The following is a 224,467-nucleotide window of genomic DNA, read 5'->3' as shown; positions in this document are numbered from 1 at the left end:
GACCGCGGACCAGAATGATCAGCCCGATGCCGGCAAGCCGGCCACGGGCCTTCGGCTGATGGTGCCGAACGCGGCCGGCGGCGGGTACGACACCACCGCCCGGGTCGCCGCGAAGGTGCTGGAGGACGCGAAGATCGCGACCGGCGTGCAGGTCTTCAACCTGCCAGGCGCCGGCGGCACGGTCGGCCTGCAGCGGACCGTGAACGAGAAGGGCAACGGCAAGCTCGCCATGCAGATGGGGCTCGGTGTGGTCGGTGCGACGTACACGTCGAAGTCGAAGGCGACGCTGACCCAGACCACCCCGCTGGCCAAGCTGATCGAGGAGGCTGGGGCGATCGTCGTACCGAAGGACTCGCCGTACAAGACGATCGGCGACCTGGTCACCGCCTGGAAGGCGAACCCGAAGGGGCTCGCGGTCGGCGGCGGCTCGTCGCCCGGCGGGCCAGACCACCTGTTGCCGATGCAGCTCGCGCAGGCCGTCGGCATCAACCCGAAGGACGTCAACTTCGTCTCCTACGACGGCGGCGGTGAGCTCCTCCCCGCCTTGCTCGGAAGCAAGATCGCCTTCGGGGCCAGCGGATTCGGCGAGTTCCTGGACCAGGTGCAGAGTGGTCAGGTGCGGGTTCTCGCGGTGACGAGTGAGCAGCCGGTCGAGGCGCTGAAGGACGTGCCGACGCTGAAGTCGTCCGGGATCGACCTGGTGTTCACCAACTGGCGTGGCATCGTCGCGCCGCCGGAGATCAGCGCCGAGGACAAGGCGGTCTGGATCGACGCGCTGACGAAGATGCACGACTCGGCGGAGTGGAAGGCCGAGCTGACCAAGCACGGCTGGACCGACGCGTTCGTCACCGGTGACGAGTTCGGGAAGTTCCTCACCGACCAGGACAAGGCGGTCGCGGACATCCTGACCAAGCTGGGCCTCGCGGCATGACCACGGCCGAGCCTCACATTGAGACTCGGCGGGATCGGGCGCAGTACGGCGTGTGTGGGTTCCTGGCGGTGGTCGGTGTCCTGGTGATCACCGACGCCGCCCGGATCCGGCACATTGCCAACAGCAACGACCCGATCGGGCCGAAGCCGGTCCCGATCGTGCTCGGCGCGCTCCTGCTGCTGATCGCGATCCTGTACGCCGTCGACGTCGCCCGCGGTGGAACCGGGGAGGCCGAAGGCGGCGAGGACATCGACGTGACCTCACCGGTGGACTGGCGGACGGTGCTGCTCCTGGTCGGCGCGTTCGTGGTCAACCTGGCGCTGATCGAGCCGCTGGGCTGGGTGATCAGCGGTGGCCTGCTGTTCTGGGGCTCGGCGTTCGCACTCGGCAGCCGGCATCACATCCGCAATCTGTTCATCGCGGCGGCGTTGTCGCTGACCACGTTCTACGCCTTCGCGATCGGCCTCGGCGTCAACCTCCCGGCCGGCGTACTGCAAGGGATCCTCTGATGGACAACCTGGTGAACCTGTTCAACGGGTTCGGCGACGTGCTGACGCCGCTCAACCTCCTGCTCGCACTGCTCGGGGTGACGGTCGGTACGGCGGTCGGTGTACTGCCGGGGATCGGGCCGGCAATGACCGTCGCGCTGCTGCTGCCGATCACGTACGGGCTGGAGCCGGTGCAGGCGTTCATCATGTTCGCCGGCATCTTCTACGGCGGCATGTACGGCGGCTCGACAACGTCGATCCTGCTCAACACACCGGGCGAGTCGTCGTCGGTCGTGACGGCGATCGAGGGCAACAAGATGGCCCGGGCCGGCCGGGCCGCGCAGGCGCTGGCGACGGCAGCGATCGGATCCTTCGTGGCCGGCACGATCGGGACCGTCCTGCTCGTCCTGGTGGCGCCGCAGGTGGTGAAGTTCGCGATCAGCTTGGGCGCGCCGGACTACCTGGCGATCATGCTGCTCGCGTTCGCCGGCGCGACGTCGGTGCTCGGCTCGTCGCGGATCCGCGGTTTCGCCGCACTGCTGCTCGGACTGGTGATCGGCCTGGTCGGGATCGACAAGGTGACGGGCCAGGAGCGGCTCACCTTCGGCATCCCACAGCTTGCCGACGGCATCGATGTCGTGGTGGTTGCCGTCGGCATCTTCGCGGTCGGCGAGGCGCTCTGGGTGGCCGCGCACCTGCGCCGCAACCCGGGCACCGTGATCCCGGTCGGCCGGCCGTGGATGGGTCGCTCGGACTGGCGTCGTTCGTGGAGGCCGTGGCTGCGCGGAACGGCGTACGGGTTCCCGATCGGGGCGCTCCCGGCCGGTGGTGCGGAGATCCCGACGTTCCTCTCGTACGCGACGGAGAAGAAGCTCTCCAAGCATCCGGAGGAGTTCGGCCACGGCGCGATCGAGGGCGTGGCCGGACCGGAGGCAGCCAACAACGCCTCGGCCGCTGGGACCCTGGTGCCGATGCTGGCCCTCGGGTTGCCGACGAACGCGACTGCCGCGGTGATGCTGGCGGCGTTCACGTCGTACGGGATCCAGCCGGGTCCGCTGCTCTTCCAGCGCGAGCCGAAGCTGGTCTGGGCGCTGATCGCCAGTCTGTTCATCGGCAACCTGATGCTGCTCCTGCTCAACCTGCCGCTGGCACCGGCCTGGGCGAAGCTCCTGCAGATCCCCCGTCCGTACCTGTACGCCGGGATCATCTTCTTCGCCTCGATGGGTGCGTACGCCGTGAACGCACAACCGCTCGACCTACTCCTGCTCCTGATGCTGGGCCTGCTCGGTTTCGCGATGCGCCGCTTCGGTCTGCCGGTGCTGCCGCTGATCATCGGCGTCATCCTCGGCCCGATCGCCGAACGCCAGGCGCGGATGTCCCTGCAGCTGTCCAACGGCGATCCGTCCGGCCTGATCGGCGGGCCGGTCGCCTACCTCATCTACGCCGTCATCCTGGCCATGCTGGCGTGGCCGCTGATCGCCGGAATCCGCCGGAAAATCATGACGAAAGATGTCGTATATACGGCCGGACAGTAGGTAGGTGACTACTACCTCTCGACCTGAACGAGCCTGGCTCGGTGTCGTGTCGGCGGACCACGCCCGGCGCGCCACCGAAGGCGGCTTCATCCAGCTCAACCACGGCAAGCGGTACGGCGTTGCCCGACTCCAGGCCGGGGATGGGTTCGCGATCTACTCCCCGACCGATCGACTCGGCGAGAAGACGCCACTCCGGGCGTTCACCGCGCTCGGAGTGGTCGCCGACGCCGAGCCCTACCAGGCGGAACCGATGTCGATGGGTGCCCACGGCATCGTTCGCCCCTGGCGGCGCCGGGTCGACTTCGACGCCGTACAGCCGGTCTGGCTCGCCGAGATCACCGCCGAGCTGGACCTGACCCGGCAACCCAACTGGGGCTATCAACTCCGCCGCGGCCTCGTGTCTCTCGCTCCTAGCGACTTCCTGCTGCTGCGGAGTGCGATGGCTCAGCGTTGACGGTACGTGTCGAGGAAGGTGGCGATGCGGGTCAGGGCGTCTTGGAGCTGATCCTTGTGCGGGAGCGTGACGATCCGGATGTGGTCCGGTTCGGGCCAGTTGAAGCCGGTGCCCTGGACGATCATGATCTTCTGGGCGCGGAGCAGGTCCAGCACGAACTGGCGGTCGTCGGTGATGCCGAACACCTTCGGGTCGAGCCGCGGGAACACGTACAGCGCGCCCTTCGGCTTCACACACGTCACGCCGGGGATCTGCGTCAGCAGTTCGTACGCCGTGTCCCGCTGCGCCAGCAGCCGACCACCGGGCAGGACCAGATCCCGGATCGACTGCCTTCCACCGAGTGCGGTGGCGATGGCGTGCTGGGCCGGCATGTTCGCACACAACCGCATGTTCGACAGGATCGTCAGGCCCTCGAGATAGCTGGTCGCCTGGTGCTTGGGACCGCTGACCGCGAGCCAGCCGCAGCGGTAGCCGGCCACCCGGTACGCCTTGGACAGTCCGTTGAAGGTGAGCGTCAGTACGTCGGGAGCCAGTGACGCGACCGGGATGTGCACGGCGTCGTCGTACAGGATCTTCTCGTAGATCTCGTCGGCGTAGATGAGCAGACCGTGCCGGCGGGCGATGTCGACCAGCGTCACCAGCAGGTCGTGGTCGTACACGGCACCGGTCGGGTTGTTGGGGTTGATGATCACCAGCGCCTTGGTGCGGTCGGTGATCTTCGCCTCGATGTCGGCCGGGTCCGGCATCCAGTCGGACTGCTCGTCACAGCGGTAGTGCACCGGCGTACCGCCGGCCAGCGCGACCGCCGCGGTCCACAGCGGGTAGTCCGGCGCGGGGATGAGGACCTCGTCCCCGTCCTCGAGCAGCGCCTGCACGGCCATCTGGATCAGCTCGGAGACGCCGTTGCCGATGTAGATGTCGTCGATGTCCAGGTGAACGCCCGCGGGCTGGTAGTGCTGCACGATCGCGCGCCGGGCGGACGGCAGGCCCTTCGCGTCACCGTAACCATGCGCGTCGGCGAGGTTACGGACGATGTCCTCGAGGATCTCCGGCGGACATTCGAACCCGAACGGCGCCGGATTCCCCGTGTTCAGCTTGAGGATCCGATGCCCCGCCGCCTCCAGCCGCTGCGCCTCCTCCAGCACCGGGCCGCGGATCTCGTAACAAACGTTCGCGAGCTTGGACGACTGCTTCACCGACATATCCGAAACCTTAGCCGCGGCATGTCAGCCTCAGGTACGACGCTCAGCCCGTGCCCGCGAGGTCAGCGGGAGGAACACCTCGTCGACGATCTCGGTCAGGACGCTGCCGGGGACACTGGTCGCGCCGTTCAATGCGTACTCGTTGCGGAGCAGATCGACGGCGACCGTGGCGACGCGGGGTGTGAGTGCGGCCGGGTCGACCTCGCCTCGGCTCGCTGCCCGGGCCAGCACCGTCAGCCACACGCCGATGCCGGCTCGGGCCATCTGGTCGCGCAGTTCACGCAGCAGCTCCGGGTCGGACTGGATGTCGGTCAGCAACTCTCGGAGGATCCGTCCGACCGGGGACGACAACCGGTCGTTGGCACGGGTGAGCAGGGCGAGCGCGTCCCCACGGAGCGAACCGGTGTCGGGTGTTGCCTCCGGGTTGGTCGGCAGCATCTGCCGATAAGCCGCGATACTGAGCGCCGCACGGCTCGGCCAGCGCCGGTAGATGACGTTCTTCGCGGTCCCGGCGCGGGCGGCGACGCTGTCCATGGTCAGGCGGTGGTAGCCGACCTCGTTGAGCTCCTCGACCGCCGCATCGAGGATCGCCTGCTCGAGGGCGGCGCCCCGCCGGCGCGTCACCTGGGTCATCCAACCTCCCGTGAGAGATACCCAGAGTATCCCATGACATCTGACCTAATCACGCTTGTCACACACCTCTTAAGCTACTGACAGTAGCTTATCTGATTGAGAGAGGTTCTGATGGACAAGCGGAAACTCCTGCGGGGGTTGCTCTGGGACGTCGGCCTGCCGGCCGTCGTCTATTACGGCGGGCGGGCCCTCGGGTACGACGTCCTCCCGGCCCTGGCCGCGGGCGGTGTCGCGGCGCTGATCCGGGTCGCGTTCGTGGCCGTCGTACACCGTCGGCTGAACGGACTCGGGGCGTTGGTGGGTGCGAGCTTCGCCCTGCTGCTCGTGTTGTCGCTGCTCACCGGCGACCCGCGGATCCTGCTGGCGCGCGAATCGGTCCTGTCCGGCGCGGCCGGGCTGCTGCTCGTGGGCTCATGCCTGACCGGCCGCCCGCTGATCTACACGCTGGCCCGGAAACTCAACGCCGGCAAGCCGGAACTCCTCGCCGAATGGGACGAGCGCTGGCACACTCAGCCGCAGTTCCGCCGCCGCTTCCTGAAGCTGAGCGCCGTCGTTGGGGGTGTGCTCCTGGCCGATGCGATCGTCCGCCTGGTGCTCGTCTACCTGCTGCCGGTCGACGTCATGGCGAACCTGTCACCGGTGCTGCACGTCGGCTCTCTCGCAGTGCTGGTCGGCTGGGGCCTTTGGTACCGCAAACGTGCAGTGGAGCAGGCCCATGCGCGGTAGGGCGGCCGGTGGACCCGCGGGGATGGCGGACGTGCGGGCCATCACAACTGGCCGAGTGAGGCCGGCGGCCGCCGGACGTCCGCGGCGACGGGGCATCGTGATGGCCTGGCGGTCCGCCATCGTCACGTCCACCCGCGTGATGGGCCGGGGCGGGGATAGGTTCGGCTCATGGTGGCGGTTGGTGATGAGATCTCGGTCGAGGTTGCGCGGCGGATCGCCCTGGACGCGCAGGGGTTCGGGGAAGCGCGGCCTGGCGGGCGTGCGGATGTACGGGGGCTGCGGAAGGCGATCGACTGGGCCGGAGTGCTGCAACTCGATTCGGTGAATGTGCTGTGCCGGTCGCATTACCTGCCGGTGTTCGCCCGGGTCGGGGACTACGCGCGTACGACGCTCGACCGGATCAGCTGGGGAGACGGCCGGGAGCTGTTCGAGTACTTCTGGGGACACAAGGCCGCGCTGCTGCCGTTGAACTACTACCCGTTGCTGCGCTGGCGGATGCGCGCGGCGGAGCGGCAGGTGTGGGACCAGGAGCTGAGCCCCGACGTGACCGCGCCGTGGTCGGTGGTCGCGGGAATGCGGCGGCTGAGCGCCGAGCGACCCGGGTACGTCGACCAGGTGCGCGCCATCGTCACCGAGAAGGGCCCGCTCACGGCCGGCGAGGCGAGTCCGGACGGCGTACGGCGGAAGCGGACCGACGCGGATCCGGATCCGACCACCGGCCGGATGTGGAACTGGCAGGACGCGAAGATCGCCATCGAGTACTTGTTCTGCACGGGTCAGGTGACGATCGCGGGACGGCGGAACTTCGAGCGCGTCTACGACCTCACCGAGCGCGTGCTACCGGCCGACGTACTGTCCGCACCGGAGCCGACCGCGGACGAGGCCCGCCGCGAGCTCATCCGGATCGCCGCCCGCGGGCTGGGTGTCGCGACAGCGAAGGACCTCTGCGGCGCCGGCCAGGGTCACTTCACGTTGCCCACAGCAACAGCACGCCAGGTCATCGGCGAGCTGGTCGAGGCCGGCGACCTGATCCCCGTCCGGGTCGAAGGCATCACCCAACAGAGCTACCGCTGGCACGAAGCCAAGGACCGCCCCATCAACGCCCGAGCGCTCCTCTCACCCTTCGACCCGCTGATCTGGAACCGCGACCGCACCCACCATCTGTTCGACTTCTTCTACCGCATCAGCATCTATACCCCGGCCCCCCAACGCACCCACGGCTACTACGTCCTTCCCTTCCTCCTCGGCGATCGCCTGGTTGCCCGAGTGGACCTGAAGTCCGACCGCCAAACCTCCACCCTCGTGGTCCCCACCCTCACCCCCGAGCCCAACACCCCGGACCCCACCGAACCCCTGTCCGCCGAACTCCACCTGATGGCCGCCTGGCTAGGCCTCAACCACATCAAGGTCACCGCGACCAGCCCCCTCGGCCGCTCCGTCGCCCGAGCAGTCGCCGTCTGACAACTAGGCAGGTGGCGTGGCGGCGCGAGTGAGGCTGTCCTCGATGCGCTGAAGGACTACCAGCGTTCAATCGACTGAGCGGATCTGGCGGACGAGTACGGCGGCCAGGGCGGTGACGATGGAGGCTAGGAGGTAGAGGACGGGGTAGCCACCGAGGTGTTTGACGATCGGGGCGGCGATAGCGGGGGCGAGGACCTGGGGAAGAGAGTTGGCGATGTTGATGACGCCGAGGTCTTTGGCGCGATCCCGGGCGCTGGGGAGGACCTCGGTGAGCAGGGCGAAGTCGACGGAGAGGTAGACGCCGAAGCCGGCGCCGAGGATGATCGCGCCGGTGATGGCGCCGGGCCAGGTCGGCCAGACGGCGAGGACGACGCCCGCCGCGGCCATCACCAGGCCGGAGCCGGTGACGAAGACCTTGCGCCGGGCAACGGAATCCGACCACTTCCCGCACCCGATCGCGGTGCACAGCACGCAGACGCTGTAGATCGCGGTCAGGATCAGTACGCCGGTGTCCGGATCATCGACGCCGACCTCATCCTGCAGGTAGTAGAAGAGGTACAGCGTCCCCAGCGCGTTCCCCACGTTGAACAGGAAGCGGGTCAGCCACGCCCACCCGAAATCCGGATACCGGCGCGGGCTGATCCAGAACCCGCGGAGGAAGTCCCGCACCACGAGCGGCGGCCGCTGCGCCAGCCGGGAGTCCCCGCTCCGCCACAGATACGGTACGACGGACAACAGCAGGAAGACCGCACACGCGACGTACCCGAGGCCGATCCCGCCCGCGGCAGTGGCCAGCGCGGTCCCGACCAGCGCACCGAGTACCTGCGAGATCGCCACCCACCCACCGACCACGCCACGCTGCGAGACCGGGACGCGGTCCGGCACAGTCGCGGTGATGGCCGCCAGCAGCGCGTTCCCGAACAGTTGCATCAGGCACCAACCGAGCAGCATCAGCCCGATCACGTCCGCCCCGGCCAGGACGAACAGCCCGGCAGCGCCTCCCAGCGCACCCGCCGCCACCCACGGCACCCGGCGCCCGTGCCGCGACAGGGTCCGGTCCGAGATCGCCCCGAACGCCGGATTCGCGACCACCGACACCGCCGCGCCGACCCCGGTGACCAGCCCGAACACGAACTCCTTGTTGCCCGGAGCAACTGCCTCCGACTGCTTCGCGAGCAGCACCTGGATCGGCCCGAGCCACGCCGCGAACACCCCCACGTTCGCCAGTACGACGGCCGCCGTCCACCGCGCCCGGACGGGTATGGTCGGTTCCGCGAGAGCCGCCGGCACCACCCCCGGCTCCGGAATCATGGCCGGCTCTGGGCGATCACGTCACGAAACCAGTGGTACGACGCTTTCGGAGTCCGCACCTGCGTGTCGAAGTCGACGTGCACCAGGCCGAACCGCTGCGAGTACCCTGCGGCCCACTCGAAGTTGTCCAGCAACGACCACTGGAAGTATCCGCGGACGTCGATCCCGTCGTCCATTGCCGCGCGCAACGATCGCAGATACCCGTCCAGATAGTCGATCCGCCGCTGGTCGGACACCACCCCGTCGACGGGATCGTCGTTGACCGCGCACCCGTTCTCGGTGATGTAGAGGGGTGGCAGCCGATCGCCGTACCGGTCCTTGAAGATCCGCAGGATCTCGCCGAACGCGGCGGGCACCACCGGCCAGCCGAAGTCGGTGGTCGGGTAGCCGGTGAGCTGGCGTGGTTCGAAGGGCAGGCCGGGCGGGAGTTGGATGCCGTCGGTCGCGGCGGTGTCGGCCTGGCCGGTTGCGGCGCCGACGGACACGGGTGCGTAGTGATTGATGCCGAAGAAGTCGATCGGGGTGGAGATGACGGTCAGGTCGTCGACGACGGGTCCGGGCATCGCGGCCTCGAAGCCCGGCGGATATGTCCCGAGCAGGACCGGATCGGCGAACAGCCAGTTGATCAGGTTGTCGTACAGCCCGGCCGCTTCCTTGTCCTCGACGCTGTCACTGGCCGGCCAGGTCGGCGCATGGTTGGAGGCGATGCCGATCTCGGTCGCCCCAGCCGCGCGCAACGCCTGCACCGCGCGGCCGTGCGCGAGCAACTGATGATGCGCGACCGGGAGCGCGTCGAACAGCAGTTCCTTCCCGGGCGCGTGTGCACCGAGCGAATAGCCCATCAAGGTGAGCACCATCGGCTCGTTGATCGTGATCCACTGCGGCACCCGGTCCGCGAACCGCGCGGCCAGCAGCGCCGCATAGTCCGCGAAGCGATCACAGATATCCCGAGACAGCCACCCATCCGCGTCCTCCAGCGGCTGCGGCGTGTCCCAGTGGTACAGCGTCGGCGCCGGCCGGATCCCGGCGCCGAGCAGCGTGTCGATCAGCCGGTCGTAGAAGTCCATACCGGCTGCCGCCGCCGGCCCGCTCCCTGACGGCTGGATCCGCGGCCAGGAGAACGAGAACCGGTACGTGTCCACCCCCAGCTCACGCATCAGCGCGACGTCCTCGGCGTACCGGTGGTAGTGGTCGCACGCGACCGCGCCGGTGTCGCCTCCCCTGATCCGGCCGGGCTCGGCGCAGAACGTGTCCCAGGTGGAGGGACCGCGGCCGCCCTCGGCCACGGCACCCTCGATCTGGTACGCCGACGTCGAGACCCCCCACTGGAATCCGGGCGGAAACGTCAAGTCACCTGTCATTCGCATCATCCTCATCGGGCTTGCTGTCCTGAACCCGCGGCGGCTCGACCTTCCGCACGATCACGGCCGTGCCGTACGCCGCCACCTCACTCATCGTCTGCGCGATCTCGTTGCAGTCGAACCGCATCGCCAGGATCGCGTTGGCGCCCAGCTGCTGTGCCATCTGGCACATCCGCATCACCGCGACGTGCCGCGACTCGGCCAGCATCTGGGTGTACTCCGGCACCTCGCCACCGCCGAGCGACCGGAAGCTCGCGGTGAAGTTCGACCCGAAGTCACGGCTTCGCACGGTCAGCCCGAAGACCTCGCCGAACACCTTGTCCGCGGTGTACCCGGGCAGGTCGTTCATCGTCGAGACGAGCACCGGGTACGGCGAACCCTGCGGAGCCACCTGCGGCGGACCCTGCTGGTACCCCTGCGGCGGTGCATAGCCCGGCGGCGGACCCTGCTGGTAACCCTGCTGCGGCGGGTACGGCTGGTTCGGGTTCGGGTTCGGGTTCGGAGGATAGTTCTGCGTCATACGCTCATCCTGACAGGCCTGTGGTGCTCACTGACGGAAGACCTGAAGCTCATAGAGCGAGTACCCGTACGACGTCGCCCGCTGCGTCCCGGTGACCCGGACATACCGCGCCGGAACGGCGCCGAATCGCAGCACATCCTCGCCCCCGTTCCCCGTGGTCGTCGCGTACACCTGCTGCCAGTTCGTCCCGTCCCGGGACACCTCCACCCGGTACGACTTCGCGTACGCCGCCTCCCAGTTCAGCACCACCCGCCCGACCGGCTGCTCGTTGCCGAGGTCAACCTTCAACCACTGCGGGTCCGACCAGTCGCTGGCCCATCGGGTGTCGAGCTTCCCGTCGACCGCGTGCGCCGGCGGCGAGTTGAACCATCCCGTCTCGTAGCTGCTCGCGGTCGCGGTCTTCCCGGCGGCGAGGTTGCTGACATCGTCACCACGCCGTGCCGGGAACTCGACCACCTGCTGGTACGTCGGCCGGTTGACCCAGGCGATGCGGTCCTGGGTGATCCCACCCATCGGCTGGTGCACGATCTGGTCCGCGCAGAACTGATCGCCCACCGCACAGTCCGCAGTCGCCGGGTACGTCGTCGCCGCCGGCACCTTGGTTGCCGCCAGCAAGGAGTTGGTGAGCACCGACCGGCACGCGGCCAGTGAACCACCGCCGCAGAAGGTGACCGGCTGTGGCGTCTTCACTGGATCCCCGAGCACCTTGCGCAGGTCGCGCTGAACGAAACCCCACCACCCGCTCTGGAACGCGGAGCCCTGCGCACTCGGCCGCTCGTCGATCTTCAGGTTCGCGACCAGAGCGCCGTACAGGTCGGGCCCGAGGTCTTTGAACTCGGCCGGGACCAGCAACGGCCACCACGCGTCGAGGATCCGGATTGCGTCGGCGTTGTCGTACGTCTTCGAGGACGCGTTCGGCGTCTTGCGGTGACTGCCGGCCTGCTGCCACGCGGTGAGCTTGGCGACCGCGTCGGCGACGGCCGGATCTGTGATCGGGGCCGACTTCAGTACACGAAGTAAGTAAGGCAGCACCTGATCGCCCCGGAGGTCGACGGTGGCAGCGTCCTCCATCGCCTCGACCAACTTGCCGCGGGTGAATTTCTGGCCGCTGTTGATGACCACCTTGATCCGGTCGTCGAGCGGCTGGCTGCGATAGACCGAGTTGTATCCCCACTGACCGTCGGACGCGGAGAATCCGGGCGCCTGCTTGTTGTTCCAGCTGGTCAGGTAGTCCTGGTTGACGACCTGCGGGTGCTGCGCGGGCGGGGTGTACGTGGCCCGATTGGTCACCGGGTTCCAGCCCTGCCACTCGTAGGAGCTCCAGGTCGGCAGGTTCGGGTCGGCGCCGGCCGCGCGGACCGGGTTGTCACCGGAGTTGAAGTACGCGATCGAGGACTTGTCCGCGTAGAACCAGTTGAACGTGTACCCGATGTTGGCGGCCGCCTGCTGGAAGTCTGCCGCCGAGTGAATGCGGTCTGGGTCGTTGAACTGCATGAAGCCCAGCGCGGACCCGGCTTCGTTCCCGTACGTCGATCGGTTCCTGGTGAACACCACCGGGCGGCCGCCGACCGTGCCGCGATCCGTGACGATCCCGTACTTGGTGCGCAGGGCAACCAGCGTGTAGGACCCGGCCGGCTCCGACGACCCGAGGCTGGAGTACCACGCGTTGTGCCGTTCGAGCCGCTCGATCGGGACACACTGCCCGCGGAACTCGTAGTACTGCGAGTTCTTCGTCGGCGTCCCGCCGCCCGGCTCACACAGCGGTACGGCGAAGGTGTCGGTGATGTCCTGCCCCGCCGACGTCGCGCTCCACGAGTAGTCGGGGCCGCGCCCGATCAGCGTGTAGAAGTTGAGCCCGGCGAACGCGATGCCGCGCGAGCTGACGCCCGGGCCTTGGAGCTCCTGGCGCATCAGCAACTGTGGCGCGAAATACCCGGTCTGTGGGCCGTAGACCGCGACCGGGTTCCCGCTCTCGGTGTGGGCGCCGGAGACGAGCAACGCGTTCGACATGCCCTTCTTCCCGAAGCCCTCGGGGAACAGGCCGCCATCGAAGATCCCCTGGAGCGCTTCCGACTCCTTCGGTGCGGGCTTCGCCGCGGCCTTGGCGTTGACGGTCTGGTCGATCACCTCGGGTTCGGGAGTGACCGAGCCGCGGTCGGGCATCGCGCGACCGGCCGGGTCCGGACCGGTCGTGCCGTACGGGAACGTCGTACCGTTGTGCACCGTCGTACTCGCTTCCGGGTCGTTCTGCGAGCGGAACGACTCCCACACCTTGGTGCCTTCGGCAACGCCGTACTTCGCCTGTGCCTCGAGCAACGCCAAGGCCGACGTGACTTCCTGGCCGCCGCCGGTGCCGAAGATTCCCGCGACCACAGCGGCCGTGGCGACCACGTCGGTCACCTTCCACGGCTGCGTCGGCCAGTCGAGGCCGAGCGCGACGTACTCACCGGGGTACGCGATGCCGACCGTGGTGATGTAGTTGTTGACGCCGTCCACCCAGGCCTGGATGTCCTGCTGCATCTTCACGCCGTCGGCGCCGTACAACTCGTCGGCGTCGTCGTACTGCCGCTGCAGATCGGCCTCGGTGTACGGCGCGGTCCGCCAGAACTCCTGCTCGAACGCGCGGTTCGCCGCCGCACCACCCGCGAACGGGGTCAGCTGACCGCGGCCGAGGTGCCGGAACACGTCCATCACGAACAGCCGGTCCTGCGCGCCGGCGTACCCGGCGCCGAACATCACGCCCTGCCGGGTGGTGCCGGTGATGTGCGGGATCCCGCGGGACTTGTCCCGCACGATCGTCACATCCGCGCGCGGATGGATCGTGCTCGCCACATCGCCCGGTTTCACCCCGAGCGACGAGTCGTCGTAGTACGGCGCGAGGCCGTCGTCGGTGATGCCCTGCGAGTTCCAGACCAGGTCCTGATACGGCTTCACGGTGTCGCTGAAATGGGCCGGTCTGATCCCCAAAGCCTTGAAAGCAAGGAGATCCGTGAAGGTCGCGTTGCCGTTCTGCCCGGGCGGCAGGATGTCGCGGCACTGCCCGGCGCAGTAGTCGGCCGGGGTGGCCGCGGCCGCTTCCGGCGTCGCGTGGGTGGGGGTCGGCAGGGCGGCCAGTACGGCGGTGACGGCCAGCGCGGCGATGGTACGAAGGGCGCGGGTTCTGGGTGCGGGGCGGGGCACGGAATCCTCCCTCGGTCGGGGTGAAAATGAGAATGACTCACCAGTAGCTTCGGGTCAAGAGGTCGGATTGGCTCAGGTACTGTCCAAGTACTGACAGTCACCACTACTGTGAGCAGCACCATGAGCATCCATGAGCGTTATCGGTTGAGTGTGGTGATCAACGCCAAGGGGACTTTCACGCCACTGGGGGTGTCGCGGAGTTCCGACGGGGTGGCGACGGCCGTCGCACAGGCATTACCCGAATTCTTCGTGATGGACGAGCTCGGCGACCGCGCCAGCGAGGCCATCGCCCAGGTGACCGGCGCGCAGGCAGGCGCGGTCGTCCACTGCACCGCGGCCGGCATCACGCTCGCGGTCGCGGCCACCATGACCGGCGGAGACTCGCGCCGGATCGCGGCGTTGCCGGACGCAACGGACATGCACCACCGGGTCGTGATGCCGGCCTGCCACGTGGTCGACTACGGGCATTCCAACCTGCAGGGCATCCGGCTGTCCGGCGCGCAGGTGGATCTGGCCGGCGACGAAACCCGTTGCAGCATCGGGGATCTGGAGGAGGAGCTCGACGGTCCGGACGTCAGTTGCCTGTTCCTGGTCTCGTCCCGGCTGACGCAGGGCGAGCCGCTAGACCTGGTCGCCGCCGTACGGGCCGCACACCGTCGCGGCGTCCCCGCGATCATCGACGGCGCCGCCCAGTTCCCGCGGATCGCGGACCTGCTGGCAACCGGCGCGGACCTGGTGCTGGTCAGCGGACAGAAGTACCTCGGCTCCCCCACCGCCGGCCTGGTCGCCGGCACCTGGCCGCTGGTCCAGGCGGTGCGCGCGCAGGAGAAGGGCATCGGCCGGGTGATGAAGCCGACCAAGGAGGCCATCATCGGCGTCATCGCGGCGCTCGAGGAGTGGCAGGCCTTCGATCGGATGAAATGGGAAGCCGACGAGCTGGCCAAGGTGCTCGCGTTCGCCGAGGCTGCCGCGCGGATCCCGGAGGTCTCGGCCGAGGTGGTCCCGGATCCGACCGGGCTGCAGGTGTCGCGCGTACTGCTGAAGGTGAAGGACGCCAAGCGGGTCGCGACCGAACTCGAGGCCGGGGTGCCGCCGATCTATGTGATGACCGACCGGGTCGCCGACGACGAGTTGATGCTCGAACTCATTCCGCTCGACGCGGACGAGATCGCGACCGTCCTGGCCAGGCTCTGGGCGATCCTGACGTAGGCGAAAGGCCCGGTTCCCCTTGGATTACAGGAGAACCGGGCCCTTTCAGTTGCCTCAGTGCTGGTAGGACTTCCGCTCGGTACGACGGGGTCCGTTGCTGCCGCGGTTGCCCGGACGGCCGCTGCCGTAGCGCTTGCCGCCCTTGCCACCGCCCTTGGAGAACCGCTGCGGCTTCGGGGCCGGCAGCTTCACCGGGTACCCGGACGGCTTGGTGCCGCCGGTCAGCTCGGTGACGAGGTCGTCGCCCGGACGGGCCCGAACCGGCTCGGCCTTGACGCCGGCGGTCTCGGCCATCCGCATCATCCCGCGCCGCTGGTGCGGCAGGACGAGCGTGACGACGGCACCCTTGCCACCGGCGCGCGCCGTCCGGCCGGCACGGTGCAGGTAGTCCTTGTGCTCGGCCGGCGGGTCGGCCTGAACCACCAGGCCGACGTCGTCGACGTGGATACCGCGGGCCGCCACATCCGTTGCCACGAGCACCGGCACCGAACCGTCCTTGAACTGGTCCAGCGTCCGGTTCCGGACACCCTGGGTCAGGCCCCCGTGCAGTGCCGCGGCCATCACGCCACGATCGCGCAACTGGGTGGCGACGCGGTCGGCGCCCAGCTTGGTGCGGACGAACACGATGGTCCGGCCGTCGCGGCTGGCCAGCTCGGCCGTCAGCGACTGCTTGTGCCCCGGCTCGATCACCAGCAGGTGGTGCTCCATCGTGCTCACCGACGCCTGGCCGGACTCGGTCGAGTGCTGCACCGGGTCCTTCAGGTAGGTCTTCACGATCTTGTCGACGTCGTTGTCCAGCGTCGCCGAGAACAGCAGGCGCTGGCCTTCCGGCGGCGTCATGTCGAGCAGCGTGGTGACCGCCGGCATGAAGCCCATGTCGCACATGTGGTCGGCCTCGTCGAGGACGGCGATCTCCACCGCGCCGAGGTCGGCCGCGCCCTGCTCGCACAGGTCGATCAACCGGCCCGGCGTCGCGATCAGCAGGTCGACACCGCGGCGAAGCGCGTCGATCTGCTTCGGGTACGGCAGACCGCCGGCGATCAGCTTGATCGACACGTTCATCACGTGCGCCAGCGGCTCGAGCGCGTCGTGAACCTGCATTGCGAGCTCACGCGTCGGGACCAGTACGACGCCGCGCGGCCGGCGCGACTCCGTGTGGCCACCGGCCAGGCGCATCAGCGTCGGCAGACCGAAACCGAGCGTCTTGCCCGAGCCGGTCTGACCGCGGCCGAGGACGTCCCGGCCGGCCAGCGCGTCCGGGATGGTCGCGGTCTGGATCGGGAACGGGGTGGTGATCCCGTCCCGCGCCAGCCGCTGCACCAGCCCCGGCGCCAGGCCGAGCGCGGCGAACTGGTTGTCCGCAGCAACGGTCCCCAGGTCGATCGGCTCGTCCCGCTTGGTCTCGGTGAACGACGGACGCTCCCGCCGCTCGTACTGCTTGTCGTCGCGCCGGTACGGCGCCCGCTCGCTCCGCTCGAACTTCGGGCGATCGGCGCGGTCGAACTGCGGCCGGTCGCTCCGCTCGAACTTGGGCCGGTCGGTGCGGTCGTACTGCGGGCGATCGCTCCGCTCGAACTTCGGGCGGTCAGTGCGGTCGTACTGCGGGCGGTCGGCCCGGTTGGTCTGCGGGCGGTCGCCGTACTGCGTCCGCTCACCGCGGTCGATGCGGGTGCGGTCGTCGCGGTTGTAACGGGCCGGCTGGGTCGCGCGCTCGGCGCGGTAGCCCTTCACCGGGCGCCGGTCGTTGTCGGACCGGCTGCCGGTGCGGGCGCCGCGGTCGGAGTACTGCGACGGGCCGCCGCGGCGCTCACCGCGGGCAGCGTCGTTGCGCACCTCGCCGGTCGGCGTGGTGGCGGCGTCCGCGGCCATCCGCTCGCCGTACGACTGGGTCTGGAACTTCTTGTGCCGCGGCTTCTTGATCCGTCCGTCGGCCTGCTCGCCGGCGGTCGGCTGATTGTCCTGGTGGTGCTGGGTCACGCAAACTCTCTCTCAACGTCACGGACGAATGGCCGGATCGCAACCGCACGCGAGCGCCGGTCACGGACGTGACCGGACGGAACGTGCTGAGCAGGAGACGGGCATCGACCTGCGGGCGCATATCGCGTTGCACCCATGTCGCCGGGGACCTTCAGCGGGATGCTGAAACCGACGGGTCGGAGCGCCTGGGGAAAATCTCTGGTGACGCGACGCGCGCACCGACCTGAAAAGTATACCCGACTCCCACCCCTCCCCCGACCACCCCGCCATCTACCAGACCACCCATCGCACTGGTGTTCCACCTTGAGCACCCACCAACCACGAAACCGCGGTCCAGATGGTTGCCCCGTGCACAAGGTGGCCGCAGTTCAAGTGGGCTTGAGTTTCTGGCGCCTCGTCCTAGGGTGGCCGTATGGGAGAGGTGAACGTCCCCAGCAAGGAGCATTGGCTCTCGATCGGGGAGATCGCACAGCGGTCCGGAGTGGCGGCATCGGCGTTGCGGTTCTACGAGGATCAGGGCCTGATCGACTCACGGCGGACGGCCGGCAACCAGCGGCAGTACCAGCGCAGCACCTTGCGGCGGATCGCGTTCGTCCAGGCGGCCCAGCGGGTCGGCCTCGCGCTCGCCGAGATCAAGGAGGCGCTGGACTCGCTGCCCGACGACCGGACCCCGACCCGGGCGGACTGGAGCCGGTTGTCGAAGGCGTGGCGCAGCCGGCTCGACGAGCGGATCTCCGAGCTCGAGCGGCTCCGCGACGACCTCGACAGCTGCATCGGCTGCGGCTGCCTGAGCCTCCAGCGCTGCAACCTCTACAACAAGGCCGACCGCCTGGCCGACCGCGGCCCCGGCGCCCGCCTCCTCAACGTGGGCATCCCCGGCGAGTGAGCTGACCGGAGGAGTTCGGGTCATACCGATCCGGTTATGACCGGCATAGAACGGACGCTGTGATTCGCGGGTTATCCCCAGGGTTTTCCGCGACCGGGTGCGCAGAACCCGGACTCTTGGCACCATCCGGGGGTAGCGAACGGTAATCCGCCCGTCGCTATCCGCCACCGACCGGAGTGAGGCCCTCCATGTCGCATCGCCGTATCCTGAGTTCGCTCGCGGGGCTCGCCGCCGCAGCCCTGGCCGTCCCCACCTTCGCCGCCCCCGCCTTCACCGGCACCGGTCCCACCGCCTCGGCCCCGGCCACCGACTCGTCCGTCTCGACCGCCGCCAGCCGGGCCGCGTACGTCGGTTCGCCGCAGGACGAAGCGGCCACCAAGGCGTTCTACGACGCCGTGATGAAGTCCGCCCAGGCCAAGATGGCGCAGCAGGCCAAGGCCGGCCGCAAGGTCACGGCCGTCACCGTCACGTACGCCGTCGACGCGCCGAGCTTCCAGTCCCAGATCAACTCGAGCACGTCGATCTGGAACTCCTCGGTCAGCAACGTCAAGCTGGTCGAGGGCAGCAACTACGACTTCTACTACACCGAGGGCAACGACCCGCGCGGCTCGTACGCGTCCACCGACGGCCACGGCAGCGGGTACGTCTTCCTCGACTACGCCCAGGCGCAGCAGTACGACCCGACCCGGATCACCGCCCACGAGACCGGCCACGTGCTCGGCCTGCCCGACCACTACTCCGGCCCCTGCTCCGAACTGATGTCCGGCGGCGGCCCCGGCCCGTCCTGCACCAACCCCTACCCGGACGCCACCGAGCGCTCCAAGGTGAACGCCCTCTGGGCCAACGGCAAGGCCAGCCTCCCCACGGCGGCCTTCCACCTCTCCAAGTGAGAGGTCGCATCTCCAAGTAACCACCCCGAGGCCTCCGGCCCGGAACCCGCCCGGCAGGGGACGGCTTCCGGGCCGGAGCTCTGCGTACGATGCCCCTCCCGCCACCTACCCTGATCCCGTGCGTAGGTGGGTGGGGATCTGGGGCGCCGCGGCAGCCTGCTGTGCGGGCCTGACCAGCTGCACGGTCCCGCCGGGCGGAGTCGTCGGCGTGACGGTCGACGCCCAGGGCGCAGCTGTGATCGTCGTCCAGATGTGCGAGGGGCACATCGACGGCGCGACGCTGTATCGGGATGACGAGACGCTCGGCAAGTGGGAGGTCAGCTCTCCGGTGACCGGGTTCTCGCAGTTCACCCTGGACTCCGGCGGGAACGGCTGGGCTGTGGTCGGGGAGCTCGAGGGGCGCGACCCGGAGCAGCAGTACACGATCTACGGGTGGTCGACCGACAACAGCTGGTCCGCGAACCACCTCGACTTCAGTGACCGGGATCTGTCCGGCCTCAAGCCTGGCACCGTGCTCGTGCCGGAGCGCGAGCAGGAAGGACACAGGTCCGAGTCCCTCGAGGACTTCAAGACGAAGACCTGCGAGGACTGGACCTAGCGCGCCGGCCCGGTGGACCCCCGGACGACGAGCTCCGGCCGGAACAGGAACTCCGTGTGCGGTGTGGTGTGGCCGCGGACCTCCTCAAGCAAAGACTGGACGGCGGCCAGGGCCATGGATTGGACTGGTTGGCGGATGGTCGTCATCGGGGGGTCGGTGAACTCCATCATCGGGGCGTCGTCGTAGCCGACGACCGAGATGTCGCCGGGGACGGACAGGCCGCGCTGGCGGGCGGCCCGGATGACGCCGAGCGCCATCATGTCGGAGCCGCAGATGACCGCGCTGACCTGGGCGTCCAGCAACTGCTGGGCCGCCGCGGCGCCGCCCTCGACGCCGAACATGCTCAACGCGACCAACGGATGCAGGTCCTCGTCGGAAACGCCCAGCTGGGCCTTCATCGAGGTGCGGTAGCCGGCCAGCTTGCGCTGCACCACGATGAACCGCTCCGGCCCGGACGCGAACCCGATCCGACGGTGGCCGAGGGCAACCAAATGCGAGACGGCCAGCTCCATCGCGGCGTACTCGTCGGACGACACGAACGGCGCCTCCACCCCGGGCAGCCAGCCGTTCACGAACACCACCGGCAGCCGGCGGTCCACCAGCGCCTGGTAGCGGGCGTGGTCGGCGCCGGTGTCCGCGTGCAGGCCGGAGACGAAGATGATCCCGGAGACACCGCGCTCCAGCAGCAACTCGACGTACTCCTCCTCGGTCGCGCCGGACGGCGACTGCGTGCACAGCACGGGCGTGAAGCCACGCTGCGACAGCGCCGACTCGATCACCTGGGCGAACGCCGGGAAGATCGGGTTGATCAGCTCCGGCATCACCAGCCCGATCAGGCCCGCCGACCGCCGCCGCAACCGGGTCGGCCGCTCGAACCCGAGGACGTCGAGCGCCGTCAGGACCGACTGCTTGGTCTCCTCCGCCACCCCCGGCTTGCCGTTCAGCACCCGTGAGACCGTCGCCTCGCTGACCCCCGCCTTGGCTGCGATGTCCGCCAGCCTCGCTCTACTGCTCACGCGGGGCACTGTACCCATCGGCGGTTGACGTTGCAGCAAGATCCTGCAAGAACTTGCAGACTGAGACTGCGCACAGTTGTCCACTACGTGAACAGAATGGACACGTCACACGCCGTACAGCTTGTCAGGACGAGCGGGGCGGGCGAGGATGAACGCACCCCCGCCCGGGGGCCTTTACTCGGATCGTCCGGCACGTTCCTGCCGGTGAAGGGAAGTAATCGTCATGGCCACTGTGTCTTTCAAGTCGGCAACCCGGATCTACCCGGGTGGTGACACCCCCGCCGTCGACAAGCTGAACCTCGAGATCGAGGACGGCGAGTTCATGGTTCTCGTCGGCCCGTCGGGCTGCGGCAAGTCCACCTCGCTCCGGATGCTCGCCGGCCTCGAAGAGGTCAACGAGGGTTCCATCTACATCGGCGACCGCGACGTGACGCACCGTCCGCCGAAGGAGCGGGACATCGCGATGGTGTTCCAGAACTACGCGCTCTACCCGCACATGTCGGTCGCGGACAACATGGGCTTCGCGCTGAAGATGCAGGGTGTCTCCAAGGAGGACCGCGCCAAGCGGGTCATGGAGGCGGCCAAGCTGCTCGGCCTGGAGGAGTACCTGGAGCGCAAGCCGAAGGCGCTGTCCGGTGGTCAGCGTCAGCGTGTCGCCATGGGTCGCGCGATCGTGCGTAACCCGCAGGTCTTCCTGATGGACGAGCCGCTGTCGAACCTCGACGCCAAGCTGCGCGTGCAGACCCGCACCCAGATCGCCGAGCTGCAGCAGCGCCTCGGGGTCACGACCGTGTACGTCACGCACGACCAGGTCGAGGCCATGACGATGGGCGACCGGGTGGCCGTCCTCAAGGACGGTCTGCTCCAGCAGGTCGACACCCCGCTGAACCTGTACGACGCCCCGAAGAACAAGTTCGTGGCCGGCTTCATCGGCTCGCCCGCGATGAACCTGCTCGAGGCGGACCTGGTCGAGGGTGGCGCCAAGCTCGGCGACTACACCGTCCCGGTCGATCGCGCCATCCTGGCGAAGGCCGGCAACGACAAGACCCTGACCCTGGGTGTCCGGCCGGAGGCCTTCAAGGTCTCCGACGAGGGTCTGCCGGTGAAGGTCGCCGTGGTCGAGGAGCTCGGCGCCGACGCGTACCTGTATGGCACCGCGGAGCACAACAACGAGCACCAGCAGATCGTCGCCCGGATCGACGCCCGGATGCCGGTCGAGAAGGGCTCGACCATCCGGCTCGCGGCCGTGCCGGACAAGCTGCACCTGTTCTCCACCTCCACCGACGAGCGGCTGATCGCCTGATCGCCGCTACGACGCAACGCAGCGGCCCCGGGTGGTTCGTCCACCCGGGGCCGCTGCACGTTCTGAGGTCACACTGCCTAAGGAAGCTGCCGGCTGCGCGGGGTCTGGGTGGCGGGGCGGTCGATCGGGTCGATGTTGCTCTGCTTGAGCAGGTAGTGCGGCCGATGCTTGGTCTCGTAGTAGATCCGGCCGATGTACTCGCCGATCACCCCGAGCATCACCATCTGCAGCCCGCCGAGCCCGGTGATCGCCGCGATCAGCGTGACGTACCCGGGCATCTGGACCCCGTTCAGGACCGCGTTCACGATCACCCAGACGGCGTACCCGGCGGCGACCGCGGTGAGCAGCAGGCCGACGTAGATCGCCAGCCGCAGCGGCCGGTTGTTGAACGACAGCAGCCCGTCCAGCCCGTACTCGAGCAGGCGCCGGAACGTCCACCGGCTCTTCCGGTCCGGCTGCTTCACGTTGTCGTACTCGAACAGGATCGACTCGAACCCGATCCAGGCGAACAACCCCTTGGAGAACCTGTTGTACTCGCCCAGCTCCAGCAGCCCGTCGACCGCTCGCCGCGACAGCAGCCGGAAGTCGCCGACCCCGTCGACCAGCTCGACGTCGGCCCAGCGGTTGATCAGCCAGTAGTACGTCCGCGCGAAAAGGGTCCGGGTCGCCGGGTCGCCGGTCCGGGTCCGGCGCGCGATCACCTGGTCGAAGCCGCGCTCGTACTGCTCGAGCATCCGGCCGATCAGCTCCGGCGGGTGCTGCAGGTCGGCGTCCATGATCACTACGGCGTCGCCTCCCGCGTACCGCAGGCCGGCCAGCATCGCGGCCTCCTTGCCGAAGTTCCGGCTGAAGGACAGGTAGCGCACCGCCTCGTCGGCGGCGGCCAACTTCACCAGCTCGTCGAGCGTCCCATCAGTACTGCCGTCGTCGACGTACACGATCTCGTACGGGCGGCCGGTCGCGACCAGCTCGCGGCTGAGCGCCTCGTGGAACCGCGTGACCACCTCGACCTCGTTGTAACAGGGCACCACTAGGCTCAGACGCATCGTTGTGCTCATATGCACCATCCAGGGCGAGCAGAGGGGCGGCCGGTGGATTCGGACAGCAGAGCGGTACGACGGCGCTCGGCACTGCTCCCCGCGCTCGTCGCCGGCGTGCTGGTGGCGGCGGTCTTCACCGCGTCCGGAATCATCCGCGAAACCTATCCCTTCGGCTCACTGTCCCGCAGTACCAACGATCTTGGCACGCAGTACATCCCTTTCTTCGCTCATCTGTGGGACATCCTGCACGGTCGTGCCCAGGGCGACCTGCTCTTCAACTTCCAGAGCGCGTTCGGCGTCGGCTTCCTGGCCGACTACGGCGTCGATCTCGGCAGCCCGTTGTCCCTGCTGGTGGGTCTGTTCCCGCGCGACCAGATCGACCTGGCGGTCTACGTCATCACCGTCCTCAAACTCAGCCTGGCCGCGGCCGCCATGGCGGTCCTACTCCTGAAGATGCACAAAGGACCCCGTTGGGTTGCGGCGATCTTGGCAGCGTCGTACGGCGTCTGCGGCTGGGCCCTCGACGACGGGTCGTACGTGCCGATGTGGCTGGACGGCCTGATCGCACTGCCGATGTTCTTCCTGGTGGCCGAGTGGTCACTGCGCCGGACCAACCGGCTACTCAGTGTGCTGGTGGTCGCCGTGTTCTGGGTGTCCAACTTCTACACCGCCTACATGGCAACGATCGCGGCTGGGATCTTCCTGCTCGCTCGGGTGCTGACCAGTGACCTCAGCTGGCTGCTGCGGCTGCGGGTGGTGGTGCGGCACGGCATCTCGTCCGTGCTCGGCCTGGCCCTGGCCGCGCCCATCCTGCTACCGGTCCTCACCGCCAACGACGCCGCAACGCCGTCGCCGTCCGGTGTGTTCAAGGCGTCGCGGATCGACCTGTTCCTGTCCCGCCTGCTCCCGCTGTCCGAGGGCGTCGGCCGGACCGCGAGCCTGTACGTCGGAACGGTCGCCCTGCTGCTCGCCCTGACGATGCCGTTCAACCGCTTCGTCCCGCTCCGGACCAAGGTGGTCTGGGTGGTGACGACGGTCCTGCTCACGCTCTCCTTCCGATGGGCGCCGACGCAGGAGATGTGGCACGGCTTCGACACCCCGAACGGCAGCCAGTACCGCGAGGCGTTCGTGCTCTGCGGCGTGATCGTCGTCCTCGGTTGGTTGGCGGTCGCGTACGGCCTGCCCGGCCCGATCGCGGTGCTGTGCGGCGGCGCGCTGCTGGCCGTGATCGCGGTGCTGTCCATCGGCAGTCCGTTGCTGACCCGGCACGCGATGACCGTCCTGATCGCATCCGGAGCCGTGACTATGGTTGCGTTCGGCACCATTTGGGCCGTCCGGCGTTCCGCGGCCCTGCGCCGGCACAAGTGGCCGGTCGTGGTCGCCTTCGCCGTCCTGATGGTCGTCGTCGCCGTGGAGACCACGTGGACCGCGGTGGTGACCGACGAGGAGCGCGCGAAGGTGCTCAGCGCGACGGAGGGCCCGTGGGACGCCGCGCAGACCAAGCGTCACGACACGGTCGCAGCGGCTCAGGACTGGCCGCAGTTCCGGACCGAACCGGGCACGTCGATCACGCCGAACGATCCGATGCTGCTCGGTGGCCAGGGCGCCGGCCTCTACAGCAGCCTGCTGCCGTACACGCTGAACCAGACGTTGACCGATCTCGGCTTCGGCTGGTCCGGCTACGGCCGCGCGTCGCACACACTCGACAACCCGGTGACCGATGCGATCTTCGCGGTCGGGGCCAGGCTGCAGTTGCGGGCCAGCGGCCCTACCATCACCCGGTCGGTGGCACCCCCGCTCGTCACGGTCCGGCGGAATCTCGGCCTGACCGACACCTCGAGCGCCTACGCCGCCCAGGAGCGGCTGCTCGGGACCAAGGTGTACGAGATCCCCGACTACAAGGGCACCAGGTTCGCCACCGGTGAGGTGAAGCTGGTCGGGGCTTGCACTCCCGGGACGACTGCGTTCCTGAACCTCCCGCGGGTGAACGGCCGGGCGCGGCTGGCCGACGGCATCTGGCACGAGCTGTCCGCGACCCGCCGGCCCGGTATCAACACGAACAGCGCGATGGTCCAGCTGGGCACCGTACCGAAGTCCGGCGTCGTGCTGATCGAGGTCAACTTCGGCGACGCTCCGCAGGGCATCCCGCCGAAGGGAGCGGTCGGCTGCCTTGATCGGCAAGCCCTGGCGAAGGCGGTCCGGCGGCTGCGGGCGAGCGGGGCGACGGACGTGGAGGCCGGCGGTCACTCGATCCGGGCGACGCTGCCGCCGGGCAGCAAGGGGTACGCCGTGGTGTCCGTGCCGCGGGTGTCCGGCTGGCAGTGCTCGGCCGGGGACGGAAAGGCTCAGAATCCACGGGACTACGGCGGTCTGGTCGCCGTACCCCTGACCGGCAATGCCGACCGGATCGCGTGCACGTTCATTCCGCCGGGTCTGCGGCGCGGCCTGGCGATCGGCGCGGCCTCCGCCGCGCTCACCCTCGGGATCGTGCTGTTCGGGTGGTGGTGGCGGCGACGCGTCAGGAGCTGACGTCTCGGCCGGGTCTCTGACCGGGGCCGCCAAATACCCCCTATTGGTATCCGTGCAGGACTTGCGCTTGATACCCATAGGGGGTACTTTTCTGTGTGTCGACATACCCCCGAGGGGTAGATGAGGAGCTTGTGATGACCACCGACGCCGACGGCCACGTGCACGGATACACCGCCGAGAAGAGCAGCCACCTGAAGCGGCTGCGGCGGATCGAGGGCCAGATCCGCGGTCTGCAGCGGATGGTCGAGGAGGACAAGTACTGCATCGACATCCTCACCCAGGTGTCGGCCGCGACGAAGGCGCTGCAGTCGTTCTCGCTCGAGCTGCTCGACGAGCACCTCTCGCACTGCGTGGTCGAGGCCGCGCAGAAGGGCGGCGCCGAGGCCGAGGAGAAGGTCCGCGAGGCCTCCGACGCGATCGCCCGTCTCGTTCGTAGCTGAAAACTCTCAAGGAGTCCGATATGACCACCACCACCTATTCCGTCACCGGGATGACCTGCGGGCACTGCACCGCCGCCGTCACCGAGGAGCTGACCAAGCTTCCCGGCGTGCGGGAGGTCAGCATCGACCTGAACGCCGGCGGCACCTCCGCGGTGCACGTGACGAGCGAGTCCGCTCTCGAGGAGACCGCCGTACGCGAGGCCGTCGACGAGGCGGGCTACGAGCTGGCGGCGTCATGAGCCGGGCCGCCGCGCTCCGGCTCGGCGCGTTCGCCGGTGCGCTCGCGCTGGCCTTCGGGGCGGCGTTCGCGATCGGCTCCGCGGTCGACCCGGTCGCGGCGGCCGATCCCGCGCCCGCCCAGGCTCACGGCAACGAGGAGATGGGTGGCATGGCGGAGGAAGCAGGGCACGACGCGGGCGGGCAACTACCCGGGCTCGCGGTGTCCGACGCAGGCTACACCTTGAGTCCGGCCACCATGTCGTTCCGGTCCGGCGCCAAGACCCAACTGCGCTTCACGATCCAGGGCCCCGATGGCAAGCCGGTGACGACGTACACCAAGACGCACGAGAAGGACCTGCACCTGATCGTGGTCCGGCGTGACCTGTCCGGCTTCCACCACGTGCATCCGACCATGGACGCGACGGGCGCCTGGAGCATCCCGTTCACCTTCACCACCGGCGGGACCTGGCGGCTGTACGCCGACTTCCAGCCGGCCGGCCTGGACAAGAAGCTGACGCTGGGCACCGACGTCAGCGTCTCCGGAAGCTTCACCCCGGTCCCACTGCCAAAGCCGGCCGGCACCGCCAGCTTCACTGGGTACGACGTGACGCTCGAGGGCAATCCGGTCGCGGGACACGAGTCCGAGCTGACGTTCCGGGTCAGTCGCGGCGGGAAGCCGATCACGGACCTGCAGCCGTACCTGGGCGCGTTCGGCCACCTGGTGTCGTTGCGCAGTGGCGACCTCGCCTACCTGCACAACCACCCGGCGCAGCACGCCGAGCCCGGTATGAAGGGCGGGCCGTCGATCAGCTTCGGCACCACGTTCCCGACCGCCGGGACCTACCGGCTGTACCTCGACTTCCAGCACGCGGGTGCCGTGCACACCGCGGAGTTCACCTTACGGGTGGGATCATGACCAACACAGAAACCGGCCGGTCTGTCGAGCTCATCATCGGCGGCATGACGTGCGCCTCGTGCGCCGCCCGCGTCGAGAAGAAGCTGAACCGGATGGACGGGGTCTCGGCGACCGTCAACTACGCCACCGAGAAGGCGAAGGTGACCTACTCGGACGGCATCAGCACCGACGACCTCGTCGCGACCGTCGAGAAGACCGGCTACACCGCGACACTGCCGGCGCCAGCCGTTGCCGAGAGCAACGTTGCCGAGCCCGACGAACTGAAGCCGTTGCGTGAGCGGCTGATCGCGAGCATCGTGCTGGCGATACCGGTGATCGCGTTCGGGATGATCCCGGCGCTGCAGTTCGACTTCTGGCAGTGGGCGTCGCTGACGCTCGCCTTCCCGGTGGTGACCTGGGCGGCCTGGCCGTTCCACAAGGCCGCCTGGACCAACCTGCGGCACGCAGCCACCACGATGGACACGCTGATCTCGCTCGGCGTGCTGAGCTCGTTCCTCTGGTCGCTGTACGCGTTGTTCATCGGCGACGCCGGCAAGCCCGGGATGAAGATGCCGTTCACGCTGATCCCGTCCCGCGGCACCGGGGCCGAGGAGATCTACCTCGAGGTCGCGGTCGCCGTGACCACGTTCATCCTGGCCGGGCGGTACTTCGAGGCCCGCGCCAAGCGCCGGTCGGGCGCCGCTCTGCATGCGCTACTGGAGCTCGGCGCGAAGGATGTCGCCGTACTGCGGAACGGTGCGGAGACCCGGATCCCGGCCGACCAACTGGTCGTGGGTGACGAGTTCGTCGTCCGGCCGGGCGAGAAGGTCGCGACCGACGGGGTGATCGTGACCGGCAGCAGCGCGGTCGACGCGTCGATGCTGACCGGTGAGTCCGTGCCGGTCGAGGTCGGTTCGGGTGACCCGGTGGTGGGCGCGACCGTGAACGCCGGTGGACGGCTCGTCGTCCGGGCGACCCGGGTCGGAGCGGACACGCAGCTGGCCCAGATGGCCCGGCTGGTCGAGGATGCCCAGAACGGGAAGGCCGCGGTGCAGCGGCTGGCGGACCGGGTGTCCGGGTTCTTCGTGCCGATTGTGATCGGGCTGGCGCTGGCCACCCTGGGCTTCTGGCTCGGCAACGGTTCGCCGGTCGAGGTGGCGTTCACCGCGGCGGTCGCCGTACTGATCATCGCCTGCCCTTGTGCACTCGGGCTGGCCACACCGACCGCGTTGATGGTCGGCACCGGGCGAGGTGCGCAGCTGGGCATCCTGATCAAGGGTCCGGAGGTGCTCGAATCCACGCGCCGGGTCGACACCGTCGTACTGGACAAGACGGGCACCGTGACCACGGGCCGGATGGAGCTTGTCGACGTACTGCTGGCTCCTGGGCAGGAGCGGGCCGACGTACTGCGGCTGGCCGGGGCGCTGGAGCACTCCAGTGAGCACCCGATCGCGCAGGCCATCGCTCGTGGCGCGGCCGCCGAGGTCGGCCGGCTGCCCGAGGCCGAGGACTTCGGGAACGTCGAGGGACTTGGCGTCCAGGGCATCGTGGACGGTCATGCCGTACTCGTCGGGCGGACGCGGCTGCTGGAGGAGTGGAGTCAGCACCTGCCGGACGACCTCGCGCATGCGAAGGAGCACGCCGAGGCCGAGGGCAGTACGGCGGTCGCCGTCGGCTGGGACGGGACGGCGCGGGCCGTGCTGGTGGTCGCGGACACGGTGAAGCCGACGTCCGTGCAGGCGATCCGGGACCTTCGTGAGCTGGGTCTTCGGCCGGTCCTGTTGACCGGTGACAACGAGGCGGTAGCGACGAAGGTGGCTGCCGAGGTCGGCATCGACGAGGTGATCGCCGAGGTGCTGCCGGCCGACAAGGTCGACGTGGTGAAGAAGCTGCAGAGCGAGGGCCGGGTGGTCGCGATGGTCGGCGACGGCGTGAACGACGCGGCCGCCCTCGCCCAGGCCGACCTCGGCCTGAGCATGGGCACCGGCACCGATGTGGCGATCGAGGCCAGCGACCTGACCTTGGTCCGCGGCGACCTCCGCGCCGCCGCGGACGCCATCCGCCTGTCCCGCAGCACGCTGCGGACCATCAAGGGCAACCTGTTCTGGGCCTTCGCCTACAACGTGGCTGCGCTGCCGCTGGCCGCCGCCGGCCTGCTTAACCCCATGCTGGCCGGCGCCGCCATGGCCTTCAGCTCCGTCTTCGTCGTCTCCAACAGCCTCCGCCTCCGCCGCTTCCGTCCGCTTGGTTGAGGGTGGCGGGGAAACTTCTGGTCGGCTGACGCAAGTTTGTTTCCCCGCGTCAGCGGATCCAAGCGGTCGCGTCGCTCGGAAGCCGGCCGTCGTCGAGGGGGGTGCTGGTCAGCAGCACCTCCTCGTGCGGCGGCAGGTCGACAGGCTCGGCGCTCAAGTTGGTCACGCAGGCCAGGTTCTCGCGCCGGAACGTGAGGACACCGGGTGGTGAGTCCAGCCAGGTGAGGGTGCCGTCGCCCAGGTAGGCGGGGCGGAGCTTCAGGCCAGTGCGGTAGAGGGTGAGCATCGAGTTCTGGTCGTCGTGCTGGGACTCGACGGTGAGGTTCTTCCAGTCGGCGGGTTGCGGGAGCCAGGTCGAGCCGGCGCCGAAGCCGAACGGCGGCTCCTTGCCGGACCACGGTAGGGGGACGCGGCAACCATCCCGGCCGCGGTCGGCGCCGCCCGAGCGGGTGAAGATGGGGTCCTGGAGAAGCTCGTCGGGCAGGTTCTCGACTTCCGGAAGGCCGAGCTCTTCACCCTGGTAGACGTACAAGCCGCCGGGGAGGGCCATGGCGAGCAGGGCTGCCGCCCGGGCCCGGCGTTCGCCGAGGACGAGGTCCGTGCGCATGCCGTGCTTGCGGTCCTGGTGCGAGAACGACGTGTCCGGGCGCCCGTACTTCGTCACCGGCCGGGTGACGTCGTGGTTGGACAGCACCCAGGTCGGCGGCGCGCCGATCGGGACGTGGGTCGACAGCGTGAGATCGATGGACGCCTTCAGTTCGCCGGCCTCCCACGGCCGGGACAGGAAGTCGAAGTTGAACGCCGTGTGCATCTCGTCCGGCCGCAAGTACAGCGCGAACCGCTCCTGGTCCGGCATCCACATCTCGCCGACCAGGAACCGGGCGTCGTACGAGTCCGTGATCTGCCGCCAGCCGCGGTAGACGTCGTGCACCTCGTCGTGGTCGGTGTACGACTCCTCGACGCTGTCCAGATCCTTGAACAGTACGGCGGCACTGTCGATCCGGATCCCGTCGACGCCACGATCCAGCCAGAACCTGAGGATGTCGTGGAATTCCTCGACCACCTTGGGGTTGCGCCAGTTGAAGTCCGGCTGCTCGGGGGCGAACAGGTGCAGGTACCACTCGCCGTCCTCGACCTGGGTCCAGGCGGGGCCGTTGAAGATCGACTGCCAGTCGTTCGGCGGCTGGTCACCGCGACCTGGCCGGAAGATGAACCGCTCCCGCTCGGGTGAGCCCGGGCCGGCCCGCAGCGCCTCGACGAACCAGGCCTGCTGGTCGGAGCCGTGGTTGGGCACGATGTCGATGATCGTGCGGATGTTCAGCGCGTGCGCCTCCGCGATGTACGCCTCGGCCTCGGCCAGCGTGCCGAAGGCCGGGTCGATCGCGCGGTAGTCGGCGACGTCGTACCCGCCGTCGGCCATCGGGGACGGGTACCACGGGTTCAGCCAGATCGCGTCCACGCCGAGCTCGGCCAGGTACGGCAACCGCCGGCGGAGCCCGGCCAGATCGCCGATCCCGTCCCCGTTCCCGTCCGCGAAACTCCGCAGATAGACCTGGTAGATCGCAGCTCCACGCCACCATTCGTCGGCCATCGAATCTCCTTAACCTTTCAGGCTTCCGGCGGTGAGCCCGGCCATGATGCTCCGCTGGAAGATGAAGAACACGAGGATGGTTGGAAGGCTGGCGATCACCAGCGAGGCGATCAGCACGTTCTGCGGCATCTGCGCGGACAGCGACGCGATGCCGACACTGATCGACATCTTGTCGGTCTCCGGCAGCACCAGCAGCGGCCAGACGAAGTCCTTCCACACCGTCACCACGGACAGGATCGACACCACCCCGAGGATCGGCCGCGACACCGGCAGCACGATCGACCAGAGGATCCGCAGCGGCGACGCGCCGTCGATCTCCGCGGCCTCCAGCAGTTCGCGCGGGATCGAGTCGAAGAACCGCTTGAGCAGGAAGACGAAGAACCCGTTCGCTGCCGCCGGCAACCAGATCGCCCAGGGTGTGTTCAGCAGACTGGCGTGGAAGATCGGCAGGTCCTTCGCGACGAGGTACGTCGGCAGCAGCAGGACCATCGGCGGGATCATCAGGGTCGCCAGCATCGCGCCCAGGATCAGCTTGCCGAAGAACGGGCGGAGCTTCGACAACGCGTACGCCGCGGTCACATCTACCGCGAGCGTGAACAGCCACGCGCCACCGGCGTACAAGGCGGTGTTCTTCAGGAAGATCCCGAGCTGGAGTTGGTCCCAGGCGTCCTTGTAGACACCGAAGTCGACATGCTTCGGGAAGAAGCCCGGCGGGATCTGGGCGATCTCGTCCGGTGACTTCATTGCGCCGGTCACCATCCAGTACAGCGGGAAGACGAAGGCGCCGGTGAATCCGATCACGACGACGACCAGCGTGGTCCAGTAGATCACTCGTCCTCTCGGAGTCCGGAGTGAGAGGGGCGACACCAGAGTCCTCATCGGGCGTCCTCCTCGCGCGAGACCCGCAGGTAGACGGTGGAGAACACCAGCAGCACGATCATCAGCATCAGGCCGAGGGCGCTGCCGCCGCCGAAGTCGCCGAAGTTGAAGGCGTACTGGTACATCAGGTAGGCGACGGTGACGGTCGCGTTCTCCGGGCCGCCGCCGGTCAGCAGGTACGGCTCGATGAACACCTGCATGGTCGCGACGATCTGCAGGAGCAGCATCACCAGCAGGATCAGCTTGGTCTGCGGGACCGTCACGTGCCAGACGCGCCGGAACAGGCCGGCGCCGTCGAGCTCGGCCGATTCGTAGAGATCGCCGGGGATGCTCTGCAGCGCGGCCAGGTAGATCAGCGTGCCGGTGCCGAGGTTCATCCAGGTCGACACGAGCACGAGGCTGACGAGCGCCGTACTCGTGGAGTCCAGCCAGCTCAGCGGCGGGAGGTGGAAGACGTCGAGCACCTGGTTGAACAGGCCGTTGCCGGGGTCGTAGAACCACTTGAACAGCAGTACGGCGACCGCCGGCGGGAGCATCACCGGCAGGTAGACGACGAACCTCAGGTACGCCTTCGCGTGCCTGAGCTCGTTGAGTACGATGGCCAGCACGAAGGGAACCGCATACCCGATGACCAGCGCGAGCGCGCTGAACGCGGCCGTGTTCAGCCACGCCGACCGGAACGCCGGATCCTCGATCACCGTCCGGAAGTTGTCGAACCCGACCCACACCCCCGGATCCACGAAGTTGTTCTGCTGAAAACTCAGAACCACCTCTCGAATCATCGGATACCAGGAAAACAAGGCAAAACAGATCAGTGCACCACAGAGAAACCCGTACGCGGTGAGGTTGCGCCCAACCGCCCGGCGGAGAGCGCCGTGGTCGTCCGGTGATCGCGGGTCCGTCGTCCCCACAGCGTGGGGACGACGGACCTGCTGCTCGGTAACAGCCATCAGGTGTTCTTGGCCAGGATCTTGTTGGCCTTGCTCTCCGCGTCGGACAGCAGCTTGTCGATGTCGGCGTCCTTGCGGGTCAGCACCGCGGACATCGCCACGTCGAGGACGGCGTACAGCTCCTGCGCCTTCGGCGGTTCGAGCTTGTTGGTGATGTTCGGCTGCGCGGCGACGTACGGCGCGAAGTGGTCGACCGGAACAGTCGCGTACTGCTTGCGCAGGTCAACGATCTGCTTGCCCGGCGCGGAATCGCCGTACAGATCCGGGATCGGCAGTCCGACCGGACGGCCCTGCTCCTTGGACCGCGCGTAGTTGAACTGGCCCTGACCCGGCGTCAGCTCGTGGAACTGCAGCCAGAGCAGACCGGCCTTGATCTTCTCCGGCGTCGCCTTCGGGTTGAACATGTAGCCGTCGCCACCGCTCAGCGACGCCTTGCCGTCGGACTCCGGTACGGCGGTGACGCCGTAGTCGTCGAACTTGCCCTGGAAGTCGTTGTTCACCGACTGCACGACGTCCGGCGCGCCGATCATCATGCCGAGCTTGCCGGAACCCATCATCCGCATCAGGTCCTCCCACTGGAGGAGCTGCTTGCTGCCCATCGAGTTGTCGTCCCAGCGCATCTTCTTCAGGTTCTCCAGCACCGCCTTGCCTTCGGCGCTGTTGAACGCGGCGGTCTTGCCGTCGTCGCTGACCATCGAGCCGCCGCGGGCATAGAGCGAGGCGGCGAAGTGCCAGCCACCGGTGTTACCGGCCGAGTACTCGCCATAGCCGACGTACCCGGGGCCGAGTGCGGCGATCTTCTTCGCGTCCTCCTGCACCTCCGACCAGGTCGCCGGCGGGCTGTCCGGGTTCAGGCCGGCCTGGGTGAACAGCTTGCGGTTGTAGACCAGGCCCATGTTGTAGTTGTTGCGCGGCAGGCCGTAGGTCTTGTCGCCGTCCTTGAACACGCCCATCACGTCGGGACGCAGGTCCTTGACCGCGCCGACGCTGCCGACGTACTGGCTGATGTCCGCGGCCTGCTTGGCTTTGATGATCTTCTGGACGTCGGTGTAGTAGACGTAGAAGACATCCTCCTGGGTGCCGCCGGCCAGCTTCGCCTGGAACGTGTCCGGGTTGATGCAGGGGAACGCGTCCTTGCTCTGGATGGTGATGTTCGGGTGCAGCTTCTGGAAGGCGGCCACATCCGCGTCCCAGGCCGTGCGTTCCTTCGGATTGCTCTTCGGCGGCTGGCAGCCGACCGTGATCGTCACCGGCCCGTCCGCCGATCCCTCGGCGGCCGGCTTCTTCGCCTCCCCCGATCCGCAGGACGCGGCCAGCAGCCCGAGTCCCACCACCAACACCAGGCTGAGCCCGCGGCGCGTTGTCCTCATCGATCCACCCTCTCCCTCGATCTTGCGGACACCGTAGGCAACTCGACACCGTCGCGCAATACTTCGATTTGAGATTGCAAAATCGTGACTTCAGATGGGAAGGTGTCTGGTACGCACGGCATATAGCAGCAAACCGCCGACCGGCAGACCGGTCGGCGGCTGGGGATCGAAGGTGGGTAGTGCGCAGGCGGCGGGACACGCCGTGGCGCTCAGCCGGCGGGACCGGCGTACGGGTGGGTGACCACGGCTCCGGGCGGCCCGGCGTACTGGGGCTCGTGCTGGCCAGCCCCGCCTCTCTGCACAGCCCATCCACTGAAGCCACCGTGCAGATTCGCCGGGCTGCAGCAGTCGAGTGAAGGGACTGTGATGTGGCAATCGATTGCCGGCGGCACAGCGCTTTCAGTCGATCAGGTGACCTTGGCGAGGGGAACCTTTGTACTGGCGGATTGCCTGGTCATGATGCTAAATGCGGGCGCGGGCGGTGGAGGCCCGGACCACCAGCTCGGGCTCGAAGAGCAGTTCGTCGGCGGGTACGGCGGCCCGCTCGATCAGCGCGACCAGCATGTCGACCGCGGCCCGGCCCATCGCATCGATCGGCTGGCGGACGGTGGTCAGGGGCGGGTCGGTGCAGTTCATCATCGCGGAGTCGTCGTACCCGATCACCGAGACCTCGTCGGGGACGGAGAGACCGGCCCGGCGAACCGCGCGGATCGCGCCGAGGGCGAGGATGTCACTGGCGCAGACGATGCCGGTGACGCCGTTGTTGACCAGCCGGGTGGCGGCCGCATGCCCACCCTCGAGCGAGAACATCGTGTGCTCGACCAGGTCCGGGTCCGCCTCCTCCGAGGCGAGGAACGCGTCCAGCTTCCGCCGCGACGGGATGTGGTCGCGGGGCCCGAGCACCATCCCGATCCGGCGGTGACCGAGCGCGCGCAGGTGCCCGATCGCCATCTCCGCGGCGACGACGTCGTCCGACGACACCTGCGGGAAGCCGAGGTGGTCGACGGCCGCGTTGACCAGCACGGTCGGCAGCTTGCGCTCCTGGATCAGCTCGTAGTGCTGATGCGGCGCGTCGGCCTGCGCGTAGAACCCGCCGGCGAAGACGACCCCGGACACCTGCTGCTGCAGGAGCAGGTCCACGTAGTCGGCCTCGGACACCCCGCCGAGCGTCCGGGTGCAGAGCAAGGAGGTGAAACCTTGCTGCGCGAGCGCGCCACCGACGACCTCGGCGAACGCGGGGAAGATCGGGTTCTGCAACTCCGGCAGCACCAGCCCGACCAGCCTCGCGCGATCACCGCGCAGCTGCGTGGGACGCTCGTACCCCAGCACGTCCAGCGCGGTGAGCACCGCTTCCCGGGTCGCCTCGGATACTCCGGGCTTCCCGTTCAGGACCCGGCTCACGGTGGCTTCGCTGACGCCGACCTTCTTGGCCACCTCTGCAAGTCGTCGTGTCATGACGCAAACTCTACGCCACATCGCGCAAAATCTTGCAACGACTTACGTACCTCGCTGAAGCCTCAGGATTCCTGACAGACTGGGCGTCGTGCCCCGATTCGTCGCCACTCGCCCGGACACCGGTCTGCTGTCGCTCCCGTGGGATGTGCCGCTGGAGGACTGGCCCGAGGACAAACTGGTCGCGCTGCCGCGCGGTATCTCGCGGCATGTGGTCCGGTTCGTCCGGGTCAACGGCACTGTGTACGCGATCAAGGAGGTGCTCGAGCATCTCGCGATGCACGAGTACCGGCTGCTGCGCGACCTGGAGCGACTGGAGGCGCCCTCGGTCGAACCGGTCGGCGTGATCACCGACCGGCTGGACCGCGACGGCGAGCCGATCGACTCGATCCTGATCACCCGGCACCTGCAGTTCTCGCTGCCCTACCGCGCGCTGTTCTCGAGCACGCTGCGGCCGGACACCGTCAACCGGCTGATCGACGCCCTGGTCGCGCTGATCGTGCGGCTGCATCTGCTCGGGTTCTTCTGGGGTGACTGCTCGCTGTCCAACACGTTGTTCCGCCGGGACGCCGGCGCGTTCGCGGCGTACCTGGTGGATGCCGAGACCGGCGAGCTGCACCAGGACATCTCCGACGGGCAGCGTGCGCACGATCTGTACACCGCCGAGATCAACCTGTTCGGCGAGTTCCTCGACCTGCAGGAGGGCGGCCTGCTCGACCCGGACATCGATCCGCAGGAGACGGTCCAGTCGATCAACGACCGGTACGACGCGCTGTGGGCGGAGCTGACCGCACCCGAGGAGTTCGCCACCGACGAGATCCACCGGCTGGACTCGCGGATCCGGCGGCTGAACGACCTCGGCTTCGATGTCGCCGAGATCGACATCATTACCGACTGGGACGGCAGCCAGGTCCGGATCCAGCCGAAGGTCGTGGACGCCGGCCACCACTCGCGCCGGCTGCTCCGGCTGACCGGACTGGACGTCGAGGAGAACCAGGCCCGTCGGCTGCTGAACGACCTGGACTCCTACGCCGCCTCGACCGACCAGCAGAACGAGGACGAGGAGATCGTCGCGCACGAGTGGCTGACCGAGGTCTTCGAACCGGTCGTCCGCCTGGTCCCGCGCGACCTGAAGCGCAAGCTCGAGCCCGCCGAGGTCTTCCACGAGGTGCTCGAACACCGCTGGTTCCTGTCCGAGCAGGCCGGCCACGAGATCGACACGATGGAGGCGGCGCGGTCCTACGTGGACGACGTACTGAGCGCGAAGCCGGACGAGAAGCTCGCGCTGCCGACCCCGGCTATCCCCGAGGCCGACTGAGGTTTGCAACGTCCGGCCGCCCGCCAGCGTGGATAAGGGTGGGAGGTGCCGGATGGAAACGCCCGACTTCGACGAGTGGGTGGCGCAACGGGGTGCCGCGCTGTTGCGGTTCGCGTACCTGCTCACGCGCGACCATGCTCGCGCCGAGGAAGCCGTGCAGGACGCGCTGATCGCCGCGTACTCGCGGTGGACCCGGATCTGTCGTGGTCAGGACCCCGAGGCCTACGTCCGCCGGTCGATCGTGAACGCCGACATCTCCCGGTGGCGCAGGTTCCTCCGTCGGGAGACGCCGACCCCGAACCCGGCGGCCGAGTCCGCCGGCATGGACCTTGCGGACGCGCAGGCGGAGCACGACGCGGTCTGGGCTCTGTGTGCGACCTTGCCGACCAAGCAACGCGCCGCGGTCGTCCTGCGGTACTACGAGGACCTGCCCGACGCCGAGATCGCCGAGATCCTCGACTGCTCGCCCGCCACCGTCCGCTCGCAGATCCACCGGGCGCTGGCCACCCTGCGCACCACGCTGACCACGGCCGAGGAGGCCACCTGATATGGACGCAACCGAGGACCTGGTCGCGGCGAGCCTGTCGAGGCACGCGGCCGACGCACCGTCGGACGACCATCTGTTGTCCGATGTCCACCATCGCCTACGCCGCCGCCGTACCGGCCGCACCATCGGTGCCACCGTCCTGGCCTGCGCCGCGGTCGCCACCGCGATCACCGCGGCCCACTCCCTCACCGACCTCCGGACCGACCCGCCGATCGCCCGCCCTGGCACGGCTGAGCCGGGCTGGCGCTGGGAGTCGTACAAGTTCGCGCAGGTGCAGGTCCCCGAGTCCTGGACGCAGTACATCTCCGGCGCGGCACCCTGTACGACGTTCTCGTCGTCGAGCCAGCCGGTGATCGGACGGTTCAACGACTGGCTCGGGAAGTCGGGCCACACGTGTGAGGACGCCGTACTCCCGCTGGATCGGCGGGTTCCGTACCTGTGGTTCAACGACGTCCAGGCGCCCGGGATCAAGCAGTACGACGGGGGCTGGACCGAGGAGACACGCTATGTCGGCGGGACGAAGGTCAGCGTGCTGACCAACGACGACGCACTCCGCCGGCGCATCCTCGACACCGCCCGCCCGATCACCGGCACCGACGACTACGGCTGCACACCTGCGGACTTCCGGCCACCCGGCACCAGTACGAGCGATCCGGTCACGTCAGCCGGTATCTGCGAGTACTGGAAGGGCTCCCTGGTCGCCGGATCGAGCGTCCCCGCAGAACAGGCCGCCGAACTCGCCGGCCTCCTGCGCGCCGCGCCCGAGGGCCGGCCACCGGAGACTCCACCCGGCTGCCAGGACCCGTCTCCCCGCACCTACGTGGTCATCCTCCACACCGGGTCCGCCTCGTGGCCGGTCCGCGTCACCTATTCAAGCTGCAACCTCGCCCGCCAGTTCCCGGCCGACGACGGCACGACCCGGCGCCTTATCGGCTACCCGGCCCTGGACCTCATCCGCACCGGCGTCCACAACCCCAACCAGCCCAGCGACCTCTTCGACCCGGCCCGCCCGCTCACCCCATCACCCCGCTGACGGTCGAAGTGGGTCAGCGGGGTGGCATGCGGAGGGCGCCGTCGAGGCGGATGACTTCGCCGTTGAGGAGTTGGTTGTCGAGGATGTGGCCGACCAGCGCGGCGTACTCGGAGGGGTGGCCCAGCCGGGACGGGTGCGGGACCTGCTGCTCGAGGATGGTGCGGGTTTCTTCGGGGAGGCCGGCCAGCATCGGCGTCTCCATGGTGCCGGGGGCGATGGTGACGACGCGGATGCCCTTGTCGGCGAGATCCCTGGCGGCGGTGAGGGTGAGACCGACGATGCCGCCCTTGCTGGCCGCGTACGCCGCCTGGCCGACCTGACCGTCGTACGCCGCGATCGACGCGGTCATCACCACCACACCGCGATCACCGTCCTCGCCGGGCTCCTGGGCGATCATCCGCTCGGCGGCCAGTCGGAGCACGTTGAAGGTGCCGACCAGGTTCACCTCGACGACCTGCCGAAACGTTGCCAGCGGCAATGGACCCTTGCGGCCGACGACCCGCCCGGGCGTCGCGATCCCGGCGCAGGTGACGACCACCCGCAGCGTCCCCAGCGCAGCGGCGGCGTCGAGGGCAGCGGTCACGGCAGCCTCGTCGGTGACGTCGGCCGGGGCGAACACGACCCGGTCGCCCAGCTCGTCCGCGACGGCCTTGCCCGCCGAGGACGGCAGGTCGACGATCACGACCCCCAGTCCGTCGGCGGCGAGCCGGCGGACCGTCGCCTCTCCGAGCCCGGAACCACCACCGGTGACCAGGGCGACGTCGGCCGGGCCAAATTTCATCAAACGCTCCTCAGCAGGTCGCGGCTGATCACCAGCCGCTGGATCTGGTTGGTTCCTTCGAAGATCTGGGTCACCTTGGCCTCACGCATGTACCGCTCGGCCGGGAACTCGCGGGTGTAACCGTACCCACCGAGCACCTGCACCGCGTCGGTGGTGACCTTCATCGCCGCGTCCGTGCAGATCAGCTTGGCGATCGCCGCCTGCTGCGTGAACGGCCGGCCGAGGTCGCGCCGCCGAGCGGCCTGCAGGTACGTCGACCGGGCGGACTCGACCGCGGCCGCCATGTCGGCGAGCAGGAACTGGATCCCCTGGAAATCCGCGATCGGCTGCCCGAACTGCTGCCGCTCCTTCGCGTACGCCGCGGCCACGTCGAGCGCGGCCTGGGCCAGGCCGGTCGCGCACGCGGCGATCCCAAGCCGGCCGGAGTCCAGCGCGGACAGCGCGATCCGCATGCCGTCACCCTCGGCGCCGATCAGGTTCGCGGCCGGGATCCGGACGTCGTCGTAGTTGACCAGCGTGGTGGTCGACCCGGTCAGGCCCATCTTGCGCTCGGGCGCGCCGAAGCTGAGCCCCGCGGACGACGCCGGCACGTGGAACGCGGAGATCCCGCGTTTCGGGTCGTCCGAGGTCCGGGCGAAGGTGGTGTAGAAGTCGGCGTGCGAGCCGTGGCTTATCCATGCCTTCGTCCCGTTCAGGACGTACTGGTCGTCATCGCGGACGGCACGAGTGGTCATCGCGCTGATGTCGGATCCGGCCTGCGGCTCGGACAGCGCGTAGGCGCCGAGCAGGTCGCCGCCGACCATGTCGGGCAGCAGGCGGGCCCGCTGCTCCTCGGTGCCGAACGTCGCCATGGCGTAGCTGGTCATGGTGTGGACGGAGACCCCGACGCCGACCGACATCCAGGCGGCGGCGATCTCCTCCAGCATCTGCAGGTACACCTCGTACGGCTGCTCGGCGCCGCCGTACTGCTCCGGGTAGGGCAGGCCGAGCAGGCCGGCCTTGCCGAGCGTGCGGAACGCCTCCCGTGGGAAGGTCTCGCTCTCCTCGGCCCGGGCCGCGTGCGGCGCGAGCTCGTGCTCGCACAGGTCACGGACCAGGCCGAGCAGATCAACGGATTCATCGGTCGGCAGGAGACGATCGACAGCCATCAGGCACCCCTCTCAACGGCTGACGAAATGATACTCGTAATGATACTGAAGCACATAATTCCGTATCGTTCTATGCTGTCTCGATATGACAACAGTCGTTCCGGGGCGCCGTACCCGCCGGCAGTCCGAGCTGCTCGACCGGCTCTTGGTCCTGTTCCTCGAACAAGGCTTCAGCCGGTTCACCCTGGACGACCTGGCCGCCGAGCTGCGCTGCAGCAAGACGACCCTCTACGCGCTCGCGCCGAGCAAGGAACAGCTCGCCGTCGAGGTGGTGAAGCACTACTTCAAGAATGCCACCGCGCAGGTGGAGTCCGCGGTGGCCCGGCAGACCCGGCACGACCGGCGGATCGCGGCGTACCTGAACGCGGTCGCGGACGCGCTCCGGCCGGCCAGCCGGACCTTCCTGGACGACGTGGCCACGTTCGCGCCGGCCCGGTCGGTGTACGAGCGGAACACCCGGATCGCGGCCGAGCGGGTGCGGTCGCTGATCGAGGACGGGATCAACAACAAGATGTTCCGGCAGGTCGACATCGCGTTCGCGGCCGAGATGATCGCGCACACCATGCAGGCGATCCAGCGCGGTGACATCGCCCGCCGTACCGGCCTGAACGACGCCGAGGCCTACCGCGAGCTCGCCTCTTTCGTGCTCCACTCGCTCCGCATGGACTGAGCCTGCGGACGCCTAGACTCCAGCACCGGACATCCGATGTCCTGAAGACGCCACTCCGCTCATCAGAGCCGCACGCCCCGGAAGGCTGATGGCCATGAAATCGTCCACTCTTCGACGCACCGCGGCGATGCTCGCCGCCACCGCGCTGACCCTTGTCGCCACGATGCCTGCCAAGGCCGATCCGGTGAAGCCGCCCCGGCTGTCCGCCGCCGCGATCACCTCGGCCCTGAACGAGCAGGTGAACACGCCGGGCACCGCCTGGATGACCAAGCCGGACGGCACCGTCGTCGTCTCCTACGACACCACCGTCACCGGCAGCAAGCTCACCGCACTGACCAGCGTGACCAAGCGGCTCGGTCAGGGCATCACGATGGAGAAGCTGCCCGGCAAGCTGACCAAGTACATCAGCGGCGGCATGGCGACGTACGGCGGCGACGTCAGGTGCTCGGTCGGCTTCAACGTGCAGCGGCGTGGGAAGTACTACTTCCTCACCGCCGGTCACTGCGGCAACGAGGCCGCCCGGTGGTACCAGGACGCCAACCACCAGGTCTTCACCGGCGCGGTGCACGCCTCCAGCTACCCGTGGAACGACTACTCGCTGATCGTCTACCGCACTGACATCAAGATGAAGCCGCCGGGCGGCAGTGTGTACCTCTACAACGGGCACTCGCAGGACATCACGACGGCGATGAACCCGGGCATCGGGCAGTACGTGTACCGCAGCGGCTCCACCAGCGGTCTGCACAGCGGCCGCGTTACCGGGCTGAATGCGACGGTCAACTACGGCGACGGCCGGGTGGCCGGACTGATCCGCACCAGCGTCTGCGCGGAGCCGGGCGACTCTGGCGGTCCGCTGTTCTACCGGCAGTGGGCGTTCGGCCTGACCTCGGGCGGCTCCGGCGACTGCACCTCGGGCGGTGTCACCTACTTCCAGCCGGTAGTCGAGGCCCTCAACGTGTACGGCGTCTCCATCTACTGAACGCAGGTTTCCCCTACGCTCCGGATTCACCTGAATACTCAGGGAGAGAACGGGGTACGAGTGCTCACGGTTTAAGTCAAGGACGCACCCGCCCCGAGCGCGTCCTCATCGTGAGGAGGCTGAAACCGTGACATTTTCGCCTATCCGCCGTACCACCGCGATCCTGGCCGCCGCCGGGCTCGCTGCCGCCGGACTGTTGGCCACCCAGGCCTCGGCCGCGACGATCAACCCGTCGACGCTGTCCGCATCCGCGATCACCGCGACCTTGAGCAAGGACGCATCGATCCCGGGCACCGCCTGGCAGACGAACCCGGACGGCCGGATCATCGTGTCGTACGACGACACGGTCACCGGTGCCAAGATGTCGGCGCTGACCGGTGTCACCAAGCAGTTCGGCAACCGGGTCACGCTGGAGAAGATCCCCGGCAGACTGACGAAGTACATCGCCGGCGGTGACGCCATCTACGGCGGGCAGTACCGCTGCTCGCTCGGCTTCAACGTCCGCAGTGGCAGCACGTACTACTTCCTGACCGCGGGCCACTGCGGCAACATCGCGTCCAGTTGGTACGCGAACTCGAGCAAGACCACGCTGCTCGGGACGACCTTCGGGTCGAGCTTCCCGGGGAACGACTACGCGATCGTGAAGTACAGCACGTCGTACACGAACCACCCCGGCACGGTGGACCTGTACAACGGCTCCTCGCAGGACATCACGTCCGCCGGCAACGCGTCTGTCGGCCAGGCGGTCAAGCGCAGCGGTAGCACCACCGGTGTGCACAGCGGTTCGGTCACGGCCACCAACGCCACGGTGAACTACGCCGAGGGCACGGTCACCGGTCTGATCCGCACCAACGTCTGCGCCGAGGGTGGCGATTCCGGCGGCGCCCTGTTCGCGGGCTCCGTCGCCCTCGGTCTGACCTCCGGTGGCTCCGGCAACTGCTCCTCCGGCGGTACGACGTACTTCCAGCCCGTCACCGAAGCGCTCTCGCGCTACGGCGTCAGCGTCTACTGACGCACTCGTGGACTACAGGCCCGGGATCTCGTCCCGGGCCTGTAGTGCTTCACGCGGGCGCAAGTACAGGAAACCCGAGCTCCTCCGCCGCGATGGTCAGTTCCTTGTCGTAGGTCACGAACTCCGACAGGTCCGCGCGGAACGGATCGGCACTGGCGAGCTGGATTGCATCCCGCGAGCCGAGTCTCGGGGTCTGGTATGCCATCGCCCGGCCTAGCACCGTCGAGGTGAGATCGACCAGGTAGACACCCCGCACTGCTTGCCCCGCGAAGTACGGGACTTGCTGATGGTCGACGCCGGCCCGCAACAGCGTGCGAGTGATTTCGAGCCGTGCCAGTTCACTCGTCACCAGTTCGGTCCCCGTCGGCAGCGACTCGCGCCACGCACGCAGAGCCGCCGACTCGGCTTCCGGTTTGATGAACTTGAGCAGCGCGCAGGCGTCCAGGTAGATCACCTGTTCCGCTCCTTGTCGCGATCAGCGATGAGCAGGTCAGACAGGCTCCCGACCTCTGGCGCCAACTCCAGCACGAGATCCGGCATCCCCAGCTCGGCCGGCGGTGTCACCTCGCCGGAGTCGATCATGTGCTGCAAGGCTCCTGGCCGTTCGTCCACCGGGACGAGACGTAGGACCGGCCGGCCCCGGTCGGTCACCACGATCGTCTCCCCGGCGCGCACCCGGGCCACCGCCTTCGACGGGTTCTGGTTCAGCTCGCGCAGCCCTATGGTCTCCATACCCATCAATGTACCTACATCATGTAGTTACATCACGCGCGGCGGCGGGAGATTTCGTAGAGGGTGACGCCGGTGGCGATGCCGGCGTTGAGGGACTCCGTCGCGGTGGTCATCGGGATGGAGACGATGAGGTCGCAGTTCTCCCGGACCAGGCGGGCCAGGCCCTTGCCTTCGGAGCCGACGACCAGGACCAGCGGCTCGGTGGCGGCGTCGAGGTCGGGGAGCTCGACTGCGCCATCCATGTCGAGGCCGATGACCATCAGGCCGGCGTCCTTGTAGGACTTGAGGGCGCGGTTGAGGTTGGTGGCTCGGGCGACCGGGATCCGGGCCGCCGCGCCGGCCGACGTCTTCCACGCGGACGCGGACATGGACGCCGCACGACGCTCCGGCACGAGTACGCCGTGGGCACCGAAGGCGGCCGCGGACCGGGTGATCGCGCCCAGGTTGCGCGGGTCGGTCACGCCGTCGAGCGCGACGATGAGCGGCACCTCGCCGGCGTCGTACGCCCGGGTGAGCAGGTCGTCGGGATGCGCGTACTCGTACGGCGGGATCTGGATCGCGACGCCCTGGTGGGCCCCACCGGCGGTGACCCGGTCGAGCTCGGTCCGGGGCACCTCGAGCACCGAGATGCCGTGCTCGACCGCGATCAGCAACGCCTCCCGCAGCCGCGCGTCCCGTTCGGTGCCTTCGGCAACATGCAGCGCGGCGGCCGGGACGCCGGCCCGCAGCGCCTCGACCACCGGGTTGCGGCCGTAGACCCACTCGACGCCCGTGTCCATGGACTTGCGGGCCGGCCGGTTGCGGTCGCCCTCGTTGGCGCGCTCCTGGGCCTTCGCCCGCTTGTGCGCGGGGTGCTTGACCCGGTCCACCGCCTTCGGTGTCGGGCCTCTGCCCTCGAGACCGCGGCGGACCCGGCCACCGGATCCGGCCGTCGGGTTCCCCTTCGGCTTCTTCCGGATGGCGCCCTTGCGCTGGCTACTGCCTGGCACGTCAGTTTCCTTCGTCGGTAGTAATCGGTGCCGCGAGCGACCAGCGTGGTCCCTGCGGCGTGTCCTCGACGACGACGCCGAGTGCCTTCAGCCGGTCGCGGATCGCGTCCGACGCGGCATAGTCCTTGCGCTCGCGGGCGGCCTGCCGCTGCTCGAGCAGCGCCTTCACCAGCCCGTCCACCACCTCGGTGAGCTCGTCGCCGACCGCGGCCCGCGAGGCCCACGGCTCCGCCAGCGGGTCCAGCCCGAGCACGCCGAGCATCCCGCGCACGGCGGCCAGCGCCTCCCGCAGCGCGGGCGAGTCGCCGTCGGCGACCAGCTTGTTCCCGTCACGGACGGTGTTGTGCAGTACGGCGACCGCCGCCGGCGTCCCGAGGTCGTCGTCCATCGCGGCGACGAAGTCCGTCGGCAGCTCCACCGCCGGCTCGACCCCACCCGTCACCTCGTCGGCCCGGGTGACGAAACCCTCGATCCGCTGGAAGCTCGTCGCGGCCTCGTCCAGCGCGGCGAACGAGAACTCCACCACGGACCGGTAGTGCGACTGGACCAGGTAGTACCGCAGCTCGATCGGCCGCACCCGCTGGACCACATTGCGCACGCTCGCGCCGTTGCCCAAAGACTTGGACATCTTCTCGCCGGCAGTGGTGACCAGCGCGCTGTGCATCCAGAACCGGGCGAACTTCTGCCCGACCGCGGTCGACTGGGCCAGCTCGTTCTCGTGGTGCGGGAAGCGCAGGTCCAGCCCACCGCCGTGGATGTCGAACTCGTCACCCAGATACTTGCCCGCCATCGCGGAGCACTCCAGATGCCAGCCCGGGCGGCCGCGGCCCCACGGCGTCGGCCAGGAGGCCGTCCGCGGTGTGCCCTCGGTGTAGCCCTTCCAGAGCGCGAAGTCGCGCGGATCCCGCTTGCCGCGTGGATCCGCGTCCTCGGCGGGCTCCATGTCCTCGATCTTCTGGTGGGACAGAGCGCCGTACGACGGCCAGGACCTGACGTCGAAGTAGACGTCGCCGGAGCCGTCCGGAGCGACGTACGCGTGCCCGCGCTCGATCAGCTCGGCGATCATCTCCAGCATCTCCGGGACGTGACCGGTCGCGCGCGGCTCGTACGTCGGCGGGCGGCAGCCGAGCACGTCGTACGCCCAGTGCAGCTCGCGCTCGAACTCGTAGGCGTGCGCCCACCACGGCACGTGCCGCTCGGCCGATTTGGCCAGGATCTTGTCGTCGATGTCGGTCACGTTCGCGATCACGGTGACCTGGTAGCCCGAGCGCTCCAGCCAGCGCCGCAGGACGTCGAAGACGACCTCCTTGTAGATGTGCCCGACGTGCGGGGCACCCTGCACCGTCAGCCCACAGTGGTAGATCCCGACCTGGCCCGGATGGACCGGCACGAAATCCCTCACTGCTGCCGTTGCGGTGTCGTACAAGCGAAGTGTCACCGGTCAAGGGTAACGGGAAGTGGCACTCCTCCTTGACAAGATGTCCCCAAGCTCGCTCATCCAGGAGGACTCTTGTCGAACCAGGGCCCGTACGGACCGCCACCCGGGCAATACCAGGGGCCGCCGCAGCCGCCGTACGGTCCCCCACCGGGTGGTCCGCCGTACGGCCCGCCGCCGGGTGGCCCGCAGAACTGGGGGCCACCGCCACCGCAGGGTCCGGGATTCGGCTGGGGCTCGAACGGATTCCCGCCGCCCAAGAAGAAGAGCAAGGCGGGCTGGATCATCCTGCCGATCGCCGTCGTCGGGTTCGCGGTGCTCAGCTCGGTGCTGAAGCACAACGGCGACGGCGACTACACCCAGCCACAGCCGACCTCCACCGCGACCGACGGTCCGACCGAGGAACCGACGTACATCGCGACGACCAAGGCCCCGACGGCGCCGGCCACCCGGACGACGCAGCCGCAGCCGACGAAGACCACGCCGCCCCCGCCCTCGGACACCGACATCGTCGCGAAGAACCGGATCTACAAGACCGGCGTGCAGAAGACGGTGAACTGCCGGGAGTCCGGCGCCCGCGCGAACAGCGCCACCAACACGCGCAAGTACTACAACACTGTGCTGGCCTGTCTGGTCAAAGCCTGGCCGAAGCAGGTCGCGCTGGCCGGCGGGCGGTTCGTGCCGCCGCACCTGGTCGGCTTCGCCGGGACGGCCCAGTCCCCGTGTGGCGGGAGCTCGCCGAGTTCCTTCTACTGCTCGTCGAACCGGACCATCTATATGGACGTCAACAGCGACCTGAAGTGGTACCAGCTGTATCTGACCTACCCCAACAAGACCCAGGCGATGGCCTGGCTGCGGGCGGAGATGACCGACACGGTCGCGCACGAGTTCGGTCACCACGTGCAGAACATGACCGGGATCCTGGCGGCCACGGACAACCTGCAGTACGAGTTCAGCGGTGACAAGTCGCTGGAGATGAGCCGCCGGCTGGAGATCCAGGCTACCTGCTTCGGCAACGTGTTCATGGGCGCGAACAAGAGCAGCTACGGGATGACCGGGCTGCTGAAGTCGCAACTGGACTACCTGCACTCCCACCAGGGCGACGAGTACATGACCCAGCCGGACCACGGCAGCCGGGCGATCATCCCGCGCTGGGCGAACGCCGGTTTCGTCACCCGTAGCCCGTCCGCCTGCAACACCTACACCGCCTCGCCGAAGTACGTGCGGTAATTACTCACCATTCGACCCAGATCGAATGGTTGATTCTTACCGATCCCGGGTAAAACCTCCGCCGAGCGCTCTGTCCGCCCCTCATCGCTCTGTGGAGGTCCACCGTGAAGTCCGCCCTTTTCACGGGTGCCGCCGTCACTCTTGGTCTGCTTCTGGCCTCGATCGGCTCCGCCCAAGCCAGCACTCCCAGCACCACCGAGTCCACCGCTTCCCACCAGCCCACCGCTCAGGCGCGCCTGCACGGCATCAACAAGGCCGGCGACGCGTACATGGGCTGGTTGCAGAACACGACGACCACCGCCACCGCACCCACCGACATGGGCACCGCCGCGGTTGTCGAAGGCATCGACGTCTCCAGCCACCAGGGCAACGTCGACTGGGCCGCACAATGGAACGCCGGCAAACGGTTCGCCTATGTGAAGGCGACCGAAGGCAACTACTACACGAACCCGTACTTCGCCCAGCAGTACAACGGCTCGTACAACATCGGGATGATCCGCGGCTCGTACCACTTCGCCACCCCGAACGATTCCACCGGCGCCAACCAGGCCAACTACTTCGTCAGCCACGGCGGTGGGTGGTCGCGCGACGGCAAGACGCTGCCTGGTGCGCTCGACATCGAGTACAACCCGTACGGCGACACCTGTTACGGCAAGACCCAATCCGGCATGGTGAGCTGGATCCGCGACTTCCTCAACACTTACAAGTCGCTCACCGGCCGGGATGCGGTCATCTACACCAACTACGACTGGTGGAACCGCTGCACGGGCAACACCACCGCGTTCAACTCGACCAACCCGCTCTGGGTTGCCCGCTACTCCTCGACGGTCGGCACCCTCCCCGGCGCCTGGCCGTTCTACACCATCTGGCAGTGGACCTCGTCACCGCTTGACCAGAACCACTTCAACGGCGACTACAGCCGCCTGCAAGCCCTCGCCAACGGGTGAGCCGGGGTAATTGGGTTGCGGCGGTCTCATAGTCTCGATCGGTGAGCTTTTCGCTGCCGATCGAGACCGACCGCCTGACCCTGCGCCGCTATCTCGCCACCGATTACGACGACCTGCTCAGGCTGCAGTCCAGCCCGGATGTCACCCGGTTCCTGCTGTACGGCCCGAAGACGCCCGAGCAGGTGAAGGAGTCCCTCGCCGGCCGGCTGACCGACGTACCGATGGACACCGACGGTCAAGCGCTCACCGTCGCTGTGATCCTGCGGGAGACCGGTCAGCACGTCGGCGAGGTCACCTTGTTCGCGCAGAACGTGGAGCAGCGGATCGGGGAGATCGGGTTCGTGTTCCACCCGGACTTCCACGGCCGCGGGTTCGCCGCGGAGGCGTCGATCGAACTGCTCCGGCTCGGCTTCGAGGAGCTCGGCATGCACCGGATCATCGGCCGGCTGGACGCCCGCAACTCCGGCTCGGCGAACCTGCTGCGGCGGCTCGGCCTGCGCCAGGAGGCGCACTTCGTCAAGAACGAGTTCCTGAAGGGCGAATGGACCGACGAACTGGTCTTCGCGATGCTCGCCGAGGAGTGGGACAAACGCTCGTAAGTATTTGACAGGAGAAGTGGACGTCAAGGCACGCGTTCACCGCGACAGTCGCGGCGAGCGGGACTACCGTCGAAACATGATCGCCGCCCGTTCCTTCACCGCCCTGATTCTCGGTGTGGTCGTGCTGAGCGCGGGCTCGCTTCCGAGCGAGGCCGTCAAGGTATCCCCGCCGCGTCAGATCGCCTACAGCACGTGGACGTCGACCACCGACTTCCTCGCCGGTGCCCAGTACGGCACCACCGTCGCCGACGATGCCCTGACCTTCGGTACGTCGACCGGCAGCACGGCGTACGTCGATCCGTTCGGGGACGGCACCGCCAAGAACTACGACCAGACCAGCTGGATCTCGCCACAGGTCAGCAGCGGCTTCGGGCTGACCGAGCTGGTCGCGTCCTGGAACGCGACCACGCCGCCCGGCACCTGGATCGAGATCTCGATGGCAGGTACGACGGATCTCGGCACCACGACCAAGTGGTACGTGCTCGGCCGCTGGTCCGGTGGCGACGACACCGCCGCCGGCGACATCCACCGGACGTCCGTGCCGCAGCAGGGTGACGCCGACGGATCCGTTGCCGTCGACACCTTTACCGCCGCGACCGGCCACTGGCTGGATCGCTGGCAGCTCAAGGTGAGCCTGTACCGGCTCAGCGGTACGACGCAGTCGCCGGTGGTACGGTCCGTGGGTGCGATGGCGTCCCGCCTGCCCACCGACAAGAAAGTTGCCGTGAGCCCCCTTGGCGGTGCGGAGGGCGTCGTACTGGATGTCCCGACGTACTCGCAGGAGACGCACATCGGGCAGTATCCACAGTGGGACGGCGGCGGTGAGGCGTGGTGCTCGGCGACCTCGACCGCGATGGTGCTCGACTACTACGGCGCCGGGCCGACCGCGGCGGAGACGGCGTGGGTCGATCCGTCCTACACCGATCCGCAGGTGGACCACTCGGCGCGCTCGGTGTTCGACTACTCCTACGACGGCGCCGGGAACTGGCCGTTCAACACGGCGTACGCCGGGAGCCGCGGACTGGACGGGTTCATCACCCGGCTGCGGTCGCTGACCGAGGCGGAGCAGTTCATCAAGGCGGGGATCCCGCTGGTCGCGTCGCTGTCGTTCAAGAAGGGCGACCTGCCCGGCGCAGGCTACGGGACCAACGGGCACCTGATGGTGATCGTCGGGTTCGACCAGGCCGGCAACGTGGTCGTCAACGATCCGGCCTCGCATCTGATCGCGAGCAACGACCAGGTGCGGACGACGTACGACCGGACCGCGTTCGAGAACGCGTGGGTGCCGCACTCCGGTGGGCTCGTCTACGTCATCCACCCGGCGGGCATGCAGTTGCCGGCGCCGCCGAATCCGCAGCACAACTGGTGAAACAGCAACGTCCGAAGATCTGTGGGCAATAGGCCTCAGATCTTCGGACGTTGTGAGTTGGTCAGCGGGCGAAGAGGGCGCCCGTCAGGTTGGTGGTGAGGTTGCGGAGCGAGTCCGGCAGGTACTGCAGGTGCCAGCCGCGCGGGCCGCGGTACCAGGTGAAGCCTTCGTCTTCCTCGTCCGGAGTGCTGTCGGTGGCGACCAGTGCGTCGATCCAGCGCTCCGATCCGCCGAGGACGACGGCGTACGGGAGGGCACGCGAGCAGAGCTCGGCGTGCTGGTCGACCGGCAGTTCGCTGACGTCCATCTCGAGCAGCTCACCGCGGATCGCGGCGACCTGGCCGAGCACCCGTCCGGCGGCCGGCGCCTTGGCCGGCATGTAGCGGCCGACCACGATCAGGCCGATGCCCGCCATGGTGACCGCGAGGCCGACCAGACCCCAGGTCGACAGCAGTGCGAGGACGACTGTGAGTGCGACGCCCAGCACGGTGGTGGCGATGCCGATCGTCGCCCACAGCGAGCGGGTGCGGTCCGGGCGCTCGTTGAACCAGCCGCGCTTGACCACACCGTCGTACAAGGCGTCCTGGACCTGGGCGAGGTTCGCCCGGACCTGGCGGCCGAGCTCGGAGACCAGCACCGAGTCCGAGTCACCGAAGATCGCGCGGATCAGGACGTTCTCGTACCGCTGCAGTTCCTCCGACGGCGCGTTCGAGACCCGGCGCAGCTCCCAGTCGGGCCGCGCGTACTCGGTCTCGTGCGGCAGCTCGAGGATCGTGATGTGACCGCGGACGGCCAGGTCGATGATCGTCGCGGTGACGTCGACCGGGTCGATCCGTTCGTCGATCAGCGTGCCCACCTCGCCGGGCCGCAGGTCGGACGGCGGACTGAAGTCGATCCGGGTGTCGGTACCCAGGCTGAACAGCGACGCCGGTACGACGCGCCGCGGGTCGACCCGGTCGCGTCCGCGCAGCCGGTAGAGCACCAGCAGCGCGATCACGCCGAGCAGCAGGATCGCGAGCGCGGTGAGCAACTGCGCGGTGTCGGTGGAGAAGGCCCGCTTGAAGGTCTTGCGGTACTCGACGATCGAGTTCGCGGCGATCTCGCCCTCGGGGAAGCCGATCACCATCCGGACCGTGTTCCCCGGCGGCAGCATCTGCTGCTGGAACGTCGGCCCGGACGTCTCACCGATCTGCGCCAGCGTGCACGGAGTGTTGCTGTCGATCGCGCCGGCGAAACAGGAGACGTGCGAGACCTCAGGTGTGCTGAAGAGGATGTTCGCCTGTGTGACGGGCAGGTTGATGCCGGTCAGCGGGGCGAACCGGACCTCGGTGCCGTTCAGCGTCTTGGCGACCGCGCCCTTCACCGTGTAGGTGAAGTCCAGTTGAGTGGTGCCGCTGACATCCGCGACCGCCACCGAGGTGACGTCGCCGTCGGTCTTCACGTCGGCCTGCTTGTCCTGACCGCCGGCCTTGACGTTCAGGTCCCCGATCTCCTGGACGTGATCGACGTCGTCGGGCAGGTGGTCGCGGGTGACGATGAACCGGGTGAACGTCCCGCTCACGTCGCTCAGCTTCCAGGTCTCGGAGACCCTGAGCAGGCCGTCGCGTTCGACCCGGACCTGGCTGTCGAAACTGGTCACCGCCGGGTCGGCCGCGGAACCCGAACCGGCCGCACCGGCCGGCGCAGCGGTCAGGCCCATCAGGCCGAGGGCACACAGGGAGAGCCCGAGCACACGTAGACGCATCGCCCAATCACACCGTAAAGAGAGGGTCAGGTTGACACGGGCACGATAGCCCCTGGCGAGTGTCAGGCGACCAGCGGGGACCGGCGTCTGGTCAAGTTCGGTTGAGCCTGGGCTCGGCTAGCGTCTTCGGTGTGTCAGGCAACCAATGGGGTCCACCGCCCGGACAGCAGCACCCGCCGCCACCCCACTGGCAACAGGGTCCCGGGTACGGCGGACCTCCACCGACTGCTCCGCCGCTCCACTGCCTGAACAAGGCCTGGCCCGCGCTGGTCACGAAGGCGGGTGGGCGGTTCCGGTCGCCGAAGGTGCAGGTGTTCAGCGGGACGATCAGTACGCCGTGCGGGATGTACAGCGACACCGGTCCACCGTTCTACTGCGGCAGTACCGAGACCAACTATATGAACCTCAGCGAGGACATCGGGAACTACAACCGGTACCCGGAGGCCTATCAGAAGGTCTGGGCGCGGATGTGGATGCTGCACCAGTTCGCGCATGAGTACGGCCACCACGTGCAGAACATGACCGGGATCCTGGCGGCCAACGCCCGGATGCGGTACGACGCTCCGACCCAGGCGGCCGAACTGGAGGGCAGCCGGCGGCTGGAGTTGCAGGCGTCCTACTTCGGCGACATCGCCATCGGGTCGAACAAGCGGACCTACCCGGTCACCGGGCAGACGCTGTTCCAGTGGAAGTGGCTGATCCTGCATTGGACCGACTACAACAACGACCACGGCGACGGAGTGAACCACCAGTACTGGGCCGGCCGGGGGTTCACCAGCCGCAACCCGAACGTCTGCAACACCTTCGCCGCGTCGGCCGCGAAGGTGCAGTAAGGCCCGGAATCCGGTCTGCTGAGAACCGACTGGCCGGGGTGGCTAGCCTGGTGGGTCCGGATCACGCAAAGTATGTCCGGGGGGTGTGCGGTGTCCGGGGGGAAAAGAACCGACCTGGCGCGCTTCGGCACCCCGAACAGCGCCGGATGCACCACGTTGACGGCTACACCAGCACGGTCGTGAGGAGTATCGATGTCGGACAACTGGAACCCACCTCCGGGGAACGAACCGGCTGACGGTGAGCAGCCGGCCGGCCCGCCGGAGCGGGGTCCCGGGGGTGGCCAGCCGCCCAAGTGGTGGACCGGGGACACCGCGGCCAAACGTGAGTTCCAGGACCCGGCGCAGGGCGAACGTCCGCCGAACAAGTGGTTCGGCGAGGGCTGGGCGAACCGCCGCCCGGAGAACCCCGACGAGCCGTCGTCGTGGCAGACCAGCCCCGAACAGTCCCGCCCGACTCCACCCCAGCAGGCTGGTCCACAGCCCGGTTGGGGCCCGTCACCCCAGTCCGGTCCGTCACCCCAGTCCGGTCCGTCAGCTCAGTTCGGTCGAGGTCCGCAGCCTGACCCTGCCCAGCAGTCGGGGCCGCCGCGCTCCGGTCCGACGTCGCAGTCGAGCCCACCCCAGTCCGGCCCAGCTCAGTCCGGCCCAGCGCAGCAGTCTGGTCCGCAGCAATCAGGTCCAGCTCAGTCCGGATGGACGCAGCAGTCCGGTCCGCCTGCCGGTGGAGCTCAGTCCGGGTGGACGCTGCAGACCGGTCCGCAGCAGGCCGGCCCGCAGCAGTCCGGTCCGGGTCGGCCGGGGCAGTCACGGCCGCCGCAGCAGCCCAGCACGGACCAGTCGCAGTCCAGTGCTTGGCACTCGGCTCCGTCCCAGTCCAATCCCGAGCAGCCCGGTCCCTACTCCGAGGGCTCATACCTGTGGGGCTCGCCGCAGTCGGCGCCTCAGCAGTCAGCATCGCCGTGGAGCAACGCCCTGCCGCCACAGCAACCACAGCAGCAGCGCATGCCCCGGCACGCGGCTTCGTCCGGCAACCAGCTCGGCCCGATGGGCCAGCCGGTGCAACAGGCGCCGAACTGGCAGTACCCGCCGATCCCGATCCCCCAGCCGCCCGGCGGACGCAGGCGCAAGCCGACGCGGACCCCGCGCCTTCTCCTGATCGGCCTGGTGGTGCTCGCCGTCCTGGTCGTCGGCACCGGCGTCACACTGCTCGTCCGCAACGCCGGCAACGACGCCCCTCAAACGACGGGCACCCGGTCGGCCCCGGCCTCGGAGTCCCCGTCCGAGTCGCCCTCCGAGTCAGCGTCCAGTGCACCGACCCCGACGAGGCCACCCGGCCCGACGGTCGACGAGGTCGTGAAGGCCAGCAAGCTCTACAGCATCGGCCCGATCGCGGCCTCGAAGTGCGCGGAGCCGCTGATCGCGCCGACGAACTTCACCGCCGCGAAGAACTACTACAACCGTCTGCTGCCGTGCCTCAACCGCACCTGGTCGCTGGCGATGAAGAAGGGCGGTCTGCCGTTCCGCGCCCCGAAGGCGGTCGTGTACGCCGGCAAGCTGCCCTCCCCGTGTGGCATCCAGCGCAGCGTGCGAGCGGCGTACTGCGGTGCGAACCAGACCATCTACCTGCCGTTCGCGGTGGACCTGCGGTACTACCAGTCGAACCCGATGTACGCGCGCGCGATCATGCTGAACACGTTCGCGCACGAGTACGGCCACCACGTGCAGAACCTGGCCGGCATCCTCGGGGCGTCGGTGACGCGGCAGCAGAAGATGACGCCGAACCAGAAGCTGCAGGAGAGCCGCCGGCGGGAACTGCAGGCGACCTGCCTGGGCGCTGCCTACCTCGGCGCCAACGCGGCTTTCACGCCGATGCGTGACCCGCTGCTGCTGAACTGGAAGTTCCTGATCTCCCACACCGGCGACGACTACGCCCGGCCGCGCATCCACGACCACGGGAACCGGGTCAGCAACTACCAGTGGTCGATCGCCGGCTACAACAACAAGAAACCCGACTTCTGCAACACGTTCACCGCCGCTGACGTCCGAGTGAACTAGGCGGTGTCTGACGGTCCCGCGCAGTAGGCGCGGGACCGTCGGACACCGCCTTGCCGGCGTTCAGAACAGGCGGCGCGCTGTGGTCAGCGTGCCGCCGAACGCGGTGACGAAGTTGCTGAGGGACTCACCGATGTCGGACAGGTGCCAGTTGTCCGGGCCGGAGTACCAGCCGATGCCGGCGTCCGGGTCGTCGTCGTCATCGGTCGCCGCGATCTCCAGCGCCCATTTCTCGGTCAGTCCGAGCACAGCGGCGTACGGAAGGCAGCGGGACGCGAACTCGAGGCGGTGGCTCTGCGGCAGGTCCGCCGACGTCTCGTCGACCAGGTACTGCTGCAGGCCGGCCACTCGACCCAGTACGGCGGCTCCGCGCGCAGTGCGAGCCGGTGCGACCTGACCGATCAGTGCGAGCACCAGACCCGCCGCCATCACCGCGAAGCCGACCAGGCCGAATTTGCTCACGATCGCGAGCACGACGGTCAATACGACGCCAGCACCGAGCAGCACCACGCCCGCAGTGGTCCAGCGGTTCCGGACGGCGTCCGGACGGGTGGTGAACCAGCCCTGCGTCACCACATCGGCGTACAGCTGCTCGCGGACCAGGTTGAGGCGCGGCCGCAGCGACGGGCCGAGGTTGGACACGACTACCGAGTCGCCTTCCGCGAAGACCGCGTCCAGCAAAGCCTTCTCGTAGGGCAACAACTCGGGGCCGCCCTGGTGGAGCCGGTGCAACTCCCAGTCCAGCTTGCCGAAGTGCGACCCCCGCGGCAGCTCGACGATCGTCAGATAGTTGCGGACGGCAAGGTCCAGCAGGGTCGCGGTGATGTCGACGACGTCGGCCGTCTCGTCGACGACCGTGCCGACCTGGCCCGGCCGGATCCCGTCCGGTGCGGCGAACTGCGGACCGTCCGAGCCGTTGAGCACCGGCCGCTCGGGCGTGCCCTCGCCGACCCTGGCGGCGTCACGACCGCGGAAGAACCACAGGGCCACAGAACCGAGCAGTCCGATGCCGAACACGATCACCGCCAGGCCGATGGTGCTGGAGTCGGCAGTGAACGCCCGACCGAGCGTCCAGCGGGTCTCGAACTGCGCGTTCGGCTGCACGGTCGCCTGGTCGCTCAGTCCGGTCAGGAACGTCATCCGGCCACCCGCGGGTACGCCGTTCTGCTCGATCTGCAACCCGGCCGACTCGGCCAGTTGCGACGACGTGCACGGCATGCTCGAGCCGACCCGGCCGGCGAAACAGGTGACCCAGGTGGCGAACGGGATGCTGACGCTGAGCTCGGCCTTCGGGATCGACACCCCGAAGCCCTGCACGACCGGCCAGCTCACCTCGCGGCCCTCGGTCGAGTCGGCCACCACGTTGTCGACGGTGTAGCTGTAGACGATCTTCGACTGGCCGGACACGTTCACGGTGAGCTTGCGACCGTCGTCGGTGCTCTCGTTCTTCAACCCCTGGGCCGGTTGACCGTTCACGGTCGCCGACACGTCACTCAGGCTGTAGGTGCGGTCCCGCTCGGCGTCGGACCGGACCCGGGTGGCCAGCGTCCGGCTGAACGTCGTACCGCCGGCGGTCAGGTCGACCGTCTCCTTGACCTGCAGCGTGCCGTCCTTGGTCAGCGTCGCGTCGGCCGAGTACGCCGTGATCTGGTCGTCGGCGGCCTGCGCGGGCAACGTGCCCAGGGCAACGAACAGCGCGGACAGCGGGGCGGTCAGGGACATCAGCAGGGCAGCCGGAAGGAGGCGGCGCTTCAGTGACATGGGTCGAGAGTAGTCTCGTGCCGGTTCGCCCAGCGAACCCGACCGAACCCGATCACGGCGCAGGAGGCCAGACCTGTGAGCAGTCCGTACGGCTACGGTGGCCGTCTCCAGGACAGTCCGCCCGGACCGCCTCCCGGTGTGCTGCCGCCGCCACAGTCCGCGCCATGGCCGCCGCAGGGGCCGTACTCCACTGGCCCCGGTCCGATGCAGCAGCGAGCGCCGTACCCGGGCCAGCAATACCCGGGGCAGTGGGCACAGCCGTACTACGGCGGTCCGGGGCAGTTCAACGGGTTCCAGCCACCGCGTCGCCGGCGCGGTCCGGTCCGGCTGATCGTGCTCGCGTTCGTGCTGCTGATGTTCATCGCGGTGTCGGTGGCGGTGCTCGGCAGCCTGCTGGGCAAGAGCGACGACAACACCGCCCAGCCCAAGGTGACCGGTCCGTCGATCGTGCCGACGCCGACCAGCAACCCGCAGAAGGGTACGGCGGAGGACTACCTGCTGAACGCCGACATCTATCGCACCGGTCCGCTGGCCGAGCAGAACTGCCCCGCCGCGAACCTGCGTGACGGCAGCCTGGCGGCGCAGAAGGTGTACTACCAGAAGCTCTTCAAGTGCCTGAACGACGCGTGGCGGCCGATCTTCAAGGAGCTCGGCCAGGACAAGCCCGACCCTGGTCTGGTCGTGTTCGACAAGCCGGTGACGACACCGTGCGGCCGCTTCGAGCCGCTGTCCGGCCGGGTGCTCGCGTTCTACTGCTACGGCAACCAGGTCATGTACACCGACGTCAAGCAGATGAACCGGGCGTTCGGGCCGCAGCAGGATCTGGCCTACCTGATGACGATCGCGCATGAGTACGGCCACCACGTGCAAGGCGTCAGTGGGCTGTTCTACGCCCGGGCCGTCTATCTGCAGGACCATCCGGATCAGGAGCTCGAGAGCTCACGTCGCAACGAGCTGCAGGCGTCCTGCTTCGGTGGGGTGTTCAGCAAGGCGGTCGAGAAGTCGTACCCGCTGACCAACCGGCTGGCCGAGTTCAAGGAGCAGTCGAGCAACAGCTTCGGTGAAACGCCTGACACCCCGGAGGACGAGCGTACGCACGGCTTGGCGACCAGCCAGGGCTTCTGGATCCAGAACGGCTTCAACATCGGCGCCGACAAGGCCTGCAACACCTTCGCGGTAGCAGCCGACCTGGTGAAGTAACCGAACGCCTGATGGTCAGCGGGCGGACCCAGAACCGGTGACCTGGAACGGCTCGTGGTCCAGTCGCGGCCCCGGTTCCCGGCATCCGATCGGCAGCCTCCACACGCCAGGACGCCCGGGATCCCGACATGCCTGCGCCGCCGGGGGTGTTGATCAGCGCGATTGCCGCGACCCTGGACAGGTGCCGGGGATCTCGGACACCGCACAGCCTGTCCGAGGCCCCGAGATGGTGTCCCAGGCCCCGGCGGATCGCCACCGGCCCCACCCGCCGCCACAACGAACCCGTCCAGCCACCGCACCTGCCCACCCGTCTGCGGCCGGTCCGGCCGCGGAGGCTACCGACGGTGCGGCCGGAGGCTGGGCGTGCCAGCACGACAGGAGGTGTCCACCCCGGCCCCGGCCTGGCCGGCCAGAGCCAGGCGTGAATGCCTCCTCCGACCAGCACCCCCGGACCGACACCACCTGTCGAGCCGGCACACCCAGCCGACCTCGCTCACACATCCAGCAGAAGAACCGCAATTCCTTGTCCCAACCCACCACATGGGACGTCAACCCATCACATGCGCACGCGGGCCGGCCCTCCCCTGAAACCCGTGCGGAAGAACCGGGGTCAGATCGTCTGGCCGATTGCCGCGCCGAGGAACGCGCCGCCGAGTCCAGCGATGATGCTGGCGGCAACGTTTGCGGCGGCGAAGAACTTCGCGTCCTGCTCGATCAGCCGCAATGTCTCGTAGGAGAAGGTGGAGTACGTGGTCAGCGCACCGCAGAACCCGGTGCCCACCAACAGCTGCACCGAATGCGGCACGCTCGACGTCGTCGCAGTACCGGCGACCACTCCGAGGATCAGCGAGCCGACGATGTTGACCGTGAACGTCCCCCACGGGAAGACGGTGTCGTGACGGGCTTGGACCGCGCGGTCGGTGAGATAGCGCAGCGGCGCCCCGACAACGGCCCCGGCAATCACCAGGAGCAGGTTCACCGCGACTCCCCCTTGGAGTCCGGGGCGGCGTCACGTCCGGCGTACCGGATGACTTCGCAGTCGTCGAGGATCACCAGGCCCTCGGTGACCAGTTCGTCCAGTTGGGGCAGGAAAGCGTGGATGCGGTCGTGGGTGTCGACGATGACGATCACCACGGGCAGGTCCTCGGACAGGCTGAGCAGACGCGTGGTGTGGATGCGGTTGGACGCGCCGAAGCCTTCGACGCCGTGCAGCACGGTGGCGCCGGCCAGTCCGGCCTTGTGGGCGCGGTGCACGATCTCGGTCGACAGGGGCTTGTGGTGCCAGCGGTCGGACTCGCCGATCATGATGGTGAGTCGAAGAGCGGTGCCGGTGAGTCTCATCGCTGCCTCCGGTGGATCAGGCTTCGCGTCGCGCTGGCTGTCGCCCAGACCGCGATCAGCGCCGCGGCCGCAGTACTGGCGAGATAGATCAGAGCCGTGCCGGGGTGCCGGTCGGCGATCAGGCGCTGGATGTCGAGGGTGTAGGTGGAGAACGTGGTGAAGCCGCCCAGGATCCCGGTGCCGAGGAACGGGCGCAGGTACCGTTGCCGGGTCCACACATCGGTGACCAGCACCATCAGGACACCGATCAGCGCGCTGCCGGCGATGTTGATCACCAACGTGGCCCAAGGGAAGCCGCCCGCAGGAGTCGGCCAGGCCAGGCCGATCAGGTAGCGGGCGGTCGCGCCGATCGCGCCGCCGACGGCGATGACCGCGAGTACGGCGGCGTCGGTCGCCAGATGCCGGGTGGGGCGGGCGAGATGCAGGTCGACGTCGGGATCGATGGGTTCCTGCGGAGCCGGATCGGTCTGCTCGCGTTGCTGCACCGGGTGATGCCTCCTACCTGGACAAGTACCCCGCGGCAGGCGCGCCACGGGGTCGGACAGGTAGGGACTGTTGGCCATCCCGCGATCGGGTGACGGTTCGGGGCCGGCGAGCCCCACCGCCGGTCATACACCACCAAGCCTAACCGCTGCCACCGCCGGCACGCCCCGGGGTCGAGTCAGGTCCACGATGAGATCCTCGAAGGCGCGCCGCGACAGGGAGGACCTTTGCCATGACACCCGGGCCGAAGCCGGCACGGTACGACGGCCTCGCGGACTGGTACGACGAGCACAACGCGGCCGCGGCTGACGACAACCGTGACCCACTGCTGGAGCTGCTAGGCTCGGGAGGCGGACTGTGTCTGGACCTCGGCTGCGGGACCGGTCAGAACCTCCAGACCCTGCGTACCACCGGACGCACCGTCATCGGGCTCGAGTACTCCGCAGACCAGCTGCGGCTCGCCCGGCCACGTACCGCCCGCGGCGAGGCGCTGGTCCAAGCCGACGCCGCCACACTGCCGTTCGCCGAGGCAGTCTTCTCCACTGTCGCCGCCCTCTGGCTCTCCACCGACGTCGATGACTTCGCTGCCGTACTACGTGAGGCCGCCCGCGTACTGTGTCCGAGCGGAGTGCTGGCGTACTACGGGGTCCACCCGTGCTTCAACGGTCCACACACCGAAGGCCGCGTCGATGGCGGGCGCGTCGTCCACCCGACGTACCGCGCTGTCGGCTGGCATCCGCCCGCACCCTGGTGGGGCGAGGGCGGTATCCGCCACCGCCTCGGCATGCGACACCTGCCGCTCGCCGACCTACTCAACTCGTTCACCGCGGCGGGCCTGACGATCACCCGAACCGTGGAGCCACGCACCGACCCGGTCCCCTGGGTCCTGGCCCTACGCGCCGAGAAGCGCTAGCCATGGGTCGGGTGGGGCCAGCTGGCGTGGGAGAATCTCCGGGTGCAGATCGGGGTCCTTGGGTCATTTGAGGTACGCGCGGACGACGGCAGCCTGGCCGACGTGCCGGGTGCTCGGTTGCGCGCGCTGTTGATCGCCCTGGCGCTCGAGCCGGGCCGCGTCGTGTCGAAGGCGACGCTTGTCGACTGGATTTGGGGTGAGCGTCCGCCGGCTGATGCCGCGAATGCCCTGCAGCGCTTGGCTTCCCGGCTGCGGAAGGTGCTGCCAGGGGTGATCGAGGGCCAGACGGGCGGCTACCGGTTGGCGGTGAGCGCCGACACTGTCGACGCCCTGCGGTTCGAGCGTCTCTTCGCCCAGGCTCGCCAGGAGGAGGGTTCCGGGCGCCTTCGGCTGTTGCGCGAGGCCCTCGCTTTGTGGCGCGGAGCGGCGATGCAGGATGTCGGGCTGGAGGACAGCGAAGCATTCGAGTCGGCGGTGACGCGGCTCGAGGGGCTGCACCTGACCGCGATGGAGGATCGGTTCGAAGCAGAGGTGAGCCTCGGCCATGGCGCGGAGGTGGTCGGGGAACTGACCGACGCGGTAGCCGCGCATCCGCTGCGCGAACCGCTGGTGGCCGCGCTGATGCGTGCCCTGGTGGCGGCCGGTCGCGATTCCGAGGCCCTGCTCACCTATGAGCGCACGAGGGAGGCTCTCGCGGAGGCCCTTGGCGTTGACCCCTCGCCGGAGTTGTCGGCCTTGCATGTCGCGTTGTTGCGGGGCGAGTTGGGACGCCGGGAGGAGAACCGGAAGACCAATGTGCGGGCCGAGCTGACGAGTTTCGTCGGGCGGGACGCTGACGTCGCCGTGGTCCGCGAGCTGATCGCGGAGCATCGGCTGACCACGCTGGTCGGACCGGGCGGCTCGGGCAAGACCAGGCTGGCCACGGAGACCGCGCGTACGCTGCTCGGCGACCTGCCGGACGGGGTCTGGCTGGTGGAGCTCGCCGCGATCGGCGCCGACGGTGACGTCGCGCAGGCGACGCTCACCGGGCTCGGGCTCCGGGATGCGCTACTCGGCTCGGGACCGGGCACGGACCTGGTGGACGGGCTGATCGCCGCGATCCGCGAGCGGGAGGCGCTGCTGATCCTGGACAACTGTGAGCACGTGATCGAGGCGGCGGCTCAGTTCGCCGATCGAGTCCTCGGAGAGTGCCGACTGCTGCGGATCCTGGCGACGAGCCGGGAACCGCTCGGCATCACCGGCGAGGCGCTCTGGCTGGTCGAGCCGCTGGCCTTGCCCAGCGACGCCGGCGCCGGCGAGATCGCGTCCTCTGCGGCCGTCCGGTTGCTGCGGGACCGGGCGGACGCGGTGCGCAGGGACCTCGCGGCCGACGAGCACACGTTGGCGACGATGGCGCGCATCTGCCGGGCGCTGGACGGGATGCCACTGGCGATCGAGCTGGCTGCGGCCAGGTTGCGCACCATGTCGATCGATCAGCTCGCCAACCGGCTCGACGACCGGTTCCGTCTGCTGACCAGCGGCAGCCGGACCGCACTGCCGCGGCACAGGACGCTGCGCGCGGTGGTCGATTGGAGCTGGGAGTTGCTCACCGATGCCGAGCGGCTGGTGCTACGCCAGCTGTCGGTGTTCGCGGGCGGCGCGAGCTTGGAGGCGGCCGAGCAGGTCTGCGCCGGCGCCGACGTCGAGTCTGACGAGGTGCTGGAGTTGCTCACCTCGCTGGTCGAGAAGTCGTTGCTGGTCACGGATGGCGACGGCGCGCCGCGGTACCGGATGCTCGGCACGATCAAGGAGTACGCCGCGGATCGGCTCGCGGAAGCCGGGGAATCGGACCTGGCCCGGCAGGCGCATCTCTCCTACTTCACCGAGTTCGCCGAGACCGCGGAGCCACACCTGCGTCGCGCCGAGCAACTGGACTGGATCGCCACGCTCGAGGCCGAACACGACAACATCAGTGCCGCGCTCCGGGCGGCGATCGCGGCCGGCGACGCACCGGCGGCGATGCGGCTCGCGGCGGCCACCGGCTGGTACTGGTGGCTCAGCGGGCGCCGGGGCGAAGGTATCGAGCTGATGATCGCGGCCACCGAGGTTCCCGGCGAGGTGACCGATGAGGTTCGGGCCATGACGTACGCGCTGGTGGTGCTCTTCGTGACGTCGGGGCGGGGCGGCGAGCAGCAGGGCGTGGAGTGGATCCACAAGGCGTATCGATTCAGTCAGCAATCCGAGCACCACAACCCGCTGCTGGATCTGGTGATCCCGCTGGAACGCCTGCTGGAGGACCCTGAGTCCGTCGTGCCGGCGTTCGAGTCGTTGCTGGACAGCGTCGACCCGTGGGTACGCGCTCTGGCCCGCTGGCAGGTCGGCAAGATGCGAACCGTGCTCGGCGAGAGCGGTCCGGAGGTCGAGGCCCATATGGAGATGGCGCTCGCGGAGTTCCGGACGCTCGGCGAACGGTTCGGGATGTCGTTGGCCCTCTCCGAGCTGGCGGGCCAACTGGCCATGCGTGGCGAACTCGCCGGTGCCTCCGAGTACTACGAACAGGCGATCACCGTCGTCACCGAGGTCGGCGCGATCGAGGATGTCATCCGGCTGCGGACCCTGCAGGCCCTGCAGTACTGGCGGAACGGCGATCAGGAGGCGAGCGCGGCCGCCATCGCCGAGGCGGAGAAGTGCGCCGAAGGCGTCACCTGGACGTACGTACTGGTCGACTTGGCGCTGACGAAGGCGGAGCTCGCTCGCTGGGGCGGCAACGCCGAGGAGGCGCGCCGTCAACTCGCCGTCGCGACCAGCTATCTGGGCGACGACGCGAAGCAGGCGAGCATCCGGGCCGGGATAGAAGACATGCTCGGCTACCTGGCCGACGATGTCCGGGACGCCCGTACCCATCGCGTGGCCGCCTGGCAAGCGGCGTCCGAGGCGGGCCACCCACCCTTGACCGCCCAGGTAGTGGTCGGGATCGCGGATCTCGCCGTTCGCCTCGACCAGTACGAACAGGCGGCGCGGTTGCTCGCGGCCGGCGACGGACTCCGCGGACTGCCGGATCGCTCCAACCCGGATGTGGCCAGGATCGAGCGGGACGCACGAAGTCACCTCGGCGCGGCACGGTTCGCCGAGGTGACGCAGGAGGGTGCGGAGGCGAGCTGGTCCGACCTGGTCGAGGCCGCGCTCGCTTCGTGAGGCTCAGCTCGCCGCGCGCTGAATGATGATGTCGCCGTGCCGCGTACGGGCGTGCACCATGACCTTGTCGTCGGACGGGCCGGCGTCGCCCTGCGACGAGACGAAGTTGTGCACCGCTCCTCGCTCGCTGTCCACGTCGACGGAGGCTGCGGCGCCCTCGCTGATGCCGACCTCGATGTTTCCGGAGGCGTTCATCAGCTTCGCCTGACCGTGGGTCATCCGGCCGATCCGAATGGCACCGCTGGCCGTCTTGGCGGTGACGCTGCCGTCGGCGCGGTCGATGTCGAATCCACCGCTGGCACTGCTCAGCTCGAGGTCCGCCGCGGCGTGGCCGATCCAGGCCCGGCCGCCCGAGCTCGAGATCCCGACGCTGCCCTCGACCTCGCCGATCCGTACCTCGGACGCACCCCCTTGGATCTCGGCGGTCCCGGCGATGTGGCCGACCACCACCTCGCCGGAGGAGATGTTCGCGTGCAGGGCGTCGATGCGATCCAGCTCGACCAGGCCCGACGCCATGTGCAGCTCGCATTCGCCGAACGATCCGTCAGCCTGAACGTTCGAGTACGCCAGGTAGGCGACCAGGCTGGACCCGGCGGGCAGGTCGATCGTGATGGCGACCGAACCGTTCTTGCTGCCCGCGGCGGTCGTCTTGACCGACAACTGACCGTCGGCGAACTCGACCTTGGTCTTGCCGGCCACCTTGACGTCCGACCGGCTCGCCGCGTCGACGGGCTCGACCAGCACCACGGTGTCGGTCCGGTCGGTCGCGGTGACCCGCACCCGGGCACCGGCGACCTGAACGGTGGCGGTGATAGGCCCCGGCGTGGCGAATGTAGGCATGACAACTCTCCTCGTACGTCGTCTTGGTGGGCTCGACCGCCCCGGTTGGTCAGGCGCGCTTCTTGAAGGTGGAGAGCGACCACACGAACCCGATCGCGGCGATCCCGACACACCAGACGATGGCCTGGACCGCGCTGCTCGTCGAGGCCGGTTCGCCGGCCAGCAGACCGCGCAGGGTCTCGATGATCGGGGTGAAGGGCTGGTACTCCGCGAACTGCCGGACGCCGGCGCCCATCGTTGCGGCCGGCACGATCGCACTGCTCAGGAACGGCAGCATGATCAGCGGTACGCAGGCCATCCCAGCCGACTCCGGGGTCTTGGCGAACAGTCCCAGCGCGACCGTGATCCAGCTGGTCGCGAACGAGACCAGCACGATCAGACCGATCGCACCGAGCCATTCGGCGAAACTCGCGTCCGGCCGGAATCCCACCGCGAACGCGACACCGATGATGGCCGCGACGGCGATCAGGCTGCGCAGCAGGGTCTCGGCGACGTGCGCGACCAGTACGGCGCTGCGGGAGATGTCCATCACCTTGAACCGGTTGATGATCCCCTTGGTCATGTCGGAGTTCACGGCCGTCGCGGTCGCGCTCAGTCCGTAGCAGATCGCCAGGATGATCATGCCCGGCGTCGCGTAGTCGATGTACTTCTCACCGACGTCGAACGCGCCGCCGATCACGAAGACGAACATCAGCAGGAGCACGATCGGGAGCAGGATCGCGTTGAACACCGCGACCGGGTTCCGGACAGTGTGCTTGAAGTTGCGACCGAGCATGGTCGTCGAGTTACTCATGATGCGTTCACTTTCGGGTTGGTACGGCCGGTCAGGGAGAGGAAGACGTCGTCGAGGTCCGGTGTGTGCACCGAGAACTCCTCGACGTCGATCGAGTGGGCATCGAGCTGGTCCAGGAGCTCCCGGACCGATTTCGCCCGGCCGTCACTGGGGATCCGCAAGGTCAGGTCGTCCTCGCTGTCCCGCGTCGAGTCGGTCAGGACCTGCTGCGCGGCGTCGAGTTCGGCGTCGCCGGCGAACCGGAGCCGGACATGGCTGCCGCCGATCAGGCGCTTGAGCTCGGCGGGCGTGCCCTGGGCGACCAGCTTGCCCTGGTCGAGCACCGCGATCCGGTCCGCGAGCCGATCGGCCTCGTCCAGGTACTGAGTGGTCAGGAAGATGGTGACGCCCTCGGTCACCAGCTGGCGGATGATGTCCCACATCGTCCGCCGGCTGCGCGGGTCCAGTCCCGTCGTCGGCTCGTCCAGGAAGATGATCCGGGGCTTGCCGACCAGGGTCATCGCCAGATCCAGCTTCCGGCGCATACCGCCGGAGTACGTCGCCACCATCTTCTGCGCCGACTGCGTCAGGTCGAACCGCTCGAGCAACTCCGCGACGATGCGCTTGCCCTCGGCGGACTCGATGCGCTTGAGATCCGCCATCAGCTGCAGGTTCTCCTGGCCGGTCAGCAGCTCGTCCACCGCCGCGAACTGGCCGGTGACGCCGATCGCCGCACGGACGGCCTTGGTCTCGGTGGCCACGTCATGACCGGCGACGCGGACCGTGCCGCCGTCGGCCTTCATCAACGTGGTCAGCACGTTGACCGTCGTCGTCTTGCCCGCGCCGTTCGGGCCGAGCAGGGAGAAGACCGTACCGGCCGCGACCTCCAGGTCGATGCCGTCGAGCACGACCTTGTCCTTATACGCCTTGCGCAGCCCCGAGGCCGCGATCGCTGAACTAGTCATGTGACTACCTTCGGCGTCCACCCAGCCACCGCCCTGACACGCTCCTGACACCGCACCTGACGCGACGGCAGCCGCCTCACCAAGGCCGATCCACGCCGCGCGGGAGCGAACACCCACAGTCGGCCGACAGTTGGTTACCCGCGATCGCCAGGTTTCGTTGGGGTTTCACCAAGTGCGCGACGGCGTACGCAGGCTTTGCTTGGGGTTATCTATCTGGTAACTGGGCGGCGTAAGATCCGGCCGTGACGTTGCGACGTGGTGACCTGGCGCCACCCGCGCGGACGCTGGTGGATGTGTTGCAGGAGACGGCGACGAAGTACGCCGATGAGCCTGCGCTGGACGACGGCCACGTCAGTCTGAGTTATCGCGAACTGCTGAACCAGACGACCAAGTTCGCCGCGCGTCTCACCGAGGCCGGGATCGGGCCGGGCGACCGGGTCGGAGTGCGGATCTCGTCGGGGCACAACGATCTGTACGTCGCGATCCTCGGGACGATGCAGGCCGGGGCGGCGTACGTCCCGGTGGACGCCGACGACCCGGACGAGCGGGCGGAGCTGGTGTTCGGCGAGGCCGATGTCGCGGCTACGGTCGGCGACGACCTCGAGCTCACTCTCACCCGCCCGCAGCCCGCGCCGATCCCCAGCGACGACAACGACAACGCCGACGGCTACTTCGACTACCCGTACAGCGCCCGGATGGACTCCTCCGGTACGACGGACGCACCCAGAGCCCACGGCGGTCCGGAGCCGACCGACGACGCGTGGATCATCTTCACCTCGGGCTCGACCGGCGTACCCAAAGGCGTCGCCGTCACCCACCGGTCGGCCGCGGCGTTCGTGGATGCGGAGGCGCGGCTGTTCCTCCAGCAGGAGCCGATCGGGGCGGATGACCGGGTGCTCGCGGGCCTGTCCGTCGCGTTCGACGCGTCCTGTGAGGAGATGTGGCTCGCCTGGCGGCATGGTGCGTGCCTGGTGCCGGCGCCGCGCTCGCTGGTGCGGACCGGTATGGACCTCGGACCGTGGTTGGTTGCCCAAGGCATCACTATCGTCTCGACCGTGCCGACGCTGGCGGCGCTCTGGCCGGCCGACGCGCTCGACCAGGTCCGGCTGCTGATCTTCGGCGGCGAGGCCTGCCCACCCGAGCTCGCCGAACGGCTCGCGGTCGACGGCCGCGAGGTCTGGAACACGTACGGCCCGACCGAGGCCACAGTCGTCGCCTGCGGCGCCCAGCTGACCGGCGAGGGCCCGGTCCGCATCGGTCTCCCCTTGGACGGCTGGGATCTGGCCGTGGTCGATGCTGCGGGCAACGAAGTGCAGGAGGACGAGATCGGCGAGCTGATCATCGGCGGCGTCGGTCTGGCCCGGTACCTCGACCCGGCCAAGGACGCCGAGAAGTTCGCCCCGATGCCGAGCCTCGGCTGGGAGCGCGCGTACCGCAGCGGCGACCTGGTCCGCAACGACCCCAAGGGCCTCCTGTTCCAGGGCCGCGCCGACGAGCAGGTCAAGCTCGGTGGCCGCCGGATCGAGCTGGGCGAGGTCGACGCCGCACTCCAGGCCCTGCCCCAGATCTCCGGCGCCGCCGCCGCGGTCCGCAACAGCGCCGCCGGCAACCAGTTGCTGGTCGGGTACGTCGTACCCGACGACCCGGCCGCGTTCGATCAGGCCAAGGCGACCGCGAGACTGCGCGAGGAACTGCCCGCGGCGCTCGTCCCCCTGCTGGCCGTCGTCGACACGTTGCCGACCAGGACGTCCGGCAAGGTCGACCGCAACGCGCTGCCCTGGCCGCTGCCCGGGATGGACGGCGACGGCCCCGCGGCCGAGCTCAGCGGGACCGAGGGCTGGCTGGCCGAGCGCTGGACGAAGGTCCTCGGCGCGACGGTCACCGGCCCGGACAACGACTTCTTCCTGCACGGCGGCGGCAGCCTGGCCGCCGCCCAACTGGTGTCGGTACTGCGCGAGCGGTATCCGGACGTGACCGTCGGCGACATCTACGAGTACCCGCGCCTCGGCGCGCTCGCGGACCGGCTCGACGAGTCACAACCACAGGCGTACGTGCCGGTCGAGATCCGGGAGATCCGGCCGACGCCGAAGAGCACGCAGCTCCTGCAGACAGCGCTCACGCTCGTCCTGCAGACAGTCGTCGGCGTTCGCTGGCTTGTCTACCTGTTCACGCTGAACAACGTGCTCGCCGAGCTGGTCGGCCCGCTGCCGTGGGCCAGGACAGTCTCGTGGTGGTGGATCCTGGCCGGCTGGCTGCTCCTGATCACTCCTGCCGGCCGGATGGGCATCGCCGTCGTCGGCGCGCGCATCCTCCTCCGCAACCTGAAACCCGGCACCTACCCGCGCGGCGGCACGGAGCACGTCCGGCTGTGGGCCGCCGAGAACCTCTCGGATGCCGCCGGCGCCGCCAACCTGGCCGGCGCCCCCTGGATCGCGTACTACGCCCGCGCGCTCGGCGCGAAGGTCGGCCCCGGCGTCGACCTGCACACGCTGCCGCCGGTGACCGGCATGCTCACGATGGGCCGGGGCGCATCGATCGAGCCCGAGGTCGACCTGGCCGGCTACTGGATCGACGGCGACCGGCTGCACGTCGGCCCGGTGACTGTCGGCGCGGAGGCCGTGGTCGGTTCCCGGAGCACGCTGCTGCCCGGCACCGAGATCGGCCGGAAGGCCGAGATCGCGGCCGGCTCGGCCGTCTCCGGCAAGGTCCCCCCGAACGAGCGCTGGTCCGGCTCTCCCGCGACCCGCGTCGGCCGCGCCCGCCACCCGTGGCCGGACCACCGGCCCGCCCGCGCCCCCTGGTGGGTCCTCGCGTACGGCGTTCAGTCCGCCGTCATGTCGCTGATCCCGGTGGCCGCGGCACTCGTCGCACTCGTCGTACTCGGCAACGCGATCGAAGGCACCGACACGCTCCAGGCAGCCGCACTCAGGGCGCTGGGCGCGATCCCGCTGATGACCCTCGTCGGGTTCATGACGGTCGCCGTCCTGACATTGATCGGCGTCCGCCTGCTCGGGATCGGCATCAAACCCGGTCACTACCCGGTCCGCAGCCGGATCGGGTGGCAGGTGTGGGCGACCGAGCGGCTGCTGGACACCGCCCGGACCCTGCTGTTCCCGCTGTACGCGAGCCTGCTCACGCCCTGGTGGCTGCGGGCCCTCGGCGCGAAGATCGGCCGCGACGTCGAGGCGTCGACGGTCCTGCTGCTGCCGAAGATGACGACCGTCGGCGAGGGCGCGTTCCTGGCCGACGACACAATGATCGCGTCGTACGAGCTCGGTGGCGGCTGGCTGCACGTGGCCGGCGCGAAGGTCGGCAAGCGCGCGTTCCTCGGCAACTCCGGCATGACCGCGCCCGGCCGGTCGGTGCCCAAGAACGGCCTGGTCGCGGTGCTGTCGGCGGCCCCGAAGAAGTCCAAGGCCGGTACGTCGTGGCTCGGTTCGCCACCGGTCAAGCTCCGGCGGCAGGCGGTCGAGGGCGACCAGAGCCGGACCTTCAACCCGCCGTTCAAGCTCAAGATCGCCCGGGCGCTGGTCGAGCTGTGCCGGTTCGTCCCGATGATGTGCACGGTCCTGATCGCGCTCGGCGTACTGTTCGGGTTCCAGGCGCTCGACATCTGGATCGGGCCGTGGTGGACCGTGGTGCTGTCGGGTGCCGTGATCCTCGCCGCCGGCACGGTCGCGGGCGGGATGGCGACGGTCGCCAAGTGGCTGATCGTCGGCAAGACCCGCGCGGTCGAGTACCCGCTCTGGAGCTCGTTCGTCTGGCGCAACGAGGTCGTCGACAGCTTCGTCGAACTGGTCGCGGCTCCGTGGTTCGCGAACACCGTTGCCGGGACGCCGTTCCTCAACGTGTGGCTGCGGTCCCTCGGGGCCAAGATCGGCAAGGGTGTCTGGTGCGAGACGTACTGGTTACCCGAGGCTGATCTGGTCACCCTCGGCGACGGCGCCACGGTGAATCGCGGCTGCGTGCTGCAGACGCACCTTTTTCATGATCGAGTTCTCTCCATGAGCACAGTCACCTTCGGACCAGGAGCAACCCTCGGGCCCCATGGCATCGTCCTGCCCGCCGCGAGTGTCGGGGCAGGAGCTACCATCGGCCCGGTGTCTCTCGTGATGCGTGGTGAAGGAGTGCCGGCCGGGACGCGCTGGGCTGGGAACCCGATCGCTCCCTGGCAGGGCTGATGGTTGGCCCGCTCAAACGACAGCTGGGCAACGGGCAGCCGGGAGCGACGACGGCCGGCGACCGCTACGTGCCCACCCACGGCAACGGCGGCTACAAGGTCGAGTCGTACGAGCTGGACCTGGACTACCGGGTCAGCAGCAACCGCCTGAGCGGCAAGGCGACGATCACCGCCTTCGCCACCGAGGCACTCTCCCGGGTCAGCTTCGACCTGACCGGCCTCCGGGTGTCGAAGGTGTCGGTGAACGGCCGGCGGCCGCAGCGGTATGTGCACCGCCAGGGCAAGCTGCAGGTCACCCCGGCCGCGACGATCATGGACGGCGCCGAGTTCACCGTCGAGGTCCAGTACGCCGGCAACCCGAAGCCCGAGGACAGTCCGTGGGGCGAGCTCGGCTGGGAGGAACTCACCGAGGGCGTGATCGTCGCCAGCCAGCCGAGTGGCGCGGCCACCTGGTTCCCGTGCAACGACCACCCCGGCGACAAGGCGCACTACCGGATCGCGGTCACCACCGATTCGCCGTACCAGGTGGTGGCGAACGGACGGCTGGTGTCGCGCCGGGTGAAGGCCAGCCGGACCACGTGGGTCTTCGACCAGGCCGCGCCGATGGCGACGTACCTGGCGACGGTCCAGATCGGCCGGTACGACGTGGTCGACCTGGCCGCGTCGCCGGTGCCGACCCGGGCGGTGTTGCCGGGGGCCCAGATCCGCGAGTTCAAGACGGACTTCGGCCGGCAGCAGGACATGATGAAGGTGTTCTGCCGGTTGTTCGGGCCGTATCCGTTCGGCGGGTACACGGTCGTCGTGACGGACGACGACCTGGAGATTCCGCTCGAGGCGCAGGGCATCTCGATCTTCGGCAGCAACCATGTGGACGGCCGTCGGAGCTCGGAGCGGCTGGTCGCGCACGAGCTCGCGCATCAGTGGTTCGGCAACAGCCTGACCCCGTCGAGCTGGCAGCACATCTGGCTGAACGAGGGTTTCGCCTGCTACGCCGAGTGGTTGTGGTCGGAGGAGTCGCGGGGCCTGACGGCGGAGCAGCAGACGGCCAAGGCTCACGCGCGGTTGCGGGGCCTCCCGCGGGACCTGATGCTGTCGGATCCGGGCCCAGAACTGATGTTCGACGACCGCCTCTACAAGCGCGGCGCGATCACCCTGCACGTCCTCCGCCGCCACCTCGGCGACGAGGCCTTCTTCGATCTCCTCCGCGCCTGGACCAAGACCTACCGCCACGGCTCGGTGACCACCGCCGAATTCATCGCCCTCGCCTCCACCTTCAGCCCCGACGAGGAGGCCCTGCGCCACCTCTTCGCCGCCTGGCTGGACACCTACGATCTGCCGCCGCTACCCCGGACCCGGTTGCGCTAGCAGTCTGCCGGTGTGCGGGCCACCTCGGTGGCGGCCTTCAGGAAGCGTTCGGTGAGGGGCGTTCTGGTGGCCCAGGCGGCGCCGGTCCACCAGGTGGCGGCGCGGCCGGGCAGCGGGATCAGGCGGATCTCGGGCGGCGCGATGCGCTCGGCGGATTGCGGTACGACGGCGGGCCCGGCACCGGCGGCGGTCAGGGCCAGGACGGTCTGCAGGTCGCCGGCCTCCTGAAGTATTCGCGGGTGGCAACCGAGTTCGGCGTACAAGCTGTTGATCTGTGCGGTCAGGCCGGGCCCGCGAGCCGGGGTGAGGCGGACCAGCGGGCGCGCGTCGATCCAGCTGACCAGGTCGCGCGGGACGTCCGCGCTCGCCGGGACCGCGAGGGTCAACCGGTCTCTTCGTAACCGAAGGTGTTCGAGGCCGGCCGGGACGGGGAGCCGGACGAAGCCGATCTGGAGACTGCCGGCCAGCAGCCGCTCGCACTGGACCACCGACGACATGTCCTCGAGTGAGATCGTGACGCCGGGCCAGCGGCTGCGGAACAGCGCGACCGCCCGCGGCGCGAGCTCGATCCCGGACAACCCGAACCCGATCGCCAGGGAGCCCTCGGCACCCGACGCGACCTGTGCAGCCCGCCGCTCGAACGCCTCGGATCGGTCCAGCAACTCCAGAGCGTCAGGAAGCAGCAGCTCACCGGCCGGGGTCAGCCGGGCACCATGCCGGCCCCGGCTGAACAGCACCGAACCGACCCGACGCTCCAGCACCTGGATCTGCTTGGTCAGGGCCGGCTGACTCGTCGACAACTCGTCGGCCGCGGCACCGAAGTTCCGCAGCCTGGCGACGGTGACGAACGCCCGGAGCAAACGGAGATCCATAACCCCAGGATATGGATTCGTACCGAACGGCTATTGGACGTCATCGATGCCCGGGCGTTTCGATGGTCGTATGACAGCCTTCCGCGCCGCCGTCGTCCAGTTCGAACCGACTCCCGATCAGCCCGCGATCAATCTCGCCACGGTCGAACGGCTGGCCCGGCAGGCGGTCGCCGACGGCGCCCGGCTGGTCGTGTTCCCCGAGCTGTGTCTGCTCGGCTACTGGCACCTGCGCCGGCACACCGCCGAGCGGCTGCACGAGCTGGCCGAGCCGGCCGACGGGCCGCTGGTCAGCCGCGTCCTCGCCCTGGCCAAGGAACTGGACGCCGGGATCGGTGCCGGGTTCCTCGAGGATGCCGACGGCAAGCTCTTCAACGCCTACGCCGTGTGCCTGCCGACCGGCGAGGTCCACGTCCACCGGAAGCTGCACGCGTTCGAGCACGAGGCGATCGCGAGCGGGTCGTCGTACACGGTGTTCGACACGCCGTGGGGGTTCCGGGCCGGGGTGCTGGTCTGCTGGGACAACAATCTGGTGGAGAACGTCCGGATCACGACGTTGCTCGGCGCAACCGTCCTGCTCGCGCCGCACCAGACCGGCGGGACGAACTCCCGCAGCCCGCACGGCATGAAGCCGATCCCGCAGGAGGTCTGGGATCGCCGGGGGCAGGATCCGGAGGCCGTCCGGGTGGCCTTCGACGGGCCGAGCGGGCGGGGCTGGCTGATGCGGTGGCTGCCGGCGCGGGCCCACGACAACGGCCTGTTCGTCCTGTTCAGCAACGGCGTCGGCCGGGACGACGACGAGCTCCGCACCGGGAACGCGATGATCCTCGATCCGTACGGCCGGATCGTCGCCGAGACCCCGGTGCCCGACGAGGCCGTGGTGGTCGCCGACCTGGACCTCGAGCTGGTGCCGATGGCAACCGGCCGCCGCTGGCTCCGCGGCCGCAGGCCCGAGCTCTACGGCCTGCTGACGCAGGTCATAGGAGACGAGCTGGACCCGAGGGCCGCACGCTTCTCGACGGATCCTGTCAGCTTGCCGGGACCGGAGCGTCAGTAGATCAGGGCGGTCGCGATCGCCGCGATGCCCTCGCCACGGCCGGTGAACCCCAGGCCGTCGGTGGTTGCGGCGCTGACCGACACCTCGGCATCGCAGGCCGCGCTGAGCACCTTCTCCGCCTCCTGCCGGCGGGCACCGATCCGCGGCCGGTTGCAGACGATCTGGACCGAGACGTTGCCGATCTCGAATCCCGCGGCCCGCACCCGCCGAGCCGCCTCCGCCAGGAGCGCGACTCCGGCGGTACCGGCCCACTCAGGCTCCGCGGTGCCGAAGTTCGACCCCAGGTCACCCAACCGCGCCGCACTCAGCAACGCGGTGCAGATCGCGTGCGCTGCCGCATCCCCGTCCGAGTGGCCCGAAAGCCCGGAAGCCTCATCCGGCCAGTGCAGACCGGCCAGCCACATTGGGCGGCCTTCCTCCAGCGGGTGTACGTCGATGCCGTTCCCGACCCGTGGGACCTTCACGCCAGCCGCCTCTCCGCCAGCAACGCCTCGGCCAGCAGCAGGTCCTGCGGTCGCGTCACCTTGAACGCGTCCGGCGACCCCTCGACCGTCATCACGGTGACTCCGAGCCGCTCACACAGCATCGCGTCGTCGGTCGCCCCGACCACGCCGGCGGCATGCGCACGGCGCAGTACGGCGGGATCGAACCCCTGTGGCGTCTGTACGGCGACCAGCGACGACCGGTCGGGTGTGTCGACCACTTCACCCGTCGGCGCGACCCGCTTGATCGTGTCGGTCACCGGCACCACCGGTACGACGGCCTGGGCTCCACCACGGACCGCCGCGACGACCCGCTCGATCACCTCGACCGGGACGAAGGCACGCGCCGCGTCGTGCACCAGGATGCAGTCGATCCCGTCGACCGGGACCATGTCGAGGGCCGTCCGGACCGAGTCGGCCCGCTCGGCGCCGCCCGGGACCACGAGCAGCCGGGCGTCACCGGCGTACGGCTCGAGTTCCTTGCCGACGGCCTCTTCGGTGCCCGGCGGGACGGCGACCACGAAACAGCTGAGGTCGGCGGCGGTCGCTGCCTTCAGTCCACGGACCGCGTGGACCAGCAGCGATTCGCCACCGACCTCTCGAAACGCTTTGGGTGTCTCACCACCGAGCCGTAACCCGAGCCCGGCCGCCGGAATGATCGCCGCGGTGCTCATGCGAACTCCGGGCAGGACGGCAGGATCACGTGTTCCGACTCGACCTGATCGTGGTGCTGATCAGGAGGCGAGGACCTCGTCGAGGATGGCCTCCGCCTTGTCCTCGTTGGTGTGTTCGGCCAGGGCCAGCTCGGAGACGAGAATCTGGCGAGCCTTCGCCAGCATCCGCTTCTCACCGGCGGACAGACCACGGTCACGCTCACGGCGCCACAGGTCGCGAACGACCTCCGCCACCTTCATCACGTCACCGGAGTGCAGCTTCTCCAGGTTCGCCTTGTAACGACGCGACCAGTTGGTCGGCTCCTCCGTGTGCGGCGCCCGCAGCACGTCGAAGACGCGCTCCAGACCGGCCTGATCCACGACGTCACGCACGCCGACAAGATCGAGGTTGCACGCGGGGACCCGGACGACCAGGTCGTTCTGAGCGACGATCCTCAAGACCAGATAGGTCTTGTCCTCACCTTTGATCTGACGGGTCTCGATGTCCTCGATGACGGCCGCACCATGGTTGGGGTAAACAACCGTCTCGCCGACTGTGAAAGTCATATGTCACGTGCCCCTTTCCGAGTCCTATCCTACCACGCGGTCGGTGGTCCGGTCGGGACGTTTGCGCTGGTCAGAGGCCACTTCTCGGGTTGACAAACGCTCTCAGCCGTGCCTCGTGCGTACGCGAACTGTTGCCCAGGACACCACTCCGGGACCTCCGTGACACCCGGTGAGACCCCTCCCGCCGTCGGGTCCGGGCGGGGTGCGGGCTACGCTTTGGTGCGCCGGAGGCGGCTGCCTGACGGCGTCGAACAGCTTGTAGGAGAGGGATTCCAGTGCCGATCTCGTTGTCCTCGCGGTCCGTCCGGCGTACCGCGCTGGCGGGTGCCGCCGCCACTCTCAGTATTGCGCTGGCGGCGTGCAGCGCGAGCTTCGGTGCGCAGACCCAGAAGCCGTACCAGGCGGCCGAGGGCAGCAACGCCGACTCCGGCTCGCTCCACGTCCGCAACATGCTGGTGCTGGCGGACGTGGACGGCAAGGGCGAACTGCACACCGTCATCGTCAACGACGGCATCGAGGACGACACCCTGGTCAAGATCGCGCAGGCCCCGGCCGGCACGCCGGACGGCCAGGCCGGCGGCGACCAGCCCGCCGACGTCACGTTCAGCGAGATCAAGACGCCCCTGGACCTGAAGGCCGGGACGTCGACGCTGCTGCCGCCGGCGACCGGTACGGAGACCGACAGCGGTGAGGCGAGCGGCGACCCGATCACGGTCACCGGCGGCAAGCCGGGCCAGGTGGTCAACGTGACCATCACCTTCGGCAAGGCGGCGCCGATCACCACCTACATCCCGGTGCTGAGCGACGACTACTACTCACCGGGCCCCCTGGGCCAGCAGTAGTCGTCCAGCACGCTGTCAGCCCTTGGCCTGGGCTGCCTTGGTCAGGCCCGGCAGCATCTTGTCCAGGACCCACGGGACACTCAGCACGCTGACGGCGCTCATCCCGGAGATGACCTGCTGGTCCTGCAGGGCGTAGGCGCCGCCGCGCTTGACCGCGCCGAGCGACGAGAAGACCGGGTCGGACAGGAACTTCTGCGTCCCGATCCCGTCGACGTACGCGACCAGGACGTCGGCGTCGACATCGGCGATCTTCTCCTTACTGATGGCGAGGGAGAACTCCTTCTTGGTGTTGGTCTTCTCCAGCGCCTCGACGCCCGGCGCGTTCTCGAAGCCCATCTCGTTCAGGATCTGCACCCGCGGGTCACCCGGCAGGTAGACGTAGTTGTCCGGGCCGAACGAGCCGACCGTGATCGTCTTGCCCTTGAACTCCGGGTGCTGGCTCGCGACCTGGGCGATCTTGTCCTGGATGCCGGTGATCAGCTTCTCCGCGTCGGCCTTCTTGCCGAGCGCCTCACCGACCAGCAGCGTCTGGTCCTGCCAGGTGGTCTGCCACGGCGCCCCCGGGTACGCGACCGTCGGCGCGATGCCACTCAGGGTCTTGTACGTCGCCTCGTCGAAGCCCTCGTACGGCGCCAGGATCACGTCCGGCTTCAACGCCGCGATCTTCTCGAACGGGTACTTGTCGCCGGTGTCGAGCAGCGTGGTCTTCGCCGGGTCGAACTCGCCAGCGCCCCAGGCAGTGGTTCCCGCCGCGGTTTGGCCGTACGTGACCTCCGGCATCCCGACCGGGGTCTCACCGAGGGCGTAGACCACGTCCTGCGCGTTCCAGCCGAGCGTGACGATCCGCTCCGGCTTCTCGGTGATGGTGGTCTCGCCGAACGTGTTCTTCAACGTGACCGGGAACCCGGCGGACGCCGTACCGGCCGAACCGCCGGCCGACTTGTCGGCGTCGCTGCCGCACGCGGCCAGTGTCGTCGCGACCAGTACGGCGGTGACAGCCGCACCGATCACGCGGGGACGGGACCAGGACATCGTGACCCTCCTCAGAAAAGCGGTTGCCTCAACTAAGGAGAGCCTAAGCTAACCCCGAAGGTCGTGGCGACCTGCGGGGGATGTGACTCAGGACTCGAACTTGTAGCCCAGGCCACGCACCGTCACCAGGTGCTGCGGGTTCGACGGGTCCTTCTCGAGCTTGGAGCGCAGCCGCTTGACATGCACGTCAAGGGTCTTGGTGTCGCCCACGTAGTCGGCGCCCCAGATCCGGTCGATCAGCTGCCCGCGGGTGAGCACCCGGCCGGTGTTGCGCAGCAGCATCTCGAGCAACTCGAACTCCTTCAGCGGGAGCCGGATCTCGGTCCCCGACACGGTCACCACGTGCCGCTCCACATCCATCCGGACCGGGCCGGCCTCGAGCGTGTCCGGCAGCAGCTCGACATCCTGGCCGCGGCGCAGGACCGCGCGGACCCGGGCCAGCAGCTCCCGCGGGCTGTACGGCTTGGTCACGTAGTCGTCCGCGCCGAGCTCGAGGCCGACGACCTTGTCGACCTCGGTGTCCTTGGCACTGACGATGATCACCGGGACGTTGCCCCGGCTGCGCAGTGCCCGGCACACCTCCGTGCCGGACAGACCCGGCAGCATCAGGTCGAGCAGGACGATGTCCGCACCGGCCCGGTCGTACTCGTCCAGCGCGTCCGGTCCGGTCTCCGCGACGGCGACCTCGAACCCTTCCTTGCGCAGCACGTACGACAACGCGTCGCTGTAGCTCTCTTCGTCTTCGACGACCAGCACTCGGGTCACGAAGCTGCCTCCTTGGTCCTGTCTGACGGGGTGGGCGCCAGGTAGATGGCCGGCTCCTCCTGGCTGGAGGAATCGGTCTGACCCGCGGCGGGTTCCAGCCGCAGCGGGAGTCTCACGGTGAAGGTGGAACCCTGGCCCTCGACGCTCCAGACGCGCACGTCGCCGCCGTGGACGGAGGCGACGTGCTTGACGATCGAGAGGCCGAGGCCGGTGCCACCGGTTTCGCGGCTGCGGGCCCGGTCGACCCGGTAGAAGCGCTCGAAGATGCGTTCCAGGTCGCTGCTCGGGATGCCCACGCCCTGGTCGGAGACGGTGATCTCGACCAGGTCGCCGATCGGGTGCGCGGCGACCGCGACCCGGGTGCCGTCGGGGCTGTAGTTGACCGCGTTCTCGACCAGGTTGCCGATCGCGATCGACAACTGGTCCTCGCTGCCCATCACCTCGAGCGCCGGCTCGGTCTTCACCACGATCTTGATGTCGCGACCCTCGGCGTCCACCCGGCAGCGATCCACCGCGCTCTCCACGACCGCGTTGATGTCGACCGGGCCGGGGTTCTCCAGCGGGTCGTCACCCTGCAGCCGGGACAGCTCGATGATCTCCTTGACCAGCCGGCTCAGCCGGGAGGCCTCGACCCGCATCCGGTCGGAGAACCGCTGCACCGCCTCGGGATCGTCGGCCGCCTCGGACACCGCGTCGGCGAGTAGGATCAGCGCGCCGACCGGGGTCTTCAGCTCGTGGCTGACATTGACGGTGAAGTCCCGCCGGATCGCCTCCAGCCGGCGCTCGCGGGTCCGGTCCTCGACCAGGACCAGCACCAACTGGCTGCCCAGCGGCGCCACCCGGGCACTCACGAACTGCGTCGCGCCGAGCCGGCCGCGGACGATCTCCAGGTCCTGCTGGCGGATCTCGCCGTCGCGGCGGACCGCCCGGACCATGGTCAGGATGTCGTCGACCACCAGCCGCTCACCCCGGACGATGCCGAGCACGTGCGCCGGCGCGCTGGCCTGGAGCACCTGGTCCTCCGGACCCATCACCACCGCGGACGAACGCAGTACCGACAGAACGGTGGCGACGCCGTTGGGCACGATAGGGTCGGGGGACTCCGGGATCTTGCGCTGGGCCCGCTCGGACAGCATCATCGCGCCGAGCGAAAGCAGGGCCAGGGCCGCGCCGATGACGCCGCCCAGCACCGCAGCCAGCGTGGGGTCCACGGCAACGATGCTACGCGGGCAACCAGCAGGGAAAGACCGAATGATCACCGGATGACCGGGACACGACCTAACTGTTCATCGGTCGTTCACCACTCGTCGCCATCCGGCAACCTCGACGGCATACGGTCACCGGTGGACGGGTACAGGCAAGGGCCTGCCACCCCGCTCACCGTGGCACCGGACACCACAGATCGGAATCGAACACAATGCGTGACAGCTACCACGAGCAGCTCGACGACATCCTCGCCGAGCTCGAACGGATGACGCGGACGGTGTCCACCGCCGTCCGCCGATCGACCGCCGCCCTGCTGGAAGCGGACATCCGCAGGGCCGAAGAGGTCATCGCGGCCGACATCCAGCTGGACGCCGCCGGTGAAGGTGTGGAGGAGAAGGTCTTCGAGCTGATGGCGCGGCAGTCGCCGGTCGCCAACGAGCTGCGGATGCTGGTCGCGGCGCTGCGGATGGTGGCCGACCTGGAGCGGATGGGCGACCTGGCCGCGCACGTGTCGAAGATCGCCCGGATGCGCTACCCGGCCCCGGCGATCCCGGCCGAGCTGCACGACGTGATCGAGGAGATGGGCACCGTCGCGGGCAAGATGGTCGACGCGGCCGGTGACGTGATCTCGTCCCGCGACGTCGAGGCGGCCGGCAAGCTCGAGGCCACCGACGACGAGATGGACAAGCTGCGGACCAACCAGTTCCGGCTGATGATGGACGAGGCCTGGCCGCACGGCGTCGAGGTCGCGGTCGACATGGCCCTGCTCAGCCGGTACTACGAGCGCATCTCCGACCACGCCGTCGCGATGGCCCGCCGGGTCGTCTACCTGGTCACCGGCGAGCTCCCGGTCGCCGTCGGCGGCACCGCCGCCGGCTCCGGCGCCGGCGCCTCCACGCCCAACCCGAACGGCAACTGAGCTCCACCAGCCAGCAGGCGCCTCCGGCAACAGTTGCCGGAGGCGCCTTTTCGTTGCCCGCAGAAGCGCATCAACGTGCGACGCGGACCGGGTCTGCTTGCCTGCGCCACCGCCCTACGAACGGATATCCGGCTCTTCTGCTCGAGCTGGGCGGACGTGGCGCACTCATCAACCCGGTCCATCAGCCGCCCACTGCTCGCGGCCGAGCGTGGCATCTCCGGCATCGCACTGCTGTGAGTGGTGCAGGTCCGGGCAGCGGCCCGGCATCGCCTAACCCGCCACCGCCGCAGGGCGGGGTGTGGCGGACCTCCAGGCCATCACAATCAACGAGACGCCGCGACCGCCCGCGGGAAGCCGTCGCACTCGCGGCGTTGTGATGGCCTGGCCATCCGGCCGATGGCCCGCGAAGCACCCACGGAACCGACAACAGAGCCGGCTAGCCCTCGCGTCGCGAAGAGGCGGTGCCGACCAGGTGCACACAGGCTGGTCGCAGAGCAGGATGGCGGCCTGCGGGTTTCCGATAGCTTTCCGGACGTGGACGAATCTCTCACGGACCGACTGACCAGTACCGACCTGTCATCCATGAACGGTGCCGAGTTGCTCGCACATCTCGACGCGGCGGAACAGCACATGAGAAATCTCCAGAGGGCCAAACTCGCTCTCTTGGAGGACAACCCTCAGATCGTCGCCCAACGGCCCGAACTGCGTGCCTTGCGCGATCAGCTTCGGAGCATGGACCTTGACGCCGTCACGGGCGCCGACTTGTCCACAGCTCAGCACAACGCCTGAGAGTCGTCGGTGGAAGTGGATAACTTCACCGACATGACTGATTCAGAGATCACGCAGGCGCTCGATGCCGACCTGTCCGCCATGAGTTTGCCGGAACTCATGGCCGGCGCCGCAGCGAGCTATCACGAATTGAAGCGGAGCCGAGCGAGGTTACTCGAGCTCCTGGAGGAGAACCCGGAGGCGGTCGCGCAGCATCCCGAGCTTCGGGACGAGCTCGAGCACCTGCGGGCTCTCACGCCAGAACAGATCAGCGGCCCTGGTTCTTGACGGCTTCGATGGCTTCTTTGGCGGCGGTGGGGTCGAGGTACTCGCCGCCGGGGGTGAGGGGGTGGAAGTCCTCGTCGAGCTCGTAGTAGAGCGGGATGCCGGTCGGGATGTTCAGGCCGACGATGGTCTTCTCGTCCAGGTTGTCCAGGTGCTTGACCAGCGCGCGGAGCGAGTTGCCGTGCGCGGCGACCAGGACGGTCTTCCCGGCCCGCAGGTCCGGCACGATCGCGTCGTACCAGTAGGGCAGCATCCGCTCGACGACGTCTTTGAGGCACTCGGTCGCGGGCAGCAGCTCCGACGGCAGCCCGGCGTACCGCGGGTCGCCGGCCTGGTCGTACTCCGAGCCGCGCTCAATCGCCGGCGGCGGCGTGTCGTACGACCGCCGGAACAGCATGAACTGCTCCTCGCCGAGCTCCTCCAGGGTCTGCTTCTTGTCCTTGCCCTGCAGGCCGCCGTAGTGCCGCTCGTTCAGCCGCCAGGACCGCCGTACGTCGATCCACTGCCGGCCGGCCACCTCGAGCGCGATGTTCGCGGTGCGGATCGCCCGGCGCAGCACCGAGGTGTGCAGCACGTCGGGGAGCAGGTCGCGGTCGCGGAGCAGCTCGCCGCCGCGCTGCGCCTCCTCGACACCACCCGCGTTCAGGTCGACGTCGACCCAGCCGGTGAACAGATTCTTGGCGTTCCAGTCGCTCGTGCCGTGGCGGAGCAGGATCAGGCGATAGGTCATGGTTGCCAGCCTACTGGGGCTCCAGCCAGCCCTTGAACGCGTCCAGGTTTCGAGTGGATTCGCCCCGGGCGACGCGCCAGTCGTACTCCTTGCGGATGGAGGACGCGAACCCGAGCTCCAGGATCGTGTTGAACGACGTGTCGGCGTACTCCAGCACCGCTCCGAGCAGCCGGTCCACCTCGGTCGGCGTGATCGCGTGCAGCGGGACCCGCCCGTCCAGGTGGATGTCGCCCAGATGGTCGACGGCGAACGCGACGCCGTACATCTTCAGGTTCCGCTCCAGCAGCCAGCGGTAGACCGCGGCGTGATTCTCGTCCGGGTGCCGTGCTACGAACGCGTGCACCTGGAGCGACTGCGCCCCGACCGTCAGCGTCACCGTGGTCTTCAGCTTGCGCTCCCCCGGCAGGTCGGCGGCGAAGACGCCCGGCTCGCTCTCGGTGAACTCGAGTTCGTTCTCGGTCAGGACCTGGCGGATCACGTCCGCCGCCGACACTCTCACCCAGCCACCTCCGCGGCGATCTCGGCCGCCATCGTCCGCGTGGCGGTCCGGTACGCCGCCAGCGTCTTGCGGGCGGTCAGCTCCCAGCCGAATCCCTGTGCGTGCTTGACCGCCGCCCGGCTCATGCTCTCGCGCGTGAGCGGATCCGTCGCGATCCGGCCCAGCGCGTCGGCGAAGTCGTCGACGCTGTGCCCGCGCACCAGCAGCCCGGTCTGCCCGTCCAGCACCGCCGTACTCAGGCCGCCGACCGCCGCCGCGACCACCGGCGTACCGCAGGCCTGCGCCTCCAGCGCGACCAGCCCGAAGGATTCCGAGTACGACGGAACGCAGACAACTGATGCGGCTCGGTACCAGTCCGCCAGCACCGGCCGCTCCATCGGCTTCACGAACCGGGTCACGTCGTCGACCCCGAGCGCCCGGGCCAGCTCGGCGTGCGCCTCGGGGTGCTCCATGCCGTTGCCCGACGGACCGCCGATGATCGCGACGATCAACCGCTCCCGCAGCGACGGGTCGCGCTCGAGCAACCGCGCGGCCGCCCGGATCAGCAGATCGGGCGCCTTCAACGGCTGGATCCGCCCGACGAAGGCCAGTACGACGGCGTCCGCCGGCACCCCGAGGGTGTGCCGGGCCGAGGCCAGATCACCGGGGCTGAACATGTCCAGATCCACGCCAGGGTTGACCACCTCGACCTTCGCGGGCTGAGCGCCGTACAGCCTGATCAGCTCCTGCGCCTCGTCGTCGGTGTTGGCCAGGAGGCGATCCGCGGACTCGACCACCTGCTCCTCGCCGATCAGGCGCGCCGGCGGTTCGGGTACGTCGTCCTCGGCCAGGCTGGCGTTCTTCACCTTGGCCATCGTGTGCATGGTGTGGACGAGTGGGACGGCCCAGCGGTCGCGGGCGAGCAGACCGACCTGCCCGGACAACCAGTAGTGCGAGTGGATCACGTCGTACCAGCCGGGCTCGTGGATCGCCTCGGCCCGCAGGACCGCCCGGGCGAACGTGCACAGCTGGGCGGGCAGTTCGTGCTTGGTGAGTCCTTCGTACGGCCCGGCCGCGACGTTGCGAACCATCACGCCGGGCATCAGCTCGACCCGGGCGGGCAGCGCGGACGACGTCGCCCGGGTGAAGATGTCGACCTCGATCCCCAGGCCGGCGAGCCGCTTCGACAGCTCCACCACGTAGACGTTCATGCCGCCCGCGTCCCCGGTGCCCGGCTGGTCGAGCGGTGAGGTGTGCAGGCTGATCATCGCGACCCGCCGCGGTGGACGGTCTGCGGACGGTTCGGTCACGTGGTCAGGGTAACTCCGGCGTCTGCGTCGGGAATCGGGACTTCTCCCTATCCGCCGGGCCGCCGGCGTCATGGTCCGCCGCCGCCCAGCTCGCGAGCAGCCGCAGGTTCTGCTCGGACGCCGACGCGGGCTCGACGGTGTAGGTGACCAGCAGCTGATCCGGGTCGCCGGGCAGTTGCAGGGTCTCGTACCGCACGCTGATCTCGCCGACGAGGTGATGGTGCAGGACCTTCGTCCCGAAGCTCTTGTCCTTCACCTCGTGCCGGGCCCAGTGCTCGCGGAACTCGGGGCTGTGGATCGACAGCTCACCGACCAGTTCGGCCAGCTCCGGGTCGTCCGGGTAGCGGCCGGCGTACATCCGCAGGTAGTCGACGCTCTCGGCCGCGACCGCGTCCCAGTCCGGGTAGAAGTCGCGCGAGGCCGGATCCAGGAACACCATCCGCGGCACGTTCCGCTCCGTCGGCGCCAGGCTCGCGAAGTCCGCGATCAGCGCCGCGGCCAGCTGGTTCCACGCCAGCACGTCCATCCGGCGGCCGAGCACGAACGCGGGTACGTCGTCCATCGAGTCCAGCAGCCGCTGCAGTCCGGGCCTGATCCGTTGCGTCGCCGTACGGCGTCTCGTCGTCCGACGGACCGGTTTCGCCAGCCGGGCCAGGTGCTTGCGCTCGTCAACAGTCAGGCCGAGCACGTCCGCGACCGCGTCGAGGATCTCCTGCGAGACGTTGTCGGTGCGGCCCTGCTCGAGCCGGACGTAGTAGTCGGCGCTGACCCCGGCCGCTTGGGCGAGCTCCTCACGACGCAGCCCCGGCACGCGGCGACGGCCGCCGAACACCTTGAGTCCGAGGTCCTCGGGCTGCACCCGGGCCCTCCGCGACTTCAGGAACTCGGTCAGCTCCGCACGGCGATCCATGGCTCCAGTATCCAGATCGGCCGGGTCCGGAGCCTGGTCCTGCCAGAACCAGGTTCAGCAGACATCTGGGTAGCGTCCGGCGATCGCCACAGGATCGGTGTCATCAACCTTCGCAACTACTTGGAGAACACGATGACGAACCTTCCGCTGGCCGGCCGCAACGCTGTCGTCACGGGTGCCGCGAGCGGTATCGGCGCCGCGATCGCCGAGCGGCTGGCGGCCGACGGCGCCGCGGTCGCACTGGTGTCGCGGCGGCAGGACCGGCTGGACGACCTGGCCGGCAAGCTCGGCCCGCAGGCGTTCGGAGTCGGGATGGACGTGACCTCACCGGACTCGGTCGATGCCGGGGTGGGCCAGATCCACCAGCGGCTGGGCCAGGTCGACCTGCTGGTGAACGCCGCCGGGGTGATGCTCGCGGCCCCCGTCGAGCAGGTCCGGCTGGACGACTGGACCCGGATGATCGACACCAACCTGACCGGCGCGCTGCGCTTGATCGGCGCGTTCACGCCGGACCTGATCGCGGCCGGCTCCCAGGGCCGGACCGCCGACCTGGTGAACATCTCGTCGATCGGCGCGCACCTGGTCTTCCCCGGGTACGGCGTCTACAGCGCGACCAAGGCCGCCCTGACCCATCTGTCCACGTCCCTGCGGGCGGACCTTTCGCCGTACGACGTGCGCGTCACCAACATCGAACCCGGGCTGACGGACACGGAGCTGGCCACTCACCTCGACGCCGACGGTCAGGACCTGATCGCCGCGATGAACGACCAGATCGGCGCACTGACCGCGACCGACATCGCCGACGTCGTCACGTTCGCGGTCAGCCGCCGTCGCGAGCTCAACCTCCGCCAGATCATCGCCCTCCCGACCCGCCAGGCCTAAGCCTCACTACCGCCCAGATAGACGGCGACCGGACTGGCCAGAGCCGTGATGTCGTCGGTCGGGTCACCGTCGACGAGCAGGAGGTCCGCGTCGGCCCCGGGCCGGATCCGGCCTTTGCGAGCGCCGAGACCGAGCGCGTCGGCGGCGACGGCCGTGGCGGTGGTGAGTGCTGTCTTCGCCGGAAGACCCGACTGCACGTACTCGGCGAGGGTCGCCGGCAGGAGTCCGTGGGGTTTGGCCGGCCCGATCCCGCCGTCGGACCCGGCGACCAGCCGGACTCCGCCGTCGTACAGGCGATGAACGACCTGCTGCAGCGCGGCCTCGGTGATTCCGGCCCGGGCGGCAACGGCCAGGACCTCCGGCGGTACGACGACCGACCTATCCGACCCGAGCGTTCCGCAGACCGCGATCCCGGAGGCGGCGAGTGCGGCGAGCAGGTCGCCGTCGATCGTCACGCCGCCGGCCGTCAGACAGGTGCAGTGCTCGATCCCGTCGACACCGGCTGCCGCCGCCTGACGTACGGCGGCCAGCGCGTGCGCGTGTGCGGTGATCGGAAGGCCGACCGCGTGGGCCTCCGACACGGCTGCCGCCAGTTCGGTCGGGGTGAACTGCGGGCTCAGCGCGTCGCTGCCAGGCGTCACCGGACCGCCGCTGCCCATGATCTTGATGACATCGGCACCCTTCTCGGCTCGACGGCGTACGGCCGCGCGGATCTGCTCCGGGCCGGCCACCTCACCGCCAAGCCACCAGCAATGCCCGCCCACGCTGGTGAGTGGCGCGCCGGCCGCGATGACCGTCGGCAGCCCATTGACGCCGCGGTTCCGCCAGTCCAGGACGGCGTCGTTCGAGTCACCGAGGTCACGGACAGTGGTGACCCCGGCGTCGAGGTGGATCCGCAACGACTGCTCGATGGTGGCGAAGATCGTGTCTTCCGTCGCCTCGCGCAGCCGGTCGAGGGCTCCCGGGCCACTGTCGCCGGTGAGGTGCACGTGCGCGTCGAGCAGCCCGGGCAGGATGGTGCCGCCCGGCAGTTCGCGGATCGGCCAGTCGCGCGGCGCCTCCCGGTCGGTACCGGTGATCCGGCCGTCCTCGACGACCACGACCCGGTCGTCGAGCACCCGCTCGCCGTCGAAGATCCGGTCTGCCCGCAGCGCGATCCTGGTCATATCGGCAGTTTGTCCTGAGACGCGGTCCAGCGTCAGGGCACGTGAGTGGAAGACTTGGCGCATGACTTCCGACCGACCTCTTGCCGTGGTGACCGGAGCGAGCAGCGGGATCGGGGCCGCGTCGGCGCGGTACCTGGCCCGCGAGGGTTTCGAGGTGATCTGCGCTGCGCGGCGGCTGGATCGGATCGAGGCGCTGGCCAAGGAGATCGACGGGCGCGCGGTGCGGTGCGACGTCACGTCGACCGACGACGTGGCCGCGCTGGCTGCCGCCGTCGGTGACCGGCTGGCGGTGCTGGTGAACAACGCCGGCGGGGCCTTCGGGTTCGAGCCGGTCGCCGAGGCGGACCTGGACGCCTGGCGGCAGATGTTCGAGGTGAACGTGATCGGCGTCGCGGCCGTCACCAAGTCGTTGCTCCCGGCCCTCATCGCCGGCCACGGCACGATCATCGTGATGGGCTCGACCGCCGGCCAGGTCGCCTACGAGGGCGGCGGCGGGTACGTCGCCGCCAAGCACGGCGCCAAGGCGGTCGTCGACACGCTGCGGCTGGAGCTGTTCGACCAGCCGGTGCGGGTCTGTGAGATCGCGCCCGGCATGGTCCGCAGCGAAGGCTTCGCGCTGACCCGCTTCGACGGCGACCAGGCCAAGGCCGACGCCGTGTACGCCGGAGTCGCCGAGCCCCTCACCGCCGACGACATCGCCGACATCGTCGCCTGGATCGCCACCCGCCCGTCCCACGTCAACATCGACCGCCTGACCGTCCGCCCCCGCGCCCAAGCCGCCCAGCACAAGGTCCACCGCGTTCAGTAGGGCCGCACTCCGACGTAGGTAGAGGTGTCACACAATCGCGGTCGTCGTGCGACGTGTCGATCGAGCCGGACGCAGAGGAGTGCACCGGGGAGCTCCAAGCGGCCGTCGGGAACTGCCGAGCGCGCTCGGCCGCGTCGGCCTCGCGCTCGAAGTTGCGGGGAAACAAATGTGCACCAGGTGACGATTAGTTTCCCCGCTACTACTTCGCACGGAGTCGATCCACCGGCGGGGACAAGACGGGCAGTGGACTGGTGGGCTCCGGCAGGTTGTAGCCGGCGTACAGGCGGCGGCGGATGTCTTCGACGGGGAAGGTCTCGCAGTAGATCGCGAGCTTGACCGTCACGCCCTCCAAGGTTGCTCTGAGCAACATTTCCTCGACGGCGGGGTCGGCCGCGCCGCGGGCGGTGAAGATGTCCCGGATCGCGTCCTCGACCAGGGCCAGGCGGTCCGACTTGGCGGTCTCGACCCGGGCGAACACGTCGTGCGTGCCAGGCTGCATCATCAGGCTGATCGCGAGCCGCTGGATCGGGAGCGTGGTGGCGGCCGCCATCAAGCCGCCGTCGATGATGCCGGCCAGGCGTTCGTCAGGCGTCCCCGGGATGGTGAGGATCGCAGCGATGCCGTCCAGCCAGCGGTCGAGCAACTCGGCGGCGAGCTCTTCCTTGGTGGCGAAGTAGTACGCGACCAGTCCGCGGGAAACGCCTGCCTGGGCGGTGACCTGCGAGATGGACGCGGCCTCGTAGCCCTTGGCGGCGAAGACCTCCAGCGCGGCGGCCAGGATGCGCTCCCGGGAGCGCTCTCGCAGTTCCTGATTGACGGTGGCCGACCGCGGCACGATCCCTTTCCTTTGTGGTCAAGGCCCTGAAGCGCCGGACAATCCCCGTCCTTCTGCCCGGCGCTCCCGGGCTGACCCCCCGTTATTTCAGGCCCCTCCCCAGGCGCCTTCTATAGACTGGACGTCCGGTCAACAAATGTCAAAGGGGCTTCCGATTCGTGGACACGAACGGTCACCGGTAAGATGAAGAGGCTGCGCCCTGCGTCGAGTGGCCTTCTCGAGCGACACAACACGCCGTAGCCACCGCCTGACACTCAGTCCTATCTGCTTGGAGCGCTTCCCCATGCCTGTCCGTAACGACCTGCGCAATGTCGCGATCGTGGCCCACGTCGACCACGGGAAGACGACTCTCGTCGACGCGATGCTGTGGCAGTCCGGCGCGTTCGGCGCACACCAGCACGTGGACGAGCGAGCGATGGACTCCGGCGACCTGGAACGTGAGAAGGGCATCACGATCCTGGCCAAGAACACCGCCGTACGGCACAAGATGGCCAACGGCGAGCAGATGACGCTGAACATCATCGACACCCCCGGCCACGCCGACTTCGGTGGTGAGGTCGAGCGCGGCCTGTCGATGGTGGACGCGATCGTGCTGCTGGTGGACGCCTCCGAGGGCCCGCTGCCGCAGACCCGGTTCGTGCTGCGCAAGGCGCTGGCGCGGCAGATGCCCGTCATCCTGGTGGTGAACAAGGTGGACCGGCCGGACGCGCGGATCGCCGAGGTCGTCGACGAGACCTACGAACTGTTCCTCGACCTGCTCGACCACGACGCCGACCAGTCCGCGCTCGACTTCCCGATCGTCTACGCCTCGGCCCGGGCCGGCCGCGCCTCGCTGAACCCGCCGGCCGACGGCGGGCTGCCGGACTCCGAGGACCTCGAGCCGCTGTTCGAGGCGATCCTGGCCAACGTGCCGGCCCCGGAGTACACCGAGGGCGCGCCGCTGCAGGCACACGTCACCAACCTGGACGCCTCGCCGTTCCTCGGCCGGCTCGCGCTGGTCCGCGTGCACGAAGGCACCCTGAAGAAGGGCGCCCAGGTCGCGTGGTGCAAGCACGACGGCACGATCCAGAAGGTCAAGATCACCGAGCTGCTGATCACCGAGGCGCTCGAGCGGGTGCCCGGCGACTCGGCCGGACCGGGTGACATCGTCGCGATCGCCGGTATCCCGGAGATCATGATCGGCGACACCCTGGCCGACCCGGACGATCCCAAGCCGCTGCCGTTCATCACCGTCGACGAGCCGGCCATCTCGATGACCATCGGTACGAACAGCTCGCCGCTGGCCGGACGGATCAAGGGCACCAAGGTCACCGCCCGCCTGGTCAAGGACCGGCTCGACCGCGAGCTCGTCGGCAACGTGTCGCTCAAGGTGCTGCCGACCGAGCGTCCCGACACCTGGGAGGTGCAGGGCCGTGGTGAGCTGGCGCTGGCCATCCTGGTCGAGCAGATGCGCCGCGAGGGGTACGAGCTGACCGTCGGCAAACCACAGGTCGTCACCCGCGAGATCGGCGGCAAGCGGCACGAGCCGGTCGAGCGGCTGACGATCGACTGCCCCGAGGAGTACCTCGGCACGGTTACCCAGCTCCTCGCGGTCCGCAAGGGCCGGATGGAGCAGATGACCAACCACGGCACCGGCTGGGTCCGGATGGAGTTCCTGGTGCCGGCCCGCGGCCTGATCGGCTTCCGCACCGAGTTCCTCACCGACACCCGCGGTACGGGTATCGCGCACCACGTGTTCGAGGGCTACGAGCCATGGTTCGGCGAGCTCCGCACCCGGCCGTCCGGCTCGCTGGTGTCGGACCGGTCCGGCGCCGCCACGTCGTACGCGATGATCAACCTGCAGGAGCGCGGCACCATGTTCGTGGAGCCGACCACCGAGGTGTACGAGGGCATGATCGTCGGCGAGAACTCGCGCTCCGACGACATGGACGTCAACATCACCAAGGAAAAGAAGATGACGAACGTCCGCTCCAACGCGGACGAGTTCGAGAAGCTGGTCCCGGCCCGCAAGCTGTCGCTCGAGCAGTCGCTGGAGTTCTGCCGCGAGGACGAGTGCGTCGAGGTCACCCCCGACGCGATCCGGATGCGCAAGGTCGCCCTCACCCAGATCGAGCGGTCGAAGCTCGGGCGCAAGAGCAAGAGCTGAGTTCGCCTGACCATGCTGGATCGTGCGGTTGTCGATGGGCTGTTTCCGGCGGATCTTCCCGAGGTGGAGGTCTGGGAGCAGGAGTTTCCGGAGCGAGGGCTTGCGGAGGGGGCGAAGGTCACCCGGTTCGGGCCCTCGCCGACAGGTTTCGTGCATATCGGCGGGATCTACGTCGCGACGATCGATCGGGACATCGCCTCCAACTCCGGCGGGGTGTACCTGGTTCGGGTCGAGGACACCGATCAGTCGCGGGAGGTCGAAGGGGCGCTGGATCAGTTCGCGCGGGCCTTCGAGTACTTCGGCATCAGCTCGGACGAAGACGTCGACCACGGGACGTACGGGCCTTATGTGCAGTCGCACCGTGAGCGGATCTACCTGACCTACGTCCGGCACCTGTTGCGGCAGGGCAACGCCTACCTGTGCTTCGCGACCAAGGACGAGCTTGCCGACATCACCTCGCAACAGCAGGCCACGAAGGTCCCGACGGGGTACTACGGCAGCTGGGCGATCTGGCGGGACGCCGACCCGGCTGATGTTGGGGCCAAGTTGGCCGAGGGGGCGCCGTACGTCGTCCGGTTCCGCACCCCGGACGACGCCGACGGGCAGCGGACCAGCTTCGTCGACGCGATTCGTGGGCGGCTCGAGCACGAGGCGAATCGGAACGACGCGGTGATCCTGAAGTCATCGGACCAGTCGCCGCGACTACCGACGTACCACTTCGCGCACGCGGTCGACGACCACCTGATGCGGGTCAACCTGGTGATCCGTGGCGACGAGTGGATCTCCTCGGTACCGCTGCATCAGCAGCTCTTCGCGGCGCTCGAGTTCGAGCCGATCACGTACGCGCACATCGCGCCGCTGATGAAGCAGATCCCGGGCGGGAAACGGAAGCTGTCGAAGCGGAAGGACCCCGAGGCCGGTGTCGACTTCTATATCGGCGCGGGCTACCCGGCGGACGCGGTGCTCTACTACCTGCGTGGACTCGCCAACGGCCGGCTCGCGGAAATGCCTCTGGCAGAAGCGTTGTCGACGCCCATCGATCTGAGCCAGGCCGGTGTCGCCGGGCCGCTCGTCGACCTGGTGAAGCTCGAGGACATCAGCGCCGACCACATCGCGACCTTGACCGGGCAGCAGATCCTCGCCGCGGTCCGCAGGTGGGCGACGGAGTACGACGCGGAGCTTGTCCCCGTGCTCGACGGTCGGACCGACCTCGCACTGCGGGCGCTCGCGGTCGAGCGGGACGGCGTCGAGAATCCGCGCAAGGATCTGCGTAAGTGGTCCGACTTCCGGTCGGCGTACGGCTTCTTCTTCCCGGAGTTGTTCGTCCCCGTCGACGGTCCGGCCGACGAGCGGCTCGTCCCGCTCGGGGTCGCGCCGGAGGTCGTCACGGCGTTCGCCCAGGACCTGGTAGCCGGCTACGAGCATCGCGACGATCCGCAGGAGTGGTTCGACCAGATCCGCTCCCTCGCCGCGAAGCACGGGTTCGCAGCGAACGCCAAGGAGTACAAGAAGGACCCGGACGCGTATGCCGGCTCGATCCGCGAGGCATCCCAGCTCGTACGCGTCGCGATCACCGGTGCGACCCGCAGCCCGGACCTGCACGCGACGGCCCAGGCCCTCGGTGAACCGGAAGTGCTGCGTCGGCTGCGAGCGCTGGCGGGTCAGTAACTCCTGGGGCGGGAGTGGCTGTTGTTCCATACTTCAAGCGTCCTGGAGGGTTCCTAGGGCACGAAGTGGAAACGGTCACTCGCGGAGTGCGACCTGAACTACATCGGTGTGATAAATAATTCTTCGGCCGGTCGCGGGGGCTACGGCGGTCGCGGGTGAGGAAGTTCCGGATCGTTACCAACCAGACGTCAGTCGATGACGTCTGTCTTTGTGCAAGCAACTCTGTTGGGGGAAGGACAAGGAAACATGGGCATTCTGCGTAAGCTCGGCGCTACTCTGACGGCCGCCGCGTTCGTGGGCGTCGGCGCACTTTCCGCCACCACGACGGCCGATGCCGTCACGGTCGCACCGAAGGTTGCGCCCCAGGTCGTGGTCGCGCCGCAGAAGGCGGCCACGGCGGCGTCGTCCAGCGCGGTGGTGGGCAAGTACCGCCTGGACAAGCGTTGTCTGACGAAGGGCCGGGTGCTCTGCATCAACAAGAAGACCCGGAAACTGGTGTACGTCGTGAACGGCAAGGCGGTCCAGGTCGCGGACGCCCGCTTCGGCGCCCGCAAGACGCCGACCCGCAACGGCGTCTTCAAGGTCTACCGCAAGTCGAAGAACCACGTGTCGTCCCTGTACCACTCGAAGATGCCGTACGCGATGTTCTTCAGCGGCGGCCAGGCGGTGCACTACTCCTCGGACTTCAAGGCCCGTGGCTACAACGGCGCCTCGCACGGCTGCGTGAACATCCGGGACAAGGCGAAGATCGCCTGGATCTTCGCCCGCATCAAGGTCGGCGACAAGGTCGTCGTCTACAGCGGCTGATCAGCAAGCGCTCAGCAGCGGCCGGGGAGTCACTCCCCGGCCGCTGTCGCGTTCTGGAAGGCCTTGTAGAGCCGCGGTTCCACCAGACAGAAGGTCGCGGTGGCGACGCCGGTCGCCGTCCGGCGCAGCGTCTGTACGGCGATGTCCGCGGCGGACCCGGCCGGCCAGCCGTAGATCCCGGCCGACACCGCCGGCAGGGTGAGCGTCTTCACGTCGAGCTCGTCCGCGATCCGCAGGGCGTTGCGGTAGCAGGACTCGAGCAGCGCCGGATCCCGTTGGCCCGCGGTGTAGTTCGGCCCGACCACGTGGATCACGTACGACGCGGGCAGCGAGCCGGCTGTGGTCCAGACCGCCGTACCGGTCGGGGTGCCGCTCGGGTACCGCTCGATCAGCTCCGCGAGGATCTCCGGGCCACCCGCGCGATGGATCGCGCCGTCCACGCCACCCCCGCCGCGCAGGGCGTGATGGGCCGCGTTCACGATCGCATCGGCCGGCATCGTGGTGATGTCGTTGGTGCTGAGAACGATCTCCATACGGAGTTCCTCCGGTACGCTGAGCCAACCGAAAGACCGGTGAGGACGTCCCACAAGTGTAGGGACGGGTCGATCAGAGGGGTGTCCGATGCGTGGGCCGATCATTCGCAACGTACTGACCGGACTGGTCACGGGCGCCATCTTTGCTGCCCTCCTCAGTTCCGGAACGAGTGCGACGGCGACCCCGAACGACCTCAAGACGGTGCCGTTCGAGGTCAGCGGTGAGCTACCGATCTACCCGAAGGCGCTGTGGAAGAACGGCTCCACCGGGACCAACGTGCGCAAGGTCGAGGCGCGGCTGGTGCAGCTCAAGCTGCTGGAGAAGCGCTACCAGGACGACGAGTTCGGGACGATGACCCGGTCCGCGGTGAAGAAGTTCCAGCAGTCCAAGGGCATTCCCCAGCTCGGATACATCGATCAGAACACCTTGACCAAGCTGGCCGCGGTCACTCACGAGCCGACGCAGACCGAGCTCTTCCCGCCGGCGCCGGTGGTGAGCGGCAAGAAGCTCGACCCGCGCTGCGCAACCGGCGCGGTGATGTGCATCGACAAGTCGACCCGCAAGCTGCGGTACGTCGTCGACGGTGTGGTGAAGATGCAGCTGGACGTGCGGTTCGGGGCAGTGAAGACGGCGACCCGCGAGGGCAGCTTCACGGTCGGCTGGAAGAGCCGGAACCACGTCTCCAAGCTGTACGACTCGGCGATGCCGTTCGCGATGTTCTTCAGCGGCGGCCAGGCGGTGCACTACTCGTCCGACTTCGCGGCCCGTGGCTACAACGGCGCCTCGCACGGCTGCGTGAACGTCCGGGACCTGGGCAAGATCAAGGTCCTGTTCAGCGAGATCAAGGTCGGCGACAAGGTGATCGTCTACCGCTCGTGAGCCGCCGTACGACGAACGCCCGTAGGACGAACGCCGTACGACGGTCGCCTGTTAGACGAGCCCCGGACGACGGTCGGCCCCTACGACGAGCGCCGTCCCAGGTCGCCGGGGGTAGGGAGGTTGCTGCGCCGTCGCACTTTTCGGGGGCTCGTACCCCCACTCGGGGGCTTTGACAGGAAATAGCAGGTGATGCCCCACCAGTTCCTGTCCTACCCCCCAACGACTGGCGCGGCCGGGGCACTGCACGCTGGCCGCTAGCCTTTGGCCGAAGCCGCACGGCAGGAACGCAGTACGAGTGCTGGGTCCTGGAACGTCGTACGGCGGGGTGGGTCAGAGGGGACGTGGGCCGCGGCGGCGGCGGATGCCCCAGCCGCCTCGGCCGCGGCCGGCGGCGGCACGCAGGGCCGGGCGGGCGTCGACCAGGTAGACGGCGGACGCGACGATGCCGATCAGGCCGAAGAAGCTGAGCCAGCCCTGGAAGATCTGACTGAGCGTGAACACGATCAGGATCAGCATCCACCCGGGCTTGGTGAGCTTGTCCGCGGCGACGAACACCGCCCGTGGCCGGAAGGCGGCGTCGATCAGAGCGACCAGCTTGAGGCCGAGCAGCACCCACCAGATGATCTCGAGCGGACCTGCGAACCCGGGAAAGAGGTTCGGGAACGTAGCGAGTGGGAGCATGCCTACGAGCCTAACCGAAAGACCGGGTGGCCCACCTCTGCTCGGTCGCAGATCGGGGCCACCCGGCCGGAGGATTCACCCACAGGTGGGCTGATCGTTACCGTCAGTCGCCGAGCTTGGCGGCGGCGTCGGTGGCGGCCTTGGACGCGGTCTTCGCGGTCTTGCGGGCGCTGGTCGCGGTCGCCTTGACGTTGCGGGTCGCGCTGTCGGCGGTCTTCTTGGCCGTGGTCCGGGTCGCCTTGGCCTTGCTCACCGTGGTCTTGGCCTGGGTGACGAATTCCTCGGTGGCCTTCTGGCTGCGGATCCGCTCGACCAGGTCCTTGCCGCGGCCGGCCAGGTCCTCGTAAGTCTCCTCGGCCTGGCCGAGCACGGTGGTGAAACCGTGCTGCGCGACGGCCGGCAGCTCACGCAGCTTGGCCGGGGCGGTCCGCGCATCGGCGACGAGGGTCTCGAAGCGCTTGGCGAACTCGGTCTGAGCCTTGGTCAGCTCGGTCTGCAGGGTCTTCTGGTCCAGCTTGGCGAACCGGGCGGTGACGTCCTCGCTGACCGCGCGGAACTTCTCCACCGCGAGGTCGCCGGCGCCGGCGATCGCGTAGAACGGGGTGACAGGCGTACGGGTAGCCATCAGGCTTCTCCTCGGATTTTCAGCAGGAAACAGTTACTTGGTGGTGCGCTTGCTTGCAGGGGTCTTCTTGGCCGTGGTCTTCGCAGCCGGTCTGGCAGGAGCCGGCTCGTCGGGCTCATCAGGGGACGTGTTCTCACGGACGAACGACGCGTAGACGTCCAGCAGGACACGCTTCTGCCGCTCGTTCAGCGCGGGGTCGAGCAGGACGGCGTCGACCACGCCCGCGGCCCGTCGGCCGTCCGAGCTGTCGTCCGGATCGAGGATGCCGGCCCGTATGTACAGGGTCTCCGCGGAGATCCGCAACGCCTTCGCGAGCTGCTGCAGCACATCGGCCGACGGTTTCCGCAGGCCGCGCTCGATCTGGCTCAGATACGGGTTCGACACACCGGCCAGGTCCGACAGCTGCCGCAACGACAACTGCGCATGCCGCCGCTGCTCGGCGAGGTACTCCCCGAGGGAGCCCACTGCCCCAGCCGCACGATCACTCAACTTGGCCATGCGTCCATTGTGCTAGCAACCTGCTTGCAATTGCAAGCAGAGCCACCGTGAGCCCGCTCACGCGGGCCGTCAACTAGCTGAAAGCCGAAGGATGCGGCTGGACGGCGCCGACCTGGACGCCGCCGCCGAGGAGGGGGAAGTGGAGGTGGCGCTCGATGGTGTCGTTGGTGATGCCGAGGCGCTGCAGGGTCGCGGCCATGACAACCTTGCGGGCGCGGGCCTGGCCGTCCTCGAGTTTCAGGGCGATGCCACGGCCGTCCGCGAGGCCGACGGCGTACACACCTTCGGCGCCGGCCTTGCAGAACAGGCCGTCGACGGCGTGCATCAGCTCGGCCTCGTCGCGCGTACTCCCGCTGGCAAACTCGGGGTGTGCGCGGAAGGCATTGACGACGCGAGCCTCCAGGGTCTCCGGGGCCGCGGCGGCGAACAGGCCGAAGGAGCGGGCCAGGCCGGACAGCGTGAGGGCGAAGATCGGCGCACCGCAGCCGTCGACGGCGATGTACGAGGCCTTCTCGCCGGCAGAGTCCTCGATCGCGGTCCGGATCTCCTTCTGCAGTGGGTGATCCGGCGAGCGGTAGTCGTCCAGCGGCCAGTCGTTGACGTGACAGGTCAGGATCATCGCGGCGTGCTTGCCCGAGCAGTTCATCGTGATCGGCTCGGGGCCGTGGCCCGCGCGTACCCAGGCGTCCCGGGCCGCGTCGTCCAGCGGGTACTGCACCGGCGTCCGCAACGCCGACTCGTCCAGACCGGCCTTCGCGAGGATCCGGCGTACGCCGTCCAGGTGGAACTGCTCGCCGGAGTGCGACGCGCCCGCGAGCGCGAGCAGCTCGCCGTCCAGGTCCAGGCCGTTGCGGAGCATGCCGAGCGCCTGCATCGGCTTGTTCGACGAGCGGGGGAACATCGGCTGGTCGACGATGCCGGCCGACCAGGCCACACTGCCGTCGGGGTTCGTCACCACGACGGAGCCACGATGATGGCCCTCCACGAAGTCGCTGCGGACGACGTCGGCCAGGATCACAGGTTCGGTCACGGCTGAACTGTACAGGTGCAAAACGCGGTGTTGCGAATGATCCGGCTCACAGCCGGGCGCGCACGTGCAGTCCTGCCTCGGGGTCGACCAGGATCTCCTGCGTCGCGGTCACGGTCGGCTGATCCTCGGCCACGACCTCCAGGACGGCGTCCGGGTCCACGTTCCGCTTCACCATCGCCAGTGCGATCGGGCCCAGCTCGTGATGCCGGGCCGCCGACCCCACGAACCCGACCTGCTTCTCCCCCGCGCATACGACGTACCCGTGCGCGGGCAGGTGGTCGACCGAGCCGTCCAGATGCAGCCGCACCAGGCGCCGCGGCGGACGGCCGAGGTTGTGCACCCGCGCGACCGTCTCCTGACCGCGATAGCAGCCCTTGTTCAGGTGTACGCCGACGCCGAGCCAGCCCACCTCGTTCGGGATGGCGCGCTCGTCGGTGTCGAGGCCGAACCGCGGGTTGCCGGCCTCGATCCGGAGCGCCTCGTACGCCCAGATCCCGGCCGCCGGCCCCTCGAGTCCGGCCAGCTCCGCGCGCGGCAGGAACACCTCGTGGCCGCCGAGCGAATCCGCACCACTGCGGGTCAGATGCTCGTTGGCCGAAGCCGGTCCGGGCCGCCAGACGATCGCATAGTCGTCGGTCACGTCCGCGATCTCCACCCGGGACATGAACACCATCTTCTGCAGCCAGTCGACCATCGCCGCGGCCGCGCCCGGCTCGGTGTGCAGCCAGAACGTCTCGCCGTCGTCGACGCCGTACATCACGTGCTCGATGTGGCCGGTCGGTGACAGCAGCAGCGCGGTCGTCGACGTGCCGGGCTTGAGGCCCTCGAAGTACTGCGTGGTCAGCGCGTGCAGCCAGGTCAGCCGGTCGGGGCCGGTGATCGTGACCACGTCGCGGTGCGACAGGTCGACGAACGCCTCACCAGCGACCAGTGCCCGCTGCTCGCGCAGATCCGACCCGTAGTGGGCGGCGACGCCGGCGTCGAGTCCGGTGGCCTCGACCGCGCCAGGCCGGGCCAGCAGTGGGCTGCGGTTTCGTGACATGTCACCAGAGTACGTCGAGCGGCGTACGGCGATCGCCTCCCGGGGTGGGATGTGGACAACCCCGGGTCGCGGCCACGCTTGAGGTATCAGAACTTGAAGGGAGCAAGGCGATGAGTGACCGGCGATTCCGGTTCGGTGTGGTGGGCAGCCCGACGACCGGCGACGACTGGATCAAGACCGTCCGCCGAGCGGCGGACCTCGGATATTCGACCGTACTGATGCCCGACGGGCTCCAACTGCCGTCGCCGTTCCCCTCGCTGGCGATGGCCGCCGCGGTCGCGGATATCCGGGTCGGCACGTTCGTGGCAGCGGCACCGCTCCGGACACCGCGTGCGGCCGCCTGGGAGGCGCACACGCTGACCGTCCTGACCGACGGGCGGTTCGAGTTCGGCATCGGGACTGGGCGGCCGGCGGTCGAGCAGCAGGTCGAAGAGATCGGTCTGCGCTTCGGCTCGGCCAAGGAACGACGTGACCAGGTCCGCGAGACTCTCGACCACCTGGTGCGGCTCGACGGCGAGCGCCGTACGCCGATCATGCTCGCGGCCGGCGGACCACGGGCGCTCGCACTGGCCGCGTCACGGGCCGACATCGTCTCGCTGGCGAAGGACGCGATGACACCACGGGCCGAGATCACTCAGCTGGTCCGGGACCTGCGTGAGCTGGCCGGATCGCGGGCGGACGAGATCGAGCTGGCGATGAACCTGTTCGCGGCCGGGACGCGCGAGCTGCCGCCGTGGACGAAGCGGGCGGCCGGCGTCGAACCCGAGGAGCTGGAGGCGAGCGACTCGCTGATGATGCTGCGCGGTACGCCGCAACAGATGGCCGACGAGCTGCAACGGCGGCGGGACGAGTTCGGTACGACGTACATCAGCGTCAACTCGACCTACCTCGAGGACCTCGCTCCTGTGGTCGAGATGCTCACCGGCCGCTGACCCGTCCACCACCCGCACCCTCGCGCCACCACCACCGTCAGTCAGGTCGGGCGGTTTCGGCGGGCGTGTTCTCCGCCGATCGGTCCACCTCTGGTGACCTGGGACAGGTCCTGGTGGGCTGAGACAGGCAATTCCTTGTCCCAACCCACCACGACCCGTCCTAACCCACCGGCCACAACGCAGCGCCCCAACCCACCACGACCTGTCCCAGCCCACCGGCACCGTCCCCGCCCGGCGCTCGGTGTCGGCGCGGGCATGGTGCTGAGCGACCCCCATTTGGTGGGTTGACGTCCGAGATGGTGGGTTGGCGCCCCGGAATTCGGTACGGCAACCCACCACATGGGACGTCAACCCACCAAATGCGTAAGCGGGCCGCCTACCGCCTGGGCGAGGTGCCGAACTGCCGGACCACCGACGCGAGGGCGTGCCCGGTCGCGAGCGCCATCACCTGTTCCTTCTCACAAACTCACCGCGTGCCCGGCAAAGCTGTCTGGTCGGTGGTCTCACCGATGACCTACCGTCCGTCACATCACCCACACATGAAGCAGAAGAGCCGGTTGACCCCTGAAATGGCCATAGCACTGCCCGCCGGTCTGTGGCCCGGCGGGCAGTGCTGGGAGGGGTGGGAAGGTGGCTCAGCGGTCGGACGTGACCTGGGCTGTTGCGGCCGGTACGTCGCCGGCGTGGGGGTCGCCGGCGGCGAAGGCGGCCTCGTCGAACGGGTCCTCGCCGGCGAAGACCTGCCGGGCCTGGTCCTTGTCGAACTCCCCGACCCAGTGCCCGACCAGGACGGTGGCGACCGCGTTGCCGGCGAAGTTCGTCAGCGCCCGGGCCTCGGACATGAACCGGTCGATGCCGACGATCAGGCCGACGCCGTCGACCAGATCCGGGCGGTGCGACTGCAGACCTCCGGCCAGCGTGGCCAGGCCGGCGCCGGTGACTCCGGCAGCGCCCTTCGAGGCGACGATCATGAACAGCAGCAGGGAGATCTGCTGGCCGATGGAGAACGGCTGGTCCATCGCCTCAGCGATGAACAGCGACGCCATGGTCAGGTAGATCGCCGTACCGTCCAGGTTGAACGAATAGCCGGTCGGGACGGTGATACCGACCACCGACTTGTCCACACCGAGGTGTTCCATCTTCCCGATCAGCCGGGGCAGGGCGGTCTCCGACGACGAGGTGGACACGATCAGCAGGAACTCGCGGCCGAGGTAGCGCAGCAACTGGAAGATCGAGATTCCGGTGACCACGCGGAGCAGCGTGCCGAGTACGACGATCACGAACAGCAGACAGGTGGCGTAGAAGGCGAGCATGATCTTGCCGAGGCTGACCAGCGCGTCCGTTCCGGTGGCGCCGACGACGGCCGCGATCGCGCCGAACGCGCCGATCGGTGCAGCCCACATGATCATCGACAGCACCTTGAACACCAGCCGCTGGATGTACCCGATGGCGTCCAGGATCGGCTGGCCCTTGTTGCCCATCGACTGCAGCGCGAAGCCGATCAGCAGCGCGACGAAAACGGTCTGCAGCACTTCGCCCTCGGTCAGCGCGGACAGCATCGACTTCGGGATGATGCCGAGGAGGAAGTCCGTCGTACCCTCATGCGCCCCGGCGGCCTGCTTCTGGCCGGTCTCGCGGAGCTTGTCGGTCAGGTTCAGACCGGAACCGGGCTGGACGAGGTTGCCGACCACCAGGCCGATGGCGAGCGCGACCGTCGACATCACCAGGAAGTAGACGAGCGCGAGACCGCCGACCTTGCCGACGCTGGCGGCCTGGCGGACCGAGCCGATACCGAGTACCAGCGTGCAGAAGATGATCGGGCTGATCAGCATCTTGATCAGGTTCACGAACCCGGTGCCGAGCGGTTTCAGCTCGACCGCGAAGTCCGGGAACAGGAATCCGACACCGATGCCGAGCAGGACGGCGACGATGACGGCGATGTAAAGGAAATGGGTCCGGTCGTTGCGGACCGGCGTCGGTCGGGGTTCGGGCGGGCTCGACATGTGGGGACTCCCTGGATCGGCCGGGCGGGCTGGTCTGGAGTAACTGTGACGTGACGCACAGGGGAACTGCTCATTTCGTTCATATCGTTCTCAGTGCACACTGTCCGTTGTGAAACACCGGCCGTGGGAACTGCGCCGCCAGGTGCTCTGGCTGCAGACGGTCACGGTCACCGTCCTGATCGCGATGGCCTGGATCACGCTGATCAGCCGGTCGCGGGCCCAGGCCGCGCGGGATGCCGCGGCCGCGGGCATCGCCGCGCCGGGCTGGTGGGAGCTGATCCGGCTCGATGTCCGCTCGATGCTCGGCATCGCCAGTCTGATGCTCGGCGTCGCGATCGCCGGCAACGCCCTCGTCTCCTGGCGGGTCCGGCGGGCCACGCGCGGCATGGGCACGCAGTCACTGGCCCGGATGCTCGACTTCTACGAAGGCGTCCTGCACGCGGCCCGGGAGGGCCTGATCCTTTTGGACGCGGACGGTCGCGTCCAGCTCGCCAACGACGAGGCGCTGCAACTCCTCGGCCTGCTCGAGGTGACCCCGGGGACGCCGATCGACGAGCTGCACCTCGGGTCGACTCTTGCGGAGTTGCTCCAGGGCGGGAGAACGGCGTACGACGAACTGCACCTCGGGGCGCACGGGGTCCTGGTGGTGAACCAGCAGCCGGCCCGGTCCGGACGGATCGTGACACTGCGGGACCACACCCAACTGCAGCGGTTGCTCGGCGAACTGGACGCCGTACGCAGTCTGGCCGAGTCGCTGGAGGCGCAGAATCACGAGGCGTCGAATCGTTTGCACACGGTCGTCAGCCTGATCGAGATCGGCAAGCCGGAACGCGCTCGTGAGTTCGCGGTGTCCGAGTTGCAGTTCGCGCAGGCGATGACGGACCGGGTGGTCGGGACGGTCGGCGATCCGGTGCTGGCGTCCCTGCTGCTCGCGAAGCTGTCGCAGGCTCAGGAGCGTGGCGTCGTACTGACGCTGGAGCTTGGTTCCGAGGCGTTGAACACGCGGCTCCCGGCTCAAGATGTCGTGACCGTCGTAGGCAACCTGCTCGACAACGCGATCGAGGCCGCGCGCGGCGGACCGGCTCCGCGCCGGGTCGAGCTGCGCGCCGGTACGACGCCGGATGCGATCGACCTGATCGTCACGAACACCGGTGCCGAGCTGGGCGCGGTGGAGCTGGCGCACATGTTCGAGCGCGGCTGGTCGACGAAGGCCGAGCCGGGGCACGGCCTCGGTCTCGTGCTGGTGCGGAGCACGGTCGAGCGGTGGCAGGGCACGCTGATGGTCGACCCGGATTCCGAGCTCGACGACGTACCGGCGCTGACCGTCCGGGTCCGGCTGCCGCGGGCGGTGAGCGCCAGTGCCTGAGCTGCGGGTGCTGGTCGTCGAGGACGACCCGGTCGCCGCCGAGGCGCATCGCATATACGTCGAACGCCTGCCGGGCTTCACATGTCTCGGTGTCGCGGGTACGGCGGCTCGCGCGCTGCAGGTGCTCGCCCGTGGTGACGTGGATCTGGTGCTGCTCGACATGCACCTGCCGGACGGGCACGGGCTGGACGTGGTTCGCCGGATGCGGGCCTTGGGCAACCAAACCGATGTGGTCGCGGTGACGTCGGCGCGGGAGGTGGCAGCGGTGCAGGCGGCGGCGCGGATCGGCGTGGTGCAGTACGTCCTGAAACCCTTTGCCTTCGAGACGTTGCGGGACCGGTTGACGGCGTACGCGCGGCAACGGCGGACGGCCTCGCTGGGTGAAGTGGTCGCGGATCAGGACGAGGTCGACCGGTTGTTGCATCCAGCAACCGTCTCGTCGGTGCCGAAGGGGCTGGCCGGATCAGTGCTCGACCGCGTCGTCCAGCTGCTCGGGAACCGCGAGGGCTGGACCGCGGAGGAGGTCGCGGCGTCGCTGGGCACGTCCCGCATCACCGCGCGCCGCTACCTCGAGCACCTCGCCGACCAGGGACAGGCCCTCCGCACCCAGCGCTACGACGGCCGCAGCGGCCGCCCCAAAGTCGAGTACTCCTGGGTCGCGGAGAGCTAACGTCCGAAGAACTGTGGCGTATGGCGCACGCTTCTTCGGACGTAACGGATCAGGTGCGGACGAGGGTTGCCCACAGGTGGGGCTGGAGGGCCTGGCCCTCGGCGGCCATGTCGTAGGCCCACAGGAGCTCGCCGTTGACCAGGCCGTACAGGCGGTGGCCGGCGGTGACCTCCTTGGCGGTCACGGTGCGAGCGACGACATCGGTTCGCAGCTCGATCTTGGCGCCGTCGATCTCGCCGTACCAGATCTCCGCGATGCCGGTCGGGTGGGCCAGGATGACCTCGACCTTGTTGTCCGGCTTCGGACGCCAGAAGCCGGTCTCGACGGCCAGCGGGCGCTCCTTGGTGCCGTCCTCGCCGACCACGTAGGTCTGGCTGACGTAGTGCAGGTAGGGCTTGCCGTTGTGGCTGAAGTCGATCTGCTGGCCGAACTCGAACTTCTCGATCGTCGGGTAGTCGCCGTGCCCGCGACCTTCCCAGCGGCCCAGCAGCCAGGCCAGCGGCACCAGGTCGGGGTGCAGGTCCTGCGGGATCTCGAACGCCATCGGTCCCTCAGCTCGCGTTGCGGCCGCGGTACAGCCGGTAGACGACAAACGCCGAGAACCAGGCCATGAATACACAGACCAGGATCAGCAGCGTGGTGAAGATGACGTGCAGCACGTCGGCCAGTCTAGGGGATGCGCCTGCCGAGGCTTCGGCTACCGTGGCGTGATGTCCCGCACGCTGGTGATCAAGCTGACCGCAGGCGCCGAGGAACCCGAGCGCGCCAACCAGGCCTTCACCGTCGCCGCCACCGCGATCGCCGCCGGCGCCGACGTCTCCCTCTGGCTCACCGGCGAAGCCGTCTGGTTCGCCGTCCCCGGCCGAGCGGAGTCCTTCGATCTACCCCACGCGGCACCGCTCGCCGATCTGCTGGCCGCGGTGCTCGAGGGTGGACGCCTCACGGTCTGCACCCAATGCGCCAAACGCCGCGAGCTCACGGACACCGATCTGTTGCCCGGTACGCGGGTCGCCGGCGCCCCTGCCTTCACCGAAGAGATCCTTACCGACAACGCCCAGGCCATCGTGTACTGACAGCCCCTTCCCGCCCGGGGTTGTCGTGTTGTGGGTACCCGGGCGGGGTCGTGCCCGCAGGCGCTGTCAGTGATCAGCCGCCAACAGCGGGGCCGTCGTTGCTCGGGCCGCTGCGGCCGGCGGTCTGCTTGTGCAGTTCGCCAGGAGTCCGTCCACCGCGACCATTGCCTGCAAGCTGAGTCGGGTCGGGCGGACTGGCGGCACCCGCCGCGGGCGGGTTTCCGTCGGTGTACACCGAGTGGTTCTTGGCCATCTCGTCCTGGGACATCGTGCGCTTGCCCGTTCCCTGCCGCTGACCGGGCTGCTGATTCTGAGCCCGGGTCTCGGCCAGCACCTGGTTTACCGGCCGATCTCGGTCGGCAGCATTCTGCCTGACCTGCTGCCCGTCCTGCCCCGCCGGCTGCCCGTCCTGGCCTGCCTGCAGCCCGTTCTGCCCTACCTGTTGCCCGTTCTGACCTGCTTGCTGTCCGTCCTGGCCGTTCTGTCCGAACTGCGCGCTCTGGTCCACGGCCGGCTGGGCATCCTGGCCAACCCGCTCGGCATTCGCCCCGTTCTGCTGCGCAGCAAGGTTGGCATCCGCCCGATCCTGGGCCGTAGGCAACGCCGGCTGCGCCCCGGCATCGCCTTGCTCCTGCCCCTGCTCAGCCCTCAGACCTTGCCCCTGCCCCTGCTCAGCCTCTAGACCTTGCTGCTGCCTTTGCTCAGGCTCCTGCTCCCCAGGCTGCCCGCCTTCCAGCGAATCCAGATCCCGATCCTGCCGCTCTGGTGACTCTTCACCGGCCGCCCGGATCACACCGTCGTCACCAAGCTCCGGCCCCCGCTCAACCTCCGGCGCATCCTGATCAACCTCCGGCGCACCCCCATCCAGACCCCGCCCAGGCTCTTCACCAGCCGCCCGAACCACACCGTCGTCACCAAGCTCCGGCCCTCGCTCAACCTCCGGTGCATCCTGGTCAACCTCTGGCGCACCCTGCCCCTCAGCATCCTCGGCCCGCTCGGCTTCTTCGGCCGCGCCCAGCGCCGCACCAGCGGCAGCGCCTTCCACCACACCGGCATCGACGCCGGGATCAGCAGCCTCGCGCTGGTCCGCCCTCGCCCGCTCTTCCCGTCGTGTCTCGGCCTCAGCGTCCTCGCGCTGCTGATCCCGGCGGGCGTCATCCGTCTCCGCCTGCTCTGCCCGTTCATCGGCGTCGTCCACCTCGGCCACTTCGCTGTCGAGCCGCCCGTCGCGGTCGCCGGCGCCGGCGAACTCCTGGGCCTCCGGGATGCCGTTGTCGTTGGGGTCGGTGAGCCGCTGCTCGGTGTCCTGCTCCTGCTGCGCCTCTCGCAGATCCGCTTCGGCCGCATCGACCTGCTGCTGGAGCTCGTCGCGGAGCCGGCGTTGCTCCTCGACCTGCTGCTCCAGCATGGCCGTCCGTTCGGCCGGGTCCATCCCCCGCACCTGCTCGTCGAAATCCCGATCGAACCTCTGCCGGTTCAGGAGCTGCTCCATCGCGGCCCGCCGCTCCCTGTTCGCCCCCATCCGTTGGAGGGAGTTGTAGAGCTGACGCAGCCGCGTGTACAGACGCTGGATCTCGGCGACCACCGACTGCACGACCTCATGCGCCGGGTCATCGTGAATCGCCATCACGCCACCTCACTTGCATAGACGGAGTAGGCAAAGCCGGCCGCGGTGTCCTCCGGCCCGGGTTGGGTCGCGTACAAGTGAAACTCGGCGCCCGGCTTCAGCCAGACGGCCAGGTGGCGTCGGCGGCCCCGCCACTCCGGGGGAATGCGCGCATCCGACCCCGGCCCGACGAAGACCGGTGCGCCCCAGTGCTGGCGAGCCAACTGGAGCTGGGCGGGCCAGTGCGCGTCCAGCCCTTCCTCGGCATCAGGCAACTCGGCCGGTCCGATCTCGTACGCCGACCAGCCACTGCGCGGGCTCTCCGGCAGTACGGCGTCCGGCAGCACGAGCATCACGGTCTCGCGCGGGGTGACCAGCCCCCAGGTGTAGCGGTCGGGGTCGATGTTGCCTGGGGCCCACGGGCGCCAGCCAGTGGCGGCGGTGACGCGGGAGACCAGCGCGCGGATCGCGTCCACGCCGGTGCCCTGCGGTCCCCAGATCGATCTCCAGTCGGAGACCTCGGCCAGATCCGCCATGGCGCGCTCGTCATCGCTCGACGACCGCTGCTGCGTCTTCACCCCGCCACACTCCTCTCCTCAGTCCGCCCAGCCTAAGCCTCCGCCGGTACCACCACCTCCCGAATGACGCGCACTTGTGGACAACGGATCCCTCGCCTTTCGCGTACCTAGGGACGGGTCGCCCCCCCGGGGACCCACCGCCTGGGAGCGCCCGCCGCCGACCAGCCTTGTGTCAGCACCTCCCGTCCTTAAGTACGTCGTTCGCGAGCAGTAAGCGCAGAGCGCCGTACCGACGGGCCGAACTGGGTTGTAGTGGAACCATGAAGCTCCCGGCCCCTCCGACCGAGAAGTCCTTCCCGTCCGCGCTGCACCATCCGCGCACGGCGACGGTGATCGGCCGCTGGCTCGGGCTCGCGGTGGCGATCTGCTTCCTGACCGGCCTGTTCAGCCATTTCCAGCAGGACTCTCCCGCCTGGCTGCACATCCCGAGCCGGCCGGCGTCCCTCTATCGCGTCACCCAGGGCCTGCACGTGCTCAGCGGTACCGTCGTCATCCCGTTGCTGCTGGCAAAGTTGTGGACCGTCTATCCCAAGCTGTTCGCCAAGCTGCCTTGGCCGCCGAGCCGCAAGGCCCTCACCACCGCGCTCGAACGCGGCTCGATCCTCGTCCTCGTCTCCACGATGGCACTCGAACTGTTCACCGGCTTCCTCAACACCCTGCAGTGGTATCCGTGGCCGTTTCCGTTCAAGCAGACCCACTACGCGCTCGCCTGGATCATCGTCGGCGCATTGCTCGTCCACCTCGCCGTCAAACTCCCGCTCATCCTCACGCACTGGCGCCGTACGCCGGCCGACCGCGCCCCGATCGCGGACTCCTTGCCCCCAGCAATCACCGGCCTGACCCGCCGCGGCCTGTTCCGCACCGTCGCCGGCGCCGCCACCCTCGTCGGCATCACCTCGGTCGGTCAGTCCGTCCCGGCCCTGGGCCCGATCGCCGTACTGGCGCCACGCAAACCGAACGTCGGCCCACAAGGTCTGCCCATCAACCGTACGGCGAAGGACGCAGGCGTCGCCGGGATCGACGCGGACTGGCGCTTCACGATCGCGGGCCCACGGCAACTGTCGTACACGCTCGACGAGCTGCAGCAGTTCCCGCAAAGCCGCGCCGACCTGCCGATCGCGTGCGTCGAGGGCTGGAGCCAGGGCGCAAGGTGGGAAGGCATCCGGATCCGCGACCTGCTCCGCCTCAGTGGCGCACCGCCGGGCTCCCGGGTCCGCGTCGTCTCGATGGAGAAGGGCGGCTTCTACGCCACCAGCGAGCTACCAGCTGAGTTCGCCGACGACCCGCTCACTCTCCTGGCCCTCCGCCTGAACGGCGCCGAACTCTCCCTCGACCACGGCTTCCCCGCTCGCATCATCGCCCCCAACCGCCCCGGCGTCCTCCAAACCAAATGGGTCCACCACCTGGAGGTCATCTCATGAAGGCACGTGCCGCACTCGCAGCCACAGGCGTCGGATTCGGACTCTGGGGCCTGTGGTTGCTGGTTGATGCGGTGGAGCCGGCCGAGCTGATTCGGTTGCCGATCTGGCTGGGTGGTGCGGTCGTCGCCGATGACTTCTTCCTGGTGCCGCTGACACTGACCGTCGGCTGGCTCGTCACTCGGTGGTCCACCGGGCCTGATCGGCATCGAACCATTGGCGCCGTGCGGACCACCTTGTTGTACGTCGGTCTCACCACGCTGATCGCGATCCCACTGCTCCTGCGGCAGGGCAAAGGCGTCAACCCGACCGTGCTCCCGCGGGACTACCTCCGCGACTGGTTATTGCTTGAGGCAACGATTGTGGCAGCCGGTGCGGTGGTGTTCCTGGTTCACCGGTCCCGCTTCACATTCAGCAGGTCGCGGGACTCGTCCGGCGACATCGGCGGGCGCTGAGCCAGCGTGGCGAGTGCGGCGGCCCGCTCGACCAGCTCGGCATTGTGGTTCACCGGCTGACCCTTCGCCAGCGTGAGCGTGTCCTCCATGCCGACGCGGAGGTTCCCGCCCTTCGACAACGCGGCCAGAGCGACCGGGAGCGCCGTGCGGCCGATGCCCGTCGCCGACCACGAGGTCACCGCGGCGGGGAGCGCGTTGACGGCTGCCACCAGGGTGTCCGCCGTACCAGGCATGCCGCCCGGCACGCCCATCACCAGGTCGCAGTGCACGCGTCCGCCGTACGGCAGGCCGAACTTGTCCAGCAACCGGTGCAGCGCGGCCACATGCCCGAGGTCGAACAGCTCGAACTCCGGCACCACCTCGCGCTCCTGCGTCAGCTGGTAGAGCTCGGTGACGAACGGCCACGGGTTCATGAACACGTCGTCGCCGAAGTTGACCGTGCCCATGGTCAGCGAACAGGAGTCGGGTACGGCGTCGAGCACGCGGAGCCGGTGGTCGTACGGATCGGTGACTGCGCCGCCGGTGGACAGCTGCACGATCAGCGCCGTGTTCGCCCGGATCGCGGCGACCGTCTCGGTCAGCCGGCCGAGGTCCAGCGTCGGCTTGTGCTCGCCGTCGCGGATGTGGATGTGGATCATCGCCGCCCCCGCGGCCTCGCACCGCTTCGCGGTCTCGACCAGCTCGTCGAGCGTGGTCGGCAGCGCCGGGCAGTCCGCCTTCGCGGTCTCCGCACCGGTGGGAGCAACTGTGATCAGAGTCGACGCCATGAACGAATCCTGCCAGATGTCTGCCCGCAACGAGATATTTGCCGGTGAAGGGGTTCGATCACCGGACGATCTCCGGCACGGCAAGATGTGACTATGAGAGCCGTCGTACAGCGAGTCAGCCAGGCATCGGTCAGCGTCGAGGGCGAGGTGGTCGGCGCGATCGACGGCCCCGGCCTGCTGGTTCTCCTCGGCGTCACCCACGACGACACCCCAGAGAAAGCCGCCGCCCTGGCCGCGAAGATCTGGACCCTCCGCATCCTCCACGACGAACGCTCCGCCGCCGACGAACAGGCCCCGATCCTCGCCATCAGCCAGTTCACCCTGTACGCCGACACCCGCAAAGGCCGCCGCCCGTCCTGGAACGCCGCCGCCCCCGGCCCCGTCTCCGAACCCCTCTACAACGCCTTCTGCACCGCCCTCGAGTCCCTCGGCGCCAAGGTGGAACGAGGCCGCTTCGGAGCCCACATGGACGTCTCCCTGACCAACGACGGCCCAGTAACCCTCATCCTCGACGCCTGACCACAACGAACCGGCCCCCGGATCCATCGGATCCGGGGGCCGGTGTTTGGTTCTGGGTCGGTGAGGTTCGACTCAGAGGGGTGTCGAGCTGGATCAGCTGACGACGCCGGCGGCCGAGTGGCCGACGATGACCTTGGTGTTCAGGCTGTAGACGTCGATCACCAGAGCGTTCACCGAGATGTAGCGGTACTGCTTCAGGACCTGGTTGAAGGTCAGCCGGGCGACACCCGGGATGTCCAGGGTCTGGTTCACACCGGTCTTGACCGGGTAGGTCTTGTTGCCGACCTTGATCGAGGCGATGCTCGAGGACGAGCTCACGCCACCCTTGCCGTCCTTGGTCTTCCACGCGGAGGCGGAGGACTCGATGGCGCCGATGGACAGGTTGCCCACCTTCACACCCGCGACGTGCGAGGTGAAGTTGATGTAGGACTTGTTCTCGCCGATGGCGCCGTTCTTGGTGGTGTAGACCCCACCGACGTAGGCGACCTTCGGGATGTTCACCTCGCCGACCGCGACCTTGACCGTCTTGCCCTCAGTACCCTGGCAGGTGGTCTGAAGCGACGTCGGACCGGACACGACCAGCTTGTCGGCGTTGGCCTTGGTGCCGTACGCGTCACCGATCACCAGCGCGGTGGCCGGCTTGGAGATCTCCGCGCGGGTCTTCAGCACCGCGACGTCGACGCCCTCCGGGACGTACTGGTTCTTCACGTTCGCGTGGATCACGACGGCCTGCGCGTACGAGTAGATGCCGGAGCTGGTCTTCACGCCACCGACACGGTTCAGCACGATGTAGCCGAGGCCCGGTACGGCGACCTTGGTGTTCCACTTCGGCGCGAGCAGCGACGGCACCGAAACGGCGCCGATCTTCACACCGGCGAACGTGGTGTTGCCCGTGTAGGACAGCTTGCCCTTGTAGTACCGCGCCGTGGTGGTGGTCTGCACACCCGTCAGCGTCAGCAGGTTGCCGACCTTGATGTCGACCGCGGTGGCGTTGCTGGTCACGCCGGTACCGCTCTTGTCGTTGAACGCGTGCGTGTCGGTGCGCACGCTGCGCGCGATCGCCTGGTTGTTCACGTTCGCCGTGGCGATGTCGTTCTTGTCGGCCTTGGTCGGGTCCGTGGTGCAACCGAACTTGCTGACGACCTGCGGGCCGCTGTTCGCCAGCCCGGATTCAACGTCGGTCCCGTACGAGTAGCCGCTGTATCCGAAAACCGGCGAGGCGGACGCAGAACCCGAAGTCAGCGCGATCGTAGAAGCCACGCCGACAACCGCCGCAACACCGACGGCAGCGAGCTTCTTGTATCCGATGCGGGGTCGCATTGACCCCTCCTCCCTGAGTGATGACGTGACCCGAAGTGCGGGTCAGGACACAGACACAACTCAGCCGGTTGCGGTAGGTGACGAGCGGAGTGCGCTCCGAGACCAAACCGTTACATCTGTGCTCGTTCCGCAAGATTCGACCGATGACCCGTAACTCCGAAGCGATGACGCAAACCCCAGTCCCGCAGGCGTTTCCGGACATGCCGAAGGGCCCGGACGCGCAAGGTCCGGGCCCTTCGGGGCTACCTTCAGGGTGGGCCACCTTCGGGTGGTGGTGGCACCATCAGTAACGAACGACAGGTCAGACGGTGACGGCCACTTCCGCGACCTCGCCGTACTGCGCGACCACCTGGCGGTCGACCGGGTCCGCCTTCGGCGCCAGCGTGCGCAGCGTCCAGCTGCCCGGCGCCGCGAAGAACCGGAAGTGCCCGGTCGCCGACGTCGGCACTTCGGCGGTGAACTCACCCGTTGCGTCGAGCAACCGCACGTACGCGCCGCCGACCGGCTCCTCGCCGCGCAGCACCTGGCCCTGGATCACTGCTTCCTTGTCGACGTCGACACCCTTGAGGTCGAGGCCGCCCTTCTTCGCTCCGCACATGTCAGGCCTCCCCGGGCTCGTCGCCGAGTGCTACGGGTACGCCGACCAGCGAACCCCACTCGGTCCAGGATCCGTCGTAGTTCTTCACGTTCGGCTGGCCGAGGATCTCGTGCAGCACGAACCAGGTGTGCGCCGAGCGCTCGCCGATCCGGCAGTACGCGATGGTGTCCTTGCCGAAGTCCACGCCGGCGTCGGCGTACAGCGTCTTCAGCTCGTCGTCGGAGCGGAACGTGCCGTCGTCGTTGGCCGCCTTGCTCCACGGGATGCTGGCCGCGGTCGGGATGTGACCCGCGCGCTGCGCCTGCTCCTGCGGCAGGTGGGCCGGGGCGAGCAGCCGGCCGGCGTACTCGTCGGGGCTGCGCACGTCGACCAGGTTCTTCACGCCGATGGCGTCCTTGACCTCGTCGCGGAAGGCGCGGATCTCCAGGTTCTGCGGCTGCGCGGAGTACTCGGTGGCCTCGCGCTTGACCACCTCGTCGGTCAGCTCACGGCTGTCCAGCTCCCAGCGCTTGCGGCCGCCGTCGAGCAGGCGGACGTCGCCGTGGCCGTAGAGCTTGAAGTACCAGTACGCGTACGCCGCGAACCAGTTGTTGTTGCCGCCGTACAGCACGACCGTGTCGTCGGTCTTCACCCCGCGGTCGGACAGCAGCGCCTCGAACTGCTGCTTGTTGACGAAGTCCCGCCGGACCGGGTCCTGCAGATCGTCCTGCCAATCGATCTTGATCGCGCCGGCGATGTGGCCGGCGTCGTACGCCGAGACGTCTTCGTCGACCTCGATCAGGACGACCCCGGCGTCGGTCTTGTGCTCCTCGACCCAGTCGGCCGAGACGAGCGCGGATTCCCTGCTCATGTGTGCTGCCTCTCAGTTGGTAGCGGTGCTGGTGTCACGGGTTGGCGTACGAATGCGGTGGATCAGCAGATAGGCCTCGCAGCCGAGGCAGAGCCCGACGGTGGCGTTCACGAACGCCGCCACCAGGGCGAATCCGGTGGCGACCACGCCCAGCACGGTCGCGCCGGTCAGGTACCCGATCAGACCGGCGACCGCGAAGACGAGGCCGACCAGCTGGGCGAACCGCGGCGGGGCCGCGTCCTCCAGCTCCTTGGGGGGACCCAGCCGGGGGCGGATCAGCCGCTTGAACAACAGCCCGTACGGCGACGCCTGGACGCCGAACGCGACCGAGATCGCGAACACCACGGCTTGCACCGCGAGCGGCCAGGGGCTGTTCAGTACGAGCGTCAACGCCAGGACGACCGTGGTCACACCGGCCGCGAACCGGAGTCCCCGCGGATCGACCTGGAGGCTTTGCTTCGCCGTCTGTTCGGACATGACGACTCCCGGAGGAGAGAAGATTCGAGCCGGACCCGCCCGGGTCTGCGGGAGGCGACGTACGCGAAACCGTGCTCAGCGACCGGTCTCGCAGCGCTCGGGACGCCGCCTGGTCAGCGGCGACGACACAGCGACGAGCGCATCCGGCAGTTGTCCACTGCCCTGCGCTTGGTCAGCCATGTCGTGTACGCCACGCATCGAGAGTACGGAAACCGGGCGGACTAGCCAGCCGTGGTCCCACTGAATGAGACAATTGATCAGATTGCGGACAATCAGGTCCGGACCACGTTCGTGTGGGCGACCTTGTCGTGCAGCGCCTGCTTCTTGTCGTCCCAGAGCGGCCAGAGGTAGTTGATCAGAGCAAGAAAGCTGAACAACGTCCCGACCAGCGGGATCGTGGCCAGCAGGCTGAGTCCGATGATGAAGCCGTACCGCTTCGCCACGGCGGATCCGGGCGGATTGCCCGGCACGTCCCGGAGCCGGACGCCGATTCCGAGCGCCCTCTTGCCGGGCGTGGCGCCCTTCTTGGTCAGGAACAGGTACTGGTAGACGAACGACACCAGGAGCCCGAGCAGCACCGCCGGGATGATCCACTTGTACGCCTCGGGCGGCAGCGCGGTGCTGGTCGTCGGGGTGCCGGCCTCCGCTGCATTCAGCGTGTCTTCGAAGTACTTCCAGATCACCTGGGAGTACTGGTAGTAGAAGTAGCCGGTCAGCGGCAGGCCGATGATCCCGACGATGATCGAGTCGATGATGAAGGCGAACACCCGGCGCCACCAGCCCGACAGCGGCTGCCCGTCCGGCGTCGCGGCTACCCGCCGCCCGGGGTAGCCGTAGCCCTGCTGCTGAAAACCCTGCCCGTACTGCGGCTGGCCGTATTGGGGCTGCCCAGGTTGCGGTTGCCCGTACGGCGCTTGACCGGTCTGTTGCGGCCGCGCGCCGTACTGCGCCGGCGCTTGCTGGCCGCCGCCGTACACCTGACCGTGCTGCGCGGGCTGGCCGTACTGCGGTTGGCCGGTGGCCGCGGGCTGGCCGAACTGGCCCTGGAACGGCGGCGGGCCCTCCTGGGCACGGTGCTGGTCCGTCCAAGCCTCACCGTCCCAGTAGCGCTGCTGGGTCGGGTCCTGGGGGTCGTCGTACCAACCGGCTGGGAAGCTCACCGCCATAGCATCGCCTAAGTCCGAGGGCATCCGCCATTCAGTTACAGGTATCTGTCAATCAATTGCAGTCTGCGGACGGACTCAGTTGGGCTGGCGCTCGATCGCGGTGGCCAGCGCGGCGATCACGTCAGGCTTGCGCGGCGCGCCACTGGCCCGCTTGACGACCGCTCCGGTGCTGTCGAGCACCAGCGTCGTCGGGGTCCGCAGGATGTCGAGCCGCCGGACCAGCTCCAGATGCGACTCCGCGTCGAGCTCGACGTGCCGCACTCCCTCGACCATGCCCTCGACCTCGGCCAGCGTTCGCCGCGTCGCCCGGCACGGCGCACAGAACGCCGACGAGAACTGCAGCAAGGTGGCCCGCTCGCCGAGCTCGCCACCGACCTCGGCCGCCGACACCCGCTCCACGTCCTCGACCTTCCCCCGGAACCGTCCGTCAACCCACGTTTTGAGCGCACTGAGCAGCACACCGGCGCCTACCGCGCCGACCAGCACCCAGATACCCAAGCTCACAACAATCCACAGTACGGCGGTGTGTTTACGATTCAACCGCGCGTTTCACTCCTCGGACTGGACAATGGGGTCCGTGGAGAACGGGTTGACGGTCCGAGGCGGGGTTGTGATTCCCGAGGCCGAGCTGGAGTGGCGGTTCTCGCGGTCCGGCGGGCCGGGTGGGCAGTCCGTCAACACCACGGACAGCCGGGTCGAGCTGAGCTTCGACGTGGCCGGTACGACGGCGTTGAGCGACGTACTGAAGACCCGGGCGCTCGAGCGGCTGGAGTCGCGGCTGGTCGGGGGCGTGGTGACCATCGCGGCGTCGGAGTACAAGTCGCAGTGGCGCAACCGGGAGGCCGCCCGGGAGCGCCTGGCCGTGCTGCTGCGGGAGGCGATCGCGCCACCGCCCCGGCCGCGGCGGCCGACCAAGCCGAGCAAGGCCTCGGTCCGCCGCCGGCTCGACGCCAAGAAGCGCCGGGGCCAGACCAAGCGCCTCCGCGGCCGACCGGACGACTGACGGGGACGTCGCGTCCAGCTGGAAGTTGCCGAAGGCCCCTAACCTGCTCACGCAGGTCGAATGCGAGGGGTCAGGCGTTGGCGTCGGCGGTCTCGCGGGTTGTGGTCGGCGGGATGACGAAGCGGTACCCGACGTTTCGTACGGTGCCGATCAGCGACTCGTGCTCCGGGCCGAGCTTCGCGCGCAACCGCCGTACGTGAACGTCTACCGTCCGCGTGCCGCCGAAGTAGTCGTAGCCCCAGACCTCCTGCAGCAACTGCTCCCGGGTGAACACCCGCCCCGGATGTTGCGCGAGGAACTTGAACAGCTCGAACTCCTTGTAGGTCAGGTCGAGCGCCCGCCCGTTGAGCTTCGCCGTGTACGACGCCTCGTCGATGACGACATCGCCGCTACGGATCAACGTGGAGTCGGGCTCCTCGTTCCGCACCGCAGCGAGCCGGCCGATGACGAGGCGCAGCCGCGCCTCGATCTCCGCCGGACCGGCCGTGTCGAGCAGTACGTCGTCCGCACCCCAGTCGGCGTTCACCGCGGTCAGACCGCCCTCGGTGACGACCAGGATCAGCGGTACGTCGATGCCCGTCGTACGGATCAGGCGGGACACCCCGCGGACGGCGACCAGGTCACGCCGGGCGTCGAGCAGGACAGCGTCCGCGTCCGGAGCATCGACCAGGGCGGCGACCTCGGCGGGTAGGATCCGGATCTGGTGCGGCAGCAGGGCGAGCGACGGCAGGACCTCTGTGGAGGCCTGCAACGCGTTCGTCAGCAGAAGCAACGTGCTCACGCTGTCTCCTTGCGCTGATCATCGGATCCTTCGTGAGCGACCCGGTCCAAGGGCGGTGTCAAGCCCCTGCGGCGTCATTGCCGGGGGCCCGAGACACGCTGGAAAGCAACAGCAAGCTGACATAATAGCGGAAGACTTAACCGATAAGTGAGGCCTGCGACCACATGCCGGAAGTGACCATCAGGTACTTCGCCGCCGCGCGCTCCGCCGCCGGCCGGTCCACCGCGACCGCCGAAGCCACCTCGATCGGCGACCTCGTCGCGACCGTCTCGGCCGACCGCCCCGAACTGGCCCGCGTCCTCTCGATCTGCACCTTCCTCCTCAACGGCGAACGCGCAGACCCCACCACCGCCCTCTCCGCCGGCGCCCAGGTAGACGCCCTCCCACCCTTCGCCGGCGGCTGACCCACCCCCGACGGCTGAATCAGAAGAACAACTTCAGCAGGACGAAGGCGAGCGCCACAGCGGTCGTCAACGCCGCCTTCCCCGACCCGAACCCCCGCCGGAACGCGGTCACGAACACAGCCACCGTCAGCGGAACCAGCATCACCAGCAACGTGATGCCTGCCGCGTGAACCCCCACATGCGCCCGCCCGGTCAGCACCAGCCCGACCACGAACGCGAACGTCAACCCGAGCCAGGTAGTGACCTGGATCGGCCCATCCTCACTGCGATGCCCGCGATGCGACGCCCGGGCCGCACGGCGATGCGAAGTCGGAGCAACGTGCGACATCGGTCACCTTCCGAAAAGAACCGAATACGCAAGGTAGCAGCAACCCCGCATGCACGTAAAAGCCACAACCAGTGCTCGTCGCACAACCCGGCTCACAAACCCCAGGAGCCTCAGAAGCCCCACCTGTAACGGAACTCGCGGACCGACCGAGCCCCCTGGCGACGCAGCCTTCCCCCGCCGAGGCCGGTACGCCGCGCACAACGGCGTACCGGCCGGGTCACGGCGTACCGACTGATGCGGCGTACCGGCTGGTTGTCAGGAGCCGATGGAGATGCGGTCCGTGGCGACCGGTGTGTAGGGGTCGTGAGCGGTCAGGTAGTTGGCGAAGGCGTCGATGTCGAGGCCGCCGAAGAACTTGTTCGTCGCGGTGGTGAAGGCAGGGAAGCCGTCGCCACCATCAGAGAGGAAGTTGTTCGTGACGATGCGGTACGACGTTCCGTCCACCAGCGGCTGCCCCGCGATCTTGATCGAGTCCGCGACCACCTTCGAGCCCGCCGCGGCCGCCGGGTTCCAGGTGTAGGTGATGCCCGCGACCTGGAGCACCTTGAACTTCGCCGTCTCGGGACCGTTCACCCCGGAGAACTGCTGCTCCAGCAACGCCTTGATCTGCGTCCCGGTCATGTCCATCGACACCAGGAAGTTGTTGAACGGCTGCACGGTGAACGCCTGCCCGAAGGTGACCTGGCCGTTGGTCGACGCCAGGTCGGCACGGATACCGCCCGGGTTCATGAACGCCACCACCGGTGTCTTCCCGCCCGTCACGACCGACGGATCGGCGAGCTGAGCGTCCGCGATCAAGTTGCCCAGTGGCGATTCGAGCGAGTCGTCGGGCGTCCGCACCACCGACGGCGTGGTGATGTGGCCGATCACCTTGTTCGCAATCGGATCGACCAGCGTCTTGTACTTGGCGATCAGCTCGGCCGTCTTGCGGTCCTGCACCACGTCCTGGGTGACGATCTGGTTGTTGGCCAGCGTGTTCACCCGGTCGACGTCACCGGTCGCGTTGTTGATGCTCAACCGGACCTCGGTGACGAGCCGGCCGAACGACGAGGCACTGGTGACGAGCCGCGGCTGCTTGGCGCTGTCCAGCAGGGAGCAGTTGTATGCCTGGTGGGTGTGGCCGGAGATGATCGCGTCGATCTCCGGGTCCAGTCCCGCGTTGATGTCGACCACCGGACCGGAGATGCCCGGGCAGCTGTTGTACGCCTTCGGGTCGGCCGGGAAGCCCCCCTCGTGCAGCAGCACGACGATCGACTTCACACCCTGCTTCTTCAGGATCGGGACCAGCGCGTTCGCCGTCTCGACCTCGTCCTTGAAGGTCAGCCCCTCGACACCGGACTTGGTGACGATGTTCGGCGTGTTCTCCAGCGTCATGCCGATGAACGCGACCTTCTGACCGTCATCGAAGGTCTTGATCGTGTACGGCGCGAACAGCGTCTGCTGCGTGTTCTCGAAGAACACGTTCGCGGACAGGTACTTGAACTTGGCGCCCGTGAACGGGTGCTTCGCGTCCGGGCAGGAGTTCTGGTTGTTCTGCCCGTCGCCGTCCGGCAGGCAGCCGCCGGTCTGCATCCGGAGCAGCTCGTGCCAGCCCTCGTCGAACTCGTGGTTGCCGACCGAGGCCGCCTCGAGGCCCATCCCGTTCAGCGCCTCGATCGTCGGCTCGTCGTGGAACGCGGCCGACAGCAGCGGCGAGGCGCCGATCAGGTCACCGGCGGCGACCGTGACGGAGTCCTGCCCCTTGGCCGCCGCGGCCGCGCGCAGGTCCTTCAGGTGGGTCGCGAGGTACGCCGCGCCGCCCGCCGGGATGCCGTTGATGTTGCCGCTCGAGCCCGTCGCCGGCTCCAGGTTGCCGTGGAAGTCGTTGATGGCGAGCAGTTGGATCTGGGTGTGCGTCGGCTTGGGCTTCGCCGGCGCAGCCTGGGTCACGGTTCCCCCCGTGGCCATGGCGAGCACCGCGACCGTCCCGGCGGCGAGCAGGCCAACGACCCGTCGTCCCCCCAACCGCGTCTTGTCTCGTCCTGTCAGGGCCATGTCTACTCCGTCGTCGTGGCGGTCACCGCGGATGGCGGTCCCGCGAAAAGCTCCGCGGTGCCGCGAAAATTACCCGGCCCGGCGTGACCCCGCCAAGGACTTGAGCATGAACTGACCAGGACCTTTTACGGTATTCCCGTGACTCTCGAAGCCGTACCCTCACCGTTGCCCTCGGCTACTGCCGCCGCCGTCACGGAACTCGCCCGCTCAGCAGCACAGAGCGACGGCGTCCACCCACTCTCCGAGCGCACCCTGCTCCATCTCGACGGCGAACACCCAGGCGACCTGCACGTGCTCGCGTACGAGGGCGAGCCGGGCACGATCGAGGTCACCGGCCTGCAGAGCGCCCGAAACCTCATCGGGTACGGCGCTCTCGCACCAGACGGTTCGGCCGAGTTGGTGGTCGCCCCAACAGCCAGACGCCATGGCACCGGTACGGCGCTACTCCGCATGCTGCTCGACCACGGCGGCAACCGGATCCGCGTGTGGGCACACGGACGACTGCCTGGCTCCGACGAGTTGGCGAATCGACTCGGTCTGGAGGTCACACGAGAGCTCTACTTCCTTCGCCGAACCAGGGCGTCTCTCCCCGACCCGGTGTGGCCGGACGGGATCGCCGTACGGACGTTTGTACCCGGACAGGACGACGCGGCCTGGCTGAAGGTGAACGGCGAGGCCTTTGCGGACCACCCGGAGCAGGGCAGCTGGACGGCGGCCGACTTGGCGGAACGCCTGCAGCAGCCGTGGTTCGACCCGAACGGCTTCTTCCTGGCCGTGGACTCCAGCACCGGAGCTTTGGCCGGCTTCCACTGGACGAAGGTCGAGGACGGCATCGGCGAGGTCTACGTGGTAGGCGTCTCTCCCGCCCACCAGGGCAGCGGCCTGGGCAAGGCCCTCACCCTCCAAGGCCTCCACCACCTCCAGGAAGACCGCGACCTCGACACCATCGTTCTCTACGTAGACGGCACTAACACCGCAGCACGCGCCCTCTACAACGCCCTCGGCTTCACCACAGCCGCCCTGGATGTCCAGTACGCCCCCTCCCACGCCCTGTGAACGACATCACAGCGAAACCATCCACTCACTTCACGTCATAATCCGGCGGCCGACCCGTCCCATCACCAACCAGGAGCCGTCCGCGCCTCTAACCCCCCAGCCGGACGGCTCCTGGCCCCCCACCACTTATCCACACCTGCACCTTTTGACATCCCCGCCCGCTCCCACCCCCGACTACGATCAAGTCGACTACGGAGAGGTGACAAAGGTGACTAACCGCAACAGGCCAGCCGCCCCACTACTGACCTGCCTAGCAACAGCTCTGCTCCTAACCGCCTGCACCTCCAAAAGCCCCGAAGCCGGCCGCCCCAACACCGCGCTACCCAGCGCATCGACAGCGACATCAACCGGTTCGAGCGGAACAGCTACTCCCCCGACAGCGACCTCGGCACCGCCATCTGGTCCACCGTCTCGGCCCGGCGACGCAGTCGGGCTCACGCTCACGGCCGCCGAGCAGTTTGTGCGGTACTACAGCGGCCTGATGAACTACGCCGCCGACACAGGCGACACGGGCCTTCTGCTGAGTGCCAGTGAAGCCGGTTGCGAAAACTGCAAGGCGTATGCGGATTTCGTCACGAAATCCAACGCGGCAAATGGCCTACTCACAGGCGACTACCGAGAACACGTCATAGATGTTTCAGAGCTGGTTCGCGGCCAAGCCGGGCGCCTCGGCGGATCTGCAAGCGTGAGTGTCGGAGCCTATGTGAGCCGAGCAACTGCAAGTGCCAATCCGGTCAACAGCAAGCCAGCAAAGTACACGCGCGAGTTCGCGCTGTCGCCGCAAGGCGGAAGCTGGGTCATGTATGAGATGAAACTTGTCCAACAATGACATCTCCAAGTCTGACAGTCAGCGCTGTCGCAACCCTATTTCTCGTCACAGTTCTGACACCGGCGAACTCCGTGGCGGCGGCGGACCAACCGCGCGCGCCACAGGCTGTCGAATCTCCAAAGCCAAAGCCCAGCAAGCCGCCTCGGGTGACTGTGGATCCGTCCAAGGAGGGCGTGCAGGCAGGCGCGAAGGGCAAAGTTGATGGCCGCTTGGCGAACAGCCGACCTCCGAGGAAATCCACTCCGGGGCCCAAGCGAGGAACGGAAGAGTCGGGCAACACGCATACGCCCCGTTCTCGGCGCACAAAGGACAGCACGTCGACGGATAGTCCGGTGCGGGTCGATTTCAACCTCAACATCGGGATTTGTGGGCGGGTGCAGCCGGATGGGACGGTGCCGGGACCGAACTGGTGTCAGCCGGTGGTGCCTCAGGAGACGACGGCTACTCCGCGGAAGTTGCCTGTGGTTGTGCGGGCTCGGCCTCAGGATGTGACTTGGGGGCAGGTTTTGGCGGAGTCGAAGGTGGTGTTGTTTCCGGAGTTGGCGGTGAAGGTGCAGCCGCGGGGGCGGACGTTGGTGAATCTGGACACCATCGTTTACACCGACGAGAGCAAGGTGTCGACGACCACCATCACTTTGCTGGGATTCCCCGTCGCGGTTGAAGCCACGCCGATCAGCTATACCTGGAATTTCGGTGACGGTACGCCGGCGTTGACGACCAGTACGCCTGGTAAGCCCTACCCGTCGAAGGAGATCACGCACAAGTACATGCAGCGCCGTGCAGTCAGCCTGACCCTGACGACCAACTATGCGGCCCGTTTCAACGTCGCCGATACCGGGTGGCAGTACGTCGACGGCACCGTCCCGGTCACTGGCCCCGCCACTCCACTGCAGGTTCGTGAGGCGGTCCCTGTGTTGGTAGATCCGCCTAACTAATGCAAGGCGGATTTCAGGTGATTGGTGAGGTGAGTGTGGGCTTGTCGGGTTGCGCCGGGGATGTTCAGGAGGTTGGCGTAGCCGTGGGTCAGGGAGGGGTGGGGGACGTGGGTGAGGTGGTTGCCGGCGGACTCGAGGGCTTGGGCGTAGTCGTTGCCTTCGTCACGCAGGGGGTCGAAGCCGGCGGTGGTGAGATAGGTCGGGGGTAGGCCGGTGAGGTCCTCGGCCAGCAACGGGGAGACCAAAGGGTTCGGGCGGATCTTGGGGTCCGGCGTGTAGTGGTCGCGGTACCAGATGATGTCGTCCTCGGTGAGGATGAAGCCCTCAGGGAAGAGGTCCCGGCTGGGGCGGCGGCCGACCAGGTCGAGGCCTGGGTAGAGGAGGACCTGCAGCGCGGGCTGCGGGAGGTTGCGGCGCACGGTCTGCTGGGCGACGACCGCGGCCAGGTTGCCGCCGGCGCTGTCGCCGCCGACTGCGACCAGGGACGGATCGACGCCGAGGTCCTCCGCATGCTCGACGGCCCAGGTGAAGGCGGCGATCGCGTCCTCTGCGGAGGTCGGGGCCGGCGCCTCGGGAGCGAGGCGGTAGTCGACCGCCAGGACCCTGATGCCGGCATCGGCGGCCAGCGCCCGGCAGAGCGGGTCATGGGTTTCGAGGTCGCCGACGACCCAGCCGCCGCCGTGGAAGAAGACCAGGAGGCCGCGGCCGGCGTCGCGCGGGACGTACAGCCGGGCGCCCAGCTGGCCGTCGGCGCCGCGAACGGTCAGCTCGGTCACGCGCTGTAGTTCGACCGGGCGTCCGGCGACGAGCATGCACAGGTACTTCAGGTGCGCTCGGGCCACGGCCGCGGTGGACTTCGTTGTATCCGGCAACCAGCCCTTCACCCGGAGGAGCAGCTGCAGCTCGGGGTCGAGCGTGTTGCCGTCGATCTGGATCGGCGGGCCGGCCAGCCGGCGCCGGACGGCGGTCGGCAGCGCGAACAGCGGGGTCAGGGCATTCGCCTGTACGGCGGCCACCGCGCCTCGGAGCACCGAGTCCAATCGTTGGTTCACAAGGAGTGACGCTAGCAACAGCGACCACGCACGCGGGCGTCGAGGCAACGGGAACGTCACATCCACGGACCCGCGAGACGGCTACCCCTTGTTCACCAAAGGATGGGATGCTGGTCGATGTGGCTGGAGACCTGCTGGCGTCGCATAACCGGGAGTACGACGTCGAGCCGCCGTACGACATCGCGGCGGCCGGCGATCTTCCGGCCGACCGTTTCTCCGATCGCGAGCTGAGCTGGCTCGCGTTCAACCAGCGTGTCCTCGAACTGGCCGAGAACGACCGGATTCCGCTGCTCGAACGGGCCAAGTTCCTGGCCATCTTCGCCAGCAACCTGGACGAGTTCTACATGGTCCGGATCGCCGGTCTGAAGCGCCGGATCGCGGCCGGCGTCGCGGTGCGGGCGGCCAGTGGGCTGCTGCCGCGCGAGGTGCTCGACCGGAGCCTGAGCCGCAGCCGCGAGCTGATGGACCGGCAGGCGGAGACCTGGCGGAAGGTGGTCCAGCCGGCGCTGACCGAGCAGGGCATCGACATCCTGCGCTGGGACGAGCTCGAGCACGGCGAGCGCGAGGACATGACCCGGTTCTTCCGGGACCGTGTCTTCCCGGTGCTGACGCCGCTGGCGGTCGACCCGTCGCACCCGTTCCCCTACATCTCCGGCCTGAGCCTGAACCTGGCTGTCGTGGTCCGCAACCCCGACAGCGGCGGCGAGCACTTCGCCCGGGTCAAGGTGCCGCCGCTGCTGCCGCGGTTCGTGCGGGTCGCCGAGGGCCGGTTCGTCCCGCTCGAGGACGTCATCGCCACGCACCTGGGCCAGCTGTTCCCGGGCATGGAGGTCACCCAGCACCACACCTTCCGGGTCACCCGCAACGAGGACCTCGAGGTCGAGGAGGACGACGCCGAGAACCTGCTGGCCGCGCTCGAGAAGGAGCTGCTGCGCCGCCGGTTCGGTCCGCCGGTCCGCCTCGAGGTCGAGGAGTCGATCGACCCGCAGGTGCGGGCGCTGCTGCTGTCCGAGCTGGGTGTCACCGAGGCCGAGGTGTTCGAGCTGCCCGGCCCGCTGGACCTCCGTGGCCTCTTCACGATCGCGAGCCTGGACCGGGCCGAGCTGAAGTACCCGGGCTTCGTGCCGTCGACCCATCCGCACCTGTCGGAGGTCGAGACGGCCAACCCGGCGGACATGTTCTACGCCCTGAAGCAGCGCGACGTCCTCGTGCACCACCCGTACGACTCCTTCTCGACGAGTGTGCAGCGGTTCATCGAACAGGCCGCCGCCGACCCGCATGTGCTCGCAATCAAGCAAACGCTCTACCGGACCTCCGGTGACTCACCGATCGTGGACGCGCTGATCGACGCCGCCGAGGCCGGCAAGCAGGTGCTGGTGCTGGTCGAGATCCAGGCCCGCTTCGACGAGCAGGCGAACATCAAGTGGGCCCGTCAGCTGGAGCACGCCGGCTGCCATGTCGTGTACGGCGTGATCGGCCTCAAGACGCACTGCAAGTTGTCGCTGGTCGTGCGCGACGAGCCGGACGGCCTGCGCCGCTACGCTCACATCGGCACCGGCAACTACCACCCCAAGACCGCCCGGCTGTACGAGGATCTCGGTCTGCTCACCAGCGACAAGGTCGTCACCGAGGACATCGCGCATCTGTTCAACCACCTGTCGGGCTTCGGTCGCAGCGCCGGCTACCGGCGGATCCTGGTCGCACCTCAGTCGGTACGGCGGGGGCTTGTGGAGCGGATCGAGCGAGAGATCCAGCACCACCTGGCCGGCCGCCCGGCGAGGGTCCGGATCAAGGTGAACAGCCTGGTCGACGAGGCCCTGAGTGACGCGCTCTACCGGGCGTCACAGGCCGGCGTACCCGTGGAGCTGTGGATCCGTGGCATCTGCACGATCCGGCCGGACATCCCGGGCCTGTCCGAGAACATCAAGGTCCGCAGCATCCTGGGCCGGTTCCTCGAGCACAGCCGCGTGTTCCTGTTCGAGAACGGCGGTGAGCCGGAGGTGTGGATCGGCTCGGCCGACCTGATGCACCGCAACCTGGACCGCCGGGTCGAGGTGCTCGTGCAACTGAAGGAGCCCGATCACGTCACCGAGCTCGACGAGATGTTCAACCTGGCCATGGACGAGGGCACCGGCTCGTGGTGGCTGCACGCCGACGACACCTGGCAGCCCAGGCTCACCGGGCCGGACGGCGAACCACTGCGCGACCTTCAGGAAAGACTCATCGCCACGCGTGGGCGACGGCGAACAGCAGACCCCATTCCGTAGGGTGAATTCATGAGCAACCCGGCGACTGTCATCGCCGCGGGTGGTGTCGTCTGGCGTGAGAGCCGCGGCACCAGGCAGGTGCTGCTGGTGCACCGGCCGCGGTACGACGACTGGTCCCTCCCGAAAGGCAAGCTGACCACACACGAGCACGTCCTGCTCGCCGCACGACGTGAGATCGAGGAAGAGACCGGCCTGCAAGTCGTACTCGGCCCCCCGCTCGGTGTGCAGCGCTATGTGGTCCGGAAGAACGGCGGCACCGCGCAGAAGCTGGTGCACTACTGGTCTGCCACAGCGGTCGACGACAGCGCCTTCGAGCCGAACGACGAGGTGGACGAGATCACCTGGCTCCCGGAGGACAAGGCCCGCGGCAAACTCAGCTATCCACGCGACGTCGAGATCCTGGACGCGCTCGACCGGGTGATCCCGGTCGTCGCCACGGTGGTCGTGGTCCGGCACGCCGAGGCCGTGAAACGGAAGGACTGGGACGGCAAGGACAACGCTCGTCCGCTGACCCAATCCGGTGCGGCGGTCGCCGAACGGCTCAGCGACGTTCTGGCCGTTATCGGGGCCGACCGGTTGGTCAGCAGTGACGCGGATCGGTGTGCCGCGACCCTCGCGCCGTACGCCGTCTCGATCGATCGGCACATCGACTTGTGGCCGGAGATCTCCGAGCGTGGGTATAACGCCGATCCGGACGGCCTGCGTGGACTGCGCGAGCGGGCGTGGAAGGCGGGCAAAGTGACGGTGGTGTGCTCACACCGGCCGGTGCTTCCCGCGCTGGCCCGCGAGCTCGGGCTCAAGGTCGGGAAGTTCGCCACCGGGGCCTTTCTGGCGGCGCACCGACTGGCCGACGGCAGCGTGGTTTACGAGCGATTCGGCGCACCGTGACACGGGTCGGTGACGATCCAGGCACAGGACATGGTGTCTCCGGGTGACACTGGAACTGACGGGTATGTTCCTGTTCGAGGAACCGGCGCCCTACCGGGTGCCGGTCTGAGGAGAGGTCGGGGCGCACCATGGCGATGATGCGAGAACTGACACTGATCGGGATCCGGATGGAATCGCCCAACCGGGCCCCGGTGATGATGCTGCGCGAGACCGAGGGCTACCGCTACCTGCCGATCTCGATCGGCTCGGTCGAGGCGACGGCGATCGCGTACGAGGAGCAGGGCCTGCGTCCGTCGCGGCCGCTCACCCATGACCTGATGCGCGATCTGATCCAGGCTTTCGGCGTACACATCGAGGCGGTCGAGATCGTCGAGCTGCGCGACGCCGTCTTCTACGCCGAACTCGTGCTCGCCAACGGCGCCCGGGTCTCGGCCCGGCCGAGCGATTCGGTCGCCCTGGCGGTCCGTCTCGGTACGCCGATCCGCTGCACCGAACAGGTGCTCAGCGAAGCCGGTGTCGCCACCCCCGAGGAAGAACAGGCCGAACTGGAACGCTTCCGCAAGTTCCTCGACGGCGTAGCCCCGGAGGACTTCTCCAGCTGAGCAGAGGCTGATTGCAGGTGGGCCGCCCCCGAGGCGCCGACCGACGTTCAGGTGGGCTGGACTGCGGACGGCAAGGTGCGGGTGTCCTGGCAGGACAGCGGCACGGCCAACTTCGTGCGCGTCGAATATCCCGACCTCGCCCAGGTGCTCGAACTCACGGATGCGAACGGACCGAACGAGGTTCTGTTTCCCGGGCTCCCGGAGCGGGACCGAGTGCGGTTGAGGGTGACCAGCCGGGTTGACGGCGTGGAGAGCACCGCGACGCCGCCGTCGGCCTGGTTCGACACGTGGCAACCGGCCGCACCGAAGGTCGAGGACGCCAACCTGCCCGCGAACCTGTCGACGACCGTCAACTGGTCACAGGCCTCCTCGACCTCCGCTCGCTCCTCCAAGACACTGGCCAAGTTCGACGTCGCCGGGTTCAACCTGACTTCCGCGCAGGTTGGGCAGATGGTGAAGTTGACTGTGGGTGTGAGGCCGGCCGGGACGGTGAAAGGCGCGTTGCAGCGGTGGGACGGGAAGTATTGGCGGAGTGTGCTGGCCGTGCCGGTCACCAAGGGCAAGGCAGTGATGTACGTGCGGGCCGCGGGGCGTGGGACGAAGACGTACTACCGTGTGGCTGTTCCGAAGATGTCGTACTACGGGTTGCCGATCGAGACCACGGGGAGCCGGTCGTTCACGTTGGCAGTGCGCTGAGCGTTACCGAAACGTGAGCCAACAGGCGTTTGGATCGACGGAGAGTCACGTCACCTAACTCAGTTCACCTGTTGGCCGCCTGGCGGCACGCCAAGCGTCGCACACCCTACGGGAACCGTTCACCACTCGTTCACCGACGACGGACCGGTCGGTCACTTCGTCTCTCTAGCGTCTGTGGAAGTTCAGAAGTCTGATTCCCGCAGAAGGGCAACACTCTCGTGTCCGTCAATCGCCTGCTCCGCGTCGGCTCGGTCGCCGTGGCATCCCTCGGCGTCCTCGCTCTGAGCGCCTGTGGCAGTGACCCGCAACCGGCCGGTTCCTCGAGCCCCGGTGGTTCGTCGTCCTCCGCTGCCGCCGACTGCCCGCAGGGCACCCTGAACGCTGAGGGTTCCTCGGCGCAGAAGAACGCCATCGACGAAATCATCAGCAAGTACAACGAGCAGTGCGCCGACGTCACGGTGAACTACAATCCGACCGGCTCCGGTGCAGGCATCAAGCAGTTCAACGCGGCCCAGGTCGACTTCGCCGGCTCCGACTCGGCGCTCAAGACCGCGGCCACCGATGGCGGCGCGAGCGAGATGGCGCAGGCCACGAAGCGCTGCCAGAACAACCCCGCGCTCGACCTGCCGATGGTGATCGGCCCGGTCGCGATCGCCTACAACGTCGACGGCGTGCAGAAGCTGATCCTCGACGGCCCGACCGCCGCGAAGATCTTCCAGGGCACCATCAAGACCTGGAACGACCCGGCGATCGCCAAGCTGAACCCGGGCGTCACGTTGCCGTCCGCCCCGATCTCGGTGTTCTTCCGGTCCGACGAGTCCGGCACCACCGAGAACTTCACCAAGTACCTGGCCGCCTCCGGCGGTGGCGCCTGGACCGGTACGCCGGCCAAGAAGTGGACCGGCACCGGCGCCGGCAAGGAGAAGTCCGCGGGTGTCGCGGAGGGCGTGAAGAGCACCAAGAACTCGATCACCTACGTCGAGTGGTCGTACGCCGTCGACAACAAGCTCGGCATCGCGCTGATCGACAACGGCTCGGGCACCCCGATCGAGCTGAGCGCCGAGTCCGCCGGAAAGGCGCTGGCCGCGGCGAAGCCGGCGAGCGCCGGCGGCAACGACCTGTCGCTGAAGCTGGACTACGCGACCAAGGAGGCGGGCGCCTACCCGATCATCCTGGTCACCTACGAGGTCGCCTGCAGCAAGGGTCTGCCGGCCGAGAAGACCGCGCTGGTGAAGAGCTTCCTGAGCTACTTCGCGAGCAAGGACGGACAGGCCGCCCTGACCGATCTGAACTACGCGCCGCTCCCGGAGGAGATCCGGACCAAGGTCGACGCAGCGATCCAGTCGATCAGCTGACGACGGAAGCAAACTGATGCGAGCCCCGGCCGATCCGAGTCATCGGAGGACGGCCGGGGCTTCGCCTCGTCGGACCCGGAGCAGTTCGGACGAACCGGGCTGGACCGCAACGGACGAGACCGTGGCGGACCGGAACCCGGCCGGCACAGACCGTGCAGCAGACCTGACCACCCGACCCAGGCGCTTGGAGCACCATCGATGAGTAGTCCAGACGGCACGGCACCGCCCGACCGGCCGGACGGCCCAGCCGCCGACCAGGCGGCGGCCGAGACCCCGGAGCACGCGGAGCACGAAGCCGCCGAGACCATGACCGAGACCGGAGTCGAGACAGGGACGGGGACCGCGACGGCCGACGCCGACGCGAAGGAACCGAAGCTCGACCTCGGCCCGGTCGGTCACCTCGGCGACCGGCTGTTCGCCGGCCTGGCGCGCGGCTCCGGCGGCCTGGTGGTCGCGATCGTCGCGTTCGTCGGCATCTTCCTGCTGGCGCTGGCGATTCCCGCGCTGGCCGACAACAACAGCAGCTTCCTGTTCTCCCGGATCTGGGAGCCCGGCGGCGACGACCCCCGGTTCGGTATCGCCGCGATGTTCTACACCACCGTGATCAGCTCGATCATCGCGATGCTGATCGCGGTCCCGATCGCGATCGGGGTCGCGCTGTTCGTCACCTACTACTCGCCGAAGCGACTGGCCCAGCCGGTCGCGTACGCGGTCGACCTGCTCGCCGCGGTGCCGTCGATCATCTACGGCCTCTGGGGCATCCTGTTCCTCGCGCCGATCCTGCGCCCGGTGATCGACGGCCTGGCCTCGGCGCTCGGCTGGCTCCCGTTGTTCGAGAAGCCGCCGGGCGACAACGTCGGTGTGGTGTTCACCGCGTCCGTCGTGCTGGCGATCATGATCCTGCCGGTGGTGACCGCGATCAGCCGGGAGATCTTCCAGCAGACGCCGATCGCGCATCGCGAGGGCGCCCTCGCGCTCGGCGCGACCAAGTGGGAGATGATCCGGATGGCCGTGCTGCCGTACGGCCGGTCCGGTGTGGTCAGCGCCTCGATGCTCGGCCTGGGCCGGGCGCTCGGTGAGACGGTCGCCGTCCTGATCATCCTGTCGGTGCCGAACGGCAACGACCCGTGGAACTCGTCGATCTTCGCCGGTGGCGAGACGTTCGCGTCGAAGATCGCCAACAACGCCGCCGAGTTCGACTCGCCGGAGAAGACCGGCGCCTACATCGCGGCCGGCCTGGTGCTGTTCGTGGTGACGTTCCTGGTCAACTCCGCGGCCCGGATCATCGTCGCCCGCAGCGGCCCCGGTGGTAAGCGGCCGCGCCGCAACCGCCGCGCCGGTTCGTCCGCCGCGACCGAAGGAGCGACCTCATGACGACCATCGCCGCCAACGAACCGGCGTACGACGGTCAGGAGCTGGACCTGACCGGGAAGTCGGGGGCCCGGGCCTTCAAGAACACGCTGGCCACCGTGCTGATCGTGCTGGCCTTCGTGGTCGCGCTCATCCCGCTGGTGTGGATCCTCTTCACCGTGATCAGCAAGGGCTACCACCTGCTGCTGAACGCGGACTGGTGGAGCCAGTCGCAGCGCGGTATCACCGTCCGCCGTCAGGGCGGCGGCGCATACCACGCGATCATGGGCACGCTGATCATGTCGCTGATCACCGCGATGATCGCGGTGCCGATCGCCGTCTTCGGCGCGATCTACCTGGTCGAGTACGGCAAGGGCACGAAGGCCGCCCGCGCGGTCAGCTTCATGATCGACATCCTCACCGGCGTTCCGTCGATCGTCGCCGCGCTGTTCATCTACGCGGTCTGGATCACGGTGCTCGGCTTCAACCGGGTCGGATTCGCCGTCTCGCTGGCGCTGGTGCTGCTGATGCTGCCCGTCGTACTGCGCTCGACCGAGGAGATGCTGAAACTCGTCCCGGACGAGTTGCGGGAGGCGTCGTACGCACTCGGCGTGCCGAAGTGGAAGACGATCCTGAAGGTGGTCGTGCCGACCGCGTTCGGTGGCATCGTCACCGGTGTGATGCTCGGTCTGGCCAGGGTGATGGGTGAGACCGCGCCGCTGCTGATCCTGGTCGGCTACTCCAAGAACATCAACCTCAACCCGTTCAACGGGTTCATGGGCGCGCTGCCGACGATGATCAACCAGGACCGGACCGAGCTGGCACTCCAGCCGGCCGCGGACCGGGTCTGGGCGGCCGCGCTGACGCTGATCCTGCTTGTCCTTGTCCTCAACGTGCTGGCCCGGCTGATCGCCCGGTTCAGCGCGATCAAGTCGAAATAGTCACGAGAGGTACTGAGTCGATATGGCGAAGCGCATCGAGGTCAGCGGCCTCAACGTCTACTACGGCGACTTCAAGGCCGTCGAGGACGTGTCGATGACGATCGAGCCCCGCTCGGTCACGGCGTTCATCGGGCCGTCCGGCTGCGGCAAGTCCACCTTCCTGCGCACCCTCAACCGGATGCACGAGGTGATCCCCGGCGCCCGGGTCGAGGGCAAGGTGATGCTGGACCAGCAGGATCTGTACGCGACCGGGATCGACCCGGTGGCGGTCCGCCGCGTGGTCGGCATGGTGTTCCAGCGGCCGAACCCGTTCCCGACCATGTCGATCTTCGACAACGTCGCGTCCGGCCTGAAGCTCAACGGGGTCAAGGACCGCAAGAAGCTCACCGAGGTGGTCGAGCAGTCCCTGCACGGCGCCAACCTCTGGAACGAGGTCAAGGACCGGCTGGACAAGCCCGGCGCCGGACTGTCCGGTGGTCAGCAGCAGCGGCTGTGCATCGCCCGGGCGATCGCGGTCGAGCCCCAGGTGATCCTGATGGACGAGCCGTGCTCGGCCCTCGACCCGATCTCGACGCTGGCGATCGAGGACCTGATCGAGAAGCTGAAGGACAAGTTCACCGTCGTCATCGTCACCCACAACATGCAGCAGGCGGCCCGGGTGTCGGACCAAACCGGATTCTTCAACCTGGCCGCGACCGGTAAGCCGGGCCGGCTGATCGAGATGGGTTCGACCAAGATGATCTTCTCGAACCCGAACGAGAAGGCGACCGAGGACTACATCACCGGCCGCTTCGGCTGATCCGCCGTACGACGGAAGCCCTCGGGCGGATCGTTCGACCTGGTACGTCTCCGGCCGCCGCGACAGCACGTCGCGGCGGCGCGTGGCCCCGGGCGTTCGGGATCCGGCGAGGGTGCGTGACCGAGAACCTGTGGAAAAGATAGCCTTCGGAGATCCTCGACGTTCTCAGAAGGGACCGCGGTGAGCACTCCGACGCCTCCGGGCGACGACCAGAACGACCCGAACAGGCCGCAGGACACCCCTGAGACCCCGGGGCAGCAACCGCCGAGCCAGTACGGCCAGCCGAACCCGTACAACCAGCCGAATCCGTACAACCAGCCCGGCCAGGAGCAGCCTGGCCAGTACGGTCAGCCTGGTGAGTACGGCCAGCCGGGCCAGTACGGTCAGCAGCCCGGCTATGGGCAACAGCAGCAGCCTGGTCAGTACGGTCAGGGCGGCTACCCGGGACAGCCGGGTCAGTACGGGCAGCAGCCGGGCTACGGTCAGCAGCAGCCCGGCTATGGCCAGCAGCCTGGTTCCTACGGCCAGTACGGCCAGCAGCCCGGGTCGTACGGTCAGCAGCCCGGCGCCTACGGGCAGTACGGCCAGCCCGGCGGCTACGGCTACGGCGCCGCCCCGCAGAGCAGCACTCCGCAGGTGCTCGCCATCATCGGCATCGTCTGCTTCGTCATCTGCACCCCGGCCTCGGTCGTCCTCGGTCTGATTGCCCAGAGCAAGTTCCGCGAGCAAGGCCGCTCGGCCACCCTGGCCAAGGTCGCCTGGATCGGCGGCGTCGTCCTGATCGGCCTCGGGATCCTCTTCTACCTCATCGGCTACCTCGCGAGCTGACGTCCCGCCGGGCCGTGGCACACCCCGCGGCCCGGCGACGACTCAGTTCAGGTTGCGGGCGACGCCGTACACGACCAGTAGGGCGATGACGCCCTTGATCAGCCAGTCGGCCACCCGCGGGCTCATCGTCAGTCGCGGCAACCGGACCAGCCGGAGCGATTCGAGCGACCAGGCAAGCAACTGGTAGCCGACGGCAACACCAACGAGCGGGCCGAGGACGAGCACCACCGGGTTGAAGTGCCAGGCTGCGTCCAGATCGCCGCGCAGCAGAGCGGCCGCCATCCTCGTCGACCCACAGAGCGGGCAGTTCAGCCCCGTGGTCGCATGCAGAATGCACGGAATACCGATCTGGCCGCTGGACAGCTGGTAGACGGCCGCCAGCCCGAACCCACCCACTCCCACCGCGGTCAGGCCCCACACGCGCCGGTCCAGTGGCTGCACCGGACCGGTCGGCCGGAGTACGACGCTCAGCGAAAGGCTCACCGGACAACGGTAACTCTCATCTCGTGGGATCCGTTGCCCGGTCTGAGCCGTCCGACGACTAGCCTGCAAGTCCCCTCAACAGCAATCAGGAGAAAGGACCGTCGTGAGCAATCCGACGCCGCCGCCGGGTTACGGCCCTCAAGACTCACAGCAGCCGGGTCAGTACGGCCAGCCTGGCCAGTACGGACAGCCTGCGCAGCAACCGGGCCAGTACGGGCAGGAGCAGCCGGGCCAGTACGGGCAGCAGCAGCCCGGCTATGGCGCCCAGCAGCAGCCGGGCTATGGGCAGCAGCCGGGTTACGGCCAGCCGCAGCCGGGGCAGTACGGGCAGCAGCCCGCCGGGTATCCGCAGCAGCCGGGTCAGCCTGGTCAGTACGGTCAGCAGCCGGGCTACGGGCAGCCGTACGGCCAGCCGGGCTACCCCCAGGGCTACGGGCAGCCGGGTGGTTTCGGTGGGATCCCGGGCAACCTGGCGGCCTGGCCGAACCGGCTCGGCGGCTACCTCATCGACGGCCTGATCGTCGCCGTCCCGTACGGGATCGCGAGCGCGCTGTCCAACGCCGACAACTCGGCCGTGACCATCCTGGCCCTGGTCTTCTACCTGATCGGCATCGGTCTGGCGATCTGGAACATCGTGATCCGGCAGGGCAGCACCGGCCAGACCGTGGGCAAGCAGGTCCTCGGCCTGAAGCTCGTCGGCGCGGACACCGGCCAGCCGATCGGCGCGGGCAAGACGTTCCTGCGCCAGCTCACCCACATCCTGGACAGCCTCGCCTGCTACATCGGCTGGCTGTGGCCGCTGTGGGACGAGAAGCGGCAGACGTTCGCGGACAAGATCAACAACACCTACGTCATCAAGCTCTGACGCCGTACCGCGATCTCCCGGACGCCGTGGCCCCTCGAGGCCGCGGCGTTCGGCATCTCGGCCGCAGAAAGGACCCCGCAGGTGACCACCCCTCCGTACAACCCGCAGTACCCACCGGGTCAACCGGGCCAGTACCACCAGCAGGGCTACAACCCTTACGGACAAGGCAGTCACGGACCGGCGGGCTACGGGTACGGCTACGCGCCGCCCGGACAGCCGGCTGGATGGCCGATCCGTGTCGGCGCCTCGATCCTCGACTCGCTGATCGTTTCGATCCCGGCGATCGCCGGCGCGATCCTGTCCCTGGTCATCGACGGCGACAAGGAGCAGCTCGGCCCCGGCGGCGGGATCGCAATCGGCGCCGGCTTCCTTCTCGCGTTCCTGATGTGGGTCTGGAACCGGGTCATCCGGCAGGGGCGGACCGGCCAGTCCTTCGGGAAGAAGCTGACCGGCTTGAAGGTCGTGCACTCGCAGACCGGTCAGCTGATCGGCATCGGTCCGAATCTCGGCCGTGAGATCCTCGCCCAGATCTTCAACCAGCTCTGCATTCTCAACGTGCTCTGGCCGCTCTGGGACGACAAGCAGCAGACCTGGCACGACAAAGTGGTCAACGACATCGTGATCCGCACTTAGTCGGACAACAGGAACCCAGCGCAGGTCACCGCCCACAGGACGCTGGTGAACGTGCCGATGATGAAGCGCTCGGCGACCGCCTGGGGGGTGACCGAGGCCGGCTGGTCCGGGCTACGCAGCTCGGGGTAGCGGGCCAGTCCCTTGATCGCCAGCACGACCGCAATGCCCTCCGGCCAGCCGGCCACCAGCGACGCGAAGATCGCGGCCCGCTCGAGCGAGCCGATCAGCGCGCCACCACGCAGTACCTCGCCGGCCTTCTGTGTGGACTGGGCTCGGGTGTTCCCCCGGTCCACCAGAGACAGCACTGACGTCGTTAGCGGCCCACCACCGGTCACCGCGAGTCCCCCGGCCAGCACGAGCAGCACGTCCCACCAGCGTTCGCGCCAGCCCTCCACACCGTTGCCTGCCAGCAGTAGGAGACCGACTGCAACCAGACAGGCCAGCATGACGCCACTGATGACGATCTCGAGGGTAGAGCCGGCCTTGGGCACCCACGCCAGTACGGCGAGGATCAGGGCGGCGCCGGTCAACGACAAGACGAGTGCCGTCACGCAGCGACTCCAGCGTCGAGCAACTCGGCCGCCAGCACCCGTCCACGCTGCTCCTCGGCGAACCCGGCGGCCTGCGCCCGCTGTGTCACCGCCGACTGGCTGATCCCCAGCTTCACGCCGATCTCCCGCCTCGTGAGTCCTTCGGCCAGCAGGTCGGCCACTGCCCAGCCACGGTCGCTCCGACGCCGCAGTACGGACGCCATCAGCCACAGCACGGTCTCCACCTGCTCGGCCCGGTGCGGATCCGGACCGACCACGTTGACGTGGTGAGGGCTCGACTTGGCCCGGTTCACCGCCTCCCGCGCGTACACGAACGCGTCGCCGCTGCCCGCCCTGGTGCTGCGCGGCAGGGGCTGGGTGACCTCGCCGACCCCGAGTCCGACGTACCAGGTATCGGTGCGGAGCAGCTCGACGATCACGTCGATGGTGGCGCGGGCCTCCGAGAGGATGCCCTGCACTTCGTCGCCGGCGGTCCGCTCGAACTTCCGGAGCAAACCGGTCCGTCGCGGCCGGCGGTTCAGGGAGTTCAGTAGCTCGGGTACGAGATCGCTCATGCTTCGGCTGCCGCGCTGATCTACCGTGAGAACGAAGACCATCGCCCTGCACCTCCTTCCGAACGCATTAAGGCTACAGTCTTATTCACGTAGAGTGAAGGAAGAAACCTGAATCGGCTCACCCGATCACTCCCAGTGATCACTCCCTCGGGCCACCGATTCCCCCAATTCTCCGCTCGATCCGGCGACCTCGGCATCTCGACTCGCCCCGCACTTCACGCGCAGTCAATGGGGAGACGGACCGCCAGGCCATCACAACCGCGGTTCGCCGGCACCCCTCAGCGCGGCCCGATCGTCGGCCGGCGAATGTGATGGCCTGGCGGTCCGCGACCTCACTCCGCCAGCGGAAGATAGAGCTTCTGGTCGTTCGCCTTGAACGTGCCGGACATCTCGGCGAGGCCGGCCTAGATGGCCTCGGCGGACGTCAGGCCATGCTCTTCGGCGTACGCGCGGATGTCGGCGGTGATCCGCATCGAGCAGAACTTCGGGCCGCACATCGAGCAGAAGTGGGCGGTCTTGGCCGGCTCGGCGGGCAGGGTCTCGTCATGGAACGAGCGGGCCGTGTCGGGATCCAGCGAGAGGTTGAACTGATCCTCCCAGCGGAACTCGAACCTTGCCATGGACAACGTGTCGTCCCACGCCTGCGCGCCCGGATGCCCCTTGGCCAGATCGGCTGCGTGGGCGGCGATCTTGTAGGTGATCACGCCGGTCTTCACGTCGTCGCGATCCGGCAGCCCGAGGTGTTCCTTCGGCGTGACGTAGCAGAGCATCGCCGTACCCAGCCAGCCGATCTGGGCCGCACCGATCGCGGACGTGATGTGGTCGTAGGCCGGCGCCACATCAGTTGCCAACGGCCCCAATGTGTAGAACGGCGCCTCGCCGCAGAGCTCCTCCTCGAGCCGCACGTTCTCCGCGATCTTGTGCATGGGCACGTGGCCCGGCCCCTCGATCATCACCTGGACGTCGTGCTCCCAGGCGATCCGGGTCAACTCTCCCAGCGTCCGCAGCTCGGCGAACTGCGCCGCGTCGTTGGCGTCCGCGATACACCCCGGCCGCAACCCGTCGCCCAGTGAGAACGTCACGTCATAGGTGCGCAGGATCTCGCACAGCTCCGCGAAATGCGTGTACAGGAAGGACTCCTGATGATGCGCCAGGCACCAAGCGGCCATGATCGAGCCACCCCGGGACACGATGCCCGTGATCCGTCCAGCGGTCAGCGGCACGTACCGCAGCAGTACGCCGGCATGCACCGTCATGTAGTCGACGCCCTGCTCGCACTGCTCGATCACCGTGTCGCGGTACACCTCCCATGACAGCGCGGCCGGATCGCCCTTCACCTTCTCGAGCGCCTGATACAGCGGGACCGTCCCGATCGGCACGGGTGAGTTCCGCAGGATCCACTCCCGCGTCTCGTGGATGTTCTTGCCGGTGGACAGGTCCATCACCGTGTCCGCGCCCCACCGGGTCGCCCAGACGAGCTTCTCGACCTCTTCCTCGACCGAGCTGCTGACGGCCGAGTTGCCGATGTTCGCGTTCACCTTCACCAGGAACTTCTTCCCGATGATCATCGGTTCGCTCTCCGGGTGCCGCCGGTTCGCCGGGATCACGGCCCGGCCCCGGGCCACCTCAGACCGGACGAACTCCGGATCGAGGCCCTCCCGGACGGCGACGTACCTCATCTCCTCGGTGATCGTCCCGGCCCGGGCGTGCCCGAGCTGGGTCAGCGGTGCGCGCCCGGCGATCCAGTCCCGCCGGAGTGCGGGCAGTCCGGCCTGTACGTCGATCCGCGCCGACGTGTCGGTGTACGGACCCGACGTGTCGTACAGGTCGAAGCGCTCGCCGTTCGTGAGGTGGACGCGGCGGGCCGGGACGCCCAGCTCACCGCGGTAGATCTTCTCCGACCCCGAGATCGGGCCGGTGGTGACAGTCGGTCGAATCGTGCTGACGTTCACCTTGCTGCTCCCTACGCCGGAATTACCCGGACAGGTTCGGCGGTCGGCGGCGCCGGTTCACCCAGCCGCCCTCTCAGCCCACTACGGTGCGAGCTCCCGCGATCTCCAATTGTCACCGTCACCTTATAACCCGCCGTCTTGACCGGGCGGGTAGCGTCGGGGGATGCGTGACCTCGTGTACCCACCGGTGATCGGCTTCGCGAAGACGGCGTTCAAGGTGCTGGATCTGAAGTTCCAGCTGACCGGGACGGAGAACGTGCCGCGGACCGGTGGCGCGGTGATCGCGCTCAACCACATCAGCTACGTCGACTTCGTGCTCGGCGGCTTCGGCGCTGTGCCAAGCAAGCGGCTGGTGCGGTTCATGGCCAAGGAGGTCCTGTTCCGCAACCGGTACTCCGGGCCGCTGATGCGCGGGATGCACCACATCCCGGTGGATCGCGCGGCCGGGATGGCGTCGTACCGCGAAGCGCTCCGGTACCTCGGCCAGGGCGAGGTCGTCGGCGTGTTCCCGGAGGCGACGATCAGCCGGTCGTTCGAGCTCAAGGAGTTCAAGTCCGGCACGGTCCGGATGGCCGCCGCGGCCGGCGTACCGATCATTCCGATGATCCTGTGGGGCACGCAGCGGATGCTGACCAAGGATCATCCGCGCGACTTCTCCCGGCACCGCACTATCGCGATCACCGTCGGCGCACCGATCACCGTCACCCGGGGCGACGATGCGGCCGACGCGACCGCGCGCCTGCACTCGACCATGGCCGGGATGCTCGATCAGACCATCCGCGCCTACCCCGAGCAACCGGCCGGTGCCTGGTGGCTGCCGGCGTCGTACGGCGGCGCCGCGCCGACCCCGGCCGAGGCCGAGCGGCTGGATCAGGAGGAGCTCGCGCGCCGGGCCGCGCGGCGGACCAAGGAGGACCGCTAACGCGGACAAGACCTTGACCCTCGGGCGGGAACGAGGGTACGAAGACTTGTCGTTGTTGACGGAACAGGAACCTGGGGGGTCCCTGTGCGGCGGGCCGGGTAGTCGTACGCGCGGCCGCGGTACTCAGGCGGGCGGGGAAGGTTGTGTTCGAATCACCGGAAGAGCTCCATCTGTTCGAACCGGGGCAGATGACTCCAGCGCCGCACGTGGCGGAGCACATCCCGGACGCCGGGACGTTCTTCGTCGACTGGGCGACCCGGGGCCTGTCCGCGGACCGCGCCCGGGAGATCGAATCCGCGGTGAACGGACGCCGCTGCCAGAACGGCTGGTTCCCGCTGGAGAGCCTGGACAGCATCGGCAGCCGGGGCTTCTGGCGCGGTCCGCTGACCTATCTGGCCCGGATGACGTCCGACGACGCGGCGATCATGCAACGCTGGGCCACTGAAGGCCTCAGAGGCGAGAACAAGAGCCGGATCGAGGCGACCGTGGACCACCTGCTCCACCAGCAGGGCCACGCGGCCGCCGCCACCTGGGCCGTGGCGGTGCGCCCGAGGATCTATCTGGACGCGAGCATCCTCGGCGGCAAGCTGGCCGCCGCGTGGGAGTACAACCTCGGCTCCATCCGCTCCAAGGACGTGGCCAAGTCGGTACGGCGCTGGAACCGCTGACGACCCGTACGACGGACAGCCCTCGAGCGGACCGTCCGTCGTACCCGCGTCAGTGGAACTGCGGAATGATCAGATACAGCCCGTAGAACACCGCTGCCAGGCAGGCCGCGAAGCAGAGCGCGGCCAGGGAGGTGTCCACGATCGACGGCGGCTTCTTCTCCTCGATCGCCACCGCCCGCCGCGACATCGCGGTCACACCGAACGCGAACACGATCGCCAGCCCGACCCCGAAGAGCAGGCTGACCAGGGCCACCTGACCGAGTGCATTCCAGTGGATGTGCATCGCCGTACTCCTATCAGACCACCGCGGTCGTGGTCGCCGGAGTGGAGGCCGGGTCGTCGTTGACGTTCTCGGGCGTCACCGGCCGGCGCCGGGAGGCGACGTAGATGCCAGCGCTGGCCACGACCGCGAGGACAGCAACGATGACGACGCCGAAGTTGCCGGAGCTGGCCACCTGGCCGGCCAGCGCGCCGACGACCGCGGCGGCCGGGAGCGTGAACAGCCAGGCCACCGCCATCCGCCGGGCAACCGTCCAGTGCACCTCCGCGAGCCGCTTGCCGAGGCCGGTGCCGAGGATGCTGCCGGAGCAGACCTGGGTGGTGGACAGCGGGAAGCCCAGGTGGGACGAGGCCAGTAGCACCGCGGTCGAGCTGCTCTCGGCGGTGAACCCCTGCGGCGACTCGATCTCGGTCAGGCCCTTGCCCATCGTCCGGATGATCCGCCAGCCACCGAAATAGGTGCCCAGGGCGATCGCCAAGCCGGCCGAGAAGATCACCCAGGTCGGCGGGGGCGAACCCTGCGCGAGGCTGCCAGACGTGATCAGCACCAGCGTGATGACGCCCATCGTCTTCTGCGCGTCACCGGTGCCATGGGCGAGCGAGAGCATCGACGCGGACGCGATCTGCCCCTTGTTGTACCCGGCCTCGACCGACTTCTTCCGGGCCCGCCGGGTGATCAGGTAGGCGAGGAAGGTGCCCACCAGCGCGACCGCGCCGGCCACGATCGGCGCGGCGATCGCGGGGAGGATGATCTTCTGCACCACTGTGCCGAAGTTGATCGCGCCGCTGCCGGCCGCGATCCAGGTGGCGCCGATCAGGCCGCCGAACAGGGCGTGCGACGAGGAGCTCGGCAGGCCGAAGTACCAGGTCACCAGGTTCCACAGGATCGCGCCGACCAGGCCGCCGAAGATGATCGGCACGGTCATCTTCGAGTCGTCGACGAGGCCGCTGGAGATCGTCGTGGCCACCGCGGTGGAGATGAACGCGCCGACCAGATTGAGCACCGCGGACACGGTGACCGCGACCTTGGGTCTGAGCGCGCCGGTGGCGATGGACGTCGCCATCGCGTTGGCGGTGTCGTGGAAACCGTTGGTGAAGTCGAACACCAACGCGGTGATGATCACCACGACGACAAGGAAGGACAGGTCCATCGCGATCACTTCCCCCCTGGGCCGGCGATGTACAGCGTGGATCGACGGTAAGGCCGGTTAGTGAATTCGAAGTGAACAGATCGAGGGAATTCACTCCAAGATCAGATGGGCCAACCCGTAGAAGAGCGCCGCGATGATGCCGGCTGCGGGAATGGTCAGCACCCACGCGATGACGATGCTCCTCGCGACTCCCCAGCGGACCGCCGACAGCCGCTTGGTCGCACCGGCGCCGATCACCGCCGACGTGATCGTCTGTGTCGTGGAGACCGGCGCGTGCAGACCGATCGCCATCACGTACAGCGCGGTCGCGGCGACCGCCTCGGAGGCGAAGCCGCGGGCCGGGTCGAGGTGGATGATCCGGCGACCCAGGGTGCGCATGATCCGCCAGCCGCCGGAGTACGTGCCGAGCGAGATCGCTGTCGCGGCGGAGAGCTTGACCCACGGCGGGATGCCGTCGTTCTCGTTGACATAGCCGGCGGTGAGCAGGGCCAGGAAGATGACGCCCATCGTCTTCTGCGCGTCCTGCAGGCCGTGCCCGAGCGCCACCGCCGCCGCCGACAGCGATTGCGACATCCGGAAACCGCGGGTGGTCTTGGCGGGGTTGCTGCGCCGGAACGCCCACAGAATCGCGATCATCAGCGCGAACGCACCGAAGAAGCCGATCGCGGGAGACAGCACCATCGGGATGACGACCTTGTCGAGGATGTCCGACCACAGCACGATGCTCGACGAGGCGACCCCGGCGCCGATCAGTCCGCCGATCAGCGCGTGCGACGAGGAGCTGGGCAGGCCGAAGTACCAGGTGATCAGATTCCAGGTGATCGCGCCGAGCAGGGCCGCGATCACGACCACCAGGCCCTTCTCGCCACTCGGGGCGCTGATGATGCCCTTGCCGACTGTCTCGGCCACCTCGGTGCCGAGGAACGCGCCGACGAAGTTCATCACCGCCGCCATCGCCAGCGCCACCCGCGGTGTGAGCGCGCGGGTGGAGACCGAGGTCGCGATCGCGTTGGAGGCGTCGTGGAAGCCATTGGTGTAGTCGAATCCGAGGGCGATGACGACGAGGGCGACGACGAGCGCGAGCTCCACGCTCAGCTCTCCTTGACGGCGATCTGCTCGACCGTGTGGGCGACGTGCTCGAACGCGTCGATCGCGGCCTCCAGCAGGTCCACCACGGTCTTGAACTTCATCACGGTCAGGGCTTCGTACTCGCCGCTGAAGAGCTTGGCGATGATCCGGCGGTGCACCGCGTCACCGGTGTTCTCCAGCCGGTTGATCTCGATCCAGTACTCGGCCAGGTCCTTCATCGTCCGCAGCCGGGGCATCGTCTCGGCGGTCAGCTGCGCCATCCGCTGGAGCACCTCGATCTGCTCGGCGATCTCCTCCGGCAACTTGTCCAGGTTGAACAGGTGGACGGCGTCGACCGCCTCCTCCATGAAATCCATCACATCATCGAGAACGGAGGCCAGCCGGTAGATGTCCTCGCGGTCGAACGGGGTGACGAAGGTGGAGTTGACCCGGCGGATGATCGAGTGGGTGGTCTCGTCGGCCGCGTGCTCGGCGTCCTTCATCTCGGCGGCGATCTGGTGACTCGAGGAGAGTCCGGTTCCCGCCGTACTGCCGAGCAGTTCGGCCAGGATCCGGGCCCCGTCCACGAGGTGGTTGGCGGACTCGGTGAAAAGGTCGTAGAACGTCGGGTCGTTCGGACGCAGACGTAACGGCACTTCAAGCTCCGGGTGAACGAGGGACAAACCGTGAACATGCTAGGGGGAACGTGCGATTGACGCGGCATCCGCCCGGTCAAGGTAGCGCGTCGGAATGAACTCATCCGGGGCGGCACGAACGATAGGTGACCGGTCGGTTTCAGTGAGTGATCACGGCGTACAGGTCGAAGAGGCCGACGACCAGGACCAGACCGGCGGCGACGCGGAGCACTCGGTCGTGGCCGAGGGCATGCACCGCGGACCCGCCGGTACGGCGATACACCGCGCTGACCGCGGCCCAGCAGGACAGCGCGAGCACGAGGACGACGATGCCGAGGCCGGTGCGGACGTCGGAGGAACCGTGGCCGGAGGCAATCAGGAGGATGCCGTTGGCGATCAGGCCCAGCGCGGTCCGGCGCCAGGCGAGCAGGGTGCGCTCGGGCTGCAGACCGGGATCGGGTGTGCTCATCGCCACAGGGAGAGGAGCAGGGCGATCAGGCCGACCGTCGCGATTGTTGCCCCGAGCATCAACGGCAGCCGGGTGACCGGGAGGCTGGCACCGGTGCGCATCGCGGCCAGGTTCAGCTGCCAGCGACGGAAGGCGCCCGCGGTGGTGACGATTCCGGCAGTGACCAGAACCACACCGATGATCCTGGCCGGCCAGCGAGCCGGACCGAGGTCGAGGAACTGCACCGCCGACAGACCGCCCGCGTAGCAGGCCAGCGAGGTCCGCAAGTAGGCCAGATAGGTCCGCTCGTTCGCCAGGGTGAAGCGGTAGTCGGGCTCCTGCTCGTCCGTCATCCGCAGCTCACCAAGCCGTGGTCCTGCTTCAGTGTCAGCACACGCCTCACGCTACTGGTCAGCTTCGCGGCGAATGCCTTGTCCTGCTGGGCCTTGACGACCAGTGCGTTCACCATGGTGGCGGTCAGCCCCACTTTGGCATTGATGACGATGTCGCCGCCCGCCGCGACGAACCGGGTCGCCCGCTGGCCAACCGGCACCGACGCTACCTCGGCGGCGGCCCCGACGTCGTCGGTGATCACGACACCACTCCAGCCCAGATCGCCGCGGACCATGCCTTGGATGACGGTCGGTGAGAACACAGCGCGGTTCTTGGGATCGATCTTCGTGTAGGTGACCGTCGAGATCATCACCATGGCGGCGCCCGCCTTGATCCCGTCGGCGTACGGCTGGAGATCGGTGTCACCGCGAACCGTGACGTTGTCGACCACACCGGACGAGAAGTCGGTATTGCCGCGCACTCGGCCGAGTCCTGGGAAGTGCTTGACCGTCGTCATCACATCGGCCTTCTGCATCCCCCTGACGAACGCCTGCACCGGCGGCCCGACATCCTCCGGCGTGTTTCCGTACTCGCGGTCGAGACTGCCGATGGGCGCGTTCTGGGACTTCAGCGACGTGGGTACGACGTCGGCCACCGGCGCGAGGTCGACGTTCACCCCCGCCTGCTTGAGTTGCCCGCCCCACTGCTGGGCACGCGCGGTGAGCTTGTCGGTGGACCAGCTGCCTTGCACGGTCGCGGCCGGGATCCGGTCGAAGCCGGGGCCCTTCAGGCGCTGGATCTGGCCGCCCTCCTGGTCAGCGGCGATCAGCGGGCGGACGCCCTTCACCGTGGCGGCGGTGTTCGCTGCTGCCATCGCCGTACGCGTGTGGGACAGGCTTCCGCTGTTTCCGAGCAGGAAGACGCTGCCGGGCTTCTCCTTCTGCACGATGGGACGTTGTGCCGAGGTCATGCCGCTGGCGCTGATGCCGGTCATGATCAGCTGGGCCGCTTGCTCCCGGAGGGTCAGCGTTTGGAGCTTCTGCTCGATGCAGCTCGGCGTTGCGGTCGGAGTTGGTGTCGGCGTCGGAGTCTCGGCCGGAGTGCTGGGCTGCTCGGTGGCGGGCTGGGTCGTCGGCAGTGGCACCGACGATGACGGCACCGTGCTCGGGCCTGCGGTCGGCGGGGACTGACTGTCGCTGCAGCCGGCGACGACGAGTGCCGTCATCGCGACCAAGGCGACCGGACGCCTCATCTCAGCGACGCTCCCAGACGGCGCGGTCGACCGTGTCGCCGGAGTGCCGGGCCAGCGTCGCGCAGACGTCGTACAAATGCTCGACCTGCTCCTCGGTCAGCGCGTCGAAGATCGACTTGCGGACTTCGTCGACGTGGCCGGGCGCAGTCTCCACCAGCTTCTGCCGGCCGAGGTCGGTGAGGATCGCCACCTGGCCGCGACGGTCGGACTCGATGCCCTCCCGCCTGACCCATCCGTTCTGCTCCAGCCGATTCACCGCGTGCGACAACCGGCTGCGGGAGCCGAGAGTGGCGACGGCGAGCTCACTCATCCGCAGGCGGCCGTCCGGCGCTTCGGAGAGCCGGACCAGGATTTCGTAGTACGTGTGCGGGATTCCGGCATCGCGCTGCAGCTGCTGCTCGATCCGGCTGTTCACTACTCGCTGTGCCGCGATGAACGCGCGCCAGGCCTGTGCTTCCGTCTGGTCCAGCCACCGGGGTTCCGCCATCCCCGCAGCGTACTGGTTGCCGGACCCTGATCAGGAGTACGGCGATGGCACATCCGAGCATGCCGATGACTGCCAGCAGGCCGATGGTCTCGCGGAACATCAGATAGGCGAAGACCATCGTCGTCGGGGGAACGAGGTACAGCAGTGAGCTGACGCGAGTCGCGCCGGAAAGCTTGAGGTTGACCAGGTATAGACCCCAACCGCCACCTGTTGCCAGGAGCACCAGCCAGACGACGGCGCCGTAGAAGCCCGGCTGAGCTGGAACGGTCAGCTGATGGGTCGAAGCAGCCAGCGCGGTGAACAGGATCGCGGACACGAGGCTCTGCACGCAGAGCGCGTCGAGAGAGTTCGTAGCCGGCTTTCGCTGCCGATCCAGACACGTGCCGATCACCAGGCCGAGCAGTCCGCCGAGGGGGACCAGGAACAACAGCAACAAGCCATGGCCCGCGTTGAGGTCATCGGCGACGACCAGTCCGACCCCGGCGAGGCCCAGGACCAATCCGATCCACTGACGCCGGCTGACGCGTTCCCCGAGCAGCGGGCCGGCCACGGTCGCGATCAGGAGCGGTTGCAGCGAGCCGATGAGTGCGGTGACGCCCGCGGTGATGCCGTGGTCGATGCCGGTGAAGATCAGGCTCAGGTAGACGAACTGGGTCAGGACCGCCATCCACACCTGGGTCATGAGGTCTCTGCGGGAGATCGCCGGTCGTCTGATCAGCAGGACCACTGCGGCAAGCGCACCGGCGAGGAGGAAGCGCCAGGCGAGCAGGTCGAACGCATTCGTGTACTGCGTGCCCCACCGGGCGCCGATGAATCCGCAGCTCCAGAACACGACGAACCCGGCTCCCGCTCCGGCGGCGGCGAGCTGGTGGCGCGGCGTACGTCGTACCTGGAGAATCGTCATGGCCGACAGTAACCACACCGGTCGGTATACTGTCAGTATGCTCGATCAGCAGATGGGACTGTTGGTGGATCGGCAGCTGCCCGAGGCCACCACCCTGACACCAGCCGGCGAGCGCATCCTGACGGCTGCGTCGACGCTGTTCTACGAGCAGGGGATCCGGACGGTCGGTGTGGACACGATCGCGTCGGTGGCCGATGTGACCAAGAAGACGCTGTACGACCGGTTCGGCTCGAAGGATCGGCTGATCGCGGCGTACCTGGAGCGGCGGAACCTTGTCTGGCACGCGTTCCTCGACGAACAGCTGGCGGCCCGCGCGCCGACCACTCCGGAAGAGGTGATCCTGGCGCTGTTCGACGCGCTGACGGATTGGCTCGCGGGGTCGCGGAACGGGTGCGGCTTCATCAACGCCAGCGTGGAACTGGCGGCGCCGGACCACCCGGCGATGCCGGTGATCGTCGGGCAGAAGCAGTGGATGCGGTCCGAGTTCGAGGCGCAGGCGAGGCTCGCGGGGATGGCGGATCCCGGGGAGCTCGCCGACCGGTTGCTCCTGCTGCATGAGGGTGCCCTGGTCAGCTATCGCGTGGCCGCGATGGAGCGCGCGCCCCAGGTGGCCGCCCGGGCGGCGGCCGATCTGCTGGCCGGGTGGCCGCGGGTCTAGGTGTTACTGCTGCGTCTCGCGATGGTGAGTCCGACCAGGCGCGCTCGTTGCCTGGGTCAACGGCCGCGGTGAAGCTGCCGGGGACCAGCACCTGGACGAAGACGTACAGGTAGGCGAAACCCCAAGCCACCTAGAACGCGGCGGGTGCTCCCGAACAGGGTCACCGGGTGTTCTCCTGAAGGGCTGCTTCCTCGGTTCCCGCAGGCTCGGCTTGCTCGCGCGCGGCTTCTTCGCGGGCAGCCTCTTCGCGGGCGGTCTCCTCGCGGGAGGCGATGATGGCGGCGCGGCGGGCCAGGCGGTGCGTTCGGCGGATCTCGGCCTCGCGCATCCTCCGGCGTTCCTCATCCGTCTGCGGGACGACCTGCGGCACCTGCCGCGGCTGGCCGTCCGCATCGACCGCGACGAACACCAGGTACGCCGACGCCACGTGGACCTGAGGCCCGACGGAATCCCACCGATCAGCTGTGATCCGTACGCCGACCTCCATCGAACTGCGCCCGGTCCAGTTCACCTGCCCGCTGCAGTGCACAACGTCGCCGACCCGCACCGGTACCAGGAACACCATCTCGTCCATCGACGCCGTGACCGCCGGCCCACCGGAGTGCCGCGCGGCGACCACTCCCGCGACCGAGTCGACCAGCGTCATGATCACGCCACCGTGCACGGTGCCGAGCAGGTTGGTCTCGTTCTGCGCGGTGATGTGCGACAACGACAGCCGTGTCTCGGAGGTCGGCCGCGACGACGGACTGCTGGACATGCTGACTCCTTCGGACTCACCTGGTGGGATCTGCGCAGACTATCCCGGCGAGTTGTCCACAGGTTCGAAATCGCAGGCTGCGGCGGGTGCCGATCCTCGTACTTTCTCTGGCGAGGAGGTGGCCCCGATGACCATCGACAGCTTCACCGAATATGCCCACAGCAACAACTTCGACTGGGCCGACCCAGTCCTGACCCCCTTGACCCGCAGCCAGGCCACGCGCTTGGTGCACCTCGGCCTGGCCGTCGCGACCCGGCTCGGGCTCGACGTCGCCTACGAGGGCGGCGCGGCCCTCGTCCCGGTCGAGCCGTCCGCCGAAGGCCCGGTCCTCGGCCTGAGCAACCTCGCGCGCACCCTGTCGCGCTACGAGGAGCAGCGCTGGCCGGCCTTGGTCGAGGAGCACTTCGTCCAACTCCTCGACTGCCTCCGCAACGGGCCGCCACCCCCGCCCGAAGACCCCGAGCGAGAACTACTCCAACGCCTCGTCCCTCGCGAAGCGCTCCCCACCCACTGGAGCGAGGACCGCTCCGACTTCGTGCCCGGTCTGATGTCCGTCCCCGCCACCATCAACGACGGCACGGTCACCATGTACCTCGAACCACCCGACCTCGGCCTCACCTGGCCCGAAGCCGAACGCTTCGGCCTGGCCAACCTCCGCCGCCTCACCGACCACGTCGAGTACCTAGACCACGACGACATCCGCATCGCCTTCGTCACCGGCACCCCCTTCGCCGCGTCCCGAGCTCTGGTCCTGGACACCGTCCTCCGCGATTCCCTCCACCTGGACCACCACCCACCCCACGGCCTTCTAGCCGCCGTCCCCGCCCGAGACCTCCTCCTACTCCACGTCATCAAAGACCTCTCCGTCATCCCCGCCCTAGGCCTCCTCCTCAACCTCGCCGCCCGCTCCCACACCCACGACCCAGGCCCTCTATCCCCCGAAGTCCACCTGGTAACCCCCACCACCCCCTCCCCCGAGGCCAGCCCCGACCCCCGTCACCCCTTCACCTGGCACCCAGCCACCACCAGCTCCCCCGACAGCACCCCCCTCCGCCTCTCCCCCCACCTCGAATCCCTAACCAAACTCCTAGCCACCCACGAACCCCCACCACCCCCGCACTAACCGGCTCCCCCCATCACCAGTCAACGGCCGCAAACTCCAACGCACACCTCACACACCCCACCCCCTCACCAGGCTGCGTAAAGCCCGGATGCAGGGGCCACGGCACTCAGCACCTGACCGACCACCTCGACACGGCAGGCACGACCGCACCGCGACACCGCAGCGACAGGACGGGACATCGGATACGACGGCACGACGCATTCGGAAGGACGGACGCCATCTGCCGACCAGGAGCGCTCCCCGAGGACACCACCTCCGAAGGCTCGACACGTACTCGCGCCACCCAACAGACCAGCGGTTGCCGAAAGGTGCCCTTGGCAACCATTCGACACCTGAGCGACGTCGGGAGGGGTAAAGCCGACATACTCCCGCACCGGACAGCTGGGCCTGACCCGCCCAGGCTGGTATCCGCCGCAAGTCGCCCAGGCGGTGGTGCAACACCACCATCCTGACCCGGCCGCCGCGCACTCTCGGCTACCGCGGCACCGCCGAAATAGGAGGGACAGAAACAAGATCACGAATGTAGTCTCACCAAGTCATGGAGATGTCCGAGGTCACGCGTGCGGTCGCGGCTGCGACTTCGATCGCCGCATCGCTCGACCTGCCGGTCAACGACGCAATCGTTCTTCACGACTCGAACAAGCTGGCGCTGCGGCTGACGCCGTGCGACGTCTTTGCCCGGGTCGCCCCAGTCGGGCAAGAGGTTGCACAGCTCGAAGTCGAGCTCGCTCAACGGCTCGCCGAGGTTGGGTGCCCGGTAGGCGCCTTGGAGCCTCGGGTGGACCCGCTTGTGTACACGCGCGATGGATTCGCAGTGACGTTGTGGACCTACTACGAGCCCGTGACACCTCACGTCTCACCAGTCGACTACGCCAAGGCGTTGGAGCGGCTGCACGCCGGCATGCGCAAGGTTGATGTGGAGAGCCCGCGGTTCACGGATCGCATCGCGGAGGCGGAAGAAATCGTTGGCAACCCGGATCTTTCGCCGGAGCTCGCCGACGCAGACCGCGTGTTCCTCAGCAGCAGGCTGGGAAGCCTGCGACGGGCGATCGACGACCGCGGCGCAGTGGAGCAAATGCTCCACGGCGAGCCGCACCCAGGCAATCTGCTCAGCACGAAGAACGGCCCGTTGTTCATCGACTTCGAGACGTGCTGCAGTGGACCCGTCGAGTTCGATCTCGCCCACGTTCCCGAGGCAGTCTGCGAGCACTACGCGGGCGTTGACCAAGGACTGCTGGACGAGTGCCGGCAGCTCGTTCTCGCGATGGTCGCAGCGTGGCGTTGGGATGTTGGCGATCAGTTTCCGAACGGGCGACGATTCGGAGAGGAATTCCTGCGTGCACTGCGCGAGGGTCCTCCTTGGCCGACACTCGACACGATGTCCAGGCGACTGGATGGTCAGTAGAAATCGCCGAAGGTCACCTGATAGCAGCACTCTGGGCTACCGCAGCCCCGCCGAGTGCGAGGAACAGAACAAGATCGCGAAGGTAGCCTGACCAAGTCATCAGCCCTGTCCGTCAGAGCGGGGCAACCCCACAGCCAGAGTCAGCTGGTTGGAGGTGTGAAGTGGCCTGGCCAGTCGGAGTGGCGGATTCGGGTGATGGAGCGGACCTCGCCCAGGGTCGACCACTCGTTCTTGCCGAGGCGGGCCAGTGGGCGGAGCCGCTGGATCTCCGGGTGATCGCCGACCATGACTGACGCGTCGATGGCCAGGTGGCGGACGCGGCCGATGACGAGGGTGCAGTCGCCGAGTTCGAGGGTGGTGTGGAGGGTGCATTCGATCGCCACCGGCGACTCCGCGACCCGTGGTACGGCGACTGTCCGCGACGGCTCGGTGTGTACGCCGACCGCCTCGAACTCAGACACCTCCGGCGGGAAGTTCGTCCCCGACGCGTTCACCTGCTCGTACAAGGGCTCCGCGGCGAAGTTCACCACGAACTCGCCGGTTGCCTCGACGTTGTTGAGGCTGTCCTTCCGCCCGACCGACGTGAACTGGACCATCGGCGGCTGTACGCACGACACCGTGAAGAACGAGTGTGGCGCGAGGTTCAGCACCCCGTCGGCGGAGCGGCTCGACACCCACGCGATCGGCCGTGGGACCACCACGGAATTCAGCAGGGCGTAGAACTCCCGCCGGCCCACGACATCCGGATCCACATCGACACGCACGGTCGCAGTACATCAAATCCGGTGGACGCCACCGCACCCCGGCACAAGGATCGAACCGACAGATCGCCGCGAACCACGGAGGCACAGCTTGGACGAACACACCAAACCCCCAGCCGATGAACTCCCGAACCCGACGCCGAAGAACCTCGCCGACCAGGCGGCGGAGGCGGTTCCGGAAGAGGTGGGGAATGTCGTTTCGGAGCAGGGGCGGGCGGAGGTTGCCGGCCGGGCCGCGGGTGCGGGGCGGAACGGAGTGGGGGATGTGGTTCTGGGGCGGGTGGGGGTGGTGGGGCGGCGGTTTGGGGTGGGGGCTGCTGAGGTGGTGGAGGTTGTGGGTGGGGTTGCCAATCGGGGGTTTGTGGTTGGCGATGGGTTGTTCTTGCGGGTGGCGCGGCCGGGGTTCGAGGGCGACTTGCGGAAGGAGACCGCGGTGATCCCGGTGGCGCGGACAGCGGGTGTGTTGACGCCGGCCATCATTGAGTACGACGAGAGCCGGACGGTGATCGACGCGCCGTACGTCGTGATGGAGCGGGTTCACGGCAGCGAGCCGATCGACGTGCCGACCGGGCTGGGGGAGCAATTGGCGCGGTTGCATCGGGCTCAGGGGGTCCAGGTGCCGGGCCTTCCGGAGGATGGGTGGGGTGATCCGTGGCGGACGGTCGACGACCTGGCGGACCGCGGCTACCTGGATGTCGGTACGGCCAAGTGGTTGGCGGGGTGGTTCACGCGGTTGGCGGGTCGGTTCGATCGGGATCGGCCGAAGGTGCTGATTCACGGAGATGTTGCCGCGCACAACCTTCTCGCTACCCCGGACGGGCGACTGACAGGCCTGATCGACTGGGGTGACGCGGCGCTGGCTCCGGCGGAGGTGGACTTCGCCAAACTGCCGCTCGAGCACGTGGCCGCGATCCTTCCCGACTACGTTCACCACACGGAGTCCGCCGTACCGGAGGAAGAACTGGCGGCGGCAACCGTTTGGTTGCACCTCGAGTGGGCGCTGGGGAAGTTGCCGGCCGACCCCTGGCCCGGGCAACGACACTGGACTGCACCACCCGCGAGTCGCGTCCTCGGGATTCTCCGGTTCTTCGCGTCCGCTCCGCCCGCGCCCTGGTCCACCCTCACTTGAACGGATCAAGAAGATGGGGTTCTGGGTGTCAGCGATGGGATTTCTGCTGTAAAACAAGGGGTTTTGCACTTGTTGGGACATGGGGCAGACTGGGGTTCCGTGACTGATTATGTGGCGGCCGAGGGCCGGTATGACGACCAGATGGCTTATCGGCGAACGGGGCGGAGCGGGTTGGAGCTGCCCGCGATCTCGCTGGGGCTGTGGCACAACTTCGGCGACGACAAGCCGTTCACCACGCAGCGCGACATCCTGCGGCGGGCGTTCGACCTCGGCGTCACGCACTTCGACCTGGCCAACAACTACGGTCCGCCGTACGGCTCGGCGGAGACGAACTTCGGGACGCACTTCGCGCGTGACTTCAAGAAGTACCGCGACGAGCTGATCCTGTCGACCAAGGCCGGATACGACATGTGGCCGGGTCCGTACGGTCAGGGCGGCGGCTCGCGGAAGTACCTGCTCGCCTCGCTGGACCAGTCGCTCAGCCGGATGGGCGTCGAGTACGTCGACATCTTCTACTCGCACCGGTTCGACCCGGACACGCCGCTCGAGGAGACGATGGGCGCGCTCGACACCGCGGTCCGCTCGGGCAAGGCGCTGTACGCCGGAATCTCGTCGTACTCGGCGGATCGGACCCGGGAGGCGGCGCGGATCCTTGGCGAGATGGGCACGCCGCTGCTGATCCACCAGCCGTCGTACTCGATGCTGAACCGGTGGATCGAGGAGGACCTGCTCGACGCCGTCGGTGAGCTCGGCGTCGGCGTGATCGCGTTCTCGCCGCTGGCTCAGGGTGTGCTGACCAACCGATACCTGGACGGCGTCCCGGCGGACTCCCGCGCCGCGCAGGGCAAGTCGTTGAACCCGGACTCGCTGACCGAGGACACGCTGAAGCACGTCCGCGCGCTGAACGAGATCGCCAAGGAGCGCGGCCAGTCCGTCGCTCAGCTCGCACTCGCCTGGACTCTGCGCGACGACCGCGTCACCAGCGCTCTGATCGGCGCCTCCAGCGTTGCGCAGCTCGAGGACAACCTCGCCGCCGTCCGCAACCTGAAGTTCTCCGCCGACGAGCTCGAGGCCATCGACGCCGACGCCGTCGAGGCCGGCATCAACCTCTGGAAGAAGAGCTCCGACTCCTGACCCCCCAGCCCCGCCCGGCCTGCTCGCGCAGGCTGGGCGGGTCGCAGGTGATCAGCGGGCCGCGGCTCGCCAGCGAGTGAGGATGTCGTCCGAGGCGACCAGCCGGTCGGGCTGGTTGTACCGGAGGAAGTCGCGTACGGCGCGATTGTCGGTCTCGTCCCCGAAGTCCTGACCGGACACCAGGTCGGGCGGCACGACATAGTCGTACCCGCGCTCCTGGGCGCCGAGAATCGCGTACAGCACGCAACACACCAACTCGACCCCGCAGATCACCAGCCCGTCGATGTCCGCGGCGGTCAGCCACTCGACGAACGGCTCGCTCTGCCAACTGTCGAACCGGTCCTTGACGATCACCTCGGCGCCGGCCACCGGCGGGATGAACAGCTCGGCACCCCAGGTGCCCGCGGCACACAGCCCGTCCGCCTTCTCCCAGCGGCGCTGGCGCTCCGTCAAGCGATCCAGGTCGAGAACCTGACGCGTGTACACCACTCGAGCCCCGAGCTCGGCCGCTTCCCTGGCGAAGGCATTCGCCCGCAGGGCCGCGGCGGCATTGTTCGTGTTCGTCACCGGTCCGTCGCCCGCGGCTTCGGGGCCACAGAAGTCGTTCTGGAAGTCGATCAGAACCACGGCGACGCGATGGAGATCGAGTCAAAAGAAGGATTCAGCCATGCCCGGCAGCCTACGACGGCACCGGGCGCACCCGCTCGACATTTTCTGGACCGTCGCCGCGTGCGAGACGTCGGGCGAAGCCGTCGGTCACGGAGTGGGTACGGGTGGTTGTGGTTCTCCAGGGACGGGCACAGGCTGGGATGAGACCCTCCTGGAGGTGGTTGCCATGACCGCTTCGACGCTCGAAATGGCCCTGACTTACGAACATGCCCGGATTCGCGAGCTGGCTGGGCCGGCTCACCACCCGGAGGCCGCGCAGCCCGAGCGCAGGCATCAGACCGACTGGTTCTACGCGATCGCGGCCCAGCATCTGGCCGCCGCCGAAGACGTCCTCCTCCCCCACGTACGGCGCCTGCCCGGCGGCGAGGATCTGGTCACCAGGTACGTCGGCAACGCGAAGAGACTGGAGCGCTCACTGCGTTTCCTGAAGGGACGTCAGTACGGCGACAGCCGGTTCATGGACCTGCACCTCGACGAGCTCTGGCAGCAGATCGACCGGCTCATGCTGCGGCACGAGACGATGGAGACGGAGTACAGCCAGCGGATCTCCGAACACCTCGACGACTCGGACGTGAACACGCTGACGGAGGAGCTCCTCGAAGCCGAGGAGGTCGCACCGACCCGAGCGCATCCGTTCTCCCCGCACACCGGGATGGCCGGCCGGATGGCGCACCGCATGTGGCGGATGGCCGACAACGCGTGGGACAGCGCCGAGGGACGCGTCGTACCGATCAAGTACCACGCCCACCCGAAGCGCGACTCCGCGCTCTCGCACTACCTGTACGGCACTCCCCTGTCCCCGGAGGACGACCACAAGTAGGTGACCGGGCCCGGCCCTCGGATGCCTCCGAAGGGCCGGGCCCGGTCTGCCGGCACTCACTGCGCCTGGTTGTGGGGCCGGCATGGTCCCACCTCCGCTGCGCCTGGTGTGCGAAGGTGGGTCCCTTTGCGTCCTCCCCCGCTGCGCCTGGTGTGCGGGAGAGGACGGTCCGTGGGTCTACTTCAGTCCGTCGATCGCCTTCTTCGCGCCCGGGTGCAACGGCACGGGGTCGGTCTGGTCGGCGTTCTCCAGTGTGATGCCCTTGGCCGCCACGTTCACCGCGACCAGCGCGTCCTTGTTGTCGTTGATGAAGGCACCTTCCAACCGCGGTAACACAGCAGCGTGATCGGCAGAACCGCTGCGAGAAAGATCACCAAGTAAAACCGCGTGCCTTGTGGTAATGGGAAGAACACCTGCGCGAGCACGCCGACGCTGACGATCGTGCACCAGACCGCGATCGCCAGGTCGAGGGCAGGCCGAAGCCGCCGAGCAGGCCGTTCTTGTTCGTACTCGGCGAGCTCTTCCTCGGAGGGCGTGGTCAAGCCACCCCCCGTGCCGGTACCGACAGTCATCGATCGGTTCCCTCCTGTGTCCGGAAGGCTAGTGTCGGCGAACACGGGGTGGAGTCACGTGATTACGTCTTTACCAAGATCTGACACACATGAGCGTCTCCTGGCCTACGATCACCGCATGAGTGGCGCGGTACGGATTCTGTTGGTCGAGGACGATCTCGATATCGCCAATGCCCTGATACCTGCGCTGCGGCGCTACGGCCTGATGGTGACCCATGTCCGGACGGCCGCGGACGCCCTCGCGGCGGACCCCGGCGACCTGGTTCTGCTGGACCTCGGGCTGCCGGACGGGGACGGTATCAACGTGTGCCGGCAGATCCGGACGGTCTCGGACGTGCCGGTGATCGCGGTGACCGCGCGGGGCGAGGCGGCCGACCGGGTCCGCGGGTTGCGCAGCGGCGCCGACGACTATGTGGTGAAACCGTTCGCGATTTCCGAGCTGCTGGCCCGCATCGATGCTGTACTTCGTCGTACCGGCCTCCTGCAGCCCCGCCCCCGGGTGACCGTCGGAGACCTGACCGTGGACATCGAGGCCCGGACGGTACAGGTGGCGGACAAGCCCATCAGTCTGACCCGCAAGGAGTTCGACGTGCTCGCTGTGCTGGCCGCTCACCACGGCCGGGTGGTCCCCCGGGAACAGGTGGCGCTGTACGCCTGGCAGTCCGTGTTCGAGGCGTCGTCGCGGACCATGGACGTGCACGTGGCCAGCCTGCGTGCCAAGCTCGGCCGGCCCGAGCTGGTGCAGACGATCCGCGGTGTCGGTTACCGCCTGGGTTCGGACTGACCGTTGCGCCGTCGCCTGCTGCAGTCCCTCGTTCCGATGGTGATCGCACTCGCCATCGTCGCCGTCGTACCGCTGGCCAACTACATCGCCACGAGTACGTCGCGCACCCTGTTCCTGTCCCGCAGCAACGACGCGGACTGGTTCGCCACGATGGCGGAGTCCCCGCTGCAGACCGGTGACATCGCCAACCTGCGTGAGCTGGCGGTCCGCTACCACGAGCTCTACAACACCCCGGTGTTCGTCGTCGACGTCGACTCGCGGGTGGTCGCCACCTCGGTGTCCGGTGTGAACGTGAAGGAACCGGACATCGAGGCCGCACTGCACAGCACCCTGGCGGGCCGGCTGCCGGCCGAGCCGCCGCCGCTGTGGCCGTGGCGCTCCGGCGAGATGGTGGTGGCCCGCCCGGTCGTCAACAACGGCAGCGTGCTCGGTGCTGCCGTACTGCGAGTGCCGACCGAGAAGGCCCGTGACCAGGTGCAGCGCGGCCTGCTGCTGCTCCTCGGCGGCCTGCTGATCAGCATCGGCGCGATCATCATCGGCATCGTCCGGCCGATCACCCGCTGGGTGCTGCGGCCGCTGAAGGACCTCGACAACGCGACCCACCAGATCACCCGCGGCGCGCTCGACACCCGGGTGTCGACCGACGGACGCGCCCCCGAGCTGCGCCGGCTCGGCGACAGCTTCAACTCGATGGCGCTGAGCCTGCACCAGGCCCGGCAGCGCGAGCGTGAGTTCGTCGCGGACGCGTCGCACCAGCTGCGGACGCCGCTGACCTCGGCCCGGATCCATATCGAGGGTCTGTCCCGGCTGTCACCGACCGCGCGGTTCGCGCTCAGCGACATCGACCGGCTCGGCCGGATCGTCCAGCGGCTGTCCCGGCTGGCCGGCTCGGACCGCCCGGGAGCCGATGCCGAGGGCAACGAAGAGCCGCTGGACCTGGCCCAGGCGGTGAAGGAGCGGCTGGTCGGCTGGAAGGCCGTGTACGCCGCCGACGACCTGGAGCTGATCATCGGCGAGATGGTGCCGGGCGGGGTCGCGCCGGAGCTCGAGGTGGACGACATCCTCGACGTACTGCTCGACAACGCCTCCAAGTACGGCGCTCCGCCGGTGGAGGTCTCGGTCACCCGGGACGGCACCGAAGTGGTGATGTCGGTGCGCGACCACGGGCTCGGGCTCGGGTCGCGCGACCTGAAGAAGGTCGGCGAGCGGTTCTGGCGCAGCGCGCACCACCGGGAGATGCCGGGCACCGGTCTGGGGCTGGCGATCGTCCGCTCCGAGGCGGCCCGGGTCGGCGGCCGCGTGGTCGCCCGTCCGCCGATCGGAGGCGGCCTGGTGATCGAGGTCCGCGTCCCCCTGATCGACGACTACGAGGTCTGAGCGTGCCGCTCCAGGCAACAGTCCGGCCCCATGACCCCGCGCCGGAGGCGCGCAAGGTGTACAGCTCAGATGTGGTTGTTGCGGTACCAGCGCTCGGCGGCGGGGTGCAGCGGGATCGGCATCGTCGCGATCGCAGAGCGCGGGTCCAGCGATCCGGCCTCGGGGTGGTTGCTGTTGACCAGGTCGTTCTGCCGGCGGAACAGCGTGTTGACCGTCCACCAGGCCCACGAGTCGGACAGGGTCGAGTTGGCCACCAGGTAGTTCGGGATCGCCAGTGTCGGCACCGAACTGGCCAGCCCGTACTGCGACGGCGGGATGGACGACACCACATAGCCACCGAACCGCCTGAGCGCGATGTCCTCGGCCACTGCGCCGATGTCGAGCAGCCGGAACCCGACGGAGGTCTGCAGCGCCTTGATCGGATCGGTCGGCACGCCACCGCTCCAGATCATCGCGTCGATCCCGTTGGGGTTCTTACCCTCGGCCTTCTCCTTCAGTTGCTTGACCGACTCCTGCAGCGTCAGGTACCGCTTCGTCACCGTGATGCCGGCGGTGGCCAGGATCAGGTCCGCGACGACCCTGGTGCCGGAGGTGGACGGACCGACGCTGACCACCAAGGGCTTCTTTCTCGGCTTGTTCGGGTCCGGCTTCAGATCGTCGAGCTTCGACGCCGACGAGGCCATCGGGACGACGAAGTGGACGTAGTTGTCGTACATGCGGGCCAGCGCAGTGAACCTCAGCCGGCCGCTGTCGAACATCCCGGTGCCCTCGTAGGCGGCCAGCGCGGAGTCCGAGGTGCTGAAGCCCAGGTCCGCCTTGCCGCTGTCCACCTTCATCAGGTTGTCGACCGACCCGTTGGTGATGATCGGCTTGAGCTCCATGCCGGTGACCTCGCTGACCAGCCCGCTCAGGGCGGCGCCGAACGTCGCGTAGACACCGCCCTCGTTGCCGGTCGCGAACGTCGCCGACCCAGCCGGGGCCGGCTCGTCCGCACGGCCGCGGGAGCATCCGGGCAGCAGCAGGGACGACGCGGCGGCGGCACCGAGACCGAGCACGCTGCGCCGGGTCATCCCAGTCGGCCGGGCAGGGGTCAGCAGGCGGGGGCGATCCATGCAGGACAACCTAGACAACAAGAGGTGCTCCGGGGTAGCCGAGCCGCGGCCTGCAACCGAACCGCTACCCGCAGGTACGGCGCCGGGCCGGTGGCGACCCGACCGGACGGTGGGGTGGGGACGGTGGTCGACCCGACCGGGGCGGTGGGGCGGGGAAGGTAGGTGGACTGCGTCTGGACGGGCCAGGGGTGGGTGTGACAGCGTTGTCATGCAGCGGCCGCGCGGGTCGCGCGACAAGGCACGGCCCAACCCCCGGAGGATGATTTCGTGCACGACGACCGTCAACTCATCGAGGAGCGGCTCCAGCGCGCCCTGCGGGAGCGGATCCGCCCCGCGATCTACGGCGCGGCGGTCCCGCTGGACATCGAGGTGTGGCATGCCCCCGGTGAGCCGGTGTCCCCCGCCGAGGCCCTCGCCCAGACCTTCGAGCCGGCCGCGATCGGCCTGCCATGGGGTCCGGCCTGGGGAACCGCGTGGTTCAGGTTCAGCGGCCAGGTGCCGGCCGAGTGGGCCGGTAGCGAGATCGAGGCCGTCGTCGACCTCGGCTTCAGCGGCGGCCCCGGGTTCTCCGCGGAGGGCCTCGTTCACAGCACGTCCGGCGTACCGCTGAAGGGTCTGCACCCGCGGCAGACGTACGCCCCGCTGTCGATCCTCGGCCCCGACGGTACGGCGGCCTCGCCCGGCGACACCATCGAGTTCTATGTCGAGGCGGCCGCCAACCCGGAGATCCCGCTCGACAACGCCTACGCGAAGACCGACATCGGCGCCGAGCTCGGCGAGACGCCGATCTACACGCTGACTCGCGCCGACCTGGCCGTGTTCAACGCCGAGGTGTGGGACCTGATCCTCGACCTCGAGGCGCTCGACAGCCTGCAGAAGGAGCTGTCCCCGCAGGAGCCGCGCCGCCGGGAGATCCTGCGGGCATTGAGCCGCGCCCTGGACGCCCTGGACTACGAGAACGTCGCCGGCACCGCGGCGGACGCCCGCGCGCTGCTGACCGACGTACTGAGCCGGCCGGCGCACGCCAGTGCGCACCAACTGTCCGCGGTCGGGCACGCGCACATCGACTCGGCCTGGCTCTGGCCGCTGCGGGAGACCCGGCGCAAGGTGGCCCGGACGGTCTCGAACGTCGCCACCCTGGCGCAGGAGTACCCGGAGCTCGTCTTCGCGTTCTCGCAGGCCCAGCAGCACGCCTGGGTGAAGGACAACTACCCGCAGGTGTGGGAGCGGCTGAAGAAGGCCGTTGCCGACGGCACCATCGTTCCGGTGGGCGGCATGTGGGTCGAGTCCGACACCAACCTGCCCGGTGGCGAGGCGCTGGCCCGGCAGTTCGTGCACGGCAAGCGGTTCTTCCTGGACGAGTACGGGATCGACACCCAGGAGGTCTGGCTGCCGGACTCGTTCGGCTACACCGCAGCGCTGCCGCAGCTGGTGAAGCTGTCCGGGTCGAAGTGGTTCCTGACCCAGAAGATCTCCTGGAACAAGGAGAACAAGTTCCCGCACCACACCTTCTGGTGGGAGGGCCTGGACGGGACCCAGGTGTTCACCCACTTCCCGCCGATCGACACCTACAACTCCGACCTGTCCGGCCGCGAGCTCGCACACGCGCAGCGCAACTTCGCCGAGAACGGCGCGGCGACCCGGTCGCTGGTCCCGTTCGGGTACGGCGACGGCGGTGGCGGCCCGACCCGCGAGTTCGTCGCGACCGCGCGCCGGGTGGCGAACCTGGAGTCCTCGCCGAAGGTGACCATCGAGTCCCCGACCGAGTTCTTCGCGGCCGCCGAAGAGGAGTACGCCGGGCATGCGCCGGTCTGGTCGGGTGAGCTCTACCTGGAGATCCACCGGGCGACGTACACCTCGCAGGCCAAGACCAAGCAGGGCAACCGGCGCAGCGAGCACCTGCTCCGCGAGGCCGAGCTGTGGTCCGCGGCGGCCGTGGTGGCGGGCAAGCTGGACGCGTACCCGTACGAGGACCTGGACCGGATCTGGAAGGCCGTGCTGCTGAACCAGTTCCACGACATCCTCCCGGGCTCGTCCATCTCCTGGGTGCACCGCGAGGCCGGGGCGACGTACGCGAAGCTGGCCGCCGAGTTGGAGGCGATCATCGCGACCGCCCAGCAGGCGCTGGCCGGCTCCGGCGACGCGCAGATCGTCTTCAACGCGGCACCGCACTCCCGCAGTGGCGTCGCCGGTCTGGGCGCGGGCATCGCCGTCGGCGAGGGCCAGGCGGTGTCGGTCGAGAACGGGGTCCTGGACAACGGGGTCATCCGGGTCACCATCGACGAGCGCGGTCTGATCACCTCGCTGTACGACGTCGAGGCCCGGCGCGAGGTGATCGCGCCAGGTGCCGCGGGCAACCTTCTGCAGCTGCACGTGGACACTCCGAACCACTGGGACGCCTGGGACGTCGACTCGTTCTACAAGAACAACGTCCGCGACGTGACCGAGGTCGACAGCGTCGACTTCAGCACCGTCGAGGGTGTCGCGACCGTCGTGGTGACGCGGTCGTTCGGCCGGTCCAGCGTGACCCAGACGCTGCGGCTGCGGCCGGGCGCGAAGCGGGTCGACATCGAGACCACGGTCGACTGGCACGAGGCCGAGAAGTTCCTCAAGGCGGCGTACCCGGTCGACGTGCACGCCGACCGGTCGGCGTCGGAGACCCAGTTCGGGCACATCTTCCGGCCGACCCACCAGAACACCTCGTGGGACGCGGCGAAGTTCGAGATCGCGGCGCACCGCTGGGTGCACGTCGGCGAACCCGGGTACGGCGTTGCCGTGGTCAACGACTCGACGTACGGCCACGACATCAACCGGACCGCCCGCGAGGACGGTGGGACGACGACCACGATCCGGACCTCGCTGATCCGGGCGCCGCGGTTCCCCGACCCGAAGACCGACCAGGGCGTGCACACCGTGAACCACGCGCTGGTGGCCGGCGCCGGGATCCCCGAGGCGATCGAGGAGGGCTACCGGATCAACCTGCCCGAGCGGGTCGTCACCGGGGCCGGCGGGGTCGAGCCACTCGTTGCCGTTGACAACGACAATGTGATCGTCGAGGCGATCAAGCTGGCCGACGACCGGTCCGGCGACGTCGTGGTCCGCCTGTACGAGTCGTCCGGCGGCCGCTCGCGCGCCACCGTCACGCCGTCCTTCGGCGCGGCGTCGGTGACCGAGGTCGACCTGCTCGAGCGCCACCTGGCGGACCGGGACCTGCGGGACAACGGAGTCTCCTTCGAGCTCCGCCCGTTCCAGATCCTGACGCTGCGCTTCACCCGCTCCTGACCCACCGGCACGAGCCGGGGGCTTGAACACCCCATGGGGGCCTGAGACAGGCAATAACCTGTCTCAGGCCCCTAGCTCCTGTCCCGGCCCCCGCGAGCCGGCCGCCGGGGTCGCCGCGGCGCTTGGCGCATTCGACGCCCGGCGTTCACCCGGCTGACGTAGCGTGAAGCCATGGCTCCGACACCTTTGCTCGGTTCCCGGACGCTCGACCGGCAGACGGCGCGCACGCTGCCGCCCGGTCCGCGATGGCCCACGTTGGCTCAGACCGTACTGTTCGCGAGTCATCGCCGGACGTTCTTCCCCCGGATGCGGGCCAAGTACGGCGACGTGTTCACGATCCGCCTGGTCCCGTCCAGCCGCGTGTGCGTCGTACTGAGCCGGCCGGACCACATCCGCGAGGTGTTCGGCAGTCCGCCGGCGGTGATGCACGCGGGCGAGGGCAACATGGTCCTCGAACCGATCATGGGCTCGCACTCGCTCCTGCTCCTGGACGACGAGGACCACGTCCGGATGCGGCGGCAACTGATGCCGGCCTTCTCCGGCCAGGCACTGCGCGGGTACGCCGGGATGGTGCACGAACTGGCTCGAGCGGACGTCGCGAAGTGGCCTGTCGGCACGCCGTTCAAGGTGCACGAGCGGATGCGGAACCTGACCCTGGAGATCATCCTCCAGGTCATCTTCGGCGTGACGGACACCGACCGGCTGAACATGCTCCGGCCGCTGCTGGACAAGATCGTCTCGGTGTCGCCGGTGATCATGCTGGGTGGGTTTTACCCGGCGCTGCTCCGGATCCGGCCGTGGCGGACCTACCTGACCACCCAGCGGCAGGTCGACGAGATCCTGTACGACGAGATCGCCAGGCGCCGCGGGAACTTGGCCGGACGCAACGACGTACTGTCCCGGCTGCTTGCCGCGGGCAACTGGACCGACGAGGAACTGCGGGACCAGCTGGTCACGCTGCTGCTGGCCGGGCACGAGACGACCGCGACCGCGCTGGCCTGGACGTTCCACGAGCTGGCCCGCCGCCCGGAGGAGCTGGCCTTCGGTCAGCGGGCCGCGGACGCGGATGCCGACGACGAGCTGGAGGCGATCGTCAAGGAGGCGATGCGGCTGCACCCGGTCGTGTACCAGGTGGGTCGCCGGCTGACCGAGACCGCGGACGTCGCCGGCTACCGGTTGCCGCGCGGTACGACGATCATGGCCGCGATCGGACTCGTGCACCGCGACGGGGAACACTTCCCGATGCCGATGGACTTCCGGCCGCACCGCTTCCTGTCCGACGATCCGCCGGCGCCGGGGACGTGGATCCCGTTCGGCGGCGGAGCGCGGCGATGCATCGGAGCCGGCTTCTCCCTGATGGAAGGCACCGAGATCCTTCGCGCCGCGCTCGCCGCCTACGACTTCGAGGCTCCCGACCCGAAGCCCGAGCCGGCCCAGGCCAAGAACGTCACTCTGGTCCCGCGCCGCGGGTCCGTCGTGCGGGTCACGCCCAGGTAGGACTCAGTCCTCGGGGTCGCCGACGTCGCCCAGGTCGACGTTCTCGTAGGACTCGAGGTCCTCCTCGTCGTCGTCCTCGAGCTCGAAGGAGTCCTCGTCGTCGACGACGTGGACGGCCGCCTCCTCGGCGGAGGCGGCGGCACCGTCGAAGCCGACGTCCTCGGCGACCAGTTCGTCGTCGGCGTCGTCGTGCGCGCCCTCGTCCGGGGCGACCAGGCGGCCGGAGCGCTGCACCCCGACCTCGGGACCGCCGACGTCCTCACCGTCCTCGGCGTACGGGTCGACGTCCGGCTCCTCCTGGGCGATCCGCTGGTCCAGCGTCTCCCCCTCCAGCGCCTCGTCGGCCGTCGTACCGAATCCTTCGCCCGCGGACCACTTCTCCGGCGGCGAGTAGCCCTCGTCGAGCAGATCGTCCACACCCCGGTCGTTCAGGGTGTCCTCCGCCTGCAGCTGGTCCTCGTCATCGACGCTGTAGCTGCCGTAGTCCTCACGGTTGTTCTCGGTCATGCAGCAACCTTGACCGTCGGGCGCGGCCGAAGCAAGCCGGAGGGCTCGTGCCGCAGAATGGGGCGCGTGGATCCGGTCAGGTTGACATTGGACCAGTTGCGGGAGCTACGCGACGATATCGCGCCGTACGCCGCCCGCCGTTCGCGCGACTCGATCCGCCGCCGGGTGGACCGCCTGCGGAGCCGGTCCTTCTTCATCGGCCAGTGCGCCCTCGCCGCCGGCGTGGCGTGGGCCATCGCCCGGTACGTCGTCGGCCACCCGCAACCGTTCTTCGCGCCGGTCGCGGCGATGGTCTGCCTCGGGTTCAGCTTCGGTCAGCGACTGAGCCGGGTCGCCGAGTTGATGGTCGGGGTGGCGGTCGGAGTCGGCGTCGGGGACGGGTTCGTCCGCATCTTCGGCACCGGGGTCCCCCAGATCGTGTTCGTGGTCGCGCTGGCCATGAGCCTCGCCCTCCTGCTGGGCGCGGGCACGCTGATGAGCACCCAGGCCGGCGTTCAGGCCGCGCTCGTCACCACCCTGCTGCCGAACCCGAGCGCCGGCTTCAGCCGCTGGATCGACGCGGTCGTTGGCGGGCTGGTCGCACTGGCCGCCGCCACGATCGCCCCGGCCGCGGCGATCAGCCGTCCACGGCAGCAAGCCTCCGCGGTGCTGAACGAGCTGTCCGAGATCTTGGTCGAGACCGCCAACGGCCTCCGGTCCCGGGCGGAGGACGCGGCCGGCGACGCGCTGCGCCGGGCCCGCGCCAGTGAGTCACTCCTGGACGACCTGCGCAGCGCCGCGGACGAGGGCGTCGCGGTGGTCCGGCTGTCGCCGTTCCGTCGCCGGCACCGTGGCCGGGTCCAGGAGATCGCCGACCTCGTCGTACCGCTGGATCGCGCGATCCGGAACATCCGGGTCCTGGTCCGGCGCTGTGCGGTGGCGGTCTGGCGCGACGAGGCGATGCCGCCCGAGTTCCCGAACCTGCTCGAGCGCCTCGCCGACGGCACTCGGCTGATCGGCGAGTCGCTGTTCGAACCGCACGCCGACGTCGCCGCCCACCGCGTGCTCGGCGAGCTCGGCCGCCGTACGGCGGAGATGCCGCTGCCGACCGGACTGTCGGCGGTCGTGGTGCTCGCCCAGATCCGGTCCACCGTGGTCGACCTGCTCGAGCTGACCGGGACGACGTACGACGAAGCCCGCAAACTCGTCCCGCTCCGCCCCGACGGGCTGGATGAGAAGTAGCTCACACCAAAGATCTGCCGGATTCCCGTCATAGCCGGGGTCGGGGTGCGTCTCACCGGCATGACGATCCACCGACTGATGACCACGATGGCCACCGAGCAGGGCCGCCTGCACGGTGACGAGCAGGTCGTCGAGACGACCACCCGGACCACGGACGACCGGAGCGACGCCGCCGCCGAGCAGTAACTGGCGCGAACCGGACGAACGGATCCCGGCAGCGCACCCGGACGGCCTTGCCCACCGAGCTAGACCGCACGGATGTTCGCACACCAACGCAGAGGCGCCCCGTGCGAGGCGCCGCCGGATCCGTCTGGTGCACCACCACAGGGGTGCACCCCAACCACCCGCCGGCTGTCCTGACGCCGCTTGCGCGAGGCTCAGGCCGGACCGGCGGGTGGTTCTTGTTTGCAGGGAAGGAGTGGAGAGGTTAGTTGCCGTAGGCCACGGTGATCTCGGTGGTGACCGAGTTGGCGATGAAGCACTCCTGGTGGGCCAGGTGGTGCATCCGCTCCAGCACCTCCGCGTCCGGCTCCGGGCCGGCCCAGACGATCTTCGGGTTCAGCGTCACCTGGGTGATCGCCAGCCGGCCGGCGTCGTTCTTCGCCATCACGCCGACCGCGTGGTCGTCGTACGCGTCGACGACCAGGCGCTTGCGCGCCGCGATCGCGAGGAAGGTGAGCATGTGGCAGGACGACAGGGACGCCACGAACGCCTCCTCGGGATCGACCGGGCCCGGGTTGCCGAGGTACTTCGGGTTGGCCGAGCCGGGCACGGTGATCCCGCCGTCGAAGCGCCACTCGTGGTCGCGGTTGTAGACGTCGTAGGTGAACTCGTGCTCACCGCGGCTCCAACTGACGTCGACCACGTGCTCCGACATGCTCAGCTCATCCTTCCGATAGGGCCGCCTTGGCGGTCGCCGTGACGGGATTGCATCGTACGGGAGTGTGCCCGGGCAGCTTGGCGACGAAGTCGCTGTCGTAGCGGGCGGCCATCCCGGCGACCGGGAAGTCCGTGGTCACCCACTGGGCGCCGCTGGCCAGCCCGATCCCGAGCCGGGTGTAGTCCTTGTCACGGATCGTCGCCATCGGCTCGTCCGACCGGGTCCGGACCAGATAGCCCTTCGTCACCAGCCGCTGGATCTCGGCCTGGTTCGCGCCGCGCGGGTCGTTCACCTCGGTGACCGCGGCGTCCGGCGCGCCTTCCGGACCGCGGGTGAAGACCGCCCGGCCCTCGAGGTTCGGCTTGCCGGCGGTGTAGATGTCGCGGATCTCACCGGGTCCGCCGTTGTCGAAGTAGAACATCACCTGACCGCGGACGCTGCTCAGCGTCGGCCAGCCCTTGGTCAGCACCGACTGCTCGAGGGTCAGGCCCGGCTTGCGGACGTCGTCGGGCGAGAGCAACTCGTCCGCGGAGAACACCGAGCGGATCTCGGTGTCGACGCTGTCCAGGTTCGCCGCATCCCACGGCGGCGCCTGCACGCCACCGGCCGCGACCACGTTCGGGTCGGACTGCTTGAGTTCGAGGTTGATCGCGATCGGCACGTGGTTCGGGTGCTGGTCGGACCAGGTCTTCACCTGCTGCAGGCAGAGCACGAACGTGTCGCAGTTGGTGTTGTAGTCGAAGTCCGGGATGTGCATGACCTTGATCCCGGGCTGCGCCATCGCCGGGTCGGTCAGCGGACCCTGGCCGGTCAGCTTCCGGATCAGCGGGTAGGTGTAGAGGCCGCCCTGCGGGTCGGGGAAGAGGTCGAGCTCGAGCGACCGGACGTTCTGGTCCTCCAGTTGCTGGGTGATCGGGGCGTGCGAGTACCAGAGGTCGACCGAGCCCGGGTTCTGCTGCTGCTGGACCTTCTGCTCGTTCGGGCTGAGCTCACGGTGGTAGGAGTTGTGCGAGCCCACCACCTGCATCTGGTTGAGACGCAGGCTGCTCCCGGCGGCGTGCGGTTCGTTCCGGGTGATCGCCGTACCCGCGAGGCCGGACGCCGCGATCGCGGTGGACGCGAGGCCTGCGACCACTGTTCTGCTCAAACGCATGTCGTTCCCCTCCTGTGGATGACACCGATTGACGGCAATCTGTCACAGGAAGGTGGCAACGTCTTCCCCCCAAAGCGTGGACAATGAGCAACATGGTGACATCGGGGGCATATCCCTTGCGCCGGACGCCGACCCAGGACCGGGCCAGCCGGCAGGTCGAGCGGATCCTGGACGCGGCCTGCGCCGAGGTGGTCGAGCGCGGGTACGACGCCGCGTCGACGAGCGGGATCGCGAAGCGGGCCGAGATCGCGGTCGGCAGCGTGTACCGGTACTTCCCGGACAAGCGGAGCCTGATCCAGGCGATCGAGCGGCGCAACCAGGCCCGCTACACCGAGGCGGTCCGCGACCGGCTGGCGTCGGTGACCAGCTGGCGTGCGGCGGTCGACGTCACTCTCGACACCTTCCGCGAGATGCACCGGACCGACCCTGGCTTCCGCGCCGTCGCGCTCAGCGGCCTCGGCGACCCGGACCTCGAAACCAAGCCCGGCGAGTTCGACGACCAGCACGCCGGCGAGTTCGCTGAACTCCTGACCGCCCGCTTCGGCGCCCGCAACAGCCTCGAGTTCCGCCTGGCGGTCAGCCTCAGCATCACCATGGGCGAATCCCTGGCCCACCTGGCCGACCGACTGCCCCTGGACGAGGCGGAGTACGTCCTGTCCCAAGGCCGTCCGGTCCTCTACAACCTACTGTCCCCGCACCTGCCGTCGTGACGGCAGGTGCGGTGGAAAACTGAAAGGCCCCCGCCACTCGGGCGAGGGATGGAGGATCAATGCTGACCGCGGTCGCGGTCTAGGCCCTAGGGCTGTGGAACCGGGTCCGCGCTGCGCGGGCCGAGGGTGGGCCAGTGGCTGACTCGGCCGGCGATGCGGGCCCGGCGGGGCGTGCGAACGTCGTAGCTGACGATGACGCGGTCGCCCTTGGTGTAAGTAATGCGGCTCCCGGCGGGAAGTTTGCGAGTGACCTCGAACGGTCCCTCGCCCCGGCGGGTGTAGTACTCGACGGTGACCTCGGTGTATTCCGCCGGGGCCCCGCTGTCCAGCTGACCGCGGACCGGGCCACGAACCCGGATCACCCGTCCAGCCGTCTTCTCCTCCGTGCCCGACGGGGTCTCGTTCCGCCGGAGACCGGCGATCACGTCCGCCGCGATGCATGCCGTGACCAGCAGCACCAGGCCGAACCCACCGAGCACAACGATCGTCAACATGGCACTCACCCCCGACGCGCCGCCCGCGAGCGACGCGGTCGTCGTAGTCGAACTGCCTGCGCGGCCCTTGCCGCACACTGGTGAGACGCCACCCGGACCCCATCGGTTCCAGGTCAGGACAAAGAATTCGCCACGTCAGTTTCCGCCCATGCCGAACTGGTACTGCAGGGGCACCGGCCGGTTGGTTCCAAGGGCCTCCTCGGCCTCGCGCCAGTAGTCCGTCAGCGGGTTGGCACCCTCGCGAACGGTGGCGAGCTGGATTCCTGCGGCCAGCAAGTCGTGGGCACTCTGCGGGTCGCCGGTCTGCACTGCGTGCCGGACGCGCAGCAGCCGGATCCGCGGGTCGTCGGGAGCGCTCTCGAGCATGCGCTCAGCGCGCGCGACGTCCATGTCCAGCGCCGCGGCCACAGCCTCCGCGACGAGCGGCACCAGCTCGGGCCGCAACGCAACCGCGTGCTCGTAGTACGACAGGTCGCCGGTCACCAACCCCAGATTGCGCAGCGCCCACGGGTTGTCCCCGGACTGCAGCCACGCCGCGACCGCGCCGTCCACATCACCGTCGTAGTGCCGCGCAACACCCCGGTGATACCAGACCAGCCAGTTGTCCGCGGCCTTCTCCAGCAACTCCCGCCACCCAACCAACGTCCCATCAGGTACGCCGTCAACCGCAGCCAATCGCCCGTCCAGCAAGGGCAACCACGCCCGCTCCCGCGACGTCATCGTGTCCTCGGCGAACGGCGTACCCGCCGACACCGACCACCCCGTGCGGGCCAGCTCCAGCGCACCCCACCCCGAACCGACCGCGAGCCGCTCGACCGGCGCAGCATCCACAACCGCCAGCCACTCCCGCTCCCGCACCGGCAGCTCGTCGAGCACCGGACGCAACGCCTCAGCCCCGGCACCACGCGCCGTCCGCCAGTCGTCCGAGTGCGCGGCCACCGGATCAACCGACATCCGCCCGTAGGCTTCCATCCAGTGCCAAGAAGTTGCTGCGGGCAACTTCAGGTGCTCCATCTGTGTCCGCGCCAGCCCCGCCTGGATCTCGGCGTACCCCGAACCCGTAAGCCCCGGCGCCACCCACTCCTGCCACCGACGTCCACCGGCGCCTTCACCCCACACGAACAACTTCCGTCCCCGCAATCGCTCCGTCGACACCTGCGCCAGCCCATGGCCGGAAGCGTCGACAGACGCGATCCACGGCCGCTCGCCGGCCAGCGGCTCGAAGAAGAAGTCGACCGCCCGCCCGTGCCGCATCGGATACGTCAGATCCGAGTCCTCATAACGGGGTACGTCGATCAGGTCGAGCCGGCGGCTGTACCCGTACCGCCACGCCTGATCCGCCGGCACCAGCACCCGCGTCTCCGGCGACTGCTCGACCGCGATATTCGACCACCAATACGCCGGGACCTCGCTGTCGGACGGGTTCTGCAGCCGGACCCCGACGTACAGGAACTCCGATGACTCCGGTAGCCAGAAGTCGAGCTGCGTGACGAGGTTCCGGGTCCGTTCCAGCTCCCAGAGGCGCAACACCGGCGTACCGTCCGGCCCCACGACCCGGGCTGCGTGCATCGAGGCGCAGGTGCCCGTCCAGTGGCCCGTGCTGCCGACGTTCCACTCGACGCCGCCGGCGAACCAGGCATTGCGGAGGGCAAGGTTCGCGGGCTGGAAGACGGGGTTGCGGTAGAGCAACTCCTGCCCGCCGGCCTTGTGGACGAGCGAGTAGAGGCGGCCGCCGAGACTCGGTAGGAGGGTCGCGCGGAGGTGGTCGTTCTCCAGCACCAGGGCCGGGAACGTGGTGTCGACCAGCGAGCGGTCGTATCCGTCCTGGTTCAGGCACGGCAGCGTGCTGTGCAGGCGCCCGTACTGGATGTTCTCGCGCAGCTCGTCCGGCAGTCCGGCGAGGTTCTCGACCTGGTGGAGTTCCTGCTGGGTGCGCAGCGGGGCGAGCGGGTTCTCCGGCCCGAGGGAGGCGGCGGGCAGGACAAGCTCAGTTGCGGAAAGGATCGTCACATCCCTCATCCTTTCAATTGCGCTATACATGGACACCATGGACGCCGATGTGATCGTTGTCGGGGCGGGACTGGCCGGGCTGGCCGCGACGGCCGAGCTGGCCGACGCGGGCCGGAAGGTGCTGCTGCTGGACCAGGAGCCGGAGGCGTCCCTCGGCGGCCAGGCGTTCTGGTCGTTCGGCGGACTGATGTTCGTCAACTCCCCCGAGCAGCGCCGGATGGGGATCAAGGACTCGCGCGACCTCGCACTGCAGGACTGGCTCGGCTCGGCCGGGTTCGACCGGCTCGACGACGAGGACAGGTGGGCCCGGCAGTGGGCCGAGGCGTACGTCGATTTCGCGGCCGGTGAGAAGCGCCCGTGGCTGCATGCCCAGGGCGTGCGGTTCTTCCCCGTGGTCGGCTGGGCCGAGCGCGGTGGCTACAACGCCGACGGTCACGGCAACTCGGTGCCCCGCTTCCACATCACCTGGGGCACCGGGCCGGGGCTGGTCGCGCCGTTCGAACGGCGGGTCCGGGAGGCGGTCGCGAAGGGTCTGGTCGAGTTCCGGTTCCGCCATAGGGTCGACGAGCTGACGGTCACCGGCGGTGTGGTCGACGGCGTCGCGGGCAAGGTGCTGGAGCCGAGCGACGTCGAGCGCGGGGTCTCGAGTTCACGCGTCGAGGTGGGCGACTTCAGCCTGACCGCCCAGGCGGTGATCGTCACGTCCGGCGGCATCGGCGGCAACCACGATCTGGTCCGCGCGCAGTGGCCGAAGCGGATGGGTGAGCCGCCGAAGCGGATGATCTCCGGCGTCCCCGCGCACGTCGACGGGCGGATGCTCGCGATCACCGAGAACGCCGGCGGCCGGTACGTGAACCGCGACCGGATGTGGCACTACACCGAAGGCATCCAGAACTGGGACCCGATCTGGCCGATGCACGGGATCCGGATCCTGCCCGGTCCGTCCTCGCTCTGGTTCGATGCCACCGGCAAGCGACTGCCGGTGCCGCTGTTCCCCGGCTTCGACACCTTGGGGACACTCGAGCACATCATGACGACCGGGTACGACTACACCTGGTTCGTGCTCACCCAGAAGATCATCGAGAAGGAGTTCGCCCTCTCCGGCCAGGAACAGAACCCGGACCTGACCGGCAAGGACATCAAGGGTGTGCTCGGCCGGGCGCGCGGCGGTGCGACCGCCCCGGTGCAGGCGTTCATGGACAAGGGTGCCGACTTCGTCGTCCGCGGCAACCTTCCGGACCTGGTCCGCGGGATGAACGACCTGACCGGCGACAACCTGATCAACTTGGACGACCTGGAGCGGCAGATCGTCGCCCGTGACCGCGAGCTGACGAACACGTTCACCAAGGACCTGCAGATCACCGCGCTGCGCGGTGCCCGGAACTATCGCGGCGACAAGCTGATCCGGGTCGCGTCACCGCATCGCATCCTCGATCCCAAGGCCGGCCCGCTGATCGCCGTACGGCTGAACATCCTCACCCGCAAGTCGCTCGGCGGCCTGCAGACCGACCTGGACTCCCGCGTGCTGCGCACCGACGGTACGCCGCTGCCCGGTGTCTACGCGGCCGGCGAGGTGGCCGGCTTCGGCGGCGGCGGCATCCACGGCTACCGCTCGCTCGAAGGCACCTTCGTCGGCGGCTGCCTCTTCACCGGACGTACGGCGGGACGCGCGGCAGCGAAGGCCAGCTCTTGACTCGCGTCCCGGGCGCTGAGCACCAGGAGCTCGCCGAGCTGGACGACCTGACCACGACCGGCACCGTCGCGTCCGGCCACACGAACCCGGCGGACTATGTAGGTACCACCCACGCCGGTCTGCCCACGCACTCGGGTGTGCCGGGCATCCAGCTCGACGGCTACTTCCCGTCCGGCACGCACACGAACACCAACCACGGCTGGAACCACGACGCCCAGTTCGTCATCCGGCTGCCGGAGACGTGGAACGGCAGCCTGGTCGTCTCCGGTGCACCCGGCGTGCGAGCGCAGTACGCGAACGACACGGCGATCTCCGACTACGTCCTCTCGCTGGGCTACGCGTACGCCGCCACCGACAAGGGCAACACCGGCGCCGAGTTCTTCGCCGGCAGCCGCGAACCGGGCGACGCCATCGTCGAGTGGAACGCCCGGATGACCGAGCTCACCCTGGCCGCCAGGGAGACCGTCGCGCAGCACTACGGCCGGCCGGCCGACGAAGTGATCGCGGCCGGTGTCTCGAACGGCGGATACCTGGTCCGTTGGCAACTCGAGAATCATCCGGAGCTCTACACCCGCGGCGTCGACCTGGAAGGGACGTTGTGGACGGTGGACGGGCCCAACCCGTTCAGATCTCTGCCGTTGGCAATCAGGGGCTATGAGCAACAATCCCCGGAGCTGATCACGGCGGCCGGCTTCGATCCGCGGTCGGACTTCCTCTGGGAGTACCACTACACGGTCTACTGGCCATTGACCCAACGGATCTACACCGCCGAACTCGATCCGTCGTACTCGGGCGGCGAAGCCGACTACGACTACCTGCAACGGCCCGAGGCGCACCGGGCGATCGCGCGCTTCGCGCTGACCGGGAAGATCGGCAAGCCACTGCACACGATCCACGGGACGTACGACTGCCTGCTCCCGATCACGCAGAACTCCGATGCCTACGCGGAGCTGGCAGCCCCGACCGGCCTGCACACGTACCAGCGGGTCGAGGCGGGCAACCATCTCGACGGTCTCGTCGACGTCTACCCCGACCAGCTGGTACCGCTCGTCCCCCTGCTGCAGCAGGCGATCAGAACACCATGCTGAGCAGATCGGCGAACAGCTCCTGTTCGTCGATCTCCAACCCGCGGTTGGTGAACCAGGTCGCCATGTTGTGGCAGTCCCGGAGCAGGAAGTCCATGCCCTTCGGATTGCCGACGATGTCGACGACCTGAGGCAGGTCGATCATCACGATCCGATCCCCCTGGGCGAGGACGTTGTACGGCGACAGGTCGCCATGAGCCAACCCCGCCCTGGCCAACTCGCGCATCCCGTGCCGGACCTGCTCGAAGTACTGACCGAGCAGTTCCTTCGACGGCCGGACCTGGGCGAGCCGCGGCGCGGCACCGCCCTCACCGTCGTCGATGAACTCCATCAGCAACTCGGTGCCGTCGACCTGCACCGGGTACGGCACCGGGACGCCGGCCTTCCACAGCTGGCACAGCGCACCCCACTCGGCACCCGCCCATTGCCCTGCGGCGACGCTGCGGCCGTGCGAGGTCTTCTTCGCCATCGCGCGGGTGTCCCGGCTGTTGCGGGTACGGCGCCCTTCGACGTACGACGTACTGCGATGGAAGGACCGGTGTTCCTCGGTGCGGTACCGCTTGGCGGCGAGCAGCGAGGAACGGGCCGGGTTGCCGCCGATGGCTTCGACGGCGCGCTCGACCAGGAAGACGTCGGCTTCCTTGCCGGTTTTGAGGACGCCGAGCTCGGTGTCGATCGCGGCCTGTTCCGTCACGACCCAGTCGGGTCGTGGATCCGGGCCGCGAGAACCGCGCTCGACGTCCAGCCAGGTGGACCACCGCTGATCCGATCCCAGCGTCTCTTCCACTTCCTGGAAGTGAAAGACGAACGCGTCGGCGGGATCGGGTTCGGACTCGTCGCGGGTCAGATCGGCCCAGCGGGAGTCGAAGTCGGGGAAGTTGTCAGAAAGGTCGTGCTCGGTACGAAAGACGTCGGAAGACATCTGGTGTGCTCCTGAACCTTGAGGTGAGACTGACGCGGACATGCCGCAGCACAGTGATGGCCATCCGTCAGCCCTCCTTAGGTCCAGGCAGCGCTCGTCGCCGCTCGGCTGAACCAGCATGCACGCCCGCTCCCGGGCGCGCAACGTATTTATCGCAGCTGTGAACGCGCGGTCGGCCGGAGGCGGAGCTCCTGGGCTGGTGAGGCCGACCGGCAGACCAGTTCCGGCAGCACCTGCCGCTGCCACACCTCCGACACCGCGAGCCGCCGGCGATGCTCGTCGTACGCCGCCTCGTCGTCGAACCGGGCGAACCACGCGAGCACGACCTCGTCCCGCAGCGGCAGCGCCGGAAAGTTGTTCTCGGCAACCAAAGTCTCGAAGACCGCGACCGGCTCGGCACCGGTGGCGGTCAGCGCCGGTACGACGTGATCGGTGAAGAACTCGACGAAGCCGTCGTCGGGCGAACCCCGGTGGTACACGGCTCCGGCGACGATCGAGCCGGGGACCTCCGTCGTACCTCTTGGTGGGCGGGGTGAATCCAGGCGCGGGTAGGCCGGGCCGAGGTGCAGCGGTTCGAGGAGGAGCGCGTTGTCGGAGTCGATCATCGTCTGGTTCGCGGTCGCGGCGTGCTCACGCCAGATCGGGCCGTAGTAGAACGCGTTCAGCGCCTGGGCCCGGGTGGGCAGGTCGGCGAAGCCGCGGATCCAGACGAACCGGTCGGGGTCGTCGAGGTCGCGGAACTGACCGACGATGTGCATCCCGGCCGCTTCCTGCCCTTCGACGAAGTGGTCGTCGAAGACCTCGACCAAGGTGTCACGCCGCCCGGGATGCAGCGTGTACTGACGCAGGTCGACCACGGCGCAGCACTCGTCCATGGGCGTGAGTCAATCAGGGAAACCTGACAGAAGCTGTCAGGCTTCAGCGCAATTTCCGCACCGCCTGGTCGAGTCGTTCGACGCCGCGGACGATCTCGTCGGCGGACGCCGCGGCCGCATAGCTGAATCGCAGATGCCGGGTCGGACCGCCGGGCAGGTAAAAGTTCCGCCCCGGGCTGACCGAGACGCCTTGGCGAACTGCTTCGGCGACGACCTGATCGTCGACCATTCCGTCGGGCAGTGTGGTCCAGAGGTGATAGCCGCCGGGCCGGACCGCGTCGATCGTCAGGTGCGGACTCCGCTCCGCCAGGCTCTGCGTCAACGTCTGCCGTCGCTCCCGCAATGCCGCCGCCAGTCGGCGGAGGTGCGTCGCGTAGGACGGTGACGTCATCAACTCCAGTGCGGTCTCCTGCATCGGCCTGGGTACGAAGAAGCTGTTGATCACATGGGTGTCGCGGAGCCGCGCGTACGCCGCTCCGCGCGCGGTGAGACCGGAGATGCGCAGGCTCGGCGAGGTGGGTTTGGTCAGCGACCGGATGTGGACGACGTGACCGTCGGGGTCGTCCGCGGCCAGCGGTTGGGGCAGGTCGGGCGCGTCATCGTGGACCAGGCGGCGGGTGAAGTCGTCCTCGATGACGAAGGCGCCGGCTGCGCGGACCGCTTCCATCAAGCGCGCTCTGCGCGGCGGCGCGAGTACGGCACCGGTCGGGTTCTGGAACAGTGGTTGGCAGACCAGCACGCGGGCGCCTGAGGTTGCGAACGCCTCTTCGAGGAGTTCGACGCGGAGGCCGTCCGCGTCGACCGGGACGGGGATTGTCCGCAGGCCGGCCGCGGCGGCAGCCGCGAGCGTTCCCGGGTACGTCGGGGCTTCGACCAGCACTGCTTGACCAGGATCGGTCAAGGCTCGCAACGCGGTCACCAGCGCGGTCTGGCCGCCTGAACTGATCAGCACGTCGTTCGCACCGATAGGGCCCTCTCGTCCACAGATGTCGGCCGCAAACCAGGCCCGCAGTTCGGGGAGCCCATCAGCCGGCGCACGCGTCCAGGTCCCGGGCCGGCGTCCCGCCCGTCCGATCGCGTCCGCCAGCGCCCTGCTCGGCTGAAGCGACTCGTGCAGGTAACCGGTCGACAGATCGACGACCCCTTCGGCGGGAGCCGCCAGCATCAGCATCATCGGCGCGATGTCGGGCCGACTCGTCCTGAGCGCCTCCTCCTGCCACGACAGGTCAGCCGACGTCGCCGGTCGGCGCGGCGCACGCTCGCTGACGAACACGCCCGCCCCGGGCCGCGAGCTGACAACCCCTTCAGCCATCAACACGGTGACCGCTCGCGACAACGTGACCGGACTGATCCCCCACTGCCGCACCAACGTACGGCTGGACGGCAACCGCCCACCCGGCCCGGCGGACGTCACCTCCGCCCGCAACCGGCCGACCACCACACCCAGACTGCTATCGTGGTCCATGACAAGTCACGATAGCGCTACTGTCGCCCAGCGGAAAGCGATACCGCCCATCGGGGCCGGGACGGTCGCGGCGTTGGCCGGGGTGGCTGCTTTCTCGCTCAGCTTTCCGGCGACTGTCTGGGCGACTCGAGGGATGGGGCCGTGGACCGCGACCGGGGCGCGGGGGCTGTTGGCGGGAATGCTCGCGGCTGGGCTGCTGGGTGTGCTTCGGGTCAGGTGGCCGGAGCGGCGGGATCTGGCCGGGCTGCTGGTTGTTGCGGGTGGGTGTGTGATCGGGTTTCCGCTGCTGACCACGTTGGCGTTGCAGACCTCGACGACCGCGCACTCGGCGGTGGTGGTCGGGCTGCTGCCGATCGCGACAGCCTCCGCCTCGGCGGTGATGACGCGAAAGCGGCTGCCCGGGATGTTCTGGGGTGCGGCCGGCGTGGGCGCGGCGGCGGTCGTCGTGTTCACGCTGACCCAGCACCACGGCAGCGTGTCGATCGCCGACCTGTATCTCGTCGCGGCGCTGCTGGTCTGCGCGCTCGGATACGCCGAGGGCGGCCGGCTCGCCGGGCATCTGCCGGGCTGGCATGTGATCGCCTGGGCCGTGGTGCTCGCCCTGCCGATCAGCCTCGCCATCACGCTGATCGCCGTACCGCACGAACGCTTCGCTCCGACACTGTCGAGTCTCGTCGGCCTTGCTTACATCGCTGGGATTTCGCAACTCGGCGGGTTCGTCGTCTGGTATCGCGGCATGGGGATCATCGGCGTCGCGAAGGCCAGTCAGCTGCAGCTCGCCCAGCCCCTGCTCACCTTGGTGTGGTCGGTGCTGCTGATGAACGAGCACCTCCCGCTGACCGCTCCGATCACCGCGGTCGTCGTACTTCTTTGCATCGTCGTCACACAACGCACTCGTTTCAAACACGTGTAAGAGCTGAGTACTTGAAAGCGGCGCCCGAGTTTGATCTGGTGGAGGTAGTGGCTCAGCCGTGATGCCACCGACCTGCACGACGACACGACGAGGTTTCTCCCGTGACGACCGCAGCTCCCAGCACTGAGGACTCCAAACAGCGCATCGCCGACACCACCCATGAACTCCTGCTCGAAGCCGGCAGCACACCGGATCCGCGCCATCAGCAACTCCTGGACGAGGTCGTGATCCTGAACGCCCCGGTGGCCCGCTCGATCGCGTCGCGGTATCGCAGCAAGGGCGTGGACTCCGACGACCTCGAGCAGGTCGCCTACCTCGGCCTGGTCAAGGCCGCCAACGGCTACAAGATCGACGCGTCCACAGCCTTCCTGTCGTACGCCGTACCGACGATCAGAGGCGAGCTGAAACGGTACTTCCGCGACTGCGCGTGGACCGTCCGGCCGCCGCGGCGGGTCCAGGAGATGCAGGGCAGCATCGCCGCCGCCGAGCCCGAACTCATCCAGCGCCTCGGGCATGTCCCCACCGACGAGGAGACCGCCGCGGCACTCGGGACTGATCCGGCCGAGATCGCCGAGGCCAGCTCGGTCCGCGGCTGCTTCAGCACGCTGTCGCTGGACGCGCCCGGTGCGCCCGAGGGCGGCACCAGCCTGCTCGACACGGTGGCCGACGCCGAGGACGGGTACGACCTGGTCGAGAACGTGCACACCCTGACGCCGGCCGTCGCCGGTCTCGGGGACCGGGACAAGCGCATCCTCGAGCTGCGGTTCCGCAACGGCTTCACCCAGGAAGAGATCGGCCACGAGCTCGGCGTCAGCCAGATGCAGGTGTCCCGCCTGCTGCGCGGCATCCTCGACCGGCTCCGCACCGATCTGGCCGCACCGGACGGCGTACCGAAGAACGGGTAGTGGCCTGCGAGCCCACGCGGGGAGACGACTCACGCGGCGGGCTGACGGCGACCACTACCCGCTCGTCGGTACGGTAGCGTCGGCAGCGTGGACTTCGAGGAGGCGGCGGATGCGCTCTACGCGGCGCCGGCCGCCGACTTCATTGCTACTCGCAACGAGCTGGCCAAGCAGCTGAAGGCTGACGGCGATCAGCTCGGGTCGACCCGGCTGAAGGCGATGCGCAAGCCGACGGTCGCCGCCTGGGTGGCGAACCTGGTCGCCCGGAGCCTGCCGGACGAGCTCGACGATCTGCTCGCGCTCGGCGACGAGTTCCGCGAGGCGACCGCCGATCTCGACGGCGACCGGCTCCGGGACCTGACGCCGAAACGCCACCAACTGCTGGACAAGCTGTCCAAGGAGGCTGTCCGGCTGGCCTCGGACGAAGGCCAGAAGGTCAGCGCCGACGTCGGTCAGAAGCTGCGCGAGACACTCGACGCCGCCTTGATCGATCCGGCCGCGGGTGACGCGCTGCGGGAAGGCCGGTTGAGCAGCGCGCTGCGGCACGTCGGTTTCGGCGTCGTCGACGAGAACGGCGAACCCTCCAACGTCACCCCGCTCACCGACGAACGCCGGCAGGCCGCCCGCGACCGCCGGAAGGCGCAGCAGTCCGAGGCCGACAAGGAGTCGGCCGCCACGCGCGGCAAGCGGGAGGCCGCGGAGCGCGAAGCGGAAGAACGCGAGGCCGCCGAGAAGGCGAAGGCCAAGCAGGCGTTCGAGGACGCGGTCACCGCGGCCCAGACGGCCGAGGCGACGGTCGAGGACCTCGACAACCAGCTCGACGACGCCCGCGAAGCGCTGGCCGCGGCCCAGGAGCAGGTCAAACGACTCGGCGCCGAACTGGACGAAGCCCGGCGAGCCGCCCGCGACGCCCAGAAACACAGCCGCGAGGCACGGAAGCGCTACAACCGGCTCTGACTGACCTGGGTACCGGCCGGGCTCGTTGGTCAGAGGGCTGTGGGGCCGTCTCCCGGCGTAGGTAGCAGATAGCTGCTCGGGTTGGCGGGGGCGCCGGCGTCGAGCCAACGGTGGAAGCCGTCGGGGTTGCGGCGCTCGAATTCGTCCAGGCAGATCCGGCGTACTTCGGCGACCGCCTGGCGATCCCGTGGTCCCGCGCCCTGCGCGAGCTGGGTGGCGGTCTCGGCCCAGACTCCGCAGAGCTCCTCGATGCTGAGCGGGCACTTGAGCGACGCGATCAGCGCCTCGTCCTCGAAGAAGTGGGTCTCACTCATCCGCGTGAGCGTCCGCTGCTGCCGTGACAGCCGCGGCCGCCGCTCCGGTACGACGAGGTCGATCAGCACGAACACCGCCGCGAAGACCAGCGCCGCCGCCAGCCCGAGCGCACCCCACGCCAGCATTCGCACCAGCCCCGGCAGGCACAGCACGGCGGCCGCGGATGCGGCCGCGACTATCACCGGTGATTGGAACGGCGCATCGTCGTTCACCTGCCGGATCACCGCGGCGAGCGGCCACACCAGCGCGAACACGACGGCCAGCAGGATCGACGAGGCGAGCGGACCCAGCAGCAGAATGCCGGACAGCACCCCGGTGGTCCCCACCCCCAGACCAGCCGCGATCGCTATCCGCCGCACCACCGGGGAAAGACGCATCACCACTACTCACTCACCGCCGACACGTTCACCTCACAGACACCCGCTACCCCGGAGAACGAACCACCCCCCGTCACGGTTCCCTGAGCCCGCCCCATCAATCGACTCCTGATGGACCCGGGCTGGGTCGAGCATGGGTGCTCAGTCCGTGGGCGAAGCTGTGGTCCGGGCGTTCTTCGCCGATCATGGAACTGATGAGGAGCTTGGAGTGGTGCGCGTGAACGCGGTCGACGAGCGGTTCGCCGAGCGGGTACGTGGGCTCGTGCCGGCCCCGTGGGACCAGCCCACCGAGCTGCTGCGGAGCCTGTACGACGCTCAGCTCGGGAGTCGTCATGCGGACCTGGCGGCGCGCTGGATGCAGTCGCAGGGCAGCGGGTTCTACACGATCGGCTCGGCCGGCCACGAGGGAAACGCGGCCGTCGCCGCCGCTCTCCGACCGACGGATCCGGCGCTCCTGCACTACCGGTCCGGCGCCTTCTACCTCACCCGCGCCGACCAGTGCGGCTCGAAGGAAGGCCTCCGCGACATCCTCCTCGGCGTCGCGGCGGCGACCACAGAGCCGATCGCCGGCGGCCGGCACAAGGTGTTCGGCCGGCACGACCTGGCGATCATCCCGCAGACCTCGACGATCGCATCCCACCTGCCACGGGCGATGGGCGTCGCGTTCTCGCTGAACCGGTCGGGAAAGCTCGGCGTACCGTCGCCGTGGCCGGCCGACGCGATCGTGGTGACCAGCTTCGGCGACGCCTCCGCGAACCACTCCACCGCGACCGGCGCGATCAACGCCGCCCTGCACGCGTCGTACCAGGGACTGCCGATGCCGCTGCTGCTGGTCTGTGAGGACAACGGCATCGGCATCAGCGTGCGCACCCCGGACGGCTGGATCCGGCAGGCGTACGGGCAGCGACCCGGCCTGCGGTACTTCGACGCCGACGGCACGGACCTCGCCGCGACGCTGACCATCGCGACAGAGGCGGCCACCTTCGTCCGGCGCAATCGGCGACCGGCCTTCCTGCGGCTGCGCACCGTCCGCCTGCTCGGCCACGCCGGCTCTGATGTGGAAGCGGCGTACCGGAGTCCCGCCGAGCTGGCCGCGGACGAGGAGCTCGACCCACTCCTCGGTACGGCGCGCCTGCTCCTCGGCACTGGGCTGACAGCGGACGACGTCATCGAGATTTACGAGGACAAGCGGTCCGAGGCGATGGGGATCGCCGCCGAGGTCGCAGGCCTGCCGCAGCTGTCGTCGGCCGAGGCCGTCGCCGCGCCCCTGCGCTTCCCCGACCCGGAGGCCGTCGCGACCTCGTTGCCTCAACGGTCGAAGACGACGGAGCGGCTGACCCTGAGCCAGTCGATCAACCAGGCCCTGAGCGACGTACTCGCGTCCTACCCGGAGGCGATGGTCTTCGGCGAGGATGTCGGCCGCAAGGGCGGGGTGTACGGCGTCACGCGCGGACTGCAGAAGTCATTTGGCCCGGCCCGGGTGTTCGACACCTTGCTGGACGAGCAGTCCATTCTCGGCCTGGGGTTGGGCGCAGGCGTCTCGGGACTGCTGCCGATCCCGGAGATCCAGTACCTCGCCTACCTGCACAACGCCGAAGACCAGCTCCGCGGCGAGGCGGCGTCGCTGAAGTTCTTCTCCCAGGAGCAGTACGCGAACCCGATGGTCCTGCGGGTCGCCGGCTACGGCTACCAGAAGGGGTTCGGCGGCCACTTCCACAACGACGACGCGATCGGCGTCCTCCGCGACATCCCCGGGATCGTGATCGCGTCACCGTCCCGGCCGGACGACGCGGCCGCGATGCTGCATGCCTGCGCGGCGGCCGCGCGATCGTCGGGCACGGTCAGCGTGTTCCTCGAGCCGATCGCGCTCTACCACCGGCGCGATCTGTACGACGACGGGGACGACCAGTGGGTGGCGTCGTACCCGGACGTGCCGGTGCCGATCGGGCGCGGCCGGACGTACGGCGACGGGACGGAGCTGACCGTCGTGACGTTCGGCAACGGCGTGCCGATGAGTCTGCGGGTGGCGGCCCGGGTGCCGGGCATCCGGGTCCTCGACCTGCGCTGGCTGGCGCCGCTGCCGGTCGACGATCTGTTGCGCGAGGCAACTACAACCGGCCGGGTGCTGGTCGTCGACGAGACCCGGCGGTCCGGCGGTGTCTCCGAAGGCGTCCTGGCCACCCTGATCGACCACGGCTACACCGGTCGGCTGGCCCGGGTGACGAGCCACGACTCCTACGTCCCGCTGGGCGCGGCCGCCCACCACGTCCTGCTCAGCGAGCAGACCATCGAGACCGCGGCCCGCGAACTGCTCAGCTGAACAGCCGCTGCCAGAACGACTTCTTGGCCGGCCGTTCAGGCTCGGCGACCGACTGTGGGCGGGCCGGCTCCGGGCGCTCGGCCTTCCACTGCGCCAGGACCGCTTCCTCGTCGACCGTGCCGACCGGAACGACCGGGCCGGTGGTGTCGCGGATGCTGATCAGGATGCGCTTGTTCAGATCCGCGAGGTAGTCCCGCACCTCCGACTCGCGCCGCATCCGCGCGACGGTCTCCTGCACCTTCTGCTTCTCCTTGCGGAGCAGCACCGCCGGCGGCAGCAGCGCGTCGGTCTCGATCTGCTCGCGGCGGATGAAGTCCTTCACCCACCAGTCCGGGTCGTGCGGAGCGGCCAACTTGGTCAGCGGCTTGCCCGCCAACGCCAGGTTGTCGAACTCGCCCGCATTCGCGGCCTGCTGGACCTGGGCCCGGACCCAATCCTGGGTACTCATGCCCGGTGGCTTGCGCTCGGTCATACCCACACTCCATCTGTCCTCATCGACAGTTGCTTCGCGCGGCTCAGTTTATCGGCTTGTGAATGCAATCACAAGACATACTGGGGAGGTGGACCTGACCGACGAAGAGATCGCGGCGATGACACCGGCCGAGCGACGGGACCTGATCCTGCGGCTGGCGCCCCGCCCGCCGGGGATGCCGTCGCGGCGCGCGATCGACCGGATCCGCAAGTTCCGGACCGCGCTGATGCTGGTCTGCGTGGCCGCCCTGATCCCGTGGACCGTCTACCTGGCGATCACCCTGCCCAGCCACTACGTCGCGCGGAACTGGGTCGCGACCTGGGTCGGGTTCGACATCCTGCTGGTCGCCATGCTGACCCTGACCGCGCTCGCGGGCTGGAAGCGCAAGCAGTTCGTCTTCCCGGCCGCGTTCGCCTCCGGGGTGCTGCTGATCTGCGACGCCTGGTTCGATGTGATGACGAGTCAGCGCGGCGGTGACCTCACCCAGGCGCTGCTCAGCGCGTGCCTGGTCGAGCTCCCGCTCGCGTTCATCCTGATCGCCGGCCCGCTGCGCCTGCTCCGGTACGTCGCTGTCCGCCACGGCATGATCCACCCCGAGTCCCGGCTCTGGCGGATGCCCATCCCGATCCCAGATCTCTACCCCGACCACAAGGTGCCGCCCCGCACATAAGGTGGAAGCTCCTACCAGGAAGGGGACGCCGCATGGCCCTCGAGGTGCTGTCCGTTGTCGGTGGCGAGCGAGTGGCGGAAGCGGTACGGCGTACTCCGTCGACCAACCCGGCTCAGCTCAGCGATGTCGTGGGGACGGTCGGCAGTGTGGGGCCTGAGGTGTTCGTGCGCGCGGCCGAGGCGGCCCGGGCGGCACAGGGCGCGTGGGCGGCGACGCCGGCACCGCAGCGTGGGCAGGTGATCGCAGCGGTCGGTCGGCTGATGACCGCCAACAAGGAGCGGCTCGCGGCACTCGTCACGCGCGAGATCGGGAAGCCGATCGCGGAGGCGCGCGGCGAGGTCCAGGAGATCATCGACACCTGCGACTTCTTCATCGGCGAGGGTCGCCGGCTGTACGGGCAGACCGTCCCGTCCGAGATGCCCGACAAGCAGCTGTTCACGTTCCGCCGCCCGGTCGGCACGGTCGCGGTCATCACGGCCGGCAACTTCCCGGTCGCCGTACCGTCCTGGTACATCGTCCCCGCGCTGCTCTGCGGCAACACGGTCGTCTGGAAGCCGGCGGAGTACTCCGCGGTGGTCTCCGACGCGTTCTACGAGATCTTCGCGCACTCCGGCGTACCCGCGGGCGTCTTCAACGTCGTGTACGCCGACGGGCCGGACACGTTCACCGGACTCGAGCAGGCCTTGCGGGCCGGCCTGATCAACAAGGTCGGCTTCACCGGGTCGAGCGCGGTCGGCAGCCGGATCGGCGAACTCTGCGGCCGGCACCTGCAGACACCCTGCCTCGAGCTCGGCGGCAAGAACCCGATGGTGATCACCGAGGACGCCGACCTCGACCTGGCCGTCGAGGGCGCCCTGTTCTCCGGCTTCGGTACGGCGGGTCAGCGGTGCACCTCACTCGGTACGGCGATCGTCCACCGGTCGGTGCACGACGAGTTCCTCGACCGGTTCGGCCGGGCGGTCGCGAGTGCGGCGATGGGCGATCCGACGCAGGACGTGCTGTTCGGTCCGTTGCTGGACGAGAAGTTCGCGGCCGGGTTCGAGAAGTCGCTGGGCTGGATCGCGGCCCACCACCGGGTGATCGGCGCGACCGGACGGGTCACCGCGGAGCACCCGCGGGCCGGTTTCGTCGGCGATCCGTCGGCCGGGTTGTTCTATCACCCGGTGATCGTGGCCGGCGTGCGGCCGGACGACGAGTTGTTCCTGAATGAGACCTTCGGTCCCGTCGTCGGGGTCGCGACGTACACGACGCTCGACGAGGCGATTGCCCTTGGCAACAAGTCTGGCTACGGCCTGTCCAGCTCGATCTACACCACCGATCCGAACAAGGCGTTCCGGTTCGCGCAGGGGATCTCGGCCGGGATGGTGAGTGTGAACAACTCGACCTCCGGCGCCGAGGCGCATCTGCCGTTCGGTGGCAACGGCAAGTCGGGCAACGGCTCCCGGCAGAGCGGGATCTGGGTGCTCGACCAGTTCACCCGCTGGCAGTCGATGAACTGGGACTACTCCGGCAAGCTGCAGAAGGCGCAGATGGACGTCGAGACGGTCGAGGCTGATCTCGACTATCGGCTGCCGTGACGAGACCGCATTTGGGGGGCTGGGACATGCACTCGGGTCCTCGGACACGAAATAACCTGTCCTGGCCCACCAGAAGCTGTTCAAGCCCCCCGGCAGTTGGCACCGGGGCTCGGGGGTGTCAGCTGATGGCGACGCGGCTCGGCGAGCGCTGATGGCGGCGCACTTGCCGGGAGCCGCCGACGTAGTGATCGTCGGCGGTGGCGTGATGGGCACGAGCATCGCGTTCCACCTCGCCGAAGCCGGCGTGGCGAACGTGCTGCTGCTGGAGCGCAACGAGCTCGGTTCCGGCTCGACCTCGAAGGCGGCCGGTGGAGTGCGGGCCAACTTCTCCGACGAGCTGAACATCGCGCTGGGCGCCCGCAGTCTGGAGGCGTTCGCGCGGTTCGGCGAACGACCCGGCCAGGAGATCGACCTGCAGCGTGTCGGCTACCTGTTCCTGCTCGAGACGGCCGACCAGCTCGAACTGTTCCGCGAGAGCACCCGTCTGCAGAACGCGGCCGGCCAGCCGACCCGGATGATCGACGTCGACGAAGCGGTCAGCCTCGCCCCGATCCTCGCGCCGGACGACCTGGCCGGCGCCTGTTTCTCCCCGGCGGACGGGCACTGTACGCCGGAGTCCGTCGTACTCGGCTATGCGACCGCGGCCCGCCGGCTCGGCGCCACCTTGGCCACCGGGTGCGAGGTCCTCGGTATCGATGCCCTCGGCAACCACATCACCGCGGTCCGGACCAGCCGTGGCGACGTACGCACCGGCACGGTCATCTGCGTGGCCGGCGCCTGGTCGGCGCCGCTCGCCGAGTTGGTCGGGGTCGAGTTGCCGGTCACGCCGTTGCGGCGGCAGATCGTCGTCACCGAGGCGATCCCGGACCTTCCGGCCGGCCTCCCGATGACGATCGACTTCAGCAGCACGTTCTACTTCCACCGCGAGGGTCCCGGCCTGCTGGTCGGGATGTCGGACCCCGACGAGCAACCCGGCTTCCACCTGAACCGGACCGACACCTGGCTCCCCCGGCTGACCGAGGCGATGACCAGGCGCGCACCCTCGTTGCTCGACGTCGGCCTGACCGGCGGCTGGGCCGGCCTCTACGAGGTGACTCCGGATCACAACGCGCTCATCGGCGAGGCCGACGGAGTGTCCAGATTCCTTTACGCCACAGGGTTTTCCGGCCACGGCTTCCTGCAGGGACCGGCCGTCGGCGAGATCATCCGCGACCTCTACCTCGGCCGCGAGCCGTTCGTCGACATCAGCCCACTCGACGCCCGCCGCTTCCACACGTCTGCTGCACGCGCCGAACGAAACATCGTCTGACACCTCGCAACGTCCGAAGAAGTGTGGCCCATATAGCGCTCGTTTCTTCGGACGTAACGAGCCTCAGTCGACGACTGCGCCGGCGGTGAGGTTGAGGGCGGTGGCTGTCATGGAGCGGGCTAGGTCGGAGGCGGCGAAGGTCGCCAGCGCGCCGACATCGGCGAGCGTCGCGGCCCGCTGGAGCATCGTGCGTGCGGCCGTGTCCTTGGCCAGGCTCTGTTTGACCTTCTCGCCGTAGCTGTCCGGAATCGCCTCGGGGATGCCGCCGGTCTGCAGCGTGAGCACCCTGATGCCGTGGGGTCCCAGCTCGCAGGCGAGACTGCGACGGAGCGCTTCGACCGCGCCGAAGCCGACCTGGAACGCGCCGAGGTTCGCCGTCGGAGGGCCGTATCCGCCGAAGGTCAGGATGACACCCGAGCCGCGCTGGGTCATGTGCCGGGCGGCCGCGCGCGACGTGAGATAGAAGGTGCGGACCATCGTCGACACCGGCAGCTCGACGTCCGCGAGGGACATCTCGATCAGCGGCGTCCCGAAGAACTGCCGGTTGCCGATCAGGTTGAACGAGATGTCGATGCCGCCGGCCGCGGCCGCCACCGCGTCAGCGTGCTCGTCCACCAAACGCTCGTCGAGCGCGTCGACGACTCCGATCTCCGCGGTCCCGCCCGCTGCACGGATCTCGTCCGCGACCCGTTTGAGCGTGTCCGCCGTACGCCCGGCGAGATACACCGTCGCGCCCTCGGCTGCGAAGGCCTTGGCGACCGCGGTGCCGATCGGGCCGGCCGCGCCGTACACGATCGCGTTCTTTCCGGTGAGCATCATGAGTGGCTCTCCTTGGCCAGTTCGGTGACGAGGTCGTCGAGTTGTTGCATCGACGCCCGGATGCCGCGTTCCATGCCGCCGGCGACGTACAGGTCGCGGTCCTCGACGGCGAAGAACACGGTGTTCTGCCGCAGTGTCGTGATGCCGTCGGCCTCGTCGAGGGTGATCAGATTCAGATAGACGGTCCCGGGCTGCTGGTCGAACTCGTACGTCTGCACGATCCGCTCCGGCGTCGGCGTCCCGTGGTACAGCCCGTGGAAGACATACCCCTTGCCGTCGGCGTCGTAGTGCGTCCAGCGCCACCGGCCGCCGTGCTGTGGATCGAGCTGGTTCACGATCAGCTCGAGACCGGCCGGCCCGAGCCAGCGCGCCACCAGGTCCGGCTCGGTGTACGCGCGGAACAGCAGCTCTCGCGGTGCTCTGAACTCCCTGGTGACGATGACCTGCGGTACGCCGGGCTCCGCGATCACCTGGATCTCGCTCATGACTCGTCCTTCAGTTCGTCGAGCAGTCTGTCCAGACGGTCGAAGCTCTCCGCCCAGTAGGCGCGGTAGTCCATCAGCCAGCCGACGGCCGCCCGCAGCGGTTCGGCCTCGAGATGGCTCAACCGGGCGGTCGCCCGCTGCGTGCGGCTGATCAGGCCGGCCTGCTCGAGCACCTTCAGGTGCTTGGAGACGGCCGGCTGCGACATCGTGAACGGCTTGGCGAGCTCGGCGACGGTTGCGTCACCGTCGCGGAGCTGCCGCAGGATCGCCCGCCGGGTCGGATCCGCCAGCGCCGCGAACACCCCGCTCAGCTGATCATAACCATCTGGTTGTAGAACCATGTGGTTAAGAATGCAGGCGGAGTTCTCCGGGTGTCAACCGGCAGGAGGGAACTCAGGGACCGTTGCGCGGAGTGCCACCCGGGTCTTGGGGCCAGTTGTTCGGGTCGCACCACTTGGGATCCCAGCCCCGCTGGAGGCAGTACTGCCGCAAGATCTCTTCCCGTGTCGGCGGCGTGCTCGTGCGCGGTGGCTTGGGGGTCTTCTTCGCCGTGGTCGCGGTCTTGGTCGGCGTCGGGTCGGTCTGTTCCTCGGTGGGGCGCACGGTGGTCCGGGTCTTGGTCGGCTGGGTCGGCCGCTGCGTGGGCTTCTGGGTCGGCGTCACGGTCGCCTTCGGCACCGGTGGCGGCGTGGTGGTCTGCGGCACGACGGGCGACGGGCTCGCGGACGGTGTCGGCGTACTGTCGTCGACGACCTGGACAGCCTGCGGGTCACCGGAGTCGCCACCGAACAGGCCGAGCGCGGACACCGCCCAGATGTTGACTGCGAGGAAGAGGACCAGCGCGCCGGCTCCGGCGTACATCACCCGGCGGGACGGACCGCCGTACCGGCCGATCGGGCCGCGGACCGGTTTGCCCTTGCCGTCGACCCAGAACTGCCAGCCCCCGGGAGCCGGCGCCCAGGACGGATCGGGACGCCAGGTTTTCGGTGGGACCCAACTGCGGCGGGGCGGCGACGGCCAGGTCGGCGGGACCACGAACCGCTTCAAGAAACTCCCCCATCTCCGCCTCGGACCCTGGTCAGGCTAGTGGATCGACTGAACACCCAGGCCAACGACACAGGCCCCACGCAAGCTACTTACGGCTTCTCACCACCGGCGTGTCGCGCTGGCTTTTTCGATCAACCCATGGATGGGACAGCCATCGAGTCAGGTCGGCCGTACCGGATGGCCGAGGGCTAGAGCACCTCGTCCAGCAGTCTGGTCAGGTCTTCGCCGAACGGGCGATCCGCTTCGATCGGAGGTACGGCGGCATCGACGGCCCGCATGAGGTTGCGGAGGCCGGCCGGGATCGGGCGTTTCGACAGGGCGAACGCCTGCCGGACGGCCAGGAGTTCGCAGGCAGTCGTCTCGCGGGTGCGGCGGATCGCCTCGGCAAGGACGCCGACGGCCTCCCAGGAGAACGACTGGACGTCCTCCTGGCCGTTCGAGGTCTCCGCCGTACTGATTGCCGTGGGCAACGTGAGGCGGCGGAGATAGTGGGTGGTGGCGACGGCTCGCTTGTGGACGGCGACGAGCCCGGCCTGCGGACCGGGCTCGCGGGCCAGCTGGGCAGGCAGGCCGGTCACTCGCGGGTCGAGCAAGCGGTGCAGCCGGGCGGTCGAGACCTCGGCGGCGTGGGCGAGCGAAGCGGTCAGGTGATCGCAGTGCGCTGCCAGATCGATGCCGTGGAACCCGGCCGTCCCGACGAACTCACCGTCGAGGTACGCCGGTGAGTCCGTCACACCGTTGAACGCCCGCTCGACCGCTTCGTCCAAGGCCCGCAGATTCCGCTGGACATGCGCGATCACGTGACCCGCAACGCGAAACGACACAGGTGCTTGAAGGGCTTGCGGCTCGGCCTCGGGCCCGGCCAACTCGCGGATCCGAGTGAATTCAGCGGCCAGGAGGTCGTCACCCCGGGCAGCCGCCGGCTGATACGGCGCGCGGTTGGCGCCGACCACAGCGATCGCCCCGGCAGCAACCGCACTCAGGTTGTCGGCGAGACGGCGTACCCGCGTGGAGTGGAGAGCAACTCGTCCGGTGGCGCCGGGGATCCCGGCGAGCAAAGCGATGCCCTCCTTCGGGCCGAGCTCGAACGAGTCCGGCCCGGTCACCAACGGAGCGAAGGCGTGGGCGAGGGGGATGATCTCGCCGGCTGAGCCTGCTCCTTCGACGGGGATCTTCGGCACCTGTCCGCTGTTGATGTAGTCGACCAACTGTCCGATGAGCTCGACCGAGACCCCCGCGTCGCCGGTGAGGAAGGTCTTCAGGCGGCCGATCAGGACGGCTCGGGCTTCGTCGGCCGGGAGCCAGGGCGGGCCGCCGACCGCGCGGCCGAGCAGCAGATTGCGTTGGTGGATGCGCTGCTCGTGCTCGGACAGCCGGATTTTGCTGAGGTTGCCCATTCCCGTGTTGACGCCGTAGACGGCATCGCCGGTCGAGAGAGCCTGCAGGACGCTGGAGCGGATCGCGGCCAGACGATCCAGGAGGGGCTGGGCGATGGTGATCGGCTCGGTGGAGGCCGGATCGAGGTCTGCGGGTTCGTTGATCATCAGTGGAAGCGCAGCATCGTGCCGACGTTCGCCGTCTCGGCCTTACGCAGGATCAGGTGAGCGATCGCGACGTCGAGCAGCGACAGCCCGCGGTGCCAGAAAAGGTTGCGCTCGGCATCGTTCTCCCGGCCCGGCTTGCGGCCGGCCACGATCTCACCGAGCTCGGCGTACAAGGTCGCCGGCGACAGCCGCCCGGTGTCCACATGCCGCCGCAACGACCCGAACCGCCCCGACTGCGCCTCCCGCCAGTCGTCGACGACCACCTTGTCCATCACGTCCAGCAGATCGAGCTCGACCGCGCTGATCGTCCCGTACGGTACGACGAACGCACCCGGCTTCACCGCCGCCGTCCGCAACAGCGGCTCCGGCTCGGTCAACCGCGTCGCCTCGACCAGTACATCGGCCCCGTCGAACGCCTCCTCCGCGGTCGCCATCACGCGCACCGGTGTCGACAATTCGGCGGACAGTTCGGCGGCGAACTTCTCGCGCGACTCCGGCCGCTGCGACGTCACCCGGATCTCGTCCAGGTCGAAGAGGTCGTCGAGCATGGTCACGTTCCACCACGCCGTACCGCGAGCGCCTGCGTGGGCGAGGATCTTGCTGTCCCGCCGGGCCAGGTAGCGGGCGCCGACCGTGGTCATCGCTCCGGTCCGGGCCGCGGTGATCATGGTCGCGTCCAGCACCGCGAGCGGCACGCCGGTGGTCGGGTCGAACAGGGTCGCCATCGCCAGCTCGCTCGGCAGGCCCTTCTGGTAGTTCGGGACGAAGTCGCCGACCACCTTGACCCCGCTGATGCCATGCTCGCCGAGCCCGTCGAGGTGACCACGCAGGACGTTGAAATGGCCGATGCCGCCGTTGTCCGGCATCAGGTGCACCCGCGGTTCGAAGCTGGTTCGCCCTTCGCCGTGCTCACGCACCGCATCCTCGACCGCGTCCACGATCTCCAGCCGGGTCAGCCCCAGCGAGTCGATCTCCGGCCCACTCAGAAACCGCAACCAGATCCCGTCCGTCACCTTCACGACGGTACATACAGACAGGAGGTAGTCCACCTACCGGCCACAAGGTGGGACCGCCTGAGCGTGCCGAGGCGACATACGTAGAGATGTACGTCCTGTTCGTCTGCACAACCGACGGCGCTGCTGCTTCTTCCTGCCACACCTTTCGAGGGGCAGCATGGCCGTGTGGACCTGACAGCTGTTCCAGTCACCAAGCCCGACGACCTCAATGTGATCATCGGGCAGTCTCACTTCATCAAGACCGTCGAGGATCTGCACGAGGCCCTGATCGGGGTCAGCCCGCACCTGCGCTTCGGGCTGGCGTTCTGCGAGGCGTCCGGGCTGCGGCTGATCCGCCACTCCGGCAACGATCCCGACCTCGTCGAACTCGCGGTCGAGAACGCGCAGGCCATCGCTGCCGGCCACTCGTTCATCGTGTTCCTACGCGAGGGTTATCCGGTCAACGTCCTCCCCGCCATGCGGCAGGTGCCGGAGATTTGCGGGATCTTCTGCGCTACCGCCAACGCGGTCGAAGTCCTGGTGGCCGAGACCGACCTCGGCCGCGGGATCATCGGTGTGATCGACGGGCAACCGCCACTCGGCGTCGAGAGCGAGTCAGACCTGACCGACCGCAAGCTGCTGCTCCGGCAGATCGGCTACAAGCTGTAGGGACCCTGTCACGCACCCAGGAGGTGGATGACGGCCTTGGCGTAGGCCTGTTCGGCGTCTTCGGCGGTGTGGGTGGAGTCGGTGAGGTCTACCCGGAAGCCGCCGGGGACGGCCTCGAGGGTGTGGAAGTGGTTGCCGAGGAGGGCGCGGAGCTGCTCCTCGCGGGGGAGCCAGATGACCTCGCGCTGCTCGATGCTGTCCAGGGCCCACTCGGTGGTGCCGTTGAAGCCGATCACCTTGCTGCCCTGGTAGTCGTGCACCTCGACGGTCATGTCGCTCACCACGAACACGTCCTCGTCCATGTCCCGGTCCGGTACGACGAAACGATCCCCTGCCGCGGGCGCCCACAGCACCCCGGCCTTGCGCAGTCGCCCGGCCTGCTCGATCGTGATCACCCCTCCATCCTCCCCGCGCCGTTCAACCCCCGCAGGTCCGGGCGAGCCGCGGGGATGGTGGTGCGGCCGCGCGCCTCAGTGACGGAGGGCGGCCCGGAGCTCCTCGGCGCGGTGGGCGATCCGGTCCCGGCAGTCGTCGGTCAGCGGCAGGTCGACGAGTGCGGACGCCTGCAGCTGGCTCAGCCCGAGCCGCAAGCGCAGCCCGCTGACCGCGGCCTGCCGGTCGGCAGCGGCGGCCACAACCGCGGCGACCTCGTCCCGCCGCTCGAACGCGGCCAGGATGCCGTCGTAGATGTCCAACTGGGTGTGCGCCGAGCGATCCGGCTCCGGCACGATCGTCTCGCCTCCCGTCTCACCGCCACGAATCACCTGTCGCCACAAGGCGGGGACAGCGAGGCGCGCACGCGTGTAGCGCCGGGGCAGCGGTTGGGCGTATGTCATCGTCATCGTCAGCTCCCGTTGGGTGTCGGATCAGTCGGACTTCGCCACCGCGTGGGGTTCACGCGGTGGGCACTTCGTGCCGGGCGCGGTCAGCGCCTCGAAGTGCCAGGGTTCGTTGTCGTAGCGGCGGCAGACGCCGTACCGCCAGCCGTTCTTGTTCAGCCAGGTCATGGCGGCCGCCGGACCGACGTCCACGGCCTTGCCCAGCACGTGGGCGGAGTACTTCGGCGGCAGCACCCACCGGGTCGCCAGCTTGTACGAGCCGTACTTCTTGATCGCCTCGTTCAGCAGCCGCTGCTGCTTGGTCGCGCTCCGCCGGGCCGAGGTGATCCGGATCGTGACGCCGTCGGCCTTCGCGGCTGCCATCGCCCGCTTCAGTCGCGCCTTCAGCTTCGGCGACAACCCGTCGATGCTCTCCTCGGCCGACACCTTCGTCGTCCTGACCGGCTTCTTCGGCGGCTTCGGCGTCCTGGTCGTCTTCGGCGGAGTGGACGGTGAGTGGGTCGGAGTGTGCGTCGGCTTGGTCGCGGGCGGCGCGCCGACTGCCGGTGCGCTCACGCTCGACACCACCGGCTCCTTGTCCGCGGCCAGACCGAGCATGTCCCCCAGTTGCGCATGCCAGAGCAGCAGCGAACCGACCACCCCCACGGCGACCACACCACCGGTCACGGACAGCAACCGCGTCCGCACCGCGCCGGTCCGGCGCGGGTGCAGGTCGTTCCTCATGGGGTACAGCCTCTCGGATCGGGCGGGGTCGGCACATCGGTCCCAGGGACCGTCCTGACGTCCCATCCGTAGCCCCTGAGTATCAATTCGGACGCCGAGCCTCCTCCAAAAGTTGGAGAGCCTGCCCCTCCGGGCAGATGAAGCTTCGGCGAACGGCGGCTGACTACGCTGGGCGACGTGATGAGTATCTGGCGCCGTTTGGCGCAGCCGCAGCAGGATCTGCTGCTCGCTGCGCTCATCGGGCTGGTCTGGTTCACGGCGCTGAACCTCATCAACGGCAGCGGGCTGCGGCCGCAGAACCCGGCCGTCTCGGTGGTGACCGGCGTCTTCCTGGTCGCCACGGTCGCCTTCGGCCGGCGGATCCCGCGCACGATGCTGGTGATCGTCTCGGTGCTCTACCCCTTCCTGTACGCCGCGGTCGGCACCGGCCTGGCCGCCCAGGTCGGGATCACGGTCTTCGGCCAGCCCGAGATCAGCGACGCCGCACTGCAGTCCGAGATCCACCTGGTCCCGCTCCTCGTCGTCGGGTATCTGGCGGCATCGAGCGGCGTACGGCGCTTCACCTGTCTGTTCTTCACCATGGGCAGCCTGGCCGCGCTGATGATCGGCCTGCCGACCGTGGTCGCGATCGTCCTCAGCCACGCGAACCGCGCGATCCTGTACGGCGATCGGTACCAGAAGCTGCCCAGGGATCTGTCGAGCCTCTACAGCTACATCGACGTCTCGCTGTTCGTGTTCGCCGAGGCGCTGATCTGCGGCATGGTGCTGCTCGGTGCGGACGCCCGGCGGCGGCGGAAGTCGGTCGCCCTGCTGGAGCAGCGGAACGCCGAACTGGTCCGGCTGCGCGCGGTCGAGGCCGAGCGGGCCGCGGTCGCGGAACGCACCCGGATCGCCCGCGACCTGCACGACGTCATCTCCCACCACGTCAGCGCGGTGGTGATCCGGGCCCAGGCCGCCGACCGGGTGGCCGACCAGCGGCCCGAGGTGCTGCGGGAGGCGATCCGCTGGATCATTGCCAGCGGCAAGGAAGCGCTGACCGCGATGCGGGAGACGGTCCGGGTCCTCAACACCGCGTCGCCGGGCGTCGACGGAGCCTCGCCGGGCTCCGGCGGCGGGACCACTCCGGTCCCGGATCTGTCCGATGTCGCGCGGATGGGCGACAGGCTGAAGGCCGTCGGCATCGACGTGAGCATGAACCTGCCGTCGCGGCAGCGGCAGCTGACCTCGGCCACCGATCTGACCGCGGTCCGGATCATCCAGGAGGCGCTGACCAACGTGATGGTCCACGCCAAGGCGACCGCTGCCCGGGTCACCTGGCAGAGTGGGCCGGAGGGCGAACTGCTGACCATCGACGACAACGGCAGCGGCGGGCCGCCGCCGGTGAACGTGCTGGAGACGGCCCGGCGGAGCGAGAGTGGCCGCGGCAACGGACTGATCGGGATGCGGGAACGGGCGACGGCGGTCGGCGGCACACTGGCCGTCGCGGCCGGCCCCTTGGGTGGATGGAGGGTGCAGGCATGGCTGCCGCCGCAGAACTGAACGAGCCGGAGTCCGGGCAGATCCGGATCCTGGTCGCCGACGACCAGGGCGTGATCCGGATGGGGCTGGCGATGATCCTGGACCACGAACCGGACCTGACCACCGTCGCCCAGGCCGGGGACGGCGAGGAGGCGCTCCGGCTGATCGAGCAGTACGACCCGGACGTGGTCCTGATGGACATCCGGATGCCGGTGATGGACGGGCTGGTCGCGACCGAGCGGATCACGTCCGCCAACAAGGCGGCCGGCCGTTCGCGGCCCGCCGTACTGGTGCTGACGACGTTCGACGACGAGGCGTACGTCTTGAGCGCGGTCCGGGCCGGGGCGTCCGGGTTCCTGCTCAAGGACACCGATCCGGACCTGCTGGTGTCAGCGGTACGCGCGGTGTACCGGGGCGACTCGCTGGTCGACCCGGCGTCGACGCGGGTGCTGCTGGAGCGGTGCATGGAGCTCGAGCGCCAGGTCGGCGGTACGGCGGAACCCGTGCCGGCGCAACCGGATCCGCGGTGGGTCGGGCTGCTGGGACATCTGAGCGAGCGGGAGCGGGAGATCCTGGTCTGGATGGCCCGCGGCCTGTCGAACCGGGACCTGGCCACCAAGCTGTTCGTCAGCGAGACGACCGTGAAGACCCACGTCAGCAGCGTGCTGTCGAAGCTGGGGCTGTCCAGCCGGGTGCAGGCGGTCGTGGTCGCCTACGAGGCCGGCGTGGTCCGCCCGGGCGAGGCCGACGTCCGCTGGGACTCTTAGTGTCCGCTTACGGGACACTAAGAGAACAGATACACAGCCAGGCCCACGACGGCGAGCACAATCACGATGGTCAGGGCTTGGCTGAGGATCGACGCCTGCCGGCGCCGCGGGAGGAAGTCTCCGGTCATACCTTCAAGAGTGCTTCGCGAACCGCCGCCGCCCATCGGCCATCAGAATGGTTCTGTCCTACTACCAGGGGATGAGATGGTTGCCCTGGGCCCAGACTTACGACTCGCCGAAGTACTCGCGCCGGACCTTCTTCGGGACGCACATCGCCCAGGCGTCCAGGATCAGCTCGCGGAGTTCGTCGAACTCGAGCGCGGCCAGCCGCACCTCGATCCACCGGAACCGTTCGTCCGAGGGCCGCGGCGGCAGGAACTTGTCCGGCTCGGCCGCCAGCGCCGCGGCTCGCTCCTCCCGCGGGAACCCGATCCCGATCGTCTGCTCGTCCGGCGCGATCGCCAGGTACACGATCTGCCCGACCCGGAACTTGATCCGGTCGCGCACCAGCACCTCGTAGCTGCGCGGCAGGTCCGCCGTGACTGCCCTGATGTCCGTGAGATCGACCACGATCCAACGATAGACCGCTATCACTGACACCTGTTGTCAGTGATTCCGGTTGTACCTTGGTCGGATGCCTGCTGTGCTGAGTGCGGTCGAAGGGGCCGAGGTGGTGTTCCGCCTCGCCGACCTTTCGCATGCCTTCACCGGCGTCCGGCTCTGGCAGGAGCTCGGACTCGCGGCCGAGCTGCTCGAGTTCAAGCCGGTCGACTACGGATGGGAGCTGCGCCTGCCGCGGCCGTCCGTGCACCGGATGGAGTACCTGTTCGACATCGCCGACCTCGGGATGCGGACCGATCCGACCAACTCACGGCTTGTCGGCGGCGCCTTCGGTGAGCACTCCTGGCTGCCGCTCCCCGGGTACGTCGAGCCCGCCTGGATCACGGCTGAGTCGATCGCGTCGACGCTGACCCCGCTCACCGTGGAGTCCCCGCTCGGGCCGGTCGACGCGCAGGTCTGGGCACCGGAAGGCATCGCGCCGACCTTCGAGCTCCCCCTCCTGCTCGCCCACGACGGTCCCGAGTTCGCCGCGTACGCCGGTCTGACCCACTACGCCGGCGCGATGGTCGCCTCTGGAAGGCTGTCGCCTTTCCGGCTCGTTCTGATGCACCCCACCGCCCGCAATCTCTGGTACGCCGCCAACCCGCAGTACGCCGAGGCCCTGACGCAGCACGTGCTCCCTGCCGTCCAGGCGCAGTACCGGAGCCGGAAGCCGGTGATGATGGGCGCGAGCCTGGGAGCGCTCGCGGCGCTGCACGCGGAATGGCACTATCCCGGCACCTTCGACGGGCTGTTCCTGCAGTCCGGATCGTTCTTCACACCGGAGACGGACCCGCAGGAGTCGAAGTTCGAGTTCTACGCCCGGGTCACCGGCTTCGTGAAGCAGGTGCTGACGGCAACCACGGCGCCGAGTACGCCGCTGGTCGGGATGACCGCCGGGACGACCGAGGAGAACGTGCACAACAACCGGGTGATGGCGGCGAAGCTGGCCGATCTCGGGCTCACCGTGGCGTTCGGCGAAACGCCGGACATGCACAACTTCACAGCCTGGCGTGATGTGCTGGATCCTGATCTCACGGATCTACTGCGACAGACCTGGGGTGGGGCTGATGGAGCGTGAGCAGGTCGAGTTGGAGGCACCGGGGCTTGACCGCCGCGGGACGGTGATCCGCTACGGGCATTTCGGCCGCCCGGTGCTGGTCTTCCCGAGCGAACAGGGCCGGGCCTGGGACTACGAGAACAACGGCATGGTCGACGCGGTCGCGGACCTGATCGAGGCCGGCCGGGTGAAGCTGTACTGCGTGGACTCCTTCGACCACGTCAGCTGGTCGGACCGGAGCATCCAGCTCGAGGACCGCGCCCGCCGGCACGGGCTGTACGAGTCGTGGATCGTCGATCGGGTGGTCCCGACGATCGGCTCGGACTCCCCGGGCGTGAGTGACATCATCACCACCGGCTGTAGCCTCGGCGCCTTCCACGCGCTCAACTTCGCGTTCAAGCGGGCGGATCTGTTCCCGATCGCGATCTGCCAGTCCGGCAACTACGACGCGGCCAGCTGGTACGCGTGGGGTGAGCGCGGCGAGGCGACGTACTTCAACAACCCGGCCGACTACCTGCCCAACCTCGAGGGCGACCACCTGCAGTGGCTGCGCGACCGGATCTTCATCGTGCTCACGGTCGGTCAGGGCGACTGGGAGACCAACCCCACCGGCTCGCTGCCGTCGGCTCGCGCGACCGCCGCCGTACTGGAGGCGAAGGGCATCCCCCATGACTTCGATCTCTGGGGGTATGACGTGGCGCACGACTGGCCCTGGTGGCGCCGGCAGATCGCCCATCACCTGCCGCGGTTCTGCTAGGAGAAGGAGATTCGCCATGAGCGACTGGAACACGAAGACCATCGAGGAGTTCCGGGCGAACGAGGGCAGGGTCGGCGGGAACTTCGAGGGCGCTCCGATGACCCTGCTGCATTCCCGCGGTCGCACGAGCGGCCGGGAGTATGTCACCCCGACGATGTACCTCCCGGACGAGACCGAGCCGGACACGATCTACGTCTTCGCCACCAAGCGCGGGGCACCGACCAACCCGGACTGGTACCGCAACCTGACGGCCGCCGGCGACGGCACCGTCGAACGCGGAACCGAGACCTACCAGGTGATCGTCCGCGAGTTGACCGGCGCCGAGCGGGACCGCATCTACGCCGAACAAGCGCGACGCTATCCAGGATTCGTCGAGTACGAACGCCGAACTGCCGGGGTCCGCACCATTCCCGTGCTCGAGCTCAAGCGGGCGTAGCGCGTCGCTGGGGCCGGTGCGGTCGACGGGCGGGCGGAACGTCCCTACCCTCGAAGCACGCCGACGTACGGAGGATGACTGTGGCTGATCGCTCGCGGCATTTGATCGGGTTGTTGCTTGGAGCCGAGGAGGACTGGCCGCAGGCGTTCGAGGCGCTGCTGCAGCGGGTCGGGCCGGTAAGCCTCGACGGGCACGAGCACGAGTTCGGGTCCCGGCGGCTGACCATCGAGCCGTTCGACCTGAACGACCCGGTCCGGGTCGGGCTGGTGATCGACCGGCTCGCGTACTGGTACTACCACCCGCGCGAGTGGCTGAAGAAGGCCGCGCTGATGAACGGCACCTACCTGCTGAACTCGCCGTTCACGTTCCAGTCGATGGAGAAGCACTCGGCGTACTGCGCGATGCTCCGGCTCGGGCTGAAGATCCCGCGGACCGTGCTGGTGCCGTACAAGAACCCGCTCGACAACGTCCGCTGGGCCTACACGTCGGCGAAGTACAACAAGTCGTTCGACCTGGACGCGATCGCCGCCGACCTCGGGTACCCGCTGTACATGAAGCCGTTCGACGGCGGCGGCTGGCGGGGCGTGTCCCGGATCAACAACCAGGACGACCTGCACACGGCGTACGACGAGTCCGGCGAGATGCTGATGCACTTGCAAGCGACGGTCGAGTACGACAAGTTCGCCCGGGCGCTGTCGATCGGCGCCGAGACGATGGTGATGGACTTCCGCCCGGATGAGCCGATGCACAACCGGTACGCCGTCTCGCACGACTTCCTCAGCCCGTCCGCCGGGCACCAGGCGGTGGCGATCAGCCGGATCGTGAACGCGTTCTTCGGCTGGGAGTTCAACTCCTGCGAGATGCTGGTCAAGGGTGACGACGTCTACCCGATCGACTACGCCAACGCCTGCCCGGATGTCGCGGTGACCTCGCTGCACTACTACTTCCCGTGGGCGATCAGCGCGCTGGTGAAGTGGTCGGTCTTCTCACTCGCGACCGCCCGGCGCAGCAGGATCGACCTGCACACCGGGCGGTACTTCGCGATCGCGGACGACGAGTCGCTCGACTACGACGCCAAGCTCGACGCCTATCTGGCCCTCGCCGACGAGCACTTCGAGACCGCGAAGTACCACGAGTGGTGCGCCGAGCACCTGCCCGACTTCGACGCCCGCGTCCGCGAGTGGGTCGCCGGCGCCGACTTCGACCGCCTGCTCCGGGAGACGGTCGCGGGCACCTATCCCGTCCACGAGCAGGAGGAGTTCCTGTCCCATTTCAAGGGGCTCACCAACCTGTGGCTGTCCGATCAGGCCTCGGGGAGCCGCGAGACCTGATAGTGCGCGATCAGCCAGGAGTCACCCACCTGGCGCAGGATCACGCTCAGGTAGAGCGGCAAAGTCGGCCGGTCGGTGAACGAGAAGTCGACCGCGGCGTACCCGAGGATCAGGTCGTCGGCCAGCCGCCGGTTCTCGACGATCCGGTACGACGCGCTCATCCCGAGCGGCTGTGAGTCGTAGTACTCGGCCACGTCGTCCGGGCCTACGCCGTACGGGTGCAGGCCCTGGAAGATCGCGTCGTCGGTGAAGGTCGACGCCACCCGCTTCGGCTCGTGGGCGTCGACACCGGCCTTCCACTCGTCGAGGACGGTGTGCAGGATGTCGAGTTCGGTCATGAGAGTTCTCCTAAGTCGGATTGGGGGCGAACGAGGGAAGCGGCCGTCAGTGACCGGCCAGCTGGCCGCCGTCCACGTGCAGGATCTCGCCGGTCACGAAGGCGGCGCCCTCCAGGTAGATGACGGCGTCGACGATGTCGTCGATCTCACCGAGCCGGCCGACCGGGTGCAGCGCGGCCAGGAACTCATGCGTCTCGGCCGGGTGCATCGGCGTACGGACGACACCGGGGGCAACGGCGTTGACCCGGATGCCCCGGGAGGCGTACTCGGTGGCGAGCGACTTCGTGACTGCATTCAGCCCGCCCTTGGTCAGCGATGCCAACGCGGACGGCACGGTGCTGAGGGCGTGATCGGCCAGGGTGGTCGTGATGTTGACGATGTGACCGCCGCCCTGCTCCAGCATCGCCTCGGCGGTGCTTTGGCTGAGCTCGAAGAACCCACGCAGGTTGACCCCGAGGACGAGGTCGTAGTCCGCGTCGGTGTATTCGGTGAACGGCTTGGCGAGGAAGACGCCGGCGTTGTTGATCAGCGTGTCGACCCGGCCGAACTCGCGCAGCCCGGCCTCGATGATCCGCGCGCCCACGCCCGGCTCGGCAACATCGCCCGGCACGGTCAGCACCAGCGGGTCGTCCGACGGTGCGATCGTGCGGGAGTTGGCGACGACGGCATAGCCGAGCTTGCGGTACGCCGCGACGAGGGCCGCACCGATGCCCTGGGACGCACCGGTCACGACGGCGACTTTCTGGGAACTCATGGTTCTCACTTTCTCGAAGGTTTGTACTTCGATAGTTGTCGAACCATGTGAGGTTTTCCACGATCGGTTTTCTCTCAGCTGGGAGGCCCGGCCTACTACGATCAGTGGGTGGAACTGCGGCAGTTGCGGTACTTCGTGGCGGTTGCGGAGGAGCTGAACTTCGGTCGCGCCGCCGCCCGGCTGCACATCGCCGGGCCGTCGCTCTCGCAGCAGATCAAATCGCTGGAGCGCGACCTCGGTGTCCGGTTGTTCGAGCGCGATCGCCGTACTGTGACCCTGACGGCCATCGGTGAGACGCTGCTTCCACAGACGCGCGCCATGCTCGAGCAGGCCGACGCGTTGCGCCGTACGGCGGCCGGCTTCGCGGCGAGTGAGCCGGTGCGGCTCGGGTACGTCAGTTGGCGTCCGGCCGATCTGGCCGAGCGCACCTCCGGGGTCGCACAACTGCGGGTCGATGCGTGGGTGATGCCCTCGCACACGCAGGCGGCCCGGGTCGCCGATGGCAGCATCGACCTGGCCATCTGCTGGGTCCGGGCCACCGATCTGGCCGAGCAGGACCTCGACGGCCGGCTGATCGGCGCGGACCGGTTGTCCGCCGTGTCGTTCGGTCCGGACGAGTCCGCCGTACGCGCGAAGGACACAGCGGTCCTGCTGGACACCGACACCGCGACGTGGGCGTCGTGGAACATCTACGCGGTGGAGTTCGCCCGGACGACCGGCGCCGAGCTGGTCCGGATCGACGATCACGGGATCACCGGGCCGGCGTTCTTCGATCACGTACGACGTCTGCGCCGGCCGGTCGTGAGTTCGCCCAAGCGAGACGCGACGCCGCTGCCCCGGGATATGGTCCGTCGGCCGGTGGCCGATCCGGTGCCGGTCTGGACTTGGGCGCTGGTGTCCCGCCGCGACGAGCCGCGGGCCGCCGTACGTGCCGCTCTGTCGGCGCTGACCGACGACGTGGCGATCGACCTGACCGAGCCAGGCATCTGGCTCCCCGCCGACGACCCGTTCCGTCCGCGCTGACCTAGAATCGCCATCCGTGGGAAGGGTCCGCACACTCGCTCAGGTGTATCGGCACTTCGGTGAGGTCGACGCCGCCGGCACATCGCCGCTGTACGAGCGCGTCGCCGTGGCCCTGAGCGAGTCCGAGGAGGCACTGCGCGCGATCGAGGCGGCGCCGGCGCGCAAGCGGCACCCCACGGTGATCCTCGCCGCACTGCACGACCTCGCCCTCGCCGGACGCGCCCCGGCGCTGAGCGCGGCCTATGCGTCAGCGGACAGCGTCGCTGCCGCCGGCGCGGCGATCGACACATTGCTGCGCATGACCGACTCGGTCGTGGCCATCGCCGTACGCCGGAAGCCGTGGACCAATGAGACCGGGCGCGGCGCCGTGCTGTATCCGGCGATCGCCGAGGCGGCGCGACGGGTCGGCGCGAACGCGGTCGGGCTGATCGATGTGGGCTGTTCGGCCGGGTTCAATCTCACTGTCGATCGGGTTGGCATCTCGTACAGCAACGGACAATCGCTGGGCGATCCGTCATCTCCCGTGCAGCTGTCGGCTTCGATCGTGCGCGACCGGCCAGTTCCGGCGCGCACGCTGCCAGAGGTCGTCGTCCGGGTCGGTGTCGACCTCGATCCGGTCGACGTGACCGACGCGGAGGAAGCCCGATGGTTGCGCGCCTGCGTGTGGCCAGATCAAGCAGAGCACCTCGCGAGGCTCGAGGCGGAGTTGGCATTGGCGGCGAGTGCGCCTCCGCTGCTGATGCGAGGTGACGCCGTCGAGGTGCTGCCCGACGCCTTCGCAAGCGTGCCCGCGGACGCCCTGCCTGTCGTCACCACGACGTGGACGCTGTCGAAATTCTCGCTCGAGAGCCGTCTGCGCTTCCTGCACCGCCTCGACGAAGCGGCCACCAACCGGCCGGTGGCGTCGGTGTCCGTGGAGGGGGTCGGCGTCGCGCCGGCGATACCGACCTTCGGCGACCGCCCCGCCTCCGGCCACAGCATCATCGGCCTGGCCGTCTTCGACCACTCAACCCTCCACGCCGAGTCCCTGGGCCGCTCCTGGTCCCAGGGCCGCCTGCTCTCCTGGCTCGCAGACTCCTGACCTCTCGACCTGGTCAGCCGAGCAGCAGCCGCAGCCCGGCGGCCAGGGCGATGCCCGCGGCGACCGCCGGCAACAGCGGAAGTCTCAGGACAGAAAGGATGCCGGCGGCACCGACTCCGGCGAGTTGTGTCCAGTCCAGTCGCTTGCCGCCGAGTTCTGTCACGATGAGACCCGCCAGCAGCACGGGAGCTATCAGACCTACCACCCGGATCGCCGCCGGCGGCAGCCTGCGTTCGCCGATCGACAGCGGGCCACCGGCCTTCATGAGCCAGTTGACGACGGTCACGGCCAGGGCGGCCAGCCAGAGCCTCACGACGCCTCCTCAGTGAGCTTGGCCGGCTCGGAGGCGTGCTCCGGAATCAGGCCGATCAGTGCGGCGGCCGTGGCGCCGAGCAGGGCGTAGCCCGGATCGGTCACCAGCAACAAGGCCGCGGCGATACCGGCACCCAGCAGCGACGCGGCGAACGCTCGACGAGACCGCCTCAGTTCGTCCAGCGCGAGCACCAGGAAGAACGCCGGGAACACGACGTCCAGCCCGAGCCGGTGCATCAGCTCAGACGACGGAGCGGTCAGTGCGCCGACCGCGGTCCCGAGCACCCAGGCGATCCATTGCGGCAGGCTGACGCCGATCAAGCGGGACACGTCGTACCGTCCATCGTCGCGGTGAGCGAGGACGAACGAGGCGTCCACGAGGGCCTGGGCCTGGAGGGCCCGGGACAGCCGGCTGCCGTGCAGGCTGTCGTTCAGGGCGACGCTCATGACGAGATAGCGCCCGTTGATCAGGGCAGCCGAGGCGATGGCGGCCGCCACAGTCCCTCCGGACAATGCCGTCAGCAACGTGAACTGGGCGGATCCGGAGAATGCCAGCGCTGAGAACAGGACAGGCAGCCCGAGTCCCCAGCCCCGAGCCTCGGCTTCGGCGCCGAAGCTGAGCGCCAGGACGAACCCCGCACCGGCCGGCCCGAGGCCGAGCCGGACTCCAGCGGCGAAGGCGGTCCGGTCGATCGCGATCATGCCGGCGCTCCGGAGTGGCGCTGGTAATGCCTGCGGGCCCGGGCCCGATTGCCGCAGTCCGCCGAACTGCACCACCGCCGCGAACCGTTCTTGCTGCGGTCCAGAAACAACCAGCCGCAATCGTTGTCGGCGCACTGCCGCAACCGGTGCAGGTCCTCATCCTCGAAGAACCGCCACACGGCCAACCGCACCTGGCCGGCGACGGTCCCGGCGCGCCAGGTCAACGGCCGCGCGCTGACCAGGGTGGCGTTGCGTACGGCGTCCTCGGCCACCTCCCGCAGTACGGCGAGATCGGCAGCGCGAGGCTCGTCGCCGGCCGTAAGCGGACGCAGGACGGCATAAGCAGTCTCACGGCATCGCACCAGCGTGCGGCGCAGGTCACCTGGATCTTCCCCGGCCGGATCAAGGCCCGTGGCCGTCAACCACCTCCGGAGGCCGACCGGATCCGCGATCCGGTCGATCCGGCGCCGAACGTCCAACCGCCACGCCACGGTGTTGACCAGATCGAGCGCGAGATGTCCGCCGATCAACTCCGGCCGATACTCCATGGCTCCGCCTCTCCTTTCTAACGCCCAAAGTCCACCATGGGTCGTTAGGTGATCTTCGCGCAACCGCACCGCGCGTCTAGGCTGGGCCAGTGCGCGACGAGGACGTTCCGGGCTGGTGGCAGCGGTTGGGGCTGGACGGGCTGGTGGATGTGCATGTGCACTTTCCTGCCGGACCAGGTGATGAACGCCGTCTGGGCGTACTTCGACCACGCCTCGGAGCACTACAGCACCGACTGGCCGATCACCTACCGGACGCCGGTCGAGGAGCGGCTGAAAACCCTTCAGACGTTGGGGATTCGCGCGTTCCCGGCGCTGGTGTATCCGCACAAGCCCGACATGGCCGCGTGGCTGAACGTCTGGGCGCGAGACTTCGCCGCGTCGACGCCGGGTTGCGTGCCCAGTGGGACGTTCTATCCGGAACCGGGCGCGGCTGCGTACGTGCGCGAGGCCTTGGAGCTGGGGACCCGGATCTTCAAGGTCCACCTGCAGGTGGGTGACTACGATCCGCGGACCGACGAGCTCGATGACGTGTGGGGTCAGCTGGCGGAGGCCGGCGTACCAGTGGTGGTGCACTGCGGCTCCGGCCCGATCCGCGGCCGGCATACGGGCCCGGGCCCCTTCGGCGACGTACTACGCAAGCACCCGCAGCTGACCGCAGTCATCGCCCACCTGGGCATGCCCGAATACGCCGAGCACCTGGCCCTCACGTCGTACCCAAACGTCCACCTGGACACCACGATGGCGTTGACTCCCTTCACCGAAGCCCTGATGCCCTTCCCCCGCGACCTGATCCCGCGCCTCGCCGATCTCCAGGACCGCATCGTCCTGGGCTCCGACTTCCCCAACATCCCCTACCCGTACGCCGTCCAGCTCTCCGCTCTGGAATCCCTCGACCTAGGCGATGCGTGGCTGCGCGCAGTCTGCCGGGACAACGGCGCGAGCCTCCTAGGCCTGTGACACGATCATCACGAGCGAGGGTGTCAGCCGAAAGTTCTGGTCATCTCAAGGCTCGGCGGGTGCGGGTGAGGACGTAGGCGGTCGGGGTGGCACCGTTGTATCTGAGCAGGCGTTGGCGGATGACCTTGAGCGCCTTCTGGTGGTCGATCGCCTCGCGTAGCAGGCGTTTGTCCTCGGTGAGGAGGACGGCTCTTCCATCGATCGCCAGTACCCGATCGATCTCGGACAGGACGGCCGGGTAGAGCGTGCGGTTGGCGCGGTGGCTGCCCACCAGTTTGCCGAACGGAAGGTTCGTGACGATCCGATCCACGCTGCCGGGCGGCAGTGGGAGGGCTTCCGCCTTGCCCTGGGTCAGGTGGGCCGAGCGTCCGGTGTTGCGCTTGGCGATCACGATCGCCCTCGGGTCGTGATCGGCTCCGACAATCCAGGCAGTCGGCTCACGACGGCGTACGGCGAGGAGGATCGTGCCCGTCCCACAGAACGGGTCGAGGACCCGGTGATCCTTGTGCACTTTCGCCAGCCGGACAAGGACTTCGGCGACGAGCGGGGTGGTTGACCACGGCAACCGTTCCAACCGCCCGAACCTGCGCATCCACGAGAGCGGACCGACCTCGGCGACCCAGCCGCCTCCCGTCCGCGTGAGGTTGACGTCCCAGTCGCCGGGCCGATTCACCCAGCCGAGGTGGTGCTCGACGGCCGCAATGAGATCGGGCCTGCCCTCGTCAGCGCTGACTCGAAACCCGGACGGCCTCAGCGTCGCGAGTACGCCGTACTCCATCGACTGCTCGAGTTGTCGCAGCAAGCCGGTTGTCCCGTCTGGCAAGACGATTGCGGCGGTCGAGTAGAGCGGACAGGCCGTGAGCTCGTCGATGCTCCCGTCCACCGCACACTCCACGGTGATGGCAGACGTCTGACGGATCGAGTGAAGAGAAGGTAGTGATCGAAGGTCCTGCAGGAGCAGGTCTACCGCCTCGTCCAGCGTGCGCAGGACGAGGCGATCGGAGGTTCTGGACACGATGATCCTCTGAAGGTCGCGATCGACATATGGCCGAGATCGCGGCGCACGCGAAGCACGCCAGGCTCGTCACCCGGCGTCTTGCGCGCACCTTCAGAAACGCATCATCGCGAAGACCTTAAACGATCGAACCGCCACTGATCACCTTGTTTTCCGGTAGAGTTCGTTGGTGAGCGACGACGTACGCATTCATACGGTCGAGCAGTTGCTCGACACCATCGACGCGGTCGTGGCGACGAGCGCCCGCGGTGATCGATCCCAGGCATCGGCCGCGGAGTTCTGGACCGAGCTGCTGAGCAGGCCGGGTCACCCATTGGCCACGCAACTGCCGGACGAGCCGTTGGTCGACTGGCATGAGCGCGGCCTGCTCGACCTGGCCGGCGCCCGCGTACTCGACATCGGCTGCGGATCCGGTCGGAACAGCAGGTGGTTCGCCGAGCAGGGCGCGACGGTCGAGGGCATCGACCTGGCCGCGCCGTTGCTGGACAGTGTCCGGCCGACGATGCCCGCGTCAGTGAATCTCACGGCGTCGGACATCTTGCGCGACCCGCTGCCGGCCGGGCAGTTCGATCTCGTCTACGACTCCGGGTGCTTCCACCACCTGGCCCCGCACCGGCGGATCACGTACCTCGCACGGGTGGTGCCGGCCGTGCGCGACGGAGGACGCTTCGGGATCGTCACGTTCGCCGCCGGCCGCGTGCAGACCCCCACCGATCTGGAGGTCGTCACGACCGGCGACACCGGCGGCGGCATGGCCTTCTCGCTCGAAGACCTGCGAACCATCTTCGCGACCCTCGATCCCCTCGAAGTCCGACCTGTCCACTCCGACCGCGAAGGCACCTTCGGAGCCGACTTCCTCAACGCCGCCCTGTTCAGGACGACCACGTAGCTCCGCCACGTGGTGGAGCGCGCGGCGGCGCGTGGAAAGCAAGGGTGGGTCGGGCGAGCGGTGGCGAGCGGAGCCGGGTGCGAGGGGGCGACAGCAGTTGGGGAGCGAGGCGTTGCCGGGGTTTTTCCAACGTTGTACTGTGCTTGTCGACCGCCGCACTTCAGCCTCCGGGAGTACGAATGAGCCAGCCTCGTGCCGAGTATCCGCGTCCGCAGTTCGTTCGGGCGGAGTGGGTGAATCTGAACGGTGAGTGGCAGTTCGAGGTCGACCGGTCCGACTCCGGGCTGGAGCGCGGGGTGCGCGAGCGCGACCTGGCGCAGCGGATCACCGTCCCGTTCGCGCCGGAGACGCAGCTGTCAGGGATCGAGAACGTCGACTTCCTCGAAGCCGTTTGGTACCGGACGACCGTGACGATCCCGGCCGAGTGGTCCGGCAAGGACGCCGTACTCCACTTCCAAGCGGTCGACCACGACGCGACCGTGTGGGTGAACGGCGTCGAGGTGGTCCGGCACCGCGGCGGCTTCACGCCGTTCAGCGCCAACCTGAGCAAGGTCGCCCAGCCGGGCGAGGAGGCCACGATCGTGGTCCGCGCCCGCGACACCCACAAGGGCCCGCAGGCGCGCGGCAAGCAAAGTCAGCTCTACTTCAACCACAGCTGCCTCTACACGAGGACCACCGGCATCTGGCAGACCGTCTGGCTCGAGGCCGTGCCGGCCGTGCACCTGGGCCGCCCCCGGATCACCCCGGATGTGGCCGGCTCCAGCTTCCACCTCGAAGTACCGGTGTCGGCGAACAAGCCGGACTGGAAGATCCGCGCGACGCTGAAGGACAGCGACGGCGAGGTCACGCGGGCGGAGGTCCGCGCCGACCTCGACCTCGCGCCCCGGCTCACGCTGCAGATCCCGGCCGGCCGGGTCCGCCTCTGGGACACGACCGACCCGCATCTGTACGACGTACTCCTCGAGCTGATCGATGCCGATGGCAACGTTGTGGACACCGCGGACAGCTACGCCGGACTGCGCTCGGTGTCGATCAACGGCAAGGCGATCCTGATCAACGGCAGGCACGTGTTCCAGCGGCTCGTGCTGGACCAGGGGTACTGGCCGGAGAGCCTGATGACGGCGCCGTCCAACGAGGCGCTGGTCCGCGACATCGAGTTGAGCATCGCGGCCGGGTTCAACGGCGCGCGACTGCACCAGAAGGTGTTCGAGGAGCGGTTCCTGTACCACGCGGACCGGCTCGGGTACCTGGTCTGGGGCGAGTTCGGCGACTGGGGCTCGGGAGTCGGTGACACAGGCAACGACAATCAGCAGCCGACGGCGTCGTACGTCGCGCAGTGGCTGGAAGCGGTCGAGCGCGACTACAGCCACCCGTCGATCATCGGGTGGTGCCCGCTGAACGAGACACACCAACTTCTGCATGACCGGATCACCCAGCTGGACGACGTCACCCGCGCGATGTTCCTCGCCACGAAGGCCGCCGACACGACCCGGCCGGTGCTGGACGCGTCCGGCTACTCGCACCGGGTGCCGGAAACCGATGTGTGGGACTCGCACAACTACGAGCAGGACCCCACCGAGTTCGCGAAGCAGATGGCCGACCTGGTCGGCGAGAAGCCGTACGGAAACGTCGGCGGGCACGGCGGGCGACCGATCTCCCAGCCGTACGCCGGCCAGCCGTACTTCTGCAGTGAGTTCGGCGGCATCTGGTGGAACGCGGAGGCGGCGGCCGCGGGCAAGAGCGGGCGCAGCGAGGACTCCTGGGGCTACGGACAGCGGGTCGCGGACGAGGAGGAGTTCTACACCCGCTTCGCCGGCCTCGTCGATGCGTTGCTCGACAACCCGCTGATGTTCGGCTACTGCTACACGCAGCTGACCGATGTGTTCCAGGAAGAGAACGGCATCTACCGCTTCGACCGCAGCAGCAAGCTCGACGTACCGCGGATCCAGAAGATCCAGGTCCGCCAGGCCGCCTACGAGAGAGACTGAAGTCCGAGGCTGCCGACCGCGACCAGGACCCAGAGGATCGCTCCGAGCAGGAGCGGCCTGGGTCCTGCGTCGCGCAGTTCCTTCGGCCGGAGTGACAGGCCGATCGCGACCAGCGCGGACGTGATCAGGAAGGTGCCGATCAGGCTCAGCGTCGGCAGCCAGGTCTCGGGTACGGCGCCTACACTTCGCAGACCCGCAGCCGCGATGAAGCCGATCAGGAACAGCGGGACCAGCTTGCGCCAGGGCAACTTCGTCTTGGCGCCGGCCACCCGGGACTCGCGGCGCGACTTGAGGAAGACCAACACCAAAACGATGGGCACCAGCGTCAAGGAGCGCGTCAGCTTGACGACGAGGGCCTGGTCGCCTGCGCTCTGGCTGTAGGCGTACCCGGCCGCGACCACGGATGATGTGTCGTTGATCGCCGTACCGGCCCACAATCCGAAGGCTTCCGGACTGAGACCGAGCAGGTGGCCGAGCGGCGGGAACGTGAGTACGGCGACCACGTTGAAGGTGAAGATCGTCGCCAGTGCGTAGGCGACGGAGGAGCGTTTCGCTCCGATCGCCGCTGTTGCCGCCGCGATCGCGGATCCGCCGCAGATCGCCGTACCGACGCCGATCAACGTCTGCGTATCACCGCGGACGCCGAGCAGCCGGCCGAAGAGCCAGGCGCCGCCGAGCGCGATCGTCAGCGTGCCAAGCATCACTGGCAGCGATGACGCGCCGACGCGAGCCACCTGCTGGAGAGACAGGCCCGTGCCGAGGATGACGATCGACAGTTGGAGCAGATTCCTCGAGGCGAAGTCGTAGCCCGGCCGGCACCGGTCGGCACGCAGCGCCGGGATCAGCAAGCCGCCCAGCACCCCGAGCACGATCCCGAACACGGGCCCGCCGACGACCGGAACGAGTCGACCGAGCGGGAGCGCGATCGCGGCGAGGGCCAGCACGACGAGCACACCCACGGCCCGCTGGGTCACTCCGGACCAGAGAGCATGCAGACGCGGGTGGTGAAGAGCAGCGACCGGGGTGACGGGTGGCCTAACCTCGACCTGCACCATCGAGCCGGCTCCTTTCGCAGAAATGTACGCACATTTAAGCTAGGAGATGACCGGACATTTGGCAAGCCCACTGGGAGGACACCCCGAGATGACCGTGCGCAGGCTCGACCGCTCCGGCGGCCAGCCGCTCTGGAAGCAGTTGCAGCAGGATCTGGTCCGGCGGCTGCGGTCCGGGGAGTTCGACGCGGCCTTCCCCGGTGAGCTTGCGCTGGTCGAGGACTACGAGGTGAGCCGGCACACGGTCCGGCAGGCACTCGGCCAACTCCGCTCGGACGGTCTGATCGTGGCCGAACGCGGCCGCCAGCCCCGAGTCGCGGCCGCGCCGGAGATCCGGCAGCCGATGGGCGCGCTCTACAGCCTGTTCTCGTCCGTCGAGGCATCCGGTCTGTCACAGCACAGCGTCGTACGGGCGCTCGACATCAGGGCCGACGGCGTCATCGCGGCCCGGCTCGACCTGGAGGCGTCTAGCCCACTGCTGTACCTCGAGCGGCTCCGGTACGCCGGTGACGAACCGCTGGCCCTGGACCGGGTCTGGCTCCCCGCATCACTCGCGGAACCCCTCCTCGACGCCGACTTCACCCACACCAGCCTCTACAACGAGCTGTCCGTCCGGACCGGTCTCAGCCTCGATCACGGCCGCGAGGACATCCGCGCCATCAACCCGACACCGGCCGAGCGGGTGTTGCTGCACTGCCCGGCCAACGCTGCCGTCTTCTCCATCATTCGCCAGGGCACCACGCAGAACCGCCCGGTCGAGTGGCGCCACACCGTGGTCCGCGGGGACCGGTTCGCCCTGTCGGCCGAGTTCTCGGCGAACACCGGTTACCGGCTCACCCCGGCACCGCGGACCACTGCCCTGGCCCAGGGGTGGTAGCCCTATCAGGGCCCGATACTGAAGCCATGACGGTCAAGGAACTGCGGTTGGTCGTGACAGCGGACGACTACGACGAGGCGGTGGCGTTCTACCGGGACGTGCTCGGGCTGCCGGAGCGGGCGTCGTACTCATCGGAGAACGGACGGGTGACGATCCTCGAGGTCGAACGGGCCACGCTCGAGATCGCCGACCCGGGCCAGGCCGGCTTCATCGACGAGGTCGAGGTCGGCCGCCGGGTGGCCGGCAAGTACCGCGTCGCCTTCGAGGTCGACGACTCCGCGGAGACGACGCGCAAGCTGGCCGCCGCCGGCGCCTCGGTGATCGCCGAGCCGACCCGCACCCCGTGGAACTCGCTGAACGCCCGCCTGGAAACCCCCGGCGGCATCCAGCTGACGCTGTTCACCGAGCTTGACCTCAACTGAGCTCGAAGTGTTGAGGTAGGCGTCATGTGGCAGATCGAAGACCTGGACCTGGACGCCTACCTGCGGCTGCTCTAGGTGCGCCGGCCGGGCCGGTGGGGAACAAAACTGTCACTGGGTGCACATTTGTTTCCCCACAGATCGACCGCTACCCAGCTCAGGACCGACTGCGCCTAGGCGTCTCCGTCCGGAAGGATTCACCGAGCTCCGAGCCGAGACCGAAGTAGTGCCGGAAGTTGTAGATCAACGGCGACCACGCGTCCGGATCGACGTACGACGTGCCCGGTACGACGATCCGGTCGTCGGCGTGCACCCGCAGTACCTTCGCCTGGATGATCAAGAAAGTGCCTCCGGCATCGAATTCGACCTGGACCGCGGTGGCCTCGAACTGGAGTGGACACTCGGCAACGCGCGGCGGCCCGACCCGCTCGGACGCCACCGGAGTCAGCCCGGCCGCCTTGAACTTCTCCCGCTCGAATCGGAACCGGGCCTTCTTGGCATCCGGCACCGGATGGCGTCCGGTGAGACCGGCGATCCGCTCGACCGCCTCCCACTGCGCCGGCGACGGGTAGTTGATGACCAGCTCGGGCCGAAGTTGCAGGTTGTGGGCGGTCTGACCGGATCCACCGACGCCGAGTACGACGACGTCGCCGAGCGCCCAGGCGGACGACATCGGGGCGAGGTTGCTCGTGCCGTCGTCGTTCACGGTGGACAGCAGTGCGACCGGCGTACCGACGTACAGGATGGACGGTTCGATCGTCAGGTGAGTCATGATTCCGACGCTAGGCGGCGGTCGCTTCGGCGGTGACCTAACTGTCGGAGCGGCATGATGAGGTCATGAACGAGCGGAGCGAGTTCATCATCAAACACAGCGCACCTTGTGTCTCATCCGCGCCTGGAGCGAAGCGAGGACGTGGATGAGCATGCAGGCTGAGGGACAGGAGTTGGCTGCATGGGCTCGCATGTTGGCCGACGGGACGCGGGCGACGGTGTGCCTGGCGCTGCTCGACGGTCGGGCCTGGACGGCTACCGAGCTGGCGCGAGTGGCGCAGGTGTCGCGGCCGACGATCAGCGAGCATCTCAACCTACTCGTCGAGGGCGGGCTGCTGACCGAGGTTCGGCAGGGCCGGCATCGCTACGTGAAACTCGCCGGTCCGGACACGGCCGAGTTGATCGAGGGACTGGCCGCGCTCGCACCTCGGCGTACGGAGGTTGCGAACAGCCTGTCCGCGGTCAGCAAACGAGACGCGTTCGCTCGGGCGCGGACCTGCTACGACCACCTTGCCGGCAAGCTCGGCGTGGCGCTCGCGGATGCGATGACCGACCGCGGCCTGCTCGACTGGTCGGAAGGGATCGCTCTGACGCCGGCGGGACTGGCCTGGTTGGCGGATCTCGGCATCGAGGTCGGGCCGAAGCGCGGACGGGCTGTACTGCGGTCGTGCCTCGACGTGACCGAGCGGCGGCCGCACATTGCCGGCGCGGTCGGCGCGGCCTTGTGTGGACATGCGTTGCAGCACGGGTGGGTGAGCCACATCCCCGGCGGCCGAGCGCTGAAAGTAACCGGCTCGGTACGTGAATTGGGCCTGCCGGTCGGCGTCGTACGAGAACTACTGCCCAGAGTCTGAGAAGTGCGTGACGGAACACGCTTCCAAGAGGCGCGAGGCGCCGAAACCACCTAGCCTTCGGCCATGACTGAGTTCGAGCCCGGCACCGATCTGGTGTCCCGCCTCCCGTTGCCCAGCCATGTGATCGTCCATGCGGACGGTCAGTGGCGTCGCGGCTGGCTGATCGGCCGCGAGCACGAGGAGACGGGATGGACCGGTCTGGTGCAGTACGAGGGCGACGACGGGACGGAGCGGACGGAACGCCTGCCGGCGGACCGGATCGCGCTGCCCGCGTCGGACGGCCCAAGCGAACGAGCGTCGTAGCGCACCGAAAGAGTGCGTTGAGCTGAGGAGGGGATAACGCACGAAGGCCCCCGGGGTAGGTCGACCGGGGGCCTTCGTGCGTAACGCTGCCGGGGCGCCTCGCGTCGAACGAGAACCCCGTCCCAGGCCCTTCGGGCGGTTGACCTGGGACGGGATCCTCAGTGGCGTTACACAGGGTGTATCGCTGGTGACGGGCCGGGTGTTACAGAATCGCCGGAAATTCTTGGGTACGGCGGCCGCCCGGGACAGCGGCTCCCGGGGCAAGCGGCGACCCCGGTGCACGTCCCTGAACACCGGGGCCTGGATCGGGGGCCTCTCGAGCGACCGCCGCTCTTGAGTGTCAGGTGCCCTTCTGTGCCGCGGGCAATCATGCCGACGGTGATCAGAAATGCACGGCGAGCAGGACCCGTCCAGATTCCGAACTACGGATGTCCAGTGCCTGGATCTCGCTGCGCTGCAACTTCGTGGTGGCGGCCGGTTTCACCGTCGTACCAGGCGATGACGTCCAGCTCGCGATCAGCTGTGACTTGCCGGACGTGTCTGTGACGTACAACTCGTATCCCCGGGCTCGTTCGCTCGGCGTCGCCAGGTCGTCGTACCGGCAGCTGATCTCGATCGTCGTACCCCAGCGCTCCGGCACCAGCCGCGCGTCCGCGGACAGCTTGCTGGACACGGTCTGCGCGAGGACGACGTAGTCCCCCTGCGGTTGCTCGTGGGTGAGTGGGATCGCGATCACCGCGCCGATCGCGGCAGCGACCAGCGCGACCCCGGTCATCAGTGCGCCGAGCCGCACCCGCTGCCGGCGCCGTTCCCGCTGCACGTTGCGGACCAGGCCGGGCAGCAGGTTCGGAGGGTCGGTGGTGATGGTCGCGAGCGCTCGGTCGTCCGGCAGCGCGGCCAGCGTCCCGGGTACGCCGGCCAACGACGCCATCTCCGCCGAGCACTCGTCACACGTCCGCAGATGCTCCTCGTACGCGCGCCGATCCTTCGCCGACAACGCGCCGAGCAGGTACGCCGCGTCCCAGTCCCGGTACGGATCACTCACTGAGTCGTCACCCCCTTCTCCTGCAGCGCGAGCTTCAACGCCCGCAGCCCGTAGTGCAGCCGCGACTTCACGGTGCCGGACGGGATGTCCAACTCTTCGGCGATATCGGTGACCGTCCGGCGTCCGTAGTACGCACGAACGATGACCTGCCGATGTTCCTCGGACAGCTGGGCCAGTGATTCGGCCACCAGCCAGGCGTCCAGTACGGCGTTCGCGTGGTCGGCGCTCGGGTTCTCCGGCAGGTCGTCGCTGGCCACCTCGCGACTGACCCGGGCACTGCGCCGGTCGTCGATGACGAGATTGCGTGCCACCGTGAACAGCCAGGCCCGGGCCCCCGCCTCGTCCTCGGTCAGGATCTGCGGCCGGCGCCACGCCCGGAGCAGGGTCTCTTGTACGACGTCCTCCGCCAGCCGGTCGTCACCGGTCAGCCGCACCACGAACCGCCACAGCGACGACCCATGGACGTCGTGCAGCTCACGCAGCAGGGCCGCCCGGTCATCGGCCATCGGCACTCCTGCTCAGTTGGCTGCTCTTCTCGCCACCATTCTGTACCGGATCAAATCACAATCCACAGCCCTTGCAGGGTTTGCGGGTGCGGCGCTGGTAGCCGTAGGCGGCCAGCGTCAGGCCGACGCCCCAGAGAAGGTAGGCCGGGACCGCGACCCAGAAGAAGGCCTCCGGCAGACCGACATCGTCGTACGCGGGCTTGCCCTGGATCACGTTGCCGATCATCTGGAGAAGCCCGACACCGAAGTACGCCGTGATCCCTGCACCCAGGCCGAATCCCGGGAGAAGCAGCATCCAACGGGGGAAGAACCGGCCAGGCCGATACACGAGCAGCAGGGGCAGCGCGACGCCCGCCAGCACGAAGCCGCCTTCGAAGATGATGCGCGAGAGGTTGCCGTCGTACGGCGAACTGCCGAATCCGACCGCAGCCTGGGCGGCCAGCCGGGTCAGGCAGCCGACGACGGCCAGCCAGGCTGGCCATGTCGGTATCGAGGTGGGACGCGGCCGACCAGTGCAGCGAAGGCAGGTCGGGTCGAGCCTTCGCTGGTAGGCCAGCGCTGTCGCCCCAAGCAGCGCAGCGCCTCCCAGCGCAGTGAACCTACTGAGCATCCCGAGCAAATCGAAGGGAATCCCGAGTCCGGGCAGCAGACCTGCCACCAGATCGAGCAGAGCGAAGGCAGCCGCGGCAACCCAGCCGGCGGCAAGCACCCACAGCAACCGGATCAGGGCGCGGGAGCGCGGGCGTCGACCGAGCGCGATCACCCCCGCAGCACTGACCAGGCACCCGGCGACTGCAATCCAGTCAGGAACAAGGAGATCGCGCCCGGGAAGCTTCCAGACCGGCGCGTTCCCGGTGGCGAACCACACCCGCAGACAGCCGTACGCCGCCGCCCACACGAGCGCGGCCGTCGGCACCCAACTGCGTGCGACTCGAACCGGTGCCTCCATAATCGATGCCATGGCGCCAGTCTCTGCGGCGTCACCCGCCGGACGGATCACTCCCGCGAGTGAAAGCCCTCCATCGCAGGACTGACGTCACCGCGCTCCACCACCACCTCCGGCGGCGCCCTCCGGCACTGTCGTCCGTCAGCGCGTTACGTCGCGGGCCTCGTGTAGGGCGCGGAGTACGCGGAGGAACGCTTCGCGATCGGCTCGGGGGAGCTTGGCGAGGAGGCGGTCCTCGCGGGCGCGGATGTCTTTGCGGACGGAACGTCGTACGCGACGGCCCTGGGTGGTGATCGAGAGCAGGCGGACGCGGCGGTCGTCCGGATCCGGGGTGCGCTCGATCAGGCCGGCGTCCTGGAGCTCGTCGAGGGTGCCGATGATCCGCGACTTGTCGGCGCCGATCGCCTCGGCCAGCGCGGCCTGCGTGCGCACCGGAGTCTCGTCCAGCACGGTGAGCACCGAATATCCCCACATCGAGACCTCGTGCGCGGCGAGCACCGGCAGCTCGGCCGCGATGAGTGCCCGCACCAACGGACCCAGCATCGCGGCGAGGTCGGGACGCTCGCCTGGGTCCTCGCTCGGCATAGCCGGAAGATAACACTGGCGCAATCATAAGCTGGCGCATACGATATGCTCATGCCTACAGTTGACTACGTATCTCTGGACGCCGCCGCGGTGCGGACCAGCATCGACGTCGTATCCCGCGCCACCTCCGCCGACCTGGCCAAGCCGACCCCCTGCCGCGCCTGGACCGTCTACGGTCTGCTCGCCCACATGGCCACCCAGCACTACGGCTTCGCGGCGGCGTCCCGCGGTGAAAGCGATCCAGAGCTCTGGAAACTCCGCGACCTCGGCGACGACCCGGTGAAGGCGTACATCACCTCCGCCGAACACGTCCTGACCGCCTTCGCCGAAGACGGCGTCACCGAGCGCCAGTTCGCCCTCCCCGAGTTTGGCCCCGGCCTGTCGTTCCCCGGCCACCAGGCCGTCAGCTTCCACTTCATCGACTACGTCGTCCACAGCTGGGATGTCGCCAAGTCCCTGGGCACTGGGGTCACATTCACCCCTGACGTCCTGGCAGCCGCCCAGACCGTCGCCCAGATCGTCCCCACCGGCGACGTCCGCCTCGTCCCCGGCGCCGCCTTCACTGTGGACCTCCCCTGGTCGGGCGACGACCCCCTCGACCAGATCGTCGCCCACCTCGGCCGCTCGCCGCGCTGGCCTGCCTAGCACCCGACCCACTCCTCCTGCCGGAGGCTTGTTGTGGAACAGGCCTGACACTCGGCGGCGGTGTCTCGTCGTACTGGCATGACAATGACGACGAAGCTCAGCGAGCTGACCGGGGACTACGTTCTCGATGCGGAGCGAACGCGGATCGGGTTCGTTGCTCGGCATCGGATGGCGACCAGGGTGCGGGGGCGGTTCGCCGGGTTCGAGGGAGTCGTGCGCCTGGATGGTGACGACCCGAGCGCCTCGAGTGCTCGGCTCACGATCCAGGCGGACACCGTTGATACCGGCAACAAGCAGCGGGATGACCAACTCAGCAAGACTTTCCTCGTGGCGGCGGCGTACCCGACCATCATGTTCGTGTCGACGAAGGTCGAGCAGACCGGCGCGACCACGTTCGACGTCACGGGAGACCTGACCATGCGGGGTGTCACGCATCCGGTCACCGTCCCGTTCGAGCTGATCGAGGCGGACGGAGACGTCACGTTCAAGGCGACCCAGACGCTCAATCGCATGCACTGGCAGGTGAACTGGAACGCCCTGACCACCGTCATGGTCAGCCCGGACGTGATCCTCGACCTCCAGCTCACCGCTACTCGCCGTTGAACTGTCTCAGTCCTCGCAGCCGATGCCGTCACCGTCGCGGTCGAGGCCGTAGATGTCATCGCCGATCACAGTGACCGGACCTTGGACGTACGCCGGACCGTTGCCACTGCCACCTGAGCAGTCGACATCGCTGGCGATCGGGACGCAGCCGCTGTAGTTCGGATCGCAACCCGACGACCCGCTCTCCTCCTCGACCTTGGTGCCGACGACGGTCACCTGTGTCCGCGGTTGCTTGGAGACCTCCTGCCGCAGCAGCTCCTTGGCCGTCTGTACGCCGTTCACGTATGTGACCTCGTAGGTCAGTTTGCGTGTCCCGTCGCTGCCCGTGGTCCGGATGGTCTTCTCGCCCTTCGGAAGCGAGCCGTCCGTCACTGTCTTCTTCTTGAACGGGATGGTCTTGAACTCGACGACCTGCCTCCTGGTCGTCACCCGCGCCGGCGTCGTCGCGGTCGGCTTGGCCTTCGTCGTCGGCTCCGCGGTCGTTGTGGGCTCGGTCGTCGGTGGCGCCGTGGTCGAAGCCTGAGTGGACGTCGGCGTGGCGGCGGTCCGGATGCTCGCGATCGCGGCCGGTTCGCCGGTGCCCGACGTACCCGATGATGATCCGCAGCCGGTGGCGAGTGCGCCGACAGCCAGCAGCGCGATGGGCGCCAGCGCAGCACGAATGAGATGCACGATTCCCCCCAACCCGCCGTCGGTTCCCCCCGCGGCGGGATTGTCAGCGCCCGGACTTCCCGGGCAAGTTCCGATCCATACCACCGGGCCGCGGCGTCAGGCGAGGGGTCGGCGCGGATCAGTCGCGAACCGCAGCGGTTTCGTGACCTACTGTCGAGTCAGCCGTGGGATCCGGTGAGGATGTGGGTCCCGATCGGGCTGATGGTGTGGCGTACGCGCCAGATCGGCGCACCCGAAATGGATCCGGAAACCCATCGCCGTTCCTCCCCCGAGGAAGCGGCACGCCAGTCGACACCCCCGGCGTCACCGCCTTGACCTGTGTGCAACACACAGCGCAGGCGACCTCAGGGTCAACCTCAGCTTGTGCCGGCGCCGACCCCGACCAGCATCGCGAAGACAATCCCGGCGATCAGCCCGCCGACCCCCAGCACGATCAACGGTCCTGCGCTGATCGGTGGCTCCGGGACCCGCTGCTGGAAGACGGCGAACAACCGCTCCTCGGCCGGCCGCACCTCCCGCAGCATGACCACGGACGGATGTTCGTTGACGCCGAAGATCTCCCGCGCCTGCAGCCCGGAGTGAGCAGCGATCACCGCGGCCCGGACGACCCCGATGATCACGGCACCCGCCGCCACCGTCAGCACCCCGATCAAGGCCACGGTCGTCTGCGCCATCCCCGCCGTGCCCACGTCCGCGGTGAACGCCCCCTTCAGCGCCTCGAACGACCACCACCCGAAGAATCCCAGCCCCCCGGCAGCCACCCCGACACCGCAGAACCCGGCAGTCAGTGGATTCTGTGTCTTCACCGCCGCCGCGAACGCCCGCGCATCGCCGGCCAGGTCCCCCGCGTCCCGGACCAGCCCTTCGTACGTCGCCAGCGCATCAGCCCGCGCCTTGAGCTTGACCCCGATCACGATCCGATCGGCCAGCCCCAGCGTGCTCGCCAGCCCGACGATCTCCCGCCAGGCATCCACCACCTCACGATGCACCCCGATGATCGCCGCCCGCTCCACAACCCCCATGTTCGTGCCCCCTTGCTCCCCCTGAGCCTGAGCGTACGCCGACCACTCCACTCCGAACAGTGATCACTTCGCGATCCCGATCCCGCCCCCACCGAGCAAACCCCTCGACAAACCTGACACACTGTTCCCCTCACCCCTCGTGAGAGGGCCTCTAGCTCAACTGGCAGAGCAGCGGACTTTTAATCCGCGGGTTGTGGGTTCGAGTCCCACGGGGCCTACCAAGCTCGGATCCCTTAGAAATAAGGCGATTCTTGGCTAGGCGGCAAACTGATCCGCTCACCACAATCGGCTTCGTGGGATCAAACGTGGTGCGAATCGGTACGATTGGTCCCATGGCAAAGGCCCCGAAGCGGCGTCAGCGCGCCCGCGGCTCCGTCGAGGAACTGCCGAGTGGAGCGCTCCGAGTGTCCGTGTACGCCGGCATTGACCCCGTCACGAAACGCCGCCACTACCTGCGCGAGACCGTCCCGGCTACTACGCCGAAGGCCGCCGAGGAGGCCGAGCGAGCCATACGGCGGCTCCAGACCCAGGTCGACGAGCGGCGGCAGCCTCGGACAAACGCGAGCCTGAGCCAGCTCATCGAGCGCCACCTGGAGCTCGCCGAGCTGGACGAGACCACCCGCCGCACTTATCTCGGATACGTCCGCAGCCACATCGAACCGCTGATTGGGCAGGTTGAGGTCGGCGCTGTCGACGCCGACGTTCTCGACTCGTACTACGCCGAGCTCCGGCGCTGTCGTCGCCACTGCGACCGACGACCCGTCACCGAACACCGCACCAAGACCCCGCACGAGTGCGACGCCCGGTGCCGCCCGCACGAGTGCCGACCGCTCGGTTCTTCCACGATCCGCCAGATCCACTTCATCCTCAGCGGCGCCTTTCGTCAGGCAGTCAGGTGGAAGTGGGTATCGGTCAATCCGATGCCTACCGGCAAGCCGCCCTCGGCGCCGAAGCCGAATCCCCGGCCGCCAACAGCCGCCGAGGCTGCCCGAATCCTTGACGAGGCGTTCAACGACCCAGCATGGGGCACATTCGTGTGGCTTGCGATGGTCACCGGTGCTCGCCGCGGAGAACTCTGCGGCCTGCGCTGGTCAAAGGTCGACCTCGACCACGGAACCGTCGTCGTCGATACAAGCGTGGCTCAGAACAGCCGCAAGAAGTGGCTCAAGGACACCAAGACCCACCAGCATCGACGCCTAACGCTGGACACTGAGACCGTAACTTTCCTCCGCAAGCACCGGGAGACGTGCGACGACAACGCAGCCAAGCTCAAGACCACGCTAGGGCCGGATGCGTTCGTGTTCTCCCTTGCCCCGGACAACAGCGAGCACCTGGTCCCCGACAGCGTCTCGCAGCGTTACAGCAAGCTGGCCGCTCGCCTCGACATCGACACCCACCTGCACAACCTCCGCCATTACTCGGCCACCGAACTCATCGCCGCAGGAGTAGACATCCGGACCGTCGCCGGCCGCCTCGGCCACGGAGGCGGCGGCACCACAACGCTTCGCGTCTACACAGCCTTCGTCTCGGAGGCTGACCAACGCGCCGCGACAGCGCTCTTCAACCGCCTTCCGAGTCGCCCCGACCAGGTCAGCGAGCGTGAGAGGATCATGCGTAACCCGCGGGCACCCTACGAGGCGATCGCGGCCAGACTAAGCACTGCCATCGAGTCCGGCCTGCTGCCGGAACACACCTCGCTGCCACCCACAAAACAGCTTGCAGAACGGCACGCAGTTTCGGAGGGAACCATCCGTCGCGCTCTTGGCCTGCTACGCGCCTGGAACCTCCTCGACGACAGCCGTCAAACCACAGGTTCCCAGATACCCGAGCATGACGTGCAAATGAGGCGAAAGTGACGCGCAAGTGACGCGCAGGTGAAATCATGAAGCATTGCTCGCCAAATCGAACCCAAGGCTGCTTCCGGGGGAGATCCGTAGAATAGTAGGAGGCGAGGAAACGTCCCTTTCACCTCCACTGCTGCTGCGTGCTGTCGGACCTCGCCTGAGTACCCAATTCGTTCCGTTCTGCGGTGCCTGAATTCGCACATCGTTCTCCGGGAGCGGGCTGCTTGGCAGTCCGACCACGAGCGCATGTGATCAGGCCGCCGAATGTCCTGGGTTCGTGTCGGTCTCATCCATGCTGGATGAGGCGCCCGCATCCTTGCGGGAGGCAAGATCTGTGCCGGTAGTCCGGCGAGGTCTGTGATGCGAAGTGATTGCTGGTAAGGCGGTCACCCGGTCGTGTCTGCAGGATGCCGACTTAGCTCTCGCGGCACTTGCAGATGGCGGAGCTAGATGCAGGGATGTGTTGACAGTGGCGGTTCCGAGTGCAGGGCCTCAAAGTGGCGTCCGGTGTGGGCGGAGCCGTCGATCAACGCGATCGGGGTCGACATGACTGACGTCGCTGGACCCTCGAACGTCCACATCCCCGAAGCAAGGGCGAAACTGTCCATGCGCATCGCTCCCGGCTCCGACCCGACCGCGAGCTCGATGCCCTCGTGGCACATCTCGAGCAACACGCCCCGTGCGTGGGGCACCTCCGACGTGGCAGGCGCCCGCATCCGCGCCTCCGACGAGAGCGTTGACCCCAAGGAGATCGAACGGATGATCGACACCCAAGCGCTTCTGCTGCAAAGCCTGGCGACCGGAAGATGACTGGGGAGGGGCCTCGCGTGTCCGAGGTTGAGCAACGCCGGAAGTTCAGGTTTCCCACTGCGTTCACGGTGCTCGCCGGTGTCTTGCTGTTGGTCTGGTTTGCGTCGTTTTTCGTGCCGGCTGGGCACTACCAGCTCGACAAGGATGGCGCGCCGGTGCCGGGTACTTACCAGAAGTTGCCGTCGTGTTCGGCGCCGGCGGCGACGGCGTCGTCACTTGATGTTCCCTCTCCGGGGGAGAGCGGCGTAGCGCCGGCGGATGCCGCGTCGGCTCCCGGGGCGACTGTGTCCGACCTCGGCGTTCCATGTGTGGATGACTCGCTGTCGTTTCGGTTCAAGCAGCTGTGGAATTCCCCGGCGAACGGTCTGTATGGGGTCGAGAGCGGTAAGGGTTTCGTCGGTCCGTGGGAGGAGGGCTTCCTGTACGGGTCGGCGGCGATCTTTCTGTTCGTGCTCGCCGTCGGTGCGTTCATCACGGTGACGATGAAGACCGAGGCGATCCAGACCGGGATCGGCCGGTTGGCGTTGCGGTTCCGGCGCAGTGGCTCGGTCCTCGTTGGCCTGCTGATGGCGGTGTTCGCTCTCGGTGGGACCAGTTACGGAATGTGGGAGGAGACTCTCGGATTCTTCGTGCTGCTGGTCCCGCTGGCGCTGGCGCTCGGCTATGACCGGATGGTGGCGGCGGCGATCATCTTCCTCGGCGCCGGGTCGGGGGTGATCGCCTCGACTGTCAACCCGTTCGCGACCGGCGTGGCGTCCGACGCCGCCGGTGTCAGCATCGGCGACGGGATCGGCCTCCGAATAGCGATGTGGGTGGTGATCGTCGCGATGGCGATCGGCTACGTCCTACGGTATGCCGGTCGCGTCCGGCGCGACGCAGCCAAGTCCGTAGTCGGTGTCTCGGAGGAGGACGCGCTCAACGCCCAGAGCCTCGTCACGGATGTCCCTGCGCTGACAAGGCGACAAGGGGTGGTCCTGGTGCTTTTTGGCTTCACGTTCCTGCTGATGATCTACGGGTTCATCCCCTGGAACGACATCTGGGGTGAGGCGTTCAACACCGACTTCCCGCTGCCCACCTTCCACGACTTCTACTTCCCCGAGGCCGCCACTTTGTTCATTGTGATGGCCGTGGTCATCGGCCTGATCGCCCGTCTCGGGGAGGAGGGCACCGTCACCACGATCGTCGCCGGCGCCTCGGACTTCCTTGGCGCCGGCTTGATCATCGTGGTCGCGCGCGGGATCACGGTCGTGATGAAGAACTCGTACATGACCGACACGATTCTGCACAAGATGGAGAGCGCGGTGTCGGGCACGTCCAGCGGAGTGTTCGCGATCGTCGCCTTTGTCGTGAACATTCCGATCGCGTTCCTGGTGCCGTCGTCGTCCGGGCACGCGGCGCTGGTGATGCCGATCCTGGCGCCACTTGCCGACTTCGCCCATGTCTCCCGTTCGATCGTGGTGACGTGCTTCCAGTCGGCGTCGGGTCTGGTCAACATCGTGACGCCGACGTCGGCGGTGATCATGGGCGGTTTGGCGTTGTCGAAGGTCGGCTATGACCGCTACCTGAGATTCGTCTGGCCGTTCATCCTGGCGGTTTTCGTCGTCATCTGCGCCTTCGTCGGCATCGCTGCCGCGTTGGACTGAGCACAAGGAGAACTACAAATGACCACGTCGACAACCCAGGCGTTGGGCGCGAACTCCGAGACCGGCACGCTCAGGACGGTGATGGTTCACCGTCCTGACCTCGCACACGAGCGGTTGTCGCCGTCGAACTGCCACGAACTGCTGTTCGACGACGTCATCTGGGTTCGCCGGGCTCGTCAGGAGTTCGATGCGTTCGCCGACCTGATGCACTCACGCGGCGTCGAGGTCCTGCTCGTCCACGATCTGCTGACCACGACCCTGGAGGACCGCGATGCGCGAGATTGGCTGCTGTCCAGGCGGGTGCGACCGGAAGACGTCACGGTGATGTTCGCCGGCCCGATGAGGGACTGGCTCGCCGAGATGGCGCCTGAAGATCTGGCGACCCGGCTGACCGGTGGTGTGACGGTGCAGGAACTGCCGGTCGAGATCAACTCGGCCATCGGCGACGCGCTCAAGCAGACCGACTTCGTCCTCCCGCCCCTGCCCAACCAGCTGTTCACCCGTGACACGAGTGCGTGGATCTACGGCGGGGTTTCGCTGAACCCGATGTACTGGCCCGCGCGTCAACTGGAGACCCTGAACGTCGAGGCCATCTACAGGTTCCATCCCCGATTCCGTGACGCGGACTTCAAGATCTGGTTCGGCGGAGCCGACCACGACTGGGGTTTGGCCAGGTTGGAGGGCGGGGACATCATGCCGATCGGCGATGGTGTCGTCCTGGTCGGGCTGGGTGAGCGCAGTACGGCGCGTGCGGTCAGCATCCTCGCCCGCAACCTGTTCGAGGCCGGTGCGGCCCGGCTCGTCATCGGGGCGCAGATGCCGCGTGAACGTGCGGCGATGCACCTCGATACCGTCTTCACCTTCTGCGACCGCGATGTGGTGACCCTCTACGAGCCGGTCGTCTCGCAGATTCTTCCGATCCTGTTCCGACCTGGTGGAGCTACCGGGGTCCAGGCGACGTTGTCGGAGCGAACGTTCGTCGACGAGGTGAAGGACGCGCTCGGCATCGGCCACCTGAAGATCGTCACGACGGGCGGCGACGAGTTCGAGGCCGAGCGGAACCAGTGGGACGACGGCAACAACGTGGTCGCTCTCGAACCGGGCGTGGTCGTCGCCTACGAACGCAACGAGGCGACCAACGCCAAGCTCGCGAAGGCCGGCATCGAGGTGTTGGCCATTTCCGGCCAGGAGCTCGGCCGGGGCCGCGGCGGCGGCCATTGCATGACCTGTCCGATCGTCCGTGACGCCTGAGGAGATCTCCGTGAATCAGACTATCGACCTGAGAGGTCGCCACCTGCTGCGGCTGGCCGACTTCACCGGTGACGAGATCCGTTACCTGCTCGACCTGGCCGCAGAGCTCAAGGCGGCCAAACGTGAGCACCGCGAGGAACAGCGCCTGCGCGGAAGGGAGATCGTGCTGATCTTCGAGAAGGACTCCACCCGGACCCGCT

The 224,467-nt window shown here is 68.4% G+C and carries 228 protein-coding genes and 1 tRNA gene (2 of these 229 running past the window's edge); 115 read left to right on the top strand and 114 right to left on the bottom strand.

Going from position 1 to position 224,467, the window contains the following annotated elements; genetic code table 11:
* The 4 genes in view from OG555_RS18425 to OG555_RS18410 are tightly spaced (at most 4 nt apart) and all read left to right on the top strand, a layout consistent with a single transcriptional unit that may run on beyond the window.
* Positions 1-931 carry the 3' portion of a Bug family tripartite tricarboxylate transporter substrate binding protein gene (locus OG555_RS18425; protein WP_329484135.1) on the top strand. The gene continues 56 nt to the left of window position 1, outside the view, so only the last 931 of its 987 coding nucleotides appear in the window; its start codon lies off the left edge, out of view; its stop codon occupies positions 929-931.
* Positions 928-1,440: a tripartite tricarboxylate transporter TctB family protein gene (locus OG555_RS18420; protein WP_329484134.1), complete on the top strand. Its 513-nt coding sequence runs from the start codon at positions 928-930 to the stop codon at positions 1,438-1,440. The genes OG555_RS18425 and OG555_RS18420 overlap by 4 nt, the downstream gene beginning before the upstream one ends.
* Positions 1,440-2,954 (top strand): tripartite tricarboxylate transporter permease, encoded by a 1,515-nt coding sequence (locus OG555_RS18415; RefSeq protein WP_329484133.1) that lies wholly within the window; start codon positions 1,440-1,442, stop codon positions 2,952-2,954. Before OG555_RS18420 ends, OG555_RS18415 begins: the two co-directional genes overlap by 1 nt.
* Positions 2,955-2,958: 4 nt before the next feature.
* The gene (locus tag OG555_RS18410; RefSeq protein ID WP_329484132.1) at positions 2,959-3,408 is read left to right on the top strand and encodes an EVE domain-containing protein; all 450 of its coding nucleotides are present in this window, start codon (positions 2,959-2,961) and stop codon (positions 3,406-3,408) included.
* Here the strand turns inward: OG555_RS18410 and OG555_RS18405 are convergent.
* A complete protein-coding gene (locus OG555_RS18405; RefSeq protein ID WP_329484131.1) occupies positions 3,399-4,610 on the bottom strand; it encodes a pyridoxal phosphate-dependent aminotransferase in 1,212 nt (403 codons plus the stop codon). The two genes, OG555_RS18410 and OG555_RS18405, sit on opposite strands and share 10 nt — an antisense overlap.
* 30 nt (positions 4,611-4,640) lie before the next feature.
* Positions 4,641-5,243: a TetR/AcrR family transcriptional regulator gene (locus OG555_RS18400; RefSeq protein WP_329484130.1), complete on the bottom strand. Its 603-nt coding sequence runs from the start codon at positions 5,241-5,243 to the stop codon at positions 4,641-4,643.
* Between the two features lie 96 nt (positions 5,244-5,339).
* Here OG555_RS18400 and OG555_RS18395 point away from each other — a divergent pair, with 96 nt between their 5' ends.
* Together OG555_RS18395 and OG555_RS18390 are read left to right on the top strand one after the other, a co-directional pair.
* On the top strand, positions 5,340-5,969 hold the full coding sequence (locus tag OG555_RS18395) for a VC0807 family protein (RefSeq protein ID WP_329484129.1): 630 nt from the start codon (positions 5,340-5,342) through the stop codon (positions 5,967-5,969).
* A 168-nt stretch (positions 5,970-6,137) separates the two neighbouring features.
* On the top strand, positions 6,138-7,430 hold the full coding sequence (locus OG555_RS18390; RefSeq protein WP_329484128.1) for a winged helix-turn-helix domain-containing protein: 1,293 nt from the start codon (positions 6,138-6,140) through the stop codon (positions 7,428-7,430).
* A 66-nt stretch (positions 7,431-7,496) separates the two neighbouring features.
* Here OG555_RS18390 and OG555_RS18385 read toward each other — a convergent pair whose 3' ends face one another.
* Genes OG555_RS18385 through OG555_RS18370 form a run of 4 tightly spaced genes read right to left on the bottom strand, consistent with a single transcriptional unit; the run spans position 7,497 to position 13,802 of the window.
* Complete coding sequence (locus OG555_RS18385; protein ID WP_329484127.1) at positions 7,497-8,741, bottom strand: MFS transporter; 1,245 nt, start codon at positions 8,739-8,741, stop codon at positions 7,497-7,499.
* Positions 8,738-10,102: a GH1 family beta-glucosidase gene (locus OG555_RS18380; protein ID WP_329484126.1), complete on the bottom strand. Its 1,365-nt coding sequence runs from the start codon at positions 10,100-10,102 to the stop codon at positions 8,738-8,740. Before OG555_RS18380 ends, OG555_RS18385 begins: the two co-directional genes overlap by 4 nt.
* Positions 10,092-10,622, bottom strand: coding sequence for a YbjQ family protein (locus OG555_RS18375; protein ID WP_329484125.1), 531 nt, complete (start codon positions 10,620-10,622; stop codon positions 10,092-10,094). The genes OG555_RS18380 and OG555_RS18375 overlap by 11 nt, the downstream gene beginning before the upstream one ends.
* 27 nt (positions 10,623-10,649) lie before the next feature.
* Complete coding sequence (locus tag OG555_RS18370; protein WP_329484124.1) at positions 10,650-13,802, bottom strand: penicillin acylase family protein; 3,153 nt, start codon at positions 13,800-13,802, stop codon at positions 10,650-10,652.
* Between the two features lie 120 nt (positions 13,803-13,922).
* Here OG555_RS18370 and OG555_RS18365 point away from each other — a divergent pair, with 120 nt between their 5' ends.
* Entirely contained in the window at positions 13,923-15,011 is a 1,089-nt protein-coding gene (locus OG555_RS18365; RefSeq protein ID WP_329484123.1) for an aminotransferase class V-fold PLP-dependent enzyme, read from the top strand.
* Between the two features lie 54 nt (positions 15,012-15,065).
* Here the strand turns inward: OG555_RS18365 and OG555_RS18360 are convergent, their stop codons facing one another.
* Positions 15,066-16,988 carry a DEAD/DEAH box helicase gene (locus OG555_RS18360; protein WP_329484122.1) on the bottom strand — a complete coding sequence of 641 codons (1,923 nt, stop codon included), beginning with the start codon at positions 16,986-16,988 and terminating at the stop codon, positions 15,066-15,068.
* Between the two features lie 412 nt (positions 16,989-17,400).
* Here OG555_RS18360 and soxR point away from each other — a divergent pair, with 412 nt between their 5' ends.
* The 3 genes from soxR to OG555_RS18345 all read left to right on the top strand — a co-directional run bounded on the left by soxR (position 17,401) and on the right by OG555_RS18345 (position 19,362).
* On the top strand, positions 17,401-17,874 hold the full coding sequence (gene soxR, locus OG555_RS18355) for a redox-sensitive transcriptional activator SoxR (protein WP_329484121.1): 474 nt from the start codon (positions 17,401-17,403) through the stop codon (positions 17,872-17,874).
* Between the two features lie 188 nt (positions 17,875-18,062).
* Complete coding sequence (gene snpA / locus OG555_RS18350) at positions 18,063-18,764, top strand: snapalysin (RefSeq protein ID WP_329484120.1); 702 nt, start codon at positions 18,063-18,065, stop codon at positions 18,762-18,764.
* Between the two features lie 118 nt (positions 18,765-18,882).
* Positions 18,883-19,362, top strand: coding sequence for a hypothetical protein (locus tag OG555_RS18345; protein ID WP_329484119.1), 480 nt, complete (start codon positions 18,883-18,885; stop codon positions 19,360-19,362).
* On the opposite strand, the gene OG555_RS18340 is transcribed toward OG555_RS18345, so the two are convergent.
* Entirely contained in the window at positions 19,359-20,396 is a 1,038-nt protein-coding gene (locus OG555_RS18340) for a LacI family DNA-binding transcriptional regulator (RefSeq protein ID WP_329484118.1), read from the bottom strand. The genes OG555_RS18345 and OG555_RS18340 overlap by 4 nt on opposite strands.
* A gap of 205 nt (positions 20,397-20,601) precedes the next feature.
* Here OG555_RS18340 and OG555_RS18335 point away from each other — a divergent pair, with 205 nt between their 5' ends.
* Positions 20,602-21,681 carry an ABC transporter ATP-binding protein gene (locus OG555_RS18335; protein ID WP_329484117.1) on the top strand — a complete coding sequence of 360 codons (1,080 nt, stop codon included), beginning with the start codon at positions 20,602-20,604 and terminating at the stop codon, positions 21,679-21,681.
* Positions 21,682-21,758: 77 nt separating this feature from the next.
* Here OG555_RS18335 and OG555_RS18330 read toward each other — a convergent pair whose 3' ends face one another.
* Positions 21,759-22,727, bottom strand: coding sequence for a glycosyltransferase family 2 protein (locus OG555_RS18330; RefSeq protein WP_329484116.1), 969 nt, complete (start codon positions 22,725-22,727; stop codon positions 21,759-21,761).
* A gap of 45 nt (positions 22,728-22,772) precedes the next feature.
* Here OG555_RS18330 and OG555_RS18325 point away from each other — a divergent pair, with 45 nt between their 5' ends.
* From OG555_RS18325 to OG555_RS18305, 5 genes are all read left to right on the top strand, one after another.
* Positions 22,773-25,250: a YfhO family protein gene (locus tag OG555_RS18325; protein ID WP_329484115.1), complete on the top strand. Its 2,478-nt coding sequence runs from the start codon at positions 22,773-22,775 to the stop codon at positions 25,248-25,250.
* A 134-nt stretch (positions 25,251-25,384) separates the two neighbouring features.
* On the top strand, positions 25,385-25,690 hold the full coding sequence (locus tag OG555_RS18320) for a metal-sensitive transcriptional regulator (RefSeq protein ID WP_405071092.1): 306 nt from the start codon (positions 25,385-25,387) through the stop codon (positions 25,688-25,690).
* A 20-nt stretch (positions 25,691-25,710) separates the two neighbouring features.
* On the top strand, positions 25,711-25,929 hold the full coding sequence (locus OG555_RS18315) for a heavy-metal-associated domain-containing protein (RefSeq protein ID WP_329484114.1): 219 nt from the start codon (positions 25,711-25,713) through the stop codon (positions 25,927-25,929).
* Complete coding sequence (locus OG555_RS18310; RefSeq protein WP_329484113.1) at positions 25,926-26,825, top strand: hypothetical protein; 900 nt, start codon at positions 25,926-25,928, stop codon at positions 26,823-26,825. The genes OG555_RS18315 and OG555_RS18310 overlap by 4 nt, the downstream gene beginning before the upstream one ends.
* Entirely contained in the window at positions 26,822-29,056 is a 2,235-nt protein-coding gene (locus OG555_RS18305) for a heavy metal translocating P-type ATPase (RefSeq protein ID WP_329484112.1), read from the top strand. The genes OG555_RS18310 and OG555_RS18305 overlap by 4 nt, the downstream gene beginning before the upstream one ends.
* A gap of 49 nt (positions 29,057-29,105) precedes the next feature.
* On the opposite strand, the gene OG555_RS18300 is transcribed toward OG555_RS18305, so the two are convergent.
* From OG555_RS18300 to OG555_RS18280, 5 genes are all read right to left on the bottom strand, one after another.
* Complete coding sequence (locus tag OG555_RS18300; protein ID WP_329484111.1) at positions 29,106-30,647, bottom strand: glycoside hydrolase family 13 protein; 1,542 nt, start codon at positions 30,645-30,647, stop codon at positions 29,106-29,108.
* Positions 30,648-30,656: 9 nt separating this feature from the next.
* A complete protein-coding gene (locus OG555_RS18295) occupies positions 30,657-31,526 on the bottom strand; it encodes a carbohydrate ABC transporter permease (RefSeq protein ID WP_329484110.1) in 870 nt (289 codons plus the stop codon).
* Positions 31,523-32,296 (bottom strand): carbohydrate ABC transporter permease, encoded by a 774-nt coding sequence (locus OG555_RS18290; protein ID WP_329484109.1) that lies wholly within the window; start codon positions 32,294-32,296, stop codon positions 31,523-31,525. Before OG555_RS18290 ends, OG555_RS18295 begins: the two co-directional genes overlap by 4 nt.
* Before the next feature lie 179 nt (positions 32,297-32,475).
* On the bottom strand, positions 32,476-33,846 hold the full coding sequence (locus OG555_RS18285; RefSeq protein ID WP_329484108.1) for an ABC transporter substrate-binding protein: 1,371 nt from the start codon (positions 33,844-33,846) through the stop codon (positions 32,476-32,478).
* Between the two features lie 462 nt (positions 33,847-34,308).
* A complete protein-coding gene (locus OG555_RS18280; protein ID WP_328524130.1) occupies positions 34,309-35,301 on the bottom strand; it encodes a LacI family DNA-binding transcriptional regulator in 993 nt (330 codons plus the stop codon).
* A gap of 67 nt (positions 35,302-35,368) precedes the next feature.
* Between OG555_RS18280 and OG555_RS18275 the strand changes: the two genes are divergently transcribed.
* From OG555_RS18275 to OG555_RS18265, 3 genes are read left to right on the top strand one after another with little or no spacing between them, the layout of a single operon-like run.
* A complete protein-coding gene (locus tag OG555_RS18275; protein ID WP_329484841.1) occupies positions 35,369-36,616 on the top strand; it encodes a DUF4032 domain-containing protein in 1,248 nt (415 codons plus the stop codon).
* A 52-nt stretch (positions 36,617-36,668) separates the two neighbouring features.
* A complete protein-coding gene (locus tag OG555_RS18270) occupies positions 36,669-37,163 on the top strand; it encodes a SigE family RNA polymerase sigma factor (RefSeq protein ID WP_329484107.1) in 495 nt (164 codons plus the stop codon).
* Between the two features lies 1 nt (position 37,164).
* Complete coding sequence (locus OG555_RS18265) at positions 37,165-38,196, top strand: hypothetical protein (protein WP_329484106.1); 1,032 nt, start codon at positions 37,165-37,167, stop codon at positions 38,194-38,196.
* A 13-nt stretch (positions 38,197-38,209) separates the two neighbouring features.
* On the opposite strand, the gene OG555_RS18260 is transcribed toward OG555_RS18265, so the two are convergent.
* A complete protein-coding gene (locus OG555_RS18260; RefSeq protein WP_329484105.1) occupies positions 38,210-38,977 on the bottom strand; it encodes an SDR family NAD(P)-dependent oxidoreductase in 768 nt (255 codons plus the stop codon).
* A complete protein-coding gene (locus OG555_RS18255; RefSeq protein WP_329484104.1) occupies positions 38,977-40,125 on the bottom strand; it encodes an acyl-CoA dehydrogenase family protein in 1,149 nt (382 codons plus the stop codon). Before OG555_RS18255 ends, OG555_RS18260 begins: the two co-directional genes overlap by 1 nt.
* Positions 40,126-40,210: 85 nt before the next feature.
* Between OG555_RS18255 and OG555_RS18250 the strand changes: the two genes are divergently transcribed.
* The 3 genes from OG555_RS18250 (at position 40,211) to OG555_RS18240 (ending at position 42,786) form a co-directional block, all read left to right on the top strand.
* On the top strand, positions 40,211-40,795 hold the full coding sequence (locus OG555_RS18250) for a TetR/AcrR family transcriptional regulator (RefSeq protein ID WP_329484103.1): 585 nt from the start codon (positions 40,211-40,213) through the stop codon (positions 40,793-40,795).
* Positions 40,796-40,889: 94 nt separating this feature from the next.
* On the top strand, positions 40,890-41,774 hold the full coding sequence (locus tag OG555_RS18245) for a S1 family peptidase (protein ID WP_329484102.1): 885 nt from the start codon (positions 40,890-40,892) through the stop codon (positions 41,772-41,774).
* A gap of 127 nt (positions 41,775-41,901) precedes the next feature.
* A complete protein-coding gene (locus OG555_RS18240; RefSeq protein ID WP_329484101.1) occupies positions 41,902-42,786 on the top strand; it encodes a S1 family peptidase in 885 nt (294 codons plus the stop codon).
* 49 nt (positions 42,787-42,835) lie between these two features.
* Here OG555_RS18240 and OG555_RS18235 read toward each other — a convergent pair whose 3' ends face one another.
* From OG555_RS18235 to cysS, 4 genes are read right to left on the bottom strand one after another with little or no spacing between them, the layout of a single operon-like run.
* Positions 42,836-43,240 carry a type II toxin-antitoxin system VapC family toxin gene (locus tag OG555_RS18235; protein ID WP_329484100.1) on the bottom strand — a complete coding sequence of 135 codons (405 nt, stop codon included), beginning with the start codon at positions 43,238-43,240 and terminating at the stop codon, positions 42,836-42,838.
* Positions 43,237-43,518, bottom strand: a complete 282-nt coding sequence (locus OG555_RS18230) for a type II toxin-antitoxin system Phd/YefM family antitoxin (RefSeq protein WP_329484099.1) — start codon at positions 43,516-43,518, stop codon at positions 43,237-43,239. The genes OG555_RS18235 and OG555_RS18230 overlap by 4 nt, the downstream gene beginning before the upstream one ends.
* Before the next feature lie 32 nt (positions 43,519-43,550).
* Positions 43,551-44,507 carry a 23S rRNA (guanosine(2251)-2'-O)-methyltransferase RlmB gene (gene rlmB, locus OG555_RS18225; RefSeq protein ID WP_329484098.1) on the bottom strand — a complete coding sequence of 319 codons (957 nt, stop codon included), beginning with the start codon at positions 44,505-44,507 and terminating at the stop codon, positions 43,551-43,553.
* A gap of 1 nt (position 44,508) precedes the next feature.
* A complete protein-coding gene (gene cysS / locus OG555_RS18220) occupies positions 44,509-45,945 on the bottom strand; it encodes a cysteine--tRNA ligase (protein WP_329484097.1) in 1,437 nt (478 codons plus the stop codon).
* A gap of 72 nt (positions 45,946-46,017) precedes the next feature.
* Between cysS and OG555_RS18215 the strand changes: the two genes are divergently transcribed.
* The 4 genes from OG555_RS18215 to OG555_RS18200 all read left to right on the top strand — a co-directional run bounded on the left by OG555_RS18215 (position 46,018) and on the right by OG555_RS18200 (position 50,087).
* Positions 46,018-47,172, top strand: coding sequence for a neutral zinc metallopeptidase (locus OG555_RS18215; protein ID WP_329484096.1), 1,155 nt, complete (start codon positions 46,018-46,020; stop codon positions 47,170-47,172).
* A gap of 104 nt (positions 47,173-47,276) precedes the next feature.
* The gene (locus tag OG555_RS18210; RefSeq protein ID WP_329484095.1) at positions 47,277-48,119 is read left to right on the top strand and encodes a lysozyme; all 843 of its coding nucleotides are present in this window, start codon (positions 47,277-47,279) and stop codon (positions 48,117-48,119) included.
* A 41-nt stretch (positions 48,120-48,160) separates the two neighbouring features.
* A complete protein-coding gene (locus OG555_RS18205) occupies positions 48,161-48,718 on the top strand; it encodes a GNAT family N-acetyltransferase (RefSeq protein WP_329484094.1) in 558 nt (185 codons plus the stop codon).
* Positions 48,719-48,794: 76 nt separating this feature from the next.
* Positions 48,795-50,087, top strand: coding sequence for a peptidase C39 family protein (locus OG555_RS18200; RefSeq protein ID WP_329484093.1), 1,293 nt, complete (start codon positions 48,795-48,797; stop codon positions 50,085-50,087).
* Positions 50,088-50,148: 61 nt separating this feature from the next.
* On the opposite strand, the gene OG555_RS18195 is transcribed toward OG555_RS18200, so the two are convergent.
* Complete coding sequence (locus OG555_RS18195) at positions 50,149-51,831, bottom strand: DUF2207 domain-containing protein (RefSeq protein WP_329484092.1); 1,683 nt, start codon at positions 51,829-51,831, stop codon at positions 50,149-50,151.
* Positions 51,832-51,962: 131 nt separating this feature from the next.
* On the opposite strand from OG555_RS18195, the gene OG555_RS18190 reads away from it, so the two are divergent.
* The gene (locus tag OG555_RS18190; RefSeq protein WP_329484091.1) at positions 51,963-52,664 is read left to right on the top strand and encodes a neutral zinc metallopeptidase; all 702 of its coding nucleotides are present in this window, start codon (positions 51,963-51,965) and stop codon (positions 52,662-52,664) included.
* Positions 52,665-53,666: 1,002 nt separating this feature from the next.
* A complete protein-coding gene (locus tag OG555_RS18185; RefSeq protein ID WP_329484090.1) occupies positions 53,667-54,719 on the top strand; it encodes a neutral zinc metallopeptidase in 1,053 nt (350 codons plus the stop codon).
* 60 nt (positions 54,720-54,779) lie between these two features.
* Here the strand turns inward: OG555_RS18185 and OG555_RS18180 are convergent, their stop codons facing one another.
* Positions 54,780-56,477: a DUF2207 domain-containing protein gene (locus OG555_RS18180; protein WP_329484089.1), complete on the bottom strand. Its 1,698-nt coding sequence runs from the start codon at positions 56,475-56,477 to the stop codon at positions 54,780-54,782.
* A gap of 75 nt (positions 56,478-56,552) precedes the next feature.
* Between OG555_RS18180 and OG555_RS18175 the strand changes: the two genes are divergently transcribed.
* On the top strand, positions 56,553-57,677 hold the full coding sequence (locus OG555_RS18175) for a neutral zinc metallopeptidase (protein WP_329484088.1): 1,125 nt from the start codon (positions 56,553-56,555) through the stop codon (positions 57,675-57,677).
* A gap of 610 nt (positions 57,678-58,287) precedes the next feature.
* Here the strand turns inward: OG555_RS18175 and crcB are convergent.
* The 3 genes from crcB to OG555_RS18160 are packed head-to-tail and all read right to left on the bottom strand — an operon-like array spanning position 58,288 to position 59,503.
* A complete protein-coding gene (gene crcB, locus OG555_RS18170) occupies positions 58,288-58,656 on the bottom strand; it encodes a fluoride efflux transporter CrcB (RefSeq protein ID WP_329484087.1) in 369 nt (122 codons plus the stop codon).
* Positions 58,653-59,018, bottom strand: a complete 366-nt coding sequence (locus OG555_RS18165; protein WP_329484086.1) for a DUF190 domain-containing protein — start codon at positions 59,016-59,018, stop codon at positions 58,653-58,655. The genes crcB and OG555_RS18165 overlap by 4 nt, the downstream gene beginning before the upstream one ends.
* The gene (locus tag OG555_RS18160) at positions 59,015-59,503 is read right to left on the bottom strand and encodes a fluoride efflux transporter FluC (protein ID WP_329484085.1); all 489 of its coding nucleotides are present in this window, start codon (positions 59,501-59,503) and stop codon (positions 59,015-59,017) included. The genes OG555_RS18165 and OG555_RS18160 overlap by 4 nt, the downstream gene beginning before the upstream one ends.
* A 230-nt stretch (positions 59,504-59,733) precedes the next feature.
* Here OG555_RS18160 and OG555_RS18155 point away from each other — a divergent pair, with 230 nt between their 5' ends.
* The gene (locus OG555_RS18155; RefSeq protein WP_329484084.1) at positions 59,734-60,414 is read left to right on the top strand and encodes a class I SAM-dependent methyltransferase; all 681 of its coding nucleotides are present in this window, start codon (positions 59,734-59,736) and stop codon (positions 60,412-60,414) included.
* Between the two features lie 42 nt (positions 60,415-60,456).
* Entirely contained in the window at positions 60,457-63,588 is a 3,132-nt protein-coding gene (locus tag OG555_RS18150; protein ID WP_329484083.1) for a BTAD domain-containing putative transcriptional regulator, read from the top strand.
* 3 nt (positions 63,589-63,591) lie between these two features.
* Here OG555_RS18150 and OG555_RS18145 read toward each other — a convergent pair whose 3' ends face one another.
* From OG555_RS18145 to OG555_RS18135, 3 genes are read right to left on the bottom strand one after another with little or no spacing between them, the layout of a single operon-like run.
* Positions 63,592-64,428, bottom strand: coding sequence for a DUF4097 family beta strand repeat-containing protein (locus tag OG555_RS18145; RefSeq protein ID WP_329484082.1), 837 nt, complete (start codon positions 64,426-64,428; stop codon positions 63,592-63,594).
* Positions 64,429-64,477: 49 nt separating this feature from the next.
* On the bottom strand, positions 64,478-65,221 hold the full coding sequence (locus OG555_RS18140; protein ID WP_329484081.1) for an ABC transporter permease: 744 nt from the start codon (positions 65,219-65,221) through the stop codon (positions 64,478-64,480).
* Positions 65,218-66,165, bottom strand: a complete 948-nt coding sequence (locus OG555_RS18135; protein WP_329484080.1) for an ATP-binding cassette domain-containing protein — start codon at positions 66,163-66,165, stop codon at positions 65,218-65,220. The genes OG555_RS18140 and OG555_RS18135 overlap by 4 nt, the downstream gene beginning before the upstream one ends.
* Positions 66,166-66,407: 242 nt before the next feature.
* On the opposite strand from OG555_RS18135, the gene OG555_RS18130 reads away from it, so the two are divergent.
* Positions 66,408-70,346: a Pls/PosA family non-ribosomal peptide synthetase gene (locus tag OG555_RS18130; RefSeq protein ID WP_329484079.1), complete on the top strand. Its 3,939-nt coding sequence runs from the start codon at positions 66,408-66,410 to the stop codon at positions 70,344-70,346.
* Complete coding sequence (locus OG555_RS18125; RefSeq protein ID WP_329484078.1) at positions 70,346-71,710, top strand: M1 family metallopeptidase; 1,365 nt, start codon at positions 70,346-70,348, stop codon at positions 71,708-71,710. The genes OG555_RS18130 and OG555_RS18125 overlap by 1 nt, the downstream gene beginning before the upstream one ends.
* Here OG555_RS18125 and OG555_RS18120 read toward each other — a convergent pair.
* Positions 71,707-72,582, bottom strand: coding sequence for a LysR family transcriptional regulator (locus tag OG555_RS18120; RefSeq protein ID WP_329484077.1), 876 nt, complete (start codon positions 72,580-72,582; stop codon positions 71,707-71,709). The two genes, OG555_RS18125 and OG555_RS18120, sit on opposite strands and share 4 nt — an antisense overlap.
* A 70-nt stretch (positions 72,583-72,652) precedes the next feature.
* Here OG555_RS18120 and OG555_RS18115 point away from each other — a divergent pair, with 70 nt between their 5' ends.
* Positions 72,653-73,636: a nitrilase family protein gene (locus tag OG555_RS18115; protein ID WP_329484076.1), complete on the top strand. Its 984-nt coding sequence runs from the start codon at positions 72,653-72,655 to the stop codon at positions 73,634-73,636.
* Here the strand turns inward: OG555_RS18115 and ispF are convergent.
* Genes ispF through OG555_RS18100 form a run of 3 tightly spaced genes read right to left on the bottom strand, consistent with a single transcriptional unit; the run spans position 73,630 to position 75,338 of the window.
* Positions 73,630-74,040 (bottom strand): 2-C-methyl-D-erythritol 2,4-cyclodiphosphate synthase, encoded by a 411-nt coding sequence (gene ispF, locus OG555_RS18110; RefSeq protein ID WP_329484840.1) that lies wholly within the window; start codon positions 74,038-74,040, stop codon positions 73,630-73,632. The genes OG555_RS18115 and ispF overlap by 7 nt on opposite strands.
* A gap of 56 nt (positions 74,041-74,096) precedes the next feature.
* Positions 74,097-74,792 carry a 2-C-methyl-D-erythritol 4-phosphate cytidylyltransferase gene (gene ispD, locus OG555_RS18105; protein ID WP_329484075.1) on the bottom strand — a complete coding sequence of 232 codons (696 nt, stop codon included), beginning with the start codon at positions 74,790-74,792 and terminating at the stop codon, positions 74,097-74,099.
* Between the two features lie 60 nt (positions 74,793-74,852).
* A complete protein-coding gene (locus OG555_RS18100; protein WP_012918679.1) occupies positions 74,853-75,338 on the bottom strand; it encodes a CarD family transcriptional regulator in 486 nt (161 codons plus the stop codon).
* A gap of 275 nt (positions 75,339-75,613) precedes the next feature.
* On the opposite strand from OG555_RS18100, the gene OG555_RS18095 reads away from it, so the two are divergent.
* Positions 75,614-76,180, top strand: a complete 567-nt coding sequence (locus OG555_RS18095; RefSeq protein ID WP_329484074.1) for a hypothetical protein — start codon at positions 75,614-75,616, stop codon at positions 76,178-76,180.
* A gap of 15 nt (positions 76,181-76,195) precedes the next feature.
* On the opposite strand, the gene OG555_RS18090 is transcribed toward OG555_RS18095, so the two are convergent.
* The 3 genes from OG555_RS18090 to OG555_RS18080 form a co-directional block, all read right to left on the bottom strand.
* Entirely contained in the window at positions 76,196-77,212 is a 1,017-nt protein-coding gene (locus OG555_RS18090) for an iron-siderophore ABC transporter substrate-binding protein (protein WP_329484073.1), read from the bottom strand.
* A gap of 87 nt (positions 77,213-77,299) precedes the next feature.
* Positions 77,300-77,977 (bottom strand): response regulator transcription factor, encoded by a 678-nt coding sequence (locus OG555_RS18085; RefSeq protein WP_133787236.1) that lies wholly within the window; start codon positions 77,975-77,977, stop codon positions 77,300-77,302.
* A complete protein-coding gene (locus OG555_RS18080) occupies positions 77,974-79,188 on the bottom strand; it encodes a sensor histidine kinase (protein WP_329484072.1) in 1,215 nt (404 codons plus the stop codon). Before OG555_RS18080 ends, OG555_RS18085 begins: the two co-directional genes overlap by 4 nt.
* 206 nt (positions 79,189-79,394) lie before the next feature.
* Here OG555_RS18080 and phoU point away from each other — a divergent pair, with 206 nt between their 5' ends.
* The 3 genes from phoU (at position 79,395) to OG555_RS18065 (ending at position 81,158) form a co-directional block, all read left to right on the top strand.
* A complete protein-coding gene (gene phoU / locus OG555_RS18075) occupies positions 79,395-80,102 on the top strand; it encodes a phosphate signaling complex protein PhoU (RefSeq protein WP_329484071.1) in 708 nt (235 codons plus the stop codon).
* Between the two features lie 534 nt (positions 80,103-80,636).
* Positions 80,637-80,891: a hypothetical protein gene (locus OG555_RS18070; RefSeq protein ID WP_329484070.1), complete on the top strand. Its 255-nt coding sequence runs from the start codon at positions 80,637-80,639 to the stop codon at positions 80,889-80,891.
* Between the two features lie 33 nt (positions 80,892-80,924).
* Positions 80,925-81,158 (top strand): hypothetical protein, encoded by a 234-nt coding sequence (locus OG555_RS18065; RefSeq protein WP_329484069.1) that lies wholly within the window; start codon positions 80,925-80,927, stop codon positions 81,156-81,158.
* Here the strand turns inward: OG555_RS18065 and OG555_RS18060 are convergent.
* The 4 genes from OG555_RS18060 to OG555_RS18045 are packed head-to-tail and all read right to left on the bottom strand — an operon-like array spanning position 81,139 to position 84,583.
* Complete coding sequence (locus tag OG555_RS18060; RefSeq protein ID WP_329484068.1) at positions 81,139-81,885, bottom strand: phosphoglyceromutase; 747 nt, start codon at positions 81,883-81,885, stop codon at positions 81,139-81,141. The two genes, OG555_RS18065 and OG555_RS18060, sit on opposite strands and share 20 nt — an antisense overlap.
* A 10-nt stretch (positions 81,886-81,895) precedes the next feature.
* The gene (locus tag OG555_RS18055) at positions 81,896-82,384 is read right to left on the bottom strand and encodes a YbjN domain-containing protein (protein WP_329484067.1); all 489 of its coding nucleotides are present in this window, start codon (positions 82,382-82,384) and stop codon (positions 81,896-81,898) included.
* Complete coding sequence (mshA, locus tag OG555_RS18050; protein WP_329484066.1) at positions 82,381-83,673, bottom strand: D-inositol-3-phosphate glycosyltransferase; 1,293 nt, start codon at positions 83,671-83,673, stop codon at positions 82,381-82,383. The genes OG555_RS18055 and mshA overlap by 4 nt, the downstream gene beginning before the upstream one ends.
* 4 nt (positions 83,674-83,677) lie before the next feature.
* Positions 83,678-84,583, bottom strand: a complete 906-nt coding sequence (locus OG555_RS18045; protein ID WP_329484065.1) for a helix-turn-helix domain-containing protein — start codon at positions 84,581-84,583, stop codon at positions 83,678-83,680.
* A gap of 132 nt (positions 84,584-84,715) precedes the next feature.
* Here OG555_RS18045 and OG555_RS18040 point away from each other — a divergent pair, with 132 nt between their 5' ends.
* A complete protein-coding gene (locus OG555_RS18040) occupies positions 84,716-85,465 on the top strand; it encodes an SDR family oxidoreductase (RefSeq protein WP_329484064.1) in 750 nt (249 codons plus the stop codon).
* Here the strand turns inward: OG555_RS18040 and OG555_RS18035 are convergent.
* A complete protein-coding gene (locus OG555_RS18035) occupies positions 85,462-86,631 on the bottom strand; it encodes an amidohydrolase family protein (RefSeq protein WP_329484063.1) in 1,170 nt (389 codons plus the stop codon). The genes OG555_RS18040 and OG555_RS18035 overlap by 4 nt on opposite strands.
* Before the next feature lie 61 nt (positions 86,632-86,692).
* Here OG555_RS18035 and OG555_RS18030 point away from each other — a divergent pair, with 61 nt between their 5' ends.
* Positions 86,693-87,439 carry an SDR family oxidoreductase gene (locus tag OG555_RS18030; protein ID WP_329484062.1) on the top strand — a complete coding sequence of 249 codons (747 nt, stop codon included), beginning with the start codon at positions 86,693-86,695 and terminating at the stop codon, positions 87,437-87,439.
* Between the two features lie 199 nt (positions 87,440-87,638).
* Here OG555_RS18030 and OG555_RS18025 read toward each other — a convergent pair whose 3' ends face one another.
* The gene (locus OG555_RS18025; RefSeq protein WP_329484061.1) at positions 87,639-88,274 is read right to left on the bottom strand and encodes a TetR/AcrR family transcriptional regulator; all 636 of its coding nucleotides are present in this window, start codon (positions 88,272-88,274) and stop codon (positions 87,639-87,641) included.
* A gap of 283 nt (positions 88,275-88,557) precedes the next feature.
* On the opposite strand from OG555_RS18025, the gene typA reads away from it, so the two are divergent.
* The 3 genes from typA (at position 88,558) to OG555_RS18010 (ending at position 92,895) form a co-directional block, all read left to right on the top strand.
* Positions 88,558-90,420: a translational GTPase TypA gene (gene typA, locus OG555_RS18020; protein ID WP_329484060.1), complete on the top strand. Its 1,863-nt coding sequence runs from the start codon at positions 88,558-88,560 to the stop codon at positions 90,418-90,420.
* A 63-nt stretch (positions 90,421-90,483) separates the two neighbouring features.
* Positions 90,484-92,088 carry a glutamate--tRNA ligase gene (locus OG555_RS18015; protein ID WP_329484059.1) on the top strand — a complete coding sequence of 535 codons (1,605 nt, stop codon included), beginning with the start codon at positions 90,484-90,486 and terminating at the stop codon, positions 92,086-92,088.
* A gap of 246 nt (positions 92,089-92,334) precedes the next feature.
* Positions 92,335-92,895: a L,D-transpeptidase gene (locus OG555_RS18010; RefSeq protein ID WP_329484058.1), complete on the top strand. Its 561-nt coding sequence runs from the start codon at positions 92,335-92,337 to the stop codon at positions 92,893-92,895.
* Between the two features lie 29 nt (positions 92,896-92,924).
* Here the strand turns inward: OG555_RS18010 and OG555_RS18005 are convergent, their stop codons facing one another.
* Positions 92,925-93,428, bottom strand: coding sequence for a macro domain-containing protein (locus tag OG555_RS18005; RefSeq protein ID WP_329484057.1), 504 nt, complete (start codon positions 93,426-93,428; stop codon positions 92,925-92,927).
* Positions 93,429-93,516: 88 nt separating this feature from the next.
* Here OG555_RS18005 and OG555_RS18000 point away from each other — a divergent pair, with 88 nt between their 5' ends.
* Entirely contained in the window at positions 93,517-94,308 is a 792-nt protein-coding gene (locus OG555_RS18000) for a L,D-transpeptidase family protein (RefSeq protein ID WP_329484056.1), read from the top strand.
* A 330-nt stretch (positions 94,309-94,638) separates the two neighbouring features.
* Here the strand turns inward: OG555_RS18000 and OG555_RS17995 are convergent, their stop codons facing one another.
* The 5 genes from OG555_RS17995 to ygfZ form a co-directional block, all read right to left on the bottom strand.
* Positions 94,639-94,989, bottom strand: coding sequence for a DUF2516 family protein (locus OG555_RS17995; protein WP_328524191.1), 351 nt, complete (start codon positions 94,987-94,989; stop codon positions 94,639-94,641).
* A 103-nt stretch (positions 94,990-95,092) separates the two neighbouring features.
* The gene (locus OG555_RS17990; RefSeq protein WP_329484055.1) at positions 95,093-95,614 is read right to left on the bottom strand and encodes a hypothetical protein; all 522 of its coding nucleotides are present in this window, start codon (positions 95,612-95,614) and stop codon (positions 95,093-95,095) included.
* Between the two features lie 33 nt (positions 95,615-95,647).
* A complete protein-coding gene (locus OG555_RS17985; protein ID WP_329484054.1) occupies positions 95,648-96,112 on the bottom strand; it encodes a helix-turn-helix domain-containing protein in 465 nt (154 codons plus the stop codon).
* Between the two features lie 73 nt (positions 96,113-96,185).
* Positions 96,186-97,142 carry an asparaginase gene (locus tag OG555_RS17980; protein ID WP_329484053.1) on the bottom strand — a complete coding sequence of 319 codons (957 nt, stop codon included), beginning with the start codon at positions 97,140-97,142 and terminating at the stop codon, positions 96,186-96,188.
* Positions 97,143-97,188: 46 nt separating this feature from the next.
* On the bottom strand, positions 97,189-98,184 hold the full coding sequence (gene ygfZ, locus OG555_RS17975; RefSeq protein WP_329484052.1) for a CAF17-like 4Fe-4S cluster assembly/insertion protein YgfZ: 996 nt from the start codon (positions 98,182-98,184) through the stop codon (positions 97,189-97,191).
* A 110-nt stretch (positions 98,185-98,294) separates the two neighbouring features.
* On the opposite strand from ygfZ, the gene OG555_RS17970 reads away from it, so the two are divergent.
* Positions 98,295-99,116, top strand: a complete 822-nt coding sequence (locus OG555_RS17970) for an LLM class flavin-dependent oxidoreductase (RefSeq protein ID WP_329484051.1) — start codon at positions 98,295-98,297, stop codon at positions 99,114-99,116.
* A 635-nt stretch (positions 99,117-99,751) separates the two neighbouring features.
* On the opposite strand, the gene OG555_RS17965 is transcribed toward OG555_RS17970, so the two are convergent.
* Positions 99,752-101,119 (bottom strand): cation:dicarboxylate symporter family transporter, encoded by a 1,368-nt coding sequence (locus tag OG555_RS17965; protein WP_329484050.1) that lies wholly within the window; start codon positions 101,117-101,119, stop codon positions 99,752-99,754.
* A gap of 109 nt (positions 101,120-101,228) precedes the next feature.
* On the opposite strand from OG555_RS17965, the gene OG555_RS17960 reads away from it, so the two are divergent.
* The gene (locus OG555_RS17960) at positions 101,229-102,485 is read left to right on the top strand and encodes a sensor histidine kinase (protein ID WP_329484049.1); all 1,257 of its coding nucleotides are present in this window, start codon (positions 101,229-101,231) and stop codon (positions 102,483-102,485) included.
* Positions 102,478-103,155 carry a response regulator gene (locus tag OG555_RS17955; RefSeq protein ID WP_329484048.1) on the top strand — a complete coding sequence of 226 codons (678 nt, stop codon included), beginning with the start codon at positions 102,478-102,480 and terminating at the stop codon, positions 103,153-103,155. The genes OG555_RS17960 and OG555_RS17955 overlap by 8 nt, the downstream gene beginning before the upstream one ends.
* 49 nt (positions 103,156-103,204) lie before the next feature.
* On the opposite strand, the gene OG555_RS17950 is transcribed toward OG555_RS17955, so the two are convergent.
* Entirely contained in the window at positions 103,205-103,699 is a 495-nt protein-coding gene (locus tag OG555_RS17950; protein ID WP_329484047.1) for an FABP family protein, read from the bottom strand.
* Positions 103,700-103,865: 166 nt separating this feature from the next.
* On the opposite strand from OG555_RS17950, the gene OG555_RS17945 reads away from it, so the two are divergent.
* The gene (locus tag OG555_RS17945; protein ID WP_329484046.1) at positions 103,866-104,228 is read left to right on the top strand and encodes a DsrE family protein; all 363 of its coding nucleotides are present in this window, start codon (positions 103,866-103,868) and stop codon (positions 104,226-104,228) included.
* A 73-nt stretch (positions 104,229-104,301) separates the two neighbouring features.
* On the opposite strand, the gene OG555_RS17940 is transcribed toward OG555_RS17945, so the two are convergent.
* A complete protein-coding gene (locus OG555_RS17940; protein WP_329484045.1) occupies positions 104,302-105,855 on the bottom strand; it encodes a hypothetical protein in 1,554 nt (517 codons plus the stop codon).
* Positions 105,855-106,412, bottom strand: a complete 558-nt coding sequence (locus tag OG555_RS17935; RefSeq protein WP_329484044.1) for a hypothetical protein — start codon at positions 106,410-106,412, stop codon at positions 105,855-105,857. Before OG555_RS17935 ends, OG555_RS17940 begins: the two co-directional genes overlap by 1 nt.
* 260 nt (positions 106,413-106,672) lie before the next feature.
* Between OG555_RS17935 and OG555_RS17930 the strand changes: the two genes are divergently transcribed.
* Positions 106,673-107,833 carry a molybdopterin-dependent oxidoreductase gene (locus OG555_RS17930; protein ID WP_329484043.1) on the top strand — a complete coding sequence of 387 codons (1,161 nt, stop codon included), beginning with the start codon at positions 106,673-106,675 and terminating at the stop codon, positions 107,831-107,833.
* Complete coding sequence (locus tag OG555_RS17925) at positions 107,830-108,285, top strand: hypothetical protein (protein WP_329484042.1); 456 nt, start codon at positions 107,830-107,832, stop codon at positions 108,283-108,285. Before OG555_RS17930 ends, OG555_RS17925 begins: the two co-directional genes overlap by 4 nt.
* Here the strand turns inward: OG555_RS17925 and OG555_RS17920 are convergent.
* A complete protein-coding gene (locus tag OG555_RS17920) occupies positions 108,222-109,052 on the bottom strand; it encodes a 3-keto-5-aminohexanoate cleavage protein (RefSeq protein ID WP_329484041.1) in 831 nt (276 codons plus the stop codon). The genes OG555_RS17925 and OG555_RS17920 overlap by 64 nt on opposite strands.
* 93 nt (positions 109,053-109,145) lie before the next feature.
* On the opposite strand from OG555_RS17920, the gene dtd reads away from it, so the two are divergent.
* Positions 109,146-109,571, top strand: a complete 426-nt coding sequence (dtd, locus tag OG555_RS17915; protein ID WP_329484040.1) for a D-aminoacyl-tRNA deacylase — start codon at positions 109,146-109,148, stop codon at positions 109,569-109,571.
* Between the two features lie 93 nt (positions 109,572-109,664).
* Here the strand turns inward: dtd and OG555_RS17910 are convergent, their stop codons facing one another.
* From OG555_RS17910 to OG555_RS17885, 6 genes are all read right to left on the bottom strand, one after another.
* On the bottom strand, positions 109,665-110,891 hold the full coding sequence (locus OG555_RS17910) for a choice-of-anchor P family protein (RefSeq protein WP_329484039.1): 1,227 nt from the start codon (positions 110,889-110,891) through the stop codon (positions 109,665-109,667).
* 301 nt (positions 110,892-111,192) lie between these two features.
* Positions 111,193-111,489: a DUF1416 domain-containing protein gene (locus OG555_RS17905; protein WP_329484038.1), complete on the bottom strand. Its 297-nt coding sequence runs from the start codon at positions 111,487-111,489 to the stop codon at positions 111,193-111,195.
* Between the two features lies 1 nt (position 111,490).
* On the bottom strand, positions 111,491-112,339 hold the full coding sequence (locus OG555_RS17900) for a sulfurtransferase (protein WP_329484037.1): 849 nt from the start codon (positions 112,337-112,339) through the stop codon (positions 111,491-111,493).
* A gap of 12 nt (positions 112,340-112,351) precedes the next feature.
* On the bottom strand, positions 112,352-112,816 hold the full coding sequence (locus tag OG555_RS17895) for a DUF4395 domain-containing protein (protein ID WP_329484036.1): 465 nt from the start codon (positions 112,814-112,816) through the stop codon (positions 112,352-112,354).
* A gap of 272 nt (positions 112,817-113,088) precedes the next feature.
* Positions 113,089-113,976: an RDD family protein gene (locus tag OG555_RS17890; protein WP_329484035.1), complete on the bottom strand. Its 888-nt coding sequence runs from the start codon at positions 113,974-113,976 to the stop codon at positions 113,089-113,091.
* Positions 113,977-114,057: 81 nt separating this feature from the next.
* Positions 114,058-114,486 (bottom strand): TlpA family protein disulfide reductase, encoded by a 429-nt coding sequence (locus OG555_RS17885; protein ID WP_329484034.1) that lies wholly within the window; start codon positions 114,484-114,486, stop codon positions 114,058-114,060.
* 64 nt (positions 114,487-114,550) lie between these two features.
* Between OG555_RS17885 and arfB the strand changes: the two genes are divergently transcribed.
* A complete protein-coding gene (gene arfB, locus OG555_RS17880) occupies positions 114,551-114,985 on the top strand; it encodes an alternative ribosome rescue aminoacyl-tRNA hydrolase ArfB (protein WP_329484033.1) in 435 nt (144 codons plus the stop codon).
* A gap of 70 nt (positions 114,986-115,055) precedes the next feature.
* On the opposite strand, the gene OG555_RS17875 is transcribed toward arfB, so the two are convergent.
* The gene (locus tag OG555_RS17875) at positions 115,056-115,766 is read right to left on the bottom strand and encodes a response regulator transcription factor (protein ID WP_328524215.1); all 711 of its coding nucleotides are present in this window, start codon (positions 115,764-115,766) and stop codon (positions 115,056-115,058) included.
* A 164-nt stretch (positions 115,767-115,930) separates the two neighbouring features.
* On the opposite strand from OG555_RS17875, the gene OG555_RS17870 reads away from it, so the two are divergent.
* Positions 115,931-116,170 carry a MoaD/ThiS family protein gene (locus OG555_RS17870; RefSeq protein WP_329484032.1) on the top strand — a complete coding sequence of 80 codons (240 nt, stop codon included), beginning with the start codon at positions 115,931-115,933 and terminating at the stop codon, positions 116,168-116,170.
* A 19-nt stretch (positions 116,171-116,189) separates the two neighbouring features.
* On the opposite strand, the gene OG555_RS17865 is transcribed toward OG555_RS17870, so the two are convergent.
* Both OG555_RS17865 and OG555_RS17860 read right to left on the bottom strand, forming a co-directional pair.
* Complete coding sequence (locus OG555_RS17865; protein ID WP_329484031.1) at positions 116,190-116,498, bottom strand: hypothetical protein; 309 nt, start codon at positions 116,496-116,498, stop codon at positions 116,190-116,192.
* 255 nt (positions 116,499-116,753) lie between these two features.
* On the bottom strand, positions 116,754-118,532 hold the full coding sequence (locus OG555_RS17860) for a bifunctional metallophosphatase/5'-nucleotidase (protein ID WP_329484030.1): 1,779 nt from the start codon (positions 118,530-118,532) through the stop codon (positions 116,754-116,756).
* A 138-nt stretch (positions 118,533-118,670) separates the two neighbouring features.
* Between OG555_RS17860 and mshD the strand changes: the two genes are divergently transcribed.
* From mshD to OG555_RS17845, 3 genes are all read left to right on the top strand, one after another.
* Positions 118,671-119,588 (top strand): mycothiol synthase, encoded by a 918-nt coding sequence (gene mshD, locus OG555_RS17855; RefSeq protein ID WP_329484029.1) that lies wholly within the window; start codon positions 118,671-118,673, stop codon positions 119,586-119,588.
* Positions 119,557-120,417, top strand: coding sequence for a DUF6318 family protein (locus OG555_RS17850; protein WP_329484028.1), 861 nt, complete (start codon positions 119,557-119,559; stop codon positions 120,415-120,417). The genes mshD and OG555_RS17850 overlap by 32 nt, the downstream gene beginning before the upstream one ends.
* Positions 120,418-120,749: 332 nt before the next feature.
* Entirely contained in the window at positions 120,750-121,352 is a 603-nt protein-coding gene (locus OG555_RS17845; RefSeq protein ID WP_329484027.1) for a PKD domain-containing protein, read from the top strand.
* Here OG555_RS17845 and OG555_RS17840 read toward each other — a convergent pair.
* On the bottom strand, positions 121,349-122,404 hold the full coding sequence (locus OG555_RS17840; RefSeq protein ID WP_329484026.1) for an alpha/beta hydrolase: 1,056 nt from the start codon (positions 122,402-122,404) through the stop codon (positions 121,349-121,351). The two genes, OG555_RS17845 and OG555_RS17840, sit on opposite strands and share 4 nt — an antisense overlap.
* Positions 122,405-122,511: 107 nt before the next feature.
* Between OG555_RS17840 and OG555_RS17835 the strand changes: the two genes are divergently transcribed.
* The 9 genes from OG555_RS17835 (at position 122,512) to OG555_RS17795 (ending at position 132,130) form a co-directional block, all read left to right on the top strand.
* Entirely contained in the window at positions 122,512-124,671 is a 2,160-nt protein-coding gene (locus OG555_RS17835; RefSeq protein ID WP_329484025.1) for an RNA degradosome polyphosphate kinase, read from the top strand.
* Positions 124,672-124,680: 9 nt separating this feature from the next.
* Entirely contained in the window at positions 124,681-125,559 is an 879-nt protein-coding gene (locus OG555_RS17830) for an NUDIX hydrolase (RefSeq protein WP_329484024.1), read from the top strand.
* A gap of 128 nt (positions 125,560-125,687) precedes the next feature.
* A complete protein-coding gene (locus tag OG555_RS17825; RefSeq protein ID WP_442914506.1) occupies positions 125,688-126,161 on the top strand; it encodes a bifunctional nuclease family protein in 474 nt (157 codons plus the stop codon).
* A 51-nt stretch (positions 126,162-126,212) separates the two neighbouring features.
* The gene (locus OG555_RS17820) at positions 126,213-126,857 is read left to right on the top strand and encodes a hypothetical protein (protein WP_329484022.1); all 645 of its coding nucleotides are present in this window, start codon (positions 126,213-126,215) and stop codon (positions 126,855-126,857) included.
* A 218-nt stretch (positions 126,858-127,075) separates the two neighbouring features.
* Positions 127,076-128,212 carry a phosphate ABC transporter substrate-binding protein PstS gene (gene pstS / locus OG555_RS17815; RefSeq protein WP_329484021.1) on the top strand — a complete coding sequence of 379 codons (1,137 nt, stop codon included), beginning with the start codon at positions 127,076-127,078 and terminating at the stop codon, positions 128,210-128,212.
* Positions 128,213-128,410: 198 nt separating this feature from the next.
* Positions 128,411-129,586 (top strand): phosphate ABC transporter permease subunit PstC, encoded by a 1,176-nt coding sequence (gene pstC / locus OG555_RS17810; protein ID WP_329484020.1) that lies wholly within the window; start codon positions 128,411-128,413, stop codon positions 129,584-129,586.
* Positions 129,583-130,503 (top strand): phosphate ABC transporter permease PstA, encoded by a 921-nt coding sequence (pstA, locus tag OG555_RS17805; protein ID WP_329484019.1) that lies wholly within the window; start codon positions 129,583-129,585, stop codon positions 130,501-130,503. The genes pstC and pstA overlap by 4 nt, the downstream gene beginning before the upstream one ends.
* Positions 130,504-130,525: 22 nt before the next feature.
* Complete coding sequence (gene pstB, locus OG555_RS17800; RefSeq protein WP_328524229.1) at positions 130,526-131,302, top strand: phosphate ABC transporter ATP-binding protein PstB; 777 nt, start codon at positions 130,526-130,528, stop codon at positions 131,300-131,302.
* Positions 131,303-131,482: 180 nt separating this feature from the next.
* Complete coding sequence (locus tag OG555_RS17795; protein ID WP_329484018.1) at positions 131,483-132,130, top strand: hypothetical protein; 648 nt, start codon at positions 131,483-131,485, stop codon at positions 132,128-132,130.
* A gap of 42 nt (positions 132,131-132,172) precedes the next feature.
* Here OG555_RS17795 and OG555_RS17790 read toward each other — a convergent pair whose 3' ends face one another.
* Positions 132,173-132,613 (bottom strand): DUF2752 domain-containing protein, encoded by a 441-nt coding sequence (locus tag OG555_RS17790; RefSeq protein WP_329484017.1) that lies wholly within the window; start codon positions 132,611-132,613, stop codon positions 132,173-132,175.
* 103 nt (positions 132,614-132,716) lie between these two features.
* Here OG555_RS17790 and OG555_RS17785 point away from each other — a divergent pair, with 103 nt between their 5' ends.
* Both OG555_RS17785 and OG555_RS17780 read left to right on the top strand, forming a co-directional pair.
* On the top strand, positions 132,717-133,478 hold the full coding sequence (locus OG555_RS17785; protein ID WP_329484016.1) for an RDD family protein: 762 nt from the start codon (positions 132,717-132,719) through the stop codon (positions 133,476-133,478).
* 81 nt (positions 133,479-133,559) lie between these two features.
* The gene (locus OG555_RS17780) at positions 133,560-134,111 is read left to right on the top strand and encodes an RDD family protein (protein WP_329484015.1); all 552 of its coding nucleotides are present in this window, start codon (positions 133,560-133,562) and stop codon (positions 134,109-134,111) included.
* Here OG555_RS17780 and OG555_RS17775 read toward each other — a convergent pair.
* The 3 genes from OG555_RS17775 to thiC form a co-directional block, all read right to left on the bottom strand.
* Positions 134,108-134,662 carry a hypothetical protein gene (locus tag OG555_RS17775; protein ID WP_329484014.1) on the bottom strand — a complete coding sequence of 185 codons (555 nt, stop codon included), beginning with the start codon at positions 134,660-134,662 and terminating at the stop codon, positions 134,108-134,110. The two genes, OG555_RS17780 and OG555_RS17775, sit on opposite strands and share 4 nt — an antisense overlap.
* Positions 134,659-135,216, bottom strand: coding sequence for a transposase (locus OG555_RS17770; protein WP_329484013.1), 558 nt, complete (start codon positions 135,214-135,216; stop codon positions 134,659-134,661). Before OG555_RS17770 ends, OG555_RS17775 begins: the two co-directional genes overlap by 4 nt.
* 404 nt (positions 135,217-135,620) lie before the next feature.
* On the bottom strand, positions 135,621-137,168 hold the full coding sequence (gene thiC / locus OG555_RS17765) for a phosphomethylpyrimidine synthase ThiC (protein ID WP_329484012.1): 1,548 nt from the start codon (positions 137,166-137,168) through the stop codon (positions 135,621-135,623).
* 163 nt (positions 137,169-137,331) lie between these two features.
* On the opposite strand from thiC, the gene OG555_RS17760 reads away from it, so the two are divergent.
* On the top strand, positions 137,332-138,090 hold the full coding sequence (locus OG555_RS17760) for a lysophospholipid acyltransferase family protein (RefSeq protein WP_329484011.1): 759 nt from the start codon (positions 137,332-137,334) through the stop codon (positions 138,088-138,090).
* A 188-nt stretch (positions 138,091-138,278) separates the two neighbouring features.
* Entirely contained in the window at positions 138,279-138,758 is a 480-nt protein-coding gene (locus tag OG555_RS17755; protein ID WP_329484010.1) for a hypothetical protein, read from the top strand.
* Between the two features lie 49 nt (positions 138,759-138,807).
* Here the strand turns inward: OG555_RS17755 and OG555_RS17750 are convergent, their stop codons facing one another.
* From OG555_RS17750 to OG555_RS17710, 9 genes are all read right to left on the bottom strand, one after another.
* Positions 138,808-139,041, bottom strand: coding sequence for a hypothetical protein (locus OG555_RS17750; protein WP_329484009.1), 234 nt, complete (start codon positions 139,039-139,041; stop codon positions 138,808-138,810).
* Between the two features lie 13 nt (positions 139,042-139,054).
* Positions 139,055-140,188, bottom strand: coding sequence for an inorganic phosphate transporter (locus tag OG555_RS17745; protein WP_329484008.1), 1,134 nt, complete (start codon positions 140,186-140,188; stop codon positions 139,055-139,057).
* A 90-nt stretch (positions 140,189-140,278) separates the two neighbouring features.
* Positions 140,279-141,277: an inorganic phosphate transporter gene (locus OG555_RS17740; RefSeq protein WP_329484007.1), complete on the bottom strand. Its 999-nt coding sequence runs from the start codon at positions 141,275-141,277 to the stop codon at positions 140,279-140,281.
* Between the two features lie 2 nt (positions 141,278-141,279).
* Entirely contained in the window at positions 141,280-141,912 is a 633-nt protein-coding gene (locus OG555_RS17735) for a DUF47 domain-containing protein (protein WP_329484006.1), read from the bottom strand.
* Between the two features lie 139 nt (positions 141,913-142,051).
* Positions 142,052-142,360 (bottom strand): DUF202 domain-containing protein, encoded by a 309-nt coding sequence (locus tag OG555_RS17730; protein ID WP_329484005.1) that lies wholly within the window; start codon positions 142,358-142,360, stop codon positions 142,052-142,054.
* Positions 142,357-142,692, bottom strand: coding sequence for a YidH family protein (locus OG555_RS17725; protein WP_329484004.1), 336 nt, complete (start codon positions 142,690-142,692; stop codon positions 142,357-142,359). The genes OG555_RS17730 and OG555_RS17725 overlap by 4 nt, the downstream gene beginning before the upstream one ends.
* Complete coding sequence (locus tag OG555_RS17720; RefSeq protein ID WP_329484003.1) at positions 142,689-143,924, bottom strand: glycoside hydrolase family 3 N-terminal domain-containing protein; 1,236 nt, start codon at positions 143,922-143,924, stop codon at positions 142,689-142,691. Before OG555_RS17720 ends, OG555_RS17725 begins: the two co-directional genes overlap by 4 nt.
* A gap of 1 nt (position 143,925) precedes the next feature.
* Entirely contained in the window at positions 143,926-144,339 is a 414-nt protein-coding gene (locus OG555_RS17715) for a MarR family winged helix-turn-helix transcriptional regulator (protein WP_328524247.1), read from the bottom strand.
* A complete protein-coding gene (locus OG555_RS17710; RefSeq protein WP_329484002.1) occupies positions 144,227-145,315 on the bottom strand; it encodes a DMT family transporter in 1,089 nt (362 codons plus the stop codon). The genes OG555_RS17715 and OG555_RS17710 overlap by 113 nt, the downstream gene beginning before the upstream one ends.
* A 37-nt stretch (positions 145,316-145,352) precedes the next feature.
* Between OG555_RS17710 and OG555_RS17705 the strand changes: the two genes are divergently transcribed.
* Positions 145,353-145,973 carry a TetR/AcrR family transcriptional regulator gene (locus OG555_RS17705; protein ID WP_329484001.1) on the top strand — a complete coding sequence of 207 codons (621 nt, stop codon included), beginning with the start codon at positions 145,353-145,355 and terminating at the stop codon, positions 145,971-145,973.
* Positions 145,974-146,133: 160 nt separating this feature from the next.
* On the opposite strand, the gene OG555_RS17700 is transcribed toward OG555_RS17705, so the two are convergent.
* Entirely contained in the window at positions 146,134-146,730 is a 597-nt protein-coding gene (locus OG555_RS17700) for an acyl-CoA thioesterase (RefSeq protein WP_329484000.1), read from the bottom strand.
* A 127-nt stretch (positions 146,731-146,857) separates the two neighbouring features.
* Here OG555_RS17700 and OG555_RS17695 point away from each other — a divergent pair, with 127 nt between their 5' ends.
* Both OG555_RS17695 and OG555_RS17690 read left to right on the top strand, forming a co-directional pair.
* Positions 146,858-147,853 carry a hypothetical protein gene (locus tag OG555_RS17695; protein ID WP_329483999.1) on the top strand — a complete coding sequence of 332 codons (996 nt, stop codon included), beginning with the start codon at positions 146,858-146,860 and terminating at the stop codon, positions 147,851-147,853.
* Positions 147,854-148,391: 538 nt separating this feature from the next.
* Entirely contained in the window at positions 148,392-149,258 is an 867-nt protein-coding gene (locus OG555_RS17690; protein WP_329483998.1) for a phosphotransferase family protein, read from the top strand.
* 140 nt (positions 149,259-149,398) lie between these two features.
* On the opposite strand, the gene OG555_RS17685 is transcribed toward OG555_RS17690, so the two are convergent.
* On the bottom strand, positions 149,399-150,022 hold the full coding sequence (locus OG555_RS17685; RefSeq protein ID WP_329483997.1) for a flavin reductase family protein: 624 nt from the start codon (positions 150,020-150,022) through the stop codon (positions 149,399-149,401).
* A gap of 88 nt (positions 150,023-150,110) precedes the next feature.
* Between OG555_RS17685 and OG555_RS17680 the strand changes: the two genes are divergently transcribed.
* Positions 150,111-151,148 (top strand): phosphotransferase family protein, encoded by a 1,038-nt coding sequence (locus tag OG555_RS17680; RefSeq protein ID WP_329483996.1) that lies wholly within the window; start codon positions 150,111-150,113, stop codon positions 151,146-151,148.
* Positions 151,149-151,247: 99 nt separating this feature from the next.
* The gene (gene mgrA, locus OG555_RS17675) at positions 151,248-152,282 is read left to right on the top strand and encodes an L-glyceraldehyde 3-phosphate reductase (protein WP_329483995.1); all 1,035 of its coding nucleotides are present in this window, start codon (positions 151,248-151,250) and stop codon (positions 152,280-152,282) included.
* A 51-nt stretch (positions 152,283-152,333) separates the two neighbouring features.
* On the opposite strand, the gene OG555_RS17670 is transcribed toward mgrA, so the two are convergent.
* Positions 152,334-152,909, bottom strand: a complete 576-nt coding sequence (locus OG555_RS17670; protein WP_329483994.1) for a cysteine hydrolase family protein — start codon at positions 152,907-152,909, stop codon at positions 152,334-152,336.
* A 208-nt stretch (positions 152,910-153,117) separates the two neighbouring features.
* Between OG555_RS17670 and OG555_RS17665 the strand changes: the two genes are divergently transcribed.
* Complete coding sequence (locus OG555_RS17665) at positions 153,118-153,771, top strand: hypothetical protein (protein WP_329483993.1); 654 nt, start codon at positions 153,118-153,120, stop codon at positions 153,769-153,771.
* 177 nt (positions 153,772-153,948) lie between these two features.
* On the opposite strand, the gene OG555_RS17660 is transcribed toward OG555_RS17665, so the two are convergent.
* Positions 153,949-154,107 (bottom strand): TAXI family TRAP transporter solute-binding subunit, encoded by a 159-nt coding sequence (locus tag OG555_RS17660; RefSeq protein ID WP_329483992.1) that lies wholly within the window; start codon positions 154,105-154,107, stop codon positions 153,949-153,951.
* Between the two features lie 354 nt (positions 154,108-154,461).
* Between OG555_RS17660 and OG555_RS17655 the strand changes: the two genes are divergently transcribed.
* Together OG555_RS17655 and OG555_RS17650 are read left to right on the top strand one after the other, a co-directional pair.
* Positions 154,462-155,127, top strand: coding sequence for a response regulator transcription factor (locus OG555_RS17655; protein ID WP_012918592.1), 666 nt, complete (start codon positions 154,462-154,464; stop codon positions 155,125-155,127).
* Positions 155,128-155,163: 36 nt separating this feature from the next.
* Positions 155,164-156,504 carry a sensor histidine kinase gene (locus OG555_RS17650; RefSeq protein ID WP_329483991.1) on the top strand — a complete coding sequence of 447 codons (1,341 nt, stop codon included), beginning with the start codon at positions 155,164-155,166 and terminating at the stop codon, positions 156,502-156,504.
* A 65-nt stretch (positions 156,505-156,569) separates the two neighbouring features.
* Here OG555_RS17650 and OG555_RS17645 read toward each other — a convergent pair whose 3' ends face one another.
* Positions 156,570-157,616: a TAXI family TRAP transporter solute-binding subunit gene (locus OG555_RS17645; RefSeq protein ID WP_329483990.1), complete on the bottom strand. Its 1,047-nt coding sequence runs from the start codon at positions 157,614-157,616 to the stop codon at positions 156,570-156,572.
* Between the two features lie 267 nt (positions 157,617-157,883).
* Here OG555_RS17645 and OG555_RS17640 point away from each other — a divergent pair, with 267 nt between their 5' ends.
* Together OG555_RS17640 and OG555_RS17635 are read left to right on the top strand one after the other, a co-directional pair.
* On the top strand, positions 157,884-160,898 hold the full coding sequence (locus OG555_RS17640; RefSeq protein WP_329483989.1) for an alpha-mannosidase: 3,015 nt from the start codon (positions 157,884-157,886) through the stop codon (positions 160,896-160,898).
* Between the two features lie 171 nt (positions 160,899-161,069).
* The gene (locus OG555_RS17635; RefSeq protein WP_329483988.1) at positions 161,070-162,395 is read left to right on the top strand and encodes a cytochrome P450; all 1,326 of its coding nucleotides are present in this window, start codon (positions 161,070-161,072) and stop codon (positions 162,393-162,395) included.
* Between the two features lie 3 nt (positions 162,396-162,398).
* Here the strand turns inward: OG555_RS17635 and OG555_RS17630 are convergent, their stop codons facing one another.
* Positions 162,399-162,902, bottom strand: a complete 504-nt coding sequence (locus OG555_RS17630; protein WP_328524265.1) for a DUF5709 domain-containing protein — start codon at positions 162,900-162,902, stop codon at positions 162,399-162,401.
* Positions 162,903-162,968: 66 nt separating this feature from the next.
* Here OG555_RS17630 and OG555_RS17625 point away from each other — a divergent pair, with 66 nt between their 5' ends.
* Together OG555_RS17625 and OG555_RS17620 are read left to right on the top strand one after the other, a co-directional pair.
* Positions 162,969-164,123, top strand: a complete 1,155-nt coding sequence (locus OG555_RS17625) for an FUSC family protein (protein WP_329483987.1) — start codon at positions 162,969-162,971, stop codon at positions 164,121-164,123.
* A 60-nt stretch (positions 164,124-164,183) separates the two neighbouring features.
* Positions 164,184-164,309: a hypothetical protein gene (locus tag OG555_RS17620; protein WP_329483986.1), complete on the top strand. Its 126-nt coding sequence runs from the start codon at positions 164,184-164,186 to the stop codon at positions 164,307-164,309.
* A gap of 241 nt (positions 164,310-164,550) precedes the next feature.
* On the opposite strand, the gene OG555_RS17615 is transcribed toward OG555_RS17620, so the two are convergent.
* Positions 164,551-165,000, bottom strand: coding sequence for an OsmC family protein (locus OG555_RS17615; RefSeq protein ID WP_329483985.1), 450 nt, complete (start codon positions 164,998-165,000; stop codon positions 164,551-164,553).
* 7 nt (positions 165,001-165,007) lie between these two features.
* Positions 165,008-166,156, bottom strand: coding sequence for a phosphatidylinositol-specific phospholipase C1-like protein (locus OG555_RS17610; RefSeq protein WP_329483984.1), 1,149 nt, complete (start codon positions 166,154-166,156; stop codon positions 165,008-165,010).
* A gap of 92 nt (positions 166,157-166,248) precedes the next feature.
* Here OG555_RS17610 and OG555_RS17605 point away from each other — a divergent pair, with 92 nt between their 5' ends.
* Positions 166,249-166,866, top strand: a complete 618-nt coding sequence (locus tag OG555_RS17605) for a TetR/AcrR family transcriptional regulator (protein ID WP_329483983.1) — start codon at positions 166,249-166,251, stop codon at positions 166,864-166,866.
* A gap of 86 nt (positions 166,867-166,952) precedes the next feature.
* On the opposite strand, the gene OG555_RS17600 is transcribed toward OG555_RS17605, so the two are convergent.
* Both OG555_RS17600 and OG555_RS17595 read right to left on the bottom strand, forming a co-directional pair.
* Complete coding sequence (locus tag OG555_RS17600; RefSeq protein WP_329483982.1) at positions 166,953-167,360, bottom strand: DUF3592 domain-containing protein; 408 nt, start codon at positions 167,358-167,360, stop codon at positions 166,953-166,955.
* Between the two features lie 135 nt (positions 167,361-167,495).
* On the bottom strand, positions 167,496-169,370 hold the full coding sequence (locus tag OG555_RS17595; RefSeq protein WP_329483981.1) for a DUF5107 domain-containing protein: 1,875 nt from the start codon (positions 169,368-169,370) through the stop codon (positions 167,496-167,498).
* 28 nt (positions 169,371-169,398) lie between these two features.
* Here OG555_RS17595 and OG555_RS17590 point away from each other — a divergent pair, with 28 nt between their 5' ends.
* Both OG555_RS17590 and OG555_RS17585 read left to right on the top strand, forming a co-directional pair.
* On the top strand, positions 169,399-171,063 hold the full coding sequence (locus tag OG555_RS17590) for an FAD-binding dehydrogenase (protein ID WP_329483980.1): 1,665 nt from the start codon (positions 169,399-169,401) through the stop codon (positions 171,061-171,063).
* Positions 171,060-172,151, top strand: a complete 1,092-nt coding sequence (locus tag OG555_RS17585; protein ID WP_329483979.1) for an alpha/beta hydrolase — start codon at positions 171,060-171,062, stop codon at positions 172,149-172,151. Before OG555_RS17590 ends, OG555_RS17585 begins: the two co-directional genes overlap by 4 nt.
* Here the strand turns inward: OG555_RS17585 and OG555_RS17580 are convergent.
* From OG555_RS17580 to OG555_RS17570, 3 genes are all read right to left on the bottom strand, one after another.
* Positions 172,135-173,070: a serine protein kinase RIO gene (locus OG555_RS17580; protein ID WP_329483978.1), complete on the bottom strand. Its 936-nt coding sequence runs from the start codon at positions 173,068-173,070 to the stop codon at positions 172,135-172,137. The genes OG555_RS17585 and OG555_RS17580 overlap by 17 nt on opposite strands.
* Positions 173,071-173,219: 149 nt before the next feature.
* Complete coding sequence (locus tag OG555_RS17575; protein ID WP_329483977.1) at positions 173,220-173,945, bottom strand: NIPSNAP family protein; 726 nt, start codon at positions 173,943-173,945, stop codon at positions 173,220-173,222.
* A gap of 43 nt (positions 173,946-173,988) precedes the next feature.
* Complete coding sequence (locus OG555_RS17570) at positions 173,989-175,410, bottom strand: aminotransferase-like domain-containing protein (protein ID WP_329483976.1); 1,422 nt, start codon at positions 175,408-175,410, stop codon at positions 173,989-173,991.
* On the opposite strand from OG555_RS17570, the gene OG555_RS17565 reads away from it, so the two are divergent.
* The 3 genes from OG555_RS17565 (at position 175,409) to OG555_RS17555 (ending at position 178,182) form a co-directional block, all read left to right on the top strand.
* Entirely contained in the window at positions 175,409-176,323 is a 915-nt protein-coding gene (locus OG555_RS17565) for a DMT family transporter (protein ID WP_329483975.1), read from the top strand. The two genes, OG555_RS17570 and OG555_RS17565, sit on opposite strands and share 2 nt — an antisense overlap.
* 101 nt (positions 176,324-176,424) lie before the next feature.
* On the top strand, positions 176,425-177,228 hold the full coding sequence (locus tag OG555_RS17560; protein WP_329483974.1) for a sigma-70 family RNA polymerase sigma factor: 804 nt from the start codon (positions 176,425-176,427) through the stop codon (positions 177,226-177,228).
* Positions 177,229-177,315: 87 nt separating this feature from the next.
* Positions 177,316-178,182: a hypothetical protein gene (locus OG555_RS17555; protein WP_329483973.1), complete on the top strand. Its 867-nt coding sequence runs from the start codon at positions 177,316-177,318 to the stop codon at positions 178,180-178,182.
* 29 nt (positions 178,183-178,211) lie between these two features.
* Here OG555_RS17555 and OG555_RS17550 read toward each other — a convergent pair whose 3' ends face one another.
* Entirely contained in the window at positions 178,212-178,874 is a 663-nt protein-coding gene (locus OG555_RS17550) for a hypothetical protein (protein WP_329483972.1), read from the bottom strand.
* 148 nt (positions 178,875-179,022) lie between these two features.
* Here OG555_RS17550 and OG555_RS17545 point away from each other — a divergent pair, with 148 nt between their 5' ends.
* Entirely contained in the window at positions 179,023-181,194 is a 2,172-nt protein-coding gene (locus OG555_RS17545; protein WP_329483971.1) for a thiamine pyrophosphate-dependent enzyme, read from the top strand.
* On the opposite strand, the gene OG555_RS17540 is transcribed toward OG555_RS17545, so the two are convergent.
* Entirely contained in the window at positions 181,187-181,666 is a 480-nt protein-coding gene (locus OG555_RS17540; protein ID WP_329483970.1) for a J-domain-containing protein, read from the bottom strand. The two genes, OG555_RS17545 and OG555_RS17540, sit on opposite strands and share 8 nt — an antisense overlap.
* An 88-nt stretch (positions 181,667-181,754) precedes the next feature.
* Between OG555_RS17540 and OG555_RS17535 the strand changes: the two genes are divergently transcribed.
* The 3 genes from OG555_RS17535 (at position 181,755) to OG555_RS17525 (ending at position 185,222) form a co-directional block, all read left to right on the top strand.
* Positions 181,755-182,336, top strand: coding sequence for a hypothetical protein (locus OG555_RS17535; RefSeq protein ID WP_329483969.1), 582 nt, complete (start codon positions 181,755-181,757; stop codon positions 182,334-182,336).
* Positions 182,337-182,368: 32 nt separating this feature from the next.
* On the top strand, positions 182,369-183,913 hold the full coding sequence (locus OG555_RS17530) for an aldehyde dehydrogenase family protein (RefSeq protein WP_329483968.1): 1,545 nt from the start codon (positions 182,369-182,371) through the stop codon (positions 183,911-183,913).
* A 151-nt stretch (positions 183,914-184,064) separates the two neighbouring features.
* Positions 184,065-185,222, top strand: a complete 1,158-nt coding sequence (locus OG555_RS17525) for an NAD(P)/FAD-dependent oxidoreductase (RefSeq protein ID WP_329483967.1) — start codon at positions 184,065-184,067, stop codon at positions 185,220-185,222.
* 63 nt (positions 185,223-185,285) lie between these two features.
* On the opposite strand, the gene OG555_RS17520 is transcribed toward OG555_RS17525, so the two are convergent.
* The 6 genes from OG555_RS17520 to OG555_RS17495 form a co-directional block, all read right to left on the bottom strand.
* Complete coding sequence (locus OG555_RS17520) at positions 185,286-186,041, bottom strand: SDR family NAD(P)-dependent oxidoreductase (RefSeq protein WP_329483966.1); 756 nt, start codon at positions 186,039-186,041, stop codon at positions 185,286-185,288.
* On the bottom strand, positions 186,038-186,526 hold the full coding sequence (locus tag OG555_RS17515; RefSeq protein WP_329483965.1) for an SRPBCC domain-containing protein: 489 nt from the start codon (positions 186,524-186,526) through the stop codon (positions 186,038-186,040). The genes OG555_RS17520 and OG555_RS17515 overlap by 4 nt, the downstream gene beginning before the upstream one ends.
* Positions 186,523-186,867, bottom strand: coding sequence for an ArsR/SmtB family transcription factor (locus OG555_RS17510; protein ID WP_329483964.1), 345 nt, complete (start codon positions 186,865-186,867; stop codon positions 186,523-186,525). The genes OG555_RS17515 and OG555_RS17510 overlap by 4 nt, the downstream gene beginning before the upstream one ends.
* Positions 186,868-186,919: 52 nt before the next feature.
* Positions 186,920-187,573 carry a hypothetical protein gene (locus OG555_RS17505; protein ID WP_329483963.1) on the bottom strand — a complete coding sequence of 218 codons (654 nt, stop codon included), beginning with the start codon at positions 187,571-187,573 and terminating at the stop codon, positions 186,920-186,922.
* 188 nt (positions 187,574-187,761) lie between these two features.
* Entirely contained in the window at positions 187,762-189,117 is a 1,356-nt protein-coding gene (locus OG555_RS17500) for an aromatic amino acid lyase (protein ID WP_329483962.1), read from the bottom strand.
* Positions 189,117-190,130 (bottom strand): ornithine cyclodeaminase family protein, encoded by a 1,014-nt coding sequence (locus tag OG555_RS17495; RefSeq protein ID WP_329483961.1) that lies wholly within the window; start codon positions 190,128-190,130, stop codon positions 189,117-189,119. Before OG555_RS17495 ends, OG555_RS17500 begins: the two co-directional genes overlap by 1 nt.
* Positions 190,131-190,298: 168 nt before the next feature.
* On the opposite strand from OG555_RS17495, the gene OG555_RS17490 reads away from it, so the two are divergent.
* On the top strand, positions 190,299-190,781 hold the full coding sequence (locus tag OG555_RS17490) for an adenosine-specific kinase (protein ID WP_329483960.1): 483 nt from the start codon (positions 190,299-190,301) through the stop codon (positions 190,779-190,781).
* 8 nt (positions 190,782-190,789) lie between these two features.
* Here OG555_RS17490 and OG555_RS17485 read toward each other — a convergent pair whose 3' ends face one another.
* The 3 genes from OG555_RS17485 to OG555_RS17475 all read right to left on the bottom strand — a co-directional run bounded on the left by OG555_RS17485 (position 190,790) and on the right by OG555_RS17475 (position 192,343).
* Positions 190,790-191,176 (bottom strand): pilus assembly protein CpaE, encoded by a 387-nt coding sequence (locus tag OG555_RS17485; protein ID WP_329483959.1) that lies wholly within the window; start codon positions 191,174-191,176, stop codon positions 190,790-190,792.
* A gap of 75 nt (positions 191,177-191,251) precedes the next feature.
* Complete coding sequence (locus OG555_RS17480; RefSeq protein WP_329483958.1) at positions 191,252-191,623, bottom strand: hypothetical protein; 372 nt, start codon at positions 191,621-191,623, stop codon at positions 191,252-191,254.
* A gap of 24 nt (positions 191,624-191,647) precedes the next feature.
* A complete protein-coding gene (locus OG555_RS17475; RefSeq protein ID WP_329483957.1) occupies positions 191,648-192,343 on the bottom strand; it encodes a D-alanyl-D-alanine carboxypeptidase family protein in 696 nt (231 codons plus the stop codon).
* 180 nt (positions 192,344-192,523) lie between these two features.
* Here OG555_RS17475 and OG555_RS17470 point away from each other — a divergent pair, with 180 nt between their 5' ends.
* Positions 192,524-193,882 (top strand): sensor histidine kinase, encoded by a 1,359-nt coding sequence (locus OG555_RS17470; protein WP_329484839.1) that lies wholly within the window; start codon positions 192,524-192,526, stop codon positions 193,880-193,882.
* Positions 193,861-194,628, top strand: coding sequence for a response regulator transcription factor (locus OG555_RS17465; RefSeq protein ID WP_329483956.1), 768 nt, complete (start codon positions 193,861-193,863; stop codon positions 194,626-194,628). The genes OG555_RS17470 and OG555_RS17465 overlap by 22 nt, the downstream gene beginning before the upstream one ends.
* A 225-nt stretch (positions 194,629-194,853) precedes the next feature.
* On the opposite strand, the gene OG555_RS17460 is transcribed toward OG555_RS17465, so the two are convergent.
* On the bottom strand, positions 194,854-195,198 hold the full coding sequence (locus OG555_RS17460) for an MmcQ/YjbR family DNA-binding protein (RefSeq protein WP_329483955.1): 345 nt from the start codon (positions 195,196-195,198) through the stop codon (positions 194,854-194,856).
* A gap of 64 nt (positions 195,199-195,262) precedes the next feature.
* Here OG555_RS17460 and OG555_RS17455 point away from each other — a divergent pair, with 64 nt between their 5' ends.
* From OG555_RS17455 to OG555_RS17440, 4 genes are all read left to right on the top strand, one after another.
* Positions 195,263-196,309, top strand: a complete 1,047-nt coding sequence (locus OG555_RS17455; protein ID WP_329483954.1) for an alpha/beta hydrolase — start codon at positions 195,263-195,265, stop codon at positions 196,307-196,309.
* Positions 196,299-197,045, top strand: a complete 747-nt coding sequence (locus tag OG555_RS17450) for an esterase family protein (protein ID WP_329483953.1) — start codon at positions 196,299-196,301, stop codon at positions 197,043-197,045. The genes OG555_RS17455 and OG555_RS17450 overlap by 11 nt, the downstream gene beginning before the upstream one ends.
* A 16-nt stretch (positions 197,046-197,061) precedes the next feature.
* Positions 197,062-197,481: a nitroreductase family deazaflavin-dependent oxidoreductase gene (locus OG555_RS17445; RefSeq protein WP_329483952.1), complete on the top strand. Its 420-nt coding sequence runs from the start codon at positions 197,062-197,064 to the stop codon at positions 197,479-197,481.
* An 80-nt stretch (positions 197,482-197,561) separates the two neighbouring features.
* Complete coding sequence (locus OG555_RS17440) at positions 197,562-198,812, top strand: ATP-grasp domain-containing protein (protein WP_329483951.1); 1,251 nt, start codon at positions 197,562-197,564, stop codon at positions 198,810-198,812.
* Here the strand turns inward: OG555_RS17440 and OG555_RS17435 are convergent.
* Both OG555_RS17435 and OG555_RS17430 read right to left on the bottom strand, forming a co-directional pair.
* On the bottom strand, positions 198,785-199,150 hold the full coding sequence (locus OG555_RS17435) for a YybH family protein (protein ID WP_329483950.1): 366 nt from the start codon (positions 199,148-199,150) through the stop codon (positions 198,785-198,787). The two genes, OG555_RS17440 and OG555_RS17435, sit on opposite strands and share 28 nt — an antisense overlap.
* A gap of 46 nt (positions 199,151-199,196) precedes the next feature.
* On the bottom strand, positions 199,197-199,904 hold the full coding sequence (locus tag OG555_RS17430) for an SDR family NAD(P)-dependent oxidoreductase (protein ID WP_329483949.1): 708 nt from the start codon (positions 199,902-199,904) through the stop codon (positions 199,197-199,199).
* 108 nt (positions 199,905-200,012) lie between these two features.
* Between OG555_RS17430 and OG555_RS17425 the strand changes: the two genes are divergently transcribed.
* Together OG555_RS17425 and OG555_RS17420 are read left to right on the top strand one after the other, a co-directional pair.
* Complete coding sequence (locus tag OG555_RS17425; RefSeq protein ID WP_329483948.1) at positions 200,013-200,927, top strand: LysR family transcriptional regulator; 915 nt, start codon at positions 200,013-200,015, stop codon at positions 200,925-200,927.
* A 16-nt stretch (positions 200,928-200,943) separates the two neighbouring features.
* The gene (locus OG555_RS17420) at positions 200,944-202,008 is read left to right on the top strand and encodes a DUF2332 domain-containing protein (RefSeq protein ID WP_329483947.1); all 1,065 of its coding nucleotides are present in this window, start codon (positions 200,944-200,946) and stop codon (positions 202,006-202,008) included.
* 13 nt (positions 202,009-202,021) lie between these two features.
* On the opposite strand, the gene OG555_RS17415 is transcribed toward OG555_RS17420, so the two are convergent.
* The 3 genes from OG555_RS17415 to OG555_RS17405 are packed head-to-tail and all read right to left on the bottom strand — an operon-like array spanning position 202,022 to position 203,570.
* Entirely contained in the window at positions 202,022-202,321 is a 300-nt protein-coding gene (locus OG555_RS17415; RefSeq protein WP_329483946.1) for an AzlD domain-containing protein, read from the bottom strand.
* Positions 202,318-203,022, bottom strand: a complete 705-nt coding sequence (locus tag OG555_RS17410) for an AzlC family ABC transporter permease (RefSeq protein WP_329483945.1) — start codon at positions 203,020-203,022, stop codon at positions 202,318-202,320. The genes OG555_RS17415 and OG555_RS17410 overlap by 4 nt, the downstream gene beginning before the upstream one ends.
* Complete coding sequence (locus tag OG555_RS17405) at positions 203,019-203,570, bottom strand: CGNR zinc finger domain-containing protein (protein WP_329483944.1); 552 nt, start codon at positions 203,568-203,570, stop codon at positions 203,019-203,021. The genes OG555_RS17410 and OG555_RS17405 overlap by 4 nt, the downstream gene beginning before the upstream one ends.
* Before the next feature lie 153 nt (positions 203,571-203,723).
* On the opposite strand from OG555_RS17405, the gene OG555_RS17400 reads away from it, so the two are divergent.
* Positions 203,724-204,527 carry an amidohydrolase family protein gene (locus OG555_RS17400; RefSeq protein WP_329483943.1) on the top strand — a complete coding sequence of 268 codons (804 nt, stop codon included), beginning with the start codon at positions 203,724-203,726 and terminating at the stop codon, positions 204,525-204,527.
* A gap of 40 nt (positions 204,528-204,567) precedes the next feature.
* On the opposite strand, the gene OG555_RS17395 is transcribed toward OG555_RS17400, so the two are convergent.
* Positions 204,568-205,542, bottom strand: coding sequence for a TRM11 family SAM-dependent methyltransferase (locus OG555_RS17395; RefSeq protein WP_329483942.1), 975 nt, complete (start codon positions 205,540-205,542; stop codon positions 204,568-204,570).
* Between the two features lie 169 nt (positions 205,543-205,711).
* On the opposite strand from OG555_RS17395, the gene OG555_RS17390 reads away from it, so the two are divergent.
* Together OG555_RS17390 and OG555_RS17385 are read left to right on the top strand one after the other, a co-directional pair.
* Positions 205,712-206,431 (top strand): class I SAM-dependent methyltransferase, encoded by a 720-nt coding sequence (locus OG555_RS17390; protein WP_329483941.1) that lies wholly within the window; start codon positions 205,712-205,714, stop codon positions 206,429-206,431.
* Positions 206,432-206,610: 179 nt separating this feature from the next.
* A complete protein-coding gene (locus tag OG555_RS17385) occupies positions 206,611-208,419 on the top strand; it encodes a glycoside hydrolase family 2 protein (RefSeq protein WP_329483940.1) in 1,809 nt (602 codons plus the stop codon).
* On the opposite strand, the gene OG555_RS17380 is transcribed toward OG555_RS17385, so the two are convergent.
* A complete protein-coding gene (locus OG555_RS17380; RefSeq protein ID WP_329483939.1) occupies positions 208,404-209,474 on the bottom strand; it encodes a YeiH family protein in 1,071 nt (356 codons plus the stop codon). The genes OG555_RS17385 and OG555_RS17380 overlap by 16 nt on opposite strands.
* Positions 209,475-209,562: 88 nt before the next feature.
* Here OG555_RS17380 and OG555_RS17375 point away from each other — a divergent pair, with 88 nt between their 5' ends.
* Together OG555_RS17375 and OG555_RS17370 are read left to right on the top strand one after the other, a co-directional pair.
* The gene (locus OG555_RS17375) at positions 209,563-210,348 is read left to right on the top strand and encodes a GntR family transcriptional regulator (RefSeq protein WP_329483938.1); all 786 of its coding nucleotides are present in this window, start codon (positions 209,563-209,565) and stop codon (positions 210,346-210,348) included.
* 26 nt (positions 210,349-210,374) lie between these two features.
* Positions 210,375-210,770, top strand: a complete 396-nt coding sequence (locus OG555_RS17370) for a VOC family protein (RefSeq protein WP_329483937.1) — start codon at positions 210,375-210,377, stop codon at positions 210,768-210,770.
* 154 nt (positions 210,771-210,924) lie between these two features.
* Here the strand turns inward: OG555_RS17370 and OG555_RS17365 are convergent, their stop codons facing one another.
* Positions 210,925-211,539 carry a flavin reductase family protein gene (locus tag OG555_RS17365; RefSeq protein WP_329483936.1) on the bottom strand — a complete coding sequence of 205 codons (615 nt, stop codon included), beginning with the start codon at positions 211,537-211,539 and terminating at the stop codon, positions 210,925-210,927.
* Positions 211,540-211,684: 145 nt separating this feature from the next.
* Here OG555_RS17365 and OG555_RS17360 point away from each other — a divergent pair, with 145 nt between their 5' ends.
* Positions 211,685-212,392, top strand: a complete 708-nt coding sequence (locus tag OG555_RS17360; RefSeq protein ID WP_329483935.1) for an ArsR/SmtB family transcription factor — start codon at positions 211,685-211,687, stop codon at positions 212,390-212,392.
* Positions 212,393-212,455: 63 nt separating this feature from the next.
* Positions 212,456-212,695 carry a hypothetical protein gene (locus OG555_RS17355; protein WP_329483934.1) on the top strand — a complete coding sequence of 80 codons (240 nt, stop codon included), beginning with the start codon at positions 212,456-212,458 and terminating at the stop codon, positions 212,693-212,695.
* Positions 212,696-213,077: 382 nt separating this feature from the next.
* On the opposite strand, the gene OG555_RS17350 is transcribed toward OG555_RS17355, so the two are convergent.
* The 4 genes from OG555_RS17350 to OG555_RS17335 all read right to left on the bottom strand — a co-directional run bounded on the left by OG555_RS17350 (position 213,078) and on the right by OG555_RS17335 (position 215,777).
* Entirely contained in the window at positions 213,078-213,740 is a 663-nt protein-coding gene (locus OG555_RS17350; protein ID WP_329483933.1) for an anti-sigma factor family protein, read from the bottom strand.
* Complete coding sequence (locus tag OG555_RS17345) at positions 213,737-214,246, bottom strand: sigma-70 family RNA polymerase sigma factor (RefSeq protein ID WP_329483932.1); 510 nt, start codon at positions 214,244-214,246, stop codon at positions 213,737-213,739. The genes OG555_RS17350 and OG555_RS17345 overlap by 4 nt, the downstream gene beginning before the upstream one ends.
* 55 nt (positions 214,247-214,301) lie before the next feature.
* Complete coding sequence (locus tag OG555_RS17340; protein WP_329483931.1) at positions 214,302-215,207, bottom strand: hypothetical protein; 906 nt, start codon at positions 215,205-215,207, stop codon at positions 214,302-214,304.
* Between the two features lie 126 nt (positions 215,208-215,333).
* Positions 215,334-215,777: a MarR family winged helix-turn-helix transcriptional regulator gene (locus OG555_RS17335; RefSeq protein ID WP_329483930.1), complete on the bottom strand. Its 444-nt coding sequence runs from the start codon at positions 215,775-215,777 to the stop codon at positions 215,334-215,336.
* A 51-nt stretch (positions 215,778-215,828) separates the two neighbouring features.
* On the opposite strand from OG555_RS17335, the gene OG555_RS17330 reads away from it, so the two are divergent.
* The gene (locus OG555_RS17330) at positions 215,829-216,422 is read left to right on the top strand and encodes a TIGR03086 family metal-binding protein (RefSeq protein ID WP_329483929.1); all 594 of its coding nucleotides are present in this window, start codon (positions 215,829-215,831) and stop codon (positions 216,420-216,422) included.
* An 84-nt stretch (positions 216,423-216,506) separates the two neighbouring features.
* Positions 216,507-217,025: a YceI family protein gene (locus OG555_RS17325; RefSeq protein WP_329483928.1), complete on the top strand. Its 519-nt coding sequence runs from the start codon at positions 216,507-216,509 to the stop codon at positions 217,023-217,025.
* Positions 217,026-217,031: 6 nt separating this feature from the next.
* Here the strand turns inward: OG555_RS17325 and OG555_RS17320 are convergent, their stop codons facing one another.
* Both OG555_RS17320 and OG555_RS17315 read right to left on the bottom strand, forming a co-directional pair.
* Entirely contained in the window at positions 217,032-217,697 is a 666-nt protein-coding gene (locus OG555_RS17320; RefSeq protein WP_329483927.1) for a G5 domain-containing protein, read from the bottom strand.
* Positions 217,698-218,053: 356 nt separating this feature from the next.
* Positions 218,054-218,719 carry a hypothetical protein gene (locus OG555_RS17315; protein WP_329483926.1) on the bottom strand — a complete coding sequence of 222 codons (666 nt, stop codon included), beginning with the start codon at positions 218,717-218,719 and terminating at the stop codon, positions 218,054-218,056.
* A gap of 145 nt (positions 218,720-218,864) precedes the next feature.
* Here OG555_RS17315 and OG555_RS17310 point away from each other — a divergent pair.
* The 6 genes from OG555_RS17310 to argF all read left to right on the top strand — a co-directional run.
* A tRNA-Lys gene (locus OG555_RS17310) sits at positions 218,865-218,940 on the top strand.
* A 111-nt stretch (positions 218,941-219,051) separates the two neighbouring features.
* Complete coding sequence (locus OG555_RS17305) at positions 219,052-220,575, top strand: tyrosine-type recombinase/integrase (protein WP_329483925.1); 1,524 nt, start codon at positions 219,052-219,054, stop codon at positions 220,573-220,575.
* Between the two features lie 534 nt (positions 220,576-221,109).
* Positions 221,110-221,373 (top strand): hypothetical protein, encoded by a 264-nt coding sequence (locus tag OG555_RS17300; RefSeq protein ID WP_329483924.1) that lies wholly within the window; start codon positions 221,110-221,112, stop codon positions 221,371-221,373.
* Positions 221,374-221,390: 17 nt separating this feature from the next.
* Positions 221,391-223,016, top strand: coding sequence for a YfcC family protein (locus OG555_RS17295; protein ID WP_329483923.1), 1,626 nt, complete (start codon positions 221,391-221,393; stop codon positions 223,014-223,016).
* An 81-nt stretch (positions 223,017-223,097) separates the two neighbouring features.
* Entirely contained in the window at positions 223,098-224,267 is a 1,170-nt protein-coding gene (locus tag OG555_RS17290) for an arginine deiminase (RefSeq protein WP_329484838.1), read from the top strand.
* A gap of 10 nt (positions 224,268-224,277) precedes the next feature.
* Positions 224,278-224,467, top strand: partial view of an ornithine carbamoyltransferase gene (argF, locus tag OG555_RS17285; protein WP_329483922.1) — the 5' end (the start) only. 818 nt of this gene lie beyond the right edge of the window; only the first 190 of its 1,008 coding nucleotides appear in the window; the start codon lies at positions 224,278-224,280; its stop codon lies beyond the right edge, outside the window.

The sequence above is a fragment of the Kribbella sp. NBC_01484 genome, assembly GCF_036227145.1.
Classification (GTDB): Bacteria; Actinomycetota; Actinomycetes; order Propionibacteriales; family Kribbellaceae; genus Kribbella.
Note: the sequence above shows the minus strand (reverse complement) of the source record. Positions and strands in the feature narration are given on the sequence as shown.

What these genes read in the sequence shown, in the direction of transcription:
- OG555_RS18420 (WP_329484134.1), top strand. Translation starts at nt 928, where the DNA reads ATGACCACGGCCGAGCCTCACATTGAGACTCGGCGGGATCGGGCGCAG.
- OG555_RS18415 (WP_329484133.1), top strand. Translation starts at nt 1,440, where the DNA reads ATGGACAACCTGGTGAACCTGTTCAACGGGTTCGGCGACGTGCTGACG.
- OG555_RS18405 (WP_329484131.1), bottom strand. Translation starts at nt 4,610, where the DNA reads ATGTCGGTGAAGCAGTCGTCCAAGCTCGCGAACGTTTGTTACGAGATC.
- OG555_RS18400 (WP_329484130.1), bottom strand. Translation starts at nt 5,243, where the DNA reads ATGACCCAGGTGACGCGCCGGCGGGGCGCCGCCCTCGAGCAGGCGATC.
- OG555_RS18390 (WP_329484128.1), top strand. Translation starts at nt 6,138, where the DNA reads ATGGTGGCGGTTGGTGATGAGATCTCGGTCGAGGTTGCGCGGCGGATC.
- OG555_RS18385 (WP_329484127.1), bottom strand. Translation starts at nt 8,741, where the DNA reads ATGATTCCGGAGCCGGGGGTGGTGCCGGCGGCTCTCGCGGAACCGACC.
- OG555_RS18380 (WP_329484126.1), bottom strand. Translation starts at nt 10,102, where the DNA reads ATGACAGGTGACTTGACGTTTCCGCCCGGATTCCAGTGGGGGGTCTCG.
- OG555_RS18375 (WP_329484125.1), bottom strand. Translation starts at nt 10,622, where the DNA reads ATGACGCAGAACTATCCTCCGAACCCGAACCCGAACCCGAACCAGCCG.
- OG555_RS18365 (WP_329484123.1), top strand. Translation starts at nt 13,923, where the DNA reads ATGAGCATCCATGAGCGTTATCGGTTGAGTGTGGTGATCAACGCCAAG.
- soxR (WP_329484121.1), top strand. Translation starts at nt 17,401, where the DNA reads ATGGGAGAGGTGAACGTCCCCAGCAAGGAGCATTGGCTCTCGATCGGG.
- snpA (WP_329484120.1), top strand. Translation starts at nt 18,063, where the DNA reads ATGTCGCATCGCCGTATCCTGAGTTCGCTCGCGGGGCTCGCCGCCGCA.
- OG555_RS18340 (WP_329484118.1), bottom strand. Translation starts at nt 20,396, where the DNA reads ATGGGTACAGTGCCCCGCGTGAGCAGTAGAGCGAGGCTGGCGGACATC.
- OG555_RS18335 (WP_329484117.1), top strand. Translation starts at nt 20,602, where the DNA reads ATGGCCACTGTGTCTTTCAAGTCGGCAACCCGGATCTACCCGGGTGGT.
- OG555_RS18330 (WP_329484116.1), bottom strand. Translation starts at nt 22,727, where the DNA reads ATGCGTCTGAGCCTAGTGGTGCCCTGTTACAACGAGGTCGAGGTGGTC.
- OG555_RS18320 (WP_405071092.1), top strand. Translation starts at nt 25,385, where the DNA reads ATGACCACCGACGCCGACGGCCACGTGCACGGATACACCGCCGAGAAG.
- OG555_RS18315 (WP_329484114.1), top strand. Translation starts at nt 25,711, where the DNA reads ATGACCACCACCACCTATTCCGTCACCGGGATGACCTGCGGGCACTGC.
- OG555_RS18310 (WP_329484113.1), top strand. Translation starts at nt 25,926, where the DNA reads ATGAGCCGGGCCGCCGCGCTCCGGCTCGGCGCGTTCGCCGGTGCGCTC.
- OG555_RS18305 (WP_329484112.1), top strand. Translation starts at nt 26,822, where the DNA reads ATGACCAACACAGAAACCGGCCGGTCTGTCGAGCTCATCATCGGCGGC.
- OG555_RS18300 (WP_329484111.1), bottom strand. Translation starts at nt 30,647, where the DNA reads ATGGCCGACGAATGGTGGCGTGGAGCTGCGATCTACCAGGTCTATCTG.
- OG555_RS18295 (WP_329484110.1), bottom strand. Translation starts at nt 31,526, where the DNA reads ATGAGGACTCTGGTGTCGCCCCTCTCACTCCGGACTCCGAGAGGACGA.
- OG555_RS18285 (WP_329484108.1), bottom strand. Translation starts at nt 33,846, where the DNA reads ATGAGGACAACGCGCCGCGGGCTCAGCCTGGTGTTGGTGGTGGGACTC.
- OG555_RS18280 (WP_328524130.1), bottom strand. Translation starts at nt 35,301, where the DNA reads ATGACACGACGACTTGCAGAGGTGGCCAAGAAGGTCGGCGTCAGCGAA.
- OG555_RS18270 (WP_329484107.1), top strand. Translation starts at nt 36,669, where the DNA reads ATGGAAACGCCCGACTTCGACGAGTGGGTGGCGCAACGGGGTGCCGCG.
- OG555_RS18265 (WP_329484106.1), top strand. Translation starts at nt 37,165, where the DNA reads ATGGACGCAACCGAGGACCTGGTCGCGGCGAGCCTGTCGAGGCACGCG.
- OG555_RS18260 (WP_329484105.1), bottom strand. Translation starts at nt 38,977, where the DNA reads ATGAAATTTGGCCCGGCCGACGTCGCCCTGGTCACCGGTGGTGGTTCC.
- OG555_RS18255 (WP_329484104.1), bottom strand. Translation starts at nt 40,125, where the DNA reads ATGGCTGTCGATCGTCTCCTGCCGACCGATGAATCCGTTGATCTGCTC.
- OG555_RS18250 (WP_329484103.1), top strand. Translation starts at nt 40,211, where the DNA reads ATGACAACAGTCGTTCCGGGGCGCCGTACCCGCCGGCAGTCCGAGCTG.
- OG555_RS18245 (WP_329484102.1), top strand. Translation starts at nt 40,890, where the DNA reads ATGAAATCGTCCACTCTTCGACGCACCGCGGCGATGCTCGCCGCCACC.
- OG555_RS18230 (WP_329484099.1), bottom strand. Translation starts at nt 43,518, where the DNA reads ATGGAGACCATAGGGCTGCGCGAGCTGAACCAGAACCCGTCGAAGGCG.
- OG555_RS18200 (WP_329484093.1), top strand. Translation starts at nt 48,795, where the DNA reads ATGATCGCCGCCCGTTCCTTCACCGCCCTGATTCTCGGTGTGGTCGTG.
- OG555_RS18195 (WP_329484092.1), bottom strand. Translation starts at nt 51,831, where the DNA reads ATGCGTCTACGTGTGCTCGGGCTCTCCCTGTGTGCCCTCGGCCTGATG.
- OG555_RS18185 (WP_329484090.1), top strand. Translation starts at nt 53,667, where the DNA reads ATGCCCCGGCACGCGGCTTCGTCCGGCAACCAGCTCGGCCCGATGGGC.
- OG555_RS18180 (WP_329484089.1), bottom strand. Translation starts at nt 56,477, where the DNA reads ATGTCACTGAAGCGCCGCCTCCTTCCGGCTGCCCTGCTGATGTCCCTG.
- OG555_RS18165 (WP_329484086.1), bottom strand. Translation starts at nt 59,018, where the DNA reads ATGAGACTCACCGGCACCGCTCTTCGACTCACCATCATGATCGGCGAG.
- OG555_RS18155 (WP_329484084.1), top strand. Translation starts at nt 59,734, where the DNA reads ATGACACCCGGGCCGAAGCCGGCACGGTACGACGGCCTCGCGGACTGG.
- OG555_RS18145 (WP_329484082.1), bottom strand. Translation starts at nt 64,428, where the DNA reads ATGCCTACATTCGCCACGCCGGGGCCTATCACCGCCACCGTTCAGGTC.
- OG555_RS18140 (WP_329484081.1), bottom strand. Translation starts at nt 65,221, where the DNA reads ATGAGTAACTCGACGACCATGCTCGGTCGCAACTTCAAGCACACTGTC.
- OG555_RS18135 (WP_329484080.1), bottom strand. Translation starts at nt 66,165, where the DNA reads ATGACTAGTTCAGCGATCGCGGCCTCGGGGCTGCGCAAGGCGTATAAG.
- OG555_RS18125 (WP_329484078.1), top strand. Translation starts at nt 70,346, where the DNA reads ATGGTTGGCCCGCTCAAACGACAGCTGGGCAACGGGCAGCCGGGAGCG.
- OG555_RS18120 (WP_329484077.1), bottom strand. Translation starts at nt 72,582, where the DNA reads ATGGATCTCCGTTTGCTCCGGGCGTTCGTCACCGTCGCCAGGCTGCGG.
- OG555_RS18115 (WP_329484076.1), top strand. Translation starts at nt 72,653, where the DNA reads ATGACAGCCTTCCGCGCCGCCGTCGTCCAGTTCGAACCGACTCCCGAT.
- ispF (WP_329484840.1), bottom strand. Translation starts at nt 74,040, where the DNA reads ATGTGGCTGGCCGGTCTGCACTGGCCGGATGAGGCTTCCGGGCTTTCG.
- ispD (WP_329484075.1), bottom strand. Translation starts at nt 74,792, where the DNA reads ATGAGCACCGCGGCGATCATTCCGGCGGCCGGGCTCGGGTTACGGCTC.
- OG555_RS18100 (WP_012918679.1), bottom strand. Translation starts at nt 75,338, where the DNA reads ATGACTTTCACAGTCGGCGAGACGGTTGTTTACCCCAACCATGGTGCG.
- OG555_RS18090 (WP_329484073.1), bottom strand. Translation starts at nt 77,212, where the DNA reads ATGTCCTGGTCCCGTCCCCGCGTGATCGGTGCGGCTGTCACCGCCGTA.
- phoU (WP_329484071.1), top strand. Translation starts at nt 79,395, where the DNA reads ATGCGTGACAGCTACCACGAGCAGCTCGACGACATCCTCGCCGAGCTC.
- OG555_RS18065 (WP_329484069.1), top strand. Translation starts at nt 80,925, where the DNA reads ATGACTGATTCAGAGATCACGCAGGCGCTCGATGCCGACCTGTCCGCC.
- OG555_RS18060 (WP_329484068.1), bottom strand. Translation starts at nt 81,885, where the DNA reads ATGACCTATCGCCTGATCCTGCTCCGCCACGGCACGAGCGACTGGAAC.
- OG555_RS18045 (WP_329484065.1), bottom strand. Translation starts at nt 84,583, where the DNA reads ATGGATCGCCGTGCGGAGCTGACCGAGTTCCTGAAGTCGCGGAGGGCC.
- OG555_RS18040 (WP_329484064.1), top strand. Translation starts at nt 84,716, where the DNA reads ATGACGAACCTTCCGCTGGCCGGCCGCAACGCTGTCGTCACGGGTGCC.
- OG555_RS18035 (WP_329484063.1), bottom strand. Translation starts at nt 86,631, where the DNA reads ATGACCAGGATCGCGCTGCGGGCAGACCGGATCTTCGACGGCGAGCGG.
- OG555_RS18030 (WP_329484062.1), top strand. Translation starts at nt 86,693, where the DNA reads ATGACTTCCGACCGACCTCTTGCCGTGGTGACCGGAGCGAGCAGCGGG.
- typA (WP_329484060.1), top strand. Translation starts at nt 88,558, where the DNA reads ATGCCTGTCCGTAACGACCTGCGCAATGTCGCGATCGTGGCCCACGTC.
- OG555_RS18010 (WP_329484058.1), top strand. Translation starts at nt 92,335, where the DNA reads ATGGGCATTCTGCGTAAGCTCGGCGCTACTCTGACGGCCGCCGCGTTC.
- OG555_RS18005 (WP_329484057.1), bottom strand. Translation starts at nt 93,428, where the DNA reads ATGGAGATCGTTCTCAGCACCAACGACATCACCACGATGCCGGCCGAT.
- OG555_RS18000 (WP_329484056.1), top strand. Translation starts at nt 93,517, where the DNA reads ATGCGTGGGCCGATCATTCGCAACGTACTGACCGGACTGGTCACGGGC.
- OG555_RS17995 (WP_328524191.1), bottom strand. Translation starts at nt 94,989, where the DNA reads ATGCTCCCACTCGCTACGTTCCCGAACCTCTTTCCCGGGTTCGCAGGT.
- OG555_RS17990 (WP_329484055.1), bottom strand. Translation starts at nt 95,614, where the DNA reads ATGGCTACCCGTACGCCTGTCACCCCGTTCTACGCGATCGCCGGCGCC.
- OG555_RS17985 (WP_329484054.1), bottom strand. Translation starts at nt 96,112, where the DNA reads ATGGCCAAGTTGAGTGATCGTGCGGCTGGGGCAGTGGGCTCCCTCGGG.
- ygfZ (WP_329484052.1), bottom strand. Translation starts at nt 98,184, where the DNA reads ATGTCACGAAACCGCAGCCCACTGCTGGCCCGGCCTGGCGCGGTCGAG.
- OG555_RS17970 (WP_329484051.1), top strand. Translation starts at nt 98,295, where the DNA reads ATGAGTGACCGGCGATTCCGGTTCGGTGTGGTGGGCAGCCCGACGACC.
- OG555_RS17965 (WP_329484050.1), bottom strand. Translation starts at nt 101,119, where the DNA reads ATGTCGAGCCCGCCCGAACCCCGACCGACGCCGGTCCGCAACGACCGG.
- OG555_RS17950 (WP_329484047.1), bottom strand. Translation starts at nt 103,699, where the DNA reads ATGGCGTTCGAGATCCCGCAGGACCTGCACCCCGACCTGGTGCCGCTG.
- OG555_RS17945 (WP_329484046.1), top strand. Translation starts at nt 103,866, where the DNA reads ATGTCCCGCACGCTGGTGATCAAGCTGACCGCAGGCGCCGAGGAACCC.
- OG555_RS17940 (WP_329484045.1), bottom strand. Translation starts at nt 105,855, where the DNA reads ATGGCGATTCACGATGACCCGGCGCATGAGGTCGTGCAGTCGGTGGTC.
- OG555_RS17930 (WP_329484043.1), top strand. Translation starts at nt 106,673, where the DNA reads ATGAAGCTCCCGGCCCCTCCGACCGAGAAGTCCTTCCCGTCCGCGCTG.
- OG555_RS17925 (WP_329484042.1), top strand. Translation starts at nt 107,830, where the DNA reads ATGAAGGCACGTGCCGCACTCGCAGCCACAGGCGTCGGATTCGGACTC.
- OG555_RS17920 (WP_329484041.1), bottom strand. Translation starts at nt 109,052, where the DNA reads ATGGCGTCGACTCTGATCACAGTTGCTCCCACCGGTGCGGAGACCGCG.
- dtd (WP_329484040.1), top strand. Translation starts at nt 109,146, where the DNA reads ATGAGAGCCGTCGTACAGCGAGTCAGCCAGGCATCGGTCAGCGTCGAG.
- OG555_RS17910 (WP_329484039.1), bottom strand. Translation starts at nt 110,891, where the DNA reads ATGCGACCCCGCATCGGATACAAGAAGCTCGCTGCCGTCGGTGTTGCG.
- OG555_RS17905 (WP_329484038.1), bottom strand. Translation starts at nt 111,489, where the DNA reads ATGTGCGGAGCGAAGAAGGGCGGCCTCGACCTCAAGGGTGTCGACGTC.
- OG555_RS17900 (WP_329484037.1), bottom strand. Translation starts at nt 112,339, where the DNA reads ATGAGCAGGGAATCCGCGCTCGTCTCGGCCGACTGGGTCGAGGAGCAC.
- OG555_RS17895 (WP_329484036.1), bottom strand. Translation starts at nt 112,816, where the DNA reads ATGTCCGAACAGACGGCGAAGCAAAGCCTCCAGGTCGATCCGCGGGGA.
- arfB (WP_329484033.1), top strand. Translation starts at nt 114,551, where the DNA reads ATGGGGTCCGTGGAGAACGGGTTGACGGTCCGAGGCGGGGTTGTGATT.
- OG555_RS17870 (WP_329484032.1), top strand. Translation starts at nt 115,931, where the DNA reads ATGCCGGAAGTGACCATCAGGTACTTCGCCGCCGCGCGCTCCGCCGCC.
- OG555_RS17865 (WP_329484031.1), bottom strand. Translation starts at nt 116,498, where the DNA reads ATGTCGCACGTTGCTCCGACTTCGCATCGCCGTGCGGCCCGGGCGTCG.
- OG555_RS17860 (WP_329484030.1), bottom strand. Translation starts at nt 118,532, where the DNA reads ATGGCCCTGACAGGACGAGACAAGACGCGGTTGGGGGGACGACGGGTC.
- OG555_RS17850 (WP_329484028.1), top strand. Translation starts at nt 119,557, where the DNA reads ATGTCCAGTACGCCCCCTCCCACGCCCTGTGAACGACATCACAGCGAA.
- OG555_RS17835 (WP_329484025.1), top strand. Translation starts at nt 122,512, where the DNA reads ATGCTGGTCGATGTGGCTGGAGACCTGCTGGCGTCGCATAACCGGGAG.
- OG555_RS17830 (WP_329484024.1), top strand. Translation starts at nt 124,681, where the DNA reads ATGAGCAACCCGGCGACTGTCATCGCCGCGGGTGGTGTCGTCTGGCGT.
- OG555_RS17825 (WP_442914506.1), top strand. Translation starts at nt 125,688, where the DNA reads ATGGCGATGATGCGAGAACTGACACTGATCGGGATCCGGATGGAATCG.
- pstC (WP_329484020.1), top strand. Translation starts at nt 128,411, where the DNA reads ATGAGTAGTCCAGACGGCACGGCACCGCCCGACCGGCCGGACGGCCCA.
- pstA (WP_329484019.1), top strand. Translation starts at nt 129,583, where the DNA reads ATGACGACCATCGCCGCCAACGAACCGGCGTACGACGGTCAGGAGCTG.
- pstB (WP_328524229.1), top strand. Translation starts at nt 130,526, where the DNA reads ATGGCGAAGCGCATCGAGGTCAGCGGCCTCAACGTCTACTACGGCGAC.
- OG555_RS17770 (WP_329484013.1), bottom strand. Translation starts at nt 135,216, where the DNA reads ATGAGCGATCTCGTACCCGAGCTACTGAACTCCCTGAACCGCCGGCCG.
- OG555_RS17760 (WP_329484011.1), top strand. Translation starts at nt 137,332, where the DNA reads ATGCGTGACCTCGTGTACCCACCGGTGATCGGCTTCGCGAAGACGGCG.
- OG555_RS17755 (WP_329484010.1), top strand. Translation starts at nt 138,279, where the DNA reads ATGACTCCAGCGCCGCACGTGGCGGAGCACATCCCGGACGCCGGGACG.
- OG555_RS17750 (WP_329484009.1), bottom strand. Translation starts at nt 139,041, where the DNA reads ATGCACATCCACTGGAATGCACTCGGTCAGGTGGCCCTGGTCAGCCTG.
- OG555_RS17745 (WP_329484008.1), bottom strand. Translation starts at nt 140,188, where the DNA reads ATGGACCTGTCCTTCCTTGTCGTCGTGGTGATCATCACCGCGTTGGTG.
- OG555_RS17730 (WP_329484005.1), bottom strand. Translation starts at nt 142,360, where the DNA reads ATGAGCACACCCGATCCCGGTCTGCAGCCCGAGCGCACCCTGCTCGCC.
- OG555_RS17725 (WP_329484004.1), bottom strand. Translation starts at nt 142,692, where the DNA reads ATGACGGACGAGCAGGAGCCCGACTACCGCTTCACCCTGGCGAACGAG.
- OG555_RS17720 (WP_329484003.1), bottom strand. Translation starts at nt 143,924, where the DNA reads ATGAGGCGTCCGGTCGCCTTGGTCGCGATGACGGCACTCGTCGTCGCC.
- OG555_RS17710 (WP_329484002.1), bottom strand. Translation starts at nt 145,315, where the DNA reads ATGACGATTCTCCAGGTACGACGTACGCCGCGCCACCAGCTCGCCGCC.
- OG555_RS17705 (WP_329484001.1), top strand. Translation starts at nt 145,353, where the DNA reads ATGCTCGATCAGCAGATGGGACTGTTGGTGGATCGGCAGCTGCCCGAG.
- OG555_RS17700 (WP_329484000.1), bottom strand. Translation starts at nt 146,730, where the DNA reads ATGTCCAGCAGTCCGTCGTCGCGGCCGACCTCCGAGACACGGCTGTCG.
- OG555_RS17695 (WP_329483999.1), top strand. Translation starts at nt 146,858, where the DNA reads ATGACCATCGACAGCTTCACCGAATATGCCCACAGCAACAACTTCGAC.
- OG555_RS17690 (WP_329483998.1), top strand. Translation starts at nt 148,392, where the DNA reads ATGGAGATGTCCGAGGTCACGCGTGCGGTCGCGGCTGCGACTTCGATC.
- OG555_RS17665 (WP_329483993.1), top strand. Translation starts at nt 153,118, where the DNA reads ATGACCGCTTCGACGCTCGAAATGGCCCTGACTTACGAACATGCCCGG.
- OG555_RS17655 (WP_012918592.1), top strand. Translation starts at nt 154,462, where the DNA reads ATGAGTGGCGCGGTACGGATTCTGTTGGTCGAGGACGATCTCGATATC.
- OG555_RS17650 (WP_329483991.1), top strand. Translation starts at nt 155,164, where the DNA reads ATGGTGATCGCACTCGCCATCGTCGCCGTCGTACCGCTGGCCAACTAC.
- OG555_RS17645 (WP_329483990.1), bottom strand. Translation starts at nt 157,616, where the DNA reads ATGGATCGCCCCCGCCTGCTGACCCCTGCCCGGCCGACTGGGATGACC.
- OG555_RS17635 (WP_329483988.1), top strand. Translation starts at nt 161,070, where the DNA reads ATGGCTCCGACACCTTTGCTCGGTTCCCGGACGCTCGACCGGCAGACG.
- OG555_RS17630 (WP_328524265.1), bottom strand. Translation starts at nt 162,902, where the DNA reads ATGACCGAGAACAACCGTGAGGACTACGGCAGCTACAGCGTCGATGAC.
- OG555_RS17620 (WP_329483986.1), top strand. Translation starts at nt 164,184, where the DNA reads ATGACGATCCACCGACTGATGACCACGATGGCCACCGAGCAGGGCCGC.
- OG555_RS17615 (WP_329483985.1), bottom strand. Translation starts at nt 165,000, where the DNA reads ATGTCGGAGCACGTGGTCGACGTCAGTTGGAGCCGCGGTGAGCACGAG.
- OG555_RS17610 (WP_329483984.1), bottom strand. Translation starts at nt 166,156, where the DNA reads ATGCGTTTGAGCAGAACAGTGGTCGCAGGCCTCGCGTCCACCGCGATC.
- OG555_RS17605 (WP_329483983.1), top strand. Translation starts at nt 166,249, where the DNA reads ATGGTGACATCGGGGGCATATCCCTTGCGCCGGACGCCGACCCAGGAC.
- OG555_RS17600 (WP_329483982.1), bottom strand. Translation starts at nt 167,360, where the DNA reads ATGTTGACGATCGTTGTGCTCGGTGGGTTCGGCCTGGTGCTGCTGGTC.
- OG555_RS17590 (WP_329483980.1), top strand. Translation starts at nt 169,399, where the DNA reads ATGGACACCATGGACGCCGATGTGATCGTTGTCGGGGCGGGACTGGCC.
- OG555_RS17580 (WP_329483978.1), bottom strand. Translation starts at nt 173,070, where the DNA reads ATGTCTTCCGACGTCTTTCGTACCGAGCACGACCTTTCTGACAACTTC.
- OG555_RS17575 (WP_329483977.1), bottom strand. Translation starts at nt 173,945, where the DNA reads ATGGACGAGTGCTGCGCCGTGGTCGACCTGCGTCAGTACACGCTGCAT.
- OG555_RS17565 (WP_329483975.1), top strand. Translation starts at nt 175,409, where the DNA reads ATGACAAGTCACGATAGCGCTACTGTCGCCCAGCGGAAAGCGATACCG.
- OG555_RS17570 (WP_329483976.1), bottom strand. Translation starts at nt 175,410, where the DNA reads ATGGACCACGATAGCAGTCTGGGTGTGGTGGTCGGCCGGTTGCGGGCG.
- OG555_RS17550 (WP_329483972.1), bottom strand. Translation starts at nt 178,874, where the DNA reads ATGCGTCTTTCCCCGGTGGTGCGGCGGATAGCGATCGCGGCTGGTCTG.
- OG555_RS17540 (WP_329483970.1), bottom strand. Translation starts at nt 181,666, where the DNA reads ATGACCGAGCGCAAGCCACCGGGCATGAGTACCCAGGATTGGGTCCGG.
- OG555_RS17530 (WP_329483968.1), top strand. Translation starts at nt 182,369, where the DNA reads ATGGCCCTCGAGGTGCTGTCCGTTGTCGGTGGCGAGCGAGTGGCGGAA.
- OG555_RS17525 (WP_329483967.1), top strand. Translation starts at nt 184,065, where the DNA reads ATGGCGGCGCACTTGCCGGGAGCCGCCGACGTAGTGATCGTCGGCGGT.
- OG555_RS17520 (WP_329483966.1), bottom strand. Translation starts at nt 186,041, where the DNA reads ATGATGCTCACCGGAAAGAACGCGATCGTGTACGGCGCGGCCGGCCCG.
- OG555_RS17515 (WP_329483965.1), bottom strand. Translation starts at nt 186,526, where the DNA reads ATGAGCGAGATCCAGGTGATCGCGGAGCCCGGCGTACCGCAGGTCATC.
- OG555_RS17510 (WP_329483964.1), bottom strand. Translation starts at nt 186,867, where the DNA reads ATGGTTCTACAACCAGATGGTTATGATCAGCTGAGCGGGGTGTTCGCG.
- OG555_RS17500 (WP_329483962.1), bottom strand. Translation starts at nt 189,117, where the DNA reads ATGATCAACGAACCCGCAGACCTCGATCCGGCCTCCACCGAGCCGATC.
- OG555_RS17480 (WP_329483958.1), bottom strand. Translation starts at nt 191,623, where the DNA reads ATGACGATGACATACGCCCAACCGCTGCCCCGGCGCTACACGCGTGCG.
- OG555_RS17475 (WP_329483957.1), bottom strand. Translation starts at nt 192,343, where the DNA reads ATGAGGAACGACCTGCACCCGCGCCGGACCGGCGCGGTGCGGACGCGG.
- OG555_RS17470 (WP_329484839.1), top strand. Translation starts at nt 192,524, where the DNA reads ATGAGTATCTGGCGCCGTTTGGCGCAGCCGCAGCAGGATCTGCTGCTC.
- OG555_RS17465 (WP_329483956.1), top strand. Translation starts at nt 193,861, where the DNA reads ATGGCTGCCGCCGCAGAACTGAACGAGCCGGAGTCCGGGCAGATCCGG.
- OG555_RS17455 (WP_329483954.1), top strand. Translation starts at nt 195,263, where the DNA reads ATGCCTGCTGTGCTGAGTGCGGTCGAAGGGGCCGAGGTGGTGTTCCGC.
- OG555_RS17450 (WP_329483953.1), top strand. Translation starts at nt 196,299, where the DNA reads ATGGAGCGTGAGCAGGTCGAGTTGGAGGCACCGGGGCTTGACCGCCGC.
- OG555_RS17445 (WP_329483952.1), top strand. Translation starts at nt 197,062, where the DNA reads ATGAGCGACTGGAACACGAAGACCATCGAGGAGTTCCGGGCGAACGAG.
- OG555_RS17435 (WP_329483950.1), bottom strand. Translation starts at nt 199,150, where the DNA reads ATGACCGAACTCGACATCCTGCACACCGTCCTCGACGAGTGGAAGGCC.
- OG555_RS17430 (WP_329483949.1), bottom strand. Translation starts at nt 199,904, where the DNA reads ATGAGTTCCCAGAAAGTCGCCGTCGTGACCGGTGCGTCCCAGGGCATC.
- OG555_RS17410 (WP_329483945.1), bottom strand. Translation starts at nt 203,022, where the DNA reads ATGATCGCGATCGACCGGACCGCCTTCGCCGCTGGAGTCCGGCTCGGC.
- OG555_RS17405 (WP_329483944.1), bottom strand. Translation starts at nt 203,570, where the DNA reads ATGGAGTATCGGCCGGAGTTGATCGGCGGACATCTCGCGCTCGATCTG.
- OG555_RS17400 (WP_329483943.1), top strand. Translation starts at nt 203,724, where the DNA reads ATGTGCACTTTCCTGCCGGACCAGGTGATGAACGCCGTCTGGGCGTAC.
- OG555_RS17385 (WP_329483940.1), top strand. Translation starts at nt 206,611, where the DNA reads ATGAGCCAGCCTCGTGCCGAGTATCCGCGTCCGCAGTTCGTTCGGGCG.
- OG555_RS17380 (WP_329483939.1), bottom strand. Translation starts at nt 209,474, where the DNA reads ATGGTGCAGGTCGAGGTTAGGCCACCCGTCACCCCGGTCGCTGCTCTT.
- OG555_RS17375 (WP_329483938.1), top strand. Translation starts at nt 209,563, where the DNA reads ATGACCGTGCGCAGGCTCGACCGCTCCGGCGGCCAGCCGCTCTGGAAG.
- OG555_RS17370 (WP_329483937.1), top strand. Translation starts at nt 210,375, where the DNA reads ATGACGGTCAAGGAACTGCGGTTGGTCGTGACAGCGGACGACTACGAC.
- OG555_RS17365 (WP_329483936.1), bottom strand. Translation starts at nt 211,539, where the DNA reads ATGACTCACCTGACGATCGAACCGTCCATCCTGTACGTCGGTACGCCG.
- OG555_RS17360 (WP_329483935.1), top strand. Translation starts at nt 211,685, where the DNA reads ATGAGCATGCAGGCTGAGGGACAGGAGTTGGCTGCATGGGCTCGCATG.
- OG555_RS17355 (WP_329483934.1), top strand. Translation starts at nt 212,456, where the DNA reads ATGACTGAGTTCGAGCCCGGCACCGATCTGGTGTCCCGCCTCCCGTTG.
- OG555_RS17345 (WP_329483932.1), bottom strand. Translation starts at nt 214,246, where the DNA reads ATGGCCGATGACCGGGCGGCCCTGCTGCGTGAGCTGCACGACGTCCAT.
- OG555_RS17340 (WP_329483931.1), bottom strand. Translation starts at nt 215,207, where the DNA reads ATGGCATCGATTATGGAGGCACCGGTTCGAGTCGCACGCAGTTGGGTG.
- OG555_RS17335 (WP_329483930.1), bottom strand. Translation starts at nt 215,777, where the DNA reads ATGCCGAGCGAGGACCCAGGCGAGCGTCCCGACCTCGCCGCGATGCTG.
- OG555_RS17330 (WP_329483929.1), top strand. Translation starts at nt 215,829, where the DNA reads ATGCCTACAGTTGACTACGTATCTCTGGACGCCGCCGCGGTGCGGACC.
- OG555_RS17325 (WP_329483928.1), top strand. Translation starts at nt 216,507, where the DNA reads ATGACGACGAAGCTCAGCGAGCTGACCGGGGACTACGTTCTCGATGCG.
- OG555_RS17315 (WP_329483926.1), bottom strand. Translation starts at nt 218,719, where the DNA reads ATGGGGGTTGTGGAGCGGGCGGCGATCATCGGGGTGCATCGTGAGGTG.
- OG555_RS17305 (WP_329483925.1), top strand. Translation starts at nt 219,052, where the DNA reads ATGGCAAAGGCCCCGAAGCGGCGTCAGCGCGCCCGCGGCTCCGTCGAG.
- OG555_RS17300 (WP_329483924.1), top strand. Translation starts at nt 221,110, where the DNA reads ATGACTGACGTCGCTGGACCCTCGAACGTCCACATCCCCGAAGCAAGG.
- OG555_RS17290 (WP_329484838.1), top strand. Translation starts at nt 223,098, where the DNA reads ATGGTTCACCGTCCTGACCTCGCACACGAGCGGTTGTCGCCGTCGAAC.